This is a genomic window from Corynebacterium gerontici (assembly GCF_003813985.1).
Lineage (GTDB): Bacteria > Actinomycetota > Actinomycetes > Mycobacteriales > Mycobacteriaceae > Corynebacterium > Corynebacterium gerontici.
The window spans coordinates 918,066-1,148,751 of record NZ_CP033897.1 but is presented as its reverse complement, the minus strand read 5'-3'; the positions used below and the strand labels follow the sequence as shown (position 1 = coordinate 1,148,751).

Below are 230,686 nucleotides of genomic sequence, written 5' to 3'. Positions count from 1 at the left end.
TGCTTGAGGCGGCGGATCGCAATCTTTGGGAGAGCCCGTCACAGGAGGCTTTGGACACGCTGCGTCAGACATTCCTTGAGATGGAGGGTGCACTCGAGGAGCGCCAGTCCTAACGGGTTCGCCTCGGCGTTGAAGGTAGGGTAGAGGGCATGCCTTTAGTTGTTGCACTGCCGTACATGATCGTCGAGGCGCTTGCCTTTTGGGCCGTCGCCCGATGGCTCGGCGTAGGAACCGCATTACTGCTGCTCATTACCTGTTTCTTTTTGGGATTATTGCTTGCAGCGTTCGAGATGCGCGGGATTGCCCGAAAGCTCTCGCAGGGCTCTGAAAACGCGGGCAAGGCGGCCGGTGACATTGGACTCACCGCCGCAGGCGCTCTGGCAGTGGCGATGCCTGGCTTTGTCACCACAATCCTCGGCCTGCTGTTAATTCTGCGACCGACGAGGGCCCTCGTCCGCAAATCGCTTGCGAAAAAGTTACGCGCCAAAATCGAAGATCTCGGCGTGCGCTCCTTTGAAGCAACCAATGCCTACCGTCAGCAGGCATCCTATGGATCCTTCGCGGGAACAGTGATTGACGCTGAACCTCAGCAACGTGCTAATGGTGCTCAATTTGAAGAAGAATTGAAGCGCTTCAGCCGCGACGTCCGGCCAGAAGATTTTGGCACCTCTGGTGATCGTTAAGATCGGGCGAATACTGGCGGCCGCGCTCTCGGGCTTGCTTGTCTACGCCTCCTATGAACCGACGGGATGGTGGTGGGCTGCCCCCATTGGGGTCGCACTGCTTTTCGCTTCACTACACGGCTCAAGCTGGCGTTTCGGTGCTGTCTTAGGGGCGGTTCACGGCATGGCTCTGTACCTATTGCTGCTGCCGTGGATTGGCGAATTCGTCGGGAGTGGCCCATTCTTGGCGCTTTGCGCATACCTGAGCCTCTACTCCGTCGCTTTCGGCATGCTGGCCCCTAGCCAATTGGCCCTACGTTTCGGAGTATTTTCCACCACCTGTGTGTACATCTTGGTCGAGTGGATTCGCTCCACCGTACCTTTCGGTGGATTCGCCTGGGTACGAATGGGTTGGGGGCAAATAGCAGGCCCCCTGTCCAATCTCGCGCCTGTTGGGGGCCCGGCACTAGTCAGCGCAGCAACCGTGTTCCTCGGCGCCACTATGTGGTGGATACTCACGCGTGCCGCAAAGGTAGCCGCGCAGGGGATCACCGTGATCGTGGCTGTGACATGGCGATATGCGTTAGCTCTGTGTTTATTTCTATTTTCCTGCACGGTCTTGCCGGAGCTGAGCGGTGCACGCCCACCATCGGGAGAAATAACGGTGGCTGCGGTTCAAGGCAACGTGCCGCGTTTAGGTCTTGATTTCAACGCGCAGCGCATGGCGGTGTTGGAAAACCATGTCGAAGCCACCAAGTCCATTGACCAGCCAGTAGACGTTGTTGTTTGGCCTGAAAACTCAGCCGATGTGGATCCATTCGCGGACCCAGTGGCCGCAGGGTTGATCGAGGATGCCGTTAAGACCGTCAAGGCACCCGTCATTGTCGGAGCCGTCACACATGATGAGGTCGGTGACCGGAACCAGATGGTGGTGTTTGACCAGAATGCAAAGCCAGGGGAGTACCACAATAAGAAGTTCTTACAGCCTTTTGGTGAATGGATGCCGTGGAGAGATTTCTTCCGAATCTTTTCTGAGAAGGTGGATCTGGCAGGTGATTTCAAACCAGGCGACGGCGACGGAGTTCTTCACGTTCGCGCAGCACAGAGCCTTAAGTCGGTGGCCATCGGCATCGCGACGTGCTACGAGGTGGCTTTCGACGCAGCCGGGCGCGATGCAGTGAAGGCTGGGGCTGAGATTCTGGCCACCCCCACAAACAACGCCACCTTCGGCTTCAGTGATATGACCTATCAACAATTGGCGATGAGCCGGATGCGTGCGAAGGAACTCGACAGGGCAGTGGTGGTCGCTGCAACTAGCGGTGTCTCCGCAATCGTTCTGCCGGATGGAAGCGTGAAGCGACAGACGAAGATTTTCACCCAAGATGTGTTAATCGAAAATCTCCCGCTGAAGACGTCTCTAACCTTCGCGGTACGTTGGGGCCACGGTATTGAGATCGGGTTGGCTATGATGGGTGCTATCTGTCTGTGTATCCCATGGTTGACAAGGAGCAAGAACCGCCGATGAGCAAACCTAGCGACTCCACGTTGGTGATCATCCCAACCTACAACGAGCTGGAGAATCTTCCTCTGATCACCTCCCGCGTGCGCAAGTCCAACCCAGAGGTAGACATCCTCATCGTCGACGACAATAGCCCCGACGGCACCGGCGAGGCCGCCGACGCGATGGCTGCCAAGGACGATCACATGCACGTGCTTCACCGAGAAGGCAAGGGTGGCCTCTGCGGAGCATACATCGCTGGTTTCCGCTGGGGTTTGGATCGCGATTACCAGGTGTTGTGTGAAATGGACGCCGATGGCTCCCACGCCCCTGAGCAGCTCCACCTCCTGTTAGAGCAGGTTGACGACGGCGCGGATTTGGTCATCGGTTCCCGCTACATTCCCGGCGGGGAAGTGGTGAACTGGCCGAAGCAACGCTGGGTGTTGTCGAAGGGTGGCAACCTTTATATTTCCCTTGCGCTCGGTGGCGGCATTAAGGACATGACGGCGGGGTATCGAGCTTTTCGACGCAACGTGCTCGAGCATCTTGACCTCGATGATCTTTCAAACGCCGGGTATATTTTCCAAGTGGAAATTGCCTTCCGCGTGCTTCAGGCCGACTTCGACGTACGCGAAGTCCCGATCACCTTCACTGAACGTGAAATTGGAGAGTCGAAGCTCGACGGCAGCTTCGTCAAAGATTCTCTGGCGGAAGTGACCAAGTGGGGCGTAAAGCACCGCACACAGCAGATCAAACATTTTGCGGAGGTCACCGGCGGTTTGGCGAAGCACGAAATCTCGCGACTGCGTCGCCGTTGGATTATCTGATTCCAAAAAGAGAAAAAGCGCTGACTGGGTGGTCAGCGCTTTTCATTTCGCAGGGGTTCCTACTCGGCGTTCTTCTCCGCCTCAGCTTCTTCTTGCTGCTGCTTCAGCAGACGCACTGCGTCGCGGCGACGCTTGCGAATCTGCTCCACGCGCTCTTCAAGAAGCACGTCGAGTTCTTCAATAGTGCGACGTTCCCGAAGCATATCCCAGTGGGTACGAGGTGCCTTTGCAGGCTTGGCCTCGATGCCTTCGCCTTCAACGAGAGTGCCTTCTTGGCCATTTTTGCACAGCCAGGTGTTGGGAATCTCAGCGTCGTCTGCGAAGGGAACTTCGAACACGTCACCGGCATCGGTTTTGTAGCGAACCATCTGTCGCGGCGCCAGGTCGTGGTCTCGGTCCGTTTCGTAGCTCACCGCACCCATGCGGCTGCCGCGAAGTACACGATCTGCCATAGTAGTGGTCAGTCCTTTCGTTGACTCGCGTTAAGATCTCTTACTATAACGCACGCCGCCGCCAACTTTGTTCCCGGACGCGCTAAGGTTGATAGGCAATGTCAGTCCACAATGAATCTACCTGTGCGTGGTGCTCGAAAATCATGAGCGCCACAGGTCGGGGACGACGTCGGAAGTACTGCAGCCAGGCATGCCGGCAACGTGCATATGAGCAGCGTTCGGGTCGCCAAGGGCAGCGTCTTCCGGTCGATGCCGTCGTCCTTTCTCAAGCGAAGGTGGCAACCTTAAAGGATGCGCTTTTCGAGCTGCGTTGTGCAGCAGAGGATGTTGCTACGGCGGTTGAGGAACAGGCGGATGCCGAGGAATTGCAGCTATTGAGCAAGGAACTGGTGGAACTTGCCAAGCGAATTGAACAGATGAGGTAGTAGGAAAGATATGGAAAAAAGGCGCAAGTCCGTTGTCATCACCATGATTATCGCCATTGTCGTTCTGGCGCTCTTCGCTCTCGGTTTGGTGCTGTATCAACTATTTACCGCGCCCGGCATTAAGACCGAGGAGATCGACGCTAGTAAGGCTAAGCCTGCAACCACAGACATCGATGGCGTATGGGAAGTGGTGTACGGATCCGCGCCGAATCACAGCTCGGTCGGCTTTACCTTTAAAGAATCGTTGCCAGCCGAGGATAAGATCACGTCGGGCTCGACGACGCATGTCACAGGACAAGCGACGGTAAAGAATAAGGAATTGGTATCCGCGCGAATCGTTGTTGATATGACGAAAGTTTCTACAGATGTTGAGAAACGCGATATCAATGTTCGGAATAAGATTTTCAAAACCGAACAGTATCCTGAAGCCACGTTCGAAGTGGACAAGGTGACTGACTTGTCCATGGTGGGCGACGATGCTCAAGTCGCGGAGGTAAAAATCCCTGGCACCTTGACCATCAAGGGCAAGTCGCAGAAGGTTGATCCAACTTTTAAGGTCGTTCGAGACCAAGACAAGATCTTGCTGTCATCTACGATTCGGATTAATCGCAATGACTTTGGTGTCGAGAGTCCAGAGTTTGTTGCCGCACAGATCGCTGAAGAAGGCGACGTCAATGTATTACTCAGCATGGAGAAGCAATGAGCGAGCGAATGCTGCCGGCGTTATGGCTACGAATTGTCGGTTTGACAATATTCTTGGTCTTCATTGCGTTCCAGAAGATCTGGTGGCTGTGTGCCTTGGTGGTTGCTTTTATGGTACTGACTTCAATTCAACTCAGGCAGGCATACCGCAACCGAAATACGTCACAGTGACGTAAATAGTGCCTATACCCCGGGCGACGGGGAGCTCAAGCGCTCCAATGCCTATCACCTGCCCAACTGTCCGATAATGTACATTATGTCAAAACAGTGTTGGTTACCTCGGCGGGTGGAGGGTTTTCCGCTACACTGCTTTCGTGCTTCGATATCTCAAACCGATGAATCCGCGGAGTCCTCAGGAGGCTCACCGGACGGCATCCCCTCTGGAACTCTTTTTTGACCTAGTCTTCGTCATTGCCATCTCCGTGGGTGGCGGCCATTTCCATCACGCCCTGATCGAAGGTCATGTCTGGCACGGACTCATTGGATTCATCATGATGTTCCAATGCATCTGGTGGGCCTGGATGAACTTCACCTGGTTTGCCACTGCCTTCGATAACGATGACTGGCTGTTCCGCACTCTGACCTTCGTGCAGATGTTCGGTGTGCTCGTCCTTGCCGTTGGCTCAGAGGCTTTCTTCACCGGCGAGAACCTCGAACTGCCAGTGATCGGCTTCATTATCATGCGCGTGGCCCTCATCGCCCAATGGCTCCGCGCCTCTCGTTGTGGTGGTCAGGCTGGCCGTGCAGCACGGTTGTACGCGGCCGGACTCTTCGTTGTTCAATTCTTCTGGATCGGCTGGATCTTCCTGCCCCAGGCACTCATCGTGCCCGGCTTCTTCGCGTTTATCGCTTTAGAACTTTGCGTACCAGTCCTCGCTGAAAAACTTGGAAGAACTAATTGGCATCCGCACCACATTACCGAGCGTTATGGACTATTCACCATTATCCTGCTCGGAGAATCGCTGCTTGGCGCAGCAAACGCGATTGCGGACGCCGTGCAGCATCGGGAGCATGTTTTGCTGTTCGTCGCCCTCGCCGTCGCAGCACTAGTGATTGCCGCTGGTATGTGGTGGCTATATTTCTGGCCGGAACATCACCGAGAAATCAGCAGCCTGCGTAGCTCGCTGCGTTATGGGTACGGGCACGCCTTCATTTTCGCATCAGCAGCGGCTGTATCTGTTGGCATTGAGGTACAGATATCTCATTTCACCGACCACAGTGTACTCGGCACCATTGCCACAAACTTGAGTATCGGCATTCCCGTTGCGGTGTTCCTCCTCGGTGTTTGGTTGCTCTTGATCCACAAGCGTTGCCAAAGTAAGGCACTTTACGCAGTGCCAATCGTCGCTGTGGCATCGCTAGTGTTGCCCGTCTGGGGCATTGTCGCGGCCATGGTTGCTCTGGTGGTGGTCTTAGTGATCACAGAACACCGCAGCGATACTGTCATCTGACGCGTCCACCAACTTTCACCCCCAAGTTTTGCGCTTGGGGGTATTTTTGAGCGTATGAAGAAACTGCTCACCCCCGATGCCCACCAGATCGGCCAACCTTCAGGATCACGGCCGGAATCCGACGCTGCGCCCGAGTCCCTACGGCACGGCACTGAAGCCCAACTGCTCCTTGATCTGCAGGGGCTCGTCGGCAAGCAACAAGTGCTTGGGCGTGCAAGCGACCTCATCGCCTTTGCCTCTGACGGCTCCCCCTACCGCAGGATTCCTGCCGTCGTTGTTCAGCCGCGCCATGAACAAGACATCATTGAAGTCATGCGCTACGCAGCGGACCACCAGCGCACTGTCACCTTCCGCGCAGCCGGCACGTCTCTCAACGGCCAGGCGGCCACAGAGGATATCTTGATCGATATGCGCACGCACTTCCAAGGTATGGAGGTGCGAGACGGCGGCAAGCGCCTTTGGTCTCGTCCCGGCGTCATCCTCGGCGATGCGCAGGCAGTGCTTGCTCGCTCCGGATACATGCTCGGTCCCGATCCTGGATCAACCTCCGTCGCCACCATCGGCGGCGTGCTTGCCAACAACGCCGGCGGTATGCGCTGCACTGTCGAACGCGATACCTACCACAGCCTAGAAGAGCTACGGGTAGTGTTGCCGAGTGGCTCGGTGATCGATACGCGCAACGGCGACGAGATTTTCAAGTTCAAAGAACCACAGTTGCACGCTGAACTGCTCCGGCTTCGCGAGGAAATCCGAGCCGACAACGACCTGGTGGAGTTTTTGCGGAGCAAATTCAGTATCCGCAACACCAACGGTATTCGCCTCGATGCGTTCCTCGATGAAGACGAGCCGGTGCGGATCCTTGCCAAGCTCATGGTGAGCTCTGAGGGCATCTTCGGTGCCGTGACGGAATCGGTGATTCGAACTGTTGCACTGCCGAAAAAGAAGGCCACGACGTGGGTCATGCTGCGTAATTTGCGTGATGCCGCCAATTACGTGGCACCTATGATGCACGCTGGTGCTCTGGCGTGCGAAATCATGGTGGCTCCTGCACTGAAAAAGGCAGTTGGCCACTTCCCCGCTGCTGCCGAATGGTGGGCGGAACTGCCCGACGAGTCAGCGGCGCTCTTGGTGGAATTGGGTGGCAAGGACGATGACGATCTTGAGGCCTCAATCAAGGGCGCCAAGGAAGTGCTCACCGATGCAGACTTGATCAAACCACTTGAGTTTGAGCGCAGCGAGGCCGCGATGCGAGGAGCCTGGCAAATCCGCAATGGTTTGTTCGGCCTCCTTGGTGCCCAGCGTGAACAGGGCACCACGATGATCACTGAGGACGTGTGTTTCCCGCCGGATAAGATTGGCGATGCAACCGCTGATTTGGTTGAACTACTTTCGCGTTATGGCTACCCGGAGATGGTCATGGGCCACGCAGCTTTCGGCAACCTCCACTTCTTCCTCGTGCCAAAGCTTTCCGACGCCGAGGAGCGCGCACAATATGCGCGGTTCTTGGACGAAATGGCCGAAATAGTCATTGATAAGTACCACGGCTCACTTAAGGCCGAGCACGGTACAGGTGTAAATATGGCTCCCTTCCTGCTACGCGAATGGGGCGAACAGGCGTGGAATCTTATGTGGGACGTCAAACACGCTATCGATCCAGAAGGCGTGCTGGCGCCGGATGTGAAACTCACTCACAATCAAGAGATTCACCTAGAAAACTTCAAGAGCTTCCCGCAGGTTGAGGCTGAGATCAATAACTGCGTTGAGTGTGGCTTCTGCGAGCCGGTATGCCCTTCGCGGCATGCCACTGTCACCCCGCGCCAGCGAATTGTGCTCCGCCGCGAGATGGCGCGCCAAGCACCCGATTCTCCCCTGCTTTCCACCCTCCAGGAGGAGTTTCAATACGACGCTATTGACATGTGCGCAGCCGATGGTTCATGTTCTATCGCTTGCCCAATCTCCATTGACACCGGCAAAGTAATGAAGCAATTCCGCGCGGCCCAGGCTCCTCAGTCGAACCAGAAAGTGTTCCTTGAAGGTGCCAAGAAGTGGGCCGTGGTGGAGAACTTGGTACGTGGCGGTCTGGTAAGCGCAAAGGTGCTCGGCTCCCCCACCTTGCAACTCGCCACCAACGTGGGACGCAGCATTGTCAATCCAGACGTCTTGCCCAGCATTCCTGGTGATTTGCCATTGCCTGCCCCTCGGCTTCCCCACACGCAACGCGAGGGCGCCACTGCGGTGTATTTCCCCGCTTGCATTAACCGCATGTTTGGCAACTCTCCGGACGCTCAGCATGATCACTTGAGCACGCCTCACGCCGTAGTCGAAGTCGCTCGACGCTCCGGCGCCCCCGTGTGGATCCCGGAAGACGTCGCGGGAGATTGCTGTGGCACCCCGTGGTCCTCTAAGGGGTACACCGAAGGCTTCCGGTATCAAGCTCGCAAGATTAGCAATGACCTCTGGCGTTGGAGCGACGAGGGTTCATTGCCCATCATCGTCGACGCAGCATCCTGTACTCACGGAGTGTTGGACAACGTTCCCGAAGTGCTAGAAGGTGAGGATCTGGAACGCTTCCAGCAACTCGAAATCCTTGACGTGGTGGATTGGATCGCTCGTGAAGTGGTGGACCACCTTCCCATCGTCCAAGAGCTGGGACGCATTGCTGTCCACCCAACTTGCTCCGTGCGGCATATGGAGGGTGAAGATGCCCTGCTGAAGGTGGCCAACGCTTGCGGCGATGCGGTTGTACCTGATGGTGCTGGTTGCTGCGGTAGCGCAGGTGACCGCGTGATGTTGCATCCCGAGCTCACGGAATCCGCCACGCGAGAGGAACGGGCGGGGCTTGCGCAGGAGCACTTCGATGCTTTCGTTTCCTCTAATCGAACCTGTGAAATGGGGTTGGAGATGATTACGGGAGAGGTGTACGAGCATGTGGCAGTGTTGCTAGAGAAGGCTTCCAGACCAGCCATCAGCCCATAGCGCTTGCTTCTATATTCGCCGTCCGAAACCTTTCGGACGGCGTTTTTCAAAGATCCCGCCAAATGGGATTGAAAGTTCACATAATGGAATGTTAGTCTCAGATGGTTCTGTCAGCACCGAGACCATTCAAGGAATGAAGCGTGACCATCGATACCACCAAGGCCACGAGAAAGACTCCCGTGGACGCCTCCATGCGCCGGAAAATTATCGTCGCATCCACCGTCGGTACCACCATCGAGTTTTACGACTTTTATGTGTACGCAACCGCCGCAGTAGCCGTTTTCCCTGTCCTATTCTTTCCCAAAAATGAAGACCCGACCGTCGCATTGCTGCAGTCCTTCGCCACTTTCGGCCTCGCCTTTCTCGCCCGCCCGCTCGGCTCATTGATCTTCGGTCACTTCGGTGATCGAATCGGACGCAAGGCCACGCTCGTCGGATCACTGCTTACGATGGGCATCGCAACATTTCTCATCGCATTCATCCCGCCGTACACGCAAGTCGGCATCGTCGCCCCCGCACTGTTGGCGCTCATGCGATTCTGTCAAGGCCTCGGTCTTGGCGGTGAGTGGTCCGGTGCGGCCCTGCTCGCCACTGAGACGGCGCAAAAAGGCAAGCGAGCTTGGGCAGCCATGTGGCCGCAGCTCGGTGCACCATTCGGTTTTCTGCTCGCAAACGGATTCTTCCTCATCTTGGTCACTCTCACCGGCTATACCAAAGGCGACGTAGAGGGTGCCTTCATGACGTGGGGCTGGCGCATTCCCTTCGCAATGTCGGCGATCCTCGTGATCGTCGGACTAGTCATACGCTTGAAACTCGAAGAAACCCCGGTGTTCCAAAAGGCCGTTGACAATGGCAAACGGGCCAACATCCCACTATTCGAGGTATTCAAAACCTCGATGAAACCCATGGTGATTGGCACCTTTGTTATGTTGTCCTGCTACACCCTGTTTTATCTGGTTACCACCTGGGTACTGTCCTTCGGCATTGGATCCAAGGATCTTGGCAAGGGGCTTGGTATCCCCTATATCGACTTCCTCAAGCTGCAACTCATCTCGATCTTCGCTTTCATCGCAGGCATCCCATTGGCCGGACAGCTCGCTGATCGACGTGGCCGCAAGCGCACCCTGACTGGCATCTCTTTCATCATGATCCTGTTTGGTTTTGGCTTTGATTTCTTCCTCAACCCAGACCACGCCAGCGAAACCAGCGTCCTGTTGTTCTTGACCATCGGCATGTTCATCATGGGCATGATCTTTGGCCCAATGTCCGCAGTACTCCCCGAACTGTTCACCACGAATGTCCGCTACACCGGCTCAGGTATCAGCTATAACGTGTCTTCTATCCTGGGTGCGGCGGTAGCGCCTTTCATCGCCACTGCGTTAGCGCAAAAATTCGGCGTAGCCAGCGTGGGATGGTATCTCATTGCGGTATCGCTGATCACCCTGGTTGCGGTGCGGCTAATGAAGGAGTCACGAGACTTTGACCTCAACGAAATCTAGCTGGAATCAACGCTAGAGTCTCGCGCGATGAGCAGATGCCCCAATAATGATGGCATCTGCCAACTCCGCCAGTATCAAAGCCTCCTTCAACGCAAGCTGGTAAATCCAAAGGCGGCGGTAGACCGCATCAAATCCAAGGGCGGCGGCTTCGCGCTCGTGCCCCTCAAAACGTTCGCGCTCGAGACGCAAACCTTCCACATAATGGCCACCAAAATGCAAGACGTCGGTGGCTTTCATGCCCTGAGATTTCAGCATCAAGTGCAAGATGTCATCCCGATCATGCAAATGAAAAGCCGGCGTGACATAAGCCCGAATTAGCTCGGTGCATCCCGCCACACTCTTGCTTGGTTCATGCGCGACAAGGGTTTGCAGAGCCAACCGCCCTCCTGGCACTAAAGCTTGCTCGACCACCTTGAAAAAATGCTGCAGACTTCGCGGATCCATAGATTCTGCGGAATCCACACTGACGCAGGCGTCGAAGCGACGCCGAAAAGCGCCCGGGTCAGGCAACGGCGTGAGCGTGGGCACTACCTCTAACGCACCATCGGCAATTTGCGCCACTTGTTCCAGCGAAGCGAGCACATCAGGATCAGACGCCAAAGCATCAACGGTGGCATGTCTGGCGAGCGCGGCGAGCGTCAATGCGGGTGTTTGCGCGGGAAGATCTAGCACGTACGCGCCGGTTCCCACATTGGCTACGTCAAGCAATGCCTGAGTTGCCCTCGATTGCGCTTCCGTGAGGTCATCTCGCTCCACAACCGTCGGATCGCTCAACGTAGTGACTTCGATGCTGAGGGGCGGGGTGTGCTTCGTCCTGGCAGTTTGAGACAACGTCTCTCGCTGCATCGTTGGAACACCTGAGCTGAATAATGTGGCATAGGTGTTTGTTGAGTCCCCTCCACTCAGACGATGGAGTTCTAGCGGCGCAACGGAGCCGTCGTAACGAACACCGGTCCGCACGGGGGTTTTGGGGTTATAACCGGCGCGCAGCAGGCGCTCCAACACCATCGCGAGCCTTGGAGAGGTCCACTCTCCCGCCATGAAACTTTCGCCGAGACCCAGCCATCCAACGTCCGCGAGACGATAAAACAACGCCTCTTCGAACACCCGCAAGTCTGGATCTTCACCCTCGAGGCGCAACCCGGCTTTTTCGCACGCCAGGGCAAATTCAGACTCAACTTTCCGTGCCCGCCTTCGCGCCCGAGCATGATCCGGCACATCAGCAATGGCCGGCCAACGATCTTCATCGATGGTGCTCATAATCCTCCTGGAAAAATTTGGCGCAGCTCAGAATGAAAATTCAGACTACTCAGCACACTCCCAACATGGTGGGAGACATGCCCATATCCGGGCAGAAACCTTGACATCCATGCCCAAAGTGATTTGCGAGAGTCAAAGCGCTAACATAATCGCCAACGCCCTCGTGGCCATGCTCACACGAACGTGGGCTACTTCGCTGCGGACATCTTCGGGCAAACGTACTTATTTTTTAGGAGAATCATCTACATGTCGAACACCCCGTTTCGACCCGATGGCGGTCGCCATCACGTCGTGATCATTGGTTCCGGTTTCGGTGGCCTATTCAGTGCACGTGATCTGAAGGACGCCGACGTCGACATCACGTTGATCGACCGCACCAATCACCACCTTTTCCAGCCCCTGTTGTACCAGGTGGCAACTGGCATTTTGTCCTCCGGCGAAATTGCCACCTCAACGCGCCAAATCCTTGGCCAACAGGAAAACCTCAACATCATGAAGGCCAATGTCACCGGCATTGACACTTCGAACAAGCTGGTGAAGGCTGAGCTTGACGATTACACCGTTGAAGTTGAATACGATTCCCTGATTATCGCCGCTGGCGCAGGCCAGTCTTACTTTGGCAACGATCACTTCGCTGAATTCGCGCCGGGCATGAAAACCATCGACGATGCCCTCGAACTTCGGGCCCGCATCGTAGGCGCGTTCGAACGCGCCGAGCTCACCGACGATCCGGCTGAGCGTGAGAAACTCCTCACCTTCGTTGTGATCGGGGCCGGCCCCACTGGTGTGGAGTTGGCCGGCCAACTCGCAGAGATGGCACACCGCACGCTTTCAGGTTCCTACACCCGCATCAATCCCTCGAACGCGAAGGTGATTCTGCTCGACGGCGCGCCGCAGGTACTTCCGCCCTTTGGCAAGCGCTTGGGACGCAACGCGCAGCGCTCGCTGGAGAAGATTGGTGTGACGGTCAAGCTGAACGCCATTGTCACCAACATTGATGAAAACACCGTCACCTACAAGTCCACTGTGGATGACACCGAGCACACCCTGGATTCCTACTGCAAGATCTGGTCTGCTGGCGTCGCCGCTTCCCCGCTGGGCAAGATGGTGGCCGATCAACTCGGCGCAGAGGTGGATCGTGCTGGTCGTGTCTCCGTGAACCCCGACCTTTCCGTTGGTTCCGACAAGAACGTGTTCATTATTGGCGATATGATGTCGCTCAACGGCCTGCCGGGCGTTGCTCAGGTAGCAATCCAAGGTGGCGAATACGTCGCAGAACAACTGACGGAAGAAGCTGAAGGCCGCAGTCCAGAGGCTCGCGAGCCATTCGAATACTACGACAAGGGCTCGATGGCCACGGTTTCCCGCTTTAACGCCGTGGTGAAGATTGGCAAGCTTGAGTTCACTGGATTCATCGGTTGGATCATGTGGCTCGTGGTTCACCTCATGTTCCTCATCGGTTTCCGTAACCGAATCACCGCTGCCTTCTCTTGGGGCATCAACGCGCTGTCTCCCAAGCGCTGGAACTTGGCATCCACCCGCCAGCAGCTCTACGGTCGCAACGCGCTGCACCACCTCAACGAGGACAGCGAAGATCGCAAGCACTAGGCCCTCGGGCGAAGAAGCTCCGGCTACGCAATACCCCAAGGGGTGCGAGTCGGAGCTATCTTGATTGCCACCTACTTACGCAGTTCTGCCACCAGAAAACCTGCGTTCGGTTTCATCGGCTCTAGATCCCAGGAGCTGAATTGCTGGGACACCTCGAACCCCGCGGCTTCTGCGTGCTCTAAAAACGCCGGGAAGGGATAACCACGTCCGGCGCCGAACCCGACGAGCAAGCGTGAACCTGGTGCCATCACCTCGTAGAGGTGTTTCAACGCAAGTGGCCTTTCGGCTGGCGCTAAAAAGGTTAGGACGTTGCCAGCACAGACACCGACCTGAAAGCCGGGTTCAACGTCGATTCTCTCCGCCAAATCCGCCACCTTCCACGATGCCTCAGGGTACCGATGGCGGGCTATGTCGATCAGAAGTGGGTCAAGATCGACGCCGACCACATCGTGTCCGCGCTCGGCGAGATAACCTCCAATCCGCCCCTGCCCACAACCGGCGTCGAGGATTCGAGCGTGGCGCGGCGCGATGGCGTCGACAAGCCTCGCCTCACCGTAGATATCATTGCCTTCGGCGGCGATTCTGTCCCAACGGTCAGCGTAGTTTTGGGAATGGTCAGGATTTCTGGTGGTGATTTCTTTCCACGTTGGCATGTGAGCAATTATAGAAAGTACGCAAAAGCCAACCCCAGCCCTCTTTACCTCTAGCGCAAGCTCGAAAGGATTTCTCATGGCCAAAAAGGCGCCAGTGCAGCAACGAGTACAGCGTGAGCAGCTTCCCGTAGCGGAGATTACGGATCACTGTCGTGTGTACGTCGATGGCGTGAACCAAACGGATTCCCAGGCGCACCCGGCCACACTGGATCACGTGAGGAAGCTGGAAGCGCAAGGTCATGACGCTTTTGTGTGGTTGAGTTTGTATGAACCAACCGAACGTCACATGCACCAGATTGCCGAGGATTTCCAAATCCACGAGCTCATTACCGAAGACGCAGTTTCGGCGCATCAGCGGCCCAAGGTTGAGCGCTACGATTCACAGCTGTTCATGGTGGTCCGCTCCATCATCTACCGGGATCAAGACACGGTGAAAGATGCGCGCCAAATTATCGAGTCTGGTGAAGTGCAAATGCTGGTGGGGCCTAACTTCATCATCACGATCCGCCACCGCACCCGCCTTCCGGGCCTCGAATCGCGGCTCGACGATGCCGAGGAACTCGCGTCCTACGGTCCTATGGGTATCGCTTGGGCAATGTCGGACCACCTCGTCGACCACTATCTGCGTGTGGTTGATGTGTTGAGCACCGAGGTTGATGAGTTAGAGGAAGAAGTCTTTACGCCGAATTCCCGCATCGACATTCAAACGATTTACAACCTCAAACGCGAGATTTTGGAAATGCGCCACGCCATCGATCCTCTCGCGCCAGCGTTGAGGCAGTTAATCGCTGGTAACGAAGACATGATCGGCAAGCAGTTGCGCTCCTATTTCCGCGATGTGCTCGACCACGAAATGCAAGCAAAAGATCAAGTTGCCAGCTTCGATGAGCGGCTATCAGCGCTTATCGACGCCGGCGTGGCCATCATCAGCCTGCAACAAAACTCAGATATGCGCGCTATCTCCGCCTACGTGGGTATGGCCGCCGTCCCCACACTGATTGCGGGTGTGTACGGCATGAACTTCGACAATATGCCGGAGTTGCACACCGAACACGGCTATTTCGTGGTGGTAGCGCTCATGGTCTTCATCGTGTTGGGGCTGTGGGTGACCTTCAAGAAGATGGGCTGGCTGGATAAGTAATTATTCGGCGAACTTATCCTTCTTGGGCGCTTCTGCGGGTTTCTGCAACACCATGGTGCGCAGAGTTGCTCTGGAAACAAGCTTGCCCCGGTGATGCATGACGATTTCGATGAGTTGGCTCGATCGGCCCGCATGCACGAAGCGTGCCTCCAAATCGATCACGCCCGCTGATACTGAGGCGATGAAGTCGGCGTTGCAGTTCACACCGACCACCAAGTTGCCACCGGCGCGGGTGAGCCCGAGGATCGATCCTGCGGATTCCGCCAAAGAGGAATAAACACCCCCATTGACGATGCCAGCTGGCTGCAAATGTGCTCCTGAAACATGGAGTTCGGCCGCGACAAGGTCGGGAGTGACTTTGGTGAAGCGCATACCGAGGGTTTTCGTGAAACCCTCGGCGTCTTCGTTGAAGCGTTCAAGCTCCGCGATGCTGAGGCCCTCTGGCCCTAGGCTCGCTAATTGTTCAAACATGTCCGATTGGTTGCTCATGTGTCCAAATGTATCCGATTGCTTGGGATTGTGAAGGGCAAGTACTCGGGTATTGTGGGCAACTATGACTGATGGCAGCAAGAAAGCACAGATTGGCGTTGTTGGGCTGGCCGTGATGGGATCCAACCTGGCCCGCAATTTCGCCCGAAATGGACACACCGTCGCGGTGTATAACCGCAGCCAGGAAAAGACAGAGGCGCTGATCTCACAACACGGTGGCGAGGGTGACTTCATCCCCGCCGCCAGCATCGAGGAGTTCGTCGCTTCACTCGAGCGTCCGCGTCGCGCGATCATCATGGTGCAAGCGGGCACTGCCACCGATGCCGTGATTGGCCAGCTCGCCGATGCGATGGAGGAAGGCGACATCATCATCGACGGCGGCAACGCACTGTTTAGTGACACGATTCGTCGTGAAGCAGAAATTGCTGAACGCGGCCTGAACTTCGTGGGTGCCGGCATCTCCGGCGGCGAAGAGGGCGCGTTGAATGGTCCATCGATCATGCCCGGCGGCCCGCAATCCACCTGGGAGGCGCTTGGCCCTCTGTTGGAATCCGTAGCCGCGAAGGTGGACGGCACCCCCTGTGTAACCCACATCGGCCCCGACGGTGCTGGCCACTTTGTCAAGATGGTGCACAACGGCATCGAGTACGCGGACATGCAGGTAATCGGCGAAGCTTATCAACTCCTGCGTTATGCTGCGGGCTACTCCCCTGCCGAGCTCGCGCAGGTATTCCGCGACTGGAACCAGGGTGATCTCGATTCCTATCTCATCGAAATCACCTCCGAGGTCCTCGACCAGGTGGATGCGGAAACCGGCAAGCCGTTGGTAGACATCATCGTGGATCAGGCCGGGCAGAAAGGCACCGGCCGCTGGACGGTGAAAGCAGCACTGGATCTGGGCATTCCCGTGACCGGTATCGGCGAGGCGGTGTTCGCACGCGCGCTCTCGGGTTCTGCCGCACAGCGCGAGGCCACCGGAGCACTGCCTGCAGGCACACTGCAGACGCTTAAGGACTTGGGCGTGGATCGCGAGGCGTTCGTCGAGGACGTGCGCAAGGCACTGTATGCCTCCAAACTCATTGCATATGCTCAGGGGTTCGACGAGATCAAGGCCGGCTCCGAAGAATATGGCTGGAACGTAGACCCCCGCGATCTGGCCACCATCTGGCGCGGCGGCTGCATCATCCGTGCCAAATTCCTCAATCGCATCGTCGACGCCTACGACGCGGATCCCGAGTTGCCGTCCTTGCTGCTGGATCCCTATTTCACAGGTGAACTCGAGGAGCTTATCGACGCCTGGCGCCGCGTCGTCGTCATCGCCACGCAGGTGGGCCAACCGGTGCCGGTATTCGCCTCTTCTTTGAGCTACTACGATTCGTTGCGTTCCGAGCGTCTTCCCGCCGCCCTCATTCAAGGGCAACGCGATTTCTTCGGCGCGCACACCTATCGTCGTGTGGACAAGCCAGGTTCTTTCCACACGCTGTGGTCCGAAGATCGCTCCGAGGTCGAGGTTTAAGCTACACTTTCCCCGATGAGCTCTTTTCAAAGCCTTGGCTTGCCCGTGCCAATCGTTCACGAGTTGCAACGCCAAGGCATTTCTTCGCCTTTCCCCATCCAGGCCGCCGCGATCCCCTCGGCTCTCGAGGGCCGCGATGTACTTGGTCGTGGCCCCACAGGTTCCGGGAAGACCTTCACCTTTGGTCTGCCTATGATTGCACGCCTAGCGGGTGCAGCCTCGAGGCCTGGAAAGCCTCGGGGCTTAGTGCTGGTACCAACCCGAGAACTGGCGCTTCAAGTGCGCGAACGCTTGGAACCATTCGCGCAAGCCATGGGTTTACGCACCATCGAGGTATTCGGTGGTGTGAATATCAACCGTAACCTCACAATGCTTGCGGCGCCGGTGGATCTTCTCATAGCCACCCCCGGGCGTTTGCAGGACCTGATGGATCGCAAAGCTATCAGCCTGGAACACGTTGCCATCACCACCCTTGATGAGGCGGATCAGATGGCTGACATGGGCTTTTTGCCGCAGGTGCGTCGACTGCTCGATACAACGCCGAAGCATTGCCAAAGGCTCCTGTTTTCAGCCACGCTTGACGGGGACGTCGACAAGCTAGTGCAGCGATACATGCGTGATCCGCTCGTACACTCAACCGCCAAGGTAGAGCAAGCAGTGGACACGATGACGCACTACCAATTCCAGGCAGCCGATCGGGATGAGCGCAATCATCTCGTGCTCGAGATCGCTGGACGTCGTGGAAAAACTATCATGTTCATGCGCACAAAACACGCTGTGGACAGGCAAGTAAAGAAGATGCGTCGCCTGGGCATCAATGCCGCGGGCTTGCACGGAGACAAAGGGCAAAACACCAGGACCAAAGCCGTTTCAGCATTCACCTCCGGCGAAGTGCCCGTGCTGGTTGCTACGGATGTCGCGGCACGTGGCATTGACATCAGTGACGTGGATTTGGTGGTTCACATCGATCCCCCGAGCGAGCACAAGGCCTATCTCCACCGGGCTGGGCGCACGGCTCGCGCCGGCTCGACAGGGGTTGTGCTTACCCTTTGCACACCTGAGCAGCGCCGGGACGTGGATACCGTGCTCTCCAAGGCCGGTGTGAAGGCAACCGTTCTAAAGAATGCACAAGCGGTGAAGAGCCTGACTGGGGCGCGCAAGAGCAATGCGGACCCCTTGCCTCCCTTCGGTGCACAGCAAACGCAGCCCAAGGCCTCGCCACAGCGATCGCATCGCAAGCAAGCACCAGGGCGCCAAGGTTCCCGGAATGCACGTCAACAACGCCGAAAACCAAGGAGCAAATAGCGGTTCAACCCGCATCAATTGCGAATCATGGACGTAGTCATCAGCATTTTATCCCTGCTCGGCTTCATCGCCTTGACAGCGAGCACCGGACTTTTCGTGGCCATTGAATTTGCGCTCACCGGGCTTGAACGGTCCACCATCGAAAACGATGTGCAGCGCCGCGATGATCATCGTGCGAAAGCGGTGCAGCGCGATTTCCAAAATCTTTCATTTGTGCTCTCCGGCGCTCAGCTCGGCATCACCTTGACCACCTTGGCAACAGGCTTCCTTGCGGAGCCAATTCTGGCGAAGTTCTTCACACCTCTGTTGAGCTTGCTCGGGGTGCCGAGTGAAGCAACCACTCCGATCGCCTTGGTGGTGGCGCTATTGGTGGCCACCATGTTGTCCATGGTGTTCGGTGAGCTGGTTCCCAAGAACGTGGCGATTACGAATCCTCTTGCCACCGCCCGCACCGTGGTGACACCGGTGCATGCATTCAATTCGGTGTTCCGCGGCTTCATTCATTTGTTGAACAAGGCCGCCAACTTCACGGTGCGAAGGCTGGGCATCGAGCCAGCCGATGAATTGGCGAGTGCGCGTTCTGCCCAGGAGCTCACCGCTTTGGTGCGCAACTCGGCAGAAAGTGGAGATTTGGACGAAAACACCGCGCTCGTGCTCGACCGTTCGCTCAAATTTGGCGAAACCACCGCCGGAGAGCTCATGACACCTCGATCCACGGTGGATGCACTATCCGCAGAGGACACGGTGCAAGACCTCATCTCAATGGCGATCGAAACTGGACACTCCAGATTTCCGGTTATCCGCGGTGATCTGGATGACACCATCGGCGTGGTCACCTACAAAGACGCGTTTCTTGTCCCGGAGGATCAGCGCCACAGCACCATCATGGCGGATCTGGCTCGCCCGGTGCCGCTGGTTCCCGAAAGCCTTGACGGCGATGCCGTCTTGGATGAAGTTCGTCGTGCGGGTTCTCAGGTAATACTCGTTGCCGATGAGTACGGCGGAACTGCGGGACTCATCACAATTGAGGACTGCGTAGAAGAGATCCTCGGCGAGGTCTACGACGAGCACGATGACGCCGAAGCCGAGCGCGATTTCCAGCGATTCGGCGCGAATTGGCAGGTTGCGGGATTGGTTCGTTTGGATGAATTGGCCGAGAAAGTTGGGTACATCGGCCCCGACGGACCTTATGAAACGCTGGGAGGTCTCGTGATGGCGACGCTTGGCCGAATTCCCCGTCTGGGAGACGAACTGGTTCTTCCAGAAAGCGACAACCCCATGCTGGCGGAGTTCGAGTCTGGATACAGGGGACGCTGGATGGCGAAGGTCACGCTCATGGAAGAACGTCGCGTTGAAAGCGTCATCCTCTCCCCCATTTCTGAGGAAGAGGCCGCGACCATGCTTGAGGCTGTTGAGCCGACGAAGGGAGCACAGCGATGAATTTCTTCATCACCGTCCTCATGATTATCGCATTGCTACTGGCGAACGCCTTCTTCGTCGCAGCCGAATTTGCACTGATTTCCTCACGCCGAGACCGCATCGAAAATCTCATCGCCCAGCACCGCCGGGGTGCCAAGCGCGTCTTGCACGCCATTGAAAATCTTTCGATCATGCTGGCAGCATGCCAGTTGGGCATCACGATCTGCTCGTTGATCTTGGGTAAAGTGGCTGAACCAGCTATCGCTCATTTCATTGAAGAGCCCTTCCACGCTGCGGGTTTGCCGGAGAAACTCCTGCATCCGATTTCCTTCGTCATCGCGCTCGGCGTAATTACGTTCTTGCATATTCTTTTTGGCGAAATGGTGCCGAAAAATATCGCACTCGCAGGCCCAGAAACCCTCGCGTTGTGGCTGACTCCGACATTGTTGGTGTTCATGCACGTCACTCGCCCATTGATTGCCTTCCTAAATTGGGTTGCTCGCATCACCCTGCGCTGTTTTGGTATTGAGCAAAAAGATGAATTGGACGCCGGGGTTGATCCAGAGCAGCTCGCCTCCATGATCTCCGAATCTCGCTCGGAGGGCTTCCTGGACGCTCAAGAACACTCTCGCTTGTCCAAAGCGCTGCAGGTGGAGGATCGTTCTGTCACTGAAATTCTCATCCCTTTGGAGCAGGTGCGTACTGTTGCGTTTGGCAAGCGGGGACCGTTGCTGAGCGAGGTCGAACAGGCCGTCGCCGAAACTGGTTTTTCCCGCTTCCCCGTCACCGCCGCCGATGGGGCGTTCCTTGGCTACGTGCACATCAAGGATCTGCTTGATCGCTTCGAGGCAGACAATCCCGACGCCATCATTCACCGTGCCGAGATCAGGCCGCTCACCATCGTCCATGCTGGCGGAACGCTTGACGAGGCTTTGCAGTTGATGCACAAAAAGTCGGCTCATATGGCTCAGGTGCGCGATCGAGGCGAATTGCTCGGCGTGATCACCTTGGAGGACTTGATCGAGGAATACCTTGGCACCTTCGCCGATTGGACCCACGAACAACGCTCTTAATCCTCCACATCGGCGCTGCTTCGGCATAAGCTAGCAGCGTGAACGTTTGTGGAAAGGTGTGATCATGGGTCAACATTCGCTGGGAACTCCAAACTATCGGCTCAGCAAGGAGCTCATTGCCGGGGTGACGGTAGTCGTGCTTGTTGTGGCGGCAGTGTTGCTTTGGTCCAACCAGCGCCTGCGCTCGGATGAAGAACATTCGGCTCGAGGATGCATCGAAGGCGAGCTCACCGTCCCCATCGCGGTTCATGGGAAAATGAATGCGGCGGGAATCGTCGATAAGCTGTCTCAGCAACAGGCGATCGTCAGGGATTATTGTGTCAAGCCCAAGCTTGTCGACGACCCAGCGCAAGCAGCAGTACTGCTTTCAGCGGAGACAGAGCGCACCATCCGAGATGTGTTGGATCGTTCGCAGCGCACCCCTGCAAGCAATACTTGGCCGATCATTGCTGCTCCGGCCGTCGGGGTGGCAACAAGAGCTGATGGTGCCGGTGATGTGCGTTACCCCACCTCCCCCGATGCCGTTGCCTCCGCAATCCTGGCTTTTGACGAACTTGGCAACGCTGACGCAACCTACCAGCTTCTTGAGCGCGAGCGCGGGGTCGATCTGGAACAGGCTGAATCCGAAAGCGACGCGATCGTCTTAAGCGATGGCACCGAGCCAGAAGGATGGGAATTTGTCGCCCATGATTCATTGCGTATGCCGATCCACGCCGTGGTACTCAACAGCAACGATCAAGCGAATGAAGAGCAGCAACGTGCTGCAGACACGCTCGTGAAAACTGCGGAAATCGATGACGCCCCCACACTTCAGCCAGAGGTAACAGAGCTGCTGGACGCTTTTGGATCCAAGCTGCAAACTACCTCCAGAAGTAACGACACCCTCTTCGTACTCGACACCTCGGCTAATACCGAAGCATGGACGCAGCAGGCCAAAGCGGCGATCAGCGAGACGGTTCAGGCCTTAGCGCCCGATCACGATGCAGCCTTGGTGAACTATTCCTCCCCGCTGAGTCCCGGTGTTTCGAAGGGATGGCGTGACAATGTCGGCTTTGACGAAGACACATCGATCAGCCAAGCACTCGCGAATCTTGGCACCGGAGGTCAACCGCAGACGCGGGAAGCAATTGAACATGCTGTCGGCGTTGCACGCGAACACGGCGGGCAAAGCAACATCATTGTGATCACCTCGGGCACAAGCGACGCAGATGAAAATCAAAACCTCAACGATCTGCTCGCCCGTGCCGCCCAGGACGGTATCCATGTCAGCGTTCTACACGTCGGCCAAACGGACGTAGATCAACAGTTACGTGAAGCCGTAGAGGGCAACGGCGGCTTCTTCGAGGTGATTGAAGACCCGACAAACCTATCCATGCAAGTGGAACGTTTCGCAGGCTTGGCTTAAAGCAAGCGGAGGCCGCCCCGGAATGATCATCCAAGGGCGGCCTTCACCTTGCTCGGTTACTTCTCGCTTACTTCCCAGTTGTAGGTGCGCTCAACAGCACGATTCCACTCGCGGTAGAGCTCGTCTACCTTCTCGGATTCCATCTCCGGCTCCCACACCTTTGCCGCCGTAGTTTGCTGCTGGAGTGCCTGAAGGTTCTCCCAGAAGCCAACGGAAAGGCCCGCGGCATATGCGGCACCGGTGGCGGTGGTTTCAATGTTCTTGGGGCGCTGCACATTCGTGCCCAAAACATCAGCCTGGAACTGCATGAGCAGCTCATTCATGGTCATGCCGCCATCAACGCGCAGGTCAGTTAGCTCAACGCCGGAGTCGGCCACCATGGCGTCGACAAGCTCCCTAGTCTGGTAGGCAGTTGCCTCCAAAACCGCGCGGGCAATGTGCTTGCGGTTGACGAAGCGGGTCAGGCCAACGATGACACCGCGTGCATCCGGGCGCCAGCGGGGAGCGAACAGTCCGGAGAAAGCCGGGACGATGTACACGCCGCCGTTATCTTGCACTTCGCGTGCCAAGTTTTCGATGCTGGGCGCATTGGGGATGAGCTGTAGGTTGTCGCGTAGCCACTGCACCAACGCTCCACCCATAGCCACAGAGCCTTCGAGGGCGTACACGGGCTTTTCGTTTTCCAACTGATAGCACACGGTGGTGATCAAGCCATGATCGGACCACTTGGGCTTGTTGCCGGTATTCAACAGGAGGAACAGGCCCGTGCCGTAGGTGTTCTTCGCGTCGCCAGCCCTGAAGCAGCCTTGGCCGAACATGGCGGCCTGCTGGTCACCCAAAATAGCGCGGATGGGAACGCCCGCAAGAGAGCCGCGCTCACGCACCTGGCGGAAATCACCCACGGAGGGCTTGATTTCCGGAAGCATGGACATCGGGATTCCCATCGCTTCGCAGAGATCCTCGTCCCACTGGAGAGTCTCTAAATCCATTAGCAAAGTACGGGAGGCATTCGTGACGTCGGTGGCGTGCACTGCTGGTTCGCCCTCATCACCTTCAGCACCGCCAGTAAGGTTCCACAGCAGCCAGGTGTCGATGGTGCCGAATAGTAGATCGCCGGCTTCTGCACGTTCACGGGCGCCCTCGACGTTATCGAGTATCCACTTTACCTTCGGGCCGGCAGGATAGGAGTTGATGCGCATGCCGGTCTTCTTACGCCAGCGATCCGGGCCCTCATCGCCCGCGAGTTCTTCGCAGATCTCGCTGGTACGGGTGTCCTGCCACACGATGGCGTTGTAGACGGGCTCGCCGGTGTTCTTGTCCCACACCACGGTGGTTTCACGCTGGTTGGTGATACCGACAGCGAGGATGTCCTCGCGGGCGACATCGCTTTCAGCCAATGCGCGGCCTACAGCGCGACGGGTGTTGTCCCAGATCTCCATCGGATCATGCTCCACCCAACCCTTTTGTGGATAGTGCTGCTCGTGCTCGTACTGGCCTACAGCCACTTGGTTTGCATCGTGGTCAAAGATGATGCAACGGGTGGAGGTGGTGCCTTGGTCGATGGCCGCCACGTACTTGGTGTTGCCCATGAGGTGAGCTCCTTTCTAGGAAGCGAATATTTGGGTTGTCTTAGACCAGAACGTTTGCAAGAACGCCGGTGAATACTGCTGCAAGCATCGGTGCCACGATCGGTACCCACGCATAGCCCCAGTTTGCGCTGCCCTTGTCCTTAATAGGCAGGACGAAGGCATAAGCCAAGCGAGGACCGAGGTCACGAGCTGGGTTGATGGCATAGCCCGTAGGCGATCCCAGCGACATACCAACTGCCACCACAACGAACGCTACGGCAAAGTACTTCAGATTGCTGATTTCGCCACCGGTGGGCGCAAAGGCAATCCAAGCCAGGAGCACGAAGGTTCCGATGAATTCTGTCACCGCATTCCAGCCATTTTTCGGGTGTGCTGGGCCGGTGAAGAAGATACCGCCGGTGGATTGGTTCGCGTGGGTGACGTTGCCGTCTTCGTCGTAGTTGTTGGCGTCGAAAAGCTGCTTGAATGCAGCCCAGCACAGCACGGCGCCGAAGAAGGCACCTACGATTTGGCCCGCCATGTACCAGGGCACGAGCGACCATTGCAGACCGCCGCGAACGGCAACCATCAGAGTTACCGCAGGGTTGAGGTGACCGCCGGAAATGTCGGCGACGGAAGCGCCAACAAAGACGGCCATGCCCCAGCCGAAGGCGATGAGGAGCCATCCGGTATTACGACCACCGGAGGTGCGCAGGGCATTGAGCGCGCAAACGCCATTGCCCAGCAACAGCAGGAGCATCGTGCCGAGGAACTCCCAGCCAAATGCCTGTGCAGCAGTAATGTCCATTAGAGATCGATTCCCTTCTCAATGTTGGAGCGGGTGTCGCCTACTGCGACCATCAATTCGTTAGCAGCGTCGTCAGTGAGTTCACGCTCGGCGGCGAGTTCCGCTTCAACGCGCTTCTCAAAGGTGCTGAGTTCTTCTTCGCGAGTTGCGTCGTCCCAACCCAACAGGGGGGCAATGAACTCCGCGACGGCCGGGGCTGCTTTGACTCCGCGGTCGTCATATTCCATGGCGACGCGCAGGCGGCGGTTCAGCACGTCCTCTAGGTGCAATGCACCCTCGTGGGTGACTGCGTAGCGAACTTCAGCCCAGATGTAGCCCTCGGCGCCGTCGATCGGATTGAGCAAGGATGCGTCTTCCTTGGCGGGGGCCAGCACCTCCGAATAGAGGGAGCCATAGCGGCCAAGGAGGTGCTCAATGGTGGTAGCTGGCAAATCGTTGCGGCGAGCGATAGCCGAGATCTGGTTGGCCAGTGCGTGGTAGCCATCTGCGCCCAAGATCGGTGTCTGATCAGTGATGGACTCCGGAACCTGCTTCGGCACATCCTTGATGGCGAGATCCACTGCGTCCTTACCGATGACACGGTAGGTGGTGTATTTGCCGCCAGCGACGGACACGAGGCCGGGGCAAACGTGTGCCACAGCGTGGTTGCGGGAGAGGTTCGAGGTGGAATCGGAGCTGCCTTCCAACAGCGGACGAAGACCGGAGTACACACCAACGATGTCCTGATGCGTGATCTGGTGCTTCACGCGGCGGTTGAGCTGATCCAGGATGTAGTCGATGTCTGCGCGCGTTGGGGCTGGGTCCGGGCGCCCGAGCTTGTAGTCGGTGTCAGTGGTGCCAACGATCCAGTACTCGCCCCAGGGAATCACGAAGAGCACCGACTTTTCGGTGACGAAGCACAGCGCAGCGTCGCATTCCAGGCGATCCTTCGGGATGACGATGTGAACGCCCTTGGAAGCATGGACGGAGAACTTGCCTTTGGCGCCAGCGAGCTTCTCAATTTCGTTGTTCCACACACCAGTGGCGTTGATGAAGACGGAGCCGCGGACCTTGGTTTCCTCACCAGTCTCAGTATCGCGAACCGTGGCGGCCACTACCCTATTGCCGTCCTTTTCAAAACCGACGACTTGAGTGGAGGTGCGAATGTCAGCGCCGTATTCCGCTGCTGTGCGCAGCACGGTCATGGTGTGACGAGCATCGTCAACGAGGGTGTCGTAGTAGCGCACACCGCCTACGACGGCGTCATCGTTGAGGCCCGGTGCCATCTTGAGAACGCCCTTACGGGTGTAGTGCTTCTGCATGGGTACGCTCTTGGCACCACCCATGAGGTCGTACAAGGTGAACCCGCCGAACATCATGACACGCTCCCACATCCGGTGGGTGAGCGGGAAGATGAACTTCAGCGGCTTGACCAAGTGCGGCGCGAGCGTTGACATGTTGAGTTCACGTTCGCGGAGGGATTCTGCGACGAGGCGGAAGTCCAGCATTGCGAGGTAGCGGAGCCCACCGTGGAACATCTTCGACGAGCGCGAGGAGGTGCCTGCTGCAAAGTCGCGAGTTTCAATAACAGCGACGCTCAGACCACGGGTAGCGGCGTCGAGCGCGGCACCGGCGCCGACGGAACCGCCACCGATTACCACCACGTCATAATGCTTGTGAGCGAAGCCTTCCCACACCTTGGAGAAGTATTCGGGATTGAGTGGATGTTTGGTTGTGGAAGCCATGATATGACCCTTTCCCCGGCCAACCACGGGTTTTTGTGGCTTTTCGACGCCCTCCGCGGCCTTCCGGATCCTGTTTTCCTAGTGCATCCTGGCAAGACACCCTAGAGTTCGGTGCACACAGCGCAATTTCTTACGCCATGCGTAATGACGAGTTCGATGCTACTCAACCTTTACAGATTTTTCCTTGGTGTCATGCTGTCGGTGCCAGTGACAGGCACAAAGTGAGGCGAAAAGTCCTGCACAGCCGGTTAGCTGAGCAATAGACAGCCTTACAATGTGACTGCTTTCACTTTACATGTCAGAGGTCAGATGGCAAAAATACCCCCACTTTTACCCCCAAATAAAACAACCCCCACATCGCCATTGGCGAATGTGAGGGAATTGTATGGCATCACGCCTTAAGAAGAGCGACGCATCCTGCGCGCGGCGAGCTCGTCCACGCCGATCACGTTGTCGGGCTCAGCATCTTGATCGATGCGCTCGGAGGGGAATGAATCGATAGTCCCGGTGAGCTCCTTCATAATGCCCGGGAGTGCGATACCGAACACGCCCTGTCCGCCACCAAGGAGGTCGATCACTTCCTCATTCGATCGGCATTCATACACGGTCACGCCATCGGAGACCAGGGTGATTTTCGCAAGATCATCGACGCCATGATCGCGGAGCTTTTCCACGGCCAGGCGGATGTTTTGCAATGAAATGCCCGTATCGAGTAGGCGCTTCACAATCTTGAGCACGAGAATATCGCGGAAGGAGTACAGTCGCTGCGAGCCGGATCCATGAGCATTGCGAATGCTGGGCTGAACCAAGTCGGTGCGCGCCCAGTAGTCCAGCTGACGGTACGTGATGCCTGCGACCTGGCAAGCAATTGGCACACGGTAGCCCACTTCTTGATCCGGCCCCATATCAAATAGTGCGCCTTGCACAGCCTTGGTGTGATCGTCGCTCACGGTTACTCCCTTTGAATTCACAAGCGCCTTACAGCGATGTAACGATTTTCTCTTAACAAACCCTAGGGCACAAGAGAAGCGCCACATGCGCGACACGCCGTAACTTAAACCTCAACTTGAAGCTTAGACTTACAACTACACCATTGTCATCTTAATTCACAGGAATAAACTTCAGTCACATGAGTTTTAGTTAGCACCGATAAAACGCTAGTCATCCTCACCGTCTTGGAAAAGATCAGACTCCTTCATACCCATCTGCTCCATAAACGCCGCAAAGTCAGCGTCAGCTGCCTCGTCTCCAGACGCGGACTCGCGTTGCAGATCCCCTTCGAGATCCAAATGTTCCGGCGTCTCAATACCGAAGTACTCAAGAAACTCTTGAGGAGCTACCTTGACTGAGGCATCCGCAAGCACCTGTTCGTGCACTTCGATGCCGACACCCGAACTTTGAGCTAGGGGCAGCAACTGCGACGGTTTACAGTCCACCTGCCCAAGAGCCCGAAGCTGCAGCGAGCAGTGATAAACCCCCTGATAAACACTATCAATCCTTAGCGCTTCAATCTCGGCGCCAGTTGTTTCGATAATGCCCTGCAGCACATCTGTGTCGCTGGGGCGACGGGCCATGCGCCCTTCCTCGATCGCTTCGAGAGCCTCGACACCGGGCTCCGGAAGCCATATCGGGAGGACGCGTTGATGAGCTGCGTCGAAAAGCAAAGTGCACGGCACCATCTCCGGGGAGATTACTGCCACGCCGATGTACGTGACCTCACGGTAGCTCATCAAAAATCCTTGATTGGAGTTGTTTAGGAAAGTTCTTCTCGCAGTAACGCCTTCAGCAGACTGGCGTGCATGGACACTACCAATGCGCTCATCTCTTGGGAGAGTTCCTCCGCACGTTCACGAGTCTGCCCACCCTGCGCCTTCGCCATCGGAGCCGTTGCGCGTGCGATGAGATCAGCCTGTCGTGCGGCGGCGTTGCGGAGCGACTTCAAGTGACGCTCGTCTACGCCAAATTGCATCAGGGAGGCCGCAAACGCGGCGATTTGCACGTCGTCGGCAGTGAAGTAGCCTGAGTGATCGCTGTGCAACACACCAGCTTTGACGAACTCCAGAACCTGCTCAACGTCAACGCCCGCGCGCTCGGCAACGTCTGCGTCGGTTAAACGCGTTAGCGTTGGAGCGCGGAATTTCTCCGCAGCAATGAGCGGTTCGCTCGTTCCAGAACGTGTGATTGGCGTGACCGCACCGGAATCCATGGCATCGAGTTGCTCACGAATCACCTTTAGCGGCAGATAGTGATCACGCTGCGTGGTCAGGATATAGCGGAGACGGTCAACGTCCGCCTCTTTGAAGCGACGGTAACCCGAGGGCGTGCGTTCTGGGCTGATGAGCCCTTCAGATTCCAAGAAACGAATCTTGGACAACGTTACGTCTGGGAACTCCGTTTTCAGCGTCTCAAGCACTACACCGATCGACATGTTTTTCTTCGGCTTCGCAGTGACTTGCGTCTGGGCAGCGGAGGTGCTGCGTTGTTCAACGGCGCTCATGCGGATAAACGTACTTCCTCTTGCTCTCGGCCACCGCTCAGGGGGGCTGGAATGTTGGTGAGACTGTCCACCCCTTCACGGGGTGTGGGTTGTGAAGTTACTTCGACCCCTCGATGAAAACCAAGCGGAACTTGCCAATCTGCACTTCGTCGCCGCTGGACAAAGTTTCGGAGTTCTTGGGCTCACGATTGACGTAGGTGCCGTTCAGGCTTCCCACGTCGACAACCTCGAAGTCACCATCTTTCATGCGAAACTCAGCATGGCGACGCGATACCGTGACGTCATCGAGGAAAATATCGCTTTCGGGATGGCGACCAGCCGTGGTGGTTTCGCGGTCTAGAAGGAAACGAGCGCCCGCGTTCGGTCCACGCTTGACCACCAACATGCCTGCCCCTGCAGGAGGGGTGATATCCGCGCCAGCCTTGGACGTGGCATTAGCCCCGGACTCCATCTCCTTCAGCAGGTCGGCCCTGAAAACCGATGTGGTCTCGGCCTGCCCCTCGGGAGTACCAGTGTGCTCGCTCATTCCTTTTCAACCTCCGAGTTCGCGCTTGAACAAACCCGCAGGCGCAATCAGCGCCCGCAGGACTATGAATGCTTTCATCATAGCGGCAAGTTACGTTCCGTGAACCCATAGACCGTAAAGCACATCAGGATCAGCAGGCCACGGCACGAAAATTGCCCATTCCGCCGGAGCGCGCTCAAAGCGCAGAAGTAAGGCGCTTCTGGAGGATGCCCTATCGGAAAATCGCACCGATGCCTTGGATAACGCTGTTGCCACTCCCACTCAAGGGATTATCGCTAACCATGTATGTCCAGGTAGCACTAGGCCTTGGCAACCCTGAAGCTTCCAAGCGTGCACCTTGGGCATCAATCACGACAGTGTCGAAAGCCGCCATGGCGTCGCTCATCGCGTTGTTTGCAAGCTCCTTGAACTCACGCACCGCAATTCGGTGAAATTCATCGATCGGCGTTTCTCGAGCAATCGCTCGCAAATGGATCGACTCACGGACGTCATCCATGAGTGCAAGATGCTCGCTCCAGCCTTGATCCAAAAAGTAGAGAACGATCTCGCGGCAAGCTTGAAGCACATGAGCTTCGCCGTACTCCTCCACGAGCGCCCGAGCCTTCTCAGGATTATGATCCCGGCACATCCCTAATGCCGCATCGCTATCGAGCAGTTTCGCTCGACGTTCGTCGATGATAACGCGCTGATCAGCCAGCAGTTTGTTGTACTTCCAGGTTTGCGAGTGGATTTCCAGCAACTGCCCTTCGGTGACGCGCTGGCAGTGCTCGATGAAGTCTCGTACGCGTTTGTCCTCGATGCGCCCGTCCGCCTGAGGATTCGCTGTGACAGACTCACCTGCGCCCCCAACTGTCACCACGTCATCTTCAAGGCTGACAAAGAATACAGAGCTTCCAGGGTCACCTTGCCGGCCAGCACGTCCGCGTAATTGCTGATCCAGGCGTTTGCTGCGATGCAAACTTGTGCCGATGACGGCGAGGCCACCCAGCGCAAGCACCTGCTCGCGATCGGCCTCCGAGGTGCCACCCAGTTTGATGTCGGTGCCTCGCCCAGCCATTTGGGTGGACACGGTAACTCGACCAACGTCACCAGCTTCGGCAATAATCTTGGCTTCTTCCTCGTCGTTCTTGGCGTTTAACACGCTGACCTGCACGCCGAGTTCTTGCAAACGATTTGCCAGCAGCTCCGACTCCGAAACGTCTTGGGTTCCCACAAGCACGGGGCGGCCTCGCTCGTGCATCAGCGCAATCTCTTCAACTATCGCCTCATACTTGTCGGCTGCAGTCGCGTAAATGCGGTGCGCCTCATCGAAACGTTGGTTTTCCTGATTGCGGGGAATCACTGAAACTCTTAAGTTATAAAACTGGCGGAGCTGATCGGTCGCTTCTACAGCGGTGCCGGTCATGCCACAAACCTGCGGATACCTGCCCATCAGTGCCTGCAGCGTGATGGTGTCCAAAATTCGGCCACCCTCAGTAACGGCGAGTCCTTCCTTGGCTTCTACGGCTGCTTGCACGCCATCGGGCCAGCGCTGCAGTTCAGCCACACGGCCCTTGGCGGTGTCGATGAGCGCCACCTTGCCGTCGCGGACGATGTAGTGAACGTCGCGTGTCAGCATTGCTCGAGCATGTAGCGCCAGGTTTACCTGCACGAGGGTCGTTCCCACATGCGGTTCGGCGTAGAGCGAATCGATGCCAAGCATCTGCTCCACTTTTCGCGCACCTTGGTCAGTGAGGAACGCGTTTCGTTGATCGCTGTCAATGGCGAAGTGCGTGTCTTCTTTCAGTTTGCTCACCACGTCGGTGATTCGGCCCGATGGCGCGGCACCGGGCTCATTACCGGCGAGCACCAGAGGCACCAGGGCTTCGTCGACAAGTACGGAGTCGGCTTCGTCGACAAGCGCAATATCCGCTCCTTGCTGCACCGCCTGATCCCTGGAAGTGATGAGTTGGTCACGCAGTACATCGAAACCAATTTCACTCACCGGCGCATAGACGACATCGCAGCCATAAGCTTTTCGACGCTCCCCCGCAGTCATCGATTCCTCAATGTGTGCGACACTCAAACCGAAGAACTCAACCAGGGGCGACATCCATGCAGCATCTCGACGCGCCAAGTATTCATTGACCGTGACGCAATGAACTGATTTCCCCATCAGCCCAAAACCGGTGGCAGCCATTGCACCGACGAGGGTTTTACCTTCACCAGTGTCCATCTGGATCACGTCGCCTTCGAGCAAACGAAGCACGGCTTGAGTTTGAACCTCGAAGGGAGAAAGTCCAAGGGCGCGACGCGACGCCTCGGCGAGCACCGCAAGGAAACGTGCAGGATCGTTCATATGGCCTTGTGCAACAGCGCGCGTAGCATGATCGCGCAACTCGGCATCACTCAGCGCTGCAACTTCACTGTGGAGTGCCGACGATTGAGCAACCACCTGCTTGCTTCGCTTTTGATTACGCCCGGATTTTCCACCCATTGCGTCCCAAAACCAGCCGAAACCTGCCACTACCAATCCTCTTTCCTGGATGCACGAAAACGATGCCGCGCCGCCACCGGGGTGAGCTACGTTGCATACTCGCTCCAGCTTAACCAACGCGACATGAATGCAGTGTTACTCCCGGGGTAGTTCTCACTTAAGCTGGGGTGCGTTTATTGCAATCTCATTTTCGAACTGCACCATCAAGGAGCGTTGCGCTTTCATGCATTCACAGAGCGTAAAGGTGCCCTCTTCCAAGGGCTATCAACTTGCCGCCACCATCGACTTCCCCGATTCCAAGCCGCAGGCTTTCGCCATCTTCGCGCACTGCTTCACCGGCTCACGCTTCACGCCGGCCGCGTCCAGAGTGAGCAAAACGCTGGCCGATTTGGGTATCGCGTGCTTGCGCTTTGATTTCCCTGGCCTGGGCCAATCGGAGGGCAATTTCCACGAGACGAGTTTCAGCGAGAATGTCGAAGACATCAAGGCAGTCAATGATTGGCTCACCGAACACTATGAGGCTCCCCAACTGCTCATCGGCCACTCCCTGGGCGGTGCGGCTTCGCTGAAGGCTGCGACCCAATTGAAGAATCTCAGGGGCGTCGCCACCATCGGTGCACCTTTCGATCCAGCTCACGCGGTGTTGCACTTTGCCGATCGCATTGGAGAAGTCGACGAAAATGGGGCGGTGACGCTGACCCTTGGCGGGCGAGAAATCACCATTTCCCGCGAGTTCCTTGAGGATTTAGCGGAGACCAATCCCGAGACATACCTGCCCAAGCTGCGCAAGCCGCTGCTGATCCTGCATTCACCCATCGACACCACGGTAGGTGTTGAAAATGCGCAGTTGATCTTCCAGCTCACCCGCTATCCCAAATCGTTGGTCACACTGCACAAGGCGGATCACCTTGTTACTCGTCAAGGCGCTGCCCAAACCGCCGCGCGCCAGATCCGCACATGGTTCGAGCAGTACATCGTTGCAGCTTCCGATGGCGATCAAGTAGATACGATTCCCGAAGGCGTAGCGATTGCTCATTCCATCAAGGCTGGCAAGTACGCGGATTTGGTGCGCACCGGCACCCACACCTTCACTACTGACCGGGAGAAAGCCAATGGTGGCAAGAATCTTGGCTACTCCCCCACGCAGATGATTATCTCTGCGATTGCTTCAGCGACTTCACAGGCAGTGCGCATCGCGGCCAAGGAATCGCGGATCGCGCTCGACGATGTTGAGGTGACTGTCACCCGCGCGCTGGCCTCGGACGACGAGCTCCACCTGCGCCGTACTATCGCAATCGAAGGCGAGTTGAGCCACGAGGAGCGCGAGGAACTCAAAGCTGCGGTGGCCCAAAGTGGCATTGATCATCTCTTCGGCCCGAACGTTCACATCGAGGACGAGTAATGGGCACGCCATGCCCCTGCGGAACCGGCATCTCCTACGAAACCTGCTGCGGCAAGTTCCACCGGGGTGAGGCCGACGCGGCCACCGCCGAGCAGCTCATGCGATCGCGCTTTAGCGCCTTTGCGGTGGGCGACGCACAGTATTTGCTCCGCACCTGGGATCCGAGCACCGCGCCCACCAAGCTAGCGTTCGATCCCGGTGTTCAATACCGCAGCCTGCAAGTTCTAGGCACCAAGCGTGGCGGCCCCTTTGACCAGTTCGGGGAAGTAGAGTTCCTAGCCACATTGCTTTTCGACGGCCACGTGTCCCAACAGCGTGAGCGCAGCTTCTTCAAACGCGTTGACCGCAAGTGGGTCTACAGCACCGGAATTGTGGACTAAAACCCTTGCTGAACTGGCGATTGGTGTGAGGAACGTACGTCGTTGTAACCTATAGCAGTTGCCGAGAGCAACGGCGGACTGTGGCGCAGCTTGGTAGCGCACTTGACTGGGGGTCAAGGGGTCGCAGGTTCAAATCCTGTCAGTCCGACCAATAACCAGGAGCCAGAAGGCGTTTCGCCTTCTGGCTCCTGGCGTTTTCGGATCTCCGCTGCTGAGGTCGATGGGACCCCATGGTAGTTGGGAAGGCGCGGCGTGTGAGCAACGTGGGCGTCGAAAAGCTATGCCTTACTCGCCCACCATGTTTTCATGACGTTTGAGGCATCCTCGACCTTCATTTGTGGCAGGTAGCACTGGGTGACGGCAAGGCCGATGGATGGCAAAGCAAGTTCATCGTTATAACAGAGATACCAACCTTGGTGCTCTGGGTGGAACTTGTTTTTGGAAAACGCCAGCGAGCGGAATCCGTAGAGCGGCTCAATCATCTCACCGACAAGGTTGAGCAACTGCCCAAGCGCGTCGGTTGAATCCCCAGCTTGTTTCGAGGGGGCCAAGGGCGCGCCGGAAAGCGAAATCCAGGAGCAGCCAGCCTCCTTTGCGCGCACGGTTGCTTCGGCCAGCAGGAATTCGATCACGGGGCGGAAGCCTCGGGCGTTTCTACGCATGAAATCAAGAGTGAAACCCACCAGGTGCCCCTGCTCATATACCGGCAACCAACTCGTCACTCCGTGCAGCGTGCCTTCGTCATCTACGGCGAGCAGGAGCATCGTACCTTCAACACGGAGTTCTTCTAAGGTTCCCAGCGTAAAACCCATTTCGGGGAGCGCCTTTTCGGCCACCCAAGCCTCCGAAAGCTCCTCCACTTTGCGCTGAAGCTCGGGGCCGATTTCCTCCCATGATCCCCACACCGTGCTCACACCTTCTTTCCCTGCACGATTGCGGGCGGTGCGGATGTTTTGGAACTTTTTGCCCTTAAACTCAGTGTTTTCACAATTCATGATGGATTCCTCCGCAACATGCAGACGTTTGAATCCATCGGCGTCGAGTTCCAGCGCAAATTCTTCGCGAACCGAATACCAGGCCACTTGCCAGCCCTGCTGATGTGCAAAAAGGGCGAAGGCCCGTGCAAGTTGAAGGCGATGTTGCTCAGGCGCTGGTGCTAACTCATGGCCGTGCGCCTCCTCGGATTCCTCCAGCGCTGGCAGCGGTCCACACACCGGCTCCCCCACCGTGACAGCGATACCTTTTCGCACCTGATAAGCCACCGCGCCCGGGACACTGGGATCATCGGAGAACCAGTAGCGGTTGTTTTGCCACAGCGTCATCCATGAAAGATGGTCGCCGCTGCCCTCCTCCAACATTGCAAGCATACGGCGGCGCCCCTGCGCGCTGGCAGCATCCGGGACAGTGCTGATGAGCTGCCATGTGGCAATCGCCAGCCCGAACCAGAACAAGTTGGCAGCCCACAGCGAAATGACGGTGGCGCGGTGTCCCATAACCCGAGTCGGCGAATCCCCCATCCACCCAGAGCTCAACGGCACAAAATGCTCCGGAAGCTTTGAAATGGCATGGCCAAAAGCAGTTGAAAACGCGGTATCGGGCGTGGCAACTAGGAATGCCACCACGACAAATGTTGCACTGACCAGGCCTAACGCGGCCACTTTGATCCAAAACGCGCGCCATCCTCGCTTGTCGACGTCCACGAAGAACCATCGGCGGGTAACAAGCAACAAGACAATGCTTGCCAGCCACGGCACGAGCAACCAGAACACGTTGAGGCCAAGCACCGTTGCGTCATCGATGTCCGCTGAGAATGATTCGAGCTGCAGCAGCAAAATTGCGATCGTGCCTATTTGCAATGCCAGCGACATCCACCACGCGACCCTCCGACCCTTCGCAAGACCGAAGGAAAGCACGGCCTGGAGCATCAGAGGCACCAAGGCCGCCACCATGGCCGCTACTGCATTGTCACTGGCGGCTTGGATAGCTTCGTGGCAGGCCTGGATTTCACCGCCTTGCACGCAGGAGCGTTCTAGGTATTGCTGGACGAGCGCCGGAGTCCACATCATCGAAGACACCAAGGTGAGCGGGCTATGCCCATCTGGGCTCATCGCCACAATCGCTGGGCCTAGTGCTACGCCAAACAGCGCAACACCCACGAGTAAGCGGCCCTCACGCAGCGAAGAACGCAATGCTTTCTTGGGCAGCTTCGCATAAGACTGACCACCCAACTGCATCTTGCCAATCAACAGGCCCAGCACCACTGCCGCCAAAGCAACAAAGTCCGTCATCGTGCCGGAGAAGGCAATCAGCGCCACGGTGATGGTTACGAGCGCGACCCGAACTCGCCTGGACCACACCACCCCCATGGAGGCACTGGCCACAGCAGCGGCCCCGAAGATCCATCCGATGGGGGTGAGCACTGCATCGCGGAGCAAATCTGTTCCCCACTGATTCATTCCAATCGCTTCCACGACGTGGGCAGCGAGCATGCCGATGGGCATCGACAGTGCCGACATCACAAAAGCTGCGAGAATGAAGCGCTTCGAACCGAGCTTCACTTCCGCCGCAGTGGCGAACACCAGCGCCGCCAGCGTGGACCACACCATATTGACTAACGTGCCCGCAGTGAGTCCCGCAGTAATCCAATCCGCTGAGGCTATGGCGTCGTCGGGTAGAAAACCGAAAAGAGTTTCGGTGGGATTCTTCTGCGCCGTTTCCATGGCAAACAGCAACCACATCACGGCCACGAGCGTCAGCGTCACCGGCACGGCACGCAAGCCCTGCAACGAGGTGATTCCTAACTTTCTGAACAGCCCCGGATTCATCAGAGCCCCCCTCGCTGTGCGGCCCAGTCGAATGTTTGCTCGAGTGCGTGACGCCAGGTGGAAAAATCATGGCCTCCTGCAACAGTGAAGTATTCAGCGTCCATGCCCGCCTTCAATGCCAACTCATTGAGGTGCGAGAGTGCATGCTGCGAATCCTCATCTTTTTCGCCCGCAACGAACTTGCCAGCGATCGCCCGGTACGTGCCGTCGCCTTGGTGTTTTTGCAGCAGGTCAGCGGGATTATGAGCCTTAAATTGTTCCTCACTGCCATTGAAGAACTTTCGTACCGTTTCATCGTGCTTGCCGGTGGTCGGTTCTTTTTGTCCCGAGAAGTCCAAGAAGCTGCCATAGGCCTCGGGGAAGTTCGTGACAACCTGCAAGCTGCAAGTACCGCCGTAGCTCAAACCACCGATAGTCCAATGTTGAGGATTGTCGTCCACCTTCAGGACTTTCTTCAGTTCCTTCGGCACGTCTTGAGCAATATAGGTGGTGACTTTCTTGTCGCCACTATCGGCACACACGGGATTGGCTGCATAGCTGCCCGTGGCATCAACGCTGACGATGATTGGAGCGACACCGCCGTGCCTCTTTTGGTAGTCGTCTGCGGTGCGATCCGCCAGGGCTGAGTTGAACCAGTCGCTCGGCGAACCTGGATTCCCCGCCATCAACACGATCACCGGCAACTTCTCGCCTTGCCAATACGCTGGCGGCAGGTACACCTGAGCATCGCGCGGTGTGAACTTCGACGATGCGGGCAAAGACAGCGTGAGTTTTACTCCCTTTGTCGTAGGCAAACCCCCATCGTGTTCCGCTTGCTTAAATTCCTCAACGCTCATTGCTTTGGAATATTTATCCTTTTCAAAGGCCGCGAGGTTGGGATACATCTGGTACACCAAATTGGTGGATCCGAGAGCACCGATCAAGCTCATCACCACAAAAAGCACCATCCACGGCGTCCGAGGATGGAGCCACGCAAGGCAAAGCACGATGATCGCCCCACCGAAGCAGGCATAAATCTGCCATGGAATCGCCTCGGGGAACGGCCTCCATACGTGCTCAATGAGATACTTGCTCAACATCACTAGAGCCGCGCTAGTCACCACCACCGTTGCGGTCGCTTTCAAACGCTTATGGCGCAAAGCGTGCAGCAGCGCGAATACACCTGCTGCAATGGCACAGCCATTTACAACCCATTTGGCCTGGGTGCCGATCAGGCTGACGTCTTCGATCCAATGCATAGAAGCAATAGTTAGGCAATGCCTTGCTGAAATCAAACTCAAATAGCCATGCCGGGGAAACTCTCAGATAACTCTCTATCACCTCACATAAAACGCCTCATCACCCCTGCCCAACACTCACTGAAGCCTCAGGTTAGAATGCTTTTTCGTGAGCCAAGCTTATGTCCCGCCCGTTTCCGCGCAGCATGCCCCACGGTTCCGTGATGATGCTCATCGAAGCGCACACGCAAAGGCCTTCGAGGCGGAAGTGAGCACCTATCACTCGGTTCGTCCGGGATATGTGCCAGAGACGGTGACGCTGGTGGAATCTGCTCGCACAATCGCCGACGTGGGGTGCGGAACGGGAAAATTATCGGAACAGCTCCAATCACAGCTTGCGAACGCGCAGATCGTCGGAGTGGATTCCAGTATGGCTATGCTGCGGGAATTCTCGCTGTTGCAAACTCTTCCCGCAATCCGCGGACACGCGGAAGATCTGCCCTTTGCCGACGATCATTTCGATGCGATTACTTGCGCTCAAACATGGCATTGGTTGGATGCTGAAAAGACCAGCGCAGAATTTGCTCGTGTTCTCCGCCCCGGTGGCAAAGTCCTGCTGCTGTGGAACACTCTCGATGTGCAGGTGCCTTGGGTTCACCGTTTGACCAGGATCACTCACGCAGGCGACACCCTGAAAGAGGGTTTTTTCCCCACGGTGCACGCTCCATTGCGCCTGGAGACAGTGCAGCGCGGCCGCTTTGAGCAGCTCTTGGCGGTGAATGACTTACATACCCTGATGCATACGCGCGCTTATTGGTTACGCGCGAACGCCGCCACCCGTGAAAAGATGACGGCGAATTTGGACTGGTATATCGACTACCTGGATCTCGATCGCGGAGGTAAAGTGGCGCTTCCTTATCGCCACGACGCCTTCTGCTATCGCTGCGACTAGCGCTTGCTTCGGCGCTCGCGGACTCGCACCGCGATTTTCACCGGTGAGCCCTCGAAGCCGAACTGTTCGCGGAACTTGCGCTCCAGGTAGCGTCGGTAACCGGCGTCAAGGAAGCCCGTGGTAAACAGTACGATCACGGGTGGCCTGGTGGATGCCTGCGTGGCAAAGAGCACGCGCGGCACACGTCCGCCCTTCATGGGCGGTGGATTTTGTGCGATGGTGGCACGCAACCAGGTGTTGAGCTGGCCGGTGGTCACGCGTTTGTCCCAACTTTCGAGCGCCTCGATCATAAACGGCTCAATCTTTTGCAAGGCACGGCCGGTTTTCGCGGAGATGTTCACACGCTTGACCCAAGGAATGTGCGCCAACTGCAAATCCAGTTCCCGGTCGAGTTCCCATCGGCGATCCTCATCCATGAGATCCCACTTGTTGAACACCAACACCAGGGCCTTGCCTGCCTCTAGGATCATGGCGAGGACGCGTTGATCCTGTTCGGAAACAGGCTCGGAGGAATCGATCATAAAGATGCACACTTCCGCCGATTCAATGGCACCACGGGTACGCAAGGACGCGTAGTACTCGTGACCTTGGGCATTCTTGACCTTCTTGCGTAGCCCCGCAGTATCCACAAAGCGCCACAGCTGCTGATCCAATTGCACCAGGGAATCCACGGGGTCAACCGTGGTGCCGGCGACGTTGTCCACTACAGAGCGATCCTCGCCAGAAATCTTGTTCAGCAGAGACGATTTGCCAACGTTTGGTTTGCCCACCAAGGCAACTCGTCGCGGGCCTTCCACAATTGAGGTACTGCGTGGCTCCTCGGGGAAGGCGGCGAGCACCTCATCCAGCACGTCGGCGCCGCCGCGGCCGTGCTGCGCAGACACGGGCCAGGGATCGCCCAGGCCAAGCCCGTAGAACTCAGCCATGTCTGCGTACTGGCTATCAGAATCGAACTTATTGGCCACCAACAACACGGGCACCGAGGCACGCTGCAACATCTTGGCCATCACTGCATCGGTCTCGGTGATACCAACCTTGGTGTCTACCACCATCACGATGACGTCGGCAGTCTCCATTGCCATTTCAGCTTGACGCGCAATCGCTGCGTGGATTCCTTTTACGTTGGGATCCCAGCCGCCGGTGTCTTGCACCCAAAAGCGCTTCCCGCCCCAGTCGGCGAGGTAAGAAATACGGTCACGCGTCACACCGGGGAAATCCTCCACAACGGCTTCTCGCCGCCCAATGAAACGGTTCACCAAGGTGGATTTGCCCACGTTTGGGCGGCCGACGATCGCTACAGTGCAGAGATGTTCCTCGAGGTGACGATCCTGTTGAATGCCCAGCGCAGCTTCGAGCTCAGCCCAGTCGTCTTCATCGTAATCTTCTCCGAAGTCTGGGTCAGCGAAGTCTTCCTCGTTGATTTCTTGAAAAAATTCAGTTTCAGTCTCGAAGAGTTCACCCTCGGAGGAGTCGTGTTCTAGTTCATCGTGGTGATCACTCATCACTTTGTCCTTCCAGCAGATTCGATGACGAGGTGGGTGACACGTTCGATCACTTGCTCCAGGGTCATCTCGGAGGTGTCTACCTGTATAGCGTCCTCGGCCGCACGAAGCGGCGCGGTGGCGCGGGTGGAGTCGGCGTGGTCACGGCGTAGGACGTCGGCAAGCACGGTCTCGAAATCGCTGTCGCGTCCGGCTGCGAGGTCTTGCTCATAGCGCCGCTGCGCGCGAACCTCGGCGGAGGCGCTGAGGAAAATCTTCAACGGTGCGTCCTTCAGGACGTTCGTTCCGATGTCGCGTCCGTCGAGGATACAGCGCCCGGCCCGGGTCGCGAGCGCACGCTGTACTGCGACAAGGTTGTGACGAACTTCCGGAATCGCTGAAACCGCCGAGACATGTTTTGTCACAGCAGCCCCACGAATTTCCTTGGATACATCTTCACCGTTGAGCACTACGCTTTTCGACGTCGGATCGTCGTTCATCTCTAACGGCAACGTGGAAGTAGCCCGGATGACCGCGTCCGTATCCGAAGGGTCAATGCCCTGATTTAACACGTGCAGTGTGGCGACGCGGTACATTGCACCCGTATCGAGGTACTTGGCACCGAAATCTTCGGCGACAATGCGACACACCGTAGATTTACCTGCGCCTGAGGGGCCGTCGACAGCAACGATGAGCCCTTGAGCACAGTTGTTGATTGAAGTTTTGTCCATTACATCCCCACCGCCTTGTACAGGCTGGTGAGCTCAGCGGAATTTAAGGCTCGCATGTTGCCTGGCTTCATTTCGCCGAGCTGCACTGTGTGAAGTTTGGTGCGTACGAGGCGTTCCACGGGATAGCCTGCTTCCTTGAGCATGCGGCGAACGATGTGTTTGCGCCCCTCGTGCAACTCGACACGCACCAAGGAGCGTCCTTCGTGGACGTCGATGATTTGCACGAAATCTGCTTTCGCGGGACCATCGTCAAGCTCTATGCCCTCACGCAGTGTGGTGATCAACTTGCGATCAGCTTCCCCCAGCACGGTGGCGAGATAAGTCTTGCGTACCTCGTACTTAGGGTGCGTGAGACGATTAGCCAACTCACCATCGTTGGTAAGCAGCAATAACCCCTCGGTGTCGGCGTCGAGGCGCCCGACGTGGAAGAGCCGCTGCCCCGCAGCGATCTTCTCCCCCACGATGTCGCCCACGCAGGAACGCCCCATGTCATCGTTCATCGTGGACTGCATTCCTCGTGGCTTATTCAGCACGAAATACTGCATGTCTTCGTTGACGTTCACCCGTACACCATCAACGCGGATGACGTCGGTGTTCGGGTCGACGCGCACGCCCTGCTTGCGCACGACTCGGCCATTGACCTCTACGCGGCCTGCGTCAATCAGGACCTCAGAATGGCGGCGGGACGCAACGCCTGCTTGTGCGAGCACCTTTTGCAGACGAATAGGCTCCCCGGCCTTCGCTTGATCGAGATCTGGTTCCTTGTGCTGGTGACGAGCGGGCTTAGCGTTGGAGACGATGATCTCAGAAGCGCGCAGTTTCGGCTGTGTACTTGGTTCTTGCTCAGCGGAGGGCTTGCGATTGCCCTTGTCCGGTGTGCCATCTCGGCGAGCGGTTGGTTTCACGAATACATCCTAACGGTGTGAAATGTCGAAGATTTGACTCTAGCTGTCGGAGGCAAAGTTCACAATATTTCCTTAGAACTCTTCCTCGATACTATCCACATCGGGAAGCAGTGGTGCGAGATCCGGCAATGCCTCCAATGAATCAATGCCCATGAGCTCCAAAAATAATTGTGTCGTCACGTATCGGTGTGCCGTACTCCCTGGTTCTGGCTCCACTTCGCTAATCAATCCGCGCAACACCAACGTTCTGACCACACCGTCAACATTCACTCCACGCACGGCAGCAACCTGCGCTCTGGTGGCTGGCTGCCGGTAGGCGATCACCGCAAGGGTCTCCAACGCGGCGCGCGAAAGCTTTGACTGTGCTCCGTCATGAAGGAACTGTTCAACCACTTCCGCATTCTGCTGCGCAGTGTAGAAGCGCCACCCACCGTCGATGTTGCGAAGGCTGATTCCCGAACCACGCTCAATGAACTCGCGCTGCATCGCATCGAGTGTGTCCTGCACTTCAGTTCCTGGTACTTGCAGCACCTTTGCTAGAACTGATTCATCAACCGGCTCATCAGCCACCAACAAGATGGATTCAATCTGGCAGCGTAACTGCGAGACCATCGGGAGAAATTCTTGCATGCGCTCCTACTTCGATAGACGTTTTTCGGTGGCGAGGATCTGACTATCCACGTCGTAGAGAACATCGTCCAAGATGGCCGGATCGACGTCTCGCTCCCGACGGGCACGAAGTAACTCTGCCTGAGACGCATAAAGGGCTTCCAGGCGAATTCGATTCATCCGCGCAGCCTTTTCCGCAAGAATCCTTTGGCGATCAGCAGCGTGGTGATCATCGTCGATGTCAACGTGAATGTCTTCCTCGAAACGCCTCCGCAGTGCTTCGAGCTGATCCGCAGGGATGTCGTGAATGTAGCGCTCGAGCACTTCACCGGCGGCAAATCGTGCACGAGCTTCCAGGCGCGCACGCGCCTGATCACCAAAAGCATCAGGCCCGTGCTCGAGGTCAAGCACTCGCATCAACCAAGGCAAGAGCAGACCCGGAATGACCATCGTGACCACCAGAACGACGAGGGCGATGACGGGAAGTTGTGAATAGAGCCCGAATCCGGCAGTTGGCGGAATCGAGAGCACAAGCGCGAGTGTAACGAGCCCGCGCATACCACCCCACGTCAGCAGCAGCACTTCTTGTAATCGAAGCGGCGCACCAATTCTCCTCCCCTTTTTCCGGTTATGGAGATAAATCAAGTAAAGGTAAAAAGCACGCACCGCTACCGCTACCACGGACAGCACCAAGCCGAGCCAGACAGCGTGCCAGAGTTGCGCACCCACTTCTTCGATGGCGGTGCGCACCGACAGTCCGATGAGGCCAAAGGCAACGCCGGTGAAAAGAAGCTCCACGACCTCCCAAAAAGCACTGCCCGAGAGCCTGTCTTCTGCACCAGCGCCATTGCGGGAGTTGAACTCGATAGCCGCTACGACGATCGCAATGACACCGCTGGAGTGAATCTCCTCAGCCACGATGAACGTTGCGAAAGGAATCACCCAAGTAAACGCGTTCCCGGCCACAGCAGACGCTAGGCGGTTGTTGAACCAAGCGGCACCGCGCCCCAGGAGCAAGCCGATCAATACTGCCGAGCCTGCGGCATAAAGGAATGTAGCTATAGCCTCCCACCAAGAGATCTCTTCTCCACGCAGCAGGACGCTCAAGCCAAGATTGAACACCACGATGGATGCAGCGTCATTGAAAAGACCTTCAGTTTGCAGGGTTGCGGTGAGCCTTCGTGGCACACCTGCGGGCTCAGCCACCGCGTCTACCGCTACGGGGTCTGGAGGCGAAATGGCGGCACCGAGCACAACGGCACCTGCCAAGGTGAGAGAAGGAACAAGCAGGTAGGCGCTAAACCCGACGGCGAAAGCCGTAATCACCACCAGAATGACCGAAAGCTGGACAACAACGCGCCAATTCCTTCGGATCGAAGCCCAACTTGTTCTCCGCGCCAAGGCCCAAAGCAATGGCGGGATAAAGATCGGCAGCATGAGTTGCGGAGGCACTTGACTTTCGGGGATGCGGGGAAAAAGCATCGCGACACCGGCCAAGATGGCCATGAGCGGTGGCCACGGCAAACCTGTACGATCCCCGACCGCCACCACAACCACTGTCGCGAACAACAGCGCGACGAGCCCGATCAGCACTTCCATCGAGGCCTGCTTCCCATTCGGCTTCAGCTTTCTCAGCCATTCTACCTAGCCGGCTTGAAGCGCCTCACTCCGAGGATCGTCTCCCGAGGATCTCCGCCGCCGGTGGAAGCTGCAGCGTGTCCACCATGTTCGCGAAAGCCGCGGGTTCTAAAGCGCCGGCTCCTTCCGGCAACCCCGCCCACAAGGGACAAGCGCACAGCCTGGGCATCTCTTCAATATTGAGTCGCGTTGCCAGATCAGGATTCTCTGGCAGTGAGCCGCCGATCATGCCCGCTACGTGGATGGCGCGGCGTCGACAAGCTTCCACTGTGAGCTCCGCGAGGTTTAAGGAGCCGAGCCCCATGCTCGCTACCACGATCAACGGTGAGTCGAGCGCTTGCACCAGGTCCGCGAAACTCTCTGACTCGTTGAGGCGCACGAGCAAGCCACCGGCACCTTCAACTAACACCACCGTATCGGGAGCATCGAGCGCGCTGATCTTTTGGGAGAGTTCTTCCACGCTTAGGGCCTCGATGCCTGCTCGCCGCGCAGAAAGGTTCGGCGCCAACGGTTCCGGGTAACAGGCAAAGGTGTGCCCCTCAATCCCAGTGAGCTGATAGATAGTCTGTGCATCACCGTGGCCTTCCGGTTCACCGGTTTGAACGGGTTTCACAGGGATGACATTGAATCCTTCATTTTGGAAGTGTCGCGCCAACGCGGCGGTAGCAATGGTTTTACCGACGTCGGTGTTGGTGCCGGTGACACAAATAATGCTCATCGTTTTGCCTCTACTTCTTCGAGTGCGTCCACCACAGCGGTCATCGCCGAGCAGATCGCATTGATGTGTTCTGCTTCGCAGATAAATGGAGGCATCGTGTACAGCAATTTTCCAAATGGTCGAAGCCATACTCCATGCTCAGTGAGCACTTTGGTTGCAAGACCCATGTCGATGGTCTCATGCATCTCCACCACCCCGATAGCGCCCAAGACTCGAACATCGGCCACCGACGCACGATCGGCGAGCTTCTCAAGGCCGAGCTTCAATTGCTCTTCAATCGCCGCTACTCGTTGCGGTAGTGAGGGATCACCGGCTAAGTCAACAGCTGCACCGGCCACTGCACAAGCCAGAGGATTGCCCATAAACGTAGGCCCGTGCAACAGGGCGCCCCCGCCTTCTGGGCTGCTAATTGCCTTGGCGACGGCATCCGTGGTGATTGTAGCGGCGAGCGACATAAAGCCTCCGGTGAGCGCCTTGCCCACGCAGAGGATGTCGGGCGTGACGCCGGCCGCTTGAGTTGCAAACATCGCACCCGTTCGCCCAAATCCGGTGGCGATTTCGTCAGCGAGTAGAACCAATTCGTGGCGATCGCAGATTTCCCTGAGCGCCACGAGCAGCTCAGGATCATGAAACCGCATGCCTCCCGCACCTTGAACAATGGGTTCAATCGCGATGCCTGCAATGGTCGGATCGATGAGCTCCTCGATGGTGTTTGCGTATTGAGCAATCGCCTCAGCGCTTGCACCACGTTGTGGTGGGTGCGGCGCAAAGACGTTACTCATCACCCGCGAAGACCACATTTCGTGCATCCCACCTTCTGGGTCGCACAGACTCATCGTTGCAAAGGTGTCACCGTGATAGCCGCGGCGCCATGTGAGCATTCGCTTGCGTTCGGGGTGCCCCTTACCACGCTGGTACTGATACGCCATCTTCAGCCCCACTTCCACGGCCACCGATCCTGAGTCGCTGAAGAACACCTTTTCCAAGGGGGCGTCGGTGATGGCGATCAGTTTCCTTGCCAGCTCAACCGCAGGTCGGTGCGTGAGGCCACCGAACATCACATGACTCATCGTGTCAACCTGATGATGGGCTGCGGCCTGTAGTGAGGGGTGTGAGTGTCCATGTGCTGCAGCCCACCAGGAACTCATGCCGTCGATCAGCGATTTTCCGTCTTCGGTACAAAGCCAAATGCCCTGTGCTCGCTCTATGACGATGGGAGGAACGGCCGACGGCATCGGCCCATAAGGATGCCACACATGGGCTGCATCGAATGCAGCGATTTCACTCATTGCAACGTCTCCAAACCTTGGCGAGGCCCGGGCAAGTTTTGCCCGATAACTGGAATTCGCGGGGCTTTTCAGTTCTGAACACAATTGTACTTGAACACCGTTCAAGCCGTGCACAGCAGCCTCCGAGCACGAAGCGTCGCAAGAACTCGAGCAGTGCAGAACCGGAGCTCCTCAAGCGCCAGGAGGCCGATCAGCGCTACCAGTGACTCGGCAGCGTCACCGTCTTGATATAACGCCAAAATTCTTCGGGCGCCGAGTCGCCGATGCCATCGGGCAAGCTGCCAAAAAATGGGGCTCCAGTTTTATTTGACACCTCCATCAGCTTCAACCTTGTGGCGAGGTCTGCATCGACTGGAAGTTTGCCACCAATCACACCAGCCACTTCTGCTCCGCACAAGCGCGCGAAGCGCACCGCTTGCACCGCTAGAGAAACCGCTCCCTCCGCCATACCTGAGACCACCACCAAAGGCGCTTCGAGCTCAGCAGCAACGTCCGCGATCGTTTGATGCCTCAACAAGGGAATACTCAAACCGCCAGACCCCTCCACCACCACCGTCTTCCCTTCTTCGGCGAGTTCACGAACCTTAGCCAACGGGTGCGCCGTACCCGAAAGATCGAGTCCGCGGATTCCGCTGAGCCGTTCAATGGTTCCAATGTCACCTGTGTCGGCAGCCGCTTGAATCCCCTGCAGTCGGGCGATTTTCACCGGGACGACATCACGCCCGCGGGCTTTCAGCACCGAAACTATGGCGGCAGCCGCGGTGGTTTTACCAACGCCGGTGGACAGCCCTGAGACCACAATGATGTTCATTGTCTCCTCCTGTCCACCACTGCCAGAGCCCGTTCGCGCTGTTCTATCTTATAACTTCTTCGTTACTAAGCCGCCTCACTACTGAACCAGGGGTAAGGGGCTACTCCCAGTTCGCCGCAGCGACCACTGCCGGATCTACATCCAAACCGGTCCAAGCAATATTGAGCTGTTCAAGTGGTTCCTCTTGAGACACTTCAATTGCCTGCGCTTTGTAGAGTTCTAACAGTGCAAGAAAGCGGCCAACGATTTGCATGGAAACAGTGCAGCCACGGCTAAGCTCGTCAAAACTCAACCACTTGCCTACCCCGAGCAGCCTCAATGTATTCAGCACCACCCCCGCCTGCTCCGGCACGCTGACTTGCACTTGGTGGATGTGGCTCGTCCCTACTTCCTCGGGCGGCTTCGGGCGGAACACACTCGCGGCAAGGCTAGCGAAGCTCTCCGGTGTGTGCCCCAACTCAACAGGTGGCAAAGAGGTTGCGAACTGCGCTTCAAGCCCCACGGCACGCGGGTACTGGCGCCGCGTCGCTTGCTGCCAGCGCGCGAAGAGTTCGGCCACTTCCCGATACGCTTTGTACTGCAACAATCTGGCAAAAAGGAGATCGCGCGATTCAAGCAGCGCGAGATCCTCGAGGCTGTCCACTTCTCCCCGCGGCAAGAGCCGGGCGGTCTTGAGATCCAACAACGTTGCCGCCACAACAAGAAACTCTGTGACCTCATCAAGCTCCGCCATCGCACCGAGCTCGCGGACATATGCCACGAATTCATCGGTAACTTTTGCGAGCGCAACGTCAGTGACGTCGAGCTTTTTGGCGCTGATGAGCTGCAGCAGCAGATCAAAGGGGCCCTCAAAGTTGTGCAGAACAATTCGGAAACCAGTGATTTCCGGTTGCTCCATAGCTTCCGAAGCCACAGGTTGTCGCCCTAGCCGCCAGTGCGTTCAATAACCTCGCGGGCAAGCTGGCGATATTGCTGCGCGCCCTGAGAGTTCGGAGCCCACGTGATGATGGGTTCCCCTGCGACGGAAGTTTCCGGGAATCGCACGGTGCGGGTAATTACGGTGTCAAACACTCGATCCTCGAACACTTCCACCACCCTCGACATCACCTCGCGGGCATGGGTCGTGCGACGATCAAACATGGTGACCAAGATCCCGATGATTTCCAGGTCAAAATTGAGGCGATCGCGCACTTTCTCAACGGTATCGGTCAGCAAGGCCAATCCGCGGAGTGAGAAATATTCGCACTCCATTGGGATAATGACACCCTGCGAACAGCTCAGCGCATTGACGGTGAGCAAACCAAGCGAGGGCTGACAGTCCAGGATGATGTAGTCGTAATCACGCATCACCGGCCGTAGCGCCCTGGCGAGCGTTTGTTCTCGGCCTACTTCATTCACAAGTTGAATTTCCGCCGCTGAAAGATCGATATTCGCAGGAACCAGATCCAATCCGGCCACGTTCGTCTTGTGGATTGCCTGGTGAATCGAGGTGTGGTGGTCCACCATGAGGTTGTACACGGTGACGTCTAGTTCATCATGCGGCACGCCGAGCCCTGCAGATAGAGCGCCTTGCGGGTCGAGGTCAACCAAAAGCACCTTGCGCCCGGCCTCCGCCAGGCAAGCACCCAAGTTGATGGTTGAAGTGGTCTTCCCCACTCCACCTTTCTGGTTGCACATTGAAAGCACCTTGGCGGGACCGTGACTACTCAGCGGCTTGGGCTCAGGAAACACCCGCACAGGACGCCCGGTGAGCCCGACTTTGCCCTCCGGCTCTTGAAACAGGCCATCCTTGCTCATGTCAACCCTACTTCCTAGACTTCACGCTGTTCCAGCTTTTCGACGTCCCACGCCTGAATTTCATCAGTGTTATTACTAGCAGTCTAGCGGAGTCCAAGCCGCTACTTCTACGTCAAGACTGTGCCCTTGCTTATAGGGTTCATGCTCGTGGGTGGCTGCTTGCCCACACGCTCCGAAGGTTTTCCGCGCTGATATGCGTATAAATCTGTGTGGTGGTTACTGATGCATGCCCGAGCAATTCCTGCACCACGCGAACATCAGCCCCACCCTCGATGAGGTGCGATGCATAACTATGCCGCAGGGTGTGCGGAGAAATGCCCTGGTCCAAACCGGACCGTTCGGCGGCGTGCTTCAGCACATGCCAGGCGCTATTCCTGCTCAGTGCTCGGCCGCGAGTATTCAGAAATGCCGCATGAGAAGTTCCCGTGGCCAAGGCTGGCCGGCCTCTCACCAAATATGCCTGCAAGGCAGCTTTCGCCTTGCTTCCTAGAGGAACGATCCTTTGTTTCCGGCCTTTGCCAGTCACCTTGAGAAGATCTCCGCAATCGCGCAGTTCATCCACGTTAAGTGCCAACGCTTCAGAGATTCGCATGCCGGTACCGTACAGCAGCTCCAAAAGGGCGCGATCTCGCAGATCGACCGGTGTAGCTGATTCTCCAGCAGGTATCGACTCCAACAGGCATTGCACCTGATCAATACTCAAGGTTTCGGGCAAATGCTGGCCGCCACGCGGCGGCGCGACATCCGCGGCCACGTTATTGGCCAGCACGCCTTCTTCCACCGCAAATTTATGCAAACCTCGCACAACGATCAAAGCCCGCGCAACAGAACTGGGAGCCAAAGGGCGCGCCCCCAGTTCTGTGTCCCCTTGCCTTAAAAAGGCAACGTATCTCTGCAACAGGGGCGTGTGTACCTCTGACAGATCTTCAATGCCTTGCGCCTCAAGCCAGCGGAGATAGCGCTGCACATCGCGGCGATAATTGCTCAGGGTGTGTGCGCTCACCCCCTGCTCGACAGCCAAATAACGCAGCCATCGAGTGGCGAGTCGCTGGGCTTGCATCGCAGCTACACCTTCTTCATATCCGGGGTGATGCCTTCACGCTGGCGTCGAAAAGCAAGATGCTCAGGCCGGAGGGTAAACGGTTCGTCTGGGAGCCTAGGAGCCGAAGATCCACTGCGCATGGCATACACACCCAAAATTCCTGCAACTGCCGTGGCGTTCACGATCTCGCCGGAAAGCGCCTTGCTAACCGCCTGATCCAGCGGGCACCAGGAAAGCTCAAGCTCCGCTTCTTCATGCTCGGCCTCCGGGCGCGATTGCTCAGTGAGGCCTCGTGCGATAAAGATACGGATCGATTCCTCGGCAAATCCAGGGCTTGTCACGATGTCACTGAGCAGCGCCCACTCTCGCGCGTGAAGGCCAGCTTCTTCGAAAAGCTCGCGCTTTGCGCATTCCAATGGGTCTTCCTGCGCAACATCGAGCAAACCGGCCGGCAATTCCCACAGGCGCTGCCCAACCGAATGCCGGTACTGGCGGATCAGTGCCACCTCATCGGCATCGTTAATCACCACAATTGCCACCGCACCAAAGTGTTCCACGATCTCCCGGTGCGCTGCGGTGCCACCCGGCATACGCACGTAATCTCGGCGAAGCGCGAGAATTGGGGCGTCCACCAAAAGTTCACTTTCCAGAACCTCAAACTCATGTTGCTGTGACATCTAAGACTTCCCCTTAGCTTTGGCGCTGCAACGCGGCGTTGATCAAACCGGCGAAGAGCGGATGCGGGCGTGTAGGACGAGACTTATATTCCGGGTGCGCCTGCGTTGCAACCATGAATGGGTGGTGTTCACGTGGGTATTCAACAAACTCCACTAGGGTGCCATCCGGCGAGAAACCAGTGAATTCGATCCCGCTGCCCTGGTGAATCTGCTCAATGAACTCGTTATTCACCTCATAACGATGGCGGTGGCGCTCGGAAACGTTCTCGCTTCCGTACAACTCTGCAACCACCGATTCCGGAACAAGACGTGCGGGATAAGCACCCAACCGCATCGTGCCACCCAAATCAGCCTCACCAGAAACCGCAGCATGCTGCTCCGCCATCGTGGCAATTACCGGTGAGTTTGTGTTGGGATCAAACTCTGTGGAGGAAGCATCTTTGATACCAGCATTGCGGGCAGCCTCGAGCACCATGCACTGTAGGCCAAGACAAATGCCAAGCAGCGGAACCTTCTGCTCTCGGGCGTAGCGAATCGCTCCGATCTTGCCCTCAATTCCGCGAACGCCAAAGCCGCCCGGTACGACTATGGCATCCACTTTGGCTAATGCAGCTTCTGCACCTTCAGCCGTCTCGCAGTCATCGGAGGCTACCCACTGAATGTCCGCCTTGGCCTGAGCTCCGAAAGCGCCTGCGCGGACCGCCTCGGCAACTGAGAGATAAGCATCGGGCAAGTCAATGTACTTGCCAACGATTGCCACCTTCACGTGCTGTTTTGGATTGTGAACGCGCTCAAGAAGATCGCCCCACACCTCCCAGTTCACGTCGCGGAACGGCAGTCCGAGCTTACGGATTACGAAGGTGTCGAGGTGCTCCTCGTACAAAACCTTAGGAATGTTATAAATCGAAGGCGCATCTGGGCAGGACACCACGCCTTCTTCCTCAATGTCGCACATCATGGCAATCTTCGCCTTCAATGGAGCCGGCACCTCGCGAACACAGCGCAGGACCACTGAGTCAGGCATGATGCCGATCGCGCGAAGCTCAGCCACGGAGTGCTGGGTTGGCTTCGTCTTCAGCTCTCCAGAGGGAGCAAGGTATGGCACCAATGAGCAGTGGATGAAAAAGACGTTTTCTCGGCCAACCGCCTGGCGAACTTGACGTACGGCCTCCAAGAAAGGCTGCGATTCGATATCGCCCACGGTGCCACCAATTTCGGAGATCACCACGTCGGGCCGATTGCCTTCTGCATCAGGTTCCGCCATCTCAAGAACACGAGCTTTGATCTCATCCGTAATGTGCGGAATCACTTGCACCGTCTTGCCCAGGTATTCGCCGCGGCGTTCCTTGGCAATCACCGAGGAGTACACCTTGCCCGTGGTCACGTTCGCGTTCTTGCTCAGGTTTCGATCAAGGAAGCGCTCATAGTGACCTAAGTCCAAGTCGGTTTCCGCGCCGTCATCGGTGACGAAGACCTCCCCGTGCTCAAATGGGTTCATGGTGCCGGGATCCACATTGAGATAGGGATCCAGCTTCTGCATGGTCACGCTCAGTCCGCGCGCAATGAGGAGCTGTCCGAGACTCGCGGCCGTAAGACCTTTGCCCAGAGATGAGACCACGCCACCGGTGACGAAGATGAATTTACAAGCGCGCTGTTGGCGAGCGGATGGCATATCGAGCCTTCTTTCGGGAAACGTGATCAATTGCATTGAAGGGAACCAAGGCTCCTGCATGTGCCCGCGAAAAGAAAAGTCCGCAGGCACACGATCACTCGTGAAAACCTACGGACTTTCAATATATCATCGCGCCAGGATTTTCTTGCATTGCGCTGGTGAGTAGCATTTAGGTCTCAGGTTGCGCGCTCGCAGTCGTTGTATCGGTCTTCTTGGCTTCTGAAGAGGCTTCCTCGGAGGCAGCCTGCGCACCTGCCGGCGATGGCGAGGCGGCCTCCGCGCTATCAGCAGCACCATAGTCACCTTGAGCCGAATCAAACTGTTCTTTCAGCGCCAGGATTGCTGCAACCTGTGCCCACGCACGCTCAATCGAGTCCACCGTGGATACTTCATCCTGAGAATCTGAACGAAGCAGATCAATGGTGGCACCATCCACTGCCGTGTACACGCCACCGGCCACCACGACGGGGCCACCTTTTTCACGCAGGGCGGATGCGAAGTTTGCTTCCGCTTGAGAGCGGAACGCATTGTCGCCATTGTCACTGTTGTCGAGCAGCAGCACTACTCCCTGCGCAGGCAAGATGGTGTTGTCGGGGTAGTCAATGTACTTGTCTTGGCGAAGCGCCTTCAAAATCACCGCACGGTCAGCGGTGGTGGCTTTTTCCTTGCCGTCCTTGTCCAGGAACAACGCGGCAGCTAACGCCTCTCCTGCATGCGTACCAGCATCCAGCTTGTCTTCAGAAAGCTGGGCGCCTGCTGGCAGCGAATTGGTAACCACGCTCTTGAGCCCGTCTGCCCCATTTTGATCAAAGAAGGAATCTTCCAGCTCGATGGTGCCCGAGTCGATTGCACCTGAAGTCTTCAGCAGGGATTTCACCTGTTCATAGTCTTCATTGGAGGAACCAGGCGCGCGAAGAATTAGAATCGGCTTATCTTGCAACTGGCCCTCCACTGCTTGAGGAGCAACGGCCTTAATAAATTCATCCGCTGTTTGCGCCTGTGCGTTTGCCACCTCAGCTTCTTGCTCTGCATTGTCTCGGGCCGCGACAAGTCCGCCCGCCGCCGGCCCCTGATCGCCGGGGAGGTTTGGAGCCAGAACTAAGGCGCCGGCTGCGATGCCTAGCGCTGCACCCAATCCAACACCCGCGACAACTGCCGCAGTCCGTTTTGAAGATTTAGCCATCACTATCTCGTTTCTCGTTGGGTGCAGTGCCTATTTGAACAGTCCTTGGAACCACAATGCAATGTTGTTCCAGGTTGTGGTGAAGTTCTCCATAAAGCTGCCGTCACCTGTTGAACCGGCAATCAGGACGAACACCGCGGCCGCGATGAGCAACGCCAAAATGGCCCACATCCAGCCAAGTCCGGCACCACCACGCACGGTGTAGAGGTCGATGATATTGCCAGCATCTACAAGCTTCCTATTCACCTTCATGCGAGTGAGCATGGCCGAGGGGGATGCCTCCGGACGTTCTGCAAATACCGCCTCGAGGTCGAATGGGGCACCAACATTGACGATCATCTCAGCGCCGTGGAAGTCCGCCAACAGCAACCCAAGATCGGTTGCTGAATCAACCGCGGCCGGGAAGGTGGTGGCGCCGATGCCCAAATCCTGGATTCTTTCGAGCCCAACCGCATGGCCATCGGGATCAGCGGGCAGTACCACTCGGGCACCGCTACGAAGCGCCTCAGCGCCGATGCCATCAGGATCCCCAACGATAAAATCGGGTCGATAGCCCATTTCAACGAGTGTGTCTGCACCCGCATCCACACCAATGAGTGCAGGTTCAAACTCCCGAATGAAGTTGCGCAATGCCTTCATCTGATCTCGATGTCCGATACCAGCCGACACAACGAGCACCTTCCGGTCTCGGAGCGAAGCACCACTTTCTGGCACGCCGAGACCGTCGATTAGCAAAGGAGCTTCCGAATGAATGAATTGGATGGTATTGCCGAAATATGCCTCCATGCGATCCACGAGGGACTGCTGTGCTTCAGCAAACTTCGCTTCGGCGTCGAGTTGCTGCACCACCTCGCCTCGAGCGACGAGCTTTTCGCCATGGTAGAGCTCACCTTCGTCGGTCAGTCGCGCCTTGCGACCGCTGCGCAGCCCTTCCCACACCGATGCGCCTACCGCCTCCACAAGCACAATGTGGGCATCCAGCAACATCTGGGGACCATAATTCGGTAGTGCTCCCGTGGAAAATCGGGCAACATTGACCACTGCCTTCGGCTGAGCATTGATGAGCTCTTGGGCGAAAGCACGCGAGATATCGGGGGCGTCAATCACCGCAATGTCGCCTGCGGAAAGGCGCTTAAATCCTTTGCTGCCGGGAGAGCAATCTCGGGCCACTGCGTGCAGACCAGGAAGTTCCTCGGAACGGGAGAACAGACTCATGGCGTTCATTGTGGCGGAAAAGCCCAAAGTGTAGAAGTTGCCACGCGGACGAGGAGTAAAAAGAACGTCAACCCCGCATCGCTTCAACCTCTCGCTGCGCCCGCTCCAACAGCTCTCGGGCGTGTGCTTTACCGGTTTCAGTATCGTCCAAACCCGCAAGCATTCGGGATAATTCCTCGGTGCGCTGCTGAGCGTCAAGATTGGATACCCCAGAAGTCACGGACGTTTCGCCAACGTCCTTTGCAACGTGCAAATGCGTGTCCGCATACGCCGCCACTTGGGGGAGGTGCGTGACCACGATGACCTGGTGATGTTGTGCCAACTTCGCTAGACGACGCCCAATCTCCACCGCCGCTTTACCACCGACGCCGGCATCCACTTCATCAAAAACCAGGGTGGTTCCATGCGATCCCGTGCTCAAGATGACTTCCAAAGCGAGCATCACCCTGGAAAGCTCACCTCCGGAAGCCGAGGTGGCAAGCGGTTTGGCTTCCAGCGCGGCGTTCGGTGCCAGCAGGAACTCCACGGCGTCGTAGCCGTGAACTTGCGGGGTTTGCTCGGTGATCCGAACCTCGAATCGTGCCTTCGGCATCGCAAGCCCTTGAAGTTCTTGGCTAACCAGGCGACCTAAGTGTTGGGCTGCGCTCACTCTCGCTGCGCTCACTCGGGCACCGAGGGATTCCATACGACTTTGGGCCTGCTCAACTTCTCGCTGCAACGCCTCCAGAGCCTCCGGTGATGCATCGAGCTGTGCGAGTTTCTGCTCGGCTTTGGCAAGCCACAGCAACACGCCGTCGATATCAGGAGCATATTTCCTGGTGAGTTTCTTAATGTCTTGCTGGCGTTGCAGCAATTGTTCTAGTTGTTCAGAATCTGCGGGTAAGCCACCAAGAAATCGGCCCAGCTCGCCGGACAGTTCAGACAGTTCACTACTGACCGCGTCCAAACGCTGCGCAATGGAGGCAAGCTCAGACTCTTCCACACCAATCAGCGCACTATGCGCCAGGCCCACGGCATCCGAGGCGCCGCCAGGGGTGTCTCCGCCGAAATCCCCCAAAACTTCAGCACCGTCAATAGCTGCCAACGCACTACTCGCGGCTTCTTTCAGCGCATCCAGGCCTTCCAACTTTCGGATAGTGGACACCAGCTCTTGGTCTTCACCTGGCTGCGGATCCACTGCTTGAATCTCGTCTATCGCAAACTGCAAGCGATCAGACTCGAGGGCCAGTTCCTGACGCGAGCGAAGCTTTTGTTCGTATTCTTTGGATAACTTCCGCCAACGGCGAAAAGCGTCAGTGTACTCCCTGAGGATCGGTCCGATTTTTGGTTCAAAACGATCCAGAGCCTCGCGCTGCCGGTCGGCATTGAGCAGTCGCAATTGATCGTTTTGACCGTGGATCGTGAGCAATTGCTCGGTGAACTGCGCCAGCGTTGCGGCTGGGGTTGAGCGTCCACCAAGATAGGCACGCGACCGGCCCTGCGCACTTACCGAACGCAGAGCGATAACTTCTCCGGCTTCGTCGACGGCTCCACCAGCGTCCTCCAACACTGCGAGCGCCGACTCGCGATCCTGCTCGGCCAAAGAATCGACCAAGAAACGCCCCTCAGCAACGGCTTTGTCCGCACCACTTCGCACCCTCGATGCATCCGCGCGCCCGCCACACAATAGGCGCAGACCGGTTACCACCATTGTTTTGCCTGCGCCGGTTTCACCGGTAAGTACGGTGAGCCCTTCGCTGAGTTCAAGCGTGGATTGTGGGATGACGCCGAGGTTTTCGATGGTCAGATCCGCAAGCATGAGCTAGATGCTACCGCAAGCGCTCGGGAAATTCATAGAACGAACGTTCCAAAGTTGGAAAGTTGTTCGTTCGGGGGAAACCCCAGTGCAATGTTTATTTCGGACCGCGCCAACCTTGAACCGGGAGGCGGAGTTTCGTCACGAGGCGATCGGTAAACGGCAGGTTGTCTAGGCGCACCCAGCGCACAGGCAGGCTGCCCTTTTCCACTTCCACTCGACTTCCCGCTGGCATTTCAATCCGCCGGAAACCGTCCATCACCGCAACTGCCGGGAAGGCGTCTGCTTGGGACTCGATGGCCACCCTGGAATGTGGACTCACCACGAGGGGCTTGGTAAATAAGGCGTGCGCATTATTCGGGACCACCAAGATGGCGTCTAATGCGGGCCACAACACCGGACCACCAGCGGAAAAGGCGTAGGCAGTCGAGCCTGTAGGGGTAGAGACGATAATGCCATCGCATCCAAATGAGCTCACCGGACGAGCGTCAATTTCCAACGTAGCGTCCAACACGCCTTGCCGCACCTTATTTTCAACGCTGACCTCATTGAGAGCCCAGCTCCTGCCCAGCTCTACACCATCTGGGTCGCGTACCACCACGTCGATAGTCATGCGGTCTTCGATGCGATAGTCACCGTCGGTCACTCGGCGCACCGCCTCATCAAGTGCGTCTTGCTCCCATTCCGCCAAAAAGCCTACGTGGCCCAAGTTGATTCCCAGGACTGGGAGGTCGGCGTCGTGAGCGAGATCGGCTGCCCGCAGGAACGTACCGTCACCGCCAAGCGCCATCACGAGTGCGACACCGTCGGTAGCGCCACCTAGCTTGCTCACCCGTTTGCACTGCGCGAGAACTGGGTGCTGATTCACTATCTCGTCTTCCGCCTTCGCCAGCACTCGGACACCTATGCCTGCATCAGTCAAAAGCTCTGCCGCGAGTCCAGCAGTAGAAACATTTGAGGGCCGACCTGTGTGCAGCACCAGCAGCACTTCGCGGGGCTGCTGACTGCAGTATTGAGAATCGTGTGACATCTAGGCCGGGCCTTCCTTTACTGCGCGACGTACCTGTTCCAGCAGTACATCTTCGGACAGGGTGTGGCTGCCGCCGTCCTTGCGCAACCATAAAAAGTATTCCACGTTTCCTGAAGGACCGGGAAGAGGTGAAGCGATAACTCCACGCAAACTTGCACCTAGGGATTGCGCAAAGCGGGCGACCTCCACCACCACTTCTGCACGGATGTCGGGACTTCTCACCACGCCGCCGGATCCAAGGCGTTCTTTACCTACTTCGAACTGCGGTTTGACCATGGGGAGCAGGTCTGCGCCTTCCGCCATGCATTCGAGTATTGCTGGCAGCACGAGTTTGAGGGAAATAAAAGAAAGATCCCCGACCATCAGCGTCATCTCGGCGCCAAGCATTGCTGGAGTCAGATGCCGAATATTCGTGCGATCCAGTACCTCGACGCGTGAATCGTTTTGCAGGCGCCAAATGAGCTGACCATAGCCCACGTCCACGGCCCAGACTCGCTCGGCACCTTTTCTGAGCACAACATCGGTGAAGCCACCGGTTGATGCACCAGCGTCGAGTACTTTTTTACCCTGCACACTCAGGCCGTCGGACTCGAAAGCTTCCAAGGCACCCAGAAGTTTATGAGCACCCCGCGAGGCCCAATCGTCAATATCGCCGCCTTCCACCCGAATGGAAACATGACTTTCGACTTGTGTCGCGGGTTTGGTGGCCTTGATGCCTTGAACGAACACTCGCCCCTCACGGATCAACTGCACTGCTTGTTCCCTAGAGCGAGCGATCTTTCGCTTTACCAATTCAGCATCGAGCCTGCGCCTTACGGTCATGCAGCCCTCCTTATTGCAGCGCCTGATGGAGCAATGCATGCGCTTGCTGCAGCATTGCCACTTCTTTTTCGGGTTCAGCCTCGGCCCTGTTCAGCAGGGACTCAACGGAGGATTCCAGCTCATCTGTATGAGGCTTTTTGGCCGCAATATCCAATGGCGAGGGACCAGTTTTGCGATCCATCTGAACCCTATACCCACGTGTCCATTGCCGCGGCCGCCACGTCGCCTTCTGGGCGTACCGATCCTTCAAAGGAAGAGTCCAGCTCCCAGGCAACCGACAACACAGTTCGAAGTGCATCCACACCACTGGTGTCGGGTTTGCCTCCCCGAAGTACAATGTCGTCGCCGTCACGCACTGCCTCAAATCCGGATTGTGCTGCGGGGATCAGGCTGGTCGGTTTCTCATTGAGTCCACGTAGATCCTCAGCGATGTACGTTGGACGTTCATCCGCGTGAGCCCGCAGTAAAGCCCAGTGACGAGATACCCCTGTGAGCACATGCAGCACGGGAATTTGCGCAGCGACAGCTCCAGCAATATCAGTATTGAGTCTATCGCCGATGGCCAATGGTGCTGTTGCGTTAAACCTTCTCACAGCGCTGTGAAACATTGCTGGTTCCGGTTTTCCCGCAGATTCCGGATGGACACCGGTAGCACTCACAACAGCAGCGACCATCGATCCGTTCCCAACGCAAAGACCGCGCTCTGTGGGCAGAGTGGTATCAAGGTTCGAAGCAAAGTACGACGCACCATTTCTGATTGCGAGCGTGGCCTCTGACAGCTCCGCCCAACCAGTAGCCGGATTATGTCCATGCAACACTGCCTCGGGATCGTCATCGGCCGAATCAACCACCTTCAACCCAGCCTCCCGAGCCAGTTCTTTGAAGGATTCGCTGCCGAGTACTAGCACTTTTGCTTGCTTTTCGACGCTCCCCGCAACTATCTCAATAGCGGCCTCGGCTGAGGTCAGTACTTGATTCCGAGCGGTAGGCAGGCCGATGTCACTGAGCATCCGTGCCACCACAGCGGGGCCACGAGAAGCATTGTTAGTGATGTACACCAACTGTGCATGCGCTGCGTTGAGGCTCTCGACAGCGCCTGGGAGCGCCTGACCACCTTCCCAAACTGTACCGTCGAGATCCAGGAGGAAGGCGTCGAAGGAGGTGTGCAAGCTCATTTATGCCTCATTGTCTGCGTTGAGTTCTTCAACCCGAGCGCGGGCGTCCGTATGCTCATCGATATCTTGCTCTACTGCCACTTGAAACCATTCCTTGGCTGCAGTCGCGTCACCATTGGCGAGAAGAACATCAGCATAGGCGTAGGAGAGGCGTGCTGCCGTTAGCCCGGAGGCCCGCCGGTCAGGATTTACGCGCTGGAGGGTCACCAAGGCCGATTCCTTTTGCCCAAGATCCATCCGAGCCCCTGCACTGACGATGGCGAGCTCAACTCGAGTATCGGAATCGAGCTGATCCGGGTTCACCTCGTTTGCAATCTCGATAGCCTTCTGCGGGCGCCCCAATCCACGCTCAGCGTCGGCCATCACTGCCACCAACCCTGGGCCAGCACTCATACGACGTGCGGCCCGCAACTCCGACACAGCCTCTTTCCACTCACCAGCGTGGTAAGCGGCAATACCTGCCGTTTCACGAACCACAGCTACTCGACCCGCTCGGTCCTTTGCTGCACGCGCGTGGCGGAGTGCTAATTGGGGATCGTCCTGCATCAGGGTAGCTGCCATGATGAGGTGCTGGGCCACCGTGTGAGCATTGTCCTTTGACAACACTTTGAGATCCTGAAGCACCATCGGATCCAAATCCCGCACATCGATATCGCCGGGCAGGTCAGGATCATTCTGACGATTATTGATTCGCTCCTCACGGAATCCCGATCGCTGAGGTCTGGAGAATTTCCGATCTCGATCTTGACCACCTCTTTGAGCGTGATGGCGCTTGTCTTTGGGCCGGGACGAACGATCCTTGTGGTCACCCCGTTCATGGCGTCGCCCACCACGGTGTTCTGCAGGTCTATCGGATCGGCGCGGACGATCGCTGCGCTTGGAATAATCTTGGTTGCCCATTGGATTCCTCAAGGAGTTAAATCGTTGATAATACAGCAAAAGAGCGTGGCGTAGGATGAAGGCTTTACCATCATCACTACACCACGCTCCATCGTTGCACTTTGAAGTTGTTGGTCGGCGGTGTCTTACTCTCCCACACCCTCCCGGGTGCAGTACCATCAGCGCTGTCGGGCTTAGCTTCCGGGTTCGGAATGGGTCCGGGCGTTGCCCCGATGCTATAACCACCGACACGTTCTTGTGTGTGTTGGGTGTGCATGCACAGGCGGTGTTGTGTCAGTGACTGCATAGTGGACGCGGGTGATTGTGTGTTGTTTTGCGGGGTGTGTTGTTTTTTGGGTTTGGTTGTTTTGCGGGTTGTGTTTGGTGTGTTGTTCGGTGGATTAGTACCAGTCACCTGCATGACCTTGCGGTATGTCCAGTTCTGGCCTATCAACCCGGTGGTCTACCGGGCACCTGATATTGAAACCTCATCTTAAAACAGGCTTCCCGCTTAGATGCTTTCAGCGGTTATCCCTTCCGTACGTAGCCAACCAGCCGTGCCACTGGCGTGACAACTGGCGCACTAGAGGTACGTCCGTCCCGGTCCTCTCGTACTAGGGACAGCCTTCTGCAAGTTTCTACGCGCGCGGCGGATAGAGACCGAACTGTCTCACGACGTTCTAAACCCAGCTCGCGTGCCGCTTTAATGGGCGAACAGCCCAACCCTTGGGACCTACTCCAGCCCCAGGATGCGACGAGCCGACATCGAGGTGCCAAACCATCCCGTCGATATGGACTCTTGGGAAGATCAGCCTGTTATCCCCGGGTACCTTTTATCCGTTGAGCGACACCACTTCCACTCGTCGATGCCGGATCACTAGTCCCGACTTTCGTCCCTGCTTGAGTTGTCACTCTCACAGTCAAGCTCCCTTGTGCACTTACACTCACCACCTGATTGCCAACCAGGCTGAGGGAACCTTTGGGCGCCTCCGTTACTGTTTAGGAGGCAACCGCCCCAGTTAAACTACCCACCAGGCACTGTCCCTGACCCAGATCATGGGCCGAGGTTGATAGATACCCAATTCGATCAGAGTGGTATTTCACCTGTGACTGACACTCCCACTGGCGTGGTGTGCTGATAACGTCTCCCACCTATGCTACACAAACCGAACCGAATATCAATACCAAGCTATAGTGAAGGTCCCGGGGTCTTTTCGTCCTGCCGCGCGTAACGAGCATCTTTACTCGTACTGCAATTTCACCGGGCCTGTGGTTGAGACAGCAGGGAAGTCGTTACGCCATTCGTGCAGGTCGGAACTTACCCGACAAGGAATTTCGCTACCTTAGGATGGTTATAGTTACCACCGCCGTTTACTGGGGCTTAAATTCTCCGCTTCGAACCCCACAGGGGTTCTAACAGGTCCTCTTAACCTTCCAGCACCGGGCAGGCGTCAGTCCGTATACATCAACTTCCACGTTTTCGCACGGACCTGTGTTTTTAATAAACAGTCGCTTCCCTCTATTCTCTGCGACCACCAAACACCAACCAACCGCATGGGCTGGTGATCTTCGGTGGCCCCCCTTCTCCCGAAGTTACGGGGGCATTTTGCCGAGTTCCTTAACCACAGTTCACCCGTTCGCCTGAGTATACTCTACTTGACGACCTGTGTCGGTTTGGGGTACGGGCTCACAACATCCTCGCTAGAGGCTTTTCTCGACAGTCCAGGATCACCACCTTCCCCACTCATAGTGGGATTCGTATCACGCCTGACCCATGATGCCTACCGGATTTGCCTAGTAGGCGGGCTGCACGCTTACACCACGAAAACCAGCCTCGTGGCGTGGCTACCAACCTGTGTCACCCCATCGCTTGACTACTACCAATGAAGGTCCCACGCACACCCAACACCACACAACCACAAGTGGTTGTTGCGGGTTGGGGTGGGTGGTTAGTACCACTGCTTCGTCATGGACGGCTGTTGTGAGGTACCAGAATATCAACTGGTTGTCCATCGACTACGCCTGTCGGCCTCGCCTTAGGTCCCGACTCACCCTGGGAAGATTAGCTTGACCCAGGAACCCTTCGTCATTCGGCGGAGCAGGTTTTCACTGCTCATTCGTTACTCATGCCTGCATTCTCACTCGCGCACACTCCACACCACGATCACTCGGATGCTTCCACGCAGTGCACGACGCTCCCCTACCCAACACACCACAACAGGTGTGTTGCCGCGGTTTCGGCGGTGTACTTGAGCCCCACTACATTGTCGGCGCAGAACCACTCGACCAGTGAGCTATTACGCACTCTTTCAAGGATGGCTGCTTCTAAGCCAACCTCCTGGCTGTCTTCGCGATCCCACATCCTTTTCCACTTAGTACACCCTTAGGGGCCTTAACCGGCGATCTGGGCTGTTTCCCTTTCGACCAACGGAGCTTATCCCCCGCAGTCTCACTGCTGTACTAGCATTCACTGGCATTCGGAGTTTGGCTGACATTGCTAAGATGGTAGTCCCGCTCAACCAACCAGTCGCTCTACCTCCAGGAAGCACCATACAACGCTGCACCTAAATGCATTTCGGGGAGAACCAGCTATCACGGAGTTTGATTGGCCTTTCACCCCTACCCACAGCTCATCCCCTCAGTTTTCAACCTAAGTGGGTTCGCGCCTCCACAACCTCTTACAGCTGCTTCACACTGGCCATGGGTAGATCACTCCGCTTCGGGTCCAGGACATGCCACTAACACTCACCCTAGTTAGGATTCGCTTTCGCTACGGCTACCCACACTCATGGTTAACCTCGCGACATGCCGCTGACTCGCAGGCTCATTCTTCAAAGGCACGCCATCACCACCCACACACCCCACAACAGGGCACGCAAGCACGGCTCTGACGGTTTGTAAGCACACGGTTTCAGGTACTCTTTCACTCCTCCGGGTACTTTTCACCATTCCTCACGGTACTACATCCGCTATCGGTCATTTCGAGATTTAGGCTTACCGGGTGGTCCCGGCAGATTCACAGCAGATTCCACGAGCCCGCTGCTACTCGGGGTATAACACATGGCCCAACACCACCAACACTGCATTCACGTACAGGACTCTCACCTTCTCCGGCAGGCGATTCCACACCACTTCCGCTTACAGCATCAATCATGCTCTCGTGTCATGCCACCACGAACAGCCACGCCCCACAACACCACACACGCAACCCTGGCACAGGTATCACACGCATACGGTTTAGCCTCATCCACGTTCGTTCGCCACTACTAGCAGAATCACAATTGTTTTCTCTTCCTGTAGGTACTGAGATGTTTCACTTCCCTACGTCTACCCCCACTAGCGCTATGCATTCACACTAGGGTCACCACCAATCACAGTGGCCAGGTTTCCCCATTCGGACACCCTCGGATCAACGCTTGATTGACAACTCCCCGAGGCCTATCGCGGCCTTCCACGTCCTTCATCGGCTCGAAATGCCAGGCATCCACCGTGTGCCCTTCCAACACACACCAACCACCACAACGGCAGCCAGTCATGCACCGGACACAACGAATCAACCACACCTGCCACAGCAAGCGCGGTCACACACAAACAAACAAACCTTCACACACCACAACCACACACACAGTGATGGTCATAGCACAACAAACAATACTTAATTCACAGAATAAAGAATTACTCGCGTCCACTATACAGTTCTCACACAACACCACCACACACCAACCAACCACCACACAGGCAGCCAGCACAGTGTGCCATGATCCAACAAGGACAATCGTGTTGCCCCAGACACCCAACAGCGCACCAATACCCACACACCCCAACCACACCGGCGGGACGACAAAACTTTTGTTGCTCTACTCATACTGCTTGCCCATTGCGCACACGCTGATCCATCACCACCACATCCGTGCATCCGGTGCACACGCGGTGATCATGCCCATGTGTGATCTCCACCCGGGTAGCACCACACCACCACACACCAACTACTGGCGCGGGGCATCAACCTGTGAGCACCACATTCAACAAAAAGAGAAAAATAAAATACTGCTCCTTAGAAAGGAGGTGATCCAGCCGCACCTTCCGGTACGGCTACCTTGTTACGACTTCGTCCCAATCGCCGACACCACCTTCGACCACTCCCCACACACGGTGGTTGGGCCATGGGCTTCGGGTGTTACCAACTTTCATGACGTGACGGGCGGTGTGTACAGGCCCGGGAACGTATTCACCGCAGCGTTGCTGATCTGCGATTACTAGCGACTCCGACTTCATGGGGTCGAGTTGCAGACCCCAATCGAACTGAGGTGGCTTTCAGCGATTCGCTCACTCACAGGTTCGCTGCGCGTTGTACCGACCATTGTAGCATGTGTGAAGCCCTGGACATAAGGGGCATGATGATTTGACGTCATCCCCACCTTCCTCCGAGTTCACCCCGGCAGTCTCTCATGAGTCCCCACCATCACGTGCTGGCAACATAAGACAAGGGTTGCGCTCGTTGCGGGACTTAACCCAACATCTCACGACACGAGCTGACGACAACCATGCACCACCTGTACACCAACCACAAGGGAAACTACATCTCTGCAGCGATCTGGTGTATGTCAAGCCCAGGTAAGGTTCTTCGCGTTGCATCGAATTAATCCACATGCTCCGCCGCTTGTGCGGGCCCCCGTCAATTCCTTTGAGTTTTAGCCTTGCGGCCGTACTCCCCAGGCGGGGCGCTTAATGCGTTAGCTACGGCACAGAAGTCGTGGAAGACCCCACACCTAGCGCCCACCGTTTACGGCATGGACTACCAGGGTATCTAATCCTGTTCGCTCCCCATGCTTTCGCTCCTCAGCGTCAGTTACTGCCCAGAGACCTGCCTTCGCCATCGGTGTTCCTCCTGATATCTGCGCATTCCACCGCTACACCAGGAATTCCAGTCTCCCCTACAGCACTCAAGTTATGCCCGTATCGCCTGCACGCCCGGAGTTAAGCCCCGGAATTTCACAGACGACGCGACAAACCACCTACGAGCTCTTTACGCCCAGTAATTCCGGACAACGCTCGCACCCTACGTATTACCGCGGCTGCTGGCACGTAGTTAGCCGGTGCTTCTTCTCAAGGTACCGTCACAAAACGCTTCGTCCCTTGCGAAAGAGGTTTACAACCCGAAGGCCGTCATCCCCCACGCGGCGTCGCTGCATCAGGCTTGCGCCCATTGTGCAATATTCCCCACTGCTGCCTCCCGTAGGAGTCTGGGCCGTATCTCAGTCCCAATGTGGCCGTCCACCCTCTCAGGCCGGCTACCCGTCGCCGCCTTGGTAGGCCATTACCCCACCAACAAGCTGATAGGCCGCGGGCCCATCCCACACCGAAAAAACTTTCCACCACAATCACTACATCATGGTCCTATCTGGTATTAGACCCAGTTTCCCAGGCTTATCCCAAAGTGCAGGGCAGGTCACCCACGTGTTACTCACCCGTTCGCCACTCGAGTACCTTGCAAGCAAGGCCTTTCCGTTCGACTTGCATGTGTTAAGCACGCCGCCAGCGTTCGTCCTGAGCCAGGATCAAACTCTCCACAAAAAAACAAGCACAAAACACTCGTTCCAAAGGCTCGTGAAAAGCCCAAACCTAACCAAACAAACGATGACACAACATCATCATTTTTTTAAAAAAACATACAGGGCAATCAGTGCATCAAACGCGCAGCGGGTCTTGACGAGACAACCAACCACACACACCAACCACCCCAGCACTACCATCACGCACCACCAACAAGCAGCACCATGACACCAGCACACAACCGGCACCACACACCACCAACGATGCGCAACAAGCAGCACAACAACAAAAATAAAAGTATTGGCACACTATTGAGTTCTCACACAACACTGCTCACTGGCTTTATCGAGCCTTATGAGCAACGGATTTAGAAAGTAACATAGAAGTTAACATTCCGTCAACCATGTCTTTCAAAAATCTTTCGCTACAGTCTGCTGGCCGAACCAGCAGCAGCGACCCGGCTAAAGTTACACATCACCGATGAACAACACAAACCCCCAGTTCAAAAGACTAAACCGGGGGTTCGAAGGACGTCGAAAAGCTAGGAAGCGATGACGCGGGCTCCTGCAAAGTTCTTTTTACCCTTCCGCAGCACAGCCCAACCACCGCTCAGCAGATGCGTTGGCTGAAGAACGAAGTCTTCGCTTTCGATGCGCTCGTTGTTCACGTACGCGCCGCCCTCCTTGATGGTGCGTCGAGCATCGCCTTTAGACTGCGCTAGTCCGGAGTCAACCAAGAGATCAACGATGCTCGGAGTGCTTCCTGCAGGATATTCAGCTACTTCAGTTTCTTGCAGCGCGGATGCGAGGGTAGCTTCATCAAGCTCATCAAGTGACGCGCGACCGAAAAGCGCCTGAGCTGCCAATTCGACGGCCTCGGTGGCTTCAGTACCGTGAACGATGTTGGTCATTTCCTGAGCCAAACGCTTTTGAGCCTCACGCAGATGGGGGCGCTCTTGTACAGCTTGCTCGTATTCAGCAATCTCTTCCTGGTTCAAGAACGTAAACCAGCGCAGATAATCGATGACCACGCTGTCGCCAGCATTAATGAAGTACTGGTACCAGGAATAAGGGCTCGTCAATTCGGGATCCAGCCAAAGCTTTCCGCCGCCCGTGGACTTACCGAACTTTTGTCCGTCGGCGTCGGTGACCAAAGGAACGGTCAAGCCATGCACTCGCTCGCCATCAACACGTCGGTTGAGGTCGACACCGGAAACAATGTTGCCCCACTGGTCGCCGCCACCAATTTGAAGAGTGACGTTCTTGGAGCGACGCAGCCGGACGTAGTCGTTTGCCTGCAGCAGCATGTAGGAGAACTCAGTGTAGGAAATGCCGTCGCTTTCTAAACGACGCTTCACCGTATCGCGATCAAGCATCGTATTGAGCGAAAAGTTCTTGCCAACGTCACGCAGAAACTCGATCACGTTCATTTCACCGATCCAGTCCGCGTTGTTGACCATCTCAGCTTTGCCCTCACCGAAGTCGATAAAGCGAGCAATCTGCGCCTTAATGCTCTCCATGTTCTCCGCGACCTGCTGCTCGCTCAACATGCTGCGTTCCCCCACGTCGCGAGGATCGCCGATCATGCCAGTTGCGCCGCCGGCCAAAGCAATTGGCGTGTGGCCTGCAAGCTGGAAGCGCTTCAGCATGATTAGAGGAACCAGGTGTCCTGCGTGCAGAGAGGAACCAGTGGGGTCAAACCCGCAGTACAAGGAGATGGGGTTTTGCGTGTGCTCACGCAGCGCCTCAACATCAGTGGAGTTGTTGATAAGGCCACGCCACTGCAGCTCTTCGATGATGTTCATGCCAGTTGTTTCCAATCCCTTGCTGTTAGTTTCGATGGTCCTACAGTGCTCGTTCTTCAGGCCAAGCTATGGCTTCGTCGGCAAGCATGACCGGAATGCCATCTTGGATTCGATACGCGATGTTCATGCGCGGATTCACCAACACTTGTTCGCGCTCGATATACTCCAGTGAGCCATGGTCTTGGGGGCAAACAAGGATGGCTAACAACTCGGGGTCAATACTCATGCTTCTAGCCTAGCTTTCGCATAGTGTTCGTAGGGGTGTTTGGGAACGTGCCGGCGGTGGGATCAGCACGTTCCAGCGTCATGATCGTGGCAAGAAGCCACGTTCGGCCCATGCACGTTGTTCTTTACTCTTGGCTTGGGCACGCCCGCGCTGTTCGCTCACACGAACGCCGGCGGTTCCACCACGGGTGGCTCGAGAGGCTACTGCTCCAGAAACCGTCAATACGTCGCGCACCCCGGGCTTCAATGCAGGGTGGACTGAGCTGAGCTCTTCGTCCGTGAGTTGGTCAAGCCCCTTGCCTTGAGATTCTGCAAGCTGGACACACGCTCCCGAGGCTTCGTGTGCCACTCGGAATGGCACGCCTTCGCGTACCAGCCACTCTGCAAGATCAGTAGCCAGCGTAAATCCGGCTGGAGCAAGCTCCGCCATACGCGCTTCATTGAAGGTCAACGTGGACACCAAGCCGGTCATCGCGGGCTGCAGCAGTCGAAGCTGAGCAACCGAATCTACGATCGGCTCCTTATCCTCCTGCAAGTCGCGGTTGTAGGCCAGCGGTTGGGCTTTGAGCGTTGCCATGAGTCCAGCCAGATTGCCGATCAGGCGTCCAGTCTTGCCGCGAGTTAGCTCCGCTACATCCGGATTCTTCTTCTGGGGCATGATCGAGCTGCCCGTCGACCATGCATCGTCCAGGGTGACATAACCAAATTCGGGCGTGCACCAGTACACGATTTCCTCGGCCAGGCGCGACATATCGACGGCGATCTGCGCAAACACAAACGCAGCTTCAGAGGCGAAGTCACGAGAACTCGTGGCGTCAATGGAATTATCTGCAGCCTCATCAAAGCCCAGTTCCTCGGCGATCGCCTCAGGATCCAGCTTCAGCGAAGAACCAGCCAATGCTCCTGATCCATAGGGTGATACAGCCAGGCGCTTGTCCAGATCTTGAAGCCTATCGACGTCGCGCAACAAAGGTTGAGCGTGCGCGAGCAGTTGATGCGCCAACAGGACTGGCTGCGCCGCCTGCGAGTGCGTCTTGCCCGGCATGATTGCGTCTGGATGTGCCGCGGCTTGGTCGATGATGGCGTCAACCAGATCTAAGGTGTCCAGAGCGACATCACGGACGGCGTCTCGTAACCACATACGAAACAGGGTTGCCACTTGATCGTTGCGGGAACGTCCGGCGCGCAAGCGTCCGCCTACCTCTGCCCCAACACGGTCGATGAGGCCTCGTTCCATGGCGCCGTGTACGTCTTCGTCGCTGGGCAACGGGCCGAAGCTGCCCTCGGCCACATCTTTACCCAGTTGCTCCAGGCCATCGAGCATGGTGCGGAGGTCTTCGTCGGAAAGCAAGCCCGCCTTGTGTAAGACTTTCGCGTGGGCCTTCGACGCCAACACGTCGTAAGGGGCGAGTACCCAGTCAAAGTGGGTTGAAACGCTCAGTGCAAACATCGCTTCACTGGGGCCACCGCTAAAGCGCCCTCCCCACAACGCGCCTTCATTTGTGCCGTGAGCCATTTACTTCGCCTCGCGGTCGCGCTTGTTAGCGATCTTGGAAGAAAGGCCGTGCAACTCAACAAAGCCCTTCGCTAGCGTCTGGTCAAAGGTATCGCCGGTGTCGTATGTGGCGAGGTTGAAGTCGTAGAGTGAGGAATCGGACTTGCGGCCATTCACGGTGATCTTGCCTGCGTGCAGCACCATGCGGATATCACCCGAGACATGCTCTTGGGTGGATTCGATGAATGCATCGAGGGAGCGCTTCAGCGGTGCATACCAGAGGCCGTCGTAAACTTCCTCGGACCAGCGGGCATCCACTAGGCGCTTGTAGCGAGCCAATTCGCGTTCAACGGTGACGTCTTCCAGGGCCTCGTGTGCAGCAATTAGGGTCACAGCGCCAGGGGCCTCGTACACTTCGCGGGACTTGATGCCCACCAGGCGATCCTCAACCATGTCGAGTCGGCCTACGCCCTGGGCACCTGCGCGACGATTGAGCTCTTCAATGGCCTCGAGCACACTGACGCTGCGTCCATCGATGGCCACCGGCACGCCCGATTTGAAGGTAATAGTGAGTTCATCTGGAGCATTGCCGAGTGCTGGATCCTCGGTGTAGGCGTAGAGATCCTTCGTGGGCGGGTTCCACAGGTCCTCAAGGAAGCCCGTTTCAACGGCGCGGCCCCACACATTTTGGTCGATGGAGAAAGGTGACTTCTTCGACTGTTCAATCGGCAGGTTGATTTCCTCGGCGAAGGCGATCGCTTTGTCGCGAGTCCATGCGTAGTCACGGGCGGGAGCAATAATTTCCAGATCGGGATCAAGGTTACGGAAACCAACCTCGAAGCGAACTTGGTCATTTCCCTTGCCCGTGCAGCCGTGGGAAATATGCGTGCCACCGTGCTCCTGAGCCGCCTGCACAAGGTGCTTGACAATCAAGGGACGAGAAATAGCGGATACCAGTGGGTACTGCTTCATGTACATGCCGTTGGCCTTGATTGTGGGCAGGCAGTATTCCTCGGCGAACTCATCCTTGGCGTCGATCACAATGGACTCAACTGCACCGCAGTCGAGAGCGCGCTGGCGCACCGACTCCATATCTTCGCCGCCTTGACCGAGGTCCAATGACACCGCAACTACTTCTCCGCCGGTCATCTTGGCCAAGTAAGGAATGGCTACCGAGGTGTCCAGACCGCCAGAATATGCAAGAACTACGCGATTACCCATGTGAAAATCTCCTTAGAAAATTGAATGGAATTACTGAATACTCTGAAAAACGCAGACACTCTGCTTTGAACGCCTACAAGTCATGCCCGCAGCGTGACCCTCGAACGAACTGTGAAGGTTTTTACCCAACAAAACCGCTGTAGGCACGATGAATCGCCTTATTCCTTAAACTGAAGCTCGCTCGTGAGCTGGTCATAGTCACGGTGCGTCATTAAGGCAATGAGCTCTTGGCCTGTGATTGAGTCCCTGGAAACAACAAACACGGTGTCGTCACCGGCGATCGTACCAACCACTTCCTGCATACCAACCCTGTCGATGAAGGATGCGAGGAAGGCGGCGGCACCTGGCGGGGTGCGAAGCACTGCGATGTTGCCCGAGTGATCGATGGAAACCAGCAGTTCATCGAGCATCTTCCGCAGCTTCTCGCGAGCACCCGAGGTTTTTGCCAGGGACACTTCGTCGTTGCCAATGACGTAATACCCGCGCCCAAATTCGGGGCGGTATTTCTTCGCGCCGAGCTCATCGAGGTCTCTTGACAACGTGCCCTGAGTGATCGATACACCCTCTGCTTCCAAAAGCTCGGACAATTGCATCTGGCTGTGAACTTTATGCTTTTGCAGAATATCCACAATCATGGTTTGCCGAACCGTGCGCGTGATGTTGCTTCGAGGCATCGATCCTTCACTTTCAGCGGTCAAAGGTGCTCCACTACGTCTTGAATAATCCACGCGTCAGTCCTACGAGGATGCGCGAGAATATTTCAATTTTTTCTATTTTATTCTAGTTGTAAGCAAAAGCACAACGTGGTTATTTCTCCTCCGCAGGCTGGTGCTCCATCAACCAAACCAACAACGCCTTCTGGGCATGCAGACGGTTTTCTGCCTCATCGAAGACTCGTGATCGTGGCCCATCAATTACGTCTGCCGATACTTCGCTGCCGCGGTATGCAGGTAAGCAGTGCAAAAAAATCGCCTCGGGTTTCGCCTTCGCCATCACCGCAGCATTGACCTGGTAGGGCAAGAACGGGGTTCGCCTGTCAACTCCGTCGTTTTCCATGCCCATCGATACCCACGTATCAGTGATCACCACGTCGGCGCCCTCAACGTCTGCAACGTCCGCGCTCACCGCGACGGTGGCCCCTGTCTGCTCCGCAACGACTCGGGCACGATCCACGAATTGCTGCTTCGGCTGGAATTTCTCCGGGGCGATAATAGTGATGTCCACCCCCGCATTGGCGAATCCAAGCATGTAGGAGTTTGCCATGTTGTTATCGCCATCGCCGAGATACACAGCTTTGAGTCCGCAGAGCTGTTCAGGACGAGAGTCCGGCGTGCAGTGTTCCACGATCGTTTGTAGGTCGGCGAGGATTTGGCAGGGGTGGAAATCATCGCTCAGTGCGTTCACTATTGGCACGGTGGCAGTTTCTGCCATTGCCTCCAGGTTGGCTTGCGCGAAGGTGCGCCACACGATGGCCGATACAAATCGCGAGAGCACAGCGCCGGTATCTTGGAACGTCTCCCCCTTCCCCATCTGCGACTTTCCGGTCTCTGTGACGATGGGGTGTCCTCCAAGTTCAGCGATTCCGGCACTAAATGAAAAACGGGTGCGAGTGGAGGTTTTGTCAAACAACACCGCTACCGACTGCGGCCCTGCGAACGTTTCTCGGGAATATCGATCCTGTTTGAGCTCCATCGCCAGCCGCAACACTTCGAGGAGTTCCTGGTGGTCGAGATCGTCATCCGCCAAAAAGTGACGCACTTGAGTGATTTGCATTATTGATTCTTCCCTTCGATCGCTTCACCGATTGCCGCAGCTAGCTTTTCGACGCCACGTCGCACATCTTCTTCAGAAATCACCAATGGTGGCGTGAGCCTCACGACCTCTTTGGCGGGGTTGTTGAGGATGAGTCCGTGGTCCAGCCCCTTACGTACGACCTCCTGCGCCACTGGTTGATCAAGTACAACGCCTAACATGAGCCCGCGGCCACGCACGTGATTCACCCCTGGGATCGTCGCTACTGTCTCTGCCAGCAACGCTCCTTTGCGCTTTACCTCGGCCACGAAGGCATCGTCGATCACGCTGAGCACAGCTTTTGCCGCTGCGCACGCCACAGGGTTGCCGCCGAACGTGGTGCCGTGCGAGCCGGGCTGCATGAGCGCTGCGGCGTCACCGCGAGCAAGCACCGCTCCGATGGGCAGCCCCGCTCCCAAGCCCTTCGCCATGGTGACAACATCGGGCTGCACGTCCTCGTGTTGGAACGCGAAGAAATCACCGGTTCGGCCCACGCCGGTTTGTACTTCGTCGAGGATCATGAGGATGCCGTGTTCGTCGCAAAGCGCACGCACGGCACGGAGGAATCCCTCTGGTGCTGGAACAACCCCAGTTTCGCCCTGGATTGGTTCGAGGAAGATCGCGCTGACGCTGCCCGGATCTGTTTCGACCATCGCACGCAGGACGGTGATATCCCCATAGGGATAAAATTCTACGTCGGGTAGCAATGGGCGGAACGGTTGCTGCTTGCTGGGCTGCCCGGTAATCGAGAGCGCCCCCAGGGTTCGGCCATGGAAGCCGTGTTGTGCAGCAAGTACCCGACGTTTGCCGGTGAGCTTGGCCAATTTGAGTGCCGCTTCGTTGGCCTCTGTACCGGAGTTGCAGAAAAACGCCTTCACCGAAGGGTCTCCGGGCGCGAATCGCTGCGCCAATGCTTCGGCCACATCGATCACGGGCTGAGAGACGAAGAGGTTCGAGACGTGTGCGAACGCTGCTACTTGCTCAGACACCGCTGCAACGACCTCGGGATGCCCGTGACCAAGGGAATTCACGGCGATGCCTGCGAGCATGTCGATATATTCGCGCCCTTGCCCATCCTTTACGATGGCGCCCTCACCCTCCACCAGGGCCACAGCGGGCGTGCCGTAGGTGTTCATGAGCGCATCTGACCAGCGCTGTTGTAGGTTGTTCATTCTTGACCTCGATAGAGAGTTTGTGGAAGCTTTTCGACGTTCCCATCCGAGTCATCAATCACCATCGTCCCGATGCCACCGGAGGTCAAAAGCTCGAGCAGCACGGAGTGAGCAACGCGACCATCGATCACGTGGGCTGCGTCTACACCAGCGTCCACGGCGTGGAGACAGCTTTCCATCTTCGGGATCATGCCCGAATCGAGCTTCGGAAGAATTTCGCGGAGGTCGCCGGTGCGGATCATCGATGCGAGTGAGCTGCGATCCGGCCAGTCGGTGTAGAGACCTTCAACGTTGGTGAGAATCATGAGGCGCTCCGCCTGCAAGGCGGCGGCTAGCGCACCGGCGGCGGTGTCTGCATTGATGTTGAATACTTCCCCGTCTTCGCCGGGGGCGATGGTTGAGATCACGGGAATTCGACCCGCTTCAATGATGTCCAGCAGCACTGAGGCATCGACGTGCGTGATGTTGCCTACCTGACCGATGTCGGTCATCTCGCCTTCGAGATCAATGTAGCGCTTCTCCGCCCGGAACAGTCCGGCGTCTTCACCGGACATGCCAACAGCATAAGGACCATGCGAGTTGATCAGCCCCACGAGGTCGCGTCCCACCTGACCGAAGAGCACCATGCGCACCACGTCCATCACCTCAGGGGTGGTGACGCGGAACCCACCTTTGAATTCTCCTTCCATGCCGAGTTTCTTCAGCATCGCGGAGATCTGCGGTCCGCCGCCATGAACCACCACGGGCTTTGCGCCGACGGTGCGCAAAAACACCATGTCTGCGGCGAAGGCAGCTTTGAGCTCTTCATCCACCATCGCGTTGCCGCCGTACTTAACCACCACGATCTTGTCGCGGAAATGCTGCAACCAGGGAAGCGCCTCAGCCAGCACGTTGGCGCGCAATTGTGGGGTGAGCTTAGATTGTTCCATTGCCTTGGATCCTCTATTTCACAACTAGGAAGAATAGGCCGAGTTGATTTCGACATACGCGTGGCTGAGATCGGTGGTTCGAACGAAGGCCTCTCCTGATCCACCCGTGCCGAGATCCACACGGACGTCAATATCTGCTCCGCTGAGATCCACGTCGCGGGCGCCGGGTGCGCCGGTGCTGTTGAGGCACACTGGTTGATCGTTAAACCACACGGAGATCTTGTCTGGATTCATCGCCGCATCGGCCATACCAACGGCGGCCAGGACTCGACCCCAGTTGGGGTCGGAGCCGAACATGGCGCACTTGAATAAGTTATCGCGGCCGATGGTTCGCGCGGCGTTCAATGCCTGCTCATCGTCCTCAGTTCCGCACACGGTGATGCGCACGCGCTTGGTCACGCCCTCAGCATCGGCTTGGAGCTGATTGGCAAGATCGGCGCAGGCATCAAGTACTGCTTGTTCGAACGCTTCCGCGTCGGGTTCCACGCCAGAAGCACCGTTGGCCAGGAGCAATACTGTGTCGTTGGTAGACGTTGAACCGTCCACGTCTAAGGTGTTGAAAGTGACAGCCACGGCACGCTCCAACGCTCGTTGGGCTTGATCTGCGCTCACTTTGGCGTCAGTGGTGAGGCACACCAACATGGTTGCCAAAGAAGGAGCCATCATGCCTACGCCCTTGCCCATACCGCCAAGCGTCCAGCCATCCGCCTGCACCACCGTTTGCTTGCGCACCGTATCCGTGGTGAGGATTGCGTCCGCTGCTTTTTCACCATGTTCGGGGCTATCGCCAAGCGATTGCGCCACTTGCTCGATGCCGCTGAGAAGCTTGTCCATCGGAAGCAACTCGCCGATCAACCCTGTGGAACACACCGCGATGTTGTCCACGGGGACGTCGATAAGCTTCGAAAGGTGAGCCACTGAAGCTCGAGCATCCCTGTCGCCTTGTGCGCCGTTGCAAGCGTTCGCGTTGCCGGCGTTGAAGAGCACAGCCTGCAACGTGCCGTCGCCGACAGCTTCTCGGCTCAGCTTGACGGGAGAGGCAACAACACGGTTGCGGGTAAACACGCCCGCGGCACTGAACTCAGGCCCGCTGTTGAGCACGAGGGCGACGTCCGACTTGCCGGAAGGTTTGATGCCTGCAGCAAGCCCAGTGCTAAGAAAACCTTTGGGGGCGGTCACGCCCGTGATCTGATTCATGTACCTCTCCTCTTTATGGCGCTACGCCAGCGATGCTCAGACCGGCAGTTTCTTCTATTCCCAAGCATAAATTCATGCACTGCACTGCGGCGCCAGCGGTGCCTTTGCATAAATTGTCGATGGCTGACGTGAGCAACACAGTGCCAGCACGCTGATCCACCTCTACCTGCACGTGGCAGGCGTTCGATCCAAGCACCGCTTGAGTTTGCGGTTGCACCCCGGGCGCCAATAGATGCACAAAAGCTTCGTCGGCGTACGCCTGCTCGTAGGCTGCACGCAACGTGGCCTCGTCTACCCCGGCAGCCAGGGGCGCCGTGGCGGTGGTCAAAATACCCCTCGGCAATGGTGCAAGGACGGGCGTGAAGCTTAACTGCACTCCCTCGCCTCCGACCTCGGTGAGGTTCTGGACGATCTCAGGATTGTGGCGATGCTTGCCAGCAGTGTTGTAGGCCTTCAGCGACCCCATGGTTTCGGCGCCAAGCAGCCCCACCGAGGCCTTCTTCCCGCCGCCTGAAACGCCGGTAATAGACACGACCGAGACCTTCGGCTCGATCAACCCTGCTTGCACTGCCGGCCACAGTGCAAGCGTGGCACCGGTGGGAAAACAGCCGGGGACCGCCACCCGTGCTGATTGTGCGATTTGTTCGCGATGACCCGGCATCTCGGGAATTCCGTAGGGCCACGCGCCTGCATAATCGCCGCCGTAGAACGTGTCCCAATCGCTTTGCTGGCGCAGGCGGAAATCAGCGGCACAATCGATGATCACCATCCCCTCCGGCAACTGCTTGGCGATTTCTGCCGAATGTCCATGTGGAAGGCCGAGAAAGACGACGTCATGTTCAGCGAGCTTTTCCAGATCCAAGGCCTCGATCGTGCGGTCCGCTAGCGCGATGAGGTGCGGCATTGCATCGCTGACTGGTGTTCCCGCCGAACTGCCCGCCATCAGCGACCCAATACTGAGTTCACCACTTTTCACACCTGGGTGATCAAGCAACAGGCGGAGGATCTCACCGCCCGCGTAGCCCGTGGCGCCCACCACCGCGATGCGGGTTGAAGTCTGTGAATCTGCGGAAACTTGAACCATGCCTAGAACTATACACTTTATGCATCTAAAGGCAATTTATTTATCAGGGTATGAGAAGAGGGCGGCGGGTGCCGCCCCCCAGGGCGCAAAAACTTATGCGCGCATCTGAGCGCCGGTGTCCGCCTTAGCCTTCGCCGCTGCGGCCAAACGAGCCTCATTCGCTTCCTCGTCAGTCAGCGTGCGGTCGTTCGCCCTGAATACCAGGGAGAACGCCAGCGACTTCTTGGAGTCACCGAGGGATTCGGAACGGTAGACGTCGAAAAGCTCTACCTGCTCCAGCAACTCTCCCGCGCCGTCCTGAATCGCACGGCGCACAGACTCCGCCGGGGTGGCCTCGTCAACCACGAGCGCAAGGTCCTGATGCAGCGCCGGGAAGCTAGACAACACCGGCGCAGGCATGCGATCGCGCAGCGGCAAGGCCGTCACCGAGAGCTCCATGGCACAGGTGCGTGAAGGCAGGCCGAGGCGTTCAAGAACCTGCGGATGCAGCTCACCGGCAAAACCAACACTTTCACCATCAACGAGCAGCTCAGCGCAACGGCCCGGGTGCCACGGCAATTGCTCAGCATTGCGCAGCTCTAGATCAACACCAGCCGCGCGGGCAACGACCCGAGCAGATTCGATGGCATCCGCGTAAGAATAAGCGCGCCCCTTACCCCATGGGCCTGAATGCAGATGTTCACCAGTGGCGACAGTGGCTACATGCAGCGGCTGATCTGGCAGTGAGGCAAGCAGATCTTGGACCTCCTTCTCGCTGGGCCGTTGACGGACATCCAGCATGGGCGATGTTCCATTGCCGCGCTGAAAGCTCACCTGCTGCAAACCGAAGAGCGCTACATGCTGTTGGCCACGAGCCACATTGCGTCCAAGAGCCTCCAACATGGAAGGCAGCAACGTGGTGGCGAGCACTGCGTAATCGGCATCGAGCGGATTCTGCACCTTCACCGTTGCCCGGCGGGGATCTTCGGCGTCCAGACCCCAAACATCGAACACATCGTTGCGAATAAACGGCGTTGGAAGGATCTCCGCATATCCCGAATAGGCCAGCGCGTGGCCTACTGCACGGCGTCGACGCTGCTGAGGTGAAAGACCACGGCCAATGGATGCCGGTGGAACGATCGAGGGGACGCTTTCGAGGCCCTCTAGTCGCAGCACCTCTTCAACGAGGTCGGACTGTTCGCCCAGATCCGGGCGCCACGACGGCGGAGTGACCTTGAGCAACTCACCTTCGCGCTCAACAACGCAGCCGACTTCTTCAAGGCGGGCGATCACCGTCTCATCGGAGTAGTCCACGCCGGCAACATCGCTCGGGCGACGCACCTTCATGGAAATCGCCTCGGGTGCCTCCAGCTCCCCCACGAGGGTTCGCTGGGAGCTGACCTTGCCACCAGCAATTGCCACCAGCAGCGCGCAGGCGGCGTCGAGCGCCACTTCAATGATCTCGGGATCAACCCCGCGCTCGAAGCGTCGAGAAGCTTCCGAACTGAGCTTGTGGCGGCGCGAGGTGCGAGCGGTGCGGATGGGGTGCCAATTGGCGGCTTCAAAGTAGACGTCAGTGGTGTCGTCCTGAATTTCGGAGGAGTTACCACCCATCACACCAGCAAGTGACTGGATCCCCTGGTCATCGGCGATCACCACGTCTTCTGGGTGAAGTTCACGCTTCACATGATCGAGCGTCTCGAGCACTTCGCCTTCTTGCGCGTTCCGCACCACCAAGTTGCCGTGCACCAAGTTCGCGTCAAATGCGTGCATCGGTTGCCCGAGCAGAAACATGACGTAGTTGGTTACGTCCGTTGCCGCGTTCACCGGGCGTTGTCCGCACAACATCAGCTCGCGCTGCAACCAGAAGGGAGACTCCGCCTTCGGGTCAATGCCGGTGACTTTTCGCAGACCAAAGCGGCGCGCCTGGGTTTCCTCGCGAAGCTCGACACCAATGAGCTCCTCGCTCGGGGTTGGGACCGCGGATACGTCGATATTGGCAACCTCGATATTCTCCGCAGGATCCGCAAAGGTGAGGTCGAACGCCGAGGCGAGCTCGCGGCACAAGCCACGCGCGGAGAGTGCATAACCACGGTCCGGGGTGATATTGACGTCGAAGACGGTGTCATCGAGGCCGAGGGCTTCACGCGCGTCAGTACCTGGTTCGCCGCCGTCAAGGACGATGATGCCGGAGTTCTGCTTATCCGCCAGGCCGAGTTCGGCAGCCGAACAGATCATGCCAGCCGACATCTTCCCGTATGTCTCGCGCGCCGAAATTGCGAAGTTGCCGGGGAGCACTGCGCCAGGCAACGCCACCACGACGGTGTCGCCCTCTCGGAAATTGCGGGCACCGCACACGATCGACTGCAGCTCACCGCTGCCGTTGGCCTTGCCAACATTCACGTGGCAATGACGAATGGGTTTTTTAAATCCCGTGAGCTCTTCAATCGTTTCTACGCGCCCAATGACCAAGGGGCCGGTGGTCTTGGGGATCGGCTCATAGCCCTCGGTCTCGAAACCAACGCGGACGTAACCGGCGTCGAGCTCCTCGGCGCTCACGTTCCAGCCAGGATTGGAATAGCCCAGCAGCTTGCTTACCCACTGTTGAGAAATCAGCATGAAAGTTGTTCCTTAAAATTCAGATCGAATCCACTGCGTCTAAAAGCACTGGTGGTGAAGTTGCTGGAGGTTATGCCTGGATACCGAAGGGAAGTGTGAAGCGCAGATCGCCCTCCACCATGTCTCGCATGTCGCTGAGACCATTGCGGAACTGCAGGGTGCGCTCAAGTCCCATGCCGAAAGCAAAACCGGAATAGACTTCGGGGTCGATCCCGGCTGCGCGCAGCACATTCGGGTTGACCATGCCGCAACCACCCCACTCGATCCAGCCGGCGCCGCCCTTCTTGTTGGGGAACCACACGTCCACCTCGGCGGAGGGCTCGGTGAAGGGGAAGTAGTTGGTGCGCATACGAGTGTGCGTATCGGGTCCGAAGAGCGTCTTGGCCAAGTGGTCAAGGGTGCCGCGAAGGTGAGCCATGGTCAGACCTTTGTCCACTGCAAGGCCTTCAACTTGGTGGAATACCGGTGTGTGGGTGGCGTCCAGCTCGTCGGTGCGGAACACGCGACCAGGGCAGACCACGTAAATTGGTACGTGGCGCGAAAGCATGGTGCGCATTTGCACCGGGGAAGTGTGCGTACGCAGCACCTGCTTTGATCCCTCCACGCTGACGTGGAAAGTATCTTGGAGCGTGCGTGCCGGGTGATCCGGGATGAAGTTGAGCGAATCGAAATTGAAGTATTCCGCCTCAACCTCGGGGCCGTCTGCTACCTCGTAGCCCATGCCGATGAAGATGTCAGCGATGTTTTCACTCAGGGTGGTGATCGGGTGCAGGGCACCGGTCTGGGTGCGCGTGGTTGGTTCGGTCACATCGACGCGTTCAGCGCGGAGAACCTCAGCATTGCGCTTTTCTTCCAGGCGAGTTTTCGCCTCAGCGAAACTCTTTTCCACCCGCCCCCGCGCCATATTTACTAGACGCCCGGCCTCTTTGCGCTCCTCCTTGGGAATGCTGCCGAGTTGGCGGCGCGCTTGGGGAATCGGCGCCTCATCGCTCAAATGCGCGCGGCGAAGCTCAGCCAATTCCTCCAGCGACTCAGCACCAGCGAATGCCGAAACGGCTGCTTCGGCTGCTTTATTGAGGAATTCTTCGTTCAATTGGATTTCAGACACCCTTTAATGGACCCTTCACGTTGGTGTTTCGAGGCAATCAACCCCGCCATCATACCTTGCAGCTCTTCTTAGCTTTTCGACGAACCCGCGTGCTGCATTTTCGAGGACGCGTAGAGGCAAATCGACGCGGCCGTTGCTAGATTGAGCGATTCCGCACGACCCCTAATCGGAATTCGCACACGGTGGTCAGCCTTGGCGAGCAGCTCCTCGCCAAGGCCGTGTGCCTCATTGCCGAAGAGCCACGCGGTACGCTTCGCTAGCAGCTCATCGGCATCATCGAGGTTCACTTCACCATCGGCACTGGTGGCGAGCACTTGGAGGCCGCGCGCACGAACGCTTTGCAATACCGCCTCAATGTTGGGCTCACGGGCGACAGGCAAGTGGAAAAGGGACCCCGCAGATGCACGCACGCATTTGGAAGATTGAGGGTCTACGGTCTCACCCGCAAACACCACTGCATCGGCTCCCATAGCATCAGCTACTCGAATCAGCGTGCCTGCGTTTCCGGGCTCATTCGTTTCCACTGGGATGCTCAGCAGTTGCGGGTTTCCTCGCAGCGCCTGCTTGAGCGGCCACAAGACGGGGCTGCAGATGGCGAAAAGCCCGGTGGTGCTCTTGGTATCGGCCATGTGCACTGCGGCGCGTTCGCTGATGGGGTGCACGTAAACGCCCATGTTTCGGGCAAGCGTGAGGATGTGCGAAAAGCGCCCGGCGGCTTGCTCCGAGATGAACAGATCCGTTGCAGACCCAGTGGCTAGTGCTGCTTCTACTGAGTTTTCGCCTTCGACGATGAACTTTTGCGCCTTTTTCCTGGCGGCGCTTCGGTGCAGCTTCGCTGCTTGCACCACACGCGGGGTGCGCTCAGTAAATGGATCTGAAAAATCAATGGAGGCCATGTGGCAAATGTAGCAACTGGCCTCCAAGTGCACGCTGTTGTGCCCCTAGTCCAAGGGAACTCCCCTGGCATCAGTTTGGTAGGGGCCTACGTTAGCGATGATCAGGATGAGTTCGGCCAGCGCCCATAAGCTAACGCCTGCAAGTACGAGGAAACCGATGAGGAAGATTGCGGTTAACCAGCCAAATATGCCCAAACCTGCCTGGATCAAGCCCTTTGTGTTGTAACCCAAGTAGAAGTTATGAACGCCGAAGCTTCCAAGGAAGAAGGCCAGTACGGCCGCTATCACGCGATTCTTTTGATTCAAGGGCAAATATGGACCTTGGTGCTGGGGAAGGTTAAAGGAGTTTGACCCGTAGGGCGTGGTGCCATAGGGATTCTGTGCCTGGGTGGGACGCTGATACGGATTCGTCATGATGACCTCTCTGCTGCAAACAACCTGTGTCCTCATATTACGCAGCGGCCGGTTTGAGCCACGCGGGGACGTCGAAAAGCAAAAACCCGAGCTCCAGAGGAACTCGGGCTAAGAAGCTGATGCTTAGGCAGCCTTGGGGGCGTTGACGTCCTCAGGCAGAGCAGCCTTGGCAGCCTCGCAGATTGCGGAGAATGCAGCGAAGTCGTTCACGGCGAGATCGGCGAGCACCTTGCGGTCAACTTCGATCTCAGCAAGGCGCAGGCCCTGGATGAGACGGTTGTAGGTGATGTCGTTCATGCGAGCTGCAGCGTTGATGCGGGTGATCCACAGCTTGCGGAACTCGGACTTACGCGCGCGACGATCGCGGTAAGCGTAGGTCATGGAGTGGAGCCACTGCTCCTTAGCCTTACGGTACAGGCGGGAGCGCTGGCCGCGGTAACCCTTGGCGGACTTGAGGATTTCGCGACGCTTCTTCTTGGCGTTCAGGGAGCGCTTGACACGTGCCACTTGAAAACTTCCTTAATCTATCTTGGTTTTATTGGGAACTGAAGAATGGGTTTGGGTGCGGATTAGCCGCGACCCAGCAGGCGCTTCACACGCTTGGTGTCTGCCTTGGAGACGTCTTCGGTGCCCTTCAGGCGGCGGGTACGAGTCGAGGGCTTGCCCTCGAGCAGGTGACGGCGGTTAGCCTGCTCGCGACGGAGCTTGCCGGAACCGGTGATCTTGACGCGCTTAGCGGTGCCCTTGTGGGTCTTCTGCTTCATGGAATTAACGTCCTTTTTCGAATCTCTACGTTTTTACTTCTTGCCCTTGCGCAACGGACCAAAGACCATGGTCATGTTGCGACCGTCCTGCTTTGGCTTGGTTTCAACCACACCAAAATCAGCAACGTCATCAGCCAGACGCTCTAACAAGCGGAAGCCAAGTTCGGGGCGGGACTGTTCGCGGCCGCGGAACATGATGGTGACCTTGACCTTCGATCCCTTCTCAAGGAAACGAATGACGTTGTTCTTCTTCGTTTCGTAGTCGTGATCGTCGATCTTCGGGCGGAACTTCTGTTCCTTCACCACAGTCTGCTGCTGGTTCTTGCGGGATTCGCGAGCTTTCTGTGCCTGCTCATACTTGAACTTGCCATAGTCCATGATCTTGCACACCGGGGGCTTCGCGTTAGGCGCAACCTCAACCAGGTCGAGATCTGCGTCATAAGCGAGCTTCCGGGCATCCTCGATGCGGACGATGCCTACCTGCTCACCATTTGGACCGACCAAACGGATCTCAGGGACACGGATACGCTCATTAATGCGAGCTTCAGCGCTGATGGGGACTCCTCAAGTAGCAAATTGAACTTTTGACGTACCGCGCCAATCGCCGGGTTTTCACTTGGTGGCCGTGCCACACATGCGAAAAACCCGTTCACCCTTGCAGGTGAACGGGAGATCAGAACCCACTTGTGTGAGTTATTTACCTTGTACCCTGGTCCAGCTTAAAGCGGCTTCGGGTGGGATGATCTCCACTTGCGACCTACGCTGCAACAAGCTTTGTAGGCGGTAGTACGGGCAACCCTAACAGCTTGGAGCTCAAAGTACCAACTCGACGCGCGGAGATCACAAAAGCTCAGCGAGGAACTGGCCTGTGTAGGAACCCTTTACCTTCGCTACGTCTTCCGGGGTACCCTGTGCCACCACGCGACCACCGCCGGAGCCGCCCTCCGGCCCCATGTCCACGATCCAGTCAGCAGCCTTGATTACATCGAGATTGTGCTCGATCACGATCACGGAATTACCTTTGTCCACTAAGCCCTGGATCACGAGCATGAGCTTGCGAATGTCCTCGAAGTGCAAGCCGGTGGTGGGCTCATCCAAAATGTAGATGGTGCGGCCATTGGAACGCTTTTGCAGCTCTGAAGCCAATTTGACGCGCTGCGCCTCACCACCAGAAAGCGTGGTGGCCGACTGCCCAAGGCGTACATATCCCAGACCAACCTTGGTCAGGGTGGCGAGGTAACGGTGGATCGAAGTGATCGGCTCGAAGAACTCCGCAGCCTCACTGATGGGCATATCCAGCACCTCGGCGATGTTCTTTCCCTTGTACTTCACCTCGAGCGTTTCCCGGTTATACCGAGCCCCGTGGCACACCTCGCATGGAACGTACACATCTGGAAGGAAGTTCATTTCGATCTTCAACGTGCCGTCACCTTGACAGGACTCGCACCTTCCTCCCTTGACATTGAAAGAGAATCGGCCCGGCTTATATCCGCGTACTTTTGCCTCGGTGGTTTCCGCGAAGAGATTACGGATCTTGTCAAAAACGCCGGTATAAGTCGCTGGATTCGAACGCGGTGTTCGTCCAATCGGCGATTGATCAACCTGCACGAGTTTATCCAGGTGCTCGATACCCTCAACGCGCTTGACTCGGCCGGGAACTTGGCGCGAGCGGTTCAGTTCATTAGCCAGCACTTTGGACAAGATCTGGTTGATCAACGTGGATTTTCCGGAGCCCGAAACGCCAGTGATGCATGCGAGCACCCCCAAGGGGATGGACACATCGATGCCACGAAGGTTGTTCTCCTTGGCTCCGACGATTTTCAGCATGCGCTCGGGGTCAATGTCGCGACGTTGCTCAGGAACTCCAAGAACCTTTTTTCCACCCAGATACGCTCCGGTAATTGAATCGGCACATTCGACGATCCCCTCCGGTTTGCCTTGGTAGACCACTTCGCCACCATATTCGCCAGCCTTCGGGCCAATGTCCACGAGCCAGTCCGCTGTTCGGATGGTGTCTTCGTCGTGTTCCACCACGATGAGAGTGTTGCCAATATCTCGAAGGTGCTCCAGGGTTGAGATCAAGCGCTGATTGTCCCGCTGGTGTAATCCGATGGAGGGTTCATCCAGGACATACAGCACACCGGCTAAACCAGATCCGATCTGGGTAGCCAAGCGGATGCGCTGGGCCTCACCACCAGAGAGTGTTCCCGCAGCACGGTTCAGGGTGAGGTAGTTCAAGCCAACATCCAACAGGAATTTCAGGCGCGCCTGGATTTCCTTGAGCACGGCGCCAGCGATCATCGCTTCGCGTTCTCCGAGGCTCAGCGTATTAAGAAATTCTGCAGCATCAGCAACCGAAAGCGAACTAAGGCCGGCAATGGATTGCTCGCCGTGCGTTGTTGACGCCAAGCGCACCGAGAGAACTTCCGGACGAAGTCGTGCCCCTTTGCAGGTAGGGCAGGCAACCTCGCGGGTATAGGCGAGCAGACGTTCTTTCTGCGATTCACTATCGGTTTGATCTAGTTTGCGCTGTATGTAACCGAGCACTCCCTCGAATGGCGCTGTCCAACTGCGAATGCGACCGTATCGGTTTTTGTACCGGACCGCCACTTCCTGATCACTACCGTGCACGATGGCATGTTGTTGTTCGCGGGTGAGCTCAGAATAGGGCGTTTTCGGGTCAAACCCCATGGCCTTCGCCAGCGCCTCGATCAGCTTCTCAAAATATTTTGAGTTGGGACTTGCGTTCCATGGTTGCACCGCTTTGAGTGCGGGGGCATCTTCATCGGGGATGATCAGATCCACGTCCACTTCTGTGCGAGTACCTAAACCATCGCAGGCAGGGCAAGCTCCATACGGCGAGTTGAATGAAAATGCTCGCGGCTCCAGCTCATCGATGGCCAACGCATGCCCGTTAGGACAGGCCATTTTTTCGGAGAAACGGCGAATGCGGTTCGGATCATCTTTGTCAAGGCTCACAAATTCAAGCACCACAACGCCATCGGCGAGTTTTAGCGCGGTTTCAATCGAATCGGTCAAACGCTGCTTTTGTGAGCTCTTGACTTGGAGTCGGTCAACCACCACATCGATATCGTGTTTGACCTGCTTTTTTAGCTCCGGCGGACTGCTGAGCTGGTGCACTTCACCGTCCACTCGCACACGCGCATATCCCTCGGCAGCCAGCTCGGCAAAGAGGTCCACAAACTCGCCTTTTCGGGTACGCACCACTGGAGCGAGCACTTGAAACTTGGTGCCTTCATCAAGTTCGAGCACCTGGTCCACGATTTGCTGCGGCGTTTGCCTTTGAATAACCGCATCGCACTTCGGGCAGTGTGCGGTACCTGCGCGCGAATAAAGCAGACGGAGGTAGTCGTACACCTCAGTAATGGTGCCAACCGTTGAACGGGGGTTTCGGTTGGTGGACTTTTGATCAATTGAGACGGCTGGTGACAGCCCCTCGATAAAATCGACATCCGGCTTGTCCATCTGACCGAGGAACTGACGGGCGTAGCTGGAGAGTGATTCCACGTAGCGCCGCTGCCCTTCGGCGAAGATTGTGTCGAATGCGAGCGAGGACTTGCCTGAGCCTGAAAGTCCCGTGAATACCACGAGCGAGTCCCTCGGCAAATCAATATCTACGCCTTTGAGATTGTGCTCCCGGGCACCTCGAACCACTAAACGATCAGCCACGTTTTCCTTACCTCATTCAATCGGTGTCCCCCCAAAGATGCCTTTCACTATTGCAGCGCGCAGCGTCGGGCAGAAATTCCATCACTAGCCTAGCAGGATTACGAACATGTGTCCGAACATCTCTGACGCATTCCTCGTACACTACATTGACATGCGCACAACACTGGATCAGATCGCTGTATCAACGATGGACAACAACTGCTACCTCCTCGTGAGGGGCGAGCGGGCTTTGCTGATCGACGCAGCCGACGCCGCCGAGGACCTCCTCGCGCTCGCTCAGCGAAACAACGCAACAATCACCACCGTCGTGACCACGCATCAACATTGGGATCACGTCCGTGCTCTGGAGGAAGTGCTTGAAACCACTGGCGCCACCCACGTTGCACCCGCCCCAGACGCTGCGGCACTTCCCTGCCCTGCAGATCGCGAGTTAGAGGAAGGCGATGTGCTGCATTTCGAGGGCCTGGAACTTCATGCGCACATTCTGCGAGGACACACCATCGGCGGGCTCGCATTAGCTTGCCAGATTGACGGAACCTGGCACATTTTCGTTGGCGATAGCCTATTTCCCGGCGGGGTTGGCAAAACTGAATCGAGCGATGACTTTGAGCAACTGATGGATGATGTCACCTCGAGGATTTTCGAGCGTTATCCAGACGACGCAATCGTGCATCCCGGCCACGGAAAGCCCACTACGCTTGGCAAGGAGCGTCCTCATTTGGATGAGTGGCGCACACGAGGCTGGTAATCCGACTAAACTCATAAGCGTTTTTGCAAGGAGGAATACGTCAGCTTAGCCATCAGCCCGCTATACTCCCCTTTCAAATAGCTTTTCTAACTGTCAAGGAGATTCTATACATGATCCGTAAACTTGCTCGTCCAATGATTGCTTCCGTGTACATTGCGGATGGTGCAGACACCGTAATGAACACCCAGGCTCATGTTGAGGCAACTGAGGCCGTCACCAGCAACCTTCGTTCTCTGCTGCCGCGCCAGTACGCTTCCTTCATCCCGAAGGATCCCGAGACCGTGGCCAAGGCTGTTGGTGGCACCAAGATCGGCGCGGGTTCCTTGTTGGCTCTCGGCAAGGCTCCTCGCCTTTCTGCAGCAGTGCTGGCACTGCTGGCACTGCCCACCCTGATTACTCGCAACGCGTTCTGGGCTGCCGATTCCCGCGAGGAGAAGGTGCAGCGTCGCCAGGGGTTCCTGACGAACCTTGCACTCATCGGTGGTTTGGCCATTACCAGCCTGGACACCGAAGGCAAGCCCGGTTTGAAGTGGCGCGCAGGCCACGCGGCAAAGGTTGCGAACAAGAAGGTGCAGAAGGCACTGCCCACCAAGTCTGAAACCGAGAAGTTCACCGAGAACGCTCAGGAGCAGGCTTCCGCGTTCGCTTCCTCCGCCAAGGATTGGATCGGCGATGCTTCTGAGAAGGTTGCAGACGCCGCTGGTAACGCCAAAGACTATGTTGACGACAACAAGGACGACTGGCTCAAAGCTGCCCAAAAGAACACCAAGGCCGCTAAGAAGAAGGTCGTGAAGGCAGCAGCCCGCGCCCAGGATCGCGCTCAGGATGCCCTCGCCGAGGCTGAAAAGGCATCGGGCCGCGCTGCGAAGAAGGCCGATAAGCGCTATGGCAAACTGCAGAAGGACGCCGAGAAGGCGCTGAAGAAGGCACAAAAGCGAGTGAAGAACATCTAAGTTCAAATCCGCACTTGCCAGCATCGCCCCATCGTTTATGATGGGGCTTTTGCATTCGTTGAAAGGATTGTTCACTGAATCGGCAGAACTTCGATGAACGTCACGCCATCGATGAGGAGCAGGGGAACGTCGACAAGCTGCTTGCCACACTCGATGAGGAAGTGTCGCTTGCTCAGGCGCGCCTAAAGGCGGTCATGCTCGGGGTGGATCCGAACAACCCCGATGCTGAGGCGCTTCTTCGCCGCGAGACGGAATACCACGCGCTGAATGAGAAGATCGACAGGCTCAACCTGGCGCAGATTGGATTGGTGTTCGGCCGCATCGATGTCGCGGACGTGCCCGAGGAATTGATTGACAACCCGGTTGAAGGGCGGCCCGGCGTTGATCGCCGATATATCGGCCGCATGGGGTTGATGGACCGCGAAGACGATTACCGCACGCTTCTTTTGGATTGGCGCGCCCCCATGGCCAGGCCTTTCTACTTGGCCACCACCGCTCAACCGGAAAATGTGGAGCTGCGGAGGCACGTTCGCACCAAGGGAACAAAAGTCACAGGTGTGCACGAGGAGGTGCTTTCGGGCGATATCGCGGCTGATCACCGAGCTGGTGTTGGCAGTGAAACCGCGCTGCATGAAGCGCTTGAGGCTGCACGCACAGGACACATGAACTCCATCGTGGAAACGATTCAGCGCGAACAAGATCAAATCATCCGCGACGAGCACCGCGGGGTTCTGGTTGTTGAAGGCGGGCCGGGCACCGGAAAAACTGCCGTAGCGCTGCACCGCGTGGCGTACCTGCTGTACACCTGGCGCGAACAGCTAGCGAAAACCGGCGTACTCATCTTGGGCCCAAACACCACCTTCCTGGAGTACATCTCGAGAGTCCTGCCGGAGCTCGGCGAAACAGGCGTGGTGCTTTCCACTGTGGGCGACCTCTACCCTGGCGTGCATGCCACCGCTTCAGAAAGTGTCTTGAGCAGAGAGGTCAAAGGCAGTGAGGAAATGGTGGTGCTGCTTGATCGTTTGGTCAAGGAGTACCAGATGTTGCCTGAGTCCGATCGAAACGTCAGCATCGATGGGCTTGAGCTCACGTTGACCGTATCCATGATCAAGGCCGCCCGTACGAGGGCTCGTCGTAGCCGCAAACCGCACAATCAAGCGCGGAGCATGTTCGCCGAGGCCCTCGCCGACCAGCTCGCCCATGCCATGAGAGACCGCATTGGTGCAGATCCCTTGGGTGGTGGGAATCTGCTGGGTGCTGGCGATCTTGCACAATTGCACGACGATGTGCGCGCGTCGGCCATTTTTGCGCAACTCGTAGACGAGTTCTGGCCGAAACTCGAACCAACGCAGCTTCTTCGCTCACTTCTCGAGGACGCCTCCATGATTGAGCGCGTGGCGTTCGATTATGACGAGGACACTCATGCGGCCTTGCTTCGGGCGCCGGGATCTGCCTGGGCAGCCTCGGATGCTGCGCTGCTCGACGAACTTGCGGTGCGCATCGGAGTACAAGACCCCGAGCAACAGCAACAAGAGCAGCAACAGCGCTGGCGAGAACAGGTGGCTGAGGCTTCGGAGGCGCTCGACGTGCTCATCGGATCCCAGAACACCGACCTGGATGACGAAAGTGATGCCGAGATTCTCTCAGCGCATGACGTTGTGGACGCCGAAACGCTCGCAGAGAGGCAACAGGTGCGGGATCAACGAAGTACCGCCGAGCGAGCTGCGCAGGATCACCAATGGGCCTTTGGTCATGTGATCATCGACGAGGCGCAAGAGCTGAGCCCGATGGAATGGCGCATGGTCTTCCGCCGCAGCCCTTCGCGTTGGATGACGATCGTTGGAGATACTTCTCAGACGGGGAACCCGGCGGGTGTCGATGATTGGCAGGAAACCCTCTCGCCATTTGTGGATCAGCGTTTTCGTACTCATCAGTTAAGCGTGAACTACCGCACCCCGGCCGAGATCATGGAGGTTGCCAACGAGATCCTGGATCACTTTGCACCCCATGCACCTCGCGCTATTGCTTTGCGACGATCCAACGAACCCATTCACCACCACCCCGCCGATGCTGACGCCTTGGATGTTGCCGCGCAGCTGCGTGAACGCGACCCCGATAGGCTCACCGCGGTGATCACCAGCGATGATGCTGCGGGCAGCGGCATAATGGGAGTGAGTGAGATTAAGGGTCTCGAATTCGACCATGTGGTGTTGCTTCACCCCCGCAGCATCGTTGAAGCCTCTCCCCAGGGCTACCAGGATCTCTATGTCGCCTGTACCCGGGCGACTCAGAGCTTGCATGTGATTGGCCTAATGCCATGAAAAAAGCGCGTGCCTGGCACGCGCTTTTCTTTTTGCGTTTCTAGCTCACGGTGTGAACAATCATGACGTCGCAATCGGACTGACGTGCAACATCGGCTGGAACCGAACCAAGCAGGCGACCGGTGAGCGAGTTAATGCCGCGGTTGCCCACTACCAGCAGGTCGGCGTCGTTTTCGTTGACGATTGCCATCAATGCTTCCACGGGAGTGCCGGGGCGGATGGCGGTCTCAATGTTCTGAGCTCCGGCTTCGCTGGCATGCGCTGCAGCTTTGTCCAGATTCTGCTGTGCCGGATCATTACCAAGTACCGTCACGGAATCTTGGCGCAGGGTCTTGGAGGCGTCTTCCTTGGTTTCGTAGTAGGCGCAACCAACGATCAGCTTTGCGTCGAAAGCCGCGGCAATTTTGGCGGCGCGCTCCACGGCAAGCATGGAAGATTTGGAGCCGTCAGTGCCAACTACGATGGTGGAATAATCGCTCATGGGAACCTTTCTCGAACATGATTAGGGCTGGTGAGCTTCATGCGCTCACAATGCCAACAAGTGTAACAACTTCCTCAAGACCTGGCGCATCGAGGCACACACTCCCCCAACTAGCAACTACATACCGGCATCCTGGAGGCCGCGAAGTTCCTTTTTCAGTTCGGCGATCTCATCTCGCAGGCGACCGGCAAGCTCAAACTTCAACTCCCTAGCTGCGGCACCCATTTCGGCCGTGAGCTCGTCGATAAGCTTGGAAACCTGCTCCGTAGGCATATTGGAGATGTCGCGTTGTTCGGCAACCAGTGCGTCGCTCGTTGCGCTGGGAGCCTCCTCACCTTTGGATTCGGCCACTTGGTCGAGGATGTCGGCGATCTTCTTGCGCAGCGGCTGCGGATCGATGCCGTGCTCTTTGTTGTAGGCGATTTGCTTCTCGCGGCGCCGCTCGGTTTCGTCGATCGCGTACTGCATGGATTCGGTGATCTTGTCGGCGTACATGATCACCTCGCCAGAGACGTTACGTGCAGCACGGCCAATTGTCTGCACGAGAGAGCGGGTAGACCGGAGGAAGCCCTCTTTGTCTGCGTCGAGGATGGCCACCAGCGAGACCTCGGGCAAATCCAAACCCTCGCGCAAGAGGTTAATACCCACCAATACGTCGTACTCGCCCAGGCGCAATTGGCGCAGCAATTCCACTCGCTGGAGCGTGTCAATATCGGAGTGGAGGTAGCGCACCTTGATGTCGTTTTCCAAGAGATAATCGGTGAGATCTTCAGCCATTTTTTTGGTCAAGGTGGTGACCAAGATGCGCTCCTGCTTTGCGGTGCGTTCTCTAATCTCGTAGATGAGATCGTCGATCTGTCCCTTGGTTGGGCGAACATCGACTTTGGGATCAAGAAGCCCGGTGGGGCGAATAACCTGCTCGACGAATTCGCCCCCGGCCGCGGCCATTTCATAATCACCTGGGGTGGCGGAGAGGTAGACGGTCTGCCCAACCCGCGCCTCAAATTCTTCCCAAGTCAACGGCCGGTTGTCCAAGGCCGAGGGTAGGCGGAAACCGAATTCCACCAGGTTGCGCTTGCGCGACATATCGCCCTCAAACATGCCGCCAATTTGCGGGACGGTGACGTGCGATTCGTCGATAATGGTGAGGAAATCTTCCGGAAAATAGTCCAGGAGCGTGGCCGGAGCGGTACCCGCGGCGCGGCCATCCAGGTGGCGTGAGTAGTTCTCGATACCGGAACAAAAGCCCACTTGCTCGATCATCTCGAGATCATATTCGGTGCGCATGCGCAGGCGCTGCGCTTCGAGCAACTTGCCGCGGTTTTCCAGATCTTCCAGGCGCTCAGCTAATTCTTCCTTGATATCGGCAACGGCCTTTTCCATGCGCTCGGGGCCTGCCACGTAGTGGGTTGCGGGAAAGATGCGAACCTCTTCCACCTGCCGCACGACGTCGCCGGTGAGCGGGTGGATGTAGTAGAGCGCGTCCACCTCATCGCCGAAGAATTCCACGCGCACCGCCAGCTCCTCGTAGGCGGGGATGATGTCCACCACGTCACCCTTGACGCGGAAGGCACCGCGAGTAAAGCCCACGTCATTGCGCGCGTATTGAATATCGACGAGGAGGCGCAAGAAGCGATCACGCTCCACTTCCTCCCCCACTCGCAGCATCACGGATCGGTCCAGATAACTCTGCGGGGTGCCCAGGCCATAAATGCAGGAGACCGAACTCACCACCACCACATCGCGGCGGGATAGCAGCGAACTGGTGGCGCGGTGGCGAAGGCGCTCGACATCGTCGTTGATTGAGGAGTCCTTCTCAATGTAGGTGTCCGTCTGCGCGATATAAGCCTCGGGCTGGTAGTAGTCGTAGTAACTGACGAAGTACTCCACCGCATTGTTGGGCAACAGTTGGCGTAGTTCGTTGGCAAGCTGCGCAGCCAGCGTCTTGTTGGGCGCCATCACCAAGGTTGGTCGCTGTTGCTTTTCAATCAGCCAGGCGGCAGTGGCGGACTTACCGGTACCGGTGGCACCCAGCAGAACCACGTCGCGCTCGCCCCTGTTCAGGCGCTCATCCAGCTCCGCGATCGCGGTGGGCTGGTCACCGGCGGGCTGGTATTCGGACACGACCTCGAATTGGCCATCGCTGCGCTCTACCTCTTCTACAGGGCGAAAGTCGGAGAGGTCAGCGTTGATTTTTTCGGGGTGCTCAGAAGCAAAAGCCATGCGCTCTACTGTAGCGCGTGTAGCTCCTCCCAGACCTGCTCCACTTGACGCTCCAACGCGGGCAGGTCACCCGAATTGTCAATGAGGTAATCCGCTCTTTGTCGGCGTTCCTCGTCCCCCATCTGTCGGGCGATCCGAGCTTTGGCATCTTCGGCGTCCAATCCCCGCTGGTCCACCAACCGGCGCACTCGCTGACCTGCCGGTACATCTACCACCACGACGTAGTCCACCAACGCATCTGAAGCAGTTTCAAGCAAGAGCGGATGGTCAAGCACCACGGTACCATCTTGCTGCAAGGCCCGGCGGATTTCATTCGCTATAGCAGGGTGCGTGATTGCGTTGAGCCGTTGTGTGCTCTCTTCACTCACAAAGGCTCGTCTTGCCAGTTCTTGGCGCTTCAAACTGCCGTCATCATTGATGATGTCCTCGCCAAAGGTTGTTGCTAGCTGCCGCAGAACCGCGCTGCCGGGTTTAACAATGTCACGGGCAATGTGATCCGCATCAACAATCCGTGCCCCTCGCGCAGCCATCAACCGTGCGACGGTGCTCTTTCCGCTGCCGATCCCTCCAGTCAAACCAATCTTCATGCCTTCTTACTGTAGTGCTTCAGTACAAACCTTCTAGGAAGTGACATCTACCACAGTTATCTTTGGCCCTAACCCAAAACACATTGATGTATAAACGAACTTGTCAGACGTCTTACATCGCTTTCCGCGAGACCACAAAGGAAAACAGTGAGTACACATTCATCAATGCTGCACTTCAGCAGCCCAGTGCCGCACACCATCCCAGCAAACGCTCTCGGATCACTGCGCGATTGCCTCGAGGGCACATTGACCCTCCAGTTCCGATCCAGCATCGACGGAGCATTGCTCAGCATTCACGGCGACGCCGGGCACCTCAGCTTGAACATCACGGGCGGCCGAATTGACGGTCATTTGCGTATTGGTCACGTCCACAGACATCTGGATGCTGAAGACACACTCGGGCTTGACGACTCAAAGCTCCACACCCTCGGCCTCGTTGCCGACCAGCAGGGGCTCGCCCTGTACATCGACGGATATGCGGCGTTTCACACCACCCCAATCGGCTGGTTCAAGGAACTACAGGTCTCCGAGATCCGCATTGATCCCGCAGAGATCATGGAAGTTCAATCGCTCGAGTTGCACAGCGAAGCACTCCGCACCGCCCAAATGGTGGCAAAGGCATCCGCTGCAGTCCCGTTCGTTGAATTCGCTGCATCACACCTTTCCCCGAGAGACGCTCGCCGCTGTGGCGAACTGCAATCCGGAGCCTGGCGGGCACGCTTCCGCTCCCGCGGGCTCGGCCAGGGCGGCACCATCATTGAGGCACGCGGCGAGCAAGGCACTCTCACCCTTGAGCTTCTCGACGGAGGCCTGCGCTACATCGCCCGTGATCACACCAGTACGCTGGCGAGCGTACATGCGCCCGGGCAATGGGACGACGGTGAATGGCACGACGTTGTCCTTGTGTCCGGACGCGGAGCACTCGTGCTCTACGTGGACGGCTATCAAGTAGCACTTGAACCCGGTGCCTGCTTCTTCGGTGACGTCGCCCCAATCACTGCGGTTACCGTTGGTATGAATCTTGAACAGTCACGGCTATTTGGTGAGGCGCAAACTGCCGCGATCTTTGACTCAGTTCTTAGCGATGCTCAAGTCAAGCGTCTCGCAGGCGTGAGCCCAATCGAAACGAGGGCGCTGTTCGATACCGGCTTTCACGGTTCCAAAAGTTACAGAATCCCCTCGCTGCTCAAGCTCGATTCCGGAGTGATCCTCGCTGGCGCTGACCGACGAGTAAGCATCGCCAATGACAGCCCAAATGACATTGACTTCGTCATGCGCCGCAGCCTGGACGACGGACGCACATGGGAAGCGATGCAGACACTGATCGAATACCCCGGCGAAGGCCGCCTCGGGGCCAGTGTGATCGATTCCGTCCTGGTTCAAGACCGAGACAGCGGAAAGGTGCTGGTGGTGATCGACCACTTCCCCGGCGGAATCGGCCAGCCAAACTGCGAAGTTGGCACCGGCTTCAACGAGTCCGGGGAAATGCTGCTGCATGATCGCCAAGGAGAACAGTATGTGTTGAAGGGCGAAGGGGGCGTCGAAAAGCTTGACGGCACACCCACCAATTTTCGTGTCGATGCCCAAGGCAACGTCGATGCTGGGGGATCACCTGCCGGCAATATTTATCTCGCCTATGGTGCGGACTCCGCAGAAAGTCTATTCAGCCACCGAAGCGCGTATGTGCAGGTGATCACCAGCGACGACGAAGGAGCAAGTTGGTCAGCTCCCGTGGATATCACCGCACAAATTAAGGAACCGTGGATGCGCTTCATCGGGACCTCACCGGGCAATGGCATCCAATTGCGTCACGGCAAGCACGCAGGGCGCATCCTGGTACCGGCGTATTTCAATCACGAAGAGGGCAAAACCTTCTCCTGCTGCGCCATTTTCACCGACGATGCGGGGCAAACCTGGCGGCGTGGTGCCTCCCCAAATGACAATCGCGACTTGTTCGGCAAGCAAATCCACTCGCGCAACCTCAGCGATGATCGCGGTTCACTGCATGAATCGGTGCTCGTTGAGGACGGCGAAGGCCGCGTGCACGTCTACATGCGCAACCAGCACCCCTCCGGCAGGGTTGGACATGCTGTGTCCGAGGACGGCGGTGAGACCTGGGGTGAAGTGGACTATGCAGAACAGCTCACGGAGATTTTCTCCCAGCCCAACGCCATTTCCATCGATGCGGAAGGTAATAAGGCCCTGGTGTTCGCGAATGCCTCGCAGATGCTGCCCTTCCGCGGATGCGGCGTGCTCCGACTCAGCTTCGATGAAGGGCAGACCTGGCCGCACAATCGGGTATTCCAACCTCGCCACTACGTCTATCAATGCATGACTCAGCTTGCGGATGGTGACATCGGTTTGCTGTGGGAACGCGAAACACAAGGGCTGTATTTCAGCCGCATCCCCCTGGCGTGGCTGCAAGGTTCGCGCCAGACCCTCGCTTAGCACCCTCAAACGTTCGGAAAGGACCTCTTAGCCATGAACGCTCGCACGGCAGCGGATGCCGCCAACCAACCCTGGTATAAGCAACTGAGCAAAGAAAAGTGGAAGGCCTTCTTTGCAGCCTGGCTCGGTGTGTTGCTCGACGGCTACGATTTCGTGCTCATCTCCTTTGCACTGCCAGCCATCCGAGACGCCTTCGGATTGAGCCTGGTGCAGTCAGCCGCGCTGGTTTCCGCCGCTTTCATTTCTCGTTGGCTCGGCGGATTGGTGCTCGGTGCTATGGCCGACAAGTTGGGACGCAAACCTGCGATGGTCGCCTCGATCGTTCTGTTCGCGGCCGGCTCAATCCTCATGGCGTTTTCTCCGGGATTTTGGTTGCTCTTCATTTGCCGCCTGGTGATCGGCTTTGCCATGGCAGGCGAGTATTCTTCCTCGGCGACCTACATCATCGAATCTTGGCCGAGGCACATGCGCAATAAGGCCTCCGGCTTTCTACTCTCCGGTTTCGCCTTCGGTGTGATTCTGGCTGCCCAGGTGGACAAGTACTTGGTGTCGTGGGTAGAAAGCTGGCACCCCGGTTGGGGCTGGCGCGCATTGTTCCTCACGGGCATCGTGCCCATCGTGGTGGCCATTTACATGCGACGCTCCCTGCCGGAGGCCGACGATTGGGAAGAGCGACAGCAGAGCAAAGAAGCACAGCACGATATGCTCGCCGTTCTTTTCGGCGGTTCGCGTCGCGCCTTGAACGTCGTGTTGGTGGTGCTGGCCGCGTTGTTCCTGCTGCTCATTTTCTCCCGCCTAGTGGGCGCCGCAGTCATTGTGCCGCTGAGCGTGCTCTGCGCCGGCATCTTCATCTTCTTCGTGTATCAGTTTGATCCGAAGCGCTGGGTCATTGGCGTGGCCATAATGGTAACGATCTTTGCCTCCTTCATGTACACCTGGCCCATCCAGGGTCTGCTGCCTACCTATCTCAAAGACGTAGGCATGGATCCGGACACGGTTGCGAACGTGATCACTTTCGCAGGTTTCGGCAATGCGGCTGGCTATATCCTCGCCGGTTTCGCGGGCGATCGCTTCGGTATGCGTCGTTGGTATGCCATCTCCATCATCATCTCCCAAACCATCGTGTTCCCCCTGTTCATGCAAAATGGCGAGCTCGTTGCGCTGGTGGCGGTGTTGCTCTTTGTGAACCAGATGTTCGGTCAAGGCATCTCTGGACTGCTGCCGAAGTGGGTGGCATCCTACTTCCCCATCGAGCGACGCGCCGCTGGGCTGGGGTTCTGCTACAACGTCGGTGCGCTCGGCGGTGCTGTCGGCCCCGTGCTTGGCGCTGCTCTTGCCGGTGGCTCCTTGGGCTTTGGTGGAGCGTTGGCGGTTCTCTCTGTCGGATTTGCGGGATTAGTGGTCTTGTCAATCGGCCTAAATCTTCCCCGCGCGTTACAAAAGCTTGTCGACGTCTCCGCGGTTCGCCCCGAGGACGGCAACGATGAAATCATCGCGAGGGCATAACCATGAAACACTTTGTCGTTGGCGCTTATGCCTCACAGCCAAGCGATCTTGAAAGTCAGCGGGAATACTACGACCTGCTCGCTCAAACCGGTTGGGTTGATGGTTTAGAAATCCCGTATCCCGGCCAACTTCACCAAGGCGTGCTCGGCGAAATGTTGGAAGGCCGTTTCACGCACAGTGTGCTGACAGCAATTCCGGGCACCATGGTGAATGTGTGGGATGACCCAAACTTCGGCCTCGCTTCTCCCGAGGTCTCCGGCAGAGCCAAAGCGCTAGAGTTCACCTCACAGTTACGTGACGCACTGGAGGCGCTGCACCAGGATCATGGACACATCGTTGATTGGGTGGCGTTACATTCCGCCCCCACGAATCGTGCCACTCCAGAGGCGTTTCAGGAATCGCTTGAAACCCTTTTGGAATGGGACTGGTGCGGTGCCCGTATCGTGATTGAACACTGCGATGAGCAATCCGAAGAACATCAGGCAGAAAAGGGATTCTTGTTGCTCGAAGAAGAACTCGCAGTAGCACATGCCGCGGGCGTGCACTGTTCACTGAACTGGGGACGCTCCGCTGTGGGGTCACGTGGCGATCAGCGCCCGAACGAACACGTCGCCGAGGCCGCGGAAAGTGGACTGCTGGCCGGGGTCATTTTCTCCGGGGCTTCCCCTCTAGCCACCGAGTACGGTCCGGCATGGATTGATGGACACCTGCCACTGAGTAGCGATGAACCGGCATCATTGATGACACCGGAACAAGTAGCGAAGGCCAGCGAGCTGGCTGGTGAAGTGGCGTACCTCGGCGCAAAGTGTTGTGTTCCTCAACATGCCACGCTGCAAGAGCGATTAGGAATGATCGAAAACATTTACCTCTGCTGCACATAGCAATTGAGCCGCTCCGAAAACGGAGCGGCTCAATTTGGTTGAAGAATCTTTATGCTTCCTTCGCCTTCGTGGTGATCACCACGGTATTGGCGTCGGCATTGTCAGCGGTAGCACCTTGAACCGCCTCAAACTTCGGGGTGTTGGTCACCAGCACAGGCGTGATGGTGTTATAACCCTTGGATTCGATGAAGGAGGGATCGAAGCTGATGAGCTTTTCACCAGCCTTGACGTGTTGCTTCTTTTCCACGTGGACGGTGAAGCCTTCACCGTTGAGCTGCACGGTGTCGATGCCGACGTGAACCAGGAGATCCACACCGGAATCCAGTCGCAGACCAACAGCGTGACCGGACTTCTGTACCGTCAGCACGGTGGCGTCGGCAGGTGCGACGACCTCGCTGCCGGTGGGCTGAATTGCCACACCCTGGCCAAGCTTGCCGGCTGCAAAAATTGGGTCCGGTACCTCAGAAAGAGCGACGGCCTTACCCTGCAGCGGAGCGGTGATCTGAGTGAGTGCACCGGGTTCGAGAGCAGTCTTCACTGGCTTGGTTGCGGTGGCTACGCCACCAGCGGCAGCACCGGCTACTGGTGCAGCAGCGGCGGGAGCCTCAGAAGCGATTGCCTCAGCCTCTGTGTCAGCACGCTCTGCGGCGAGACGCTCAAGGATTTCAGCCTTTTCCTCTTTGGTGCGGTAATCCATGACGATAACCAGCACCAAAGAAGTAGCGAACGCGACCGCCAGCCCGATGGCGTAACCGCCCATTGGCTCCATAGCGGGGATGGTCAGCAGCGAGGTGAACACGAAGGCCTTTGCCTTCACATCGAACAGACCCATGATCAAGCCACCGATGGCACAGCCTGGCAGCAGCGCCATGTAGGAGCGACGGAAGCGCAACAGCACACCGTAGAGGGAAGGCTCAGAAATACCGCCGAGCAGACCCGCCATCATGCCACCCATGGAAACCTGGCGCATGGTGGAGTTGCGTTCCTTGATGGAGAGCACCAACACACCAGTCACAACGCCGAAGCAGGCGAAGTTCCATGCACCCATCGGGCCCTGAATGAAGTCGTAACCCAAGGTTGCGATGTTCTGAATCATGATGACGTTCAACGGCCAGTGCAGACCAAGCGGCACGAGGAATGGATACAGCAATGGCACCACAATTGCCAAGAGCAACGGGCTGAAGTTATTAACCGCAGAGAGGAAATTGGAGATTCCGACGCCTGCATAGATACCGATGGGGCCAAGCAGGAATGCGGTCAGCGGGATCATGATGAGCAGCGAGAAGAATGGCACGAACACCATGTGCACCGCTTCAGGGATGATCTTCTTAAACAACTTCTCAACCCAGAACAGACCGATAGCTGCCAACAGCGGCGGGAATACCTGTCCGCCGTAATCATTGAGCACCATGGTGATACCGAATACCGGCACCTTGTACACATCAGTACCGGCAGCGGACTGCGTAACGATGGTCTCTGGAAGCTCCTTCATAGCCAGGAACTCCGGGGTCAGAAGTGCTGCAGGAATCGCTGCCCCAACCCACTCGTTAGCGCCGAGCTTACGAGCAGCGGTTGCGCCAACCATGATGGGCAGGAAGTAAAACACGGAACGCCACATGGCGTGCATGAACTGGTACGTCGGTGGCTGCTGTTCTGCGCGGAAATCTTGCCAACCGAAAGTGTCAGCCAGCACCAGCATGGTGATAATCAGCGATGCACCGAGCAGGGCCCAGAGGATCGGGCGGAAAGTATCAGATAGCACTTCGAAGCCATAATCGAGCCAGGAGTACTTACCGCGTGCCCCGCCGTATTCCTTCTTGCCCGAAGACTTGGCTGTTTCGCCACCGGTGAGCTTCTGAAGCTCCTGGTAGTAATTTGCCACTGATCCACCCATGACCACCTGGAGGCCGGTGGAACCTTGGGGTACGACACCAAGGACGGATGGGTTGTTATCGAGGGCGGTTTGATCAGCCTTGGACTGGTCAGCGAGCTGGAAACGCAAGCGAGTCGCACAGTGAGTGAGCGACACGATGTTATCAGCGCCACCGACCTTATCCAGGATGAACTCTGAAGTCTGCTTCACAGAAGACGCCATGAGTCACCTTTCAAGTGAGGATGGATAGTCCCCGCCCCGCGTGTTAAAGCAATCACAATCGGAACGGAAACCGGAAAACAATCACATCATAATGCCCCAACGGGCAGAAATACAACACTTAGCCAAAGCACTTCCCAAATGATCGCAACATTTTGCAACGATCCGGAAATTGCTGGCTTGAAAAGGAGAAATTTCCCACATTCGCCGGAGTTGTTTAGGGCATGAAAAAACCGGCACCAATCGGTGCCGGTTTCCTTTCGCTACAACTTAGTTGCCAGCGAGCTTCTCGCGCAGAGCAGCGAGCTGCTCGTCGGAAGCCAAGGAGCCACCCTCAGTTTCGTTGGAAGCAGCGGGTGCTGCTTCCTCGGAAGCGGAAGAGTAGTTCGCTGCCTCGCCGGAAGCTGCTGCCTCGGCTGCGGCTGCACGGGAGCGCTCGATCTGAGCGGTGTGGAGCTGGAAGCGACGCTCGGACTCTGCGTAGCGAGCCTCCCACTCCTGGCGCTGCTCGTCGAAGCCCTCGAGCCACTCGTTGGTCTCCGGGTCGAAGCCCTCGGGGAAGATGTAGTTGCCCTGCTCGTCGTAGGAGTCGGCCATACCGTACTTGGAAGGATCGAACTCTTCGGTGTAGTCCTCGTCGGCCTGCTTCAGCGACAGGGAGATGCGACGACGCTCAAGGTCGATGTCGATGACCTTGACCATTGCCTCGTCACCGACATTGACAACCTGGTCCGGCACCTCAACGTGGCGCTGAGCCAGCTCGGAGATGTGAACGAGGCCCTCGATGCCTTCTTCAACGCGAACGAAGGCGCCGAAGGGAACGAGCTTCGTAACCTTGCCGGGCACAATCTGGCCAACGGCGTGGGTGCGTGCGAATACGCGCCAAGGATCTTCCTGGGTTGCCTTCAGCGAGAGCGATACGCGCTCGCGGTCGAGATCAACGTCGAGCACCTCAACGGTGACTTCGTCGCCAACGGTGACAACCTCAGAGGGGTGATCGATGTGCTTCCAGGAGAGCTCGGAGACGTGCACGAGGCCGTCCACACCGCCGAGATCGACGAATGCGCCGAAATTGACGATGGAGGAAACGACACCCTTGCGCACCTGGCCCTTTTGGAGCTGGTGAAGGAACTCGGAGCGAACCTCGGACTGGGTCTGCTCGAGCCATGCACGGCGGGAAAGCACCACGTTGTTGCGCTGCTTGTCCAGCTCGATGATCTTGGCTTCGATTTCCTGGCCGATGTAGGGATCCAGGTCACGAACGCGGCGCATTTCAACGAGGGATGCAGGCAGGAAGCCACGCAGTCCGATGTCGAGGATGAGGCCACCCTTGACAACCTCGATGACGGTGCCGATAACCGGCTCGTCCTTGGCCTTGAGGTCCTCGATGGTGCCCCAGGCACGCTCGTACTGAGCGCGCTTCTTGGACAGAATCAGGCGACCTTCTTTGTCTTCCTTGGTCAGCACGAGTGCGTCGATCTGATCGCCAACCTCGACAACTTCGTCGGGGTCTACGTCGTGCTTGATGGAAAGCTCGCGGGTGGGGATAACACCTTCGGTCTTGTATCCGATGTCGAGCAGAACCTCGTCGTGATCAACCTTGACCACTGTGCCTTCGACGATGTCACCATCATTGAAGTACTTGATGGTGGCGTCAACGGCTGCGAGGAAATCCTCAGCGGAGCCAATGTCATTGATGGCTACCTGAGGGACGTTATTGGTGGGCATAAAGTAAGTGCTCCGAAAAGTAAGTAGGAATCGTGATTGGACAGGAACGCGTCTCTCTCCACCCCAGTTGTACTGGCGTTTTGATCTCACTAGAGATGGATCATTGCCGTCCTACATCAGCAATCTCGCACCTTAAGCACAGACACGCTCGATCAACAATAGTCTATTTTCGCAGCTAGAGCAAGCGTTCCAAGCCTCCGCTCGGCTAGTGTCACAATAGCCACATGCACAACATTTCAGCAGACGATGCCAGCCAAGCGAACCGGCGATGGTGGAACAGCGACGCAGATGCCTACCACGAGGCGCATCCCGAATACCTGCAAAGTTTCTTCTGGTGCCCTGAAATGTTGGCCGAGGCCGAGGCACACCTTCTGGGAGACTTGAAGGACAAACGCGTCCTCGAAATTGGCTGTGGCTCCGGACCCTGCTCATCCTGGATAGCTGAAACTTTTCCCTCCGCGACCGTGATCGGCTTCGACATCTCCGCGGACATGGTGCGCCGTTCTTCCGGAACTTTTCCTGCCTTGCTTGCCGACGTCCACCGTATCCCACTTGCAGCCAACAGCATGGACGTAGCGTTTTCCGCCTTCGGGGCGTTCCCGTTCATTCCCGATCTCACCGTGGCACTGCGCGAAGTCGCCCGAGTACTACGCTCCGGCGGCACACTGGTCATTGCTGCGAATCATCCTATGCGCTGGATTTTCGAGGATTTTCCAGACGAGCGAGGCCTGATTGCCACAAACAGTTATTTTGAACAGCACTATGTAGAAAGCGACGAGCACGGCGAGCTGCAATATGCCGAGTTTCAGCACACTATGGCCGATTGGATCAACGCTTTCCATGCTGCAGGCTTCTCAATCGAGGGCATGACCGAACCCACTTGGCCCGAGGATTTAACGACCACCTGGGGTCAGTGGTCACCGCTGCGGGGAAAGATTTTCCCCGGCACTGTGATCTTTCAAGCTCGACTTAGTGAGCAGCTTCCTCCCAGTCCTCACCAACACCGCTTGCAACCTCCAGGGGCACAGTAAGTTCTACTGCCGCGTCCATTTCGCGCTCAACGATGCTCTGCACCAACTCTCGCTCACCGGGGGCAACTTCCACCACCAATTCGTCATGGACTTGGAGGAGCACACGCGAGCGCACGTTAGCCTCCCTCAGTTCCCGATCGACGCGGATCATCGCCACCTTAATAATGTCGGCGGCAGTTCCCTGGATAGGGGCGTTCAGGGCAGCGCGCTCTGCAGTTTCTCGCGCCACGCGGTTCTCGGAGGTGAGCTCGGGAAGGTATCGACGGCGCCCAAACAGCGTCGCAGTGTAACCATCGTGTCGCGCCTGCTCCACCACTTCATCCAGGTAACGCTTTACGCCGCCGAAACGCTGGAAGTAGCTTTCCATAATGGCCTTTGCTTCCCCGGCAGCGATGCCGAGCTGTTGAGAAAGACCGAATGCAGACAGACCATAGACCAGTCCGTAGCTCATTGCTTTAACCCGACGCCGCAGTTCTGGAGTCACTTCACCAACCGGGACATCAAAGACGCGCGAGCCCACGTAATTGTGCAAGTCCTCGCCATTTTGGTACGCCTCAATCAATCCTGCGTCTTCAGAAAGATGCGCCATCACGCGCATCTCAATTTGCGAGTAGTCAGCAGTGAGCAAGCACTCGTACCCCTCACCTACGGTGAACGCCGAGCGAATCTTTCTACCGGCCTCGGTGCGCACCGGAATATTTTGCAGGTTCGGATCGGTGGAACTCAGGCGGCCAGTGGAGGCCTTCGTTTGGTGGAAGGTTGTGTGAATCCGCCCATCTTCCCCGACGGCACGAATGAGCCCCTCAATCGTGGACTTCATCTTGGTGTATTCGCGATGCGCTAGCAGGTGGTCCAGGAATGGATGCGGATTCTTGGCGGCAAGCGCATCAATTTCTTTCGCCGCCGTTGAATAGCCGGTTTTGGTCTTTTTCGTTTTCGGCAGACCCAGCGTGTCAAAGAGCACGGATTGCAGTTGCTTCGGGCTGGAAAGGTTCAACGTGGGTTCATCGACAAGTTTGCGGGCTTGCTCCTCTTCTTCGGCGACCATGGCCTTGAAGTCTTCGAGCTGCTCCTGGAGCGTCTCCACATCGACGGCAATCCCGATCGCCTCCATGCCTCCCAGGATCCCCGCGAGTGGAATCTCCAAATCACGGTAGAGCTCGTAGGCGTCGATTGCGACGAGCTGTTCTGCCAGCGTCTGCGCCAATTCCATCACGGCAGCCGCGTGCGCGAGCAGTTCCTGATTATCGGCAACGTCAAGCAGGGAGAGTTGACCACTTGACGCTTCGCTGGCTAATTGCCGCTGCAGGTGGCGCTGGAATACGTCTTTGAGCTCATATGTACGCTGCCCTGGGCGCAGGAGATAGGCAGCGATCTCGGTGTCGTGCTCCACCCCATCAAGGTCAAATCCACGCGCCTGCAGCATATGGAAATGAGCCTTGGCTCCGTGAACAAATTTCGGGGCGTCGCTGGCGAGCCAATCGCCAAGAGCCTGCTCTTCAGAGGGGTTGAGGTTTTCAAAGGATGCGACGATGCCTCGATAAGACTCATCGCAAAGGGCGAACGCCGAGGCATCGCCAGCACCCGGTACTGCCTGCCCCTCAACCACGAGCGCCAATGCTTGTTCTGCATGGGCCGCTAGCCAAGTGTCCACAGCGTCATGTTCGAGTTGAAGATCAGGAGCCTTGTCCGCATCTACCGCACTACCGTCGACGCCGAAGGAGTTGAACACCCTTTCGCGAAGATTCACTCCAAACTCCAGCGAATCAAAGCTCCGGGCCACCGCATTGACATCGATGTCCTTGCGTTGCAGTTGCTCGGGACCCAACGGAAGTTCCAGGTCGCGAACCATCTGCGTCAGTTCAAAATTGGTGCGAACTTGATCGATGGCCGCGCGTAGATTCTCGCCCGCCATGCCTTTGATCTCGTAGGCGTGAGTGAGCAAGCTTTCCAGATCCCCGTACTGCTGAATCCACTTGGTGGCCGTCTTTTCTCCAACTCGCGGAATGCTCGGCAGATTGTCTGATGGATCCCCGCGCAATGCGGCAAACTCTGGGTACTGCGCAGGTGTGAGCCCATACTTTTCTTCAATCGCCTCAGGAGTGTAATGAATCAGATCCGATACGCCGCGCTTTGGATACAGCACCGTCACATGGTCATTGACTAATTGGAAGGAATCGCGATCGCCAGTCACAATCTGAGTACGAAAACCTTGCCCTGTGGCCGCGGTGGACAAGGTGGCGATGATGTCATCGGCCTCGAATTTCTCTTTTTCCAAATGGGTCACTCCGAGAGCGTCAAGAACCTCCTTGATGAGCGAAATTTGACCCTTGAACTCTGGCGGCGTCGCATCACGCTGCGCTTTATACGCCGGGAACTTCTCCGAGCGAAACGTCTTTCGCCCAACGTCGAACGCCACCGCCAAGTGGGTAGGTTGCTGCTCGGCCACCAGGGAAGACAGCATGCCCAAAAAGCCGTACACGGCATTGGTTGTCTGGCCGCCGGAGGTTGAGAAATTCTCCGAGGGAATGGCGAAAAAGGCACGAAACGCCATCGAGTGGCCGTCGATAAGCATCAAACGTCGAGATTCAGTCACGCGCCCTAGTCTAAACACACACCCGGAATCTCGCGTTCTGCCTTGCCTTTTTCATTCCGTGCCTTTTGTGTTGTAAGATTTTCATCCGACGCCCCAGTAGCCCAATTGGCAGAGGCAACGGATTCAAAACCCGTCCAGTGTGAGTTCGAGTCTCACCTGGGGCACCACTACCGGCGCTGCAAAGCGCCGTTTTTCTTTGCCCGGGCTACACTCATTGCGTCTCTATAACGTCGAACGAGGAACCACATGAGTCAAACACCCACCAAAGAATCCCCGCTAAAACATATTTTGTACGTCATTTTCGGCGGCTTGATCGGCTTGGCAGAGATGGTGCCGGGCGTCTCCGGCGGAACTGTGGCGCTGGTCGTCGGTATTTACGAGCGCGCAATTCGCAATGGCGATCTGCTGCTCCACACTCTTCGCGCGGCGGTGACTGATCGTAGGCGCCTCAAGGATGCAGCATCGCAGGTGGAGTGGGCGTTCCTCATAGCGGTGGGTGTCGGCATGGTACTGACGGTGCTTTCACTATCCTCGGTGATGCATGCTTTCGTGGAGAATTCTCCCCAAACCTCCAAGGCGCTTTTTATGGGCATGGTGGCGGTTTCGATTCTGGTGCCGCTGCAAATGATCAGCGGCAAAGAGCTTGAGGCGAAGCGGGTGCCGGCGTACGCGATGTTTGCAATCGCGGCGATCGCTACGTTTTTCCTCACCGGGGTAACCTCTGCCGAGAAAACGAACCCCTCCCTCATCGTCGTGTTCTTCGCAGCCATGATTGCCGTATGCGCCCTGGTGCTTCCCGGTGTTTCAGGTTCATTCATCTTGTTGTCGCTCGGTCTATACGGCCCCGTCATCGGTGCAGTAGCGGAGCGTGATCTCACCGTGATGGCGGTGTTCGCTCTTGGTGCCCTGACTGGCATCACCCTGTTTATCAAGCTGCTGGATTACCTAATTACTCGGCACCGCACTTTGACGCTCGCCACGATGGCAGGTCTAATGCTGGGCTCGCTTCGTGCGCTCTGGCCATGGCAAACCGAGCAGGCGGAATTGCTTGCACCTTCGGGCAACGTGTTGGGCACGGTGTTGTGGATTCTCTTGGGCGGCGCCATCGTCGCGGCGATCATGTGGGCAGAGAAATTCACCACCAAACACTAAATTCACATATTATGCTCTTGGCGGTATGCTATCTGCCATGAAGTTTTCCAATCGGCGGATTCGCCGCGCCGTTTGCGCGCTTTCTGCAGCGCTCAGCCTCGGCGCGTTGAGCGCGTGCGTCACCAATGAGGAGCAAGGGCATCCAGAGGGCTGGGAGAAAGTCCAGCCCGCGCCGGTCGCGGAAATCGAGGCGATGGTGCCCAAAGACATCAAAGAACGTGGTGTGCTGAGTGCCGGCACCAACCCACCGTTTGCCCCATTCGAATTCCGGGATTCCTCCCACACCATCATCGGCGTAGAAATGGATCTCATGGAGGCAATCGCCTCCACCATGGGTTTGAAGTTTCAACCGAAGGAACAAGACTTCTCGCTCATCTTGCCCTCCATTTCCTCCGGATCTGTTGATGTAGGGGCCTCCGGATTTACCGATACTGAGGAGCGACGTCAAAATTATGACTTCGTAGACTTCCTTTACGCAGGCGTGCAGTGGGGGCAACAAGCAGGCGACAACATCTCTCGCGAAAACCCATGTGGCCTGTCCATCGCGGTGCAACGCACCACCGTGTCAGAAACCGATGACGTGCGCCCGCTTTCCGATAAATGCGTATCCGAAGGCAAAGAACCCATTGAAGTGCTCTCATACGACACTTCTGATGCCGCGGCCACGGCCCTCGTCCTGGGCCGCGCAGATGCCTTCAGCGCAGACTCCCCTGTACTTGCTTGGGCAGTCACCCGCGCCGAGGGAAAGATCGAAGCAACCGGCGAAATTTTTGACGCAGCCCCCTATGGTTTCGCAGTTCCCAAAGGTTCACCTCTCGGGCCAGCAGTCGCCGCTGCATTGCAGCACCTGATTGAAACGGGCGAATATCAACGCATTCTCTCGCAGTGGGGAATCCACGATGGGCTCGTTGATTCAGCCCTGATAAACGAAGTGCCAATCAAGAAGTAGGACCACATCATGACGAATCCAAAACCAATTCAGGCGAAGCCACTTCGCCATCCCGGCCGTTGGGTCGCAGCCGCTATCATCTTGGCCTTGTTCCTGTGGTTCCTCATCTCCGCAGCAACCAATGAGGCCTACGGCTGGGATACCTACCGCGCGTATCTCTTTGATACCCGCATTGCCACCGCCGCAGCTCACACTCTTGCCATCACAGTCTTGTCCATGCTCTTGGGTGTGGTGCTCGGCTGTGCTGTTGCAGTGATGCGCATGTCTCCCAACCCTGTATTGTCCGCAGTCTCCTGGTTTTACCTGTGGATTTTCCGTGGCACCCCGGTGTACGTGCAGTTAGTGTTCTGGGGACTGCTGGGGTCGATCTACCAAAGCATCAACCTGGGCTTCACGGAGATTTCCCTAGAAAACGCGCTGAAGAACATGTTCTTACTCGCCGTGATCGGCCTCGGCCTGAACGAGGCCGCCTATATGGCTGAGATTGTTCGCTCCGGTATTCAGGCGGTTCCCGAGGGTCAGACAGAGGCTTCCAAGGCCTTGGGCATGAGTTGGTGGATGACCATGCGCCGCACCGTGTTGCCGCAGGCGATGCGCATCATCGTTCCGCCCACCGGTAATGAGTTCATTTCTTTGCTCAAAACCACATCCCTGGTGGTAGCGATCCCCTACACCGCCGAGCTTTATGGCCGCGCGACGGATATTGCAGCCGCACTTTTCGATCCCGTACCGCTCCTGCTGGTGGCGGCCACCTGGTACTTGGCAATCACCTCACTGCTCATGGTCGGCCAGCATTTCCTGGAAAAATACTATGACCGCGGCGTTTCACGCGATCTCACCCCAGCCCAGCTCGCCGCTCTTGCTGATGCAGAGGGCACCCTGCCCAAGAACGTCAACGTGATCCAGAAAGGCAAATAGGCATGGAAACCCTCATGATTGACGCACAACAGTTGTGCAAGAGCTTCGGAAGTCTTGAAGTGCTCAGGGGCATCGACCTGCAGATTTCCAAAGGCAGCGTCACGTGTTTGATCGGCCCTTCGGGATCCGGCAAATCTACCCTGCTACGTTGCGTGAACCACTTGGAAAAGATCACCGCTGGGCGTCTCTACGTCGACGGTGAACTCATCGGATACAAGGAACGCGATGGGGTGCTCTATGAAATTTCTGAACGAGAAGCCGCTCGCCAGCGCTCAGGCATCGGCATGGTGTTCCAGAACTTCAACCTCTTCCCCCACCGCACGGCGCTCGAAAACGTCATTGAGGCTCCTATTCACGTCAAGGGCGTCGCAGAAAAAGACGCCCGCGAGCAGGCGATGGAGCTGTTAAAGAAGGTCGGGTTAGGCCATAAGGCAGACGCCTATCCAGCGCAGCTTTCCGGTGGTCAGCAGCAGCGCGTAGCCATTGCTCGTGCGGTTGCGATGGAGCCCAAACTCATGCTTTTCGACGAACCCACGTCCGCACTGGACCCCGAACTCGTGGGAGAGGTCCTGCGCGTCATGCGCGAACTGGCCGCCGATGGCATGACCATGCTCGTGGTCACACACGAGATTGGCTTTGCCCGCGAAGTGGCGGACACTGTGGTGTTCATGGACGGCGGCGTGGTCGTCGAGGCCGGCGATCCCAAGCAGGTCATCGACAACCCCCAGCACGCCCGCACCCGGGAATTCCTCTCAAGCCTGCTCTGAGAATTTTCGGCGGATAGCGTCCGCCACCCCTTCAGGCAACATATCCGATACGTCTCCCCCATACTTGGTTACTTCCTTGCACAGTGTGGAGGAGATGTACCCGTATTTAGGGTCGGTCATGAGAAAGCAGGTATCGATTCCTGCGAGCTTTCGATTCATCTGCGCCATCGGCAGCTCATAGTCGTAATCCAAGGAAGAACGCAGCCCCTTGACCAGGGTGTCCACCCCGTGAGTAGTGGTGTACTCCACCAGAAGTCCCGACCAATGGTCAACGTGAATATTTGGCAAATGCTGCAGGGCGTTGCGGATCAGTTCCTTGCGTTCTTCAACTGTGAACAGGCCGCTCGGCTTGTTGGGGTTCGCTGTAACCAACACCGTCACCCGATCATGCAGGGAAGCCGCGCGCTGAATGATATTGACGTGCCCCATCGTCACGGGATCAAACGATCCTGGGCACACCGCATGCGTGCTCATGATTCCTCCTCATAGCGATCGGCATGGAACACCGCCATGTCCATCCGCGCAATGCCAAAAGTACGCTTCTTCAATTTCTGCGGCGTGGGCACGAACCACGCGGGCCATGCAGTCTGCTCGGAGTCGCGATGACGCTCGATGACGACCACAGCGCCGTCGATAAGCTTTGGGGCCAACGCCGCCAACATTTCCTGCACGCTTGCGTCGTCAAGTTCATAGGGAGGATCGGCCAAAACCATGCTGAAATAATGATCGGGCGCGGTGGCCAGGTAAGTAGATGCCTTCATCTCCTCAACACGTACGTTGGGATGCCCCACTACCTTGGCGTTGCTGCGAATAATCTCAGCGGCGGATCGCGCCGATTCAACCAAGACCACCTCAGCGGCACCTCGGCTCGCGGCCTCAAGACCAAGAGCGCCGGAACCCGCGAAAAGATCGAGCACCACCGCATCGATAAAACCGAAGCGAACCTGAAGGGAGGAAAAGAGTCCTTCACGGGCGCGGTCGGAGGTTGGACGTGTGCCGTGTTCGGGAACCTTAATCTTCCTGCCACGAGCCTCGCCGGAAATGATACGTGTTTGTCCCATTAAGCCTCTTTCACCTCAATCACAGCCTCGCCACCAACAACGTCTTGAAAATCCTCTACCAAAAGCGCGTCCACCACCCCAGGACCCGGCGCGATCACGGGCGCCTCTAGTTTCACTGCCTCAACTGAGGCGAGCGCTTGGCCTGTGCGGACGGATTCGCCAGGGGTGACGAGGAAGTGGACGATCCCGGCGAAGGGGGCGTGAATCTTCATGAGGGGTATTTTAGCTTTTGTCGATGAAGATCTGCCGATCGTAGTCGATGTCTCGCACGAGGGTTCGGGCGAGCAAGGGGGCTTGGTGCACAATTGCCGTGGCATCGTCATTGGCGCGGGCGATCACTCTGGCATCGCGGTGCAATTTGAGGAACTTCAGGCGATTATGTCCGGATTGTTCGGTGCCGAGCACGTCGCCTTCTTGGCGATATTCCAGATCAATTTCGGCGAGTTCGAAGCCGTCGAGGGTATCGGCTACCTTTCCAATGCGCTCGAGGGTGGGGGTGCCGGGTTCTGCGCTGGTGTAGAAGAAGCAGATGGATTTGTTGGCGCCTCGTCCCACTCGGCCTCGGAGTTGATGCAATTGGGAAACGCCGAAGGCGTCGGCGCCGTAGATGAGCATGGCCGCGGCGTTGGGCACGTCCACGCCGACCTCGATCACGGTGGTGGCGACGAGCACGTCGATAAGTCCCGCTGCAAACGCCTCCATAACCGTGGCTTTGGATTCGCTGGGCATCTGGCCATGCAGTGCCATGACTCGGCGGCCCTCGAACTCGGTGTTGCTGAGGTGTTCGGTCATTTCCTCGACGCCGTCTTCACCACCGATCTTCGGGCACACTATGTAGACCTGTCTGCCCTGGTGGATTTCTTCACGCAAGCGTTGCCACATTCTGGCGACCCACAAAGAGTTTTGTGCGGGCACCACGTAGGAGGCAATGGGTTGGCGGCCTCCCGGCAGTTCCCTGAGCGTGGACACGCTTAGGTCTCCAAAGGTAGTCATGGCGATGGTTCGCGGAATGGGCGTTGCCGTCATCACGAGGAGGTGTGGAGTCAAACCGTCTGGGCCCTTCGCGCGGAGGGTATCTCGTTGTTCGACGCCGAAACGGTGCTGCTCATCTACCACGCACAGACCAAGGTTGAAGAACTCTACTGATTCTTGAATAAGCGCATGCGTGCCGATGATGATGTTTGATTCTCCGCTGACAATGTCGAGCAGCGCTTGCTGTCGTTGGGAAGTTGGCATAGAACCTTTGAGCAAGGTGATCTTGACGTCAATGCCTTTCAACATGGCCGCAATGCTCTGCGCGTGCTGTGTCGCAAGCACTTCTGTTGGGGCGAGCAGCGCACACTGGGCGCCTGCGTCCACGGCTTGGAGCATGGCGAGCAGCGCCACCACGGTTTTGCCCGAACCCACCTCGCCTTGCAGGAGGCGCTGCATTGGCTCTTTGGAACGCAGATCGTGACGGATGTCCTCAAGAACGTTCCGTTGGCCCTCAGTGAGGTCAAATGGCAATGAGGCTTGCAATTGCGCGCCGCGTTGGTCTGGGGCGCTGAGCAGGGGAGCTACTCGTTTTCGTGTATCGGCTTTGCGCAGTGCCATGACCACGCCCAAACTCAAGGCTTCGTCGTAGAGCAGGCGTTGGCGATATGGTTCGTGCCCACCAGCATCGGGCATATGAATGCCGCGCACAGAGGCGTCGAAGCTGGGCAGGTCGTTTGGCGCGAATTGCTGGAGGGGATCCTCAATTGTTGGGATAGTGCGCAGCACTTCATGGATCGCGCCAAAGATGCGCCAGGAAGGCATGGAAGATTTTGCTGGGTAGATGGGGATGAACGGGAGGTTGAGCATGAGCTGCGCCACGCGCTCTTTGTAGCTTTCCTCCTTTTTCAGCAACCGTAGGTTCCCGAGCAGGAAATACTGAGGATGCTGCAACTGCGCCTGGCCTCGAAAGAACTTCAGTTTGCCGGTGAAGATGGCCCGCACACCGACTGATAGTTGGCGCATTTGCCAGGTGGCGCGAAAGAACGTCGCCTGGGTAACCCCTACCCCATCATGTATTGACACTTGGAAAATACGCCCGGCTTTTGGTGATTCTCGGGTGGTGGTGTGCACGACTTCGCCCACGATGGTGACGATCTCGCCTTCATCCGCTGTCTCGGCGGCAAGCCCCGATCCACGTGCAGCGTATGCCCTGGGAAAATGCTCCAACAATTCATAGGCTTTGCTGTAGCCAAAAGCGCGTTTGATCGAGCCAGCTTCGCCTTTTTCCAGGATGCGGCTCAGCGGCCGCGTGTCTTGCCACCCGAGCACTATTCCACTCCGATTTCCGCGAGGCAGGCAAGTCCCTCAATCTCCATCATCGCCGAGTCGACAACCTCGGAGCCCGGACGAACAGCGATCGCGCGCTGCTCACCGCCGCACGAGTGCAATAGGGAGCTTGCTGTTTCAATTGCCTGCTCTAGTGAGTTACACCGAGCAACCTCATAGTCTCCGATGTGGACGCTGTAGTTCTCAGCGATTGTGGCGATGTGCATTCCCAGGGCCGCTTCTTGCATGTGCAATAAGGCGACGCCGAAGCTTTGGCTGGGATCGTGCACGGTCACTGCTGCGAGGATGCGCAGCAAGTGAGCACCTGGCAACCATGCCGTATGGATACCAACGCGTTGCAGTGCTCGATCAATCGCGTGCAGGGTTTGCAGATCCAAATTGGAAAATATTAGGACTTCGGCGGCATTCAATGAGGTCAATGCGGGAATCAGCTCATCATCCGCCGCGAAACACTTGACCTCTGCATCGTTAAGCAGCGGCACGGCCCCCTCGGGAGGATCAATAACAATGAGAACGCGCCCGGCGCGGGGCGCTTCGGGCAACGCCTCGACGCGCACATCACTGATGGTGCCGAAAGCACGAGCAGCTTTGAGCACTGCTTCCGGTTGCACGGTGTGAATGTGGATATTCGCCTCATCATCACCGGCGCGACCAATAACCAAACAATCACCGAGGGACTCGAGCTCGGATTCCAACCCGGAAAGGTTGGCGTTGGTGGCATACATCATCACTTCAACCTGACCAGAAGGCAGCTCCGGCTCAGTCACCTGCCCCATCGCTTCCTGCAGCGCGCCAAGGACCACAACGAGCCCCGCAGCTCCCGCGTCGATCACCCCGTGTAGATCTTCCAGTTGCTCGGGTGTGTGCTCCATTGCTGTGTGCGCAGCTTTTGCCATCGCCCCGACCGTCGCATCAAGGGTGTCCGCGGCTGGAACATCTGCTACCGCGGCGAGCACGGAGATGATGGTTCCTTCTACTGGCCGATGCAACGCTTCACGCACATAGTGCTGTGCTTTGTTCAGTGCACCAACCAGCGCCTGGCTATCAAGCGGGCCTTGGGCTGCTGCCTCAGCGACGGCACGGAGTATCTGGCTAAGTACCACTCCCGAGTTGCCACGTGCCCCTCTGACCGCCCCCGCAGCCAATTGTGCGCTGATGGCACCGAGATCGTCTGGATCCTCAACTGCGCTTACGGCAGCGCTCATCGTGTGCGCCATGTTTGAGCCCGTGTCGGAATCTGGAACGGGGAACACGTTGAGCTGATTTATCCTGGGCGCTGCATCACGCAGGGCTTGGGCAGCACTTTGCGCCCATCGCCACAACGTGGCGGCTTCGATCCGGTCAGCAGTTGCCATAATCACTCATGCTACAAGTGCCACTGAACCGGTGCGGCACCTTGCTGCTCTAGTGCTTCATTCGCTCGACTAAAGGGCCGGGAACCAAAGAATCCACGGGAAGCTGACAGCGGCGAGGGGTGGGCCGAAGCGATGATTGGCACACCGTCGAGCAATGGCGTAGCTTTCTGCGCGTCCCGGCCCCAGAGGATCGCAACCAGGGGTTGCTCGCGCTGCCTCAGCGCAGTAATGGCCTGTTCGGTCACTGCTTCCCATCCCTTGCCCCGATGTGAGCCCGCGTTCCCCGGCTGCACGGTGAGTACGCGGTTGAGCAACAAGACGCCCTGTGCAGTCCACGGGCGAAGGTCGCCATCTTCAGGTGTAGTGATGCCGAGATCATCACGGAGTTCGCGGTAAATGTTTTGCAGGCTCCGGGGCGCCGGGACTCCGGGCTGCGTACCGAAGGCCAGCCCCATCGGGTGTCCCGGTGTGGGATACGGATCCTGGCCGATGATGAGCACCTTGACTGCATCAAAGGGATCCTGGAAGGCACGCAGCACGTTATCTCCGGCGGGAAGATAAGTCCGGCCTGCGGCAACTTCTGTGCGCAAGAAGTCGCCCATCGCGTGAATCTGGGCTTCAACCGGTCCAAGGGGTTGTTGCCAACTATCATGTACTGGTAGCAAAACTGCTCCACCCTCCGTCGAATAGCGGGGTTTTTCCGTCGATGAGCACTTCCCCCTCGGATCGGTGATCAACACGGCCAATGACGCGGTATCCCGTGGGGGCGGCGCTGGTGGTGGTGCCTATGAGCGTGTGGTCTTCCCCACCCTGAAGCACCCATTCCCAGGGATCTGCTTGCAGCAGTTCCGCCGCTGCGTACAACAACTCCGAAGGTGCAATGGCGTCTGAGAATAGATTGATGCTCACGTTCGATCGCCGGGCGATGTTGCGGGTGTCCACGATGAGGCCATCGGAATTATCGGTCATCGAGGAAACACCGGCAGAGCGCGCCACAAAACCTCGTCCGGGCGGCACCTTCGCCGCGCAATGTGATTGCACCAAGGGCGCGAACTCCTCCGGGATATTGTCGCGCCCAAATCGTTGCAGCAACGCAAGCCCTGCTGCTGAGGCGCCGATTTCTCCACTCGCCACCACATGCTGGCCAGGGCGGGCACGGTCGAGGCATAGCTCTGGCAGCGAACCGCCAAGTTGACCAACGGCGGTCACTGAAATCACCACTGCGTCGCCGTCGGTGATGTCGCCACCGACGAGTTCGGCGCCGTATTCAACAACGCGTTCGCCAATGCCTCGGGCAAGTTCAGCAACAAATTGCACTCGTGTGTGCGCCGGCACGGACAGCGCCAACAGCGCTGCCTTCGGTCGCGCCCCCATGGCCTCCACGTCTGCGAAATTTTGGGTGATTGCCTTCTTGCCAATCTCTGCTGGCGTGGACCAGTCCAGGCGAAAGTGCCGATTCTGCACCAGCATGTCTGTGCTCACCACCGTTTGGGAGTTAGGCGCATCATGTTCAAGCACGGCCGCGTCGTCGCCGTTGCGCGGACTTGGTGCGTGCGCCGCGATCAAGTTGATGGCTTCTCGCTCACCAACTTCTGCCAGGGTTGGGTTCAGTGGCTGGCGCGTATTCATAGGTGTACAGGTTACACTTTTGCACTATGACCCGCCCTGAGACCGCGTATCGAAAGACCCCAATTCTCATTGCTCTCGCGCTATCCATCCTGCTTGTGTTCGGGGTGATTATCGGGGCGAAGATCGTGTATGACCGTGCGGCGCAGCAACCAGTAGCGATGGCCTCGCTCGACTCCCCAGATGCGGATACCGCGGAATGCCAGCAGTTTGTGGACGCACTACCGGACACATTCGCGGGGCATAAGCGCGCCGAACTTGCAGAACCCGCCCCGAACGGCGCCGCTGCGTGGGCGTCGAGCAGCACCGAGCGCATCACTTTGCGCTGTGGCGTCTCAGTACCGCTTCAATACACCAAGATCACCCCCACCGAGGAGATCGACGGTGTGCAATGGATACGTGTAGACGATGCCACCCCCGGTTCGACCCTTCGTACCTGGTTCGCGGTGAACAAGTTCCCGCTCGTGGCCGTCACCGCCGATGACCCAGCGCTCGACGGCCAGGGGATGCCTCTGAAGGATTTGCCGCTCGATGGCTTAGAAAATCGCAACGCCAAGCCCTTCCCGATTCCACTAGCGCAGGAGGCCGCGGAGGCGTCGAAAAGCTGTAAGCACCTGCTTGAAGCTCTACCCGAGCAGCTTGACGACGACTACGCGGCCACGAACACCGATCTGCCGCAGACGAAGGCGTGGACGAGCTTTGGCAAAGAACCCGTAGTGCTGCGGTGCGGCGTGGAGTTTCCCAAGGCGTATAAGGCTGGCGCGCAGCTTCAACAGATCAATGGCGTTCCCTGGTTCGAAGACACCACCTTGGGCAACGGCACCACAGCGTCCACCTGGTACCCGATGGGCCGCGATGTAGTGATTGCGGTGTCAGCCCCGAATGAGGGGAACGCCGTGTTGGTGCAGCTTACCAAGACGATCCGGGAATCCACTGCCTCAGCTTAGGGCCTGCTCAATCAGCATGCGCAGCAATTGGGCATAGGCAACGCCCGAGGCCTCAAAAACCTTCGGGTACATCGAAATGGGCGTGAAGCCCGGCATCGTGTTGATCTCGTTGAGCACCGGGCCGTTCGCGGTGACGAAGAAGTCCACGCGCGCAAGGCCCCTGCAGTTCAATGCATCAAACGCCTTGAGTGAAATCTCGCGGAGTTGTTCGAGGGTTGCCTGCTCGAATTGTGCGGGGATTTCTGCCGAAACGACGTTGTCTAAGTATTTGGTGTCAAAGCCGTAGAAGCCTTCTTCCGAGTCATCAATGTCCAGAAGTTTTGCCGGGACTGAGGCGACGCGAGTGCCGTCGGCGTATTCCAAGACGCCACATTCAACCTCGTCGCCGATAATCTCTGATTCAACAATCACCTTGGCGTCGTGTTCACGGGCAAGCGCAAGAGCCTCATCGAGGTCTTCCCAACGCTCGACGCGAGAAATGCCGATTGAAGAGCCACCGCGCGCAGGCTTGACAAACACCGGGAGCCCCAGTGTGTCGCGTTCCTCGGCGGAAAGCGTCCGATGTTCACGCAGCACCACTTCCTCACCAACGGGGAGGCCTTCCGCTTTTAGCAGCTTCTTCGTGAATTCTTTATCCATGCCACAGGCGGAGCTCAACACACCCGTGCCCACATAGGGCACACCGGAGAGTTCGAACAGACCTTGAATCGTGCCGTCTTCACCGAAGGGGCCGTGTAGTACTGGGAAGATGACATCGACTTTTGCGTGCAAGGTGCCGTCGCTAAGCCGGAATTCGCCGCGATGAGCTGGGTCTAACGCCAAAGTCACCGCTTCGCGCATCTGCACCTCGGGCATGACGCGATCTTTTGTTTGGAGTTCCTCGACGTCACTAGTGCCCACCGTCCAAGCGCCGGTTTTCGTAATGCCGATGGGGACCACCTCGAAGCCTTCCAGATGGCTCATCACTGCGCCTGCGGATACGCAAGACACAGAATGCTCGGAACTTTGGCCACCATAAATGACGGCCACGCGTATGGGATTGTTTGCAGCTTGATTCACGGCTGCAAAGTGTACCCGCTAGGGGCTCAAGTTATTGGCTCGGGATCTCTGATTTCTTCTGCCTGCCCATCAACGCCTGCACCATATCGCCGACGTCCAAGCCCAAATGGCACACACCGTACACGGCTTGGGTGATTGGCATTTCCACTCCCAGGGAGGTGGCCAAGCTAAACACCGACTGAGAAGAAATGACGCCCTCTGCAACCTGCCCATTGGATGCCGCACGGGCGTCTTCGAGGCTCTGGCCCTCACCCAGGCGAGCACCGAAGGAACGATTGCGCGACAAAGGTGAAGAACACGTCGCAACAAGATCTCCCAGCCCAGCGAGGCCCGAGAAGGTGCGCGGATCGGCGCCAAGGGCTTCCCCCAGACGAGAAATTTCGGCGAGACCTCGCGTAATGACGGTGGCTAGGGTGTTTTCTCCAAGCCCCTGACCTGCTGCCATGCCGCAGGCGAGGGCGATCACGTTTTTGCACGCGCCGCCGATTTCGCAGCCAACTACATCGGTATTGGTATAGGGGCGAAAATAGTTTGTAGCAACGGCCTGTTGCACTGCAACCGCGTTGTCTTGATCAGTGCAGGCGATCACCGTGGCAGCTGGTTGTTCCTCCGCGATCTCGCGGGCGAGGTTTGGGCCGCTGAGCACGGCAATTCGGCTTTCCTCTACCCCACTGACCTCTGCAATCACTTGGCTCATCCGCTCGAAGGTCTTCGCCTCCACGCCCTTGGCAAGGCTCAGCAAGATCGTGTCTTGGGAGATATGCGGAGCCCACTGCTCAAGATTGCTGCGCAACGTCTGGCTGGGCACGGCAAGCACCAGGATGTCGGCCTGGAGCGCATCTGCAGGATCCGAAGTCGCGCGAAGATTGTTCGGAAGCACAACGTCGCTGAGGTACTTATGATTTTTGTGCTCCTGGTTGATCTCATCAGCCACCTCGGCGCGGCGCGCCCACAAGGTGACGTGATTGCCGGCGTCGGCGAAGACTTTCGCCAGCGTGGTTCCCCACGAACCTGCGCCCATGACCCCGATCTGCTTCATCACGTCTCCTTTAATGCAGTGCTTCAAGTGTGGCAGCGTCGAGTGTAGCGCCCATTCAGCAAACCCGGCGTGAACCCGATACCCTAATAGGCGTGGCTGATCAATCCTTAAACCAAGAAGAACATCACATGCAGGGTCGTTTCCAGCAGATCCCGAGCCAACCCGCGAAGGAATTCAAGCGTTCCACCTTGGCGGCGGGTGCGGTGCTGTGGCGCGAAGGTGAAGTGGCGGTGATCCACCGCCCTCATTACGACGATTGGTCACTGCCGAAAGGCAAAGTGGATCCCGGCGAATCGCTGCCGACTACGGCGCATCGGGAAATCCTTGAAGAGACGGGTTACAACGTTCGCCTTGGCAAGCTCCTGGGCAAAGTCACGTACCCAGTGGGAACTCGCACCAAGGTGGTCTACTACTGGATTGCCAAGGTACTCGGAGGCTCCTTCAAGCCCAACAAGGAAGTGGATGAGCTGCGTTGGTTGCCTATCGACGAAGCCCTGCAGCTGCTGAGCTATGAGGTTGATCGCCAAGTGCTGAGCAAAGCCGCCAAGCGCCTCGCTGCACCCGCTGATACTCGGATCCTGTATGTGCGGCATGCACGCGCTTTCCAGCGTCACAATTGGGCCGGCAATGACGATGTGCGCCCGCTGGATAAGAAGGGGCGGCGTCAGGCGGACATGTTGGTGCCGATGCTCAGCGCCTACTGCCCGGATGCGATTTATTCGGCATTGCCGCAACGATGCCAGCTCACCGCCGCACCATTGGCAGAAGAACTGGGCATGGACGTCCAAGTCGATCCACGCCTGGGCGATCAAGGCTGGATTGAGAACATGAATACCTCAAAAGCTGCGATGCGCGAGATTATCGCTCGTGGCGGAACTTCTGTGGTGATAGCCCAGGGGTTGGTGATTCCCGACGTCATCGCGTGGCTCTCAGCAGAAGGCACCCTCCCACTGGATTCCATCGAAGCGAAAAAGGCCAGTGTGTGGGTACTATCCTTCCGCGAAGGTGAGCTGTGCGGCGCTGATTATCTTAAGAGTCCGCTTCCGGTGAAGTAGCGGGCTTGAAGCTCGGACGCTTAGCTTCGTACTTACGAATGGCATCTTCTTGACGCAGCGTGAGTCCAATATCGTCGAGGCCTTCCATGAGCCGCCAGCGCGTGTAATCGTCCACCTCGAAGGAATACACATTGCCTTCGCAGGTGGCCGTTTTCTTCTCTAAATCCACTGCAACGGTGGCACCGGGCTGCTGCTCCAATTGCTTCCACAGCAGCTCAATGTCTTCTTGTGCCATTTGTGCTGCGAGCAGACCGGCTTTGCCCGCATTACCGCGGAAGATGTCGGCGAATCTTGACGAAAATACCGCCTTGAAACCATAGTCCATGAGTGCCCACACGGCGTGCTCACGCGAGGAACCAGTACCGAAGTCTGGGCCTGCCACCAGCACCGACCCCTTCGCGAATTCCTGGCGATTTAACACGAAGTCTGGGTCCTGGCGCCAGTTGTGGAACAGCCCATCCTCGAACCCCGTGCGCGTGACACGCTTGAGGTAGACCGCTGGGATGATTTGATCGGTATCGACGTTTGAGCGCGTCAGTGGGACGCCAATTCCTGTGTGCTGTTGAAATTTCTCCATGATGAATTGCTCCTAGAGATCTGTGGGGCTTGCGAGGCGGCCGACGACGGCGGTGGCGGCTGCAACTTCGGGTGACACCAGGTGTGTTCTTCCCCCTGGACCTTGGCGCCCCTCGAAGTTGCGGTTTGAGGTCGAGGCGCTGCGCTCTCCCGGGGCGAGTTGATCCGGGTTCATCCCCAGGCACATGGAGCATCCGGCGGTGCGCCACTGTGCCCCGGCTGCTTCGAAAACCTTGTCCAGGCCTTCGGCTTCGGCTTGTTCTTTGACCATAGCGGAGCTTGGCACCACGAGCATGCGCACGCCTTCGGCCACCCGACGTCCACGGATCACTTCGGCCGCGGCACGCAAATCTTCAATGCGGGCATTGGTGCAGGAACCGAGGAACACGGTGTCAATAGCGATATCGCGCAATGGGGTTCCAGGTTCCAAGCCCATGTACTTCAGCGCCTTTTCGGCGGCCGCGCGTTCGGCGTCGCCGGCGATGAGTTCTGGATCCGGCACACATTCGCCTAGTGGGAGCCCCTGGCCGGGGTTGGTGCCCCAGGTGACAAAGGGGGTGATCGCTGATCCGTCGATGTCTACAACGGTGTCGAACTCCGCGCCTTCATCGGTGGGCAAGGTCTTCCAGTAGGAAACTGCTGCGTCCCAGTCCTTGGGCGCCATTTCGCGGCCTTTGATGTAATCGAAGGTGGTTTGGTCCGGCGCGATCATGCCGGCTCGGGCTCCCGCTTCGATGGACATGTTGCAGATGGTCATGCGGGCTTCCATAGAGAGCTTCTCAATCGCTTCACCGCGATATTCGATCACATGACCTTGCCCACCACCGGTACCGATTTTCGCGATGATCGCCAGGATCAAATCCTTCGCGCTCACGCCCGGCTGAAGTTCCCCAGACACGTTGATCGCCATGGTCTTGAAGGGCTTGAGCGAGAGCGTTTGCGTGGCCATCACGTGCTCTACTTCGGAGGTACCGATACCGAATGCCATGGCACCGAAAGCGCCGTGGGTGGAGGTGTGCGAATCGCCGCAGACGATCGTCATGCCGGGTTGTGTGGCACCGAGCTGCGGGCCGACCTGGTGCACGATGCCTTGACGCTGATTACCCATCGGGTAGAGCTTCACGCCAAATTCTTCGCAGTTCTTGCGCAAGGTTTCCACTTGGGTGCGTGAGATCTGGTCGCGGATTTCGAGCAGCGAACCCTTGACGATTCCCTCGGTCGGCACGTTGTGATCCTCGGTGGCCAGATGCAGTTCCGGGTGCCGCATCTTCCTTCCGGCGAGCCGCAGTCCGTCAAAAGCCTGTGGTGAGGTTACTTCGTGAAGGAGCTGGAGGTCGATATAGATGAGGTCCGGATCTTCGCCTTTACCTTCGACGATGACGTGATCGCGCCACACTTTTTCTGCGAGTGTCAGCGGTGCTTTCATTCGCTTCACCTTCCAGCTAGATTCCCGCCTGATGGGATGTTAATATCATTACATGGGAAAGATTAGCACAGAAAGCGGCATCAAAGTCCTGGATCGCGCCGTTGCCATCATGCTGACCGTCGCGGAGGCTCCAATGAGCCTGGGCGAACTGTGCGAATCCACAGGGCTTCCCCGAGCCACCACGCACCGCCTCGCCACGGCACTGGAAGTCCACCACATTCTCACCCGCACCTCCGAAGGAAAGTGGGCCATCGGAGAAGTGCTGGGCTCCCTAGGGGGCAATCGCCAAACAAAGCTTATCGACGTTGCCACGCCCATCATGGCAACGCTGATGAACTCGACAAAGGAATCGGTGCAACTCTATCAACTCGCAGGCACCGAGCGAGTGTGTATAGCAGCCCAAGAACCAGCGATGGGTCTGCAAAACACCGTGCCCGCGGGCACCCGCCTACCACTGACCGCCGGTTCTGCAGCCCGCGTGTTCCTAGCTTTCAGCAACCCGCATCTTCGAGACGCGATCCTGGAGCAAGGGGCAAAATTTACGCTGGCAGATCTTGAACAAGTCCATGCTCAGGGATGGGCTGCGTCGATAAGCGAAAGAGAAGTAGGGCTCGCGAGTATTTCGGCACCAATTTTTAACAGCGAAGGCGCGTTCCTTGCGGTGCTCTCGATGTCCGGCCCAGCAGAACGCTTCCGCGGTAGCGAGCGTTGGGCAGATGACCTAGTGGCCGCGGCGCAAAAGCTCAGCAACCAACTGTGATAGCTCCTCAACGAGCGGATGCTCAATCCGCAGCCGTTTGAGCACTTCCTGATACCACCAACACTGCCCCTGGTAACCCGTTGAAAAACGTTCCCAAGGGTCTTCTTCTTGCAGTGTGCACCACAGATTGTGCACCTTGTCCGCTGCGATGATCTTGAGCGCCTCGGGCGGCGCGGAGCCCATTCGCTCCAAGTAGTCCTCGGCGCGTGTCCACCAATCGGGATGGTTGGATTTGGTCACGGCCTGCACCAGTTCGCGGACCTCGGTGCCGAATTCCTTTTCGATCTCGCTTGGAGCCACGTCCCGATCCTCAATGGCGTCGTGCAACAAAGCCGCAATCCTGGTATTTTCCGGCTCGTTTTCAAGCAGCGTAGCCACGGCAAAGAGGTGGGAGACGTAGGGCGTTAGGGTGCCCTTGCGCATTTGCCCGTCATGGATTTCACAGGCGCGCTGGATAGCAAAAAGGAGGCGTGGATTCACGCCTCCTGATGGTACCCCGTACGGGATTCGAACCCGTGTTACCGGCGTGAGAGGCCGGCGTCCTAGGCCACTAGACGAACGGGGCTAGCGACTTAAAAAATATTAGAGTCCTACCGTTCATCACAACAAATCGCCAGCTCAACGGGTACGGGGTGCTATGTATGCGTCAGGGTTCGTCGAAAAGCTGAAGCGCCAGAAAAGGCCCACAACGCAAAAAATCAGCCGACTTTCATCGACTGATCATTTGTACCCCGTACGGGATTCGAACCCGTGTTACCGGCGTGAGAGGCCGGCGTCCTAGGCCACTAGACGAACGGGGCTTAGGCTTAAAGCCAGCTGGCCTACCAGGACTCGAACCTAGAATGACGGTACCAGAAACCGTAGTGTTGCCAATTACACCATAGGCCAATGTTGTGCGGCTGAGGTTTCCCCCTGCTGTGCAACGAGGATTAATATAACCACATTCCTGAAAGCCACACAAACTTGCAGGTCAGGATACCTGATAAGGGGTTTGACTGCGGGCTGCACGCAAGCGCTTTAACGTGGATTCCTTACCCAGCAGCTCCATGGATTCAAACAGCGGCGGCGAGACGGCAGCGCCGGAAATACCGACACGAAGCGCTCCGTAGGCCACGCGGGGCTTGAGCTCTAGCTTCTCAATGAGTGCGCCGTGCAGTGCTCGCTCAATGTTCTCGGTGTTCCACTCCTCCACTGCTTCGAGGGCGGCGATACCCTCGTCCAGCGGTTGAATGGCGGCTTCCTTCAAGTTCTTCTTCGCGGACTTTTCGTCCAATTCCAGGTCCTCGTCCGCGGTGACTAAGAACTTGAGCAACCCGTAGGCATCGGAGAGCGTCTTGATGCGCGTTTGCACAAGATCGGCCGCGATGGCGAACTTTTCATCCGGGTACTCAAAGTCGAAGTACTCCCGCAGGTAGTCACGCAGGCGCTCGCGGAAGTCTGCCGGGTCGAGGAGTCGAATGTGGTCGGCGTTGATGGCTTCGAGTTTCTTCTGGTCGAATCGCGCCGGATTGGGCAGCACGTCGGCCACGTCGAAGTTGGCCACAAGTTCATCCACAGAGAAGATATCTTGATCGTGACTGAGCGACCATCCCAGCAGAGCGAGATAGTTGAGCATGCCCTCGGGGATTATGCCGTGGTCGCGGTGGTTGAACAGGTTGGACTGCGGATCGCGCTTCGAAAGCTTCTTATTGCCCTCGCCCATCACAAAGGGAAGGTGGCCAAATTCCGGGGTGCGCTCGGCTACACCGATCGCCTTGAGCGCCTCATAGAGAGCAAGCTGGCGTGGGGTGGAAGGCAACAGATCCTCACCGCGCAGCACATGCGTGACGCCCATGAGGGCATCGTCGACGGGGTTCACAAGGGTATAGAGGGGTGCGCCATTGGAACGGGCCACCACGAAGTCCGGCTGGGTTGAGGATTTGAATTCGATTTCGCCACGGACAAGGTCGTACCACTTCCAATCCTGATCCGGCATTCGCAGGCGCCACACGGGCTTGCGGCCTTCAGCCTCGAATGCTGCGATCTGCTCATCGCTGAGGTCGCGGTCGAAGTTGTCGTAACCGAGCTGCGGATCGCGTCCGGCCGCCTTGTGCCGCTCCCTGACCTCATCCGCCGTGGAGTAGGCGGGATAGATATAACCGCCTGCTTTCAGTTTTTCCAGGACGTCTGCGTAGATGTCCATGCGCTGGCTTTGGCGGTACGGCTCGTGCGGCCCACCCTTGACCACGCCTTCGTCCCAATCCATGCCGAGCCACTGCAGTGAATCGATGATTGCCTGGTAGGACTCTTCGGAGTCTCGCTGGGCATCAGTGTCTTCGATGCGGAAGATGAGCTTGCCGCCATGGTGGCGGGCGTACGCCCAGTTGAATAGTGCGGTGCGCACCATGCCCACGTGGGGCGTGCCGGTGGGCGAAGGACAGAATCGGACGCGTACTTCAGACATGGGTTTTATACTAGACTGTCCTGCCATGTGTGCCTCACCCCGTCCCGCTTCCGCGCCCGATTTCCTCTTATCGAGAGCGCATGGTTCGGTTCGCACGCAGGGTGCGAAGGAGCGCTTCAACAGAGTCGAGGATGCGCTTGCTGCGCTGCACCGTGGCGAGATGGTGGTTGGGGCTTTAGCTTTTCGACGTGACCACGCATGCGCATTCACTGTGCCCGTGAAGATCGTGCGCGAAGATGGGCCGTTGGAACCCCACGCTTACTATCGTCAAGGTCCTGGATCAGTACTGCACGCTGAGCTGGCAGCGCTGGTGCCGGAGGAGGCCGAGCACGAGCGCCGTGTGGAAGCGGCAATCGAGACCATGAAACAAACCATCCTCAACAAGGTGGTGCTGGCCCGGGCGGTAGATGTGCGTTTTGATCCTCCCGTCGATCCTCGGCTCATTGCCGCGCGCCTCATTGATCTCTCCCTCAACCGTGACGGTTTCATCGTCGATCTCACGCCCGCCGGTGAAGATTTCGTCGGCAATATGCTGGTTGGCTCCTCCCCCGAGGTCCTCATCAAGAAGCAGGGTTCCACGATCAGCGCCTACCCACTCGCCGGATCCGCCCCCAGGGCTGTCGATCCCATCGAGGACAAGAAGCGTGGTGAGCGTTTGCTCGCATCGAACAAGGATCTCAGGGAACACAGCTTTGTAGTTGAGCATCTCCGCCGGAAGCTCGCCCCGCTGTGCTCTCAACTCGACATCCCAACAACTCCCGAACTCACGTGTACCAACGAGATGTGGCACTTGGCCACACCGGTTCTTGGCACCCTGAAACAGTCCGATCTCACCGCATTGGAACTGGCCCAGATCGTCCATCCCACTCCTGCGATCTGCGGCACCCCAACCGAGTCCGCCGAGGAACTAATCTCCTTCGCCGAGGCTGATCGCCGCTTTTACGCCGGGGCCGTTGGTTGGGCCGAGGGCATTGATGGAGAATTCATGGTCGCCATCCGCTGCGCCGAAGTTTCCGGCGACGGCACTCATGCGCGTGCATGGGCTGGAGGCGGGATCGTCGAAGAATCCAATGCCACTGCAGAGGTGGCGGAAACTAGCGCCAAGCTACGAACCATCATGAAGGCACTGGGGCTAAAGCCAGGATTTCACCTTCCGGAAGCGTGACGCTCCGAATGCCGTCAATTACCCAGGTCACCACGCCATCTGGCGTCATACTGCAGCTCACCTGCCGCTCGGTTTTCATGTTGTGGTGACGCCTGCACAGCAATTGTCCGTTGCTCACTTCGGTCGGACCTCCCCTGTTGAACTCAAGCACGTGGTCGATGTCGCAGGCGTGCGCTGGCACTTCACAGCCGGGGAATCTGCAGTGCAAGTCCCGCATGGTAATGATGTGGCGCAACTTCGCAGGAAAGGCATAGCCCTTGCCTTGCTGTTCAATATCCAATTGTCGAATCCGGGCGCGCTGATGAATCAAGGTGGTCATCGACTGCGGAATCACGCTGCCGTCTACCAGAGATAACTTGCCCTTGTGCTGATAGACATTGACTACGGCTTTTGAATCCTTCCCTAGCAGTGCCTGCCAGAGCGCGTCATGTTCACTGCACTGCCACTCGTGGGCTAGTTCACGGAGGCGATCTTTCATTAACCGGGTGCCACCGTGGGTCGAGGTGACTACGAGCTGCGAAGTCAATTCATCTACTTGGCGTATCCGCACGGCGTTGGGAGGCGGATTCCAGTGGAAAGGTGCGAGTTTGCGCCGCAAGAATCCTCCGATAATTCGAGCTGAGGGGATAGCGCGAAAACGGCTGGGCGTTAGGAATTTAGACAAGGCTTCATCCAGTGCCTCCAGGGATGCTATATCCGCCAGGATACTTCCGATGGTGGCAAGCCTGCCCATGTCTAAGTGGAAGTGTTCGAAGAACTGTTCACGGAGCTTTGGTAGGCGCTGAAGGATCCAGACCGCTTGGAACCGACGCCGGACATAGCTCACCGATCGATCAAGGACGATCGCCAATTTTTGGACCTGGAATCCAATTCCCGGCGAATCCGGGGGTGGGGTCAGACTCTCCCACCAGTGGAATGCTTCTTTTCTTCTCTCCGCGATAGTGTTTCGTAGGGCTTGGCATTGTGGATCGAATTCGCTGAGGTGCCGAATGAGCATGGTGTTCCTTTCTGTTCGTCAATATGGCAGCTCCCCGTACTGCTGCCCCTAGACTAAACCCCCACCCCCGATCACCCGTTCGATGATTAGCACAGTTGTTCGAATTCCACTCCAAAGTAACGGCCCCGCCAACCGCGGGGCCTCAGCGCTTAGGCGCGCTCTACCGGATTACCCAGTTTGCCAATGCCAGGGATCTCGATTTCGATGAAATCGCCGGGGAACATCGCCGCAGTACCGGCCGGTGAGCCAGTGCAGATAATGTCGCCTGGCAGCAGCGTCATGGAGGCGGTGATGAACTCGATAATTTCGCCCAAGTTCATGATCATCTGGTTCGAGTTTGAGTCCTGCTTCGTCTCCGTCACGCCATCGTGTGTGAGGTGAGCCTTGATGGGCAGGTTGCTGGTGTCGATGGAATCCAGATCTGTCTCAATCCACGGACCTAGCGGAGCGAAAGTGTCAATACCTTTCGCGCGAGCCCACTGACCATCAGCAAACTGCAGGTCGCGGGAGGACACGTCGTTAATGATGGTGAAGCCACGGACTACCTGCTTCCAGTCCTCAGCCTTGACATTTTTGCACGGCTTTCCGATCACCAGCGCGAGCTCACCCTCAAATTCAACCTTGGTGGCAAATTCCGGAATTTTGATAGCGGCACCGGGGCCAACGACGGCTGTCGGCGGCTTCAGGAACAGCGTTGGAGGCAGGTGCTCCGCACTTTTTTGGAACACTTCTGCAACGTGATCTGCATAATTTCGGCCAATCGCCACGATTTTCGAAGGCAACATCGGTGCAAGCAGGCGAACGTCGCTAAGCTTCCACTCTTTGCCCGTGAACTTCGGTTCAGTAAATGGAGTGCCTTCGATCTGGCGGCACAGGGCGTCGTCGCCATCGCCCTCCACCACGCAAAATGTCATACCTTCGGGGGTTGCAATTCGTCCAAAACGCATGGAGGCTATCCTAGCAGTGCTTTCAAGCTCGTCGCCTTCGTATTCTGCAACAAGGCCAAATACAGCTCTGCGCAGGCCAAAGCATCACTTAGGGCGTTGTGGTTGCCATACCAGGGCAGCCCGTAGCGCTCCCGCACCCGGGCCAGGCGCAAATCTTCACCCCTCGGATACGTACCCATTCTCTCCATATGCCGCCGCTCAAGCGCGAAAGTGTCCACCACCGGCGCGCGCAGAGGCGCGTCGAAATGGCGTTGGCACGCGACATCCAAAAAAGATGATTCCAGGCTGGCGAAGTGTGCGAGCATCACGCGGCCACGCAGCGCATCAAAGAACTCCTCCAGGGCCTCCGGCAGCGCCACCCCTTCGCGCAGCATGGCGTCGGTAAGCTGATGCACCGTGGCAGACTCCCCTACCGATCGATTGCTGTGGATCACGTGGTAGCCGGCACCGCCCAAGATGATCTCGAAGCCGTCGATCGGCACCCAACCGATCGAGATAATGCGATCCTTGGATGCGTCGAATCCCGTGGTCTCGATATCAACGGCGAGCAATTTGAGCTCGTCAAGGCTTGTCGACGACCCCGGCCACGGCTGCTCAAGCAGGCGCGCGAGTTCGCCGCTGGGCTGTGGTTTCGCGCGGAAAAATCCAAACATTTTAGATATTCCGAACCGGGTATTTGGTGCTCAACGCACTTTGCATATTTTTGATGATCTGAAAGGCATCACGCAGATGCTCTCGATCCAGCTTCTTCAATTCGTTGGGATTGACGTGATAATCGGGCTGCCGCCCCATCCGAAGCTGCTCAGCCTGATGCCGCAACGCGATGGTTGAAAGAAATTCAAACGCATCCGTGAGATCCTGCGCACCGCGCTCGGAAACGCTGCCCGCCCGTGCCGCCAGTTGCAAGCGTTGACGGGTTCCAATCTCACTCACCCCACCTGCGATGGCGAAAAGCCTTGCAAGCTGCGTCACCGCATAAATGCCGCCCTTTTTCAGGTCCAGTTGATGATGATGCTCCCCGCTTCGCTCCACTACGAAGCCGCGGAAGAATCCAAGCGGCGGCTCGCGCCTGGCGGCCAATGTGGCCAAGTGTGCGTGTAAGCGCCCGGAATGTTGAGCCATGTCAATAGCCGCCGCGTGCACCTCAGTGGCGAGACTCCGGCTGCCATGCACCGCCCGAAAATCGAAGAAGGTCTGAGCATGGAGCAAGGCCTCCGGTTCCGGTGCCGTGATCCATTGCTGGAACGTGCCAATCCACTCCGACTGCGTCATGCGCCACTCAGGATTCATGGCCATCATCTCACCCGGGCACAACACTTGGCCGGCGGCATCCAGCCCGGTGCATACGCGGCGCGCGAGTGCCTCGAAGTACGGCTCATGTTCGGGGCGGTAGGCGTCGGAAAGCACAAGACAGTTGTCCTGATCAGAGGCAAGCCCCATTCCCTTTCGCGCCTGGGAGCCTGCCACCACGAACGCGTACTCAACCGGAGCGGGGCCAAGCTCCCCCTCTGCAAGCTGGCACAGCCGTCGTGCCAAACCGTCAGCGGCGAGCGTCATCACCGCGCTCACTGCCTCCGCGCCTGCGCCCCGCTCAATGAAGCGCAACGCCACATCCTTTGCCATGGAATAGGCCTCGTTCAGCTCCGCATCGGTGGATCGCGCGGCCAAATCTGCAGTGATATACATAGGGTCATTACGCAGCAAGCGCATGATATCGGCGGAAGAAACGATGCCCACTAGGCCCTGCTCGGCGTCAACTACGGGCAGGTGATGGATGCCCAGCTCCGTCATGCTCAGCATCGCTTCAAGCGCCGTTGTTTCGGGCCGTGCACACTCCGGGTTGGCCGTTGCGATCTCTAAGATGCTTGCGTTCACGTCCTTCGCTTGCGCCACCACCTTCGTTCGCAAGTCCCGATCTGTGATGATGCCCGCAACTCGTTGATCTTCAAGAATCAGCAGCGAGGAAACGTTGCGCTGGCTCATCACTTGCGCAGCCTCGCGGATGGACACGTCCCCCACCGTCGCTGCATCGCGGATCATGAAGTGCTCAAGGGGCGTGCGCAACAGCTCCGAAGAGGAATCGGAGCGCAAACTTTGAGCAGCCGCGCTCATGCGTTTTGACTGGCTGGAAAAGAAGCGCTCAAAAGCTGGATCTTCCCGACACACTGCAAGGAACGGTTCGCGAGGAATAAGCAGTAGGAGACTGTCCTCCACGCTGATCATCTGGTAGCGGCAGGAGTTTTCGCCAAAAATTGTGGAGTAACCAAAACACCGTCCCGCGTCTCGGCGATCAAGCAGCACGCCTTGCTCATCGAGCACGTCGACGGCACCAGAACGGATAACAAAGCAATGCTCATTTGGCTCGCCAATGTCGAGGATGGTTTCACCAGCCCGGAAATAGCGCATGGTGCTGTTTGGCGGCAGGTTGGCCAGCAGTTTCGGATCAAGCTGCGCAAACGGTGCGTGCTCCTGAAGAAAATGCTGGACTTCCACTAATTCCACGTTCATGGGATCAGCTTAATGGTGATCCCGCGCACGTGTCTTGGTTTTAGCGCAGGGAAGCAGCGATTCTGTCGCCGACTTCCTCTGTTCGGACTGTGCCACGGCTGCGCACTTCATGCTCCACTGCGGCCTCAATCTTTTCGGCATTGTCTTCGTCGCCGAGGTGTCGCAACATTAATGCAACGCTCAAAATAGCCGCTGCAGGGTCTGCGATGCCCTTGCCTGCAATATCGGGGGCAGAGCCGTGCACGGGCTCGAACATTGAGGGGTTCTTTCCCGTGGCGTCAATATTTCCCGAAGCAGCAAGGCCAATCCCGCCGGTGATAGCACCTGCCAAGTCCGTGAGAATATCGCCAAAGAGATTATCCGTAACGATCACGTCATAGCGCGATGGGTCCGTGACCATGTAGATCGTCGCTGCATCGATGTGGTGATACTCAACGCTCACGTCAGGAAATTCTTTCGCCACCGCATCTACCGTGCGCTGCCAGAGTCTCCCTGCGTGTACCAATACGTTGGTCTTGTGTACGAGGGTGAGATGCTTCCGGCGTGATTGAGCCCGCTGGAAGGCGTCGCGCACTACCCTTTCCACCCCATAGCGGGTGTTTTGGGAAACCTCAGAGGCTACCTCGTGTTCGGTATTTTCACGAAGAGTGCCCCCATTGCCGCAATAGAGACCCTCGGTCCCCTCTCGAACCACGACGAAATCGATGTCCCCCGGGTTCGCCAGAGGAGATTCGGCGCTCGGGTACAACTTGGACGGCCTCAAGTTCACATGATGGTCCAACTCGAAGCGCATCTTCAGTAAAAGACCTCGCTCCAGAACCCCCGGGGGCACGTCCTTGGGCGCGCCGATGGCCCCCAGAAGGATCGCGTCGTGTTCGCGCAGCGATTCCAGATCCGCCTCCGTGAGCAGTTCCCCATTCCGCAGGTAACGCCGTGCGCCGAGGTCATATTCGGTGACCTCGACGTCACCACGAACGGCTCGAAGCACCTTGAGAGCCTCCGCCGTAACCTCCGGACCGATACCGTCGCCGCCAATCACTGCCAGTTTCATTGTATGGAACTCCAATTCCCACTAGGTGAACTTAGCGGCAGTGTATCACAGCTAGGCTGCCTCGCGGGCGCGATCCAACTCCCAGCGCAATTGAGCCTCGCTCGGTGACTGGACGGGCAAAAATGCCGCCTCGCGGAAGCGCCTGGACGCAGGCGAATGCTGAGCATAACCAGCACCACCGGCAACACGCACTTCCAACTGAGTTGCCGAAGCCGCAGCCTGCGCCGCCGCCAATCGCAACTCAATCAACGCCACGGGATCCACCTGCTTTTCGACGCCCCGGCTCAGCTCCTCCTGATGTTCCACCAGGGAGGCAATGTGCTCGTTGATCGCCTGAACCTCGGACGCAAAAACACCATTAACACCCTCAAGCCGCTTCGTAGCCTCTTGCGCGGCGGTGTGCGCCAGCCCCAAACACTCTGACGTTTGCAACAACACAAAGGTGGGACGAACTGAACGCGCAAAGCCCTGCAGATCCGTAGCGAGAACCTGACGCTCTGGAACAAATGCGCGATCAAATTCCAGCGAAGTTGACGCCGTAGCATTCAGTCCGAGGAGACCAAATGGCTTGCCAAGGCTCACACCGGGAGCGCTGGCGTCGATGGCGAAGACCAGGGGGCCGTCGGCAACCGCGCCGGTCACTACCAGCGAATCCTCAACCAGATTTGAAGCCCAGCGCAGTACGCCGCTGACTTCATAACCGCCTTTTACAGGCGTTGCCTGGAGTTCAATATCGCCACAACCCGCCGCCTGCTTAAACACGGAGGCCATGCCCGTTACACCGGGACGCTCACCGCGCAAGAGAACCGGAAGCACCTCGCGGGCGTAGTCCGTGTCGGCCTGTGCAAGATACTCAATAGCCATAGATTGAGCCCACAGGCTAAAAGCTGCAGAAAGGTCTAGTTCGGCCACGTCGCGGATCAGACGAACCAGAGTTAAGAGCTTGTCCGGGTGATTATTAACCACCTGCAATAGCTCTCGCTCCGCCAGGTGCTGAACCAAATAATTCGCACTGAGCTCACCTTTATCTACAGCCTTCGCGCGCTGCGCAACGAGCTGGGCAAGATCTACTGGGAGCGCCATTAGACCAGCTCGGAGGTGAGATTAGCGGGGCGGGTGTAGGTGTTGACCACAGGCGACCACTTCACTGCATCGCGTTGGATCTTGTCAAGCGTCTCGCGGTCAGCGTCTCCCTCAAGTTCGATCTTGACGCGAACGTCGGACACGCCAGTGCGCTTGTCCTCGTCCAGATCACCAACGCCCCACACAGCAGAAATATCAATGTCGGATTCAATGTCGATGGCGATCCTGGTCAGCGTCACGCCACGGTGCGTGGCAATGGCCTGGATGCCAACGGAGATGCACGAAGCCAATGCCGCCTGAGCCACCTCGGTGGGGTTGCCTGCAGCGTTATCTCCGAGCAACTGTGGAGGCTCGGCGACGAGCACCGGCTCCAAATCGCGGATCTGGGTGTAGTTGCGGAACTGCCCATCCGCCTCTGTGTGGGTCTTAATCTGCTTCTTTCCGCCTGCGGGGTTTTCCTGGTTCTTTTGAGCAAGACTTGCCAGACGCTCTGCGTCAATGGGCTCCAGAGCCTCGCCGGGATTGTGATTCGGGGTGAGATCAGACATGCAATGCTCCTTCAAACTCGGTAACTTGTACGCCCAAGCTAGCACGTTTAGTCTGCCAACACCATACTGAGCGGTCTATTTTATTCACGTAAAAAGAAACGCCGCGTTAGCGGCGTTCTCTTCTAGGCTTCGAAATCAACGGCGAAGAACTCCGCCTGAATTTCTTCACCGATTGATGCGAGCAAGCTTTCTGGAACTTCGCGATCCACTCGCAGGATCAGCGTGGCGCCATCCCCCTCAGCGTCCTGCGAAAGTGCAGCGGCATCGATGTTAATGCCCTCGGCGCCCAACCTGGTACCGACCTTGCCAAGCGCTCCTGGCGCGTCGCTGTACTGGAAGAACAGGTTGTAGCCGCGCGCACGGAGGTCCAAACCGCGCTCATTGATGCGGACGATTTTCTCCACGCCGTTCAGGCCAGTCAACGCACCGATCACGGATGCATGAGTTCCATCTGCTGCCACCGCGCGCACCTCAAGCACGGAGCGGTGCGTCTTCGACTCAGAATGAGTGGACACCTCCACGGCGACACCGCGCTCCTTGGCAATGCTCGGAGCATTCACGAAGGTCACTTGCTCCTCCAAGAAGCCGGAGAAAAGACCACGCAGTGCAGCCAGACCAAGCACGTCGATGTTTTCGCTAGAAAGCTCGCCGCGCGCCTCCACCTCGATGGACACTGGAGCCTCGTCGAGCAGCTTGCCCGCAACGAGGCCGAGCTTGCGCGCAAGATCCAGCCACATTGCAACCTCTTCGCCTACCTGGCCGGCCACGTTCACAGCATCGGGCACGAATTCTCCCGCAAGGGCCTTCAGTACCGAAGCGGCTACGTCGGTGCCGGCGCGATCCTGTGCCTCGACGGTGGAAGCACCAAGATGGGGCGTAACCACTACCTGTTCCAACGCGAACAATGGCGAATCGGTGCAGGGTTCCGAAGCAAAAACATCGAAGCCTGCACCCCGGATGTGGCCCGAGGTGATGGCATCAGCGAGCGCTTGCTCGTCGACAAGCCCACCGCGCGCAGCGTTGATGATGATTTGCCCCTGCTTCGCCTTCGCTAGCAGCTCGGCGTTGAACATGCCGGCAGTTTCTTTAGTCTTCGGCAGGTGGATAGTAACGAAATCAGAGCGCTGCATGAGCTCCTGCAGCGAGACCAACTGGACGCCGAGTTGGGCTGCACGGGCGGGATTTGCGTATGGGTCGTAGGCGATGATCGTGGTGTCGAACGCCGCCAGGCGCTGCGCGAAGAGCTGACCGATGTGGCCGAAACCCACGATGCCCACAGTTTTGCCAAAAATCTCAACGCCCGAGAAGGATGAGCGCTTCCACTGCGCATCGCGCAGCGTCTTATCAGCCGCGGGAATTTGGCGGGCAGTTGACAGCAGCAGCGAGATTGCGTGCTCACATGCCGAATGAATATTGGAGGTGGGAGCATTTGCCACCATCACGCCCCGTTCGGTGGCGGTGGCAATATCGACATTGTCTAAGCCAACGCCAGCGCGACCAACAATCTTGAGCTTGGGTGCTGCTTCCAATACCTCTTTATCCACAGTGGTGGCGGAACGCACGAGCAGTGCGTCAGCGTCGACCACAGCTTCAAGCAGGGCCTCGCGGTTTGGTCCATCAACCCAACGAACCTCGACGGAATCCCCCAACGCATCAACGGTGGACTGAGAGAGCTTATCTGCAATTAGAACGACAGGGCGGCCTTCAAGGCTCACGATTTTCTCCTGGAGTGCTTTCGCATCGTCCGTCATGTTTGGCACGACCGCGCCCCACACAACGAGCCCGCGCCTGCTTCTCGGCGCGCAGCATTTGTAGTGTAGCCCGACACCTACTAGCGGCTACCCGATTTTGGAGGGGGCAACGACGTACTTTTGTTAGTAGCCAATGAGTGCAAAAAGCGGCTGTGGGCGCAGCTCCTCCGATTCCAAAAGCCGATCAGTACCACCATCAATGAAGCTGCCATCGCGGAAAAGTGACGCTGACCAGCCTTGATTCCGCATGTACACACGCTCAAAGTGTTCTTTAACCGCGCTGATGGTCCCGTCCCCACGGACGTCAACTGCTAAGGACAGCGCCACTTGCGGGAAGTTGGTATTGAGGCTTTCGGTGTGGTGGATTTGCCCAGCCTCTTGGGCGATGATGAGCAGCGGCTTTTGCGCCAATTGGTGTTCCTCCACCGCCGAAGCCAACACCTTTGCCACAGCGTTCACTGCCTGGCTTTCTACATACCCATCACCTTCGGCCTTCGGGAAGCTTTTCGACGTATCCACGGCGACGCCGATATTCGGCAGCGCCAGCACCTCATCGAATTTCGACACCTGCTGGGCGACGTTCTCCTTGCCCGGTTCAAACACCAAAACACCGAATTGTTTGCGCTTGTGCAAGGTTTCTGCCCACTCGAGTGCCCGATCCCGGTTAGCCAAGAACGATTCACCGTCGATCAATGTACTGGCTTTGATCCACTGTGGAGCCTCGATGTAGATCGGTTCTCTACTGAACACGATCCCACGATCATTCGGCAGCCACTGGCGGATTTTTTCTGCCATGAGGATGCGCTGGCTTAACTGTTCTTTGGTGCCGAACTGCGAGCCAAGGGCAATTAGTGGCTCATCGGACAAGCCCGCTACAGCAAGAGTGGTATCGGCGTCAAAGCGCGGATCCGGATAGGGCATCACTTTCACTCCAGCACCATAAGCACGCGCCGTGGCCGTTGCGGCGATGGAGGATTCGGGGCTGGCGATCACCAGCGGAGTTTGCTCCGCATCGCGCTTGGATTGCCCGGGAAAACCCTGGTTCACTTGCGTGTTTGCTTTGGACGCCTGGGGTGCCTCCCCCACTCCGGGCCATTCGGGCACTAATAGTTCTGCCCGATCCGCCTCGAGGTGAGCAATGGCTTCGGTCACGCTTGTTCGATCGTAAACGGGCGTTGGAGTGAATTGCAGCGCCGTGAGGTCGCCCAACGACTTCTTGGTTCCTGGGTCTTGGATAACGGTGGTGTCCCCACTCGTGGTGGCGATATTGACCTGCCCAACCAAGAGCACGTAGCGAGCCTTGAGCCGGTCAATCTCATTGAGAACCGATGCGCGGTTCCCATCGCGCATCGTCACCATCGGTGAGTGGCTCACAACCGCCACAGATGCAGCGCGCAACTGCGAGTGAATCTCGTCATCGGAGATAATCAGGGTATCCGAGGCGTCGAAGAAGCGCTGGGATGCTGCCACCCCATCACCGTATGGATCGCCTACCACCTGTGGCGTCGGTTCAAAATCAGTAGACGCGTGGTGGTTCAGATTCTCCGCGCGCGCCTGCTCCAGAGCTTGCTCGTAGTTTTGCGGCGCTTCGGGCCCAAAGGTACAGGCGCTGAGCAGTAGCAAGCTCGCAATAAGGGCGCGAAGCGTTTTCAAGGGCGGCCAGTCCTTCCGATGTCTAGGCGTCAAACGCGCCAGGGCCTTCCTCTCCGCCGTGCAGATCCGACTCATTGACGTCGTGCAGCGCCTCGGTGCCCATGGCTTCTTCGATCATGCACAATAGCTTGCGACGGCGATCATTGAAGAATGCCTCAGCGTTAGCACTGAAGAGTAGGTGTGGATCCAGGTAGTGGCTCGCCAGCACTTCGTCGAATTCGGCGTCATCCATCAAGGATTTGGACTGCACACGATAGAGGTAGCGAGCCGGAGAGCTCTCTTCCACCATCACATACGTCCTGCGCCCCATCGGGGTTCGGTTCAGCACCGAATGCGCAAGCACCGGAGATATGCCATTTTCTTCACACCACGTCAGGGGGAAGATGGGCCGGAAATGGACACCCAACTGTGGAGCGGTATGTTGGTCAATTTTGGTGCCCGTACGCCAATCGCGCGCTCCCCTGCCCTCGAGCAGGGCATAGATACCCTTATAAAGGCCTGAATCAGGCCCAGCAGAAAGCAATCGCGATTCCACGAAGCGCGCGCCTCGGATGGAGGCGGGAAGTTCTTCACGTTCGTGGCGGATCCACGCTGCCAATTCGTCTACGTCTTGCCCCATGCGGATGGTCACAGCAGGAGATCCGTAAAGCTCGCCGAACACCCCACACCAGAACCACCGATTGAGGCGGTCCCAGGACTCTTGCGCCGCCATCGTGTGCACGTCTTCCGCGAGCACCGCGATGATGGCGGCCAACGGAATGAGCTGCTGGGTGTAAGGCACCTGCGAAGTCGTCAGAATACAGCGCTGGCGCATGTAATTGGCTGCTTCGTGGAACGCGGCGCGCATCTTTTCCGCCGCGTCTTTGTATTCGGAAAGTGTCAGCGAGAGGATGGCCTCGCGCTGCCCACTGGAGTGTCCCTTGCGCGCGGTGATGTAGAGGGCCACGGCGGTCAGGAACTCGGTCTTTGATATACCGTCGAGAGCGGGATAGCGGCGCAGCACTGATTCGGTTTTTGCCCAATCCTCCTGCAATTTGAACTGAGGATCCTCGGCTGCAAACACTGCGGTCAGCAACTCGAACACGTCCATCTGCAAACCGTGAGCATTGGCCTGGGCGAAGATCGAGCCAATACCTTCTTGCGCGGTCTCACGATCCAGGCGCGTCATCGGCACCGCGTAGCGAACTAGCGGGCGCAGCACCGCGTTGTGGAAGCGCTTCGTGCGCTCACGCTGAGCCTCATCCGATCGCCCTGCAAGATCGAAGAGCATGTCGGAGCCTTCGTCTGTAAGCAGTGCGTGCACAGGAATCAATCCTGCATCGATGGCATTTTCGGGTGTGATCACCTCGGGGAAACCTTGCGCAAAGTGGGAGCGCACCCGGCCGTTCTCGTCGACGGAAATGACAGCTTCGTCGGGCATGACTTCTTCTTCCACCGCCCGGTGAATGTCCACGTAGAAGCGACGCTTTGCCTTCTTATTGCGCAGATCCACCGAGTGAACTAAACCGTCACCCCGAAGGCACTGATACAACGAAGTAATGCGCTGTTGGCCGTCGAGAAGCAAGAGGCCGGGAGCCACACCAGTGTCCGGCGCCCCCTGAAGTGCCCGTGGACGGAATCGCAGCGGCGCGTTACGGGTATCGAGAGCCATAAGAGTCCCGATTGGATACCCGCGAAGCACCGTCACCAGCAGCGACCTGATGCGGTCGACGTCCCAACGGTAGTCGCGCTGGAAGTCTGGAAGTTGCAGATCACCTCGGTCGATTCGGTTGAAAATATCGATGAGGTCGTAACTTGGCGTACTAAAACCCATGCGACCGAGTTTAGCGGGGTTGGCACACATCCTCGTGCGAGCGATGCTGCGAAAGCTCAATTTGTATGGTGGAATGCCCCACACCCTGCTCTTTCAGCGCCGCTTGTACGCTGTCTAATATCCCACAATCGCCCATATGCTTTTCGACGACCACGTGGCAGGTTGCCAACGCCTCATTTCCATCGAGGCTCCATACATGCAGATCGTGGATCGCCTCCACGCCCCGAATCTCCAGCATACGCTGCTCGATGCTGGCCAGATCAACATCAGAAGGCACCCGCTCCATCAGCACGTTCATGGACTTCATCAGCAACTGCACAGCTCGCGGAAAAATCAGCGCAGCAATCATGAGCGAGGCCACAGTATCTGCCCACATCCATCCGAGCATCATCAATGCCGAGGACACGATCACCGCAATCGAGCCGAAGAGGTCGACCAGCACGTGGAGGTACGCACCCTCGACGTTCAAGTTTTGGTCTTTGTCGCGGTGCAATACCGAGGCGCTGAGCACATTGGCGACTAATCCGATCACGCCGATGATCAAGGTGGTGCCGGCGTCTACTTGGATCCCATCCCCCAGTCGGTGGAATGCTTCCAGGACAATCCAAATGGAGACTCCCACCACTGTCGCCGCATTCAGCATGGCGGCGAATACTTCTAGCCTTTTGTAACCGTAGGTCGATTTGGCATCCGCCGCTCGCCGAGCAATCAGTGTTGCAACCAGAGCCACCACGAGACCTGTGGAGTCCGAGAGCATATGCATAGCATCCGACATCAGCGCGAGCGAACCAGCGAGCGCGCCACCGATAAGTTCCACAAAGAAAATGGTGGCGGTCACCCCCAACGCTAGGCTGAGGGATTTCGCGCCACCGTGGTGTTCGTGGGTATGCATAGCGCTAGTGTAGCGCCAATGACACACTTATTGAACCCTTAATGAAAATACGGGTTTAGGCAGTCTCCGTGATCGGGTTCTTCACCCAGCTCATGAGGTCGCGCAATTTCGCGCCGGTCTTCTCAATCGGGTGCGATGCAACTTCCTCACGCATGCGCTTGAGCTCGGGCTGACCATCCTCAACATCCTTGACCATGTTCTGCACGAATTTGCCCGACTGAATGTCGGCCAGCACTTCCTTCATGCGCTGCTTCGCACCTTCGTCGATGATACGAGGACCAGCAACATACCCACCAAGCTCCGCGGTCTCAGAGATGGAGTAGTTCATGTTGGACAATCCACCTTCCCACACCAGGTCCACGATGAGCTTCATCTCATGCAGCACCTCAAAGTAGGCCATCTCCGGTGCGTAGCCCGCCTCGGTAAGGACCTCGAACCCGGCCATCATCAGGTATTCCAGGCCACCACACAACACTGCCTGCTCGCCAAAGAGGTCTGTCTCAGTTTCCTCGCGGAAGGAAGTGGGAATCACGCCAGCACGCGCACCGCCGATAGCCGCTGCGTAGGACAGTGCCAATTCTTTGCCCTCGCCCTTGGGGTCCTGATCAACCGCAATCAAGCAGGGCACACCCTTGCCGTCGACAAACTGGCGCCGCACCAAGTGGCCGGGCCCCTTCGGAGCGACCATGGCGACGGTGATGTTGTTGGCCGGTTCGATTAGGTCGAAGTGAATGTTCAAGCCGTGCGCAAAGAGAATGGCGTTTCCGTCGCTCAGGTTCGGGGCGATGTCTTCGTTGTAAATCTTTGGAATTGAGGTGTCGGGCGCCAGGATCATCACCACGTCTGCCCAAGCAGCGGCATCGGCATTGGACTTGACCTCAAAACCAGCCTCGCGGGCCTTATCCGCAGATTTCGAGCCTTCACGCAGACCGATCACGACCTCAACTCCGGAGTCGCGCAGGCACATGGCGTGGGCGTGCCCCTGGGAACCGTAACCCACCACAGCAACCTTACGCCCCTGAATCAAAGACAGATCAGCGTCCGCGTCGTACAAGATTTCAATAGCCACAGCTATCACCTTTCTTTTTTCGCTTTCCGGATCATCATATATCAATCTATGAGACAAAGAAAGCACTTTCGTCCCATTTTATGGGATTCTTACCGGTTTCCCGGAGCCATTGTCTTCGGACCGCGGGAAAGCGCAATCTGGCCAGAAGATATCAGTTCGCGAATACCGAAGGGCTCCAATACGTCCAAGAGTGCCCTGAGCTTCCCCTTCGTTCCGGTGGCTTCAATCACCACCGATTCCGGGGCTACGTCGACCACACGCGCGCGGAAGATGTTCGCTGCGTCAACGACCTGCGGGCGATTGTTGGCATCCGCGGAAACTTTCACCATCATGAGGCCGCGTGCAACCGTCGTGTCCTGATCAAGGCGCACCACCTTCAAAACAGGTACCAACTTATTGAGCTGCTTCGTAATCTGCTCGATAGTGTTTTCGTCAGCATCCGCCACGATAGTAAGCCTATTGATCCCTGGCTGTTCAGTAATGCCCGAAACGATGGACACCAGGCTAAAACCACGCCGCGAGAACATGGCCGCCACGCGAGAGATGATGCCATCGGAGTCTTTCACCAGTACCGAAAGAATATGCCTGGAAACTTCTGGATTTGTCATGTGATCCGCCCTCCTAGGCTTGCTCGATGGCGTCGTCGATTTCGGACAGTTCTACTGCTGCGGACTCTTCGTCGTCGAAAAGCGGGCGCAAATCGCGCGCATACTCAATCTCAGAGTTGGAGTTACCTGCGGCCACCATCGGCCACACCTGGGCGTCCTGACCGACGATGAAGTCGATCAACACAGGCCGATCGTTGATCGAGCGTGCCTTTTCAATCGCGGGAACGATCTCTTCCTCCTTGGTCACACGAATGGCAACGCAACCCTGTGCCTCCGCTAGCCCTACGAAGTCCGGCATGTAATGATCCTGCTCGCGCAACTTCGTGTTGGAATAGTGACCGTTGTAGAACAGCGTCTGCCACTGACGAACCATGCCCAAGTTGCCATTGTTAATCACGGCAATCTTGATGGGGAATCCCTCAACCGTGCAGGTGGTGAGCTCCTGATTCGTCATCTGGAAACAGCCGTCGCCATCAATGGCCCACACCTCGGTATCCGGCGCACCCGCCTTGGCCCCCATTGCCGCAGGAACGCTGTAGCCCATCGTGCCAAGGCCACCTGAGTTGAGCCACTTGCGTGGTTGCTCAAAGTCGAGGAATTGCGCGCACCACATTTGGTGCTGGCCAACTCCGGCGCAATAAATCGCGTCCTCGGCGGAATGTTGCGCGATCGCGCGGATAACTGCCTGGGGCTCCAACAACCCGTCATCGCTCTCATCCCACCCGCGGGGGAACTTTTCTTTCAAATTGGCTAGGTACTTGCGCCAGCGATCAATCTTCGGCGGCTTCAGATCCAATTGTTTCGAGGTCTCGAGTAGTGCACGTAAGACCTCGGCGGCGTCACCGACGATCGGAACATCGGCAACGCGGATCTTGCCAATTTCTGCCGGATCAATATCTGCATGAATCACCTTGGCATCCGGCGCGAAACTATCGACGGCACCGGTGACGCGATCGTCAAAACGCGCGCCAATAGTAATGAGCAGATCGGAACGCTGCATCGCCCCCACCGCGGGCACCGAGCCGTGCATACCAGGCATGCCCATGTGCAGCTCGTGAGAATCCGGGAAGGCACCTAACGCCATGAGCGTGGTCACCACTGGAATCCCCATGTGCTCAGCGAGTTCCTTGAGCTCCTCCGAGGCATTCGCTTTAATCACACCGCCGCCGATATAGAGCACCGGTCGCTGAGATTCAGCGATCATGCGGGCAGCTTGCTCGATGGGGCGATTGTGCGGAGTGAGCACGGGACGGTAGCCGGGCAAGTCAATGGTCGGGGGCCACTGGAACTCCATCTCCATGGCCTGGATATCTTTCGGGATATCTACAAGCACCGGGCCCGGCCTGCCGGTGCTCGCCAAGTGGAAAGCCTCGGCAATCGCCTGCGGAATCTCGTCCGGGGAGGTGATCATGAAATTGTGCTTCGTCACCGGCATGGTAATGCCACGCACATCCGCCTCCTGGAACGCATCCGATCCGAGGAGGCTTCGCCCAACCTGACCAGTAATCGCCACCAGAGGTACCGAATCGAGGTAGGCATCAGCAATGGGCGTGACCAAGTTGGTAGCGCCCGGCCCGGATGTAGCGATACATACGCCGACACGGCCAGTAACCTGCGCATATCCCGTTGCCGCATGGCCCGCCCCTTGTTCGTGACGAACAAGGACGTGGCGCAAATTCTCCGCCTCGTACAAGGCGTCATAAAGCGGGAGCACCGCGCCGCCTGGCAGACCGAAGACCATGTCGGTGCCCAGTTCCTCCAGGGAACGCACCACAGCCTCGGCGCCGGTCATCTTTTGGGGTTGCTGTGCTTTCCGACGTGCGGCAAGTAATGCCGGACTCGGTGTTGTGGGCTTGTTTGGGGCTGCCACGACTTCAAGCTCCTTCTCACATTTCGGTGTAGGTGAGCACCCTGATCAAACGACAAAACCCCCGCTTCAGCTTGTGCTGGCGAGGGCGTCTGGCGTTACGACTTGCAGGCCGCTACGGCAGGCGCCGTTCGGTAATTACTACAAGTCGAAGAATGTTCACGAAGGTCATTTTACACAGCCGCACCGCAGTGCAAGATTCCTCCCCCAGGACTACCCCCTGGACCGCGTCCCACGTGGACAAAACGTGATCCAGGCTACCCCCGGGCCGTCTTTAGCGGGGTTATAGTCGGGCTCATGCCGCTGACTTATCTTCTACAGAAATTCTGGATCTGGATGGTCGATACCGGATTCGACCTCGGGATGCTGATCATCCTGTTGTTCCTCGTGCCTCGAGCAGGTCGCCTCGCCATGCGCATCGTGGAAAGAAAGGTAATCGATCAGAACGACAAAGAATCGAAGACTCACCTGGCTTTTGCCGGTGTTGCCGTCTACATCGCCCAACTCGTTGCCTATTTCGTGCTGTTTGTGTTCATCCTTCAGCAACTCGGCTTTTCACTCGCTGGCGCGGCAATTCCTGCTACTGCGGCATCTGCAGCCATTGGTTTAGGTGCCCAATCCATCATCGCCGACTTCCTCGCCGGATTTTTCATCCTCAGCGAGCGCCAATTCGGCGTCGGGGACTGGGTCCGCTTCGAAGGTGGAGCAGCCACAGTTGAAGGCACCGTCATCCAAATCACCATGCGCGCCACCCGAATCCGAACACTGGCGGAAGAAACAGTCATCGTGCCCAATTCAAAGGCCGGTGTCTGCGTCAATAGCTCGAATTATTGGTCGAAGGCAGTGTGCAAAGTCTCCGTTCCACTGCTCGGATCCCACTCAATCTATGAGGCAATCGACAGGGCCGGGCAAGCTGCACAAATTGCACTGAAGCAACCAGAGGTTGCCGAAAAGGTAATGGGCGAGTTGGACGTCCACCCCAATCTTGCCGTGAATCCGCCGTCAACCGTTGGCATGCCGTGGACGGCGGACATGCGCTTCGTTGTGCAAGTTCAACCCGGCACCCAGTGGTTCGTCGAACGTGCCATCCGCACCGAGATCATCAACGAATTCTGGCGCGAATACGGATCCGCACCGACGCTTAGCGGCGCATTCGCTGAAGACTTCCAAACCGCTGAAAACGCGCAAACCCCAAGTGAGTCATCTGATTCCCACCCACAGCAAAGCGTGCAGAACTCTCTGGAACGAGTTGAGGGACACGAAGACCCAGCGAACGAAGATGACGCCACGGTCTCACTGACGCGCTACAACGAAATCCAGCCGTACACCGGCTGGCGCAGAGTAATTACCGGCGGCGGCAAAACTCGACTCTCTACGGCCATGCTGCTCGGGGGACTTGTTGTGCTCCTCATCTTCAAGGGTCTGACCTGGTCCCCCGACGATAAGAACTACGACGGTTCAGTTGGGATATTGGCGCCAGAGCGCTTCCAAAGTTCCAGTGAGCCACCGAGCCCCGCGCGCAGTACTCCTCAAACTCCCACCCCCGTGCCAAACACCACCACGGCGGTGCCTGAAAATACACAAACCCCAGTACCGAGCAGCCAGGTTCCAAGTAACTCCCCCGAACCCACCACCAGTACCCCCGAAAGCACGGAAGAAAGTCCTTTGGACGTGCTGCGCTAGAATCCTTTGGTTATGAGCGAGCAAGCACAGCCAGCAACTCAAGAATTTAAACCGGATCGCACACACCTGCTCGCAGCGGGCATCATGATCTGCATCCTGCTCATCGGCATTAGCGCCAAACCGCTCCTTTTGGGCTGGGTGATGATCTTTCCCGTGTTGTTCATCATCTGGGTGTTCAAGGCAAAAACTGTGGTGTCGGAACGAGGCATCACCGCCCATTACCTCTTCAAAGGCAAGCAGTCTGCCACCTGGGAGGAAATTCAAGGTATCGGTTTCCAGGGATCCAAGACGGTACTCCAGCGCAATGAAGGAGATCCGTTTGTTTTGCCAGCGGTTTCCTTCACCTCCCTTCCTAAGCTCGAAGCGGCGTCACGTGGACGCATCAGCGACGTGCTGAGCGCCGGGCGAAAGGCAGCCGACGAGAAGGTCACGGTGGTCCATAAGGACGGCCGCCAGGTACTCATGACCAAGGAAGAATACGCACACTACGAGGCCACGAAGCAAGGGGCCGCAGGGCAACGTCGAGAAGCAAAGGACGAAGCATGATTCCTCTCCGATCAAAAGTCACCACCGTAGGCCGGAATGCATCCGGCGCGCGAGCGCTCTGGCGGGCAACAGGCACGCAGGAACACGAATTTGGCAAGCCCATCGTGGCAATCGTTAATTCTTATACCCAGTTTGTCCCCGGCCACGTACATTTGAAAAATGTGGGCGACATCGTGGCAAACGCCGTGCGTGCAGCCGGCGGTGTGCCAAAAGAGTTCAACACCATCGCTGTCGATGACGGCATTGCCATGGGGCACGGTGGCATGCTCTACTCGCTTCCTTCGCGCGAGATCATTGCGGACTCAGTCGAGTACATGGTGAACGCGCATACCGCCGACGCGATGGTGTGCATCTCGAACTGCGACAAGATTACACCCGGCATGCTCAACGCCGCCATGCGGTTGAACATCCCCTCAATTTTCGTTTCCGGTGGCCCAATGGAGGCGGGCAAGGCGGTCGTGGTTGACGGCGTTGCGTCCACCCCCACCGATCTCATCACTGCAATTACCGCCTCCGCGAATGACGCGATCAGCGACGCGGATCTCCAAAGCATTGAGGCATCCGCATGCCCCACCTGCGGATCGTGCTCGGGCATGTTCACGGCCAACTCCATGAACTGCCTGACTGAAGCCCTGGGTCTTTCATTGCCGGGAAACGGCACGACTCTTGCAACGCATACCGCACGCAAGGCGTTGTTTGAACAAGCGGGCAGCATGATCGTGAAGTTGTGTGAACGCTACTACGGTGAAGAGGACGCATCGGTCCTGCCCCGAAGCGTCGCCACGAAGGAGTCATTCCTCAATGCCATGGCTTTGGACATGGCAATGGGTGGCTCAACCAATACGGTGCTGCACACGCTCGCCGCGGCGCAAGAAGGCGAAGTAGATTTCGATCTCAGCGATATCGACGAATTGTCCTATCGCATTCCTTGCATCTCGAAAGTCGCGCCGAACGGAAGCTATCACATCGAAGATGTGCACCGCGCCGGGGGCATCCCCGCCATCTTGGGCGAATTGCACCGTAAAGGCCTATTGGAGACCAACGTCCACACCATCTCCCACTCTAATGTGGATGAATGGCTCGGTGAATGGGACATCCGCGGCGGAAAGGCGAGCGATGAAGCGCTCGAGCTCTTCCACGCAGCTCCTGGGGGCGTGCGCACCACCGAGGCTTTCTCGCAATCGAATCGATGGGAGTCTCTGGATACTGACCAAGAACATGGATGCATCCACTCTGTCGATCACGCTTTTTCTGCAGACGGCGGCCTGGTGATCCTGCGCGGCAACCTTGCCCCCGACGGCGCTGTGGTCAAGTCCGCCGGCGTGGAAGAAGAGCTTTGGAAATTCACGGGCCCCGCCTTGGTGTGTGAAAGCCAAGAAGAAGCGGTATCGAAGATCCTGAACAAGGAAGTGTCGCCGGGTGATGTAGTGGTCATTCGCTACGAAGGCCCTGCGGGTGGCCCCGGCATGCAGGAGATGCTCCACCCCACCTCGTTCTTGAAAGGCGCTGGGCTTGGTAAAGCGTGTGCCCTCATCACCGATGGGCGTTTCTCGGGCGGCACCTCGGGACTTTCCGTGGGCCATATGTCGCCGGAAGCGGCTCATGGCGGCCTGATTGGACTTGTGCAGGATGGCGACCCAATCACCATCGACATCCACAACCGTGTGCTATCGCTTGATCTCGAAGATTCAGTCATTGCAGCGCGCCGCGACGCCATGAACAACAGCGATAAGCCGTGGACCCCGAACCGTGAGCGACAGGTGAGCAAGGCGCTTCGCGCCTACGCGAAGATGGCAACGTCTGCCGATAAAGGTGCTGTGCGCCAGGTGGATTAAGAGCAAAAAGAAGCGCCCCGAGGGGCGCTTCTTTTTATTGTTGGATTGGATTCACCGCTGCACCAAACCACCACAGTGCGATGGCTCCCGCTATTGCAGCGATCACAAAGAACCAGGAGCTTGCCAACGGGCGACGTGCCCAGGAGCGGCTGGTATCAAGCGAGATAATGCCGGGGCCCGTGAATTGCACCACCACGGAAATGGCCGCGAGCAGAGCGTAGAAGAACAGCGTGTCCTTTGCTGAGGCAAAGGCCTCACCATTTGCCAGGAATACCTGGTGCAGGAACAAAAACGAGGTCGCCACCGTCGCCAAAGCTGCCGCGATTGGGGTAAGCAGACCAAAGAGCAGGAACACCCCCGCTGCCAATTCGACGGTAGGAATCGCGATGGACAGTAAGTTCGGGTACACGTAGGCGCCGAAATCGTTTTCGAGCGAACCCAGCCCGCGCCCGCCGATGCCAAAGAATACGGTGATGGAATCAAACAGCAGCCATGCCGCGAGCACGACTCTGAGAAGAAGCAAGCCAAAATCGATGGTCCCGCGCTTGGCTCCCTCGGACGCGCCCAATGCGGCAGCCTGCTCAACTTCAGTTTCGGTAGCTACTACCTCACTGTGTTCCGCGGACTGGTAGGTGGTGGAAGCTGCAGCCGGTACTGCTGGATTGGCGCCGGTGGGCGCATAGTCTTGATCTGCGTAAGGCTCGACAGGCGCGTCGGACGCGAGGGGCGCACTACGGTCTACGGGCTCTCGCTCGAAAACCTGGGTTGGCTCCGGCTCAATGTTTTGAGGCGCTACTCGTCCTGCACGTCGGTAAATGGTGGTGTTTTGATCATCGCCATAGGTGGGGATGTCATCAAAGTCGCTTGCTCGATCGGGGGTCTTGTTGCTCATAGCGTTTAGCGTAGGTGAAGTGCTCTCCTATCCACGGTTTCAACTCGCCTGAGATGCGCGGAATTTTTTTCTAGCAGTGCTGCAGCACACGTGCCATGGCGTCGCGTTCCGCCAGACTCACGGTGAGGTGGTACTTCACCTTGAGCCCCACTTGCCGCCGCACATATTCACAGGCGTAGGCAGGATCCGATGGCAGCCATGCATCGGCGGTCTTCGCTTTCTTGTTTTGGTTCTCACTGCCCAAGGTTGCCTGGAGGTTTGCCGGATCGTTAGCGAAGTTTCTCCGGCCACGTTCGTCCCAGGCCCAGGCCCCGGATTCCCATGCGTCAGCCAGCGCCACCACGTGGTCAATCTGCACCAGTGAAGATGTCTGGTTTCCTTTTTGGAACCTGTGAATTAAGCCCGAATAAGGATCGCGCAGTACTCCGGTTTCCACCACGCACCGGCGCGTTCGGGGCTTGAAAGTGATTTCGGTGAGGTCTCTTTGCAACATGTCATTGCGCGTATCGCAGCCATTGTGTCCGCCTGGAACATCAACATCGTCGCTCCAAGCTTGACCGAAAGCACTGCGATCGTAAGGAGGCACAGCCACAGTCTCGTCTCGCACTTCCAGTGCGGCCAGTTGGCCATCTGTCACTGGTGCGTTGGGCACACCACTCGGTGGCTGGTGCAGGTAGCCGCTGGCACCAATCAGGAGCAGCGCGAATACAACTACAGCGCCGAGGAGTCGGAAAAGTTTGTTTAAGGTGCGCATGGTGCTTTCAAGCTAACAAATGCCCTCCAGGATAGACAAACACTTGTTCTATACCTTGACCCGAACGTCATGAAAGACATATCTTGTTGATATGTCTACTTCTAAGGATTGGGCGGGAGACGCCCGAAACGCATCAACCACTGGCGAATTTATCCGCGATACCCGCTACATCGATGACCGCATCACCTCGGACGTCGAAACGCCAACTACATTGAAAAACGGACAGACCCTTTGGCCGGCCACACCTGGAAAATATCGCCTCATCGCCGCCAGAGCTTGCCCTTGGGCACATCGGGCCGTGATTACACGCAGGCTCAAAGGCCTCGAAGACGTAATTTCGCTCGGGTTAGCAGGTCCGACGCACGATCGCCGCTCGTGGACCTTCGACCTTGACCCCGGCGGTGTTGATCCCGTCCTCGAGATTCCCCGGCTCCAAGACGCCTATTTCAACCGCTTCTCTGATTACCCTCGCGGCATCACCGTGCCCGCAATCGTCGACATCGAAACGAAAGCCGTAATCAGCAACGACTTCCCAACCCTGGTACCTGACCTCAATGATCAATGGAAGCATGCCGAGCGCGACGGCGCCCCGGACCTGTATCCAGAGGCGATGCGGGAGGACATCGACAAGCTGACAAAATATATTTTTAGCGAAGTAAACAACGGCGTCTACCGCTGCGGCTTCGCCTCCACACAGGAGGCTTACGACGCTGCATATGATCGACTGTGGAATGCCCTCGACACGCTGGAGGAACGTCTCAGCGATCAGCGTTACCTCATGGGTGATCACATCACGCTTGCCGACGTCTACCTGTTCCCCACCCTCGTGCGTTTCGACGCGGTATACCACGGGCACTTCAAATGCAATCGCAGCAAGCTGAGCGAGATGCCAGTGCTGTGGGCATATCTTCGCGACCTCTTCCAGACTCCCGGCTTCGGCGATACCACCGACTTTCTTGAAATCAAACAGCACTACTACGTAGTACATACCGACGTAAATCCCACCGGCGTGGTACCCAAAGGCCCCGATCTCTCGGGCATGCTCACCACCCACGGGCGGGAAGCTCTGGGAGGAGCACCCTTCGCCGAGGGAGCCACCGCTCCCGGACCGGTGCGCGAGGCGGAGCGAGTGAAAAACTTGCTCCCCGAACAAAAGGCTTTCTTCGAAAACCTTTATCGCCGCTAGCGGATCGGCGGCAGCACACTCGCCGCTTCTTGCACCGCTCGGCTGAGGCGGTGCAACGTGGATGATTCAAGACGCCAGCACTGCCAGTACAATGCGACCTCGATCTGAGCGGCGTCCAGCAACACCAATTCGCCCCTCGCCAAGAGAGGCTGCGCTTGAGCTTCCGGCAATAGTGACCACCCCAGACCAAGACGTGTGGCCTCCAAGAATGCATCAACTGATGGAATCTCTGAGACATTGCGACGGGGTGGAACGTAACCGATCCGGCGTTCCAGATCCAGATCTTGTAGTCGGTCTCGGGGGCCGAATCGCAGTACTGGCATGGCCTCCCAATCCACTTCTCCATCTCGGCTAAAGCGATCAAGCAGTCGCGGGTTGGCTACTGACACGTAGCGCATGACCCCAAGTTCCCGAACTTCACATCCAGCCACCGGGCGCGCTTCTGTGGTTACCGCCCCCATCACGTCGCCACGAGATAGTAGGTGCTTTGAATGTGTTTCGTCCTCCACCCGAACGTGCAACGTAGCGTTAGGCCAACTGGCCACCGAACTCAACACCTGAGGAAACCAAAGCGAAAGCGAGTCGGCGTTGACGGACACCGCCAAAGGCAATGCGCCCATACGCCCACTCAATTGGGCGTCCACCTCCGTGCGCAACAGCCCCATTTTTCTGGCCATCTGTGCGATGACCTCACCGGCTTCTGTTGGTTCCGGTGGCGTCGCGCGCCGAATCAGCACCCGGCCCGCAGCATGCTCCAACGCCTTCATCCTTTGGCTCACCGCCGAAGGCGAAATTCCGAGAGCAAAAGCGGCGCCTTCGAAGCTGCCTTCGTCCAAAATTGCCAGCAATGTATCCAGGTGAGCGGGGTTCATGAAGCTATGCTACACCAACTTCAAATTCTTTCATTTTACTTCAGATCCTTGCGGGGTCATGCTAGCTCCATGGGAATCGTGATCACAGGCTTACTGATGGGGCTATCGCTCATCGTCGCCATCGGCCCGCAAAACGCACTCATCATTAAACTCGGGATGAAAAAGCAGGCCATCGTACCGGTGGTACTCACCTGCCTGATCAGCGATATTTTCCTCATTCTTGGCGGGACAATGGGCGTTGGCGCCATCATTGATAAAGCGCCTACAGCTCTGACTATCTTGAGCATCGCTGGCGCAGCCTATCTGCTGTGGTTCGCCTTTACCTGCTTCAGAGATGCCCGCCGTATGGACACCAGCACCAGCAGCACCGTAATCGAAGATCAAGTGCCACAATCCCCCGCACAAGGAACCTCAGAGCTACATGGTTCAGTCGCAGTTGCGACGCGCACACAAACCGTCGCATGTGAGCAACGCACCTGGGTCAAGCCCGTCCTGCTCATCTTGGGCATGACGTGGTTGAACCCCACCGCCTACATCGACACCGTGATCATGCTTGGCGGGATGGCAAACCAGTACGGCGAAGAAGGCCGCTGGCTGTTCACCGCAGGAGCACTCATCGCCAGCGCGATATGGTTCCCCACGATCGGATGGGCGTCGGTTAAGTGCTCCAAGACCCTGGCCAAGCCGCGCGTATGGCGATGGCTCAACATCGCGGTGGGTGTAATTATGGTGTTCCTGGCTTTCAGGCTCCTCATGCACCTCTAAGGCGCATCACATTCAAGCAAATACCCGCTCACCAGGCGGTGGAGTTCATTGCGCCAGGCTTGGGCCCCGGTCACGATATAAGACACCGCCGGCGCGGAGAGAATCGCCGACTGCACCGTCACTACCACGAAAGTAGCCAGCACCTCCGGGTCCCCCTCACGGATCTTGCGCCCAGTGCGCTCCACATTGGCTTGATCTCGCACAGCGACGATCAATCGCTTGAGGTAATCCACCAGACGACGCTGAGTGCCAACAAGGTGCTCGAACAGAAAATGGTGCAAGACGTCCGGGTCACTTTGCGCGACTGAATTGATGAACTGGTTTTGTCGCAGTTTGTCTGCGATCAGCACGATCTGATCAATGAATGCCTCGGGGCTGTCGACCTGCTCAAAGGCGGCTTCGAGCACCGTCACATATTCATTCCTAAGCACGTCACCGCTGAGCAAATCAATATTCTTGTAACGGCTGTAGAGCGTCGGTCGACTCACTCCCGCTGCCCGGGCAACAGAAGACATCGACGTTCCGCGTATTCCCTTGCGAATGAATTCCTCGCGCCCAGCGTCTAGGATGAGCGCATCAACGTCGCGGTTGCTGGAATTTCTCCGCTTCGGTGCATCAAAATGCAACACGGACGATGCCCGGGGCAGATCGAATGGCATATCTTTTCACTCTTTCTTTTCCGCATCTATTGCGTCTACGGCTCTTGCGTCTACAGCGCATTTTTGGCAACCAAGCTTTACACAAAGCATAACCCTTGCAAGCCCTGAATTTCGCTTCGCGCAGTTCACCGTGTACCCCCAAAAAGCAAGAAAGACCCGTAGCTTCTGCTGCGGGCCTTGATCACTGTCTTACGCCAACTTCTGCGCAATCAGCTTATTCACCTGGGCAGGGTCTGCCTTGCCGCGGGTCGCCTTCATCACAGCGCCGACGATGGCGCCAGTGACTTTGGTGTTGCCTGCTTTATATTTCTCCACGATGTCCGGGTTAGCTGCCAAAGCCTCATCGACTGCGGCTTCGATTGCTCCGTCGTCACGAACCACCTCGAGGCCCCGCGCCTGCACAACTTCATCTACGTCGCCTTCACCGGCGAGCACACCGTCCACGGCTTGGCGCGCAAGCTTATTGGTAAGCTTGCCTTCCTTCACCAGCTCAGAAACTCGTGCAACGTGCGCGGGGGTGATTGGCAACGCCTCTAGGTCCACGCCTTGCTCATTCGCCTTTTGCGCCAGGTAGGAAACCCACCAGGAGCGAGCCTCGGACGGTGTAGCACCGGCCTCAACAGTGGCGAGGATGAGCTCCAAGGCGCCCGCGTTGACCAAGTCACGCATCTCCTTGTCCTTCAACCCCCACTCTTCCTGGATACGAGCGCGTCGAACCCACGGCAACTCAGGCAAGGTTGCACGAATTTCCTCCACCCATTCGCGAGGAGCGATCACCGGAGGCAGATCAGGATCGTTGAAGTAGCGATAGTCCTCGGCTGTCTCTTTCGGACGACCCTTCGAGGTAGAACCATCGGCCTCCTGATAGTGGCGGGTTTCTTGAACGATCTCGCCGCCGTCGACAAGCACTTGCGCCTGACGCTGCATTTCAAAACGCACCGCTTGTTCCACGGACTTCAGCGAGTTGATGTTCTTGGTTTCGGTGCGGGTACCGAACTCTGTCGTGCCCACGGGACGGAGTGAAAGGTTGGAATCTACGCGCATCGACCCCTGATCCATGCGAGCATCGGACACACCCAGGGCCTTCACGAGATCGCGTAATGCGGAAACGTAGGCACGAGCGACCTCGGGGGCGCGCTCACCGGCGCCCTCAATGGGCTTGGTCACGATCTCGATGAGCGGAATACCCGCGCGGTTACAGTCCACCAATGAACTCGTCGCACCGCTAATACGGCCAGTTGCTCCGCCGATGTGGGTGAGCTTGCCCGTGTCTTCCTCCATGTGCGCGCGCTCGATTTCCACGCGCCATGTGGTGCCGTCGTCGAGGACCACGTCCAAGTAGCCGTCATAGGCAATGGGTTCGTCGTACTGCGAAATCTGATAATTCTTAGGCTGATCAGGGTAGAAGTAATTCTTGCGGGCAAAACGTGAGGACTCAGCAATCTGGCAGTTCAGCGCCAAGCCGATCTTGATGGCCCATTCCACTCCCTTGGCGTTTACCACCGGCAAAGCTCCGGGCAAGCCCAGTGACACGGGATCGACATTGCTGTTTGGTGCAGCACCGAAATGAGCAGAGGGCGCAGAGAACATCTTGGTTTCCGTGGCGAGCTCCACGTGCACTTCAAGGCCCATTACCGGGTCGAACTTCTCCAGCACCTCATCGAAATCCATGAGGTCATACATCGCAGCAGTCATGCGGGCTAGTCTATCGCATGCAAAAAGCCACACCGAAGTGTGGCTTGAGCTTGAAAGTAAGGATTAACCGAACAGCGCCTTCGCGGTGAGGTATCGACCTTCCGGCACGGTCTTGAGAGTGCCCACGGCCTCCTCCAGTGGAATCAAATCGATATGCTCGCCGTGCAGAGCCACGACCTTTCCAAAATCACCATCGTGGCAAGCGCGGGCAGCATGCACGCCATAGCGAGTGGCCAGCACGCGGTCATAGGACGTCGGCGTGCCACCGCGTTGGATGTGGCCGAGTACCGAGGTACGCACATCGTGGCCGAGACGCTTCTTAATTTCGTCGCCGATCACCTGGCCGATGCCGTTGAAGGTCTGGTGGCCGAACTGGTCTACGCCGCCCGCCTCGAAGTCCATCGTGCCTTCCTTGGGAAGCGCACCCTCGGCAACCACGATGATGCCGTACTTCTCGCCCATCTGGAATCGACGCTCCATTGCCTTACAAATTTCTGCAATGTCGAATGGCTGCTCGGGAATCACGGTGTAGTGCGCACCGCCGGCCATACCGGCGTGCAGCGCGATCCAACCAACATGGCGACCCATCACTTCCACGATCATCACACGGTTGTGGGACTCTGCGGTGGTGTGCAGGCGGTCGATGGCGTCGGTGGCAACAGACACTGCGGTGTCGAAGCCGAAGGTGTAGTCGGTGCCATTCACATCGTTGTCGATGGTCTTCGGCACGCCCACAACGGGAATGCCATTGTCGGAGAGCCATTTGGCACCTTTGAGCGTGCCTTCGCCGCCAATGGGGATCAGCGCATCGATGCCGGCGTCTTCGAGGTTCGCTTTGATCTGATCGAGGCCATTTTTGAATCGATCCGGGTGCAGGCGGCCGGTGCCGAGGATGGTGCCGCCGCGCAGCAGAATGCGATCGATGTTTTCATCGTCGTAGAGCTGCACGCGCTTGTCGTCCATAAGACCGACCCAGCCGTCTTGATAGCCCACCACGGTGGAGCCATATTCGGAGCAGGTTCGGACGATGCCGCGGATGACTGCGTTGAGGCCCGGGCAGTCGCCGCCGGAAGTCAGGGTGGCAATTCGCATAGGGACAAGTCTAAACCCTCACCTGTGTTTGTGCCCGTCCGGAAAAGAGACAACGGGCAAAATACGCCCGTTTTGTTGCGAAATTCATAACTTCTGCGATCGATCGCTTTTCGACGCCCCGCGTCACATCTCTTATTGGAAGTAATCCAGACCAGGGGTATCAGCAGGCAACGTCAGCGCGGGCTGCACGCCACTGGCTGGAACAAGCCCAAAGTGTTCAAGCCCCTTTCTCACGTGCTCTGCGGCATCAATGTTGAGCGGCCCCGAGGTCCACATCGCGTACGGGAGGTTGATGAAGCGTCGTTCTTTCACCGCGGGCAGATCCCTTGTAGCCGGGTTGTTTTGCAACTGCTGGATCTTTTGCTCAAGTTCCTGGCCTGGGTATTCAACAAACACGAACACATCCGGTGCGGCTTGCGCCAATCGTTCCCAGCCGACGCTCACCCACGTATCCTCGATGTCTCCCGTGGCATTCTTAGCGCCCGCGGCCTCGAGGATTGCTTGAGGTGCACCAAACTTGCCTGAGGTAAAGACCGCGTCGCTACCAGAGTCGTACAAGAATGCGACGGGGGTTTGCTTGGGCTTAGGCGCTTCGTCAAGGGCACTGAGGCGTCGCTGTTGATCCTCAACAACGCTCTGGCTTTGCTGTTCATGCCCGCTAATCGCGCCGAGATTCTTGAGGTCTGCCTCCACTGCTTTCCAGGGATCCATGGTGCCTCGGGCGGCGGAATCGCCCTGGCGACATGCTTCGCTGAGAATATAAGTGCTAATGCCGTGTTTTTCGAGAGCTTCGGGAGTGACCCCTTTGGCGTCGTCAAGCCCATAGCCCCAGCCAGCAACGTAAATATCCGGATCTTCCGCAATGATTTGCTCCAAAGATGGGTATTCTTTGGCGATCTCTTCAACATTGGCGATCGAATCTTCGCCATACTTCGCTGAGAGGATGGCGCTATCGCGCTGGAGCGAACTCACCGCCTGGATCTGATCTTCTGCGCCAACGCTGAGAGCACTGGCGATCAAGTTGCCATCGTTGACCAGCATCTTTCCGGTTTTGGGAAATTGCACTTCTTCGCCACAATTTTCCACCCGCACTTGCTCTTGAGCATTCTTGGCAGCATCCTGGGCTGAACATCCAGCCAATAGCAATACAGCGCCAGTCACGGCGATGGGTTTCATCAGTTTCATATCGTGTCCTTTCTAAGACTTTCGATGAGTAAATGTGCGCGATTCAGTCCGTTGTTCGCCTCCAACTGCAGCCCTCTGACACCGAAGACTTTCTGGAGAATCGAATCATCAAAGGCTGCTGTTGCCTCGGCGCACAGTAGTTGTTTGGCTCCTTGCTCACCGTGTTCCAGCACAACCACTTGATCGGCGTATCCCATGGCAAGGTCCAGGTCATGCAGCGTGAGAATGACGGTTTTGGAAGAAGCCCGCAGCAGCTCGAGCAGACGCAGTTGGTGAAAGGTATCAAGATGATTAGTCGGTTCATCCAGGAACAGCACCGGCGTGTCCTGGGCGAAGCCTCGAGCAATGAGCGCACGCCTTCTCAAACCGCCGGAGAGCATGCCGCAGGGCGTGTCCGCATGAGTTGTGAGACCGCAGGTCTCGATTGCTTCGTCGATCACTGATTCGTGCTTCTTCGCCGACAACTCCCACGCACGTGCATAGGGAAGACGACCTAGCGTGACAAGCTCTTTGACCGTGAGATCCTCGGGCAAAGCTTCTTCCTGTGACACCATCGCCAGCATTGTCGCCTTCTGGCGACTTTTGAGCTTTTCGACGTCCCACGCTCCACCACCCCCACGCAACTCAACCTTGCCCGCTGCCAAAGGATGAACTCCCGCGAGCCCTCTGAGTAACGTGGTCTTTCCTACGCCATTGGTGCCCACGATGGCGGTTACTGTTGCTGGTTCGCACTGAAATTCCACCGCGTTTACAACTATGCGCTGGCCAAATCCGACACCCACGCCTTGAACGCTAACTTGATACGCCGTCATTGATGACCTCCACTAAAGCGGAGTGCTCCCCTTCCCATCAAGAGAAGGAACAGCGGCGCCCCGATAGCACCGGTCACCACTCCAAGCGGTATTTCCTGTGGCGCGGCGGCTATCCGCGCGAGCACATCTACCCACAGCAGGAACAGGGCACCACACAACATGGCCACAGGCATGAGCCGCAGGTGTAGTGACCCAACGAGCAGACGCCCCACGTGGGGAACCACCAGCCCGACGAATCCGATGCCACCGGCTACCGCTACCATCGTGCCAACCAGTAACGCTTGGAAGAAGAAAAGTGCTCGGCGCAGCAGCTCGACATTCACTCCCACGGTGGCAGCCATATCTGGTCCAACCATGATCGCGTCGCAATAGCGGTGCAGTGCCAACATGAAAGCAAACGCGATGAGGAGCGCACAGAGCGGAATCAGCAGCTTGGGAAACGTTGCTCCCGAGACGGAACCGAGAAGCCAGAACATCACCGATTGCGCCGCCCTGGGATCGGGCCCTTTGAAAACCAGAAAACTAGCGAGCGCCGAGAATGCGCTCGACATCACTACTCCAGTCAAAATGAGGCGAAGAGGATGGAATCCACCCTGAAGATTCGTGATCAGATAGACCGAGGCTGTCGCGATCAGCGCGCCAATAAATGCGCCTCCCGAGAGCGCGTACACCCCAAAGCTGCCCAAGAGACCAAAGGTGAGCACGGCAGTTGCTCCAACGCTCGCCCCAGACGCAACCCCGAGCAGATAGGGATCAGCAAGCGGGTTTCGCACCAGCGTTTGCATGATAATGCCCGAGAGCGCGAGGCCGGCGCCGACGAGCATCGCTAACAATCCCCTGGGGGCTCTCAACTGCCAGATCACCGTATCGAGCGCAGCGTCTTCAACTACATCGTTTCGCAAGCGTGCAAGAACAACGTCAAGCACCGCGCCACGGCTAACATCAACTGATCCGAAGCTAAGAGATGCGAGGAAACTCGCAATCAGGAGTCCTACAAGCGTTATCAATAAGACCAGCACAGCCCATCGTGAGCTGAACTGGCGGTTGCGGGTGAATTGCCCCACGCGCCCTCAATTCCGTGACGTGCACTCTCCCGGCAGCTCCTTTGTACGCGAAAGGCGATCTGCGCGTTGTCTGGTTCAGGGGGCGTGATCGGACTATCACCGTTGCGCGCCAGTCCCGGATTTCCACCGGAGTTCCCGCCACCACATAACCCTGGAAAAGGAAATGATACCCAATTAGAACACAATGGAGGAGAACAGGGGTAAATTCCAAAGGTATGAGCATGTTCAAGAAATCCAACACCGCCCTCAAGCCCGCCAAAAAGGTCAATACCGCATCGGTGGTCATCACCGGCCTCGTCGGCGGTTGGCTCACCGCTCGGGAAACTGGCATCCGCCCCCTCGGCGGCGTAGTGCTCGGCCTCGCTGGCGTCTACGCAGCTCGTTCATGGGCAGCCAAGACCAACGCACCCACAACCGCCGAACTGGTTGGCACCTACCTCGGCGCCTTCGGCCTCAGCCACCCGCTGGCGAAGAAGATAGGAGCATGGCCGTCTGTAATCGCAGTAACCACCGTGGCCTCAGGCGCTGCGTGCGTTCTGTCTGACATTCGCTAACTACGCGCGCTGAGACTCCCGGGCAGCCAGGGAGCTCAGCACGCCGATAATCAGCACGGCCGCGGCCAGCAGAATCGCCTGGCCATAGGCCGCGCCAATTCCCGTGCTTTGTACCCGCCACTGCAGCACCGCGCCGACGGCTGCTGAACCAACCACCGAGCCCACTTGGCGAGTGGTGTTGTACACCCCTGAGCCCGCGCCCATAAGACGGAGCGGAAGATCACGCATGGTGGAGGTTGAGTTTGGCGCCCAGATCACTGAATTTCCCAAACCCTGAATCACCATAATTGCGATGAACCATCCTCCAGCCAGACCCACAATCATGGCGGCTCCTAGCAGGAAGAAGGACATCGAAAGCACCGAGAATCCGAGTGCCGCCAACCGGCCCGGCGAGACCTTGTCCGCCATCCTGCCAACGAAGGGCGAAAGTACAGCGGAAATCAATGCCTGCGGCACCATGAATAGTCCGGCCTTCAACGCGCTGTAGTCATGCACTTGCTGCAAATACAGCATCACCGGTAGTGGGGTGCCGGCAACGGCAAAGCCCATGACCGCAATGCCAATATTGCCCAAGGAAAAATTGCGGATGGCGAAAAGCGAAAGTGGAGCCAACGGCTCTTTTCCACGCTGCTCCGCCCTCGCTTGCTGCTTCACAAACAGCACGGCCATCAACACGCCGCCAACCATGAGCGCCCAAATGTACCAGCGCCACTGCGCCCGTTCGCCCTCTTGAAGGGCGAAGATAAACGAAGATACCGCCAACACCGAAAGCAGCATGGAGAGTCCGTCGATGGTGCGCTCAATCGGCTTGAAGCGCGGCACCCAACGCGCCACGGCGATCACGGAGATAACACCGAGGGGCACATTGATGAAGAAGATCCACTGCCAGCCGACCGTGGTGGTGATAATGCCGCCGAGCATCGGACCCGCGAGCGTGGCCAGACCCGCTGTTGTTCCCCACACACCCAAAGCGGCCCCGCGGCGTTCCCTGGCAAAGATTCGATTAATCACGCTCATGGTTTGTGGCGTCAGCAGCGAGGCGCCGAAACCCTGCACAGCGCGAGCAAGAATCAACATAGCCATGTTTGGCGCAAAGCCACACGCAAGTGAGCTCACGGTAAAAATGACCATGCCCAGGATGTAGACGTTCTTTGGCCCGAACTTGTCACCCAAGCGTCCGGTAATCAACAATGGCACGGCGAAAGTCAACAGGTACGCAGAGGTTACCCAAATGACTTCGTTATAGCTGGCCCCCAGCGAACTCTGCAGCACCGGAGTCGCGACTGCCACGATGGTTTGATCCAGCAGAATCATGAAGAAACCAATGCACAGGGCAATAAGCGCAGGCCAGGCCTTGCGTTCTTCCAGTGGCATCTGCGGGTATGTCTGGCTCACTCTTCTCCTAGAAAACGTCCCGGCATCAAAAACTCAAGCCACCTTACTCCCCCAGCACGCTACACTCACACAGCATGAGCACAGCCTTTCTTTTGCGCAGCACGAACAGCGAAGATTTCACCTATTTTGGCCGTTTGAATTTTCTGACTGACACCTACGGCGATGAACACGGTGAGCTCAGCAGTGGCTTCGACGAGGACACCCGCTTCTACATCGATAGCTGGGATCCCAATGATGGGGTCATCGCATTCGATCACCACCAGATCCCCGCTGGTGGCCTTTGGTGGTGCTGGGGCACGCCTGGGCATCACGGACGCGGATTCGTCGACAAGCAAACCCCTGAACTAGCGCTCGCCGTTGAACAGCGCTTTGGCGGCAAAGGTGTGGCAAAGCAGCTTTTCGCCGCCTGCTTCGAGCAGCTCCGGGCCCGCGGCACCAAGGCGGTGTCCCTGTGCGTTTCCCACGAAAATACAAAAGCTCGAAGCCTGTATGAAAAACTGGGCTTCGAGCTCGTGCGCAACGACGTCGACTACGCCGTCATGCGTCGGGATCTTTAACGCGCTGCCTCGAAGGCGGCACCGACCTTATACAGGCGGTCGTCCTGGAACGCCGGCGCCATGATCTGCATGCCAACGGGCAAACCGGTATCGGATGCCAAGCCGGCGGGCACACTCATGCCGCACAGGCCGGCAAGGTTCAGCGGCAGGGTGCAGAGGTCGAAGTTGTACATTGCCAGGGGATCTTCGGCCTTCTCTCCCAATTTAAACGCCGTGGTAGGGGTGGTGGGAGATACCAAGACGTCCACCTTTTCATAGGCATTTGCGAAGTCCTGGGCGATGAGTGTGCGCACACGCTGCGCCTGCAGGTAGTAGGCGTCGTAGTAGCCCACGGAGAGCGCATAGGTACCAAGGATGATGCGGCGCTTGACCTCGGCCCCAAAGCCGGCTGCGCGGGTCATCGCCATGACTTGCTCGGCGGAATGGGTTCCGTCGTCGCCCACGCGCAATCCATAACGCATGCCATCAAAACGAGCCAGGTTACTGGAGACCTCGCAGGGCAGAATCAAGTAGTAGGCGGCCAAAGCATCGTCGAAGTGCGGGCAGTCCACCTCAACGATTTCAGCGCCGAGCTCAGTCAGCTTTTCGACGCCCGCGTGGAAGGATTCCAGCACGCCCGGCTGGTAGCCTTCGCGGTCAAACTGCTTGACCACACCAACCTTCAGCCCGCGCAAATCACCCTTTGCACCTTCGCGTGCGGCGGCAACAACGTCAGGCACGGCACGGTCGACGCTGGTGGCGTCGTACTTGTCGTGGCCAGCGATGACCTCGTGGAGCAGCGCGGTGTCTAACACAGTGCGAGCGCTTGGCCCACCCTGATCCAGCGAAGAAGCACACGCCACCAGACCATAACGTGACACGGTGCCGTAAGTAGGCTTCACACCTACTGTGTTGGTCAATGCGGCGGGTTGACGAATCGATCCGCCTGTGTCCGTGCCAATGCCCAGCGGCGCAAGGCCAGCCGCCAACGCAGCGGAGGTGCCGCCGCCAGAACCGCCCGGGGTGCGTTCGGTATCCCAGGGGTTGCGGGTCGGGCCGTAGGCGGAGTTTTCCGTGGAAGAGCCCATGGCAAATTCGTCCATGTTCGTTTTACCAAGGATCGGGATTCCCGCCTCGCGGATCTTCTTGGTCACGGTGGCGTCGTAGGGCGCCATGTATCCTTCGAGGATCTTCGAAGCGCAGGTCGTGGGCGCATCGGTGGTGACGAACACGTCCTTCAACGCCAGCGGTACGCCCGCTAGATTTGACGCGGGGGCATCACCAGCCTTCAGGGAAGCATCAACGGCATCAGCGGCCGCCAGAGCCTCATCGGCGCCCACGTGAAGGAAGGAGTTAAGTGTGCCGTCGATCTCGGCGATGCGATCGAGGTGAGCTTGCGTTACGTCCCGAGAGCTCACTTCACCGGAATGGATCAGTTGGGCCAGTTCCGCTGCGCTTTTCGAAGTCAGGCCTTCTTCAGGCACGAGGTATTGATTCATTAGTCCTGCTCCCCCAAAATCTGTGGCACTTCGAAACGATCTTGCTCAACCTTCGGCGCCTGGTCGAGCGCTTGCTCCTGGGTGAGAAGCTGCTCAACTTCGTCGGCGCGCATGCTTGTGTGAATGGCATGCGGGTGGCTCATCGGCTCCACACCTTGGGCCGCAACTTTTTGCACGTCGCTCACGCTGCCAATGATGCCGTCGATTTGCTCGGCAAAATGGTCGAGCTCCTCGTCAGTGAGCGCCAAGCGGGCAAGCTTAGCCAGGTGGGCGACTTCATCGCGCGTTATCTCAGGCACAGGTTGATCCTTTTGGTCGTTTTCAATGCTCATGCCACCGCTTCGGGCGGTGGCAAGTGTTATGCCTCTATAGTACTGCACGCAAAGTTGGCTAGGATGGTGGGGATTCTTTTTCACCATGTTTTCGGAGTTTTCAATGTCCTACTTGATTCGTGTGCTGATTCCCGACACCCCGGGCAGCTTAGGTCGGCTTGCCGACGCCATCGGCACCGTCGACGCCAACATCGTGTCGGTGGACGTCGTAGAGGCATTCCCGGACGGCACGGTCATGGACGACATGGTGGTGGATTTGCCGGCAGGAACCATGGCAGATTCTCTCATCAGCGCCGCTCAGGCACTCGAAGGTGTGGAGGTTGATTCCATCCGTCCTTTCTCAGGGCGCGTGGATCGCCGTGGCCAAATCGAAATGCTGGCGCGAGTGGCTGGCGAATCGACCCGCTCTCGGGAGCTCGATCATCTCGTCCACCGCATCCCACAAGTGCTCACTTCAGCCTGGGCGATTTTGCTGGATGGCAACCAACCGCAGTTTCAGCGAGTCACCGCCTCCGTTGCGGCGCCGGAAGACAGCGGACATCAGCCAGATTCCGTGTCGATCGAGCATGCGCGCGTGCTGAATCCCGAAAGCGAATCCTGGATCCCGGAGGCGTGGGCTCTGTTGGATTCCTCCCTCGCCGCCGCGCCCCTCAAGCGCCACGGCCTGGTACTGGTAGTGGGTCGTCCGGGCGGTCCGGACTTCCTTGCCAGCGAGGTTGCCCACATCGGCAACCTCTGCGAAATCCTCGACGCGGTGTTGAGCTAACTCAACGCATCGGGGCCGTGTTCAAGCAGAACAAGAAATTCTTCCTCGTTGAGGATTCTCAGGCCCAAATCCCGTGCCTTTTGCTCTTTTGAACCAGCGTTGGCTCCCACCACCACGAAGTTGGTCTTTTTGGACACCGAACCCGAAGCCTTGCCGCCGCGGGTGAGGATCGCCTCTTTCACGGAATCACGGGTGAAGCCTTCGAGCCCGCCGGTAACCACCACGGTGAGCCCTTCGAGGGTCTGCGGCGGCAGATCCTCGCTGGATTCTTCCATGGTCACCCCATCTTGCGCCCAGTGCTGGACGATGGCTCGGTGCCAATCAACGGCAAACCACTCGTGGAAACTCTGGGCGATGACGTGCCCAACGCCTTCCACTTGTGCCAGCTCCTCTACGCTAGCTTCGCACGCGGCCTGCAGGCTTCGGTACTTGCCTGCGATTGCTCGTGCGGCCGTAGGGCCAACATGGCGAATCGAAAGCGCCACGATCACGCGCCAGAGATCGGCTTGTTTCGCTGAGGCCAAATTGGCCAATAGCTTTTCGCCGCTTGCGTTGAGCGCACCATTTTTCTTGGTATAAATATCGGTTCGTTCCAGATCTTCGCGTGTCAGGGAGAAGAGCCGTGCTTCGTCAAGGAGCACTCCACTGCGCACGAGGTCTTGCGCTGCTTTTTCACCCAACGCTTCGATATCAAAGACAGCGCGGCTGGCGATGTAGGTGAGGCGAGCCGAGAGCTGCGCAGGACATGAACGCCGGTTTGGGCAACGCCAATCAGCATCGCCCTCCTTTTGTGGCGCAAGTGTGGTGCCGCAGCTCGGGCAGTGCTCCGGGAACACGAATTCTTCCTCGCTCCCATCGCGCTTCTCCACCACAGGCCCGAGGATCTCGGGGATAATCTCGCCTGCTTTTCGAACCACCACATGATCGCCGATCAAGACACCTTTGCGTTTGACCTCAGTTTGATTATGCAGCGTCGCCATCGACACAGTTGATCCCGAAACAAAGACTGGTTCCAACATGGCGAAGGGCGTGACACGTCCCGTGCGCCCGACGCCGCACTGAATGTCATTGAGGCGCGTGACCGCCTCCTCGGGCGGATATTTATATGCAATTGCCCACCGCGGTGCCCGCGAGGTGGCACCTAGCTGACGTTGGGCGGCAAGATCATCGACTTTCACCACCAGCCCGTCCATCTCGTGCAGCGCATCGCCGCGATGTTGCGCCCAATAGCGCACTTGCTCGAGCACCGCTTCGCTGCTGGTGACCCGCTTGGTATAGGCGGACACCGGCAACCCCCAGGCCGCCATAGCCGCGTAAGCATCGTGCTGCGACTCAGCCTCGAAGCCTTCACGAGCGCCGATGCCGTGGCAGATCATGCGGAGGCGACGCTTCTTCACTGATTCCACATCGTGTTGTCGAAGCGAGCCCGCTGCTGCATTACGCGGGTTCGCAAATGGCTTCCCGCCCTCGAGTTGTCGTTGCTCATTAACAAGCCCGAAATCTTCCACGGCGATGAACACTTCCCCGCGTACTTCCAGCAGCGCCGGGATCGGATATTCCTCACTTGCTTGGAGCGTATGAGGAATATCTGCAATCACCTTCGCATTTTCGGTGACGTCTTCGCCTACTCGCCCATCACCTCGGGTTGCCGCGCGCTCGAGTGTTCCATCGCGATACACCAAATCGAGCGAAAGCCCGTCGATTTTGAGCTCGCAAAGATACGCCTTCGCGGGAGTACGCTGCAGCCAGTCGCGCATTTCATCCTCGCTGAACACATTGTCCAGGCTCATCATTCTTTCGAGATGCTCGACATTGGCGAAGCTCGACTGCATCGCCACCGGCGCGCCCACCTCGAGTGTGGGACTATCCGGCGTTTGCAGGCTAGGATATTCTGCTTCGAGCTCTTGGAGCTTGCGAAACAGCGCGTCAAAATCTGCATCGCTGATCTGAGGGGACTGGTTATAGTAAAGCTCCCGATGGTGGCGAATATCGGCGCTTAGTTCTTCCCACTGTTTGAATACTGCATCGCTAGGCTCAGTCACGCCTGCGAGTGTAGTAAACCACCTCCTATTTGCCCCTAATGTCTGCGTTGAGCAGCAAAAACACGCCGGCTCGGAGGTAGTTGTCTAAGGTTTGATTCATGAACTCCTTTGACCCCACCAAAGTGCTGTCCTTCGACTTGGAAACTACGTCCGCTGACCCATTTGAGGCGCGCATAGTTACCTCTGCCCTGGTGCGAATTGATGCCCAAGGGGCACACCCCACCGAGCTACTTGCTAACCCAGGCGTCCCCATCCCCGAGGCTGCAAGCAAGGTGCATGGCATTAGCACCGAGTACGCCCGCGAACACGGTAAGCCGCACGAGGAGGTGCTACGCACGACCATCGATGCCATCCGGCGAGCATGGGAGGAAGGCTATACCTTGGTGGTGTATAACGCCGCTTATGACCTCACGGTGCTCAATCAGTTGGAGCCGTCTTTCTATGTCACAGGACCTGTGTTTGACCCCTTCGTGATCGACAAAGTCTTGGATCCCTATCGCAAGGGCAAGCGGACGCTGAGTGATGTGTGCGAGCACTACCAGGTACGCATCGATAATGCCCACGAGGCAACCTCAGATGCCCTCGCGGCGGCGCGGGTGGCATGGAAGCAGGCCAAGCACAATTATGCGGATCAGATCGGTGCCATGAGTCTGGAAGAACTCATGGAATTCCAGGCCGTGAAGTATTTTGAGGCGCAACAAGGCTTCAAAGAATATCTAGACAAGCAGCAGCGCGATAGCTCGAATGTGAACACTTCCTGGCCCATGCAAAGCGCGCGGGCTTAAAATTCTCCGGCAGTCTCGTGGAGGATATGTGCGGCTTCACGTGCTGCGGCGATCCGTCGGGCTGCCGCGCTTAGTCCGCTGGCGCCTTGTGGATCATCCATCATGAGTGCCTCGGTAGCCTGCGCTGGCGAGTATCCTAGCGTACGCATCAACCCTGACACCGACTTCGCCTGCGAACGCTCGTCGCCATCACCCACGTGTGCGAGGTGTCCTGTTCCTAGCCAGGTGCCCACGCGATCCAGCTCAGCGTGGCTGAAACCTGCAATGGATCGTTGGTGCAGCACGAGGGTGGCGGGTGCTGCAACCTGTACCACTTCGATCAGAGGCCGTGAGCCTTGATCAAGCATCATCTCCATGCCCGCGCGATTCCATGCTTCGAACAGTTCATGCAGGCGCTCCCCCATGTGCTTGGGGCTGTGCGCGGCAATTGGATCCAACTGGCTCGTGCCGGGGATGCTGCCCTCTGCGATTCTCCGTGTCGCTGGCTCGAGTACGTGCACTTTAAGCTTTCGAACTCCGAAACGTTGGGTCAGCACCGCTGAATACTCCTCAAGCGCTTGCGCATACATGGCAAACAGGTCTGCTGTCGCCGCTGGATCGCTGAGAATTCGGTGTCCGTTGCTCAGTTCCACTGCACTTGCCAGGGTCCACGGGCCGCATACCTGGATCTTGCATGCTGGCGTGCTGCCCCACGCTGCTTCGAGTGCGTCGAGGTCGGTCGCCCGCTGTTCATAGAGTGCACGGGTGGCGTTTTGAGGCCGTGCACATACGCGCCAGGCTCGTGGACCAATATCCACTGGCAAATCGGGAAGCCACGACAGTGTGTGTGCCACCACGTCTCCTGTGACGCCTCTCTGTGGCAAAACGGGAACAGCGCGGATGCCGGCCGACTCCCCCGCGATGACGTTAGCCGCAGCCTCCATACTGGTTCCGGGCACCAATCCGAAGGCGGCAGCACTCATCGGCTCGTGCCCACGATGGTGCCAGAACCCAATACAATGTCTCCGTCTTCGTCGGGTAGATATAGCACCGCTGCTTGACCACGAGCAACGCCTTGCAGCGGCGTGTGCAACTGCAACTCCATGCGATCGTTTTTAAGATCCACATTGGCGAGGCAATCCACCACCTGCCCGTGCGCTCGAACTTGCACCTGGGCTTCGATGGTTCCCCGCATGTCGGGGTGAAGCACCTTCAACCTATCTGCCACGATGCGCTCCACAATGAGATCCTCGCGCGATCCGACTGTCACGGTACCACTTGCTGCGTCAATGTCGGTGACATAGCGGGGCTTGCCGTCCTTGGCTGGCTGCTTAATGTCGAGCCCTTTGCGCTGTCCAATGGTGAAATTCCAGGCGCCGTCGTGTTCCTTGAGCGTATTGCCTTCAACATCGCGGATTGCGCCGGGTCGCACGCCGATATGCTTCCCAAGGAACGCCTGAGTGTTGCCGTCGGGGATGAAACAAATATCGTAAGAATCCGGTTTGCTTGCCACTGCGAAGCCCATCGAGGCCGCTTCTTCGCGGATCTGCGGTTTATGGGTATCCCCGACTGGGAACATGCAGTGCGCAATTTCTTTCGCGCCAAGCACTCCGAGCACGTAGCTTTGGTCCTTGTTGGGATCGACGCCTCTTCGGAGGTAGCCATCGCCACCGTCGGCTGGCTGGGTGAGACGTGCGTAATGCCCGGTGACAACGGCGTCGAAGCCCAAGGCAATCCCTCGTTCGAGCAGGGCTGCGAACTTAATCTTCTCGTTGCAGCGGAGACAGGGATTCGGCGTTTCGCCGGCGGCGTAGGAATCGATGAAATCATCGATAACGTCTTCTTGGAATCGCTCTGAAAAGTCCCACACATAAAAAGGAATGCCGAGCTTGTCGCACACGCGTCGTGCATCGGCGGAATCTTCCAGCGAGCAGCATCCCCGCGAGGACTCGCGCACCGACTGCGGATCGCGGGACAGTGCCAGATGCACTCCCACTACTTCGTGGCCTGCCTGCACTGCTCTGGCTGCGGCGACGGCGGAATCAACGCCTCCTGACATGGCAGCAAGCACTCGCATGAATCATCTACCTCTTCATCTCGGGGTGGGCACGAAATACGCCAGCTTAGTCCTCGACGCACCAAAGAGGCTACAGTAACCCTCACTATGGCTAGACAACGCAAAGGCACTGAAGCAATCAGCGCGGGGATCTTTCCCACCAGCACCGGCGAAGTGGAACTACGCGCCGATAGTTTTGTGCCCGGTGCCTGGGAGGTGCTCGTCAATGGGGTTCCTTCCAGCCACATCCACCCGGATCCGCTGGTGCTGGAATTCGAATACATGCGTTGGATGGCCTCCATCTTGGCGTGGTTTGAGCAAACTCGCGTGCACCAGCAGCAACTGCGTATCACGCATCTTGGCGGCGGTGCTTGCAGTTTTGCCCGCTATTGCGTGGCGCGCTGGCCGAAAGCGCGCAACACGGTGGTGGAATTAGATGCCCAACTGACTCAGTTGGTGCGGCTGTGGTTCGATTTGCCCCGCGCCCCGCAACTGAAAATCAGAGCTGAGGATGCACGCCAGGCCACTGATGGCTTCGTCCAAGCCTCCCGCGACGTGATTATTCGCGATGTTTTCGCCGGTTCGACCACGCCGGAAAATCTCAGCACCATCGAATTCTTCCGGCGCGTTTCCTCCTCACTCGCACCCGGTGGTCTTTATATGGCTAACTGCGGGGATCATCGCGATCTTCAATTGGCTAAGAGTGAATTGCGCACGATGCAGCAGGTATTCGCGCATACAGCTTGTATTGCTGATCCTGCAATGCTCAAGGGGAGGCGCTACGGCAATATTGTCTTGATTGGCACCGATTCCCCACTTCCCGAAGGCCCAGCTTTGCAGCGTATCGCCCGCGAGCTCCTGGGTGGCGCCGTGCCCGCGCATTTCAAAGATAAACGTTGGGCCGAAAAGTTTGCCGCTGCAGGTTCTTTGCTTTTCGACGCCACGCCTTCCACCTAAGCCATTCCAGCAAGCCTGGCGCGCGCCACGACGTCGGGAAGCGCGCGAATGAGGGCCTCAACATCAGCAGTGGTTGTGGTGTATCCCAGGCTGAATCGGATGGCGCTGCGCGCATTGGCAACTGGCACCCCCATACTCAGCAGCACCTCGCTGGCGCGATTCACTCCGTTGGAGCAAGCGGATCCTGTGGAGGCTTCGAAGCCTTGGCTATCCAGCAGCATGATCAGGCTGTCGGCTTCTGCACCCAAGAAAGACGCGTGCACATGCCCCGGGAGGCAGTGATCTGGGGTGTGGATTTGGGTGTTCTCGATGGACGCGACGACATCCAGCAGCCTGGTTTGTAGGGAGCGAAGACGCTGAGACTCTGCTTCCATTTCCGCCACCGCTTCTTTGAGTGCGGCCGCAGTAGCTGCCGCTGCGGCAACATCATTCGTGCCCGGCCTGATGCCGCGTTCTTGACCGCCCCCGAAAAGCACAGGCGATGGTGCAGGACTTCGTTTCGCCAACAAGATGCCGAGCCCTCGTGGGCCTCCGAACTTGTGCGCACTTGCCGCCAAGGTGGTGGCGCCGAGAGCGTGAAAATCTACTGGCACGTGGCCGACTGCCTGCACTGCGTCCACGTGCACTGGAGCATCACCGGCAGCGTCGCATATTTGCTGTACCGGCTGCAGAGCACCGGTTTCGTTATTTGCCCACATGCAGGTGATGAGATCTACACCCTGGATGGTGGACTCAAACTCGTGCACCTCGCCCTTAGAGGATACGGGCAACCAACGAACCGCAGCACCTTGGTGCTCGAGGCCACGCACGGTTTCTAGCACAGCGGGGTGTTCGATTCCGCTGGCGGCTATGGTGCCGCCGCTGCGACGCCACAAACCTTGCAATGCGAGATTGTCAGCCTCGGTTCCCGAGGCACAGAAGATCACTTCGATGGGGTCGCAGCCCAGCAATGTGGCAATTTCCTCGCGGGCGCTGTCCAGTACGCTGCGTGCCTTGCGCCCGGAGGCGTACTGCCCACCAGGGTTGAGAGCGGAGGCGTGCTCCAGCCAGATACGCTTCGCCGCCTCGCGCATGGGCGTGGTGGCGGCGTGGTCAAAGTAGTGAGGCATTACTTACGTGCGCGAATTGCTTCGATAAGCGCGGGCACCACTTCTTCTGCGTCGCCCACGACACCGAGATCTGCAAGCTCGAAGAAGGGCGCATCCTCGTCCGAGTTGATCACGACGATCTTCTGAGCGGTCTGCATACCGGAGGTGTGCTGAATCGCGCCGGAGATGCCCAGGCCGATATAGAGATCGGGAGAGACAGTCGCACCGGTTTGGCCAATCTGATACTGGGCTGGATAGTACCCCTCATCCACGGCGTCGCGGGTAGCCCCCACGGCACCGCCGAAGGTATCGGCAAGCGGCTCCACCAGATCTTTGAATCCCTGTTCAGAACCCACGCCACGTCCGCCAGCAACCACAACCTTTGCCTGGCTGAGTTCGGGGCGATCACCGCGTTCGGCGGGAATGAAGCGCTGCACCTTCACATCTTTAATGGTGGCCGCTGGCAACGCGAGAACTTCCACGTTGGGCTCGGCGGCGTGAGGCTCAGGCTCCACGGCACCGGGGCGCAGGGTGTAGATGGGGCACGCGCCACCAACGGCGGCGCTGACCTTGATGGTGTCGCCGAAGATCGACATGCTTGCGGTTCGGTCGGCGTGAACACGCAGGACGTCGCAAAGCACTCCTGAGGAAAGGCGAGCCGCTAGGCGGCCAGCAATCTCATTACCGTGCGCGCCGGCCTCAACGAGCACCGGGCCGGGGTTTGCGGCGGCGAGCATGGAGATGGCGTCCACCTGCGGCAAGATGATGCGCTCATCGGCGTCGGCAGCTTCGGCAGCCACGATCTGCTGTGCGCCCAACTCGCCCAAGGCGGCGCTGAGTTGTTGCGCGGTGCCGGGAGTACCAACGACCACCGCTACTGGATTGCCCAGCGCGCGGGCTTGCGTCAAAAGTTCCGCTGTGGTTGGCGCCAGTTCACCCTGGGCGTGCTCAACCAGTACATACACGTTTGGCATGGATCTGTGCCTTCCTTAAATCAGCTTTTCGTTGGCGAGGAAATCAGCAAGTTGCTCGGCGAGCTGCTCGGCGCTGCCATAGATCTTCTCGCCACCTTCGCGCTTCGGGTGTTCCTCCGCCGAAGTGACGGCAGTTGCTGCGTGGGCCAGGCCCACCTGCTCTGGGCTCACCCCAATGGCTGCAAGGTTATAGGTCGGAATCTCAGCCTTCTTCGCGGCCATGATGCCCTTGAAGTTCGGGAAGCGCGGTTTATCAGCCTTGTCGCTGATCGAAACCACTGCAGGCAGCTGCGCTTCAATTTCATAATCGCCGTCGGCGGTTTCACGCACGCCGCGAATGGTCGTGCCATCCACTGAGACTGACTTCAGGTAGGTCAGGGCGGGCTGTTGGCGGTACTCGGCCAAAATGCCGGGCACTTGCCCCATGGAGCCATCAGAAGATGCAGCACCGCAGATGATGAGCTGCACGTCCGGAATCTGGTTCACGGCGTTGAGCAGCGCCCAGCTTGTACCCAGGACGTCGGAGCCTGCTAGCGCATCGTCGCGAAGCAACATGGCGCGATCCGCACCCATAGCAAGAGCCTTTCGGAGAGCTTCCTCGGCACCTTCGGGGCCAGCCGTGAGCGCGACCACCTCGTAACCGTGCGCCTCCTTGAGCTTGAGGGCCTGTTCAATGGCGTACTCGTTGACCTCATCGATCACCGCGTCCACATCGGAGCGGTTCATGGTGAAGTCCGCTTCGAGCGTGCGCTTTGACCAGGTGTCCGGCACATGTTTCACCAACACGACAATCGCTGGCATCTACAGCATCCACCCTTCGGGTTGAGAAGTTCTTTCGTCCTAAATATGTATCAGCCGGCGCATCTTGGGCGCGCGGGCGTGTAGCAGTCTACGCTACTGCTCCATGTTGGCGATTCCCACAGATATATGCAACGGCATGTGATGCCTTACCCTCCCCAACGCGGGCAATCACCACAGCCATCGGCCGTGTGCCCCGCAGTTTGAGTTTCTTGCGTAGTTGATCCGGATCCACATCCACCCCGCGAACCAAAATCTCAAGCGAGCCGCAATCGTGAGCCTTCAACGCCGGCTTCAGTTGCTTCAGACTCACTTGCTCAATATAAGGAAAACCGCTACAGCCAGCCGGGATGTGATCTCCGGTGAGAAACGCGATGTGCTCATCGAGCATGCTCAAATTCGCTTTGTGGGCGAAGTGGCGTACCAACCCGGCGCGAATAATAGCCCCGTCAGGTTCAATGATGAAGCGTCGTGCATCGCTGAGCTCAATGTCGCTCGGATCGCTGGAGTTGATCGTTTCCATCTTCCCCGTACTCGAAAGCACGAGCGCCTGGCGTCCTTGCAAGATGTTGTTGGAGTAAAGGCAGAGTTCCTTGACGCCACCATCCACGCTGACGACCTGCACCCCGCCGTCCCAGAAGCTGTAGTCCAGACCGGGGGCGCACTTCACCGCCACGGCACTGTGTTGCCATCGCTCAAGCAACGCTGGCAGTGGAGGTAGAAGATCCTCGGGTTTCCAGATGCGTTTGCCGTTGGCGCGCCTGGCGGGATCGGCGATCATAACCTCTGCGTTCACGCAGGGTTGAAGCGCATCGGCTTGGATAAATGGGGCATTAACGTTGGATCGCGCCATCTGCAGCCTCGTGTGATCGATATCTGAGCCCACCGCGTTCAAGCCATGTTCGGCTAGGGCGGGCATTTCGGCGCCTATGCTGCAGGTGACATCGGCCACGCGTGCTCCAGGCAGGGCTGCTGCGATCGTCGCTGCACGAGCCTTTGATACCAATGGGTGCGTGGCCTGCTGTGCGGAGTCGGTATCCATCAGCCAGTGCTGGGGCAATTTCTGCGTAGCTCTCGCCGTAGCCAATTCCATGACGGCGCGCCCATAGGAACCGAAGTGTGAGCGCAATGCCGAGATATAGCGCATCGTATCGCGTTTGTCTGCTGTCCCGAGTTCCGTGAGCACGTCCTCGATGTTGGACTTGTGTTGGATGAGGAACTGGACTTCCTCTGTTGAGTAGGGCATTTAGAATCTCTTTGGCGGCTCGAAGGTCATGAACTCCTCAAAGTAGTCGCCGCCGGCGAGGTGCTCGCTCATGGGCGACATGCTTGGAGTTTTGAGGCTTTCAAGCACATCCTGGACGCAGTCGAAATTGGACAAGGCTTTGAGCTGCGCCCAGGTTGGCAGCACTAAACGCAGCAATCCGGCGCGCCAACCGTCGAGGACCAATGAGGGCGCGAACCAACCGGTAGAGGCCGCCTCTGGGGTGTTGCCATCGGGTTCTTGACCCGGAGGTTGCACTGCTACGAAGGAAAAGACATCGAATTGATGCTTGTCGTACTCAGGTGAATGCCAGCGGGCAAATGGACGCAGGAGATCCGTGCGGATTTTTAAATCGTGATCTTCCAGCACCTCGCCGAGCGACATCTGGTGGCTTTCGAGCATGAGACGCTCTCGGTGGAAAGGCGCCGCCGAACCGATACGTTTGCCGTTTGAGAACGCTACTAAGAAGGTGCCCGTTTCCTCAAAGAGTTCTCGAACTGCGGCAAAGAGCAACGCCTGAGCTTGAGCCTCGTCCACATGCAGAGCCTTGGCCCACGCTTGCAGAGAATCTCCGAGCACCGGGTCACTGCGTGGATCCAGCAGGAAATCGCGTGGGTCTACTCCCCCACCCGGAAACACCGTGGTGTTTGGGAAGGTAGGCATCGAGGAAACACGTTCCTGAACGTACACCTCGATGCCGTCTACGCTGTCGCGCAACATGAGCACGGTGGCCGCGAGTCTTCGACCCTCGATCGCCGTTGCGCTGCTCATATTCACCCCAACAAGCGTAGCTTATTTGCGGTGGCTGCCTGCACTGCGAGCGCGTCGCGCGAAGTAGCGCCCGTCAATTTCGCTAAGTTCAATCGGCTGGTGGAATGCGCGCGTGAGGTTCTCGCTCGTCATCACGTCTTCAATCAAGCCCTGAGCAACAACTTTGCCCTCGTCCAACAACATGGCGTGGGTAAAGCCCACGGGAATCTCCTCAACGTGGTGAGTAATCATCACCATCGCCGGTGCGTCCGGATCCATCGCCAGATCCCCAACGTAGGAGACCAAGTCCTCGCGGCCACCTAAGTCCATGCCGGCGCCGGGCTCGTCGAAAAGCAAAAGCTCGGGATCCGTCATGAGTGCGCGAGCGACCAGAACGCGTTTGCGTTCACCTTCGCTGAGCGTGCCCCAGGTGCGGTCAATGAGGTGATAAGCCCCAACCTGCTCGAGGATGTCGGTGGCGCGCTCGCGGTCGAGCTCATCATATTCCTCGCGCCAGCGCCCGAGAATGGCATAGCCTGCAGAGATCACGAGATCACCAACGTTTTCGTTGTTGGGGATTCGATTGGCCAGGGCAGCCGAGGACATGCCGATCGCCGCACGAAGGTCGCGCATGTCGGTCTTGCCGATGCGCTCACCTAACACCCACAGACGCCCCTTGGAGGGAAACTCCTCGGCCGCCGCGAGCCGCATCAGCGAAGTTTTACCGGCGCCATTGGGCCCGATGATGACCCATCGTTCGTCGAGCTCAACTTGCCAATTAACCGGCCCGACGAGGGTGTTGCCGCCGCGGATAAATTCGACGCCGTCGAAGTCGAGAAGCAGATCCGGGTCGCGTGGCGCAATTTCAGTGGAATCCATACCATCCATAATGACGTATTTCTCACTGTCCATGTGGAAGTGACACTGCTGAACTACGCTGGAACACGATTGCGTCAATCCCATTGAAGTAGTGAAAGTGAGCCTTTGAGGACATGATCGGCAGACTCGGCATTGAAGACGTCCGGCCCAAGGTAGCGGGCGGAACACAGCCCTCAAAAGCAGTAGTCGGCGAGGTGGTTCCCGTCAGCGCCCTAATCTGGCGCGAGGGCCACGACGCCATCTCCGCCACCCTTGTGATCACGTCCCCATCGGGTGAAGTTTCCCACACCGCGATGACGCGGGATCCCTTCGACCAAGACCGCATGCATGGCCTCTTCAGCGCCGCTGAGCCAGGTGTTTGGCAGTTCCGCGTGGACGCCTGGTCGGACCCCATTGCCACCTGGCGCCACGCCGTGACCACCAAGGTCGAGGCCGGACAATCCGAAACCGAACTGGCCAATGACCTCGCGCACGGCATCGTGCTCTTCGAAGCCGCCGCTGCACAACTGGATCAACGCCAATACCGCGAAGAAAAGGCTCTGCTGCACCAAGCGGTTGAAGCCTTGCGTTCCGATGACGCTTTGCGCGCCCGCGTGGCCCCTGCATTATCGCATCGAGTGAGCGAATTGCTCATTGAACACCCGCTGCGCGAACTATTAACCAAGGGCGAGGCACATCGAGTGCTGGTAGAGCGCAAGAAAGCGCAATTCTCCAGTTGGTATGAGCTCTTCCCGCGTTCTACCGGCGGCTGGGATGCCGATGGCAATCCGGTCCACGGCACTTTCGCCACCACGGCCGAAGCGCTTGAACGCGTGGCTCGCATGGGCTTTGACACCGTGTACTTCCCGCCCATTCATCCCATCGGTGAAATCAACCGCAAGGGGCGCAACAACACCTTGATCCCCGAGCCAGGCGACGTCGGCTCCCCATGGGCGATCGGTTCCAAGGATGGCGGACACGACGCCACCCACCCGGCGCTTGGCAGCGTCAAAGACTTTTCAAAGATGTTGCAAAAGGCGGAGTCGCTGGGACTAGAGATCGCTTTGGACCTCGCCCTGCAAGCAGCACCAGATCACCCCTGGGCTAAAAGCCACCCAGAATTCTTTACCGTCCTCGCCGACGGCACCATCGCCTACGCTGAGAACCCACCCAAGAAGTACCAGGACATCTACCCCCTGAACTTCGATAACGCGCCGGAGAAGATCTACAAGGAGATCCTACGCGTGGTTGAGTTTTGGATTGACCTGGGCGTAAGCACCTTCCGCGTCGACAATCCCCATACCAAGCCCACCAACTCTTGGCATTGGCTGATCAACCACGTCCACTCCAAGCATCCGGAGGTTATTTTCCTGGCCGAGGCCTTCACCCGCCCTGCGCGCCTCTATGGTTTGGCAAAGGCAGGCTTCACCCAGTCCTATACGTACTTCACGTGGAAGACCACCAAGGAGGAGCTGGAAGAGTTTGGCCGAGACATCGCCGCGATGGCCGATGTCATGCGTCCCAACCTCTTCGTCAACACCCCGGATATTCTGCATGCCTCCCTGCAATACGGCGGCCCCGCCATGTTCGCCATTCGCGCAACGCTGGCCTCCACCATGTCACCGCTGTGGGGCGTGTATTCGGGCTTCGAACTCTTTGAGCACCAAGCCTTGCACCACGGCAGCGAAGAATACTTGGACACCGAGAAGTTCCAGCTTCGCCCCCGCGACTTCGAGGCCGCGCTGCACCGCAATGAATCCTTGGAGCCCTACCTCACGCTGCTCAATCAGATTCGTCAAGATCATCCGGCGCTGCAGCAGCAACGCATCCTCGACTTCCACCCCACCAGTAACGAACATCTGCTCGCCTACTCCAAGGTGGATCCTTCCACCGGCAACGCGGTGCTTGTAGTGGTGAACCTGGATTCACAATTCACCCAGGAGGGCACGGTGGATCTGCGTATGGACCGCATTGGGCAGGAAGACTACGCAGGATTTGAAGTGCGCGACCTGATCAGCGGCGAACGCTATCAGTGGGGCAAGCAAAACTTTGTCCGCCTGGATCCTCACGGCAATGTCGCGCACATCTTCGAGCTCCCCACCATTGCACCTGAGTTGCGCGGGCCTTTGGCTTGGCGCGATGAAGTTGATTACAACAACTAACCCAAAAGGAAACTATGTCTGAGCACATTCACATCAGCGATCATGATCGCCACCTGCTCACCACCTGCCGTCATTTCAATCCACACGGCCTGTTGGGTTGGCACTTGATCGACGAGCGCAACGCGGTGATCCGCACCCGCCAGTTGGGAGCGGAACGAGTCAGTGTGAAGTCCGCTGACCGCAACATCGAGATGACCCCCATCGGCGATGACATTTTTGCCGCGGTGGTGGATTCAACCTTGAGTGATTACACCTTCGAGATTGACTGGCACGGTGGCCACCACTCCTCTACTGCTGACGCCTACCACTTCCTGCCCAGCATCAGCGAGTTCGATCTCCACCTCATCCGCGAAGGCCGCCACGAACGCCTTTGGGAAGTCTTAGGCGCGCGTCCTTCACACATGGGCGATGTGGCCGGCACGGCGTTTGCCGTGTGGGCTCCTAACGCGGCGGGTGTGGCCGTGGTGGGCGATTTCTGCGGCTGGAATCCGAATCAGTATCCGATGCGTTCCCTCGGCGCTTCGGGCGTGTGGGAGCTGTTCATTCCTGGTATCGGCGCTGGTGAGGTGTATAAGTTCTGCATTCATACCCACGACGGGCGCCGCATTGATAAGGCGGACCCCATGGCACGCCAGTCTGAAGCGCCGCCCGCGACAGGCTCGGTAATTGCCCAAAGCAACTACGAATGGCAAGACGATGCCTGGCTCCAAGCCCGCGCTGAGAAGAACCACATCGAATCACCGATGAGCGTGTACGAGGTGCACCTCGGATCCTGGCGCCAGGGGCTCAGCTATGCAGATCTCGCATCCGAACTGGTGGATTATGTGGTGGAGATGGGCTACACGCACGTGGAATTCCTTCCCGTTGCCGAGCACCCATTCGGCGGCTCCTGGGGCTATCAGGTCTCTGGATACTACGCTCCCACCGCCCGCTGGGGCTCCCCTGATGAGCTTCGCAAGCTTATCGACGCCTTCCACGCCCGCAACATCGGCGTGATCGTGGACTGGGTTCCGGCACACTTCCCCAAAGACGACTTTGCGCTGGGCCGCTTCGATGGCCAAGCACTGTACGAGCACCCCGACTGGCGACGTGGTGAGCAACGCGATTGGGGCACCTATGTGTTCGACTTCGGCCGCCCCGAAGTGCGCAACTTCCTGGTAGCAAACGCCCTGTACTGGTTCGAAGAATTCCACGTCGATGGCCTTCGCGTGGACGCCGTTGCCTCCATGCTCTACCTGGACTACTCGCGCGATGAGGGTGAATGGCTGCCCAATATCCACGGTGGCCGAGAGAACCTTGAAGCCGTCCAATTCCTTCAGGAAATGAACGCCACCGTGCACAAGACGCACCGTGGCGTGCTCACCATCGCCGAGGAATCAACCTCTTGGCCTGGAGTGACGGCTCCTACCGATCACGGTGGGCTGGGCTTCAACCTGAAGTGGAACATGGGGTGGATGAATGACACCTTGGAGTACTTCTCCGAGGATCCCATCAACCGCATGTATCACCATCACGAAATCACCTTCTCGCTGGTGTACGCCTACTCTGAGCGCTTCATTTTGCCCTTCAGCCACGATGAAGTGGTTCACGGCAAGGGATCGCTGTGGACCAAGATGCCAGGTGACGTTTGGAATAAGGCCGCTGGGTTGAGGGCACTGTACGCCTACATGTACGCCCATCCCGGCAAGAAGCTCCTCTTCCAGGGCCAGGAATTTGGTCAAGTGCTGGAGTGGTCCGAGGGACGCTCGCTAGACTGGGACGATTGCGTTGGATGGGAAGGCGAATACCACGAGGGCCTCCGCCTGATGGTCAGCGATCTCAACCGCCTCTACCGCGAGAACTCCTCACTGTTTACCCAAGACGACGTTCCCGAAGGCTTTGGCTGGACCAAGGCGGATGATGCCCAGAACAACATCTTGTCCTTTGTCCGCTACGGCAATGACGGCGAGCGAATCCTCGCCACATTCAACTTCGGCGGCACTTCACAACCCAATTACAAGCTGGGTGTGCCCAACGGCGGGCGTTGGGAGTGCATTTTCAACTCCGACGCCGGCGTCTATCAGGGTGCCGATAACTGCCTAGAATCCACCGTTACTGCCTGGGATACCGATTGGGATGGCTACAGCCATTCGCTCACCGTGCATATCCCTGCAATGAGCGCGCAGTTCTACCGCTGGGTGGACTAATCTGAGGAACTAAAAATGATCCCGGTCGCGAGGCCGGGATCATTGTCATTGTTAAAACAGTGCGTTGGCCATGTCGGCTCGAGCTTGCAGCACGCGGGCGTCGCTTGGCTCAAAGAGAGCAAAGAGCTCCACTAGGCGCTCACGAATCACATCTTTTTCTTTGCCACTCGTGTTCCGAAGCAAGGCGATGAGTCGGGAAAAGCCCGCCTCCGGTGTGCCCTGAGCAATCTCTGCGTCGGCGGCAGCGAAGGCGTAGTCAAGGTTGGTGGGATCCTCGTTTGCTTGCGCGATTGGATCTTCGCCCTGTTGTGTTTGGAGACGCATCAGCAGCCGGGCATTGTCACGTGCCTGCCGGGCTTCTGTATTTTTGGGTTCACTGGCGAGAATGCGCTCATACACCGCGATGGCCGCTTCGAAATCGCCACGGTTCAGTGCCTCAGTGGCCTCCGCGAAACGCGGATCTTCCGGTGTCTCCGGCGCCGCCTCACCTTGGGGCTCGGTAGGCTCTCGGCCGATGGCTTTTTGGATGGCCTGGATCCACTGCACCAGCGCCTCTTTAGGCTGTTCACCCTCAAAGTTTGCCAAGGGCTGCCCCTGATACAACGCCACAACAGTGGGCAGCGCACGAACGCCAAACATTTGGGCAACGTCTGCGTGAGCGTCGGCGTCGGCATAGGCAAACACAAAGGCTCCGGGCATTTCAGTGCTCAATTGGCCCAGCGAGGCACGTAGTGCTTCGGAGGCATCACTGCGTGTCGTGCCGATGAGGACCACGGCCGGCTGCTGCTGGCTCGCCTCGATGAGCTGCGTGATGTTGTCGGCGCGCAGCTGCATTGCATCGTGTGCTGCGGGCTCGTTAGCGGAGTTCTTGGGCTGTTGAGCAAGCGCGCTGAGGTCTACCGCGCCTTGGGCGAATTGTGGTTCTGCCATGGGGACGCTCCTTCGGGTGCTAGTTATCTGGCGAGTCTACGTTCTACCGACTCCACTTTGGAAGTGATCTGATTATCGTAACCCGGCCGGATATCAGCCTTCAGCACAAGCCCAACGCGCGGCGAAACAGCCAGGACCGCGTCGGTGGCGCGCTTGACCACATCCATCACTTCATCCCACTCGCCTTCAACCAATGTGAACATGGCGTTTGTTTCATTTGGCAGACCAGATTCGCGCACTACTCGGATAGCCTCGGAAACGGCATCGGCCATTTCCGCCTCGGCGTTGGGGACTTCGGTCGGCGCTACAGAAAAAGCAATAATCATGCTGGATCATCCTCGTGAATATGCTGGTTGGTGAGTTTTTTCACCCCACCCAAGCTCTTCGACGGGGCTAGAATGGGGGCTTATGAGTCATTCTATTGCTGATATCGAGATTCCCCACGAGCTTGTCGTCTGCCTCGACCACGTCGGCATCGCCGTGCCTGACCTGGACGCTGCTGTTGAGTTCTACCGCTCTGCCTTTGGTTGGGTGAACCATCACCAGGAAACTAATGAGGAACAGGGCGTGACCGAGGCAATGATCGGCCCGAAGGATCTCAAGGAAACCGACGGCATGATCCAACTGCTGGCTCCCTTGAACGAGGATTCCACGATCGCCAAGTTCATCGACAAGAAGGGCCCTGGCCTTCAGCAGATGTGCCTGCGCACTTCCGACATCGATGCTTTGTCCAAGCACCTGAAGGATCAGGGTGTGCGCTTGCTCTACCCCGAGCCCAAGAGTGGTACCGGCGGAGCCCGCATCAACTTCGTCCACCCCAAGGATGCTGGCGGAGTGCTGCTCGAATTGACGGAACCTCAAGCCTAAGAGCTTATCGACGATCCCAACATCCCCTGTGCCAGTGGCGCCGATCCTCGGTGCCACGGCCTATTTCTTTGGGCCAGGCAACGATGTGCGCAGTCCCGGGTGGAATATTCTGATTACAGCCGGGACAAATGTAGTACTTCTGCGCAGCAGACGCGCCCATGTGGCGCATTTCGAAGGGCTCACCCGCTGCCCACCGCGGCCCCGGCACAGTGCGGGTGCCGAAATACACTCCGCCGTCATTGGGTAAAGCGCGCAGCTCATCCCGTACTCTTCTATTCTTCCGCCCCATTTAAAACAACCGAAGTTCCTGGGATTCCGCCCCTCGAAGCTCGTCATAATCAAGTGTTACGCAGCGGATGCCGCGGTCCTCGGCCAGGGTACGGGCCTGCGGTTTGATCTGTTGAGCGGCAAACACCCCGGACACGGGAGCGAGGAGCTCATCACGGTTGAGCAACTCCAAATATCGACTCAATTGCTCAACGCCGTCGATACCGCCGCGTCGTTTCACTTCGACGGCGACGGTAGAGCCATCGGCATCTTTGCATAAAATATCCACTGGTCCGATTGCGGTTGGATATTCACGACGGATGAGCGTGTAGGCGTCGCCCAGCGTGTGGATGTGTTCCGCAAGCAGGGCCTGAAGGTGGTCCTCTACCCCATCCTTTTGCAAGCCCGGATCCTCGCCTAGCTCGTAGCTCACGTCGGAATGCACGGCCTCAATGTGGATGCGAAGTTGTTCCTTCTTCTTGTTCTCAACCACCCACAGCGTGCCTTGCTCGTCTTCGAGTTCTTGCAGAGTGCAGGGAGGCGTCATCCAATTCAGCGGCTTATAGGCTCGATCATCTGCGTGGATGGATACTGAGCCATCCGCTTTGAGTAAAAGCAAACGATCCGCCATGGGCAGGTGTGCCTGGAGGCGACCAACATAATCGACGCTGCAGCGAGCAATGACAAGACGCATGCGCACTACCCTAGCTTATGAACGTTGGCCGTTGCCGCTCATCTTCCTCCGCAGCGATTTTGCATCTATCCGATCCATACGGGCATCGGGTGCAGCTTCCACCCAAGCGGTGAACGCCATTTCCGCGCGGGGTTCAAGGGCTATCTCGAAGGTGTCTTCACCACAACTCATTGTGACTACACGGGTTGCAGGGGACAAAAATGAGGCCTCGCGAACGGTCAGTTCACGATGGCCTCGCAATTGCACCTCGTTACGGCGGAAAGTGACGTTGGCAAAGGGCACGATGGAGCGCAGCTTGAAATACTCCACGGTGGAACCGGAATATCGCAATAAGCCATAACGCCAGCCGTGTTCACCGGACGCCGGCAGCTTCCGCATGCTGACTGTAGTGCCACGAGAACGCAAAGTGGCAAAGCGCCAGGCGACAAGCAGCGCACACACTGCACACAGCAGCGCGAGCAGAAGAAGGAAAAACCGCACGTTATAACACCTTTGCGTTCGGCTTGAAACGATTTCTTAGCGCTATAGTACCTGCCACTTTTTACACGCAGCAAGTACATGCAAAAGCTCCCATGGTTTTCCATGGGAGCTTTGAGTTTTCGAGCGTCTAAGACTCAGTGCTGCGACGCACGGCCTTCAGCTCAGCGCCGGCGCGTGCCTTGACGGCTGCGTCTTCGCTTTGCAATTGCCGCTCCGATTCAGCGGTATCCACTTCATCGGACCAGATAGCGTAATCGGCAAGGATGGTGACCTTCTCTTTGGAGACGGAGAGGAAACCGCCCTGGACGGCCGCTACCTTCTTGGCGCCGTCGATGGGACGGATGGTCACGACGCCATCTTCGACCAATTGGCCGAACATGGGCTCGTGACCTGGCAGCACGCCGATCTCACCCTCAGTGGTCTGCGCGGTGACGATGCTCGCCTTTCCGGACCAAAGCAAACGCTCGACGGAGACCAGTTCTACGGTGACGTCAGCCATGTGCGTGCCTCCCCTACTTCTTCTCGGTCATCTTCTTGTAGGCAGCCTCGACATCGTCCAATCCACCCAGGCCGTTGAAAGCCTGCTCCGGGTAGTGGTCGAAGTCGCCGTTGCAGATGCGCTCGAAGGCGTCGATCGTGTGAGACAGCGGGACGTAGGAGCCTGGGATACCGGTGAACTTTTCAGCGACGAAGAAGTTCTGGCCCAGGAAGCGCTCCAGACGACGTGCACGCTGCACGGTGATCTTGTCTTCTTCAGAGAGCTCGTCCATACCGAGGATGGCGATGATGTCCTGCAGTTCCTTGTTCTTCTGCAGAATGTGGATCACACGCTGGGCAACCTCGTAGTGCCGCTCGCCGACGATACCCGGCTCGAGGATACGAGAGGTAGAGGTCAGCGGGTTCACTGCGGGGTAAATACCCTTCGAAGCAATCGCACGATCCAACTCGGTGGTGGCGTCGAGGTGCGCGAAGGTGGTGGCAGGAGCCGGGTCGGTGTAGTCGTCGGCAGGCACGTACACGGCCTGCAGCGAGGTAATCGACTTACCCTTGGTGGAGGTAATGCGCTCCTGGAGCACACCCATTTCGTCAGCCAGTGTGGGCTGGTAGCCCACGGCGGAAGGCATACGACCCAGCAGGGTCGAAACCTCAGAGCCAGCCTGGGTGAAGCGGAAGATGTTGTCGATGAACAGCAGCACGTCCTGGTGCTGAACATCGCGGAAGTACTCCGCCATGGTCAGACCGGACAGCGCCACGCGCATACGCACTCCTGGGGGCTCATCCATCTGGCCGAAGACCAAGGCGGTGTCTTGAAGCACGCCCATTTCTTCCATTTCCAGGAAGAGGTCAGTGCCCTCACGGGTACGCTCACCCACACCGGCGAACACCGAAGTACCGGAGAATTCGCGGGCGATACGGGTAATCATCTCCTGGATGAGCACGGTCTTGCCCACACCAGCGCCACCGAACAGGCCAATCTTGCCGCCCTTTACATAAGGGGTGAGCAAGTCGATGACCTTAATGCCGGTTTCGAGGATCTCAGTCTTGCCCTCGAGCTGATCGAAGGGCGGCGGATCGCGGTGGATGCCCCACTGCTCACCGTCGCGACCGAGGCCGGGCTCGTCGAGGCAGTCACCGAGGGCGTTAAAGACGTGGCCCTTGACGACGTCACCAACGGGCACCGAGATCGGCTTGCCGCTGTCTTTTACCTCAGCGCCACGGACGAGGCCGTCGGTCGGTGCCATGGACACCGTGCGCACGAGGTTGTCGCCGAGGTGCTGAGCAACCTCAAGCGTGATGGTCTTGGCGACTGCCTCGAGGGTGACCTCGACAGTCAGCGCGTTGTACAGGGCCGGTAGCTCGCCGCGCGGGAATTCCACGTCGACGACCGGACCAATGACGCGCACAACGCGACCGGCGCCAGCCGCCTGTTGCGTGTTCTGCTCTTGTAGAGCTGTGGTCATAATCTAGTCACTTTCTCCGCTTTCGGCGAGCGCGCCTGCGCCACCGACGATCTCTGTGATTTCCTGGGTAATTTGTGCCTGGCGAGCCTGGTTGGCAACACGAGACAAATCCTTGACCAGTTCCGTAGCGTTGTCGGTTGCCGACTTCATCGCGGTGCGTCGAGAAGCTGACTCTGCGGCTGCGGCTTCAAGGAAGATCGCGAACAGGCTGCGCGACACGTACTGAGGAAGCAGAGCTTCCAGCAAGGTGTCCGCGTCCGGTTCGAAATCAACATCAGCGTGGGGATCACCGGCATCCGAGAGGATGTCTTCACCCTGCTGAATCGGCTCGGTGTGAATTACTGGCTCGATAGGCAGCAATTGGTGCACCACGGCGGTCTGGGTCAGCATTGACTCGAACTCGGTGTACACCACGTGCACGGTGTCGAAACCCTGCACGTCTTCGTGCTCAGAAGCGTTCAAACCCGCGCGATGCTTGGTCGTGCCGTTGGAACCTGCGATGAATCCGTCGATCATATGGCGACGAACATCGTGGGTTTCCTTCCATGAAGGATCCTGCGAAAAGCCCGTCCATGCACCCGCAACAGGCTGCTCGCGGAAACGGTAGTAACCAACACCCTTGTTGCCAGTGACATAGCGGACTACCTCGTAGCCATTGTCTTCCAGCATGCGGGTGAGTTCCGCTGCCTTCTTAAACACGTTGTAGTTGTAGCCGCCGGCCATGCCGCGGTCACTGGTCACCACGAGCACGGCTGCACGCCTTGCCCCTTCGCGTTCGCGAAGCATCGGGTGATCGAGGGAGCTCGCCGATGCCAAGCGTTCCATAACGCTGTGGATCTCGTTGGCGTAAGGCTGTGAAGCTTCCACGCGGGCTTGAGCCTTGGTGATGCGCGAGGTTGCGATCAGCTCTTGAGCCTTCGTGATCTTCTTCGTTGAGTTCACGGACCGGATGCGGTCACGTAGCTCGCGAAGATTAGCCATAAATCCTTCGCCTCCCTTCTGTACCTTGATGGTTCATCATTGTGTGCAAGGCAATCGGCCTTACTTCTTGACGTTCAGCGTGTTCTTCTTCACCTGATCGGAGGAGAGTGCCTCGACCTCAGGCTCGTTGATCACGGGCTTACCATCAGTGGTTTGGAAGGTGCGCTTGAAGTCATCGGTAGCTGCAACGAGGGCATCCTGGGACTCCTCGGACAGCTGAGCACCGCCAGCGATCTGCTCGAATACCTCGGGGGTAGCCGAGTGCAGGTGATCGATCAGCTCGGACTCGAAGCGACGGATGTCTTCGACGGGAACGGTGTCGAAGTGGCCGTTACCTGCAAGCCAGATAGAGACGATCTGGTGCTCGACGGACTGCGGAGCATTCTCGGCCTGCTTCAGCAGCTCCACCAAGCGTGCACCACGGTCAAGCTGAGCCTTGGAGGCTGCGTCAAGGTCGGATGCGAATGCCGCGAAAGCTTCGAGGTCGCGATAAGCAGCCAAGTCCAGACGCAAGCTACCGGAAACCTTCTTCATACCCTTGGTTTGTGCTGCGCCACCCACACGGGAGACGGACACACCGACGTTGATAGCCGGGCGCACACCCTGGTTGAAGAGGTCAGACTCGAGGAAGACCTGACCGTCGGTAATGGAGATCACGTTGGTGGGGATGAAGGCAGACACATCGTTTGCCTTGGTCTCAATGATCGGCAGCGCCGTCATTGAGCCTGCGCCCATGTCGTCGGAGAGCTTCGCCGCACGCTCCAGCAAACGGGAGTGCAAGTAGAAGACGTCACCGGGGTAAGCCTCGCGTCCCGGAGGACGACGAAGCAGCAGGGAGATTGCACGGTAGGCCTCGGCCTGCTTGGTCAAATCATCGTAAATGACCAGTACGTGGTTGCCCTGGTACATCCAGTGCTGACCAAGCGCGGCACCAGCAAAAGGTGCGAGCCACTTGAAGCCTGCGGAGTCAGATGCGGGCGCTGCCACGATGGTGGTGTACTCCAGTGCGCCGTGCTCCTCAAGAGTCTTGCGCACTGCAGCGATGGTCGAGCCCTTCTGGCCAATCGCGACGTAGATACAACGAACCTGCTTGTTCTTGTCGCCGGATTCCCAGTTGGACTTCTGGTTCAAGATGGTGTCGATGCAGACGGCGGTCTTACCCGTCTTACGGTCACCAATGATCAACTGACGCTGACCACGCCCGATGGGGGTCATTGCGTCGATAGCCTTGATGCCGGTTTGCATCGGCTCTTCAACGGGCTGACGCTGCAGCACGGAAGGTGCTTGCAGTTCCAGCACACGCTGCTCCTCGGCCTCGATTTCGCCAAGGCCGTCAATAGGCTGACCAAGCGGGTTGATCACACGGCCGAGGAACTTGTCACCCACGGGGATGGACAAGACTTCGCCGGTGCGTCGGACTTCGTCGCCTTCTTTCAGGGTTTCGTAGTTACCCAAGACCACAACGCCGATACGGTCGGTGTCGAGGTTCTGTGCGACGCCGATGACGCCGCCGGGGAACTCAATGAGCTCATTTGCCATCACCGAAGGCAGCCCGGAAACCTGGGCAATACCATCAGCTGCGGAAATGACCACGCCGACCTCCTCACGGGAGGCCTCCGCGGAGTAGCTCGAGGTGTAGTTCGCAATCGCGCTACGGATCTCATCGGAGGAGATCGTAAGCTCCGCCATGTTCTTCCTGCTCTCGGTAGTTTCTTCCAGCAATTTCTTCTTCTGTCAGTCGCGTGTTACACGAGGTGTGCACGGAGACGCTCGAGCTTGCCCGAGGTCGATCCATCAATCACTTCGTCGTCCACACGGATGACCATGCCGCCGAGGAGGCTGGGATCAACCTCAGAGTGGATGGACATCTCGCGACCATAAATTCGCTCTAGCTTGTGCGACAGTGCTTCAGTCTGCTCAGTGCTCAAGGGCGATGCGGCCACCACGTGCGCTACAGATCGTCCCTGCAAAGCAGCGACGTCGTTGGAAAGTGCACGAATATCGTCAATGACGTTGTGCTCCGGACGGGCGACGGCTTGGAGAGCCAATGCCTCGGTCACCGCGGTGACCTTGCCGTAGAGCACCTTTGCCAAAAGATCGCGGCGCCTGTTCGCTTCAACCGTGCGGTCGTCGAGCAGCAGCGTGAGCTGAGGCTCGCGTTCCAACACGCGCGAAAGGTGGAAGAGTTCATCTTCGACCTGTGCGAGGTTGCCTTGACCTTCAGCGGAGCGCATCAAGGAACGGCGTCCCACAGTGACCAAACCTGCGCGGAATTCGCGGGGGTTGGACCAGGACTCGCGTGCGGAGGTGATCAGTACCTCCAAAGTCGCGGGGGAAACCTTTCCCTCGAACACTGCAGTAACCAAACCGGCGCGCTGGTCTGCGCTCGTGGATGCATCGGCAACAGCTACGCGCAGAGCACGGTCTGCGTCGAGCACCTCGACGACGTCGAAAAGCTCGGTGCCGGTCTGTGCGGCAGTAGCTGTGGCCTGCTCCTTGGCCTCCCACAACGCTTGATCGAGGTGGGAGATAACGCGGGCTAGTGCTTCGCGGCTCGCTGCGTGCATGGTGCTCACTTTCCTGCGGGAGACACGGTATCGAGATCGGCCAGGAACCGGTCAATGGTGCCAGAACGCTTAATGTCATCGGAGAGCTGGTCTCCGAGCAGGCGCTCGGCAAGATTGATGGAGTTCTGTCCCATCTCGCGGCGAAGTTCAGACACAACCTGCTCACGCTGAGCGAGGAGCTGGCGCTCACCGGACTCGATGATGCGGTTGCTTTCCTCAGTGGCCTTTGCCTTCATGTCAGCCTCGATCTGCTTGCCCTTTGCACGGGCTTCCTCACGGATCTCGGCTGCTTCGGCGCGTGCCTCTGCGAGTTGTGCGTTGTACTTCTCCAGTGCGGCCTTAGCTTCAGCCTGTGCAGCCTCGGCGCGCTGGATACCGCCCTTGATTCGATCTTCGCGCTCGGCCAGCACTTCCTGGAATTTAGGAAGCACCAACTTGGTGAACAGTAGCGCGACCACAACGAGCACGACGAGCGACCAGACGATGTCGTAGCCAGCAGGAAGGAGCGGGTTCGGCGCCTTTTCCATGGGCAGGTGCTCCCCCTCTGCTGCAAGGTAAGTAATGACGTTCGTCATGATTCTCGGCTTTCGTGTCGAAGGTGGTTATTAAAGGACGAAGCCTGCGGCGAGGCCGATCAGGGCGAGGGCCTCAACGAATGCGATACCAATGAACATGTTGGTGGTCAGCTTGCCTGCCATCTCGGGCTGGCGTGCCATGCCCTCGAGAGCCTTGCCCACGAGGATGCCGATGCCAATGCCGGGGCCTACGGTCGCGAGGCCGTAGCCGACGGTTGCGATGTTGCCGGTGATGCCTTCAGCACCCTGTGCCAGAATGACTTCGTTCATGAGAATGTCGTTCCCTTTCTGAGTGCTCGGTTCAGATGAACTCTGCTCCGAGCGTTGGTGTTATTGAAACTTGTTATCCGCTTGTGGCAAGCGAGGTCAGTGTTCGTCAGCGTGCAGCGACAATTCGATATACACCGCGCACAGCAGTGCGAAGATGTACGCCTGGATGAAGATCACCAGGAGCTCGAAGAGCGTGAACGCGACCGCGGCAACGATGGTTACTGCGGACAGCGCCGTCCAGCCGTTTAGCTGCCAGAAGAAGAAGTTAGTGGCAGAGAACAGCAGAACGAGGATGATGTGTCCCGCCAGCATGTTAGCCAACAAACGGATGGTCAACGTAGCCGGACGGAGGATGAAGGTGGAGAGGAATTCCAGTGGCACCACCAGCAAGTGAAGCAGGGGATGCAGGTTAGGAATAACCACCGAAGACTTTACGTACTTGAAAAAGCCGTAGCGCTTCGCACCTGCGTAGATAAAGGCCAGGTAACCGAACACCGCCAACACCAGCGGCATGCCCACGCGGGCATTTGGCGAGATGTTGAGGAACGGAATCACCGATGGCAAGTTGCCGAAGAGGACAATGAAGAAGATGGTGGCAAGCACAGGAAGGAATCGCTTCGCTTCTTTCTTGCCCAGGATTTCTTCAGCGATATTGATGCGGACGAAGTCCAGCATGATCTCCGCGACGTTTTGCAGGCCACTCGGGATCAGCTTCGGCTTGCGCATGGCAATGCCGAAGAAGAGCACGATGACGAGGCCCATCAGCAGGCGGACGAACATCAGACGGTCGATTGCGAACCATTCACTGTTAGCAAACCAGATTGGTTCCGGGAAGAATTCGTGTTCCACGGTGGGTGCATGAAATTCACCCTTCATGGCCATAAATGTAACGCTCAGCGTTCTCTCCCGTGTTCGGGCCGATCCGCTTCACTCACGTGAAACACACCGGTGCGATGGACGTCTGAAAACTCTCATGACTACCAAGGATTCCGTCGCACATCAGCAAGGTAGCCACTAAGGTTCACACCAAATGCAGACCTCTGCCTACTTGGTGCTTACCCCTTAGAAACTCTATCAGGGGTTTCACACAAATAGCGACACACCTTCCAGCGATTGAATACCCCCGCCGCCACCCACGGATAACAATGCCCATGAGCTGGAGATTTGCCACGGTGTAAGGTCAATCACAGTGGGTATTCAGGGGTGAAAATGTCGCGTATTCGCCCGTCATTCACACCAAAAACCAAACTCCCACACCCCCGCTACCCCCGGTCACTGAAAAATAGCTGGACTACTCCCAGCGAATTCTCAGCCTTCAATTTTTGACTGCTGTTCCGGCACTACATAAGTGACATTCGTCGTGATGATTCCCCACATTTCACTGGCCAACACACAGATCATCGTCGCAACAACTGTGATGAACAAGGCCAGGTGATCATAGAAGTACAAATCACGAATACCGATATAGATAGCGAGGAACACCACAATCTTCAACAACCAACTACCCAGCACCACGGCCGCCGTGGTCGACGGAGAGGTACGTGACGTCGCCAGAACACTAATCACCGTAAGCAACATGAAGCTACCCCCGATCCCCGCCCCCAAAAGCGCACCCCACAATCCAGGCAGTCCACTGGCGGCGCCCCACGCCGCCAGCGAGATCACGGTCACCACCAACAACGCAATGGTGCCCAACTTGAGGGCACGTTGGAGTGGTCGGCGGTGGTCGTCGTAAAGCGAAGTAGTCACCCCCAGAATACTACCGGGTGATCGCATCGGTGTTAGCCTCGGGCTGGAGCTCACGCTGCCGACGAAGCGTAAAAATCGCCGCCACAACAGCAGACACCACAATGAACGCGATAGCGATCAACGGCGGCACTATCGAAAATGCCACCGCGCCGAACGCTACCACCGAAACCCAGGAATACAGCACCAATACCACGCGGCGGTGAGTGTGCCCCATGCGCAGCAGACGGTGATGCAGATGCATTTTGTCAGCAGAAAACGGCGATTTGCCCGCGCGGACACGTCGGACCACCGCCATAATCAGATCCAACATCGGCACGAATACTGCTGCCACCACCACGATTAGCGGCGACATCAACGCCAACACGTCGACGGCACCAAACAGGCTCATGTCGATTTTGCCGCTCGCAGAAGTGGAACCGGCGGCCAGCAGCAAGCCAATAAGCATGGCGCCGGTATCCCCCATGAAAATCCGAGCGGGTTCGAAATTGTGCGGCAAAATACCAGCGCAGATGCCCACGAGCGCAGCAGCGATAATCGCCGGCGGATAAGCAGACACCATTCCGCCCTGATCGTGCAACACAGTAAGCGAGAACATGAGAATGCTTAAGCCGGCAATGCCCCCCAAGCCCGCCGCCAGACCGTCGAGCCCATCGACAAAGTTGATCGCATTGATCAACGTGACGGTCAGCAGCACTGTCACCACGGTGGAAGCGATCGGGTCGAGAACCAACGTGGTCCCGCCGCCGAATGGAATGTAGATGACCGACCAAGTCAGCCCCAATAAGCTCATTACCAATCCCGCGAGGATTTGGCCGGCAAGTTTTGTGAAGGCGTCAAGCTCCAAAAGATCATCTATTACGCCCACAATCACTATGACGAAGGCTCCCCATGTGACCGCGCTCATCTCGGGCGTGACGGGCTGAAATCCACGCGTCAAGGCTGGAAGCTGGTCTGCGAGGAACACCGCGCCCAAGAAACCAGAAAACATCGCCACGCCGCCAAGACGCGGCTTGGGCACGTTGTGCACATCGCGCTCGCGAATCTCAGCCATGTGTCCGCTACTGACCACGACCGCGCGCACCACACCGGTGGTGAGATAGGTCAGCGAAGCCGCCACGAGCAGGACCAAGCCGAGCTCACGGAGCGGGACACCTGCGACACCGAGGCCCATTACTTCTGCTTCAACTCCACTTCGGAGCCAAGCACCTCAGCAATCCGCGCGGCAGTCACGGCCCCCTCACGCAAAACTCGCGGCTTGGAACCCGAGACGTCAATGATTGTGGAGGCTTCCCCTACTGGGGATTCGCCGCCGTTGAGGTACACGCTCACAGCGTCGCCAAGTTGCTGCTTTGCAGCCACTGCAGTAGTTGGCGGGGTGTGCCCTGTGAGGTTTGCGCTGGATACTGCCATCGGCCCGGTGGCGCGGAGCAGCTCGATAGCCACTGGGTGCAGCGGCATGCGCAAAAGAACCGTGCCTCGCGTATCGCCAAGATTCCACGGCAAGCTCGGAGCTTGGGGCACGACGATGCTCAAAGCACCCGGCCAGAAGGCCTCGATAAGCGTTTGCAGGCGGTGGTCAAAGTTGTGGACTAGACCGCGCGCCGTATCCCAGCTTCCCACAAGCACGGGCACCGGCATGTCGGGGCCACGGCGTTTTGTTGCCAGGAGGTTCGCTACCGCCTGATTATTAAAGGCATCGCAACCGAGCCCGTACAGTGTGTCGGTTGGCAGCACCACAAGGCGACCATCGGCCACTGCGGAACTCGCCGCAGCAATCCCTGCTTCACGGTTGGCACTGGTGCTGCAATCAAAGATTCTGCTCACGTTGCTATCTTTCCTCTTCTTTCAGCGGCTGCGCAGACAGTTTACTCCCCGTAACAAAGCGTGGTGTACCGGTGAGATCCTTCAACACCTCCACCTCATCAAAACCGGCAGCCGAGAACGCCTTTTGAACTTCAACCGAGGTGGCGTCATCATGTTCCACCGCCAACACACCGCCATCTCCAAGCAGCGCATATGCTACATCGAGCAGGCGCGGAATAAGCTCCATGCCATCAGCGCCTGCAAATACGGCTTCGTATGGGTCGTGATAAACCTCGGCTGGCAGAGCGTCCGATTCCGGCACGTAGGGCGGGTTACTCACCAGCACGTCCACCTTGCCACGAAGACGCGCAAGGCCTCCAAGCTTTTCGACGTCCCCCGCGTCCCCTTGCACCAACGTCACTGCAGTGGGAAGATTCTGCCGCGCATAGGCGATAGCTTCCTCCGACTGCTCGACGGCCCACACCTTCGCGTCAGCGAAAGAAGCGACATACGCGGCGAGTGCTCCCGAACCAGTGCACAGATCCACGACCGTGTCGCCGGGCTTGGTGCGGCGCACTGCCCAATCGGCGAGCACTTCAGTTTCTGGGCGCGGCACAAACACGCCTGGGCCTACCTTCAACTCCAACGGGCCAAAATATGCCACGCCGGTGATGTGCTGGAGCGGTTCTCGCTGAGCGCGACGCTCAATGTCCTCCCAGAATCCTTCGGGGGCGGCGTCACCCATTCGGAAATGAAGCTCCATCGGCGAACATGCCAAGCGGTTGGCTGCGAGTAGTTTGGCGTCGACAAGCGGAGAGGCCACTCCGGCTTTTGCCAGAATGGCCTCGGCTCGACGCAATGCCTGAGCTAGTTGCGTCACGGTGATGGTTACTCCGCTTCCAGGCGTTCTGCGCGCTCGGCGGCCTGCAGCGCGGTGAACAAATCATCCAAATCGCCACCGAGCACCGAGTCCAGATTGTTGGCCTTAAAACCGATGCGATGATCCGAGATTCGGTTCTCGGGCCAGTTATAGGTGCGGATACGCTCCGAGCGATCCATGGTGCGGATCTGCGCTGCGCGCCCCTCGGCGGCTTCGGCGTTGGCCTCTTCCTCAGCAATCGCCTGCAAACGCGCCGCAAGCACCTGCATCGCACGCGCCTTATTCTGGATCTGCGAGCGCTCCTTCTGGCAGGTCACCACCAAGCCCGTAGGCAAGTGAGTGATGCGCACGGCGGAGTCAGTGGTATTCACGCCCTGGCCACCCTTGCCGGAGGAACGATAGACGTCGACGCGAAGATCCTTTTCATCGATCTCCACCTCGCCCACCTCGTCAGGCTCTGGATACACCAGCACACCTGCGGCAGAAGTCTGGATTCGACCCTGCGATTCGGTCACGGGAACACGCTGCACTCGGTGCACGCCACCTTCGAACTTGAACACGCTCCAGGCTCCGTCGCGCGAGGGCTGCTTGGATTTGATGGATAAGGTCATGTCCTTCACGCCACCGAGGTCGGATTCGGAAAGTCCGAGCACCTCCACTGCGAAGCCGTGCTTATCGGCGTAGCGCTGGTACATGCGCACCAACTCGCCAGCAAACAGTGCAGCTTCTTCCCCGCCGGCACCGGCCTTGACCTCCATCACGATGTCATCCGCATCGTGGGGATCGCGTGGAGCCAGCAGATCAGCGAGCTTTTCCTCCAGCTCTACAATCTCGCCTTCGAGGCGCTGAGCTTCTTCCTTGAACTCCGCGTCCTCATGCGCCATCTCGGCCGCAGCCTCGTGATCATCACGAGCCTGCACCAACTGGTTGTTTACCGTGATGATCGGCTGCAGCTCCGAGTAGCGCTTGGAGAGCTTGCGAAAGAGTGCCTGGTCGCCCATCGTTTCCGGATCGGCCATCTGCATCTCGATGCCCTGGTATTCGGCGACAATATCGTCTACCGCCGAAACTTGCTTTGCCACTGTGGAATTACTCCTCTTCCGAATCGGCAGCCATTGGAGCCGAAGACATCACCTGCATGAGGAACTCGCCATTGTTGCGGGTCTTCTTCAACTGCTTAATCAACAGATCAATAGCAGCCTGAGAATCCAACGCGGAGAGGATGCGGCGCAGCTTGTGCATCACACGCGCTTCCTCTGGAGGCAGCAGCAGTTCGTCCTTGCGGGTGCCGGAAGGATTGACATCCACGGCCGGGAACACGCGGCGCTCGGAGATCTTGCGATCCAGCTTGAGCTCTGCGTTGCCGGTGCCCTTGAACTCCTCGAAAATCACGGTGTCGCCAGCGGAGCCGGTCTCCACCATTGCGGTGGCGATGATTGTGAGCGATCCGCCGTTTTCGATATTGCGGGCTGCGCCCAAGAAGCGCTTCGGCGGGTACAAAGCGTTGGAGTCCACACCGCCGGAAAGGATGCGGCCGGACGCCGGGGAGCTGTTGTTGTAGGCGCGACCCAAACGAGTAATGGAGTCCAGCAAGACCACCACGTCCATCCCCTGCTCCACCAGGCGCTTGGCGCGCTCAATGGCAAGCTCAGCCACAGCGGTGTGTTCGCTTGGTGGACGGTCGAAGGTAGAGGCAATCACCTCGCCCTTGACGCTTCGCTGCATGTCCGTCACTTCTTCCGGACGCTCGTCCACCAGCACCACCATGAGGTAGCACTCGGGGTTATTCGTAGCGATCGCATTCGCAATGTTCTGCAAGATCGTGGTCTTACCAGCCTTCGGTGGAGACACGATCAGGGCACGCTGGCCCTTGCCAATCGGCATGATCAGGTCAATCACACGGGTGGTGAGCACCTTCGGATCAGTTTCCAGGCGCAGGCGCTGGTTTGGGTACAGCGGAGTGAGCTTGGAAAACTGCGGGCGCTGCTTCGCTTCTTCAACGCCAACGCCATTGACCGATTCGACGCGCACCAGCGGGTTGTACTTCTGGCGGTTGCGCCCACGACCGCCCTGATCGTTGTTGGGGCGAGCCTTGCCGATGATGGCGTCACCGGCACGAAGACCGAAGCGACGAACCATCTGGGAGTTCACGTACACATCGGCGGGACCCGAGTGGTAGCCGGTGGTGCGGATGAAGGCCACGTTGTTGTCCACAATGTCCAGGATGCCGGCCACGTCGAGTAGGTTTTCATCTTCGCGACCCTGGTTCTGTTCGTTTCTGTTGTCGCGGTTGTCTCGATTGTCGTTGCGATTATCGTCGCGACCACGGCGGTTGCGACGGTTCCGACGGTTGCCACGTTCGTTGCTGTCGTCGCGGTTGTTGCGCTGGCCGCGGTTGTCGCGGTTCTCGCGGTTCTCGCGGTTGTCGCGGTTGTTGTTGCGCGCCTCAAGGTTGTCTGCCGCATCCGCAGATTCGTCGTTTTCGTCGTGGCGTTGTTCTTGGCGCTGTTCCTGACGAGGCTCGTCCTGTTGATCGCGGCGCGCCCTGTTCCGGCGCGCACGACGAGCTGCCGAGCGAGATTCATAGCGCTGCTCATCGGCATCGTCCTTCGATTCTTCACTCGTCTCCTGCTGCTCCGCAGGATCGACGTGTGAAGCCCGCACGGCACGGCGACGACGTCCGCGACCATGGTGTTCTTCCTGCTCTTGGCCGGCTTCTTTGGCTTCGGTCTTAGTATCAGACTCGGGAGCCTTGTTGTCCTTAGATTCGTTTTCCTCCCCATACACGCGCTGCTTGCCTTTGCGCACGCTATGTTCGACCGTCTGCTGGTCACCGGATTGCGCACCCTTGATCGCCGCGATCAAGTCGTTCTTGCGCAATGCGGATACCCCCCGAAGGCCCATTTGGGCCGCGATCTTGCGCAATTCCGGCAGACGGAGTCCCGCTAAGTTCGCTTCTTGGCGCGTAGCGCCTTGATCTGTTTGGCTCACAGATATCCTTTCGTCGCTGCTCTTTGAACTTCATGACAGGTCGCCGCGAAGCTGAGCCTCTCATGCAGATTCACGCCTAAAAATCGAGCATGCCGTGGTGTTTGATTATTCAGCATTCACGTGCTGGTGGTAGTGCTGACACATCCCGGTACTTAAAAGGCCCGGCGTGCCGCCAGGCACCTCACACAGAAAGCTGAGGGCGGGCGGTTGGCGTCGATAAGCTTGAAACCTCAAGATGTGACCTCGCCGGCGTCATTATTGCCCGGCGAAAGAACCCGCGCGTTGATCGCTGCAAAGTTCTATCCCGGAGTGTATCGCAGTTTTCTTTGCTACGCGATATTCGACGCGCCGGAAACGATTAGGGTTATTGACATGCAGAGCACGATGCAGGAATTGCCACTGAACCTTCAAAGAATCCTCAGCTACGGCGCCACTGTGTATTCAACGACGCCCGTGACCACCTTTGAAGGCGAAGTTCCACAGGCATCCAGCTTTGGTGAGGTTGCCGCCCGAGCCGCAGCGTTCGCCCACGCCCTACGCGATGATTTGGGCATTAACGGCGATCAGCGTGTGGGCAGTTTCATGTACAACTGCAATGAACACCTGGAAACTCTCTTCGCCGTGGCGTGCATGGGAGCTGTGTTCAATCCACTAAATAAGCAATTGATGAATGATCAGATCCGCCACATCATCAATCACGCGCAGGATGAGGTCATCGTGGCGGATCAACGCCTTGCCAAGCAGTTGGGCTCTATTTTGTCAGGCGGCTGCCCGTTTGTCCGAGCTGTGGTATTCATCGGCCGTTCCGACATCGCCCAGGCAGCAGCCCACATACCCGAGCACATTGCTTGCTATGGGTATGAGAAGCTTCTCGACGGCAAAAGCACCGTTTTTCATTGGCCGGTGCTTGAAGAAACGACCGCCGCAGCGATCTGCTATTCCACCGGCACCACCGGCGCACCGAAGGGCGTGGCTTATTCGCACCGTGCGCTCTACCTGCAGGCGATGAACCTCCGCACCACCGACTCCGTGGCCGTGGCTCACGGCCAATCCTTTCTGTGCTGCGTGCCGATCTATCACATTCTGAGTTGGTGCGTTCCGATTGCCGCGTTCATGTCTGGCACTCCGTTGATCTTCCCCGGCGCCGATGTGTCAGGCCCCTCGTTGGCGCACATGATCGCCACGTCCCATCCTCGTGTTGCCAATGGCGTGCCCACCCTGTGGATTCAGCTCATGGTTCACTACATGCGCAACGCGCCGGAGCGTATGAGTTTGCAGGAGATTTTCGTTGGCGGCTCGGCGGTTCCCCCCATGCTCATTGACTTGTGGGAGCAGCGCTATGGCGTGGACGTCGTGCACGTGTGGGGCATGACGGAAACGCTAGCGATCGGCACGGTGGCGCGGCCACCTTCGGGTGTGTCTGGAGAAACTAGGCGCGAATACCGCATCTCGCAGGGCCGCTTCCCCGCCTCGCTTGAATTCCGGGTGGTGAATGATGGTGAGGTGATGAGTTCCACCGACCGCAATCAGGGTGAAATTCAGGTTCGAGGCAATTGGGTCACCGGTTCGTACTATCACTCTGAGACCGAAGAAGCTGGTGGCGTTGCTTCAACATTCCGCGAGCACGAGGTGGATGATGCGCCGGAGCAATTCACACCGGATGGATGGTTGCGCACCGGCGACGTGGGTTCGGTGACGCGCGACGGCTTCCTCACCGTGAAAGATCGTGCGCGCGATGTGATTCGCTCTGGCGGCGAGTGGATCTACTCCGCCATGTTGGAAAACGCCATCATGAACCAGAAGGTTGTAGTGGAGGCCGCCGTGGTCGGTTACCCGGACACGAAGTGGGGAGAGCGCCCCCTGGCTGTGACGAGGCTTGTCGACGGCGTCGAGGCGAACGCAGAGACAGCGGAGCGCCTTCGCGATGCGCTACGCGATAGTTTCCCAAACTGGATGCTGCCGGAGTACTGGGCCTTTGTGCAGCACATTGATAAGACTTCCGTGGGAAAGTTTGACAAGATCGATCTGCGCGAACACCTCGCTGCGGGCGACTACGATGTAATTGCGCTTCAAGGCCCCGGCGCCGATTCACCCGGCAACACCACACCGCCAAGGCGAGAGCATTAAGATCAGCTCAGCCCATGGTGAATTAACACCATTATTGCCGTAAAATATGGCAGATATCCGAACTTCAACCCAAGGAAGGATCTGAGTTGAGCGTTCAGCTTGCCATGCCAGCCATCCGCAGCACCGCCCCGAGCGGGCAGCCACTGCTGCGCGAAGGGGTCGGTGAGCTGCGCGATCAATGTGGGCGAGTAGCCAAAGATTTACGCGTCTCACTCACAGATCGCTGCAACCTGCGCTGCACGTACTGCATGCCAGCAGAGGGAATGGAGTGGATCCCCAGCGAAGAAGCACTCAGCGATGATGAGGTGCTGAGGCTCATCCGCATCGCAGTGAACAGGCTCGGGGTGGAGCAGGTGCGCTTCACCGGCGGCGAACCACTCATGAGGCGCTCATTGGAGCACATAGTGGCGGAGTCAGCGAAGCTACGCACCCGGACAGGCAAAGCTATCAGCACTGCCTTGACTTCCAATGCGCTCGGATTAGACAAGCGCGCGCAAACATTGAGGAACGCTGGTTTGAACAGGGTGAACCTCTCACTGGACACGCTCGATCCGCAGCGCTATCTGGCACTGACCCGGCGCGACCGCCTCGCGGATGCGATCAAGGGCATTGACGCGGCAATCCGAGTGGGTTTTTCACCGGTGAAAATCAATACTGTGGTGATGAAGGGCGTTAATGAGTCCGACGTGGTGCCACTTGCCCGCTTCGCATTGCAGCGCGGGTGTCAGCTGCGCTTCATTGAGCAAATGCCCATCGGGCCGCGCAATTTGTGGAAGCGCGAGGATATGGTCACGGCCGAAGAGATCATTGGGATGCTCTCCGAAGAGTTCTCCATGACCCCGGCGAGCGTCCCCCGCGGTTCTGCTCCCGCCGCTTTGTGGAATGTCACATCTTCGGCCTACCAAGGCACAATTGGCATTATCGCCTCGGTCACGCACCCCTTCTGTGGGGATTGCGACCGCACTAGACTGACCACCGACGGCGCTATCCGTAATTGTCTCTTTGCTCATTCGGAGACGAGCCTTCGAGATCTCATGCGCGCAGGTGCCGATGACGCGACGATTGCCGAGGCTTGGGCGCAGGCCATGTGGGGCAAAGCCTTAGGTCACGGCATCAATGATCCGGCTTTTGTGCAGCCGGATCGCACAATGTCCGCCATTGGCGGCTGAAGGTCTAGGAGGAGTTGGCTTATGTCTTGCACGCACAGCAATTTTGATCGCACCGTCAAGCAGCACCGGGAAGCGGTGCTCGATTTACTTTCTCCCCTTCCTTCGCAGCGTATTCCGCTGCCGGCGGCAAAAGGACGGGTATTGGCGAAGGACGTTACAGCGATACTTGCTGTGCCGGCCTTCAGCAACTCCGCGATGGACGGCTACCTAGTGCATGCGGCCGATCTGCACGGTGAAGGCCCCTGGGATCTCGAAGTAGCTGCAGATATTCCAGCAGGCGCTTCCCCCACGGAGGTTCCCACCGGAAAAGCCGCGCGCATCATGACGGGTGCGCCTACCGGAGAGCACACCGAAGATCTGCTAGTGGTGCCCGTTGAGAACACCGACCAGCAACCCGGTGCGGCCGCGCTTCCACAGCAGGTAAGGATTCTTCACGCCACACCTGATCGCAGCCATATACGCCCGAGGGGTGAAGACGCGCAGCCGGGTGATGTGATCATTGCCGCTGGCACTGCCATCGACGCGGGCACCATTGCAGCGTTGGTGTCCTGCGGGGTGCACGAGATTGAAGCGTATGCCCTCCCGAACGTCACAGTGTTTTCCAGCGGCGATGAACTCGTTCCAGCAGGTGAAGTGCCCGGTCCAGGCCAGATTCCTGACTCGAATCGCCCGATGATTGCCGAATTGTTGCGCAACGCTGGAGCGAACGTGACGCAACGCCACGTGTCTGATGATCCAAAGGAATGCGAGAAGGCGATGCAGGAAGCGGCGGCTGCCAGTGACCTGATCGTTACTACTGGTGGAGTTTCCGCTGGCGCTTTCGATGTGATCAAAGAAGTACTTGGCTCGAAGGACATGTGGTTCGGTTCCGTCGCTATGCAGCCCGGCAAGCCGCAGGGCGCTGGAGTGTTTCACTCAGGGCACAACTCCACCACCGTGCTCTGCCTGCCTGGCAACCCGGTGAGCGCCTTTGTGTCCTTCTATTTGTTTGTGGCCCCTGCTTTGCGCCGCCTATCCGGCATGAGCGTGGCACGCAGCTCGGATCCCCTCAAGGTTCCCGCAACACTGGGAGCTGAGATTCGCGCCAATGGCCCGCGCGAGTTATTCATTCCGGCTCGTGTGGAGATGCAACAGCGCCTGCTTGCCACCCCTGCCCTAGCCGGTGGTGTGGGCTCTCACCGTGTGGCATCGTTGTCTGCTGTGCGCGGGTTGATCCACCGCGAACCCCACGCAGAAGCCGCGCAGCCGGGCGACACGGTTGAACTTTGGCTGACCCAACTTTAGGAGCATTATGCGCTTTACTCACTTGAATGATTCCGGCGCCGCCTACATGGTGGACGTCACAGCCAAGCAACCCACCGTGCGTGAGGCGAAAGCTCAAGGCGAGGTGGCGTGTTCATCAGAGGTACTTGAGGCGCTGCGCAATGGCACTGTGCCAAAGGGCGACGTGCTGGCGGTCGCTCGTGTGTCAGGTATCGCCGCTGCGAAGCGTGTTCCGGAACTGCTTCCGCTGGCGCATACCATCGGGGTGCATGGTTGCGCGGTGGGACTTGAAATCCGCGATGATCATGTCTTCATCGAGGCTACCGTGCGGACCGCGGATCGCACCGGCGTGGAGATGGAGGCGCTGACGGCCGTGAGTGTTGCTGCGCTTTCGATCATTGACATGGTCAAGGGCGTCGATCGATCCGCGTATATTCGCACTTGTGGCATCGTGGCCAAATCAGGTGGGCGGTCCGGGGATTGGTCCCGTGAGCTGCCCCGATAGCCTGAGCGTGATCTTGCTCGCCGGCGGCAAGGGCGAGCGTATGGGATATGACAAGGCGCTGATCAGGGTCAATGGCACCAGGCTTTTCGACGTCACCCGCGCCAACATCCCCAGTCACCACGCGGTGATTGCCGTGAGCCCGCAAGATCTGGATTATGAACCCACGGTGTGCGAGCAGCCGCCTTTCGGCGGCCCAGTGGCAGGCATCGCTGCAGCACTACCGCTCGTGAGTAGCGAGCTGGTGGCGGTGCTCACCGTGGATGCCCCTGCTGCCCCGAGTTTGCTGCCGCAAATGCGTGCGCAACTCGGCAACCACGATGCCGTGGCCATCAGCGATGGGTCGCACGTGAATGCGCTGTGCTCGCTTTGGCACACAACCGCACTGCGAGCCGCCATCGATACCCTGCCCCAGATCAGAAACATCGCTGCCAGGTGCCTGCTCAACCACGCAGATGTGCACGTGCTCGCAGGTGATGGAAGCGAGCGCGACTACGATACCCGCGCCGAACTCAGCCAGCTTGGGCGGGTGTCACCCGAAGACTAAACACCATCCCGGCTTCCTTATGGCCAGGTAGTGAACACCAACCTTCAACGTCGCGGCTCGGACGAAGCTCAATGGCATCCCGCTCGCCGGGCTGCACCCTGCGGGTTTGCTGATCACCTAGCACGAGGTCGTGGACCATCGTGGAGGTGTTCTCCAACTCAATGCGCAGCGATGTACCCTCCGGCACCGTCACCTCATCAGGAACGAAACGCAAGCCCTCAATACGCACACGCACCACCTCATCTCCTGCCGCTGCAGGCTGCGCCGGTTGAGCCACGCCAAAGAACATGACCATAGCGGCGGCCAGGGCCGCCCCCACCATGGCCCACGCCAGCCTCGAAGTGCTCTTTTCCACCGAGTGTTCCTCTCGCTTTCCTTGCATCACCACTGCCCTGCCAATCGCTGCCACATTCCAAATCACTCCCAAGCCAATCAACGGCCACGCCGCAGGGTGTCCAAGCACGCCCAAAATGCCACCAAGCAGCAGTAATACAACCCTCGCGTATCCGCTGCGCTGAGCACAACCACGAGCCGCGCGCACAGCGTCGGGTCCACCGCCGACCATGGTGGGCAGTAAGAACTGCAGCACGCTGAATACCGCCATCAGCAACACCGCGGCTAGCAGCCCAGGTACGAGGGATTCGAACACTGCGTGTGGATCACGCCCGAAGGTGAGCGCGGTGGCGTCGAAAAGCTGCAAAGACACCAGGCTCATCAGCGCCGCAATCAACCCACCGGGCGCAGAGGCAACATTGCCGCCAAGCGCGTCAGCGATGATCGGGTGGAGCAGATAGACGCTCGCCACAACCACTCCGAGCATGAAAACCCCAGCGATGCGGGGCAGATTAAAGCCGAGCAGCCACACAGCATGAATGAGGCACAGGCTGTAAAACCCCAAACCCTTCAGAAATCGGACGCGGGCGACGGCGCTGATCTTCGTGCCGCTGAGCGTGGGCAACAATGTCAAAACGGTGCCGAGAATGCTCATGCCCACAAAACCCCATATGGCGGCTCGCGAGTGCGCCGCGATGAGCGCGCTATAAGCACCGAGACCGCTGCCGGCAAGGATGGCGCAGATGATCGCCACCAACAATGAGACAAGCGCCCCCACGTACATGGTTACACTCAGTGCGAAATGTCCAGACAGGCTGCCAAACAAACGCTTGATTACCCAACCTAGTTGCATCGCTCCGGCAAGAAGCACCAGCACCGCGCCAAATATTTCCAACGGCCCCCAAGCCGTGGAGGGATCTCCGAGGAGCAATACCACCAGCCCCACTTGCACCATCCCCACGCGGATAGTCACACCGCGAAATCCCGTGTGAGCAGAACGCGTCAATGCCTCTGTGAAGTGCGTGATGTACGTCAAGATGGCGGTGGCGATAACACCCAGCGTCGCACTGTGAATAAGCTGCCACCAGCTCACTTGCACCCAGCTCCGATGAGCAAGCCAACCCGCCACGCTCACGCATGACCAGAACCCCAACACCAAGAAGATGCCACGGTGCCAGCGGGCGCGCTGCGCCAAAGAGACATCGCTGATGCCCACTTGCATTGGTTTAGCGCCGGGTGTTTGCAATTGCACTGCGCTTCCCCTTCCATACGCTCAACGTCACCGCGCAAATCATGAACACTGCGACGGCGACGACGTTACTCACCCCCGCGATGCGCCATGCAAGCAGATCGCCAATGAGGCTGCCTAACACTCGCGCACTAAGCCCCACGTGAAGCAATATCACTGGAATGTAGAGCACGCGGTGATAAGGCAGAGTTCGCTTGCTCACGGCGGTGGCAATCGTCGGCGCATGGGCGAAGATCATGGACATCACGAACCCGAGGAAGATCGCGTGGACGCGGACATCGTAGGAGCCCCCGATCACCCAGACAAGAGCCGCGAGTATTAACCAGACATACGCGGCGAGCATGCAAGCAGCCATATATCTGGATACCCCTTGGCTACGGATGAGTTTTCGGGCTACATCTACGCGAAGCGCTGCCGCGCCCACTCCGCCCAGGGCAAGACCGAAAAGTGCATTCCCTGCAGGATGCGCGATTGCCACCACTGCGGCAGAAAATAGCGCCATTACCGACCAGGCGATCCGCCCTTCCGCATTCGCGCCAGCGAAGGAGACGCGGGCGAGTTCGATTCTTTCGCCGATAATCGTGGCGATGGCGAAGCATGCTGCCATGGGCAGGGCTGAAGCGAAGCTCGTGTTGAGCATCCACTGTGCTACGGCCAAAACCCCTGCAACTGCACCGATCATTTGCACCTGCACGGCTATGGTGGCGGCCCGGCGCTGAATGTGAATGTAGATTCCCACGAGCGCGCTGAAGCTGAGCACCCAACATATTCCCGCAACAATGGCCAGTTGTGCAGCAAGGGTCACGCTCGCGACCGCGGCTGCAATGGGCGCAATCCAACCCCAGGTCACTCGCGCGGCGACGGCGCGCTCCAAACTAATGGCGGTACCTAGGAATCCGAAGACCATCAGCGCCCCGTGATCCAGCGGCTGCACTGCGATGATTCCGGCGAGCCCCAGGGCTGCACGCAGTCCGAGTACGAGGGCGAAACCCGCACACGCGAGCAGAACGAGCCGCCCCGCGGCAGTATTTTTCACGTCTTTCATCGTAGTTATTTGGGCGCTATGCTTTCAAGCATGCAGCTACCACTTTCCGCTACCGAACAGATCCCCACCCTCAACGCCTGCGTCATCCCCCATGCGCTTCGCCACGGAGCCATCCACGGCGCCCTCGGTTCGCGCGCCGTTGGGGAATCAATGATTCTCATTGCGCCGCATAACCCAATTCCGCTACTCAACGAGGTTGAGGGCAGGAAGGAAAGCTTCGAGCTCACCTATCTACAAGAAGGTCCGAAGGACTGGCACATCAAGTTCACCCGTACTGCCTAAGCTGCAGGAAATGCGCCTCGAGCGCTTCTTCAATACTGCCCCACACCGTTTCGATCACCCCGAGCACATCTTTAATCCCGCCTGGAGAGCTCGGGGTGTTCACGATCAAGCAAGGCGAACCTCCCACAATCCCCAGGCCAATCACACCCCTACTCAACCCAGCCTTCTGCGTATGTGCCAATCCTTGGAGCAGCACTTGCGTTTCAAGGCCAAAGAGGCGCTGCCTGACATATTCCAGACTCACTTCAGGCGTGCAATTACCGGGATTGAGGCCGGTCCCTCCCGCAATCACAAGCACACGCAGCCGCGAATCGTACAGTCGATCAATCGCCGCGCGCAGCGCAGCCTCATCCTCCGCGACGCAACAATGCTGCACATCTGCCGCACCCCACCGGCGCAGCACATCCAAGGCCACCGGCGAGACCCGATCCTCACGCTGAGCAGCAAGGATCCTGTCGCTCACTACGATGACAGCAGCGCTCCACGCGTCCATGAGTGCCCACTCTTTCCCGCTTCTGCCCGCTCGAACGACCGATCAAAAGCTTTTATTTAGCGTTTTACCGTGCAAAATTACGCGAATCAGTATTAAACACGGTAAATTCTAAGTCAATAAGCGTGAGGTGACACACGCCTCACGGACGCCCCTTCATCAAGAGGAATCACATGACACAACTTCGCACCGACGGCCGTGTGCTCGAAGGCTGGGATCCCGAGCACGACGAGACTTGGAACAAGCAGATCGCCTGGAAAACACTCTGGATTTCCACCATCGTCCTGATCATCGGCTTTGCCACCTGGTATCTGGTCTCCGCCATCGCCCCGATGCTGAACAAGATCGGCTTCGACCTCACCAAATCACAGCTCTACTGGCTCACCGCCATCCCCGGGCTTTCCTGCGGCATCTTCCGTCTGATTTTCATGTTCCTGCCGCCCATCATCGGCACCCGCAAGCTCGTAAGCATGTCCTCCTTGCTGTTCATCCTCCCGATGTTCGGCTGGTTCTTCGCCGTCCAGAACTCCGACACCCCATACTGGTGGCTGCTCACCCTCGGCTTCATCTCCGGCATCGGCGGCGGCGTGTTCTCCGGCTTCATGCCATCCACCGGCTACTTCTTCCCCAAGCGCCTCCAAGGCACCGCCCTTGGCATCCAGGCCGGCATTGGCAACTTCGGCATCTCCTTTATCCAGCTCGTCGCTCCTTGGCTCATGGGCTTTAGCCTCATTGGGCTCGGCTTCGTCGCCCCACAGCGCACCGAGGCTGGCGAGGTCTTCGTCCACACCCCCGCCATCATCATGGTGCCCTGGGCTTTGATCGGCGCCGTCGTGGCGTGGACAGTGCTCAAGGATGTGCCAGTCAAGGCCAACATCCGCCAGCAAATCGACATCTTCGGCAATAAGAACACCTGGATCCTCACCGTCGTCTACCTGATGACTTTCGGTGCCTTCTCCGGCTTCGCCGCACAGTTTGCTCTGCTGATCAACAACGTCTTCGGCGAGGCCTCGCAGTTCGCGGGCCAATACGCTGACCTCCCCAAAGGTGCCAAGTACGCCTTTCTCGGCCCACTGATCGGCGCTCTGGTTCGCGCAATGTGGGGCCCGCTGTGCGACCGCTTCGGCGGCGCCATCTGGACCTTCGTCGGTGGCGTGGGCATGACCATCTTCACCGCGCTGGCTGCCTTCACCCTGAATCCCGATGAGCCGGGCGATTATAAGTGGTTCCTGATCTTCATGCTCATCGTCTTCTTCTTCACCGGTCTTGGCAACGCGGGCACCTTCAAGCAGATGCCCATGATCCTGCCCAAGCGGCAGGCAGGCGGCGTGATCGGTTGGACCGGAGGCATCGCAGCATTCGGCCCCTTCATCTGCGGCGTGTTGCTGTCCATGATGGCTCCACAAGTCTTCTTCTTTGGCTGCGTGGTCTTCTTCGCCATCACCACGGCATTGGTGTGGATCTACTACGCCCGCCCGAACGCTCCTTTCCCGGGCTAGTTGCTTTTCGACGCCCCCGCCCCACCTCACACCCCACATAGAAAGGGTCGAACGATGCCAAAGACTGAGCATTCGACAAACCCCCTCTTTTCCATGGGCAGCTTCCTGCGCAAAGGCGAAACCGGCAAGGAAGGCCAACAGATCTTCCTCAAAGGAGGCCGCCAGGCGGACGTGTTCTACCGCGACCGTTGGGCCTTTGACAAGGTAGTTCGCTCCACTCACGGCGTGAACTGCACCGGCTCTTGCTCTTGGAAGGTGTACGTCAAAGATGGCGTGATCACTTGGGAATCCCAGGCCGTGGACTATCCCACCACCGGGCCGGACATGCCCGATTATGAGCCTCGCGGCTGCCCCCGCGGCGCATCCTTTTCGTGGTACACCTACTCTCCCACCCGCATCCGCTACCCATATATCCGCGGCGTACTGCTGGACATGTTCCGCGAGGCCAAAAACCGCTTGGGAGACGCAGTGCTGGCATGGCGCGAGATCGTCGAAACGCCAGAAAAGCGCGAGGCGTATATTTCCCAGCGCGGCAAAGGCGGATTGGTCCGCGTGAGCTACCAAGAAGCCATGGAAATTGCCGCGGCCGCACACGTCTATACCGTGAAGCAATACGGTCCAGATCGCATTGCCGGCTTCACCGTGATTCCCGCGATGTCTCAGGTGTCTTATGGCGCCGGTACCCGCTTCCTCCAATTGATCGGCGGCGTGGCGCTGTCCTTCTACGATTGGTACGCGGATCTCCCACCGGCTTCACCACAGACCTTTGGTGATCAAACCGATGTTCCCGAATCAGGCGACTGGTACAACTCCAGCTACCTGATGATGTGGGGCTCGAATATCCCGGTCACCCGAACCCCCGACGCGCACTTCATGGCCGAGGCCCGCTATAAGGGCACGAAGGTAGTGGTCGTTTCTCCCGACTTCGCCGACAACACGAAGTTCGCCGATGAGTGGCTGCGCCTTGCCCCCGGCACCGATGGTGCCCTGGCATTTGCCATGGGCCATGTCATCTTGAGCGAATTCCACGTGGGCAAGAAGGAACCCTTCTTCCTTGATTACATGCGGCAATTCACCGATGCCCCATTCCTTGTGGAACTCGACGAGCGCGAAGATGGCACCGTAACTCCCGGCAAGTTTCTCACCGCAGCCAACAGCGGAGACGAACACCTCGCCAACAGTGCTAATGCCACCCACCGTCTTCTGGTGATGGAAGCAGACGGAAGCGTCAAGGACCCAGGCGGCACCGTTGCGGACCGCTGGGGAGACGATGGCGAAGGCAAGTGGAACCTCAAACTCGATGGCGTGGATCCGGTCATGACGGTGGCCGAGGCCGGTGCCAATGAATCCGCCGAGGTGTGCTTCCCCCGTTTCGATCTGCCCGGTGGCGGCGAGGGCGAAGGCCCCGTGGGTGCTGGCGTGGTCCGCCGCGGCGTTCCGGTCCGCACCGTCAATGGCAAGCGCGTCACCACGGTGTTTGACCTCATGCTCGCCCACTACGGCGTGGCTCGCCCCGAACTGAACTTGCCCGGCGAATGGCCCGAGGATTTCTTCGACGCCGCCGTGGTTGGTACTCCCGCGTGGCAAGAGGAGCTCACCGGTGTTCCAGCGAATGCAGCCATCCGCATTGGTCGCGAGTTCGCTCAAAACGCGGTGGACTCCCAAGGCCGCTCGCAGATCATCATGGGCGCCGGCGTCAATCACTACTTCCACGCCGATTCCATCTACCGCACCTTCCTGGCGCTCACTTCTATGTGTGGCACCCAAGGCGTCAATGGCGGTGGCTGGGCTCACTACGTTGGTCAGGAGAAACTGCGACCAATGAACGGCTGGGGGCAGTACGCCTTCGCGGGCGACTGGAACCGCCCGCCCCGCCAGATGATTTCCACCGGCTTCTACTACCTCACCACCGACCAGTGGCGCTATGACACCACCAAAGCCTCACGCCTGGCATCACCACTGGCGAATCGTGGCGCTGTCGGCGAAAAGACCACGGCCGATACGCTCGTAGAATCCATGAAGCGCGGCTGGATGCCCTCCTACCCACAGTTCGACCGCAACACGCTGGCGCTCGCGGAAGAGGCGAAAAACAAAGGCCTGAGCCCACAGGAGCACATTGCCAATGAGCTCAACGCCGGCAACCTGCACTTTGCCTGCGAGGATCCCGATAACCCACAGAACTACCCGCGCATCCTGCTGAACTGGCGCACCAATCTGCTGGGCTCCTCCGCCAAGGGCACAGAGTTCTTCTTGCGTCACATGCTCGGCATCGATTCCGATGCCACTGCAGAAGAGATCGACCCCGAGGATCGTCCGAAGTCGATGGTCTGGCGCGATGAAGCGCCGAAGGGGAAGTTGGATCTGATGCTCACCACAGACTTCCGCAACACTTCCACCTCCCTGAGCTCAGATATCGTGCTGCCGGCGGCTACGTGGTACGAGAAACACGACATGTCTTCAACCGACATGCACCCCTTCCTGCATTCCTTCAATGCAGCCATCAACCCGCCGTGGGAGGCGCGCAGCGACTTTGAGGTCTTCCGCGATCTCGCTGCCGCCTTCTCCACGCTCGCGGCCAAGTGGCTGGGTACCCAAACCGACGTCGTCGCCGCACCACTAGCGCACGATTCACCAGACGAGCTCGCCATGCCTGGCGGCGTAGTGCCGGAGTTCGACGAGCACGGCTATGTGCCGGGCAAGACCATGGCAAAGCTCGTCCCCGTTGAGCGTGACTATGCCGCAGTGTACGAAAAGTGGATGCACTTAGGCCCGCTCACCGGGAAGTTGGGCACGGGTGTACATGGCACCGCGTATAACGTCGAAAAGCAAGTTGAAGAGCTCAAGTTGATCCTGGGCGAGTCTGAAACTGAAACCGCAGGTATGCGTCCTGACCTCAGCACCGCACCGAAGGTCATTGACATGATCCTGCACCTCTCTGGCGTGTCCAACGGCGAGGTGGCAGCGGAGGGATTCCGCAACCAAGCCAAGCGCACGGGCCTGGAGAACTTGCACGAGCTCGTGGACAACGTCGAGGGCACCCGCATTAACTGGGACATGATCAAGGAACGCCCAGCGGAGGTCATCACCTCACCCGAATGGACGGGCATCAAGAAGGACGGAAGGCGCTACACCGCATTCTCGATCAACCGCGAGTACCTCAAGCCCTTCCACACCTTGTCCGGCCGCATGCACTACTACCTGGATCACGACTGGTTCATGGATTATGGCGAATCCCTGCCCATGTACCGCCCGCCACTGGATCACCTCCACGTGCACGGCGAGACGGCTCCCGGCGAGCTTCTGCGCAACGAATCCGGCGATCCAGAGGTGACGGTGCGCTACCTCACCACACACAACAAGTGGTCGATTCACTCGCAGTACTACGACAACTTGCATGTGCTCTCGATTTCTCGCGGCGGCCAGGTGATTTGGATGTCGCAAAAAGATGCCGACAAGTTGGGTGTGAAAGACAATGACTGGATCGAGGCATACAACCGAAACGGTGTGGTCTCTGCCCGCGCAATCGTCTCGCACCGCATCCCCGAGGGCACGGTGTTCATGAACCATGCCCAGGAGCGCACCACCGGTACGCCCATTAACGAGTCCACTGGCCGCCGCGGCGGTACACACAACTCGCTGACTCGCATCATGATCAAGCCGATTCACGTCGCCGGTGGCTATGGCCACCTCACCTATGGCTTCAACTACATCGGCCCCACTGGCAATAACCGTGACGAGGTCACGCGCATTCGCCGCCGCTCCCAGGAGGTTGAATACTAATGAAGGTCATGGCTCAGATCGCAATGATCATGAACCTAGACAAGTGCATCGGCTGCCACACCTGCTCCGTGACGTGCAAGCAGGCATGGACGAACCGCGAGGGCACCGAGTACATGTGGTTCAACAACGTTGAAACCCGCCCCGGCGTTGGCTACCCCTACGGCTGGGAGGACCAGGGCAAGTGGGAAGGCGGATGGGTGTTGGACAAGCGCGGCAAGCTCAAGCCGCGCGCAGGCGGACGCTTGAAAAAACTTGCCACCATCTTCCACAACCCCAAACTGCCCACCATCGAGGATTACTACGAGCCCTGGACCTACGAGTACGAAAAGCTGCTCTCTGCACCAGCGGGGCAAAAAACGCAGCCCACGGCCCGCCCCGTCTCGCAGCTCGATGGCCGGCCGATCGACACCATCAAGTGGTCCTCCAACTGGGATGATAACCTCGGCGGCTCGGGGCAAACGATGGACGATGACCCGGTGCTCAAGCAAATGAACGTGCAAGTGCGCAAGGAGATCGAAGATGCCTTCATGTTCTACCTGCCGCGCATCTGCGAGCATTGCCTGAACCCCACCTGCGTTTCGTCGTGTCCCTCGGGCGCGATGTATAAGCGCAGCGAGGATGGCATTGTGTTGGTGGATCAAGACCGCTGCCGTGGCTGGCGCATGTGCGTGTCCGGCTGCCCCTATAAGAAGGTCTACTTCAACCACAAGACGGGCAAGGCCGAAAAATGTACGCTCTGCTATCCGCGTATTGAGGTTGGCCAGCCCACGGTGTGCTCGGAAACCTGCGTTGGCCGCCTGCGCTACTTGGGAGTTTTGCTTTACGACGCCGACCGTGTCGCATCGGCAGCGTCCACCCCGGATGAGCGCGATCTTTTTGCCGCGCAGAAAGACATCCTGCTTGACCCACACGATCCGGAGGTGCAACGAGCAGCGGTGGAATCGGGTATCCCGCACGCATGGATCGATGCTGCACAGCAGTCCCCCATCTGGGACCTCATCTTCCGCTATGAAGTCGCCGTGCCTCTACACCCGGAGTACCGCACCCTGCCGATGGTCTGGTACATCCCGCCGCTGAGCCCAGTGGTCGATGCGGTCACGGCATCGGGTGCCGACGGCGAGCATCACAGGGTGCTTATGTCCGCGATTTCTAATATGCGCATCCCGCTGGAATACCTGGCTGGGCTGTTCACTGCAGGTGACACGGCACCAGTAGAGAAGGTGCTGCGCCGCCTGGCCGCTATGCGCTCTTACATGCGCGATATCAACCTCGGTAACGAGCCGCAGGAAGAGATTGCCAAGGCAGTGGGCATGACTGGCCGTGATATGCAGGCCATGTACCGTCTGCTGGCGATTGCCAAGTACGACGATCGCTACGTCATTCCTACGGCATCGCCTGAGACTCCGCGCGGCATTTCCTCCCTGCCATCCTTCGCAGGTGCCGATCCAGCAGCCACCGTGGCCGCTTTCCACGGCCTAGGCGAGGGCGCCCCAGAGGCCTGCCATTCCGAAGGCAGCACGGGCGGCCCCGTGCCCCTGGCTTCCTGGAGCGCTGGGCAGCGCCCGGATTCCATGTTCCCGAGGAGCAGCTAATGCGCACCCACATTGGCATCGTGCCAACACCAACCCAATCAGTAGCGATCAGTACCGAGCAGCGCAAGGAATTGTTCATGGCCTGTTCACTACTGCTGGATTACCCAGACGCAGCACGCTTTGATCGCTTCAAGGCCGTCCAAGCAAGCCTCAACCTCATGCCTCCGGCGATTGAAGCGAAGCTCGAGGGCTTCTTCGAGGCAGCCCAGATTCATGGGCAACGCTGGCTGGAGGAACACTATGTGGAGACCTTCGACCAGCGCCGTCGCTGCTCCTTGTTCCTCACCTACTACGCCGTGGGTGAAACTCGCCAACGAGGCACCGCCATATTGGCGTTCCAAGACGCGCTCGCCTCGCTCGGTTTTAGCCTCAACCGCGAGGAACTGCCCGATCACCTCTGTGTGGTGCTGGAGGCCGCCGCATGCGCTGAAGGCGAGGCGCACGAACAAGCAACGCAGATGCTTGCAGCGCACCGCGATGGCATCGAGGTTCTGCGCGCTGCGTTGGAGACTTTTGATTCGCCCTACACCAACCTGGTGACGGCCGTATGCATGGCGCTACCGCCAATCGATGAAGAACTTGCCCAACATTTTGAGCAGCTCATCCGGCAAGGCCCTCCCGCCGAGCTCGTTGGCCTTGGCACTCCCTTCCCTTTTGCTCAACCCGAAATCGTATAAGGATCCACCATGAATTCTCTGGCAAACTTCCTGTGGGTGGCATACCCGTGGCTGGCGATCGTGGCGTTTGTGCTGGGCATGTCATGGCGCTGGCGCACCGATCAATTCGGATGGACCACACACTCCACCCAAATCTATGAGTCCAAACTCCTGCGTATCTCTTCCCCGCTGTTCCACTGGGGCATGATGTTCGTGATACTCGGCCACGTCATGGGCCTGGCGTTCCCAAAGTCTTGGACCCGAGCCGTAGGCATCAGCGATGCCGCGTATCACCTCATCGCCACCATTCCCGGCACCATCGCAGGCATCGCGGCCGTGCTCGGCCTCGTTGGATTGATCTATCGCCGTGTGCGCCATCGCTCGGTGTTTCTCTCCACATCGAAATCGGACAAGGTCATGTACGTGCTCCTGGCCCTCGCGATCCTCTCCGGCTTCATCGCCACCGTGAGCACGCAGGTCTTCGGCGGGCCGCACGGCTATGACTACCGCGAAACGATTTCGCCCTGGCTGCGCCAACTGTTGATCTTCAATGCGCATCCGGAGTGGATGGCGGACGTGCCCTGGCAATTCAAGGTTCACGTGCTCTCCGGCTTCACGCTCCTGGCGGTGTGGCCCTTCACCCGCCTGGTGCACGTGTTCTCTGCGCCCGTCGGTTACACCACACGCCCCTATGTGGTGTACCGCTCCCGCGATACTCGCACTGGCCCCACTCGTCAGCACGTCGCATGGGAGCCGGTACGCTCAAACAAGAAGCAAGTTCACGAGCCCAACGACGAAGGTCAGTGGTACGGAGCATAGGAGCTTAAAAAATGAAGCGGATCATGCCTGTTGCAGCAGCGCTGATGCTTCTTCAAGCCTGCGCGCAGTATGATTCACTGCAGGTTTTCGGCGCTGCATCCACCCGCCTCATCAACGAGGACTTGGCCGCCGCGATCGACGCCTCCCTAAGCTTCAACAACGCCGGTTCTTCGGCACTGGTGCAACAAATCGCCGAGGGCGCTGAGGCCGATGTGCTCATTACGGCCAACGAGCAAACAATGAAGCTCGCACAGTCGAACGTTGCAGCACCGCGTGCGGTAGCCAGCAATGACATGGTGCTCATCGTGCCCAAGGGCAACCCCGCTAAGATCAGCAGCTTTTCCTCGCTCGATCACGCCTTGCTGGTGATCTGCGACGCCAACGTGCCCTGCGGCGACACCACTGCGCAACTCGCCAAGGCCAATGGCGTGACACTCAAGCCAGCATCGCTGGAACAATCCGTCTCCGACGTCCTCGGCAAGGTGATCAGCCAAGAAGCCGACGCTGGCGTGGTGTACCGCACCGACGCGGCAGCAGCCTCAGAACAGGTTGAGGTAATCGAGATCCCCCACGCCGAAGAATTCAAGAACACCATCATGGCGGCGGTGGTCAAGAATTCGAGCAAACAGAAGGCGGCTGCGGGGGTCGTCGAAAAGCTGGACAGCGCTTCATTCGACGAAGTCTGGCAACGATACGGCTTCATCCCGAGCCCATGAAACAACGCGCTCCGTTGATACCCCGCGGCGTGCACGCGCTGGCGTGGCTCGCACTATTGCTGTTGCTCTTACCCTTGCTTGCGCTGGCACTGCGAGTGCCATGGCGGCACCTACCAGCGCTTCTTGCCGAGCCTTCTACGCAGCACATGTTGGGCATCACTTTGACCAGCGCGGCGCTTTCCACCATTGTTGTGTGCGCTCTTGGCGTTCCGTTGGCGTTGAGTCTCCAGGTCATGCCGCGCGGGGGAAACCTTGCCCGAGCTCTGGTATTGCTCCCCCTCGCGATGCCTCCGGTGGTCAGTGGCTTGGCGCTTGGCGCTGCATTCGGGCGCAAAGGCTTATTGGCGCCACTTCTTGATCAATTGCACGTCCAATTGGCCTTCAGCTTCGCGGGTGTGGTTCTGGCGCACACCTTCGTCTCTTTGCCCTTTCTTGTGGTCACCGTGGACGCCGCACTGCGCCAATTCGACGCCGAGGTGTGGTACTCAGCGCAATCGGTGGGGCTATCGCCGACCTATATCCTTCGCCGCATTGTGTTGCCTGCTCTTCGTCCCGCAATAGCCACCGGCGCCGGGCTTGCGTTTGCTCGCTCGCTGGGAGAATTCGGCACCACCCTGACATTCGCGGGCTCGCTGCCTGGGGTCACGCGCACCCTGCCGGTGGGTATCTATCTTGAGCGCGAGACCGATCCAACTGCGGCTTATGGGCTCGCAGCGATCCTGGTGCTGCTGGCGATTATGATGCTCGCGCTGGCGATGCTGCCCGGACTCTTCCGCGCGCAGCCACCCACCAAAGCCGTACCTCTGCAGACTATGGATCTCGATGCTCTCGCGCGGCTGAGCGCACCGAATCGTGCTGCTCAAAACCTCACCTTGGGCAAGATCACGATTCCCGCTGGAAGCTGCGTCGGTGTGATTGGACCAAATGGTGCCGGCAAAACCACGTTGCTGCGAAAGATCGCCGGGAGAATTCCGGCGAAGGTCTTCGGCGATGGCGCTCGCCTACCCAACGCGATGTGGCAGCGCGGCATTGTCATGCTCACCCAATCTCCAGGCCTGCCGCCAAGCGCCACGGTGCTCGAAACCATTGCGATGGTCCACGACGAACCCGATGCACTTCTGCAGGCTGCGGGGATGGAGGCGCTCGGGGCTATTCCGAACCAACAGCTCTCCGGAGGGCAGGCAGCGCAGGTGGCATTGCTGCGGGCCCTGGCTGCTAGGTCTTCCATTTTGCTTCTCGACGAGCCCCTGGCCGCCATCGATGTCCATGCCAGCCAGCGCTGGCGGCGGATGCTTCAGGTGGCTCAACGAAACCGCACCATCATGATGGTCAGCCATAATCCCACCGATGTGGCAACGCTATCGAGCCATGTTCTCATCCTGGAGGCCGAAAAGACCGCGCTGATTCGCGCCACTGAGGAGGAATTCCAACGCCCCAGCAGCGACTTCTCCGCGTCCTTTGTGGGGCTGAATCGCTTGGAGGGCACGGTAACAGCAGTTCGAAACGGCGTCGTGGAGCTGGACTGCCAAGGGCTCACTGTGGTGGGCACCAGCGATGAATCGCTCAACGCTGCCGAGCAGGCAATCGCCGTGTGCGCTCCAGAGGCCGTCACATTAAAAGTCCCACAGAATCGGACGACACAGGAGTCTGCACGCAACCAGTGGGAGGGGCGAATCACATCGATAGAAATTCATAAAAATGTGGTGTTTGTGCGTGTAAAATTTGCAGCAGCATCGATAACCTTGCACACCACGCAAGCGTCGGCGATACGTTTGCAACTCCGGGTAGGTGCAAACGTTATTTGCGCTGTTAAAGCCTTAAACGTGCACGTTTACCGTTCACCTGCCCCAAGTCAGCACTGAGGAATCATGAATAATCACGCTCCACGCCCAGCCACTGATCTCTTTCCTGAGTCTCTCAACCTGAGCCCGAAACAACGGCTGGTCCTTGATACTCTCAGCGACTATCCGGACGGCGCCCGTGTGTCTGAACTGGCAGAAGAGCTCAATATGCACGTCAATACCATTCGCGGGCATTTGGATGAGTTAGCGGAGCGCGGAGCCATCCACTCCTTCACTGCACCGGCTATTGGTCGCGGCCGACCCTCATTAATTTATAAGGTTCGCATCCCCGATAATCGCACTGTCGCCGCAGAGTATGTCACCCTCATTGAGGTGATGGGAGCATTTCTTGAAGAGCAGTTCGCTACCCCCGAACAGGCGGAGGCCGCCGCGAGAGTCATTGGGAAACGCTGGGGAGAAAAGCTACGCGAACGAGGCTTGGAGCACCCCGAATCCCATCACGGCTTCGTTGGGCGGCTTACGGGCTATTTGCGCGAAATGGGTTTCGACCCAGCGCCAACCGATCATGATGAGCACCAGACCCACATCGCGATGCACAGCTGCCCTCTGGCCACCGAAGATTTCCAACCAACACCGTTCATTTGTGCTGTGCACGAGGGCACCCTGCGGGAGCTGCTTGACGACGCCACGGTGCGCCTGGATCTTCAGCCATACGACAAACCCGGTGCCTGCTGCGTGAAGATCCAGCGCCAGGGTTAAGCCAGAACGTTGACTTCCACGGGCCCGGCCACATCAAGCGGGAGAACCTGCATGCCGGCTTCGGCAGCCTGCTGCAGTAACTCGGGCTGAACCGCCTCGGTTGCCAAGACCATGGCGGTGGGGCCAGCGCCGGAAAGATACGCAGCAACACCACGATTGCGAAGCCGATTCACCCACTCGGCGGTCAAAGGCAGCACATCTGCGCGATAAGGCTGGTGTAAGCGATCGCGGGTGGCTTCCCACAGCAGCTCTGGATGGTGCTGCAGCGCCACTGTCATCAGCGCGGCGCGTGAGACATTGAAACGCGCGTCGATGTGGCTAATCTCATTGGGCAACACCTGGCGCACCGCATCAGTGGAGGCACGGACGTTAGGAACCAGGGCAACGGCTCGGATTTCTGCGTGCACCGGAATGGCCACAGCCTTGTATTGCGGATCCGTTCCGTCGACTGGCGTGGACGTCCATGAAACCACGGCGCCGCCTATGACTGAAGCTGCCGCATTGTCGGGGTGACCTTCAAAGGCGGAGGAAAGCTGCACCAACTCCTCAGTGCTCAGCACTCCCCCGGCAAGCCCATTTGCGGCGGCTACTCCGGCCACCGCCGCAGCAGCCGATGAGCCCAAACCGCGCGACTGTGGAATGCGATTGCGACAGGTCACTTTGAGGCCGGGGGCAGATACACCGGCAGCATCAAGTCCGGAGCGGATGGCTCGGACCACCAGGTGGCGCTCGTCTACAGGCACTTCGCCTTCACCTTCGCCCTCAACGAGGACTTCCAAGCCTGCGTCGCTAACTTCGACCCACACGTCGTCGAAAAGCGAAAGGGCCAGGCCAAGGGTGTCAAAGCCGGGACCGAGGTTCGCTGAAGAAGCTGGCACGCGGACGTGGACTTTGCGTCCCGGTTGCAGTTCGCGCATGTTAATCCTCCATGAGTCGCAGCACCGAAGTGATGCTCTTGACTGCTTCGATACCCTTGACCTGCTGAACAGTGGCGCTTAAGTCCGATTCCTTTGCGGGGTGCGTCACCACAATTAGACGTGCGACATCATCGCCGCCCTCCTGGCGGACGGTCCGCAAAGAAATGCCATTGTCTGCGAAGATCTTGGCAAGTTCTGCCAGCACACCCTGTCGCTCCTGGACTTCCATATCGATGTGGTAGCTGGTGAGCACCTCACCGAAATCAGCGATTGGCAGATCCAAGTAGGTGGATTCTCCGGGCGCGCGACCACCGAAGACTTTGTTTCGTGCTGCGCCAACGATATCGCCGAGTACAGCCGAAGCGGTTGGGTTACCGCCCGCACCATTGCCGTAAAACATGAGCCGACCGGCGGCCTCCGCCTCCACGAATACGGCATTGAAGGACTTGGATACGCTCGCCAGTGGATGATCGCGGTTCACCAAGGTGGGGTGCACGCGCGCCGAGACCTTCTCTACCCCTTCGGCATCTCGGAAGCGCTCACAGATGGCCAGCAGCTTGATGGTTTGGCCTGCTTGTTTCGCGGCCTCGATGTCCTCAGCGGTGACGTTGGAAATGCCCTCGCAATAAACATCTTCGAAGGTCACTCGCGTGTGGAACGCCAGCGATGCGAGGATCGCTGCCTTCGAGGCGGCATCGTGCCCCTCAACATCGGCGGTCGGGTCCGCCTCCGCGTATCCCAGGCGGGTGGCCTCGGCCAGCATGTCATCGTAAGAAGCACCGGTGGCGTCCATGGCGTCGAGAATGAAGTTGGTGGTGCCATTGACGATGCCCGCCACTTTCTCCACCTGATCGCCGGCCAAGGAGCGGCGCAGGGGTCCGACCACGGGAATGGCGGCAGCGACGGCCGCCTCGAAGTAGAGATCGACCCCGGCCTCATCGGCGGCGCGAGCGAGTTCTTCCGAGTGGGCGGCAACCAGCGCCTTGTTGGCGGTCACCACGGACTTGCCCGCTTGAAGTGCCTCGAGCACCAGCTTGCGGGGATAATCAATGCCGCCGATGACCTCCACCACGATGTCCACATCATCGCGGCGCAACAGTGATTCGGCGTCGGTTGTCAGAAGCCCGAGCTCGCTAGCAAGGGAGCCCTCATGCTTTTCCACGCTGGATACGGCCACGCCGCGAATTTCCAAAGGGCCACCAGCACGATGAAGGAAGTCTTGGGCGTTTTCGTGAATGAGCCGCAGCACCTGGCTGCCGACGGTGCCATAACCCAAAATGGCAAGTCCTACAGGCTCACCTGCACCTTTTCCGGGTTTAAACATGCTGTTCTGGGCGTCGGTCATGTTGCTCCTCGCTTCTTGCTGGCAAATGCCTATCTATAGTAGCGAACCCCTAGCCTTCAAGCGCCAGGAAGTCCTCAATCGTCTCTCTGCGAACCATTAGTCGCGCCTCACCATCGTTGACGCTCACGACGGCGGGCCGCGAAAACATGTTGTAGCGGCTGGTCATGGCAAAGCAGTAGGCGCCCGTGGCTGCTAGAGCCAAGAGGTCACCGGGGCGAATGTCGTTGGGAAAACGCTCATCTGCGATCAAGATGTCGCCTGATTCGCAGTGGCTTCCTACTACGCGAGTATCGGTGACCTCGCCATCACAGAGCCGAGAAACCACGCGCGCATCGTATTCTGCCTGGTAGAGGGCGGGACGTATGTTGTCGCTCATGCCGCCATTCACGGCGATGTAGCGCCGCGTGTGCTCGTCTGTGACGTTGACGTCTTTAATCGTGCCGACTTCATACACGGTGACGGTGGAAGGCCCGGCGATGGCGCGGCCAGGTTCAACCATGATCTCTGGCGCCTCAATCCCGAGCACTTCAGCCTGGGCGCGAACGCGAGAGATAAGGTCTTTTGCTACCTTTTCGACGTCCAACGGGGTGTCATTTTCCGTGTAGGCAATGCCATAACCGCCGCCCAAGTCCAACACGGGCAACTTGGTGCCGAGTTCTTGCTGCAGCTTGCTTAACAAGCCCATCAAACGTTCCGCCGCAAGAGAAAAGCCATCGGCGTCGAATACCTGGCTGCCGACGTGGCAATGTAGGCCGCGCAGATTTAGCGAAGGATGCTCATGCGCTTCAAGCGCGGCCTTGAAGGCCGCTCCCGTCGCGAGTGAAAAGCCGAACTTCTGATCCTCGTGGCTGGTGGCGATGAACTCGTGAGTGTGCGCATCCACACCTGGGGTCACGCGCACCAAGACGGGCTGTACCTTGCCCTGTCGCTCGGCCTCCACCGCAAGCTCTTCGATCTCTTGGAAGGAGTCGAGTACCACATGTTCCACACCGGATTCCACGCACAATTGCAGATATTCCGCCTGCTTGTTGTTGCCGTGGGCAGTGATGCGCTCTGCGGGGAAATCAGCGGCAAGCGCCACGCGAAGCTCGCCATAGCTGGCTACGTCCAAGGACAGGCCTTCTTCAGCAACCCAGCGAGCGATGGCGCGAGTCAAAAACGCCTTGGAGGCATAGTGAACACGCTCGGGCGCTCCGTAGGCGCGGGCAAGTGCCCGGCAACGGGAACGGAAGTCGTCCTCATCCACCACAAACAGCGGGGTGCCAAATTCCTCCGCTAACTCAGGCAAGGAAACCCCAGCGATGCTCACGACGCCTGAATCGTCGCGCGAGGCATTCTTAGGCCATACATGGGCCGGAAGGCCGTTGAAATCGCCTTCCGCAAATGTCACGCGCTTGGTGGGTGAGTAACTGGACGTGTACTGAATGCCTACAACGTGATCCATACGTATCTCCTACATCCGCTCCGGCGCGCTCACACCGAGCAGACCCAGGGCGTTGGCGAGCACCTGGCGGGTCGCATCGGCCAGCGCCAGACGGGCACGGTGGAGCTCCGTGGCTTCTTCGCCCTGCTTCGGCAGAATCTGACAGGAATCGTAAAAACGGTGGAAGGTTCCTGCGAGTTCCTCCGCATAGCGAGCGATACGGTGGGGTTCACGCAAAGTAGCGGCAGCTTTGACCACTGCGGGGAATTCCCCGAGCGTGCGGATGAGATCGCCTTCGCGCTCGTGCTCCAACAGACCAAGCTGCTCGGTGGATGCCTGCACACCCAGCGTCTCTGCTTTTCGGGCGATCGAGCACAGACGTGCGTGACCGTATTGCACGTAGTACACCGGATTGTCGCTGGATTGCGAGGACCACAGCTCCAAGTCGATGTCCAAACTGGAATCCACGGAGGAGCGGATCAGCGCATAACGTGCGCCGTCCACGCCGATTGCCTCAACCAGATCATCAAGAGTGATCACTGTGCCTGCGCGCTTGGACATTTTGACTGCCTCGCCATCGCGCACCAGGTTCACCATCTGACCGATGAGCACTTCAACGCCTTCTGCGTCGTAACCCATCGCCGCCGTCGCGGCGCGCAGACGATTGATGTAGCCATGGTGATCCGCGCCCAACATATAGATGCAGAGGTTGTAGCCGCGGTCAAACTTGTTTGCCACATACGCAATATCGCCCGCGATGTAGGCGGCATCTCCGTCGGACTTGATCACTACACGGTCTTTGTCATCGCCGTACTCGCTGGACTTCAGCCACCATGCACCTTCATTGGAGTACAGATTGCCGTTGGCCTTCAGCTTTTCCACGGCCTTGTCAACTTCACCGTTGTCAAAGAGATCGTTTTCGTGGAAGTACACGTCGAAGTCCGTGCCGAACTCATGCAGGGACCTCTTGATGTGAGCGAACATGAGCTCAACTCCGCGCTCGCGGAATGCCTCGCGCATTGCTTCGCCTTCAAGATCCAGCACGGAAGGATCGGCCTCAACCACCTGCTGAGCAATGTCCTGAATGTAGGCGCCGCCGTAGCCGTTTTCTGGGGTCGGCTTGCCCAATGCGGCACATTCCAAGGATTCACTGAAAGCGTTGATCTGCCTACCGTGATCATTGAAGTAATACTCACGGGTCACCTTTGCCCCTGAGGCCTCAAGCACGCGGCCAAGGGAATCACCCACCGCAGCCCAACGGGTACCACCCAAGTGAATTGGGCCGGTGGGGTTCGCTGAGACGAACTCGAGGTTCACGTTGCGGCCTGCATAGGCGTCCGAGTGCCCAAATTGTTCTCCCACATCCAAGATGTCTGCAACGATTTTGCCTTGGGCATCCGCAGCGAGGCGAATATTGAGGAATCCGGGGCCAGCCACTTCCGCAACCTCGATGGCACTGTCGGAGCTGAGGGCGTCGGCAAGCAGCTGGGCAAACTCTCGGGGATTCATCCCAACCTTTTTGGCAACCTGCAACGCAACGTTCGTGGCGTAGTCGCCATGCTCTGGGTTACGCGGGCGCTCCACCACTACCTGCTCAGGCAAAACCGAGGCATCGAGTGCGCGTGCCTCGAGTACCTCGGTTGCAGTGGAACGAATGAAAAGGCTGAGATCGGCTGGAGTCATGGCTATGCAGTGTAATTGCCTGCACGCCAAGTGGGAAAACTAGCCCACCACCATCCAGCTCAGGATCGGTGTGGATTGCAAGTAGACGATGATGCAGATGTACACCAGCAGGCCCAGGGAGTACTTCCAAGCCTTGGCCATGATCTTGCGCTCGCCGTTTTCCATCTCCACGGTGGTGGCGGCAATGGTGAGCGTTTGTGGGCTCATCATCTTGCCCAAGGTTGCACCGGCAGTATTCGCACCGATAAGCAGCGTTTGACTGACGCCAACCTGCTGAGCCGTGGTGGCCTGCATCTGAGAGAACAGGGCATTGGCGGAGGTGGCGGATCCCGTGACCCACGTGCCGATCCAACCCAAGATTGGCGAGAGCAGAGGGAAGATCGCGCCGGTTGCTGCTAGGAATGCACCAATCGAGGCAGTCTGTCCAGACATGTTCATCACATAAGCAAGTCCCATCACCGCAGCGATGGTGAGTGCTGAATAGCGCATCTTGTAGGCACCTTCGCCAAGGGCTTTAAGCGCTTTGCCCAGCGACATGGGATACTGCCCATTCTGCGAAGTAGCACCGTAGACAAGCGCGGTGATGAGACCGCAGAAGAACAAAATGGTGCCGGGTGTGGACAGCCAGTTGAAGTTGAAGATGGTGTTGGTGATTGGCTCGCCTGCCTCGTTCACGAGGTTGCCGTGAAGGCCTGGCCACTCGATCTTGATGGCGGTGCTGTTCAATGCCGCGGGCAGGTCGAAACCGATGCGCCAGAGGCTGGTGATGGAGAATACCACCACGATGAGCACGTAGGGGAAAAGCGCCAAGGCAGCATTACTCGTGCTGAGGTGCAGCTTGGAGGCATCAATTTCCGAAGCCTGCTCCTGGGGCGTGGTTGGCTTCCATACTCGCAGCAGCAACACACCGGCGGTGAGCGAAATGAGGCAGGCCACCACGTCGGTAAGAACGTAAGAGAAATAGTTCGACGCAAGGAACTGCCCACCACCGAAGGCCACCCCCAGCGTGAGTGCCATCGGCCAGGTTTGGCGTACGCCACGCATTCCGTCCATAATCAGCGCCAGCACGAAAGGAACAACCAGGGCGATGAGTGACACTTGGCGGCCAACCATCGCCGCAACTTGATCGCCAGGAATTTGATTGAGCAAGCCTGCGGTGGTCACCGGAATGGCCATCGCACCGAAAGCCACCGGAGAGGCATTGGCGACGAAGGTCACCAGCACGGCCTTCATCGGCTTGAGTCCGATGGCCAACAGCATTGCCGCAACGATGGCAATCGGAGCGCCGAAGCCCGCGAGTGCTTCAAGCAGCCCACCGAAAGCGAAGCCGATGAGCATGGCCTGCACACGCATATCGCCACGGCCGATCTTGGAAAAGATGGTGCGCAGATCCTCGAAGCGACCCGACTTCACGGTGAGGTCGTAGACCCACACGGCCATCCAGATGATGTACACCACCGGGAAGAGGCCGAAGGCGATGCCCTGGGTAAGGGAGAGAACCGCAAGTTGAGCGGGCATCTTGAACAGCAGGATGCCGGTGACCAGCGCGACACCGACGGAGGCGATCGCTGACCAGTGGGCTTTCATCTTCAGCACCATGAGAAAGATGAAGAACCCGATGAGGGGCAGGATCGCGCAGAGGGCGGAAAGGCCGAGGCTGCCGGCGACAGCACTCGTTGAGGGACTAAACACGATAGTGTGCTCTCCTATTCTCGCAGCCTGTGACCTAAGATACGTCTCGGCTGCACACGTTCATTAATTCACTTCTTGAGTTGGTTTCCACTATTGCCCCAGAAGGGGGGAATTGCCAACTTTCGCAACGCGAATCACTATGCACAAAAGCAATCCACCAGCATTCGCGCCCAAGAGCTCCTGCAACGCGGCGCGAAGCCGCGAGTATTTTCCGCCACATTTCCAATCGCCTTACCCACCCACAGGCCAATCCCGTTCGTTCTTCCCGACTGCTCAAGCCAATTAAATAACACTGATATTTCTTATATACCTGCAGCTCAGCGAGGTTCATGAACGGAGCTAGTCGGGAAAATTCCGCTAGGATGGCTAGCGACCGGTGACACCTGAAGCTCATTGCGACGCAGCCGGTGTTACAACCCACTTTTATCCCTAGGAGCAAGAAACGTGAGAGTTGCGCTCTTTTCCACCTGCATCGGCGACGCTATGTTCCCCGATGCTTCGAAGGCCACAGCACTGATCCTGTCAAGGCTCGGTTATGAAGTGGTCTTCCCTGATGCACAGACCTGTTGCGGTCAAATGCACGTCAATACCGGCTACCAGAAGGAAGCGGTGCCACTGATTCGCACCTATGTGGATGCGTTCGCTGATCCTTCCATCGACTTTGTGGTTGCCCCCTCCGGCTCTTGCGTGGGCGCTGTCCGTGAGCAGCATGAGCACGTCGCAGAGCGCTACGGCGACGCCGCACTGGTCGACGGTGCCAAGCAGGCCGCAAAGAAGACTTACGACCTTCCAGAATTTCTTATCGACGTCGCAGGCACCGATCAGCTCGGCGCTTTCTTCCCGCACCGGGTGACCTACCACCCCTCCTGCCACGGACTGCGCTTTATCAAGTTGGGCGACCGCCCCTACCGCTTGCTGCAGAATGTGGAAGGCATTGACCTGGTGACACTGCCAAATGCGGAAGAATGCTGCGGCTTCGGTGGCACCTTCGCCCTGAAGAACGCTGAAACTTCGGCCGCAATGGTGTCCGATAAGACTCGCAACATTAAGTCCACCGACGCCGAATACGTCACCGGTGGCGATTCTTCTTGCCTGATGAATATCGCTGGAGCACTTTCTCGCCAGCACATGGGAGTTCGCGCCGTACACATGGCGGAGATCCTCGCCTCCACCAAGGAAAACCCCTGGACCCCCACCAATGCTGCTTACTCTAAGGAGGCCATGCTGTGAGCGTCTCACTCGGAACCCCCTCGATGCCACCGCGCGCATCGGACATCTCTTTGCTGCACGGCGACCGCAACTTCCCCAAGGCGGCACACGACGGGCTCTACAACGCCACGCAGCGCCGCAACCTGCACAAGGCAACCACCACCATTCGCGACAAGCGCGCCAATGTGATCGGCGAGATCGACGATTGGGAGGCGCTGCGCGAAGCCGGCTCGGCCACGAAGCGCGACGTGCTGGCTCGTCTACCTGAGCTGCTGGAGCAGTTTGAAGCTGCTGTGACCGCACGCGGCGGCCATGTGCACTGGGCTCGCGATGCTGAAGAAGCAGGCCGCATCGTGAAAGAATTGGTGCAGGCCACGGGCGAGAAAAACGTGGTGAAGATCAAGTCCATGGCGACCCAGGAAATCGCCCTCAACGAGCAGCTCGAAGAAGTTGGCGTTCACGCCCAGGAGACGGACCTCGCCGAGCTTATCGTCCAGCTTGGCCATGATCGCCCCTCGCACATTCTTGTGCCCGCGATCCACCGCAACCGCGCCGAGATCCGCGACATCTTCATCGAGGGCATGCCCGACACAGATGATTCGCTGAGCTCCGAGCCCGCTGAGCTTGCGGAAGCGTCCCGCAAGTTCCTGCGCGAGCAGTTCATGAAGGCCAAGGTGGCCATCTGTGGTGCCAACTTCGGCATCGCGGAAACCGGCCACGTCACCATCGTGGAGTCCGAGGGCAATGGCCGCATGTGCCTCACTCTGCCGGAAACCCTCATTTCGGTGATGGGCATTGAAAAGATTCTGCCTACCTTCGCCGACTACGAAGTGTTCCTGCAGCTCTTGCCTCGCTCCTCCACTGGCGAACGCATGAACCCCTACACCTCCCTGTGGAGTGGCGTGACCGAGGGCGATGGCCCCGAAAACTTCCACATTGTGCTGTTGGACAATGGCCGCACCGCGGCACTGTCCAACGAAATCGGACGCGAGGCTCTCAAGTGCATCCGCTGTTCCGCCTGCCTCAATGTGTGCCCAGTCTATGAACGCGCAGGTGGCCACGCCTACGGTTCGACCTACCCAGGCCCAATCGGCGCGATTCTTACCCCGCAGCTCACCGGCATGGACGACGATACTTCCGTGAACGGCTCCCTGCCCTTCGCATCCTCGCTGTGCGGCCGATGCAACGAGGTGTGCCCGGTGAAGATTCCGATTACCGACGCGCTGCTGGAATTGCGCCACCAGAAGGTATCGAAGCACAAGCCTGCCGTTGAGGGATCTCTGATGACTGCGATGCAGTTCACCTGGGGCAATGAGACGGTGTGGAATACGCTTTCACGCATGGTGTTCCTTGGCCGCATCGCCGGCGGTTTCAAGGGCAAGATCACGCACCTGCCGAGCTTCCTGTCCGGCTGGACCGATTTCCGCGACATTCCGTTGCCGCCGAAGAAGTCGTTCCGCCAGTGGTTCGATACAGAAGAAGCACAGCAGTTACTCACCGAGGCCCGCGAGCAGGGTCTTCCCAACAAGCCTGAGGAGGCCTAAGCGATGAGTGCTAAGTCCGTTATTCTGCAGCGCATCCGCGATGCCCACAAGCTGGCCGGCACACCCGAAGGCGGTGTGGAGATTCCCCGCGATTACAACCGCGAGTATTCCTATAGCCGCTCCGAGCTCAAGGAAATTTTGATCGACCGCTTGGAGGACTACAAGGCAGATGTGGTGCAGTCTTCCGAAGATGAACTTCCAGCTACCATTGCGAAGATCCTCAATGATCGCGGCGCCAAGGACGTCCGCTTCGCCGAGGGGCTTGACGCTTCCCTTTTTGAGCTTGCCGACGCCAACGCCACGCCAGACGACCGCAGCAGCGACCCGCGCCTGCTGGACAAGGTAGATGCAGTGGTGACCGACTCGCACGTCAGCTCAGCTCAAACCGGCACCATTTGCCTGGAGTCCAATGAGCTGTGCGGGCGCCGAGCCCTCACGCTGGTACCCGATTGTCACGTGTGCATCGTGCGCATGGACTCCGTGGTCTATGGCGTTCCTGAGATGATCGAGGCGCTTGGCCACGAAAAGCCCGTGACGATGATCTCTGGGCCGTCTGCAACCTCGGATATCGAGCTGAATCGCGTTGAAGGCGTCCATGGTCCGCGCACGCTGATTTGCGTCATCGTGGACTAACCCCCGGTTTTTATTCGCGCGCCCACCTAGTGCTAGGATTGGGCGTTGCGCGTCTCCGTAGCTCAGTGGATAGAGCATTGGTTTCCGGTACCAAAGGTCGCACGTTCGAATCGTGTCGGGGACACAAAATTAGCCCCTCAGCAATGCTGAGGGGCTTTGGTTATGCTCCGGGAATGTGTAGGTCTTGAAGATCTGGACCCAACACCTTCTTGGAAAATGCTCGGAGGGCGTCGGCTTCTTCTTCGCTCATTTTTTCAAAGACCACGCTTCGCACCGTACCGACATGGGCGGGAGCCGCCTGCTGTAGCCTGCGCTCACCTTCTCTCGTGAGCGCTACCAACACCCCGCGCCCATCCCCTTCGCACCGCTGCTTTTCCACGAGACCACGACGCTCCATTCTGGTGATCTGGTGCGAAGTTCTCGATCGGTCCCAGTTCAAGGAGGCGCAAAGTTCTCTTAGGCGCATCTTTTGTTCGGGATGCTCAGAGAGACTAACTAGCACGCTAAACTCCGGCGTGGTGAGGTCATCAGCGTTGAGCGATTCTTCGATCGCGCGATCAACCTTTCTATTCGCCGCGAGCAGCATTCGCCACAGCGATTGTTCCTCATCGGTGAGCCAGCGTGCGGTATTCATGCAGATAACAATAAACCCCAGACACGCCAATAAAAAATTTCGAAAACATAGCGTGCTCCCAAAGTGATATTTTGGTTTACCTATTTTTAGCTGCACAAATTCAACAGTTGACTTATCATCATCTTGCGCTATAGTTGTTGATACAGCAACAGAAAACGCATTGAATAGAAAAGGAAATGCTAATGCAGAACATCAACGGCACCTACACTCTGGACGCTTCCCACTCCCGTGTGGGCTTCGTTGCCCGCCACGCCATGGTGACTAAGGTTCGTGGCCACTTCAACGACGCTGAAGCCACCATCACCATCGGTGAGGACTCAACTGTCAACGGCACCGTGCAATCAGCATCCATCGACACCGGCAACGCTGAGCGCGATGCACACGTTCGCGGTGAAGACTTCTTCCACGTGGAAGAGTTCCCCACCATCACCTTCGAATCCACCGAAATCTCTATCAATGGCAATGAGGCGAAGGTGAAGGGCAATCTGACCATCAAGGGCACGACGAAGCCCGTCACCTTCAATGTGGAGATCAACGGTGTTGCCGAAGACCCCTTCGGCAACACCCGCCTCGGCTTCGAAGCCTCCACCAAGATCAATCGCAAGGACTTCGGAATCGACTTCAATGCCCCGCTCAATACCGGCGGCATGCTGGTCTCCGAGGAAATCAAGCTGGAAATCGAAGGTTCCGCCATTCGCCAGAGCTAGTAATACTTGGTCACTTTTTCCATCGCATAGGCCTGCCGCCCACTGAGCATCGAAAAACGCTCGGGCTGGCAGGTCATAATAATGAGCTGGTGCTGCTTTGCCAATACTCCTAGCAAACCGTTCATGCCGCCGATACGCACGGGATCGCTGGCGCCAAGCGGATCATCCAAAATCAAGCTGGTATCACCCTGTGCCACAATCCGCGCGAGTGCTAGGCGAATCAACAGCCCCAGCTGTTCCTTAGCTCCCGCGGAGAGCTTCTCTACGGGGATCACTCCCTCTTCGCCCTTTCGCGCCTGAACCTTCAAATTCTCATCGAAGGTAAAACTCACATCCTCACCGAAAATGAAGGGCGCCAATTGCGAAAGCTGCTGCCCTAACGGTCGCGAGTAGCGTTCCCGGGCCTCATCACGGTGTTTCATCAACACGTCGTATAGCAGCTTTAATGCATCGGCCTCGCGCATCAGTTTCTCACTGCGCGACTTCGCAACTTGCAGCCTGCGCTCTGCTTCCTGCGCAGCTTCCGCAACACCCACCTGAGCGTCAATCTCTTGTTGGTTCACCTCCAACTCCACCGAAGTGCGATTGATCTTCTCTTTCAGGTTTTCCAGCGCAGCCTTTGCCATATCAAACTGCATCGATACCTGATCAACACCAACCTGCTCCAAGCGCACGCGAGAAGTGGCGATATGCTGTTCTAAACCTTCAACAGTTGCCTGTCGTTTCGCCTTCTGTTGCTTCAACTGTTCAGTAGGGCACTGCTCTAGCTCTTGAGCCAAAGAAGACTCAGCACTGGTGAACTGCTGCTTGACATGATCGCGCTGCAACAGCGCTGCCTCATATTCACGAGTTGCAGGTCGCGGCTGCAAAACTTCGCGACGTTCGACAAGCTCAGCTTCTTGCTCTTCTCGCGCGTTCAGTTGCTCACGCAGCTCTTCAACATCAGCATCTTCCGGAGGTGCAATTTCATCAGCAAGCTGCAGCTTGAGCTCCGCCTGTCGGCGCTGGAGCGACTGCACATCCTCGCCGCCTAGCAACGAAGCCAATTTCACTTCAAGGACTTGGGCTTGTTGCTCCGCCTCGGCGCATTCTCGCCTTAGGACACGCAAATGATCGAGGTCTTTTGCCGGAGTGCCCGCAATCGCGTCCTTGAGCGCTCGCTTTGCTTCGAGAACTTTCTGGGCGCTCGCTTCAGCGCCAACCCCTGGCAGCACCCGGATATGCACACCACCCACATCCAAGTCCATAGCCTCAGTGACTGCGAAGCCCACCGCATCCCGTACGCTGCACACCTCGCCGTCGATGAACACCTCGCGCTCCTGATCAGCGCTCAGCGTCAGGCTAGGGCTCTGACTCTGATTGAGCGCCACCGCGCTACGCAAAGCTGCGTCCGCCTCTTGCACACGATCCAGCATCGCTTGCGTCACTTGCGGCACGGACAAACATTGCTCGCGTTCGGCTTGTACCACCTGTACTTGATCAAGGGTCTGAGCGATTCGCTCAAACTCCTCCTTGGCCACCTGTTGCGCCTGCGCCGCGGTTGCTTGATCAAGACGTTGCTGCATTGCAGTAATATCCGAGCGGGTCCGGTCAAGCTCTGCAAGCACATCCGCATATTTCGCTTCTTCCGCTTCCCGGCGTTCGGCTTTGGCGGCTAGCGTCGCTTCTGCGGATTCCACATCACCGCGCAATATCTTCAGCGTTTCCCGGGCTTCTTCTCGGCGCTCAACTTGCTCCACGGCGGCCTTGAGCAGTGATTTGGCGTCATCGTAGCGCTCCTGCAGCCCAGCAAATTCGCGCTCGAGTTCACGTACCTGCTCGTGCTGCGCCTGCGCGTCCTCAAACTCCGCCTGCCGCTCCGGCAGTTGCGCATGCCACTGCAACAGTCGTGGCTTGTTCTTCTCCACGAATTCCACTCGACGTTCAACATCGCGTAATGCCGCACGGGCGTCGGCCTGCTGCTCTTGAGCATCCTCAAGCTCGTCAATTGCCTTTTGCACATCGCTGCGCGAGGAATAGGCGCCACGCTTGGTAAACGTTGCCTCGTAGAGGCTCTTGACCTTCGCCATGAGCTCATGATCTTCC

The 230,686-nt window shown here is 58.0% G+C and carries 200 protein-coding genes, 6 tRNA genes, 3 rRNA genes, 1 pseudogene and 1 riboswitch (2 of these 211 only partly in view); of the genes and pseudogenes, 68 read left to right on the top strand and 142 right to left on the bottom strand.

Annotated elements, in window-relative coordinates:
* The 4 genes in view from cobN to CGERO_RS05400 are tightly spaced (at most 36 nt apart) and all read left to right on the top strand, a layout consistent with a single transcriptional unit that may run on beyond the window.
* Window positions 1-113 carry the 3' end of a cobaltochelatase subunit CobN gene (gene cobN, locus CGERO_RS05415; protein ID WP_123933979.1) on the top strand. 3,523 nt of this gene lie to the left of the window's left edge, so only the last 113 of its 3,636 coding nucleotides appear in the window; its start codon lies off the left edge, out of view; the stop codon is at window positions 111-113.
* A gap of 36 nt (window positions 114-149) precedes the next feature.
* Complete coding sequence (locus CGERO_RS05410; RefSeq protein WP_123933977.1) at window positions 150-683, top strand: FxsA family protein; 534 nt, start codon at window positions 150-152, stop codon at window positions 681-683.
* Window positions 673-2,187 (top strand): apolipoprotein N-acyltransferase, encoded by a 1,515-nt coding sequence (gene lnt / locus CGERO_RS05405; protein ID WP_245998782.1) that lies wholly within the window; start codon window positions 673-675, stop codon window positions 2,185-2,187. Before CGERO_RS05410 ends, lnt begins: the two co-directional genes overlap by 11 nt.
* Window positions 2,184-2,987: a polyprenol monophosphomannose synthase gene (locus tag CGERO_RS05400; RefSeq protein WP_123933973.1), complete on the top strand. Its 804-nt coding sequence runs from the start codon at window positions 2,184-2,186 to the stop codon at window positions 2,985-2,987. The genes lnt and CGERO_RS05400 overlap by 4 nt, the downstream gene beginning before the upstream one ends.
* A 59-nt stretch (window positions 2,988-3,046) precedes the next feature.
* Here the strand turns inward: CGERO_RS05400 and CGERO_RS05395 are convergent, their stop codons facing one another.
* The gene (locus tag CGERO_RS05395) at window positions 3,047-3,439 is read right to left on the bottom strand and encodes an RNA polymerase-binding protein RbpA (protein ID WP_123933971.1); all 393 of its coding nucleotides are present in this window, start codon (window positions 3,437-3,439) and stop codon (window positions 3,047-3,049) included.
* A 98-nt stretch (window positions 3,440-3,537) separates the two neighbouring features.
* On the opposite strand from CGERO_RS05395, the gene CGERO_RS05390 reads away from it, so the two are divergent.
* From CGERO_RS05390 to CGERO_RS05370, 5 genes are all read left to right on the top strand, one after another.
* Window positions 3,538-3,864 carry a hypothetical protein gene (locus CGERO_RS05390; protein WP_123933969.1) on the top strand — a complete coding sequence of 109 codons (327 nt, stop codon included), beginning with the start codon at window positions 3,538-3,540 and terminating at the stop codon, window positions 3,862-3,864.
* Window positions 3,865-3,874: 10 nt separating this feature from the next.
* Entirely contained in the window at window positions 3,875-4,567 is a 693-nt protein-coding gene (locus tag CGERO_RS05385; protein WP_123933967.1) for a YceI family protein, read from the top strand.
* A 313-nt stretch (window positions 4,568-4,880) separates the two neighbouring features.
* The gene (locus tag CGERO_RS05380) at window positions 4,881-6,017 is read left to right on the top strand and encodes a low temperature requirement protein A (protein ID WP_245998781.1); all 1,137 of its coding nucleotides are present in this window, start codon (window positions 4,881-4,883) and stop codon (window positions 6,015-6,017) included.
* Window positions 6,018-6,071: 54 nt separating this feature from the next.
* The gene (locus CGERO_RS05375; RefSeq protein WP_123933965.1) at window positions 6,072-8,993 is read left to right on the top strand and encodes an FAD-binding and (Fe-S)-binding domain-containing protein; all 2,922 of its coding nucleotides are present in this window, start codon (window positions 6,072-6,074) and stop codon (window positions 8,991-8,993) included.
* A gap of 191 nt (window positions 8,994-9,184) precedes the next feature.
* On the top strand, window positions 9,185-10,492 hold the full coding sequence (locus CGERO_RS05370; protein WP_123935965.1) for an MFS transporter: 1,308 nt from the start codon (window positions 9,185-9,187) through the stop codon (window positions 10,490-10,492).
* 12 nt (window positions 10,493-10,504) lie between these two features.
* On the opposite strand, the gene CGERO_RS05365 is transcribed toward CGERO_RS05370, so the two are convergent.
* Entirely contained in the window at window positions 10,505-11,752 is a 1,248-nt protein-coding gene (locus CGERO_RS05365) for a class I SAM-dependent methyltransferase (protein ID WP_123933963.1), read from the bottom strand.
* Between the two features lie 246 nt (window positions 11,753-11,998).
* Between CGERO_RS05365 and CGERO_RS05360 the strand changes: the two genes are divergently transcribed.
* Window positions 11,999-13,360: an NAD(P)/FAD-dependent oxidoreductase gene (locus tag CGERO_RS05360; RefSeq protein WP_123933961.1), complete on the top strand. Its 1,362-nt coding sequence runs from the start codon at window positions 11,999-12,001 to the stop codon at window positions 13,358-13,360.
* 71 nt (window positions 13,361-13,431) lie between these two features.
* Here CGERO_RS05360 and CGERO_RS05355 read toward each other — a convergent pair whose 3' ends face one another.
* On the bottom strand, window positions 13,432-14,013 hold the full coding sequence (locus tag CGERO_RS05355; protein WP_123933959.1) for a class I SAM-dependent methyltransferase: 582 nt from the start codon (window positions 14,011-14,013) through the stop codon (window positions 13,432-13,434).
* 76 nt (window positions 14,014-14,089) lie between these two features.
* Here CGERO_RS05355 and corA point away from each other — a divergent pair, with 76 nt between their 5' ends.
* Window positions 14,090-15,154 carry a magnesium/cobalt transporter CorA gene (gene corA, locus CGERO_RS05350; protein WP_123933957.1) on the top strand — a complete coding sequence of 355 codons (1,065 nt, stop codon included), beginning with the start codon at window positions 14,090-14,092 and terminating at the stop codon, window positions 15,152-15,154.
* Here corA and CGERO_RS05345 read toward each other — a convergent pair whose 3' ends face one another.
* Window positions 15,155-15,643: a PaaI family thioesterase gene (locus CGERO_RS05345; protein ID WP_123933955.1), complete on the bottom strand. Its 489-nt coding sequence runs from the start codon at window positions 15,641-15,643 to the stop codon at window positions 15,155-15,157.
* A 64-nt stretch (window positions 15,644-15,707) separates the two neighbouring features.
* Here CGERO_RS05345 and gndA point away from each other — a divergent pair, with 64 nt between their 5' ends.
* From gndA to CGERO_RS05320, 5 genes are all read left to right on the top strand, one after another.
* Complete coding sequence (gene gndA, locus CGERO_RS05340; protein WP_123933953.1) at window positions 15,708-17,159, top strand: NADP-dependent phosphogluconate dehydrogenase; 1,452 nt, start codon at window positions 15,708-15,710, stop codon at window positions 17,157-17,159.
* Between the two features lie 15 nt (window positions 17,160-17,174).
* Window positions 17,175-18,464, top strand: coding sequence for a DEAD/DEAH box helicase (locus tag CGERO_RS05335; RefSeq protein ID WP_123933951.1), 1,290 nt, complete (start codon window positions 17,175-17,177; stop codon window positions 18,462-18,464).
* Window positions 18,465-18,491: 27 nt separating this feature from the next.
* Entirely contained in the window at window positions 18,492-19,904 is a 1,413-nt protein-coding gene (locus tag CGERO_RS05330; protein WP_123933949.1) for a hemolysin family protein, read from the top strand.
* On the top strand, window positions 19,901-20,956 hold the full coding sequence (locus CGERO_RS05325) for a hemolysin family protein (RefSeq protein ID WP_123933947.1): 1,056 nt from the start codon (window positions 19,901-19,903) through the stop codon (window positions 20,954-20,956). The genes CGERO_RS05330 and CGERO_RS05325 overlap by 4 nt, the downstream gene beginning before the upstream one ends.
* A 64-nt stretch (window positions 20,957-21,020) precedes the next feature.
* Window positions 21,021-22,361 carry a vWA domain-containing protein gene (locus CGERO_RS05320; RefSeq protein ID WP_123933945.1) on the top strand — a complete coding sequence of 447 codons (1,341 nt, stop codon included), beginning with the start codon at window positions 21,021-21,023 and terminating at the stop codon, window positions 22,359-22,361.
* Window positions 22,362-22,417: 56 nt separating this feature from the next.
* Here CGERO_RS05320 and glpK read toward each other — a convergent pair whose 3' ends face one another.
* The 8 genes from glpK to secA2 form a co-directional block, all read right to left on the bottom strand.
* Window positions 22,418-23,950, bottom strand: a complete 1,533-nt coding sequence (glpK, locus tag CGERO_RS05315) for a glycerol kinase GlpK (protein ID WP_123933943.1) — start codon at window positions 23,948-23,950, stop codon at window positions 22,418-22,420.
* Between the two features lie 40 nt (window positions 23,951-23,990).
* Window positions 23,991-24,737, bottom strand: a complete 747-nt coding sequence (locus tag CGERO_RS05310; RefSeq protein ID WP_377016363.1) for an MIP/aquaporin family protein — start codon at window positions 24,735-24,737, stop codon at window positions 23,991-23,993.
* Entirely contained in the window at window positions 24,737-26,461 is a 1,725-nt protein-coding gene (locus CGERO_RS05305) for a glycerol-3-phosphate dehydrogenase/oxidase (protein ID WP_123933941.1), read from the bottom strand. The genes CGERO_RS05310 and CGERO_RS05305 overlap by 1 nt, the downstream gene beginning before the upstream one ends.
* Window positions 26,462-26,859: 398 nt before the next feature.
* The gene (locus CGERO_RS05300) at window positions 26,860-27,366 is read right to left on the bottom strand and encodes a MerR family transcriptional regulator (protein ID WP_221337794.1); all 507 of its coding nucleotides are present in this window, start codon (window positions 27,364-27,366) and stop codon (window positions 26,860-26,862) included.
* A gap of 252 nt (window positions 27,367-27,618) precedes the next feature.
* The gene (locus CGERO_RS05295) at window positions 27,619-28,191 is read right to left on the bottom strand and encodes a bifunctional nuclease family protein (RefSeq protein WP_123933937.1); all 573 of its coding nucleotides are present in this window, start codon (window positions 28,189-28,191) and stop codon (window positions 27,619-27,621) included.
* Between the two features lie 23 nt (window positions 28,192-28,214).
* Window positions 28,215-28,958 carry a transcriptional regulator FtsR gene (gene ftsR, locus CGERO_RS05290; RefSeq protein ID WP_123933935.1) on the bottom strand — a complete coding sequence of 248 codons (744 nt, stop codon included), beginning with the start codon at window positions 28,956-28,958 and terminating at the stop codon, window positions 28,215-28,217.
* 97 nt (window positions 28,959-29,055) lie between these two features.
* The gene (odhI, locus tag CGERO_RS05285; protein ID WP_123933933.1) at window positions 29,056-29,484 is read right to left on the bottom strand and encodes an oxoglutarate dehydrogenase inhibitor Odhl; all 429 of its coding nucleotides are present in this window, start codon (window positions 29,482-29,484) and stop codon (window positions 29,056-29,058) included.
* Between the two features lie 211 nt (window positions 29,485-29,695).
* A complete protein-coding gene (gene secA2 / locus CGERO_RS05280) occupies window positions 29,696-31,990 on the bottom strand; it encodes an accessory Sec system translocase SecA2 (RefSeq protein ID WP_123933931.1) in 2,295 nt (764 codons plus the stop codon).
* 193 nt (window positions 31,991-32,183) lie between these two features.
* Between secA2 and CGERO_RS05275 the strand changes: the two genes are divergently transcribed.
* From CGERO_RS05275 to CGERO_RS05265, 3 genes are all read left to right on the top strand, one after another.
* The gene (locus tag CGERO_RS05275; protein WP_123933929.1) at window positions 32,184-33,362 is read left to right on the top strand and encodes a bifunctional alpha/beta hydrolase/OsmC family protein; all 1,179 of its coding nucleotides are present in this window, start codon (window positions 32,184-32,186) and stop codon (window positions 33,360-33,362) included.
* The gene (locus tag CGERO_RS05270; protein WP_123933927.1) at window positions 33,362-33,742 is read left to right on the top strand and encodes a YchJ family protein; all 381 of its coding nucleotides are present in this window, start codon (window positions 33,362-33,364) and stop codon (window positions 33,740-33,742) included. The genes CGERO_RS05275 and CGERO_RS05270 overlap by 1 nt, the downstream gene beginning before the upstream one ends.
* 74 nt (window positions 33,743-33,816) lie before the next feature.
* A tRNA-Pro gene (locus CGERO_RS05265) sits at window positions 33,817-33,893 on the top strand.
* A 127-nt stretch (window positions 33,894-34,020) separates the two neighbouring features.
* Here the strand turns inward: CGERO_RS05265 and CGERO_RS05260 are convergent.
* Both CGERO_RS05260 and CGERO_RS05255 read right to left on the bottom strand, forming a co-directional pair.
* The gene (locus CGERO_RS05260; RefSeq protein WP_123933925.1) at window positions 34,021-36,567 is read right to left on the bottom strand and encodes a phosphatidylglycerol lysyltransferase domain-containing protein; all 2,547 of its coding nucleotides are present in this window, start codon (window positions 36,565-36,567) and stop codon (window positions 34,021-34,023) included.
* The gene (locus tag CGERO_RS05255) at window positions 36,567-37,805 is read right to left on the bottom strand and encodes an alpha/beta hydrolase (RefSeq protein ID WP_123933923.1); all 1,239 of its coding nucleotides are present in this window, start codon (window positions 37,803-37,805) and stop codon (window positions 36,567-36,569) included. The genes CGERO_RS05260 and CGERO_RS05255 overlap by 1 nt, the downstream gene beginning before the upstream one ends.
* 148 nt (window positions 37,806-37,953) lie before the next feature.
* On the opposite strand from CGERO_RS05255, the gene CGERO_RS05250 reads away from it, so the two are divergent.
* Window positions 37,954-38,736, top strand: a complete 783-nt coding sequence (locus CGERO_RS05250) for a class I SAM-dependent methyltransferase (protein WP_123933921.1) — start codon at window positions 37,954-37,956, stop codon at window positions 38,734-38,736.
* Here the strand turns inward: CGERO_RS05250 and der are convergent.
* The 42 genes and pseudogenes from der to uvrA form a co-directional block, all read right to left on the bottom strand.
* Window positions 38,733-40,151: pseudogene (der, locus tag CGERO_RS05245) on the bottom strand (ribosome biogenesis GTPase Der); the annotation flags it as partial. The gene CGERO_RS05250 and the pseudogene der overlap by 4 nt on opposite strands.
* Window positions 40,152-40,237: 86 nt before the next feature.
* Window positions 40,238-40,948 carry a (d)CMP kinase gene (gene cmk, locus CGERO_RS05240; RefSeq protein WP_123933917.1) on the bottom strand — a complete coding sequence of 237 codons (711 nt, stop codon included), beginning with the start codon at window positions 40,946-40,948 and terminating at the stop codon, window positions 40,238-40,240.
* Window positions 40,948-41,853 carry a pseudouridine synthase gene (locus CGERO_RS05235; RefSeq protein ID WP_123933915.1) on the bottom strand — a complete coding sequence of 302 codons (906 nt, stop codon included), beginning with the start codon at window positions 41,851-41,853 and terminating at the stop codon, window positions 40,948-40,950. Before CGERO_RS05235 ends, cmk begins: the two co-directional genes overlap by 1 nt.
* Before the next feature lie 72 nt (window positions 41,854-41,925).
* On the bottom strand, window positions 41,926-42,483 hold the full coding sequence (gene scpB, locus CGERO_RS05230; protein ID WP_123933913.1) for an SMC-Scp complex subunit ScpB: 558 nt from the start codon (window positions 42,481-42,483) through the stop codon (window positions 41,926-41,928).
* Window positions 42,484-42,489: 6 nt separating this feature from the next.
* The gene (locus CGERO_RS05225) at window positions 42,490-44,061 is read right to left on the bottom strand and encodes a cation:proton antiporter (protein ID WP_123933911.1); all 1,572 of its coding nucleotides are present in this window, start codon (window positions 44,059-44,061) and stop codon (window positions 42,490-42,492) included.
* Between the two features lie 64 nt (window positions 44,062-44,125).
* A complete protein-coding gene (gene bioD / locus CGERO_RS05220) occupies window positions 44,126-44,818 on the bottom strand; it encodes a dethiobiotin synthase (protein WP_123933909.1) in 693 nt (230 codons plus the stop codon).
* On the bottom strand, window positions 44,815-46,107 hold the full coding sequence (locus CGERO_RS05215; RefSeq protein WP_123933907.1) for an adenosylmethionine--8-amino-7-oxononanoate transaminase: 1,293 nt from the start codon (window positions 46,105-46,107) through the stop codon (window positions 44,815-44,817). Before CGERO_RS05215 ends, bioD (CGERO_RS05220) begins: the two co-directional genes overlap by 4 nt.
* Before the next feature lie 196 nt (window positions 46,108-46,303).
* Complete coding sequence (bioD, locus tag CGERO_RS05210; RefSeq protein ID WP_123933905.1) at window positions 46,304-46,918, bottom strand: ATP-dependent dethiobiotin synthetase BioD; 615 nt, start codon at window positions 46,916-46,918, stop codon at window positions 46,304-46,306.
* Window positions 46,919-47,018: 100 nt separating this feature from the next.
* Entirely contained in the window at window positions 47,019-47,816 is a 798-nt protein-coding gene (locus tag CGERO_RS05205) for a segregation and condensation protein A (RefSeq protein ID WP_123935961.1), read from the bottom strand.
* Window positions 47,817-47,842: 26 nt separating this feature from the next.
* Window positions 47,843-48,715, bottom strand: a complete 873-nt coding sequence (locus tag CGERO_RS05200) for a ParA family protein (protein WP_123933903.1) — start codon at window positions 48,713-48,715, stop codon at window positions 47,843-47,845.
* A gap of 139 nt (window positions 48,716-48,854) precedes the next feature.
* Window positions 48,855-49,775: a site-specific tyrosine recombinase XerD gene (locus CGERO_RS05195; protein WP_123933901.1), complete on the bottom strand. Its 921-nt coding sequence runs from the start codon at window positions 49,773-49,775 to the stop codon at window positions 48,855-48,857.
* A gap of 5 nt (window positions 49,776-49,780) precedes the next feature.
* On the bottom strand, window positions 49,781-50,434 hold the full coding sequence (locus CGERO_RS05190; protein ID WP_123933899.1) for an NUDIX domain-containing protein: 654 nt from the start codon (window positions 50,432-50,434) through the stop codon (window positions 49,781-49,783).
* A 13-nt stretch (window positions 50,435-50,447) separates the two neighbouring features.
* Window positions 50,448-52,106, bottom strand: a complete 1,659-nt coding sequence (pyrG, locus tag CGERO_RS05185; RefSeq protein ID WP_123935959.1) for a CTP synthase — start codon at window positions 52,104-52,106, stop codon at window positions 50,448-50,450.
* Window positions 52,107-52,275: 169 nt separating this feature from the next.
* Complete coding sequence (locus CGERO_RS05180; protein ID WP_123933897.1) at window positions 52,276-53,289, bottom strand: copper transporter; 1,014 nt, start codon at window positions 53,287-53,289, stop codon at window positions 52,276-52,278.
* Window positions 53,290-53,319: 30 nt separating this feature from the next.
* Complete coding sequence (gene steA, locus CGERO_RS05175) at window positions 53,320-54,513, bottom strand: putative cytokinetic ring protein SteA (protein ID WP_123933895.1); 1,194 nt, start codon at window positions 54,511-54,513, stop codon at window positions 53,320-53,322.
* Window positions 54,514-54,571: 58 nt separating this feature from the next.
* Window positions 54,572-56,302, bottom strand: coding sequence for a DNA repair protein RecN (recN, locus tag CGERO_RS05170; protein ID WP_123933893.1), 1,731 nt, complete (start codon window positions 56,300-56,302; stop codon window positions 54,572-54,574).
* A 94-nt stretch (window positions 56,303-56,396) separates the two neighbouring features.
* Window positions 56,397-57,329, bottom strand: coding sequence for an NAD kinase (locus tag CGERO_RS05165; protein WP_123933891.1), 933 nt, complete (start codon window positions 57,327-57,329; stop codon window positions 56,397-56,399).
* Window positions 57,330-58,151, bottom strand: a complete 822-nt coding sequence (locus CGERO_RS05160) for a TlyA family RNA methyltransferase (RefSeq protein WP_123933889.1) — start codon at window positions 58,149-58,151, stop codon at window positions 57,330-57,332.
* A gap of 10 nt (window positions 58,152-58,161) precedes the next feature.
* Entirely contained in the window at window positions 58,162-58,332 is a 171-nt protein-coding gene (locus tag CGERO_RS10670; RefSeq protein ID WP_164470267.1) for a hypothetical protein, read from the bottom strand.
* Between the two features lie 7 nt (window positions 58,333-58,339).
* Window positions 58,340-59,326, bottom strand: a complete 987-nt coding sequence (locus tag CGERO_RS05155) for an HAD-IIA family hydrolase (RefSeq protein WP_123933887.1) — start codon at window positions 59,324-59,326, stop codon at window positions 58,340-58,342.
* Entirely contained in the window at window positions 59,327-60,283 is a 957-nt protein-coding gene (locus CGERO_RS05150) for a tetratricopeptide repeat protein (protein ID WP_377017540.1), read from the bottom strand. It abuts the gene before it with no gap.
* Window positions 60,284-60,338: 55 nt separating this feature from the next.
* Window positions 60,339-60,455, bottom strand: a 5S ribosomal RNA gene (gene rrf / locus CGERO_RS05145).
* Window positions 60,456-60,585: 130 nt separating this feature from the next.
* Window positions 60,586-63,717: ribosomal RNA gene (locus tag CGERO_RS05140) — 23S ribosomal RNA — on the bottom strand.
* Between the two features lie 546 nt (window positions 63,718-64,263).
* Window positions 64,264-65,779 (bottom strand): 16S ribosomal RNA (locus CGERO_RS05130).
* Together the 16S, 23S and 5S rRNA genes form the textbook arrangement of a ribosomal RNA operon.
* A 520-nt stretch (window positions 65,780-66,299) precedes the next feature.
* Window positions 66,300-67,562, bottom strand: coding sequence for a tyrosine--tRNA ligase (tyrS, locus tag CGERO_RS05125; protein WP_123933881.1), 1,263 nt, complete (start codon window positions 67,560-67,562; stop codon window positions 66,300-66,302).
* A 40-nt stretch (window positions 67,563-67,602) separates the two neighbouring features.
* Entirely contained in the window at window positions 67,603-67,788 is a 186-nt protein-coding gene (locus tag CGERO_RS05120) for a Trm112 family protein (RefSeq protein WP_123933879.1), read from the bottom strand.
* Window positions 67,789-67,866: 78 nt separating this feature from the next.
* The gene (argH, locus tag CGERO_RS05115; RefSeq protein ID WP_123933877.1) at window positions 67,867-69,303 is read right to left on the bottom strand and encodes an argininosuccinate lyase; all 1,437 of its coding nucleotides are present in this window, start codon (window positions 69,301-69,303) and stop codon (window positions 67,867-67,869) included.
* A complete protein-coding gene (locus CGERO_RS05110) occupies window positions 69,304-70,503 on the bottom strand; it encodes an argininosuccinate synthase (RefSeq protein WP_123933875.1) in 1,200 nt (399 codons plus the stop codon).
* Window positions 70,504-70,661: 158 nt separating this feature from the next.
* Complete coding sequence (locus CGERO_RS05105; protein WP_123933873.1) at window positions 70,662-71,177, bottom strand: arginine repressor; 516 nt, start codon at window positions 71,175-71,177, stop codon at window positions 70,662-70,664.
* Window positions 71,178-71,310: 133 nt separating this feature from the next.
* Window positions 71,311-72,276: an ornithine carbamoyltransferase gene (gene argF / locus CGERO_RS05100; RefSeq protein WP_123933871.1), complete on the bottom strand. Its 966-nt coding sequence runs from the start codon at window positions 72,274-72,276 to the stop codon at window positions 71,311-71,313.
* Entirely contained in the window at window positions 72,276-73,466 is a 1,191-nt protein-coding gene (locus CGERO_RS05095; protein ID WP_123933869.1) for an acetylornithine transaminase, read from the bottom strand. The genes argF and CGERO_RS05095 overlap by 1 nt, the downstream gene beginning before the upstream one ends.
* A complete protein-coding gene (gene argB, locus CGERO_RS05090; RefSeq protein WP_123933867.1) occupies window positions 73,463-74,395 on the bottom strand; it encodes an acetylglutamate kinase in 933 nt (310 codons plus the stop codon). Before argB ends, CGERO_RS05095 begins: the two co-directional genes overlap by 4 nt.
* Before the next feature lie 24 nt (window positions 74,396-74,419).
* Complete coding sequence (gene argJ, locus CGERO_RS05085) at window positions 74,420-75,592, bottom strand: bifunctional glutamate N-acetyltransferase/amino-acid acetyltransferase ArgJ (protein WP_123933865.1); 1,173 nt, start codon at window positions 75,590-75,592, stop codon at window positions 74,420-74,422.
* A 13-nt stretch (window positions 75,593-75,605) separates the two neighbouring features.
* A complete protein-coding gene (argC, locus tag CGERO_RS05080; RefSeq protein ID WP_123933863.1) occupies window positions 75,606-76,676 on the bottom strand; it encodes an N-acetyl-gamma-glutamyl-phosphate reductase in 1,071 nt (356 codons plus the stop codon).
* A gap of 93 nt (window positions 76,677-76,769) precedes the next feature.
* Window positions 76,770-79,274 carry a phenylalanine--tRNA ligase subunit beta gene (gene pheT, locus CGERO_RS05075; protein WP_123933861.1) on the bottom strand — a complete coding sequence of 835 codons (2,505 nt, stop codon included), beginning with the start codon at window positions 79,272-79,274 and terminating at the stop codon, window positions 76,770-76,772.
* A gap of 70 nt (window positions 79,275-79,344) precedes the next feature.
* On the bottom strand, window positions 79,345-80,382 hold the full coding sequence (pheS, locus tag CGERO_RS05070; RefSeq protein ID WP_123933859.1) for a phenylalanine--tRNA ligase subunit alpha: 1,038 nt from the start codon (window positions 80,380-80,382) through the stop codon (window positions 79,345-79,347).
* Between the two features lie 68 nt (window positions 80,383-80,450).
* The gene (locus tag CGERO_RS05065; protein WP_123933857.1) at window positions 80,451-81,278 is read right to left on the bottom strand and encodes a TrmH family RNA methyltransferase; all 828 of its coding nucleotides are present in this window, start codon (window positions 81,276-81,278) and stop codon (window positions 80,451-80,453) included.
* A 45-nt stretch (window positions 81,279-81,323) separates the two neighbouring features.
* A complete protein-coding gene (locus CGERO_RS05060) occupies window positions 81,324-81,692 on the bottom strand; it encodes a TM2 domain-containing protein (RefSeq protein WP_245998890.1) in 369 nt (122 codons plus the stop codon).
* Between the two features lie 123 nt (window positions 81,693-81,815).
* Window positions 81,816-82,199 (bottom strand): 50S ribosomal protein L20, encoded by a 384-nt coding sequence (gene rplT, locus CGERO_RS05055; RefSeq protein WP_123933853.1) that lies wholly within the window; start codon window positions 82,197-82,199, stop codon window positions 81,816-81,818.
* A 62-nt stretch (window positions 82,200-82,261) separates the two neighbouring features.
* Window positions 82,262-82,456, bottom strand: coding sequence for a 50S ribosomal protein L35 (gene rpmI / locus CGERO_RS05050; RefSeq protein WP_123933851.1), 195 nt, complete (start codon window positions 82,454-82,456; stop codon window positions 82,262-82,264).
* Window positions 82,457-82,489: 33 nt separating this feature from the next.
* On the bottom strand, window positions 82,490-83,011 hold the full coding sequence (infC, locus tag CGERO_RS05045; RefSeq protein WP_123933849.1) for a translation initiation factor IF-3: 522 nt from the start codon (window positions 83,009-83,011) through the stop codon (window positions 82,490-82,492).
* A gap of 285 nt (window positions 83,012-83,296) precedes the next feature.
* Window positions 83,297-86,146 carry an excinuclease ABC subunit UvrA gene (gene uvrA / locus CGERO_RS05040; protein WP_123933847.1) on the bottom strand — a complete coding sequence of 950 codons (2,850 nt, stop codon included), beginning with the start codon at window positions 86,144-86,146 and terminating at the stop codon, window positions 83,297-83,299.
* A gap of 151 nt (window positions 86,147-86,297) precedes the next feature.
* Between uvrA and CGERO_RS05035 the strand changes: the two genes are divergently transcribed.
* The 3 genes from CGERO_RS05035 to CGERO_RS05025 all read left to right on the top strand — a co-directional run bounded on the left by CGERO_RS05035 (window position 86,298) and on the right by CGERO_RS05025 (window position 90,168).
* Complete coding sequence (locus tag CGERO_RS05035) at window positions 86,298-86,894, top strand: MBL fold metallo-hydrolase (RefSeq protein ID WP_245998889.1); 597 nt, start codon at window positions 86,298-86,300, stop codon at window positions 86,892-86,894.
* A 110-nt stretch (window positions 86,895-87,004) separates the two neighbouring features.
* Complete coding sequence (locus CGERO_RS05030; RefSeq protein WP_123933845.1) at window positions 87,005-87,847, top strand: DoxX family membrane protein; 843 nt, start codon at window positions 87,005-87,007, stop codon at window positions 87,845-87,847.
* Window positions 87,848-87,921: 74 nt separating this feature from the next.
* Complete coding sequence (locus CGERO_RS05025) at window positions 87,922-90,168, top strand: HelD family protein (RefSeq protein WP_342768160.1); 2,247 nt, start codon at window positions 87,922-87,924, stop codon at window positions 90,166-90,168.
* Between the two features lie 40 nt (window positions 90,169-90,208).
* On the opposite strand, the gene CGERO_RS05020 is transcribed toward CGERO_RS05025, so the two are convergent.
* The 3 genes from CGERO_RS05020 to coaE all read right to left on the bottom strand — a co-directional run bounded on the left by CGERO_RS05020 (window position 90,209) and on the right by coaE (window position 93,459).
* The gene (locus CGERO_RS05020; protein WP_123933843.1) at window positions 90,209-90,649 is read right to left on the bottom strand and encodes a universal stress protein; all 441 of its coding nucleotides are present in this window, start codon (window positions 90,647-90,649) and stop codon (window positions 90,209-90,211) included.
* Window positions 90,650-90,766: 117 nt separating this feature from the next.
* Window positions 90,767-92,872: an excinuclease ABC subunit UvrB gene (gene uvrB / locus CGERO_RS05015; protein ID WP_123933841.1), complete on the bottom strand. Its 2,106-nt coding sequence runs from the start codon at window positions 92,870-92,872 to the stop codon at window positions 90,767-90,769.
* Between the two features lie 5 nt (window positions 92,873-92,877).
* Window positions 92,878-93,459 (bottom strand): dephospho-CoA kinase, encoded by a 582-nt coding sequence (coaE, locus tag CGERO_RS05010; protein ID WP_123933839.1) that lies wholly within the window; start codon window positions 93,457-93,459, stop codon window positions 92,878-92,880.
* Window positions 93,460-93,606: 147 nt separating this feature from the next.
* On the opposite strand from coaE, the gene CGERO_RS05005 reads away from it, so the two are divergent.
* The 3 genes from CGERO_RS05005 to CGERO_RS04995 are packed head-to-tail and all read left to right on the top strand — an operon-like array spanning window position 93,607 to window position 98,294.
* Entirely contained in the window at window positions 93,607-95,907 is a 2,301-nt protein-coding gene (locus tag CGERO_RS05005) for a sialidase family protein (RefSeq protein ID WP_245998887.1), read from the top strand.
* 33 nt (window positions 95,908-95,940) lie between these two features.
* Complete coding sequence (locus tag CGERO_RS05000) at window positions 95,941-97,413, top strand: MFS transporter (protein WP_123933835.1); 1,473 nt, start codon at window positions 95,941-95,943, stop codon at window positions 97,411-97,413.
* A gap of 2 nt (window positions 97,414-97,415) precedes the next feature.
* Window positions 97,416-98,294 carry a DUF4862 family protein gene (locus CGERO_RS04995; RefSeq protein ID WP_123933833.1) on the top strand — a complete coding sequence of 293 codons (879 nt, stop codon included), beginning with the start codon at window positions 97,416-97,418 and terminating at the stop codon, window positions 98,292-98,294.
* 49 nt (window positions 98,295-98,343) lie between these two features.
* Here the strand turns inward: CGERO_RS04995 and CGERO_RS04990 are convergent, their stop codons facing one another.
* The gene (locus tag CGERO_RS04990) at window positions 98,344-100,389 is read right to left on the bottom strand and encodes a glucose PTS transporter subunit IIA (RefSeq protein WP_123933831.1); all 2,046 of its coding nucleotides are present in this window, start codon (window positions 100,387-100,389) and stop codon (window positions 98,344-98,346) included.
* A 267-nt stretch (window positions 100,390-100,656) separates the two neighbouring features.
* Window positions 100,657-102,114, bottom strand: a complete 1,458-nt coding sequence (rpsA, locus tag CGERO_RS04985; protein WP_123933829.1) for a 30S ribosomal protein S1 — start codon at window positions 102,112-102,114, stop codon at window positions 100,657-100,659.
* 224 nt (window positions 102,115-102,338) lie between these two features.
* On the opposite strand from rpsA, the gene CGERO_RS04980 reads away from it, so the two are divergent.
* Window positions 102,339-103,145: a class I SAM-dependent methyltransferase gene (locus tag CGERO_RS04980; RefSeq protein ID WP_123933827.1), complete on the top strand. Its 807-nt coding sequence runs from the start codon at window positions 102,339-102,341 to the stop codon at window positions 103,143-103,145.
* Here the strand turns inward: CGERO_RS04980 and polA are convergent.
* Window positions 103,084-105,720 carry a DNA polymerase I gene (gene polA, locus CGERO_RS04975; RefSeq protein ID WP_123935953.1) on the bottom strand — a complete coding sequence of 879 codons (2,637 nt, stop codon included), beginning with the start codon at window positions 105,718-105,720 and terminating at the stop codon, window positions 103,084-103,086. The genes CGERO_RS04980 and polA overlap by 62 nt on opposite strands.
* Before the next feature lie 111 nt (window positions 105,721-105,831).
* Between polA and CGERO_RS04970 the strand changes: the two genes are divergently transcribed.
* The 5 genes from CGERO_RS04970 (at window position 105,832) to CGERO_RS04950 (ending at window position 109,527) form a co-directional block, all read left to right on the top strand.
* Window positions 105,832-105,908, top strand: a tRNA-Leu gene (locus CGERO_RS04970).
* Window positions 105,909-105,987: 79 nt separating this feature from the next.
* Complete coding sequence (locus CGERO_RS04965) at window positions 105,988-106,893, top strand: DUF368 domain-containing protein (RefSeq protein ID WP_123933825.1); 906 nt, start codon at window positions 105,988-105,990, stop codon at window positions 106,891-106,893.
* 37 nt (window positions 106,894-106,930) lie between these two features.
* On the top strand, window positions 106,931-107,842 hold the full coding sequence (locus CGERO_RS04960; RefSeq protein WP_123933823.1) for an ABC transporter substrate-binding protein: 912 nt from the start codon (window positions 106,931-106,933) through the stop codon (window positions 107,840-107,842).
* 9 nt (window positions 107,843-107,851) lie between these two features.
* Window positions 107,852-108,760, top strand: coding sequence for an amino acid ABC transporter permease (locus tag CGERO_RS04955; RefSeq protein WP_123933821.1), 909 nt, complete (start codon window positions 107,852-107,854; stop codon window positions 108,758-108,760).
* A gap of 2 nt (window positions 108,761-108,762) precedes the next feature.
* Window positions 108,763-109,527, top strand: a complete 765-nt coding sequence (locus CGERO_RS04950) for an amino acid ABC transporter ATP-binding protein (protein WP_123933819.1) — start codon at window positions 108,763-108,765, stop codon at window positions 109,525-109,527.
* Here CGERO_RS04950 and coaD read toward each other — a convergent pair.
* From coaD to CGERO_RS04915, 7 genes are read right to left on the bottom strand one after another with little or no spacing between them, the layout of a single operon-like run.
* On the bottom strand, window positions 109,513-110,001 hold the full coding sequence (coaD, locus tag CGERO_RS04945) for a pantetheine-phosphate adenylyltransferase (protein WP_123933817.1): 489 nt from the start codon (window positions 109,999-110,001) through the stop codon (window positions 109,513-109,515). The two genes, CGERO_RS04950 and coaD, sit on opposite strands and share 15 nt — an antisense overlap.
* Window positions 109,998-110,588: an RsmD family RNA methyltransferase gene (locus tag CGERO_RS04940; RefSeq protein WP_123933815.1), complete on the bottom strand. Its 591-nt coding sequence runs from the start codon at window positions 110,586-110,588 to the stop codon at window positions 109,998-110,000. The genes coaD and CGERO_RS04940 overlap by 4 nt, the downstream gene beginning before the upstream one ends.
* Window positions 110,588-110,800 (bottom strand): biotin/lipoyl-containing protein, encoded by a 213-nt coding sequence (locus CGERO_RS04935; protein WP_123933813.1) that lies wholly within the window; start codon window positions 110,798-110,800, stop codon window positions 110,588-110,590. Before CGERO_RS04935 ends, CGERO_RS04940 begins: the two co-directional genes overlap by 1 nt.
* 10 nt (window positions 110,801-110,810) lie before the next feature.
* Window positions 110,811-112,892, bottom strand: coding sequence for an ATP-dependent DNA helicase RecG (locus CGERO_RS04930; RefSeq protein WP_123933811.1), 2,082 nt, complete (start codon window positions 112,890-112,892; stop codon window positions 110,811-110,813).
* Complete coding sequence (locus tag CGERO_RS04925) at window positions 112,892-114,265, bottom strand: DAK2 domain-containing protein (protein ID WP_123933809.1); 1,374 nt, start codon at window positions 114,263-114,265, stop codon at window positions 112,892-112,894. The genes CGERO_RS04930 and CGERO_RS04925 overlap by 1 nt, the downstream gene beginning before the upstream one ends.
* 11 nt (window positions 114,266-114,276) lie before the next feature.
* Window positions 114,277-114,930: a uracil-DNA glycosylase gene (locus CGERO_RS04920; protein ID WP_123933807.1), complete on the bottom strand. Its 654-nt coding sequence runs from the start codon at window positions 114,928-114,930 to the stop codon at window positions 114,277-114,279.
* The gene (locus CGERO_RS04915) at window positions 114,914-115,894 is read right to left on the bottom strand and encodes a thiamine-phosphate kinase (RefSeq protein WP_123933805.1); all 981 of its coding nucleotides are present in this window, start codon (window positions 115,892-115,894) and stop codon (window positions 114,914-114,916) included. Before CGERO_RS04915 ends, CGERO_RS04920 begins: the two co-directional genes overlap by 17 nt.
* Before the next feature lie 26 nt (window positions 115,895-115,920).
* On the opposite strand from CGERO_RS04915, the gene CGERO_RS04910 reads away from it, so the two are divergent.
* On the top strand, window positions 115,921-116,838 hold the full coding sequence (locus tag CGERO_RS04910) for a DUF3515 domain-containing protein (protein ID WP_123933803.1): 918 nt from the start codon (window positions 115,921-115,923) through the stop codon (window positions 116,836-116,838).
* Here the strand turns inward: CGERO_RS04910 and CGERO_RS04905 are convergent.
* A complete protein-coding gene (locus CGERO_RS04905) occupies window positions 116,830-117,897 on the bottom strand; it encodes a D-alanine--D-alanine ligase family protein (RefSeq protein WP_123933801.1) in 1,068 nt (355 codons plus the stop codon). The two genes, CGERO_RS04910 and CGERO_RS04905, sit on opposite strands and share 9 nt — an antisense overlap.
* Window positions 117,898-117,928: 31 nt before the next feature.
* Window positions 117,929-118,936, bottom strand: coding sequence for an NAD(P)H-dependent glycerol-3-phosphate dehydrogenase (locus tag CGERO_RS04900; protein WP_123933799.1), 1,008 nt, complete (start codon window positions 118,934-118,936; stop codon window positions 117,929-117,931).
* A 128-nt stretch (window positions 118,937-119,064) separates the two neighbouring features.
* Here CGERO_RS04900 and CGERO_RS04895 point away from each other — a divergent pair, with 128 nt between their 5' ends.
* Entirely contained in the window at window positions 119,065-119,991 is a 927-nt protein-coding gene (locus tag CGERO_RS04895) for an NUDIX hydrolase (protein ID WP_123935951.1), read from the top strand.
* Here CGERO_RS04895 and leuD read toward each other — a convergent pair.
* Both leuD and leuC read right to left on the bottom strand, forming a co-directional pair.
* Window positions 119,966-120,568: a 3-isopropylmalate dehydratase small subunit gene (leuD, locus tag CGERO_RS04890; RefSeq protein WP_123933797.1), complete on the bottom strand. Its 603-nt coding sequence runs from the start codon at window positions 120,566-120,568 to the stop codon at window positions 119,966-119,968. The genes CGERO_RS04895 and leuD overlap by 26 nt on opposite strands.
* 12 nt (window positions 120,569-120,580) lie before the next feature.
* Window positions 120,581-121,993, bottom strand: a complete 1,413-nt coding sequence (gene leuC, locus CGERO_RS04885; RefSeq protein WP_123933795.1) for a 3-isopropylmalate dehydratase large subunit — start codon at window positions 121,991-121,993, stop codon at window positions 120,581-120,583.
* A gap of 52 nt (window positions 121,994-122,045) precedes the next feature.
* On the opposite strand from leuC, the gene CGERO_RS04880 reads away from it, so the two are divergent.
* Window positions 122,046-122,753 (top strand): IclR family transcriptional regulator, encoded by a 708-nt coding sequence (locus CGERO_RS04880; RefSeq protein WP_123933793.1) that lies wholly within the window; start codon window positions 122,046-122,048, stop codon window positions 122,751-122,753.
* Here the strand turns inward: CGERO_RS04880 and CGERO_RS04875 are convergent.
* The 5 genes from CGERO_RS04875 to gltX form a co-directional block, all read right to left on the bottom strand.
* On the bottom strand, window positions 122,715-123,233 hold the full coding sequence (locus CGERO_RS04875; RefSeq protein WP_123933791.1) for an HD domain-containing protein: 519 nt from the start codon (window positions 123,231-123,233) through the stop codon (window positions 122,715-122,717). The two genes, CGERO_RS04880 and CGERO_RS04875, sit on opposite strands and share 39 nt — an antisense overlap.
* 9 nt (window positions 123,234-123,242) lie before the next feature.
* Window positions 123,243-123,318 (bottom strand) — tRNA-Glu (locus CGERO_RS04870).
* Window positions 123,319-123,480: 162 nt separating this feature from the next.
* Window positions 123,481-123,553: transfer RNA gene (locus CGERO_RS04865), tRNA-Glu, on the bottom strand.
* Window positions 123,554-123,569: 16 nt separating this feature from the next.
* Window positions 123,570-123,641: transfer RNA gene (locus CGERO_RS04860), tRNA-Gln, on the bottom strand.
* Between the two features lie 82 nt (window positions 123,642-123,723).
* Window positions 123,724-125,196: a glutamate--tRNA ligase gene (gltX, locus tag CGERO_RS04855; RefSeq protein WP_123933789.1), complete on the bottom strand. Its 1,473-nt coding sequence runs from the start codon at window positions 125,194-125,196 to the stop codon at window positions 123,724-123,726.
* A 25-nt stretch (window positions 125,197-125,221) separates the two neighbouring features.
* Here gltX and CGERO_RS04850 point away from each other — a divergent pair, with 25 nt between their 5' ends.
* Complete coding sequence (locus tag CGERO_RS04850) at window positions 125,222-126,361, top strand: isochorismate synthase (protein WP_123933787.1); 1,140 nt, start codon at window positions 125,222-125,224, stop codon at window positions 126,359-126,361.
* Here CGERO_RS04850 and CGERO_RS04845 read toward each other — a convergent pair.
* The 14 genes from CGERO_RS04845 to CGERO_RS04780 all read right to left on the bottom strand — a co-directional run bounded on the left by CGERO_RS04845 (window position 126,312) and on the right by CGERO_RS04780 (window position 143,151).
* Window positions 126,312-127,358: an HNH endonuclease signature motif containing protein gene (locus tag CGERO_RS04845; RefSeq protein ID WP_123933785.1), complete on the bottom strand. Its 1,047-nt coding sequence runs from the start codon at window positions 127,356-127,358 to the stop codon at window positions 126,312-126,314. The two genes, CGERO_RS04850 and CGERO_RS04845, sit on opposite strands and share 50 nt — an antisense overlap.
* Before the next feature lie 149 nt (window positions 127,359-127,507).
* The gene (locus CGERO_RS04840) at window positions 127,508-128,305 is read right to left on the bottom strand and encodes a fumarylacetoacetate hydrolase family protein (RefSeq protein WP_123933783.1); all 798 of its coding nucleotides are present in this window, start codon (window positions 128,303-128,305) and stop codon (window positions 127,508-127,510) included.
* A gap of 5 nt (window positions 128,306-128,310) precedes the next feature.
* The gene (locus CGERO_RS04835; RefSeq protein WP_123933781.1) at window positions 128,311-128,958 is read right to left on the bottom strand and encodes a 3'-5' exonuclease; all 648 of its coding nucleotides are present in this window, start codon (window positions 128,956-128,958) and stop codon (window positions 128,311-128,313) included.
* A gap of 1 nt (window position 128,959) precedes the next feature.
* On the bottom strand, window positions 128,960-130,813 hold the full coding sequence (locus CGERO_RS04830) for a putative nucleotidyltransferase substrate binding domain-containing protein (protein WP_123933779.1): 1,854 nt from the start codon (window positions 130,811-130,813) through the stop codon (window positions 128,960-128,962).
* 40 nt (window positions 130,814-130,853) lie between these two features.
* Window positions 130,854-131,864: a 3-isopropylmalate dehydrogenase gene (locus tag CGERO_RS04825; protein WP_123933777.1), complete on the bottom strand. Its 1,011-nt coding sequence runs from the start codon at window positions 131,862-131,864 to the stop codon at window positions 130,854-130,856.
* Window positions 131,865-131,915: 51 nt separating this feature from the next.
* Window positions 131,916-132,947 (bottom strand): acyl-CoA dehydrogenase family protein, encoded by a 1,032-nt coding sequence (locus CGERO_RS04820; protein ID WP_123933775.1) that lies wholly within the window; start codon window positions 132,945-132,947, stop codon window positions 131,916-131,918.
* A complete protein-coding gene (locus CGERO_RS04815; RefSeq protein ID WP_123933773.1) occupies window positions 132,947-133,495 on the bottom strand; it encodes an OsmC family protein in 549 nt (182 codons plus the stop codon). The genes CGERO_RS04820 and CGERO_RS04815 overlap by 1 nt, the downstream gene beginning before the upstream one ends.
* Window positions 133,496-133,617: 122 nt before the next feature.
* Window positions 133,618-135,210: a phosphoglycerate dehydrogenase gene (gene serA / locus CGERO_RS04810; RefSeq protein WP_123935949.1), complete on the bottom strand. Its 1,593-nt coding sequence runs from the start codon at window positions 135,208-135,210 to the stop codon at window positions 133,618-133,620.
* Window positions 135,211-135,369: 159 nt separating this feature from the next.
* On the bottom strand, window positions 135,370-136,899 hold the full coding sequence (locus CGERO_RS04805) for a hypothetical protein (RefSeq protein ID WP_123933771.1): 1,530 nt from the start codon (window positions 136,897-136,899) through the stop codon (window positions 135,370-135,372).
* Window positions 136,900-136,921: 22 nt separating this feature from the next.
* Window positions 136,922-138,712, bottom strand: a complete 1,791-nt coding sequence (locus tag CGERO_RS04800) for a GmrSD restriction endonuclease domain-containing protein (RefSeq protein WP_123933769.1) — start codon at window positions 138,710-138,712, stop codon at window positions 136,922-136,924.
* A gap of 10 nt (window positions 138,713-138,722) precedes the next feature.
* Complete coding sequence (locus CGERO_RS04795) at window positions 138,723-139,604, bottom strand: cation diffusion facilitator family transporter (protein WP_123933767.1); 882 nt, start codon at window positions 139,602-139,604, stop codon at window positions 138,723-138,725.
* Window positions 139,605-139,659: 55 nt separating this feature from the next.
* Complete coding sequence (ilvC, locus tag CGERO_RS04790) at window positions 139,660-140,673, bottom strand: ketol-acid reductoisomerase (protein WP_123933765.1); 1,014 nt, start codon at window positions 140,671-140,673, stop codon at window positions 139,660-139,662.
* Window positions 140,674-140,762: 89 nt separating this feature from the next.
* Window positions 140,763-141,281 carry an acetolactate synthase small subunit gene (gene ilvN, locus CGERO_RS04785; protein WP_123933763.1) on the bottom strand — a complete coding sequence of 173 codons (519 nt, stop codon included), beginning with the start codon at window positions 141,279-141,281 and terminating at the stop codon, window positions 140,763-140,765.
* 13 nt (window positions 141,282-141,294) lie between these two features.
* On the bottom strand, window positions 141,295-143,151 hold the full coding sequence (locus CGERO_RS04780; protein ID WP_123933761.1) for an acetolactate synthase large subunit: 1,857 nt from the start codon (window positions 143,149-143,151) through the stop codon (window positions 141,295-141,297).
* Window positions 143,152-143,445: 294 nt separating this feature from the next.
* On the opposite strand from CGERO_RS04780, the gene CGERO_RS04775 reads away from it, so the two are divergent.
* The 3 genes from CGERO_RS04775 to ilvD are packed head-to-tail and all read left to right on the top strand — an operon-like array spanning window position 143,446 to window position 147,212.
* On the top strand, window positions 143,446-144,831 hold the full coding sequence (locus CGERO_RS04775; protein WP_123933759.1) for a mechanosensitive ion channel family protein: 1,386 nt from the start codon (window positions 143,446-143,448) through the stop codon (window positions 144,829-144,831).
* A 12-nt stretch (window positions 144,832-144,843) separates the two neighbouring features.
* Complete coding sequence (locus tag CGERO_RS04770; RefSeq protein WP_123933757.1) at window positions 144,844-145,377, top strand: PH domain-containing protein; 534 nt, start codon at window positions 144,844-144,846, stop codon at window positions 145,375-145,377.
* Window positions 145,374-147,212: a dihydroxy-acid dehydratase gene (ilvD, locus tag CGERO_RS04765; protein ID WP_123933755.1), complete on the top strand. Its 1,839-nt coding sequence runs from the start codon at window positions 145,374-145,376 to the stop codon at window positions 147,210-147,212. The genes CGERO_RS04770 and ilvD overlap by 4 nt, the downstream gene beginning before the upstream one ends.
* 34 nt (window positions 147,213-147,246) lie before the next feature.
* On the opposite strand, the gene CGERO_RS04760 is transcribed toward ilvD, so the two are convergent.
* Complete coding sequence (locus tag CGERO_RS04760; protein ID WP_123933753.1) at window positions 147,247-148,104, bottom strand: DoxX family protein; 858 nt, start codon at window positions 148,102-148,104, stop codon at window positions 147,247-147,249.
* Window positions 148,105-148,174: 70 nt separating this feature from the next.
* A complete protein-coding gene (locus CGERO_RS04755) occupies window positions 148,175-148,858 on the bottom strand; it encodes an HNH endonuclease family protein (protein ID WP_123933751.1) in 684 nt (227 codons plus the stop codon).
* A 91-nt stretch (window positions 148,859-148,949) separates the two neighbouring features.
* Between CGERO_RS04755 and CGERO_RS04750 the strand changes: the two genes are divergently transcribed.
* Window positions 148,950-150,044 (top strand): glutathione S-transferase family protein, encoded by a 1,095-nt coding sequence (locus tag CGERO_RS04750; protein WP_123933749.1) that lies wholly within the window; start codon window positions 148,950-148,952, stop codon window positions 150,042-150,044.
* Here CGERO_RS04750 and CGERO_RS04745 read toward each other — a convergent pair.
* The gene (locus CGERO_RS04745) at window positions 150,041-150,916 is read right to left on the bottom strand and encodes a LysR family transcriptional regulator ArgP (RefSeq protein ID WP_123933747.1); all 876 of its coding nucleotides are present in this window, start codon (window positions 150,914-150,916) and stop codon (window positions 150,041-150,043) included. The two genes, CGERO_RS04750 and CGERO_RS04745, sit on opposite strands and share 4 nt — an antisense overlap.
* 69 nt (window positions 150,917-150,985) lie before the next feature.
* On the opposite strand from CGERO_RS04745, the gene CGERO_RS04740 reads away from it, so the two are divergent.
* Window positions 150,986-151,681 carry a LysE/ArgO family amino acid transporter gene (locus CGERO_RS04740; protein WP_123933745.1) on the top strand — a complete coding sequence of 232 codons (696 nt, stop codon included), beginning with the start codon at window positions 150,986-150,988 and terminating at the stop codon, window positions 151,679-151,681.
* On the opposite strand, the gene CGERO_RS04735 is transcribed toward CGERO_RS04740, so the two are convergent.
* The 6 genes from CGERO_RS04735 to CGERO_RS04710 form a co-directional block, all read right to left on the bottom strand.
* Window positions 151,678-152,340, bottom strand: a complete 663-nt coding sequence (locus CGERO_RS04735; protein ID WP_123933743.1) for a TetR/AcrR family transcriptional regulator — start codon at window positions 152,338-152,340, stop codon at window positions 151,678-151,680. The genes CGERO_RS04740 and CGERO_RS04735 overlap by 4 nt on opposite strands.
* A gap of 189 nt (window positions 152,341-152,529) precedes the next feature.
* Entirely contained in the window at window positions 152,530-154,035 is a 1,506-nt protein-coding gene (gene gatB, locus CGERO_RS04730) for an Asp-tRNA(Asn)/Glu-tRNA(Gln) amidotransferase subunit GatB (RefSeq protein WP_123933741.1), read from the bottom strand.
* A 63-nt stretch (window positions 154,036-154,098) separates the two neighbouring features.
* Window positions 154,099-155,127, bottom strand: coding sequence for a 6-phosphofructokinase (locus tag CGERO_RS04725; protein ID WP_123933739.1), 1,029 nt, complete (start codon window positions 155,125-155,127; stop codon window positions 154,099-154,101).
* 132 nt (window positions 155,128-155,259) lie between these two features.
* Window positions 155,260-156,312: an ABC transporter substrate-binding protein gene (locus tag CGERO_RS04720; protein WP_245998886.1), complete on the bottom strand. Its 1,053-nt coding sequence runs from the start codon at window positions 156,310-156,312 to the stop codon at window positions 155,260-155,262.
* Window positions 156,309-157,124 carry an ABC transporter ATP-binding protein gene (locus CGERO_RS04715; protein ID WP_123933737.1) on the bottom strand — a complete coding sequence of 272 codons (816 nt, stop codon included), beginning with the start codon at window positions 157,122-157,124 and terminating at the stop codon, window positions 156,309-156,311. The genes CGERO_RS04720 and CGERO_RS04715 overlap by 4 nt, the downstream gene beginning before the upstream one ends.
* On the bottom strand, window positions 157,121-158,188 hold the full coding sequence (locus tag CGERO_RS04710) for a FecCD family ABC transporter permease (RefSeq protein WP_377017695.1): 1,068 nt from the start codon (window positions 158,186-158,188) through the stop codon (window positions 157,121-157,123). The genes CGERO_RS04715 and CGERO_RS04710 overlap by 4 nt, the downstream gene beginning before the upstream one ends.
* A 75-nt stretch (window positions 158,189-158,263) precedes the next feature.
* Window positions 158,264-158,343: riboswitch (adenosylcobalamin-variant (AdoCbl-variant) riboswitch) on the bottom strand.
* Window positions 158,344-158,409: 66 nt separating this feature from the next.
* On the opposite strand from CGERO_RS04710, the gene CGERO_RS04705 reads away from it, so the two are divergent.
* Complete coding sequence (locus CGERO_RS04705) at window positions 158,410-158,742, top strand: hypothetical protein (protein WP_123933735.1); 333 nt, start codon at window positions 158,410-158,412, stop codon at window positions 158,740-158,742.
* On the opposite strand, the gene CGERO_RS04700 is transcribed toward CGERO_RS04705, so the two are convergent.
* Entirely contained in the window at window positions 158,743-160,116 is a 1,374-nt protein-coding gene (locus CGERO_RS04700; RefSeq protein ID WP_123935942.1) for a DHA2 family efflux MFS transporter permease subunit, read from the bottom strand. It lies immediately after the preceding gene.
* Window positions 160,117-160,211: 95 nt separating this feature from the next.
* Between CGERO_RS04700 and CGERO_RS04695 the strand changes: the two genes are divergently transcribed.
* A complete protein-coding gene (locus CGERO_RS04695) occupies window positions 160,212-160,694 on the top strand; it encodes a GNAT family N-acetyltransferase (RefSeq protein ID WP_123933733.1) in 483 nt (160 codons plus the stop codon).
* On the opposite strand, the gene gatA is transcribed toward CGERO_RS04695, so the two are convergent.
* Both gatA and gatC read right to left on the bottom strand, forming a co-directional pair.
* On the bottom strand, window positions 160,691-162,172 hold the full coding sequence (gene gatA, locus CGERO_RS04690; protein ID WP_123933731.1) for an Asp-tRNA(Asn)/Glu-tRNA(Gln) amidotransferase subunit GatA: 1,482 nt from the start codon (window positions 162,170-162,172) through the stop codon (window positions 160,691-160,693). The genes CGERO_RS04695 and gatA overlap by 4 nt on opposite strands.
* Window positions 162,172-162,471 carry an Asp-tRNA(Asn)/Glu-tRNA(Gln) amidotransferase subunit GatC gene (gene gatC / locus CGERO_RS04685; protein WP_123935940.1) on the bottom strand — a complete coding sequence of 100 codons (300 nt, stop codon included), beginning with the start codon at window positions 162,469-162,471 and terminating at the stop codon, window positions 162,172-162,174. Before gatC ends, gatA begins: the two co-directional genes overlap by 1 nt.
* Window positions 162,472-162,607: 136 nt before the next feature.
* Here gatC and CGERO_RS04680 point away from each other — a divergent pair, with 136 nt between their 5' ends.
* On the top strand, window positions 162,608-163,270 hold the full coding sequence (locus tag CGERO_RS04680) for an ACT domain-containing protein (RefSeq protein ID WP_123933729.1): 663 nt from the start codon (window positions 162,608-162,610) through the stop codon (window positions 163,268-163,270).
* On the opposite strand, the gene ligA is transcribed toward CGERO_RS04680, so the two are convergent.
* Complete coding sequence (gene ligA / locus CGERO_RS04675) at window positions 163,267-165,312, bottom strand: NAD-dependent DNA ligase LigA (protein WP_123933727.1); 2,046 nt, start codon at window positions 165,310-165,312, stop codon at window positions 163,267-163,269. The genes CGERO_RS04680 and ligA overlap by 4 nt on opposite strands.
* Before the next feature lie 98 nt (window positions 165,313-165,410).
* On the opposite strand from ligA, the gene CGERO_RS04670 reads away from it, so the two are divergent.
* Window positions 165,411-166,097 carry a 3'-5' exonuclease gene (locus tag CGERO_RS04670; protein WP_123933725.1) on the top strand — a complete coding sequence of 229 codons (687 nt, stop codon included), beginning with the start codon at window positions 165,411-165,413 and terminating at the stop codon, window positions 166,095-166,097.
* Here CGERO_RS04670 and CGERO_RS04665 read toward each other — a convergent pair.
* Both CGERO_RS04665 and mnmA read right to left on the bottom strand, forming a co-directional pair.
* The gene (locus tag CGERO_RS04665; protein ID WP_123933723.1) at window positions 166,094-167,059 is read right to left on the bottom strand and encodes a uroporphyrinogen decarboxylase/cobalamine-independent methonine synthase family protein; all 966 of its coding nucleotides are present in this window, start codon (window positions 167,057-167,059) and stop codon (window positions 166,094-166,096) included. The two genes, CGERO_RS04670 and CGERO_RS04665, sit on opposite strands and share 4 nt — an antisense overlap.
* The gene (gene mnmA / locus CGERO_RS04660; RefSeq protein ID WP_123933721.1) at window positions 167,056-168,153 is read right to left on the bottom strand and encodes a tRNA 2-thiouridine(34) synthase MnmA; all 1,098 of its coding nucleotides are present in this window, start codon (window positions 168,151-168,153) and stop codon (window positions 167,056-167,058) included. The genes CGERO_RS04665 and mnmA overlap by 4 nt, the downstream gene beginning before the upstream one ends.
* Window positions 168,154-168,240: 87 nt before the next feature.
* On the opposite strand from mnmA, the gene CGERO_RS04655 reads away from it, so the two are divergent.
* Window positions 168,241-169,089, top strand: coding sequence for a spermidine synthase (locus CGERO_RS04655; RefSeq protein WP_123933718.1), 849 nt, complete (start codon window positions 168,241-168,243; stop codon window positions 169,087-169,089).
* Here the strand turns inward: CGERO_RS04655 and CGERO_RS04650 are convergent.
* From CGERO_RS04650 to CGERO_RS04625, 6 genes are all read right to left on the bottom strand, one after another.
* Window positions 169,086-170,198 carry a cysteine desulfurase family protein gene (locus tag CGERO_RS04650; protein ID WP_123933716.1) on the bottom strand — a complete coding sequence of 371 codons (1,113 nt, stop codon included), beginning with the start codon at window positions 170,196-170,198 and terminating at the stop codon, window positions 169,086-169,088. The genes CGERO_RS04655 and CGERO_RS04650 overlap by 4 nt on opposite strands.
* Window positions 170,198-171,151 carry an electron transfer flavoprotein subunit alpha/FixB family protein gene (locus tag CGERO_RS04645; protein ID WP_123933714.1) on the bottom strand — a complete coding sequence of 318 codons (954 nt, stop codon included), beginning with the start codon at window positions 171,149-171,151 and terminating at the stop codon, window positions 170,198-170,200. The genes CGERO_RS04650 and CGERO_RS04645 overlap by 1 nt, the downstream gene beginning before the upstream one ends.
* A 15-nt stretch (window positions 171,152-171,166) precedes the next feature.
* Window positions 171,167-171,952: an electron transfer flavoprotein subunit beta/FixA family protein gene (locus CGERO_RS04640; RefSeq protein ID WP_123933712.1), complete on the bottom strand. Its 786-nt coding sequence runs from the start codon at window positions 171,950-171,952 to the stop codon at window positions 171,167-171,169.
* An 88-nt stretch (window positions 171,953-172,040) separates the two neighbouring features.
* On the bottom strand, window positions 172,041-173,195 hold the full coding sequence (locus CGERO_RS04635) for a class I SAM-dependent methyltransferase (protein WP_123933710.1): 1,155 nt from the start codon (window positions 173,193-173,195) through the stop codon (window positions 172,041-172,043).
* Window positions 173,196-173,984 carry an NUDIX hydrolase gene (locus CGERO_RS04630; protein WP_123935938.1) on the bottom strand — a complete coding sequence of 263 codons (789 nt, stop codon included), beginning with the start codon at window positions 173,982-173,984 and terminating at the stop codon, window positions 173,196-173,198. It lies immediately after the preceding gene.
* A gap of 21 nt (window positions 173,985-174,005) precedes the next feature.
* On the bottom strand, window positions 174,006-174,851 hold the full coding sequence (locus CGERO_RS04625) for an ABC transporter ATP-binding protein (protein WP_206423929.1): 846 nt from the start codon (window positions 174,849-174,851) through the stop codon (window positions 174,006-174,008).
* 104 nt (window positions 174,852-174,955) lie between these two features.
* On the opposite strand from CGERO_RS04625, the gene CGERO_RS04620 reads away from it, so the two are divergent.
* Complete coding sequence (locus CGERO_RS04620; RefSeq protein ID WP_123933708.1) at window positions 174,956-176,983, top strand: maltotransferase domain-containing protein; 2,028 nt, start codon at window positions 174,956-174,958, stop codon at window positions 176,981-176,983.
* 14 nt (window positions 176,984-176,997) lie between these two features.
* Window positions 176,998-179,169 carry a 1,4-alpha-glucan branching protein GlgB gene (gene glgB, locus CGERO_RS04615; RefSeq protein ID WP_123933706.1) on the top strand — a complete coding sequence of 724 codons (2,172 nt, stop codon included), beginning with the start codon at window positions 176,998-177,000 and terminating at the stop codon, window positions 179,167-179,169.
* Between the two features lie 51 nt (window positions 179,170-179,220).
* Here glgB and CGERO_RS04610 read toward each other — a convergent pair whose 3' ends face one another.
* Window positions 179,221-180,099 (bottom strand): tetratricopeptide repeat protein, encoded by an 879-nt coding sequence (locus CGERO_RS04610; protein ID WP_123933704.1) that lies wholly within the window; start codon window positions 180,097-180,099, stop codon window positions 179,221-179,223.
* A 23-nt stretch (window positions 180,100-180,122) separates the two neighbouring features.
* The gene (locus tag CGERO_RS04605; protein ID WP_123933702.1) at window positions 180,123-180,425 is read right to left on the bottom strand and encodes a thiamine-binding protein; all 303 of its coding nucleotides are present in this window, start codon (window positions 180,423-180,425) and stop codon (window positions 180,123-180,125) included.
* An 82-nt stretch (window positions 180,426-180,507) separates the two neighbouring features.
* On the opposite strand from CGERO_RS04605, the gene mce reads away from it, so the two are divergent.
* Window positions 180,508-180,966: a methylmalonyl-CoA epimerase gene (mce, locus tag CGERO_RS04600; protein WP_123933700.1), complete on the top strand. Its 459-nt coding sequence runs from the start codon at window positions 180,508-180,510 to the stop codon at window positions 180,964-180,966.
* 4 nt (window positions 180,967-180,970) lie between these two features.
* On the opposite strand, the gene CGERO_RS10755 is transcribed toward mce, so the two are convergent.
* The 17 genes from CGERO_RS10755 to rho form a co-directional block, all read right to left on the bottom strand.
* Complete coding sequence (locus CGERO_RS10755) at window positions 180,971-181,255, bottom strand: hypothetical protein (protein ID WP_123933698.1); 285 nt, start codon at window positions 181,253-181,255, stop codon at window positions 180,971-180,973.
* The gene (nucS, locus tag CGERO_RS04590) at window positions 181,256-181,927 is read right to left on the bottom strand and encodes an endonuclease NucS (protein WP_123933696.1); all 672 of its coding nucleotides are present in this window, start codon (window positions 181,925-181,927) and stop codon (window positions 181,256-181,258) included.
* Between the two features lie 15 nt (window positions 181,928-181,942).
* A complete protein-coding gene (locus CGERO_RS04585; RefSeq protein WP_123933694.1) occupies window positions 181,943-182,407 on the bottom strand; it encodes a DUF2550 domain-containing protein in 465 nt (154 codons plus the stop codon).
* A 127-nt stretch (window positions 182,408-182,534) separates the two neighbouring features.
* Window positions 182,535-182,906, bottom strand: a complete 372-nt coding sequence (locus CGERO_RS04580) for a F0F1 ATP synthase subunit epsilon (protein ID WP_123933692.1) — start codon at window positions 182,904-182,906, stop codon at window positions 182,535-182,537.
* A 13-nt stretch (window positions 182,907-182,919) separates the two neighbouring features.
* The gene (gene atpD, locus CGERO_RS04575) at window positions 182,920-184,368 is read right to left on the bottom strand and encodes a F0F1 ATP synthase subunit beta (protein ID WP_123933690.1); all 1,449 of its coding nucleotides are present in this window, start codon (window positions 184,366-184,368) and stop codon (window positions 182,920-182,922) included.
* A 3-nt stretch (window positions 184,369-184,371) separates the two neighbouring features.
* Window positions 184,372-185,349 carry a F0F1 ATP synthase subunit gamma gene (locus CGERO_RS04570; RefSeq protein WP_123933688.1) on the bottom strand — a complete coding sequence of 326 codons (978 nt, stop codon included), beginning with the start codon at window positions 185,347-185,349 and terminating at the stop codon, window positions 184,372-184,374.
* Between the two features lie 60 nt (window positions 185,350-185,409).
* The gene (gene atpA / locus CGERO_RS04565; RefSeq protein ID WP_123933687.1) at window positions 185,410-187,038 is read right to left on the bottom strand and encodes a F0F1 ATP synthase subunit alpha; all 1,629 of its coding nucleotides are present in this window, start codon (window positions 187,036-187,038) and stop codon (window positions 185,410-185,412) included.
* A 56-nt stretch (window positions 187,039-187,094) separates the two neighbouring features.
* Window positions 187,095-187,916 (bottom strand): F0F1 ATP synthase subunit delta, encoded by an 822-nt coding sequence (locus tag CGERO_RS04560; RefSeq protein WP_123933686.1) that lies wholly within the window; start codon window positions 187,914-187,916, stop codon window positions 187,095-187,097.
* Window positions 187,917-187,921: 5 nt separating this feature from the next.
* Window positions 187,922-188,491: a F0F1 ATP synthase subunit B gene (locus CGERO_RS04555; RefSeq protein ID WP_123933685.1), complete on the bottom strand. Its 570-nt coding sequence runs from the start codon at window positions 188,489-188,491 to the stop codon at window positions 187,922-187,924.
* Between the two features lie 30 nt (window positions 188,492-188,521).
* Window positions 188,522-188,761, bottom strand: a complete 240-nt coding sequence (locus tag CGERO_RS04550) for an ATP synthase F0 subunit C (RefSeq protein ID WP_123933684.1) — start codon at window positions 188,759-188,761, stop codon at window positions 188,522-188,524.
* A gap of 96 nt (window positions 188,762-188,857) precedes the next feature.
* Entirely contained in the window at window positions 188,858-189,637 is a 780-nt protein-coding gene (gene atpB / locus CGERO_RS04545) for a F0F1 ATP synthase subunit A (protein ID WP_123933683.1), read from the bottom strand.
* 432 nt (window positions 189,638-190,069) lie between these two features.
* Complete coding sequence (locus CGERO_RS04540) at window positions 190,070-190,537, bottom strand: Cg1360 family ATP-synthase-associated protein (protein WP_123933682.1); 468 nt, start codon at window positions 190,535-190,537, stop codon at window positions 190,070-190,072.
* The gene (locus CGERO_RS04535; RefSeq protein ID WP_123933681.1) at window positions 190,521-191,681 is read right to left on the bottom strand and encodes an MraY family glycosyltransferase; all 1,161 of its coding nucleotides are present in this window, start codon (window positions 191,679-191,681) and stop codon (window positions 190,521-190,523) included. The genes CGERO_RS04540 and CGERO_RS04535 overlap by 17 nt, the downstream gene beginning before the upstream one ends.
* Window positions 191,681-192,334 (bottom strand): L-threonylcarbamoyladenylate synthase, encoded by a 654-nt coding sequence (locus CGERO_RS04530; protein ID WP_123933680.1) that lies wholly within the window; start codon window positions 192,332-192,334, stop codon window positions 191,681-191,683. The genes CGERO_RS04535 and CGERO_RS04530 overlap by 1 nt, the downstream gene beginning before the upstream one ends.
* Window positions 192,335-192,338: 4 nt before the next feature.
* Window positions 192,339-193,193 (bottom strand): peptide chain release factor N(5)-glutamine methyltransferase, encoded by an 855-nt coding sequence (gene prmC / locus CGERO_RS04525; protein ID WP_123933679.1) that lies wholly within the window; start codon window positions 193,191-193,193, stop codon window positions 192,339-192,341.
* Between the two features lie 8 nt (window positions 193,194-193,201).
* On the bottom strand, window positions 193,202-194,275 hold the full coding sequence (prfA, locus tag CGERO_RS04520; protein ID WP_123933678.1) for a peptide chain release factor 1: 1,074 nt from the start codon (window positions 194,273-194,275) through the stop codon (window positions 193,202-193,204).
* Between the two features lie 7 nt (window positions 194,276-194,282).
* A complete protein-coding gene (gene rho, locus CGERO_RS04515; RefSeq protein WP_123933677.1) occupies window positions 194,283-196,184 on the bottom strand; it encodes a transcription termination factor Rho in 1,902 nt (633 codons plus the stop codon).
* A gap of 372 nt (window positions 196,185-196,556) precedes the next feature.
* Between rho and CGERO_RS04510 the strand changes: the two genes are divergently transcribed.
* From CGERO_RS04510 to mobA, 5 genes are all read left to right on the top strand, one after another.
* The gene (locus tag CGERO_RS04510) at window positions 196,557-198,311 is read left to right on the top strand and encodes a long-chain fatty-acid--CoA ligase (RefSeq protein ID WP_123933676.1); all 1,755 of its coding nucleotides are present in this window, start codon (window positions 196,557-196,559) and stop codon (window positions 198,309-198,311) included.
* A 104-nt stretch (window positions 198,312-198,415) separates the two neighbouring features.
* Window positions 198,416-199,480: a GTP 3',8-cyclase MoaA gene (moaA, locus tag CGERO_RS04505; protein WP_123935934.1), complete on the top strand. Its 1,065-nt coding sequence runs from the start codon at window positions 198,416-198,418 to the stop codon at window positions 199,478-199,480.
* A gap of 21 nt (window positions 199,481-199,501) precedes the next feature.
* Window positions 199,502-200,764: a molybdopterin molybdotransferase MoeA gene (locus tag CGERO_RS04500; RefSeq protein ID WP_123933675.1), complete on the top strand. Its 1,263-nt coding sequence runs from the start codon at window positions 199,502-199,504 to the stop codon at window positions 200,762-200,764.
* Between the two features lie 7 nt (window positions 200,765-200,771).
* Complete coding sequence (gene moaC / locus CGERO_RS04495) at window positions 200,772-201,248, top strand: cyclic pyranopterin monophosphate synthase MoaC (RefSeq protein ID WP_123933674.1); 477 nt, start codon at window positions 200,772-200,774, stop codon at window positions 201,246-201,248.
* Window positions 201,232-201,792, top strand: a complete 561-nt coding sequence (mobA, locus tag CGERO_RS04490) for a molybdenum cofactor guanylyltransferase (RefSeq protein ID WP_123933673.1) — start codon at window positions 201,232-201,234, stop codon at window positions 201,790-201,792. The genes moaC and mobA overlap by 17 nt, the downstream gene beginning before the upstream one ends.
* Here the strand turns inward: mobA and CGERO_RS04485 are convergent.
* Together CGERO_RS04485 and CGERO_RS04480 are read right to left on the bottom strand one after the other, a co-directional pair.
* Window positions 201,758-203,377 (bottom strand): cupredoxin domain-containing protein, encoded by a 1,620-nt coding sequence (locus CGERO_RS04485; protein WP_123933672.1) that lies wholly within the window; start codon window positions 203,375-203,377, stop codon window positions 201,758-201,760. The two genes, mobA and CGERO_RS04485, sit on opposite strands and share 35 nt — an antisense overlap.
* Complete coding sequence (locus tag CGERO_RS04480; protein ID WP_123933671.1) at window positions 203,352-204,410, bottom strand: hypothetical protein; 1,059 nt, start codon at window positions 204,408-204,410, stop codon at window positions 203,352-203,354. Before CGERO_RS04480 ends, CGERO_RS04485 begins: the two co-directional genes overlap by 26 nt.
* 39 nt (window positions 204,411-204,449) lie before the next feature.
* On the opposite strand from CGERO_RS04480, the gene CGERO_RS04475 reads away from it, so the two are divergent.
* Window positions 204,450-204,701 (top strand): DUF2249 domain-containing protein, encoded by a 252-nt coding sequence (locus CGERO_RS04475; protein WP_123933670.1) that lies wholly within the window; start codon window positions 204,450-204,452, stop codon window positions 204,699-204,701.
* Here CGERO_RS04475 and CGERO_RS04470 read toward each other — a convergent pair.
* A complete protein-coding gene (locus tag CGERO_RS04470; RefSeq protein ID WP_123933669.1) occupies window positions 204,685-205,194 on the bottom strand; it encodes a molybdopterin-binding protein in 510 nt (169 codons plus the stop codon). The two genes, CGERO_RS04475 and CGERO_RS04470, sit on opposite strands and share 17 nt — an antisense overlap.
* A gap of 170 nt (window positions 205,195-205,364) precedes the next feature.
* On the opposite strand from CGERO_RS04470, the gene CGERO_RS04465 reads away from it, so the two are divergent.
* The 8 genes from CGERO_RS04465 to CGERO_RS04430 are packed head-to-tail and all read left to right on the top strand — an operon-like array spanning window position 205,365 to window position 216,814.
* The gene (locus tag CGERO_RS04465) at window positions 205,365-206,690 is read left to right on the top strand and encodes a nitrate/nitrite transporter (RefSeq protein ID WP_123933668.1); all 1,326 of its coding nucleotides are present in this window, start codon (window positions 205,365-205,367) and stop codon (window positions 206,688-206,690) included.
* 54 nt (window positions 206,691-206,744) lie between these two features.
* Complete coding sequence (locus CGERO_RS04460; RefSeq protein ID WP_123933667.1) at window positions 206,745-210,470, top strand: nitrate reductase subunit alpha; 3,726 nt, start codon at window positions 206,745-206,747, stop codon at window positions 210,468-210,470.
* A complete protein-coding gene (narH, locus tag CGERO_RS04455) occupies window positions 210,470-212,062 on the top strand; it encodes a nitrate reductase subunit beta (protein WP_123933666.1) in 1,593 nt (530 codons plus the stop codon). The genes CGERO_RS04460 and narH overlap by 1 nt, the downstream gene beginning before the upstream one ends.
* On the top strand, window positions 212,062-212,739 hold the full coding sequence (gene narJ / locus CGERO_RS04450; protein ID WP_123933665.1) for a nitrate reductase molybdenum cofactor assembly chaperone: 678 nt from the start codon (window positions 212,062-212,064) through the stop codon (window positions 212,737-212,739). Before narH ends, narJ begins: the two co-directional genes overlap by 1 nt.
* Before the next feature lie 9 nt (window positions 212,740-212,748).
* The gene (gene narI, locus CGERO_RS04445) at window positions 212,749-213,537 is read left to right on the top strand and encodes a respiratory nitrate reductase subunit gamma (RefSeq protein WP_123933664.1); all 789 of its coding nucleotides are present in this window, start codon (window positions 212,749-212,751) and stop codon (window positions 213,535-213,537) included.
* An 11-nt stretch (window positions 213,538-213,548) separates the two neighbouring features.
* Window positions 213,549-214,253, top strand: coding sequence for a molybdate ABC transporter substrate-binding protein (gene modA / locus CGERO_RS04440; RefSeq protein ID WP_123933663.1), 705 nt, complete (start codon window positions 213,549-213,551; stop codon window positions 214,251-214,253).
* A complete protein-coding gene (locus CGERO_RS04435) occupies window positions 214,250-216,115 on the top strand; it encodes an ATP-binding cassette domain-containing protein (RefSeq protein WP_123933662.1) in 1,866 nt (621 codons plus the stop codon). The genes modA and CGERO_RS04435 overlap by 4 nt, the downstream gene beginning before the upstream one ends.
* A gap of 6 nt (window positions 216,116-216,121) precedes the next feature.
* The gene (locus tag CGERO_RS04430; protein ID WP_123933661.1) at window positions 216,122-216,814 is read left to right on the top strand and encodes a helix-turn-helix transcriptional regulator; all 693 of its coding nucleotides are present in this window, start codon (window positions 216,122-216,124) and stop codon (window positions 216,812-216,814) included.
* Here the strand turns inward: CGERO_RS04430 and thrB are convergent.
* From thrB to CGERO_RS04405, 5 genes are read right to left on the bottom strand one after another with little or no spacing between them, the layout of a single operon-like run.
* The gene (thrB, locus tag CGERO_RS04425) at window positions 216,811-217,731 is read right to left on the bottom strand and encodes a homoserine kinase (RefSeq protein ID WP_123933660.1); all 921 of its coding nucleotides are present in this window, start codon (window positions 217,729-217,731) and stop codon (window positions 216,811-216,813) included. The two genes, CGERO_RS04430 and thrB, sit on opposite strands and share 4 nt — an antisense overlap.
* A 1-nt stretch (window position 217,732) precedes the next feature.
* Complete coding sequence (locus CGERO_RS04420; RefSeq protein ID WP_123933659.1) at window positions 217,733-219,076, bottom strand: homoserine dehydrogenase; 1,344 nt, start codon at window positions 219,074-219,076, stop codon at window positions 217,733-217,735.
* A 49-nt stretch (window positions 219,077-219,125) separates the two neighbouring features.
* Window positions 219,126-220,520, bottom strand: coding sequence for a diaminopimelate decarboxylase (lysA, locus tag CGERO_RS04415; RefSeq protein ID WP_123933658.1), 1,395 nt, complete (start codon window positions 220,518-220,520; stop codon window positions 219,126-219,128).
* Between the two features lie 9 nt (window positions 220,521-220,529).
* Window positions 220,530-222,182: an arginine--tRNA ligase gene (gene argS, locus CGERO_RS04410; protein ID WP_123933657.1), complete on the bottom strand. Its 1,653-nt coding sequence runs from the start codon at window positions 222,180-222,182 to the stop codon at window positions 220,530-220,532.
* Between the two features lie 39 nt (window positions 222,183-222,221).
* Window positions 222,222-223,874 (bottom strand): L-lactate permease, encoded by a 1,653-nt coding sequence (locus tag CGERO_RS04405; protein ID WP_123933656.1) that lies wholly within the window; start codon window positions 223,872-223,874, stop codon window positions 222,222-222,224.
* Window positions 223,875-224,318: 444 nt separating this feature from the next.
* On the opposite strand from CGERO_RS04405, the gene CGERO_RS04400 reads away from it, so the two are divergent.
* From CGERO_RS04400 to CGERO_RS04385, 4 genes are all read left to right on the top strand, one after another.
* Window positions 224,319-225,104, top strand: coding sequence for a (Fe-S)-binding protein (locus CGERO_RS04400; RefSeq protein ID WP_123933655.1), 786 nt, complete (start codon window positions 224,319-224,321; stop codon window positions 225,102-225,104).
* A complete protein-coding gene (locus tag CGERO_RS04395; RefSeq protein ID WP_123933654.1) occupies window positions 225,101-226,627 on the top strand; it encodes a LutB/LldF family L-lactate oxidation iron-sulfur protein in 1,527 nt (508 codons plus the stop codon). The genes CGERO_RS04400 and CGERO_RS04395 overlap by 4 nt, the downstream gene beginning before the upstream one ends.
* A gap of 3 nt (window positions 226,628-226,630) precedes the next feature.
* Complete coding sequence (locus tag CGERO_RS04390) at window positions 226,631-227,260, top strand: LutC/YkgG family protein (protein WP_123933653.1); 630 nt, start codon at window positions 226,631-226,633, stop codon at window positions 227,258-227,260.
* Window positions 227,261-227,311: 51 nt separating this feature from the next.
* A tRNA-Arg gene (locus CGERO_RS04385) sits at window positions 227,312-227,384 on the top strand.
* A gap of 36 nt (window positions 227,385-227,420) precedes the next feature.
* Here the strand turns inward: CGERO_RS04385 and CGERO_RS04380 are convergent.
* Entirely contained in the window at window positions 227,421-227,894 is a 474-nt protein-coding gene (locus tag CGERO_RS04380) for a MarR family winged helix-turn-helix transcriptional regulator (protein WP_123933652.1), read from the bottom strand.
* Window positions 227,895-228,076: 182 nt separating this feature from the next.
* Here CGERO_RS04380 and CGERO_RS04375 point away from each other — a divergent pair, with 182 nt between their 5' ends.
* Window positions 228,077-228,601 (top strand): YceI family protein, encoded by a 525-nt coding sequence (locus CGERO_RS04375; protein ID WP_123933651.1) that lies wholly within the window; start codon window positions 228,077-228,079, stop codon window positions 228,599-228,601.
* Here CGERO_RS04375 and CGERO_RS04370 read toward each other — a convergent pair.
* Window positions 228,598-230,686, bottom strand: partial view of an AAA family ATPase gene (locus CGERO_RS04370; protein WP_123933650.1) — the 3' portion only. Its footprint extends 506 nt past the window's final position; 2,089 of the gene's 2,595 nt are visible here — the last part of the coding sequence; the start codon falls outside the window, past its right edge; its stop codon occupies window positions 228,598-228,600. The genes CGERO_RS04375 and CGERO_RS04370 overlap by 4 nt on opposite strands.

What these genes read in the sequence shown, in the direction of transcription:
- CGERO_RS05410 (WP_123933977.1), top strand. Translation starts at nt 150, where the DNA reads ATGCCTTTAGTTGTTGCACTGCCGTACATGATCGTCGAGGCGCTTGCC.
- CGERO_RS05400 (WP_123933973.1), top strand. Translation starts at nt 2,184, where the DNA reads ATGAGCAAACCTAGCGACTCCACGTTGGTGATCATCCCAACCTACAAC.
- CGERO_RS05395 (WP_123933971.1), bottom strand. Translation starts at nt 3,439, where the DNA reads ATGGCAGATCGTGTACTTCGCGGCAGCCGCATGGGTGCGGTGAGCTAC.
- CGERO_RS05390 (WP_123933969.1), top strand. Translation starts at nt 3,538, where the DNA reads ATGTCAGTCCACAATGAATCTACCTGTGCGTGGTGCTCGAAAATCATG.
- CGERO_RS05385 (WP_123933967.1), top strand. Translation starts at nt 3,875, where the DNA reads ATGGAAAAAAGGCGCAAGTCCGTTGTCATCACCATGATTATCGCCATT.
- CGERO_RS05375 (WP_123933965.1), top strand. Translation starts at nt 6,072, where the DNA reads ATGAAGAAACTGCTCACCCCCGATGCCCACCAGATCGGCCAACCTTCA.
- CGERO_RS05370 (WP_123935965.1), top strand. Translation starts at nt 9,185, where the DNA reads ATGCGCCGGAAAATTATCGTCGCATCCACCGTCGGTACCACCATCGAG.
- CGERO_RS05365 (WP_123933963.1), bottom strand. Translation starts at nt 11,752, where the DNA reads ATGAGCACCATCGATGAAGATCGTTGGCCGGCCATTGCTGATGTGCCG.
- CGERO_RS05360 (WP_123933961.1), top strand. Translation starts at nt 11,999, where the DNA reads ATGTCGAACACCCCGTTTCGACCCGATGGCGGTCGCCATCACGTCGTG.
- CGERO_RS05355 (WP_123933959.1), bottom strand. Translation starts at nt 14,013, where the DNA reads ATGCCAACGTGGAAAGAAATCACCACCAGAAATCCTGACCATTCCCAA.
- corA (WP_123933957.1), top strand. Translation starts at nt 14,090, where the DNA reads ATGGCCAAAAAGGCGCCAGTGCAGCAACGAGTACAGCGTGAGCAGCTT.
- CGERO_RS05345 (WP_123933955.1), bottom strand. Translation starts at nt 15,643, where the DNA reads ATGAGCAACCAATCGGACATGTTTGAACAATTAGCGAGCCTAGGGCCA.
- gndA (WP_123933953.1), top strand. Translation starts at nt 15,708, where the DNA reads ATGACTGATGGCAGCAAGAAAGCACAGATTGGCGTTGTTGGGCTGGCC.
- CGERO_RS05335 (WP_123933951.1), top strand. Translation starts at nt 17,175, where the DNA reads ATGAGCTCTTTTCAAAGCCTTGGCTTGCCCGTGCCAATCGTTCACGAG.
- CGERO_RS05330 (WP_123933949.1), top strand. Translation starts at nt 18,492, where the DNA reads ATGGACGTAGTCATCAGCATTTTATCCCTGCTCGGCTTCATCGCCTTG.
- CGERO_RS05325 (WP_123933947.1), top strand. Translation starts at nt 19,901, where the DNA reads ATGAATTTCTTCATCACCGTCCTCATGATTATCGCATTGCTACTGGCG.
- CGERO_RS05320 (WP_123933945.1), top strand. Translation starts at nt 21,021, where the DNA reads ATGGGTCAACATTCGCTGGGAACTCCAAACTATCGGCTCAGCAAGGAG.
- glpK (WP_123933943.1), bottom strand. Translation starts at nt 23,950, where the DNA reads ATGGGCAACACCAAGTACGTGGCGGCCATCGACCAAGGCACCACCTCC.
- CGERO_RS05310 (WP_377016363.1), bottom strand. Translation starts at nt 24,737, where the DNA reads ATGGACATTACTGCTGCACAGGCATTTGGCTGGGAGTTCCTCGGCACG.
- CGERO_RS05305 (WP_123933941.1), bottom strand. Translation starts at nt 26,461, where the DNA reads ATGGCTTCCACAACCAAACATCCACTCAATCCCGAATACTTCTCCAAG.
- CGERO_RS05300 (WP_221337794.1), bottom strand. Translation starts at nt 27,366, where the DNA reads ATGGGGCCGGATCAAGAAGTGGGCTACCGTGTGCCAATTGCTTGCCAG.
- CGERO_RS05295 (WP_123933937.1), bottom strand. Translation starts at nt 28,191, where the DNA reads ATGAGCTACCGTGAGGTCACGTACATCGGCGTGGCAGTAATCTCCCCG.
- ftsR (WP_123933935.1), bottom strand. Translation starts at nt 28,958, where the DNA reads ATGAGCGCCGTTGAACAACGCAGCACCTCCGCTGCCCAGACGCAAGTC.
- odhI (WP_123933933.1), bottom strand. Translation starts at nt 29,484, where the DNA reads ATGAGCGAGCACACTGGTACTCCCGAGGGGCAGGCCGAGACCACATCG.
- CGERO_RS05275 (WP_123933929.1), top strand. Translation starts at nt 32,184, where the DNA reads ATGCATTCACAGAGCGTAAAGGTGCCCTCTTCCAAGGGCTATCAACTT.
- CGERO_RS05270 (WP_123933927.1), top strand. Translation starts at nt 33,362, where the DNA reads ATGGGCACGCCATGCCCCTGCGGAACCGGCATCTCCTACGAAACCTGC.
- CGERO_RS05260 (WP_123933925.1), bottom strand. Translation starts at nt 36,567, where the DNA reads ATGAATCCGGGGCTGTTCAGAAAGTTAGGAATCACCTCGTTGCAGGGC.
- CGERO_RS05255 (WP_123933923.1), bottom strand. Translation starts at nt 37,805, where the DNA reads ATGCATTGGATCGAAGACGTCAGCCTGATCGGCACCCAGGCCAAATGG.
- cmk (WP_123933917.1), bottom strand. Translation starts at nt 40,948, where the DNA reads ATGGACAAAACTTCAATCAACAACTGTGCTCAAGGGCTCATCGTTGCT.
- scpB (WP_123933913.1), bottom strand. Translation starts at nt 42,483, where the DNA reads ATGCAAGAATTTCTCCCGATGGTCTCGCAGTTACGCTGCCAGATTGAA.
- CGERO_RS05225 (WP_123933911.1), bottom strand. Translation starts at nt 44,061, where the DNA reads ATGGAAGTGCTGATCGGGCTCGTCGCGCTGTTGTTCGCGACAGTGGTT.
- bioD (WP_123933909.1), bottom strand. Translation starts at nt 44,818, where the DNA reads ATGAGCATTATTTGTGTCACCGGCACCAACACCGACGTCGGTAAAACC.
- CGERO_RS05215 (WP_123933907.1), bottom strand. Translation starts at nt 46,107, where the DNA reads ATGAGTGAAATCGCTGCATTCGATGCAGCCCATGTGTGGCATCCTTAT.
- bioD (WP_123933905.1), bottom strand. Translation starts at nt 46,918, where the DNA reads ATGAACATCATTGTGGTCTCAGGGCTGTCCACCGGCGTTGGTAAAACC.
- CGERO_RS05205 (WP_123935961.1), bottom strand. Translation starts at nt 47,816, where the DNA reads ATGGAGCAACCGGAAATCACTGGTTTCCGAATTGTTCTGCACAACTTT.
- CGERO_RS05200 (WP_123933903.1), bottom strand. Translation starts at nt 48,715, where the DNA reads ATGAGCAAGGATGGCCTGTTTCAAGAGCCGGAGGGCAAAGTCGGGCTC.
- CGERO_RS05195 (WP_123933901.1), bottom strand. Translation starts at nt 49,775, where the DNA reads ATGCAAGCCCAGCGACTCGCCACTCGATGGCTGCGTTATTTGGCTGTC.
- CGERO_RS05190 (WP_123933899.1), bottom strand. Translation starts at nt 50,434, where the DNA reads ATGTCACAGCAACATGAGTTTGAGGTTCTGGAAAGTGAACTTTTGGTG.
- pyrG (WP_123935959.1), bottom strand. Translation starts at nt 52,106, where the DNA reads ATGCCATCCGCTCGCCAACAGCGCGCTTGTAAATTCATCTTCGTCACC.
- CGERO_RS05180 (WP_123933897.1), bottom strand. Translation starts at nt 53,289, where the DNA reads ATGGCTAAATCTTCAAAACGGACTGCGGCAGTTGTCGCGGGTGTTGGA.
- steA (WP_123933895.1), bottom strand. Translation starts at nt 54,513, where the DNA reads ATGAACGCCATGAGTCTGTTCTCCCGTTCCGAGGAACTTCCTGGTCTG.
- recN (WP_123933893.1), bottom strand. Translation starts at nt 56,302, where the DNA reads ATGCTTGCGGATCTGACCATCGAAAACCTCGGCGTCATCCCACAATCC.
- CGERO_RS05165 (WP_123933891.1), bottom strand. Translation starts at nt 57,329, where the DNA reads ATGTCACACGATTCTCAATACTGCAGTCAGCAGCCCCGCGAAGTGCTG.
- CGERO_RS05160 (WP_123933889.1), bottom strand. Translation starts at nt 58,151, where the DNA reads ATGACCGTAAGGCGCAGGCTCGATGCTGAATTGGTAAAGCGAAAGATC.
- CGERO_RS10670 (WP_164470267.1), bottom strand. Translation starts at nt 58,332, where the DNA reads ATGGATCGCAAAACTGGTCCCTCGCCATTGGATATTGCGGCCAAAAAG.
- CGERO_RS05155 (WP_123933887.1), bottom strand. Translation starts at nt 59,326, where the DNA reads ATGAGCTTGCACACCTCCTTCGACGCCTTCCTCCTGGATCTCGACGGT.
- tyrS (WP_123933881.1), bottom strand. Translation starts at nt 67,562, where the DNA reads ATGAACATCATCGAAGAGCTGCAGTGGCGTGGCCTTATCAACAACTCC.
- CGERO_RS05120 (WP_123933879.1), bottom strand. Translation starts at nt 67,788, where the DNA reads ATGAGTATTGACCCCGAGTTGTTAGCCATCCTTGTTTGCCCCCAAGAC.
- argH (WP_123933877.1), bottom strand. Translation starts at nt 69,303, where the DNA reads ATGGCTCACGGCACAAATGAAGGCGCGTTGTGGGGAGGGCGCTTTAGC.
- CGERO_RS05110 (WP_123933875.1), bottom strand. Translation starts at nt 70,503, where the DNA reads ATGGGTAATCGCGTAGTTCTTGCATATTCTGGCGGTCTGGACACCTCG.
- CGERO_RS05105 (WP_123933873.1), bottom strand. Translation starts at nt 71,177, where the DNA reads ATGCCTCGAAGCAACATCACGCGCACGGTTCGGCAAACCATGATTGTG.
- argF (WP_123933871.1), bottom strand. Translation starts at nt 72,276, where the DNA reads ATGCAAATCACTCAAGTGCGTCACTTTTTGGCGGATGACGATCTCGAC.
- CGERO_RS05095 (WP_123933869.1), bottom strand. Translation starts at nt 73,466, where the DNA reads ATGAACAACCTACAACAGCGCTGGTCAGATGCGCTCATGAACACCTAC.
- argB (WP_123933867.1), bottom strand. Translation starts at nt 74,395, where the DNA reads ATGGAACAATCTAAGCTCACCCCACAATTGCGCGCCAACGTGCTGGCT.
- argJ (WP_123933865.1), bottom strand. Translation starts at nt 75,592, where the DNA reads ATGAATCAGATCACGGGCGTGACCGCCCCCAAAGGTTTTCTTAGCACT.
- argC (WP_123933863.1), bottom strand. Translation starts at nt 76,676, where the DNA reads ATGGTTCAAGTTTCCGCAGATTCACAGACTTCAACCCGCATCGCGGTG.
- pheT (WP_123933861.1), bottom strand. Translation starts at nt 79,274, where the DNA reads ATGCTGATTTCTCAACAGTGGGTAAGCAAGCTGCTGGGCTATTCCAAT.
- CGERO_RS05065 (WP_123933857.1), bottom strand. Translation starts at nt 81,278, where the DNA reads ATGGCCTCCATTGATTTTTCAGATCCATTTACTGAGCGCACCCCGCGT.
- CGERO_RS05060 (WP_245998890.1), bottom strand. Translation starts at nt 81,692, where the DNA reads ATGACGAATCCGTATCAGCGTCCCACCCAGGCACAGAATCCCTATGGC.
- rpmI (WP_123933851.1), bottom strand. Translation starts at nt 82,456, where the DNA reads ATGAAGCAGAAGACCCACAAGGGCACCGCTAAGCGCGTCAAGATCACC.
- CGERO_RS05035 (WP_245998889.1), top strand. Translation starts at nt 86,298, where the DNA reads ATGCGCACAACACTGGATCAGATCGCTGTATCAACGATGGACAACAAC.
- CGERO_RS05030 (WP_123933845.1), top strand. Translation starts at nt 87,005, where the DNA reads ATGATCCGTAAACTTGCTCGTCCAATGATTGCTTCCGTGTACATTGCG.
- CGERO_RS05020 (WP_123933843.1), bottom strand. Translation starts at nt 90,649, where the DNA reads ATGAGCGATTATTCCACCATCGTAGTTGGCACTGACGGCTCCAAATCT.
- uvrB (WP_123933841.1), bottom strand. Translation starts at nt 92,872, where the DNA reads ATGGCTTTTGCTTCTGAGCACCCCGAAAAAATCAACGCTGACCTCTCC.
- coaE (WP_123933839.1), bottom strand. Translation starts at nt 93,459, where the DNA reads ATGAAGATTGGTTTGACTGGAGGGATCGGCAGCGGAAAGAGCACCGTC.
- CGERO_RS05000 (WP_123933835.1), top strand. Translation starts at nt 95,941, where the DNA reads ATGAACGCTCGCACGGCAGCGGATGCCGCCAACCAACCCTGGTATAAG.
- CGERO_RS04995 (WP_123933833.1), top strand. Translation starts at nt 97,416, where the DNA reads ATGAAACACTTTGTCGTTGGCGCTTATGCCTCACAGCCAAGCGATCTT.
- CGERO_RS04990 (WP_123933831.1), bottom strand. Translation starts at nt 100,389, where the DNA reads ATGGCGTCTTCTGTGAAGCAGACTTCAGAGTTCATCCTGGATAAGGTC.
- rpsA (WP_123933829.1), bottom strand. Translation starts at nt 102,114, where the DNA reads ATGCCCACCAATAACGTCCCTCAGGTAGCCATCAATGACATTGGCTCC.
- CGERO_RS04980 (WP_123933827.1), top strand. Translation starts at nt 102,339, where the DNA reads ATGCACAACATTTCAGCAGACGATGCCAGCCAAGCGAACCGGCGATGG.
- polA (WP_123935953.1), bottom strand. Translation starts at nt 105,720, where the DNA reads ATGCTTATCGACGGCCACTCGATGGCGTTTCGTGCCTTTTTCGCCATT.
- CGERO_RS04965 (WP_123933825.1), top strand. Translation starts at nt 105,988, where the DNA reads ATGAGTCAAACACCCACCAAAGAATCCCCGCTAAAACATATTTTGTAC.
- CGERO_RS04960 (WP_123933823.1), top strand. Translation starts at nt 106,931, where the DNA reads ATGAAGTTTTCCAATCGGCGGATTCGCCGCGCCGTTTGCGCGCTTTCT.
- CGERO_RS04955 (WP_123933821.1), top strand. Translation starts at nt 107,852, where the DNA reads ATGACGAATCCAAAACCAATTCAGGCGAAGCCACTTCGCCATCCCGGC.
- CGERO_RS04950 (WP_123933819.1), top strand. Translation starts at nt 108,763, where the DNA reads ATGGAAACCCTCATGATTGACGCACAACAGTTGTGCAAGAGCTTCGGA.
- coaD (WP_123933817.1), bottom strand. Translation starts at nt 110,001, where the DNA reads ATGAGCACGCATGCGGTGTGCCCAGGATCGTTTGATCCCGTGACGATG.
- CGERO_RS04940 (WP_123933815.1), bottom strand. Translation starts at nt 110,588, where the DNA reads ATGGGACAAACACGTATCATTTCCGGCGAGGCTCGTGGCAGGAAGATT.
- CGERO_RS04935 (WP_123933813.1), bottom strand. Translation starts at nt 110,800, where the DNA reads ATGAAGATTCACGCCCCCTTCGCCGGGATCGTCCACTTCCTCGTCACC.
- CGERO_RS04925 (WP_123933809.1), bottom strand. Translation starts at nt 114,265, where the DNA reads ATGGCAACTGCTGACCGGATCGAAGCCGCCACGTTGTGGCGATGGGCG.
- CGERO_RS04915 (WP_123933805.1), bottom strand. Translation starts at nt 115,894, where the DNA reads ATGAATACGCGCCAGCCACTGAACCCAACCCTGGCAGAAGTTGGTGAG.
- CGERO_RS04910 (WP_123933803.1), top strand. Translation starts at nt 115,921, where the DNA reads ATGACCCGCCCTGAGACCGCGTATCGAAAGACCCCAATTCTCATTGCT.
- CGERO_RS04900 (WP_123933799.1), bottom strand. Translation starts at nt 118,936, where the DNA reads ATGAAGCAGATCGGGGTCATGGGCGCAGGTTCGTGGGGAACCACGCTG.
- CGERO_RS04895 (WP_123935951.1), top strand. Translation starts at nt 119,065, where the DNA reads ATGCAGGGTCGTTTCCAGCAGATCCCGAGCCAACCCGCGAAGGAATTC.
- leuD (WP_123933797.1), bottom strand. Translation starts at nt 120,568, where the DNA reads ATGGAGAAATTTCAACAGCACACAGGAATTGGCGTCCCACTGACGCGC.
- leuC (WP_123933795.1), bottom strand. Translation starts at nt 121,993, where the DNA reads ATGAAAGCACCGCTGACACTCGCAGAAAAAGTGTGGCGCGATCACGTC.
- CGERO_RS04880 (WP_123933793.1), top strand. Translation starts at nt 122,046, where the DNA reads ATGGGAAAGATTAGCACAGAAAGCGGCATCAAAGTCCTGGATCGCGCC.
- gltX (WP_123933789.1), bottom strand. Translation starts at nt 125,196, where the DNA reads ATGTCTGAAGTACGCGTCCGATTCTGTCCTTCGCCCACCGGCACGCCC.
- CGERO_RS04850 (WP_123933787.1), top strand. Translation starts at nt 125,222, where the DNA reads ATGTGTGCCTCACCCCGTCCCGCTTCCGCGCCCGATTTCCTCTTATCG.
- CGERO_RS04845 (WP_123933785.1), bottom strand. Translation starts at nt 127,358, where the DNA reads ATGCTCATTCGGCACCTCAGCGAATTCGATCCACAATGCCAAGCCCTA.
- CGERO_RS04840 (WP_123933783.1), bottom strand. Translation starts at nt 128,305, where the DNA reads ATGCGTTTTGGACGAATTGCAACCCCCGAAGGTATGACATTTTGCGTG.
- CGERO_RS04835 (WP_123933781.1), bottom strand. Translation starts at nt 128,958, where the DNA reads ATGTTTGGATTTTTCCGCGCGAAACCACAGCCCAGCGGCGAACTCGCG.
- CGERO_RS04830 (WP_123933779.1), bottom strand. Translation starts at nt 130,813, where the DNA reads ATGAACGTGGAATTAGTGGAAGTCCAGCATTTTCTTCAGGAGCACGCA.
- CGERO_RS04825 (WP_123933777.1), bottom strand. Translation starts at nt 131,864, where the DNA reads ATGAAACTGGCAGTGATTGGCGGCGACGGTATCGGTCCGGAGGTTACG.
- CGERO_RS04820 (WP_123933775.1), bottom strand. Translation starts at nt 132,947, where the DNA reads ATGGCGCTCCCAGTAGATCTTGCCCAGCTCGTTGCGCAGCGCGCGAAG.
- CGERO_RS04815 (WP_123933773.1), bottom strand. Translation starts at nt 133,495, where the DNA reads ATGTCTGATCTCACCCCGAATCACAATCCCGGCGAGGCTCTGGAGCCC.
- CGERO_RS04800 (WP_123933769.1), bottom strand. Translation starts at nt 138,712, where the DNA reads ATGGGTTTTAGTACGCCAAGTTACGACCTCATCGATATTTTCAACCGA.
- CGERO_RS04795 (WP_123933767.1), bottom strand. Translation starts at nt 139,604, where the DNA reads ATGCATACCCACGAACACCACGGTGGCGCGAAATCCCTCAGCCTAGCG.
- ilvN (WP_123933763.1), bottom strand. Translation starts at nt 141,281, where the DNA reads ATGACAAATCCAGAAGTTTCCAGGCATATTCTTTCGGTACTGGTGAAA.
- CGERO_RS04775 (WP_123933759.1), top strand. Translation starts at nt 143,446, where the DNA reads ATGCCGCTGACTTATCTTCTACAGAAATTCTGGATCTGGATGGTCGAT.
- CGERO_RS04770 (WP_123933757.1), top strand. Translation starts at nt 144,844, where the DNA reads ATGAGCGAGCAAGCACAGCCAGCAACTCAAGAATTTAAACCGGATCGC.
- ilvD (WP_123933755.1), top strand. Translation starts at nt 145,374, where the DNA reads ATGATTCCTCTCCGATCAAAAGTCACCACCGTAGGCCGGAATGCATCC.
- CGERO_RS04760 (WP_123933753.1), bottom strand. Translation starts at nt 148,104, where the DNA reads ATGAGCAACAAGACCCCCGATCGAGCAAGCGACTTTGATGACATCCCC.
- CGERO_RS04755 (WP_123933751.1), bottom strand. Translation starts at nt 148,858, where the DNA reads ATGCGCACCTTAAACAAACTTTTCCGACTCCTCGGCGCTGTAGTTGTA.
- CGERO_RS04750 (WP_123933749.1), top strand. Translation starts at nt 148,950, where the DNA reads ATGTCTACTTCTAAGGATTGGGCGGGAGACGCCCGAAACGCATCAACC.
- CGERO_RS04745 (WP_123933747.1), bottom strand. Translation starts at nt 150,916, where the DNA reads ATGAACCCCGCTCACCTGGATACATTGCTGGCAATTTTGGACGAAGGC.
- CGERO_RS04740 (WP_123933745.1), top strand. Translation starts at nt 150,986, where the DNA reads ATGGGAATCGTGATCACAGGCTTACTGATGGGGCTATCGCTCATCGTC.
- CGERO_RS04735 (WP_123933743.1), bottom strand. Translation starts at nt 152,340, where the DNA reads ATGCCATTCGATCTGCCCCGGGCATCGTCCGTGTTGCATTTTGATGCA.
- gatB (WP_123933741.1), bottom strand. Translation starts at nt 154,035, where the DNA reads ATGACTGCTGCGATGTATGACCTCATGGATTTCGATGAGGTGCTGGAG.
- CGERO_RS04725 (WP_123933739.1), bottom strand. Translation starts at nt 155,127, where the DNA reads ATGCGAATTGCCACCCTGACTTCCGGCGGCGACTGCCCGGGCCTCAAC.
- CGERO_RS04720 (WP_245998886.1), bottom strand. Translation starts at nt 156,312, where the DNA reads ATGAAACTGATGAAACCCATCGCCGTGACTGGCGCTGTATTGCTATTG.
- CGERO_RS04715 (WP_123933737.1), bottom strand. Translation starts at nt 157,124, where the DNA reads ATGACGGCGTATCAAGTTAGCGTTCAAGGCGTGGGTGTCGGATTTGGC.
- CGERO_RS04705 (WP_123933735.1), top strand. Translation starts at nt 158,410, where the DNA reads ATGTTCAAGAAATCCAACACCGCCCTCAAGCCCGCCAAAAAGGTCAAT.
- CGERO_RS04700 (WP_123935942.1), bottom strand. Translation starts at nt 160,116, where the DNA reads ATGCCACTGGAAGAACGCAAGGCCTGGCCTGCGCTTATTGCCCTGTGC.
- CGERO_RS04695 (WP_123933733.1), top strand. Translation starts at nt 160,212, where the DNA reads ATGAGCACAGCCTTTCTTTTGCGCAGCACGAACAGCGAAGATTTCACC.
- gatA (WP_123933731.1), bottom strand. Translation starts at nt 162,172, where the DNA reads ATGAATCAATACCTCGTGCCTGAAGAAGGCCTGACTTCGAAAAGCGCA.
- CGERO_RS04680 (WP_123933729.1), top strand. Translation starts at nt 162,608, where the DNA reads ATGTCCTACTTGATTCGTGTGCTGATTCCCGACACCCCGGGCAGCTTA.
- CGERO_RS04670 (WP_123933725.1), top strand. Translation starts at nt 165,411, where the DNA reads ATGAACTCCTTTGACCCCACCAAAGTGCTGTCCTTCGACTTGGAAACT.
- CGERO_RS04665 (WP_123933723.1), bottom strand. Translation starts at nt 167,059, where the DNA reads ATGAGTGCTGCCGCCTTCGGATTGGTGCCCGGAACCAGTATGGAGGCT.
- mnmA (WP_123933721.1), bottom strand. Translation starts at nt 168,153, where the DNA reads ATGCGAGTGCTTGCTGCCATGTCAGGAGGCGTTGATTCCGCCGTCGCC.
- CGERO_RS04655 (WP_123933718.1), top strand. Translation starts at nt 168,241, where the DNA reads ATGGCTAGACAACGCAAAGGCACTGAAGCAATCAGCGCGGGGATCTTT.
- CGERO_RS04650 (WP_123933716.1), bottom strand. Translation starts at nt 170,198, where the DNA reads ATGCCTCACTACTTTGACCACGCCGCCACCACGCCCATGCGCGAGGCG.
- CGERO_RS04645 (WP_123933714.1), bottom strand. Translation starts at nt 171,151, where the DNA reads ATGCCAAACGTGTATGTACTGGTTGAGCACGCCCAGGGTGAACTGGCG.
- CGERO_RS04640 (WP_123933712.1), bottom strand. Translation starts at nt 171,952, where the DNA reads ATGCCAGCGATTGTCGTGTTGGTGAAACATGTGCCGGACACCTGGTCA.
- CGERO_RS04635 (WP_123933710.1), bottom strand. Translation starts at nt 173,195, where the DNA reads ATGCCCTACTCAACAGAGGAAGTCCAGTTCCTCATCCAACACAAGTCC.
- CGERO_RS04630 (WP_123935938.1), bottom strand. Translation starts at nt 173,984, where the DNA reads ATGAGCAGCGCAACGGCGATCGAGGGTCGAAGACTCGCGGCCACCGTG.
- CGERO_RS04625 (WP_206423929.1), bottom strand. Translation starts at nt 174,851, where the DNA reads ATGGATGGTATGGATTCCACTGAAATTGCGCCACGCGACCCGGATCTG.
- CGERO_RS04620 (WP_123933708.1), top strand. Translation starts at nt 174,956, where the DNA reads ATGATCGGCAGACTCGGCATTGAAGACGTCCGGCCCAAGGTAGCGGGC.
- glgB (WP_123933706.1), top strand. Translation starts at nt 176,998, where the DNA reads ATGTCTGAGCACATTCACATCAGCGATCATGATCGCCACCTGCTCACC.
- CGERO_RS04610 (WP_123933704.1), bottom strand. Translation starts at nt 180,099, where the DNA reads ATGGCAGAACCACAATTCGCCCAAGGCGCGGTAGACCTCAGCGCGCTT.
- CGERO_RS04605 (WP_123933702.1), bottom strand. Translation starts at nt 180,425, where the DNA reads ATGATTATTGCTTTTTCTGTAGCGCCGACCGAAGTCCCCAACGCCGAG.
- mce (WP_123933700.1), top strand. Translation starts at nt 180,508, where the DNA reads ATGAGTCATTCTATTGCTGATATCGAGATTCCCCACGAGCTTGTCGTC.
- CGERO_RS10755 (WP_123933698.1), bottom strand. Translation starts at nt 181,255, where the DNA reads ATGGGGCGGAAGAATAGAAGAGTACGGGATGAGCTGCGCGCTTTACCC.
- nucS (WP_123933696.1), bottom strand. Translation starts at nt 181,927, where the DNA reads ATGCGTCTTGTCATTGCTCGCTGCAGCGTCGATTATGTTGGTCGCCTC.
- CGERO_RS04580 (WP_123933692.1), bottom strand. Translation starts at nt 182,906, where the DNA reads ATGGCTGACGTCACCGTAGAACTGGTCTCCGTCGAGCGTTTGCTTTGG.
- atpD (WP_123933690.1), bottom strand. Translation starts at nt 184,368, where the DNA reads ATGACCACAGCTCTACAAGAGCAGAACACGCAACAGGCGGCTGGCGCC.
- CGERO_RS04570 (WP_123933688.1), bottom strand. Translation starts at nt 185,349, where the DNA reads ATGGCTAATCTTCGCGAGCTACGTGACCGCATCCGGTCCGTGAACTCA.
- atpA (WP_123933687.1), bottom strand. Translation starts at nt 187,038, where the DNA reads ATGGCGGAGCTTACGATCTCCTCCGATGAGATCCGTAGCGCGATTGCG.
- CGERO_RS04560 (WP_123933686.1), bottom strand. Translation starts at nt 187,916, where the DNA reads ATGCACGCAGCGAGCCGCGAAGCACTAGCCCGCGTTATCTCCCACCTC.
- CGERO_RS04555 (WP_123933685.1), bottom strand. Translation starts at nt 188,491, where the DNA reads ATGACGAACGTCATTACTTACCTTGCAGCAGAGGGGGAGCACCTGCCC.
- CGERO_RS04550 (WP_123933684.1), bottom strand. Translation starts at nt 188,761, where the DNA reads ATGAACGAAGTCATTCTGGCACAGGGTGCTGAAGGCATCACCGGCAAC.
- atpB (WP_123933683.1), bottom strand. Translation starts at nt 189,637, where the DNA reads ATGAAGGGTGAATTTCATGCACCCACCGTGGAACACGAATTCTTCCCG.
- CGERO_RS04540 (WP_123933682.1), bottom strand. Translation starts at nt 190,537, where the DNA reads ATGCGATCACCCGGTAGTATTCTGGGGGTGACTACTTCGCTTTACGAC.
- CGERO_RS04535 (WP_123933681.1), bottom strand. Translation starts at nt 191,681, where the DNA reads ATGGGCCTCGGTGTCGCAGGTGTCCCGCTCCGTGAGCTCGGCTTGGTC.
- CGERO_RS04510 (WP_123933676.1), top strand. Translation starts at nt 196,557, where the DNA reads ATGCAGAGCACGATGCAGGAATTGCCACTGAACCTTCAAAGAATCCTC.
- moaA (WP_123935934.1), top strand. Translation starts at nt 198,416, where the DNA reads ATGCCAGCCATCCGCAGCACCGCCCCGAGCGGGCAGCCACTGCTGCGC.
- CGERO_RS04500 (WP_123933675.1), top strand. Translation starts at nt 199,502, where the DNA reads ATGTCTTGCACGCACAGCAATTTTGATCGCACCGTCAAGCAGCACCGG.
- moaC (WP_123933674.1), top strand. Translation starts at nt 200,772, where the DNA reads ATGCGCTTTACTCACTTGAATGATTCCGGCGCCGCCTACATGGTGGAC.
- CGERO_RS04475 (WP_123933670.1), top strand. Translation starts at nt 204,450, where the DNA reads ATGCAGCTACCACTTTCCGCTACCGAACAGATCCCCACCCTCAACGCC.
- CGERO_RS04470 (WP_123933669.1), bottom strand. Translation starts at nt 205,194, where the DNA reads ATGGACGCGTGGAGCGCTGCTGTCATCGTAGTGAGCGACAGGATCCTT.
- CGERO_RS04465 (WP_123933668.1), top strand. Translation starts at nt 205,365, where the DNA reads ATGACACAACTTCGCACCGACGGCCGTGTGCTCGAAGGCTGGGATCCC.
- CGERO_RS04460 (WP_123933667.1), top strand. Translation starts at nt 206,745, where the DNA reads ATGCCAAAGACTGAGCATTCGACAAACCCCCTCTTTTCCATGGGCAGC.
- narH (WP_123933666.1), top strand. Translation starts at nt 210,470, where the DNA reads ATGAAGGTCATGGCTCAGATCGCAATGATCATGAACCTAGACAAGTGC.
- narJ (WP_123933665.1), top strand. Translation starts at nt 212,062, where the DNA reads ATGCGCACCCACATTGGCATCGTGCCAACACCAACCCAATCAGTAGCG.
- narI (WP_123933664.1), top strand. Translation starts at nt 212,749, where the DNA reads ATGAATTCTCTGGCAAACTTCCTGTGGGTGGCATACCCGTGGCTGGCG.
- modA (WP_123933663.1), top strand. Translation starts at nt 213,549, where the DNA reads ATGAAGCGGATCATGCCTGTTGCAGCAGCGCTGATGCTTCTTCAAGCC.
- CGERO_RS04435 (WP_123933662.1), top strand. Translation starts at nt 214,250, where the DNA reads ATGAAACAACGCGCTCCGTTGATACCCCGCGGCGTGCACGCGCTGGCG.
- CGERO_RS04430 (WP_123933661.1), top strand. Translation starts at nt 216,122, where the DNA reads ATGAATAATCACGCTCCACGCCCAGCCACTGATCTCTTTCCTGAGTCT.
- thrB (WP_123933660.1), bottom strand. Translation starts at nt 217,731, where the DNA reads ATGCGCGAACTGCAACCGGGACGCAAAGTCCACGTCCGCGTGCCAGCT.
- CGERO_RS04420 (WP_123933659.1), bottom strand. Translation starts at nt 219,076, where the DNA reads ATGACCGACGCCCAGAACAGCATGTTTAAACCCGGAAAAGGTGCAGGT.
- lysA (WP_123933658.1), bottom strand. Translation starts at nt 220,520, where the DNA reads ATGGATCACGTTGTAGGCATTCAGTACACGTCCAGTTACTCACCCACC.
- argS (WP_123933657.1), bottom strand. Translation starts at nt 222,182, where the DNA reads ATGACTCCAGCCGATCTCAGCCTTTTCATTCGTTCCACTGCAACCGAG.
- CGERO_RS04390 (WP_123933653.1), top strand. Translation starts at nt 226,631, where the DNA reads ATGAGTGCTAAGTCCGTTATTCTGCAGCGCATCCGCGATGCCCACAAG.
- CGERO_RS04380 (WP_123933652.1), bottom strand. Translation starts at nt 227,894, where the DNA reads ATGAATACCGCACGCTGGCTCACCGATGAGGAACAATCGCTGTGGCGA.
- CGERO_RS04375 (WP_123933651.1), top strand. Translation starts at nt 228,077, where the DNA reads ATGCAGAACATCAACGGCACCTACACTCTGGACGCTTCCCACTCCCGT.